This is a genomic window from Nocardioides sp. P86 (assembly GCF_023712465.1).
GTDB classification, from domain to species: Bacteria; Actinomycetota; Actinomycetes; order Propionibacteriales; family Nocardioidaceae; genus Nocardioides; species Nocardioides kribbensis.
Map to the genome: position 1 here is coordinate 167,958 of NZ_JAMAYE010000002.1, position 226,717 is coordinate 394,674.

212 protein-coding genes and 1 tRNA gene (2 of these 213 only partly in view) are annotated in these 226,717 nt (G+C 73.8%); 83 read left to right on the forward strand and 130 right to left on the reverse strand.

The window, feature by feature from the left end; translation table 11 throughout:
* Window positions 1–2,223, reverse strand: partial view of a crotonase/enoyl-CoA hydratase family protein gene (locus M3673_RS08360; RefSeq protein WP_251532948.1) — the 5' portion only. Its footprint begins 912 nt before the window's first position; the window shows 2,223 of its 3,135 coding nt (coding positions 1–2,223); it begins with the start codon at window positions 2,221–2,223; the stop codon falls past the left edge of the window.
* A gap of 58 nt (window positions 2,224–2,281) precedes the next feature.
* On the opposite strand from M3673_RS08360, the gene M3673_RS08365 reads away from it, so the two are divergent.
* The 4 genes from M3673_RS08365 to M3673_RS08380 all read left to right on the forward strand — a co-directional run bounded on the left by M3673_RS08365 (window position 2,282) and on the right by M3673_RS08380 (window position 5,955).
* Complete coding sequence (locus tag M3673_RS08365; RefSeq protein ID WP_251532949.1) at window positions 2,282–2,947, forward strand: TetR/AcrR family transcriptional regulator; 666 nt, start codon at window positions 2,282–2,284, stop codon at window positions 2,945–2,947.
* A gap of 109 nt (window positions 2,948–3,056) precedes the next feature.
* On the forward strand, window positions 3,057–3,926 hold the full coding sequence (locus M3673_RS08370) for a glycerophosphodiester phosphodiesterase (RefSeq protein ID WP_308196114.1): 870 nt from the start codon (window positions 3,057–3,059) through the stop codon (window positions 3,924–3,926).
* Window positions 3,923–5,344, forward strand: a complete 1,422-nt coding sequence (locus tag M3673_RS08375; RefSeq protein ID WP_251532951.1) for an MFS transporter — start codon at window positions 3,923–3,925, stop codon at window positions 5,342–5,344. The genes M3673_RS08370 and M3673_RS08375 overlap by 4 nt, the downstream gene beginning before the upstream one ends.
* Before the next feature lie 224 nt (window positions 5,345–5,568).
* The gene (locus tag M3673_RS08380) at window positions 5,569–5,955 is read left to right on the forward strand and encodes an RNA polymerase-binding protein RbpA (RefSeq protein WP_056864435.1); all 387 of its coding nucleotides are present in this window, start codon (window positions 5,569–5,571) and stop codon (window positions 5,953–5,955) included.
* A gap of 44 nt (window positions 5,956–5,999) precedes the next feature.
* Here M3673_RS08380 and M3673_RS08385 read toward each other — a convergent pair whose 3' ends face one another.
* From M3673_RS08385 to M3673_RS08400, 4 genes are all read right to left on the reverse strand, one after another.
* Window positions 6,000–6,560, reverse strand: coding sequence for an FxsA family protein (locus tag M3673_RS08385; protein WP_251532953.1), 561 nt, complete (start codon window positions 6,558–6,560; stop codon window positions 6,000–6,002).
* Window positions 6,557–7,369 (reverse strand): polyprenol monophosphomannose synthase, encoded by an 813-nt coding sequence (locus M3673_RS08390; RefSeq protein ID WP_251532955.1) that lies wholly within the window; start codon window positions 7,367–7,369, stop codon window positions 6,557–6,559. Before M3673_RS08390 ends, M3673_RS08385 begins: the two co-directional genes overlap by 4 nt.
* Complete coding sequence (gene lnt / locus M3673_RS08395) at window positions 7,366–8,946, reverse strand: apolipoprotein N-acyltransferase (protein ID WP_251532957.1); 1,581 nt, start codon at window positions 8,944–8,946, stop codon at window positions 7,366–7,368. Before lnt ends, M3673_RS08390 begins: the two co-directional genes overlap by 4 nt.
* 355 nt (window positions 8,947–9,301) lie before the next feature.
* A complete protein-coding gene (locus tag M3673_RS08400; RefSeq protein ID WP_251532959.1) occupies window positions 9,302–9,937 on the reverse strand; it encodes a TetR/AcrR family transcriptional regulator in 636 nt (211 codons plus the stop codon).
* A 79-nt stretch (window positions 9,938–10,016) separates the two neighbouring features.
* Here M3673_RS08400 and M3673_RS08405 point away from each other — a divergent pair, with 79 nt between their 5' ends.
* The 6 genes from M3673_RS08405 to M3673_RS08430 all read left to right on the forward strand — a co-directional run bounded on the left by M3673_RS08405 (window position 10,017) and on the right by M3673_RS08430 (window position 17,280).
* The gene (locus M3673_RS08405; RefSeq protein WP_228941471.1) at window positions 10,017–10,763 is read left to right on the forward strand and encodes an enoyl-CoA hydratase/isomerase family protein; all 747 of its coding nucleotides are present in this window, start codon (window positions 10,017–10,019) and stop codon (window positions 10,761–10,763) included.
* Window positions 10,756–12,291, forward strand: a complete 1,536-nt coding sequence (locus M3673_RS08410) for an AMP-binding protein (RefSeq protein WP_251532961.1) — start codon at window positions 10,756–10,758, stop codon at window positions 12,289–12,291. Before M3673_RS08405 ends, M3673_RS08410 begins: the two co-directional genes overlap by 8 nt.
* Complete coding sequence (locus tag M3673_RS08415; protein WP_251532963.1) at window positions 12,288–13,919, forward strand: amidohydrolase; 1,632 nt, start codon at window positions 12,288–12,290, stop codon at window positions 13,917–13,919. Before M3673_RS08410 ends, M3673_RS08415 begins: the two co-directional genes overlap by 4 nt.
* Entirely contained in the window at window positions 13,916–14,605 is a 690-nt protein-coding gene (locus M3673_RS08420) for a GNAT family N-acetyltransferase (RefSeq protein ID WP_251532965.1), read from the forward strand. Before M3673_RS08415 ends, M3673_RS08420 begins: the two co-directional genes overlap by 4 nt.
* 85 nt (window positions 14,606–14,690) lie before the next feature.
* Window positions 14,691–16,157: a KamA family radical SAM protein gene (locus M3673_RS08425; RefSeq protein ID WP_193660847.1), complete on the forward strand. Its 1,467-nt coding sequence runs from the start codon at window positions 14,691–14,693 to the stop codon at window positions 16,155–16,157.
* Window positions 16,158–16,332: 175 nt separating this feature from the next.
* Complete coding sequence (locus M3673_RS08430; RefSeq protein ID WP_251532967.1) at window positions 16,333–17,280, forward strand: type IV toxin-antitoxin system AbiEi family antitoxin domain-containing protein; 948 nt, start codon at window positions 16,333–16,335, stop codon at window positions 17,278–17,280.
* 197 nt (window positions 17,281–17,477) lie between these two features.
* On the opposite strand, the gene M3673_RS08435 is transcribed toward M3673_RS08430, so the two are convergent.
* Window positions 17,478–17,933: an Lrp/AsnC family transcriptional regulator gene (locus M3673_RS08435; protein ID WP_082502899.1), complete on the reverse strand. Its 456-nt coding sequence runs from the start codon at window positions 17,931–17,933 to the stop codon at window positions 17,478–17,480.
* 77 nt (window positions 17,934–18,010) lie between these two features.
* Here M3673_RS08435 and M3673_RS08440 point away from each other — a divergent pair, with 77 nt between their 5' ends.
* Complete coding sequence (locus M3673_RS08440) at window positions 18,011–18,916, forward strand: 5'-3' exonuclease (protein WP_056864684.1); 906 nt, start codon at window positions 18,011–18,013, stop codon at window positions 18,914–18,916.
* Between the two features lie 77 nt (window positions 18,917–18,993).
* Window positions 18,994–19,650 carry an SDR family oxidoreductase gene (locus M3673_RS08445; protein ID WP_251532969.1) on the forward strand — a complete coding sequence of 219 codons (657 nt, stop codon included), beginning with the start codon at window positions 18,994–18,996 and terminating at the stop codon, window positions 19,648–19,650.
* Window positions 19,651–19,738: 88 nt separating this feature from the next.
* On the opposite strand, the gene M3673_RS08450 is transcribed toward M3673_RS08445, so the two are convergent.
* The 17 genes from M3673_RS08450 to M3673_RS08530 form a co-directional block, all read right to left on the reverse strand.
* Window positions 19,739–22,555, reverse strand: a complete 2,817-nt coding sequence (locus M3673_RS08450) for an RNA helicase (RefSeq protein WP_251532971.1) — start codon at window positions 22,553–22,555, stop codon at window positions 19,739–19,741.
* Between the two features lie 10 nt (window positions 22,556–22,565).
* Window positions 22,566–22,997, reverse strand: coding sequence for a hypothetical protein (locus M3673_RS08455; protein WP_193660850.1), 432 nt, complete (start codon window positions 22,995–22,997; stop codon window positions 22,566–22,568).
* Entirely contained in the window at window positions 22,994–23,830 is an 837-nt protein-coding gene (gene tatC, locus M3673_RS08460; protein WP_193660851.1) for a twin-arginine translocase subunit TatC, read from the reverse strand. The genes M3673_RS08455 and tatC overlap by 4 nt, the downstream gene beginning before the upstream one ends.
* Window positions 23,831–23,852: 22 nt before the next feature.
* Window positions 23,853–24,140 (reverse strand): Sec-independent protein translocase subunit TatA, encoded by a 288-nt coding sequence (tatA, locus tag M3673_RS08465; protein WP_082500281.1) that lies wholly within the window; start codon window positions 24,138–24,140, stop codon window positions 23,853–23,855.
* An 85-nt stretch (window positions 24,141–24,225) separates the two neighbouring features.
* The gene (locus tag M3673_RS08470; protein WP_251532973.1) at window positions 24,226–25,236 is read right to left on the reverse strand and encodes a YafY family protein; all 1,011 of its coding nucleotides are present in this window, start codon (window positions 25,234–25,236) and stop codon (window positions 24,226–24,228) included.
* Window positions 25,233–26,222, reverse strand: a complete 990-nt coding sequence (locus M3673_RS08475; RefSeq protein ID WP_056864424.1) for a YafY family protein — start codon at window positions 26,220–26,222, stop codon at window positions 25,233–25,235. Before M3673_RS08475 ends, M3673_RS08470 begins: the two co-directional genes overlap by 4 nt.
* Window positions 26,219–27,175 (reverse strand): FKBP-type peptidyl-prolyl cis-trans isomerase, encoded by a 957-nt coding sequence (locus tag M3673_RS19630; RefSeq protein WP_193660853.1) that lies wholly within the window; start codon window positions 27,173–27,175, stop codon window positions 26,219–26,221. Before M3673_RS19630 ends, M3673_RS08475 begins: the two co-directional genes overlap by 4 nt.
* Before the next feature lie 108 nt (window positions 27,176–27,283).
* On the reverse strand, window positions 27,284–28,645 hold the full coding sequence (gene pafA / locus M3673_RS08485) for a Pup--protein ligase (RefSeq protein ID WP_056864422.1): 1,362 nt from the start codon (window positions 28,643–28,645) through the stop codon (window positions 27,284–27,286).
* Between the two features lie 105 nt (window positions 28,646–28,750).
* Window positions 28,751–30,382 carry an amidase gene (locus tag M3673_RS08490; protein WP_251532975.1) on the reverse strand — a complete coding sequence of 544 codons (1,632 nt, stop codon included), beginning with the start codon at window positions 30,380–30,382 and terminating at the stop codon, window positions 28,751–28,753.
* The gene (locus M3673_RS08495) at window positions 30,382–30,687 is read right to left on the reverse strand and encodes a hypothetical protein (protein WP_193660856.1); all 306 of its coding nucleotides are present in this window, start codon (window positions 30,685–30,687) and stop codon (window positions 30,382–30,384) included. The genes M3673_RS08490 and M3673_RS08495 overlap by 1 nt, the downstream gene beginning before the upstream one ends.
* A gap of 211 nt (window positions 30,688–30,898) precedes the next feature.
* On the reverse strand, window positions 30,899–31,708 hold the full coding sequence (gene prcA / locus M3673_RS08500) for a proteasome subunit alpha (protein WP_251532982.1): 810 nt from the start codon (window positions 31,706–31,708) through the stop codon (window positions 30,899–30,901).
* A complete protein-coding gene (prcB, locus tag M3673_RS08505; RefSeq protein WP_156697922.1) occupies window positions 31,705–32,550 on the reverse strand; it encodes a proteasome subunit beta in 846 nt (281 codons plus the stop codon). Before prcB ends, prcA begins: the two co-directional genes overlap by 4 nt.
* Window positions 32,550–32,747 (reverse strand): ubiquitin-like protein Pup, encoded by a 198-nt coding sequence (locus tag M3673_RS08510; RefSeq protein WP_251532984.1) that lies wholly within the window; start codon window positions 32,745–32,747, stop codon window positions 32,550–32,552. Before M3673_RS08510 ends, prcB begins: the two co-directional genes overlap by 1 nt.
* Window positions 32,748–32,788: 41 nt before the next feature.
* Window positions 32,789–34,297, reverse strand: coding sequence for a depupylase/deamidase Dop (dop, locus tag M3673_RS08515; protein WP_056904051.1), 1,509 nt, complete (start codon window positions 34,295–34,297; stop codon window positions 32,789–32,791).
* 76 nt (window positions 34,298–34,373) lie between these two features.
* Complete coding sequence (arc, locus tag M3673_RS08520; RefSeq protein ID WP_156697921.1) at window positions 34,374–36,074, reverse strand: proteasome ATPase; 1,701 nt, start codon at window positions 36,072–36,074, stop codon at window positions 34,374–34,376.
* 220 nt (window positions 36,075–36,294) lie between these two features.
* Complete coding sequence (locus M3673_RS08525) at window positions 36,295–37,206, reverse strand: tRNA (adenine-N1)-methyltransferase (RefSeq protein WP_251534314.1); 912 nt, start codon at window positions 37,204–37,206, stop codon at window positions 36,295–36,297.
* Between the two features lie 166 nt (window positions 37,207–37,372).
* A complete protein-coding gene (locus M3673_RS08530; protein ID WP_193660859.1) occupies window positions 37,373–38,539 on the reverse strand; it encodes a site-2 protease family protein in 1,167 nt (388 codons plus the stop codon).
* A 76-nt stretch (window positions 38,540–38,615) separates the two neighbouring features.
* On the opposite strand from M3673_RS08530, the gene M3673_RS08535 reads away from it, so the two are divergent.
* Window positions 38,616–39,542, forward strand: coding sequence for a PD-(D/E)XK nuclease family protein (locus M3673_RS08535; RefSeq protein ID WP_251532986.1), 927 nt, complete (start codon window positions 38,616–38,618; stop codon window positions 39,540–39,542).
* Here M3673_RS08535 and M3673_RS19635 read toward each other — a convergent pair.
* The 5 genes from M3673_RS19635 to metH all read right to left on the reverse strand — a co-directional run bounded on the left by M3673_RS19635 (window position 39,503) and on the right by metH (window position 46,569).
* A complete protein-coding gene (locus M3673_RS19635) occupies window positions 39,503–40,228 on the reverse strand; it encodes a response regulator transcription factor (protein WP_251532988.1) in 726 nt (241 codons plus the stop codon). The genes M3673_RS08535 and M3673_RS19635 overlap by 40 nt on opposite strands.
* On the reverse strand, window positions 40,225–41,529 hold the full coding sequence (locus M3673_RS08545; protein WP_251532990.1) for a sensor histidine kinase: 1,305 nt from the start codon (window positions 41,527–41,529) through the stop codon (window positions 40,225–40,227). The genes M3673_RS19635 and M3673_RS08545 overlap by 4 nt, the downstream gene beginning before the upstream one ends.
* Window positions 41,530–41,557: 28 nt before the next feature.
* Complete coding sequence (locus M3673_RS08550; RefSeq protein WP_156697888.1) at window positions 41,558–41,953, reverse strand: hypothetical protein; 396 nt, start codon at window positions 41,951–41,953, stop codon at window positions 41,558–41,560.
* Between the two features lie 157 nt (window positions 41,954–42,110).
* Window positions 42,111–42,833: an HAD family phosphatase gene (locus M3673_RS08555; protein ID WP_227488379.1), complete on the reverse strand. Its 723-nt coding sequence runs from the start codon at window positions 42,831–42,833 to the stop codon at window positions 42,111–42,113.
* Entirely contained in the window at window positions 42,826–46,569 is a 3,744-nt protein-coding gene (metH, locus tag M3673_RS08560) for a methionine synthase (protein ID WP_193660862.1), read from the reverse strand. Before metH ends, M3673_RS08555 begins: the two co-directional genes overlap by 8 nt.
* Window positions 46,570–46,738: 169 nt before the next feature.
* On the opposite strand from metH, the gene M3673_RS08565 reads away from it, so the two are divergent.
* Window positions 46,739–47,587 carry a PAC2 family protein gene (locus M3673_RS08565; RefSeq protein WP_056864408.1) on the forward strand — a complete coding sequence of 283 codons (849 nt, stop codon included), beginning with the start codon at window positions 46,739–46,741 and terminating at the stop codon, window positions 47,585–47,587.
* A 28-nt stretch (window positions 47,588–47,615) separates the two neighbouring features.
* On the opposite strand, the gene mshC is transcribed toward M3673_RS08565, so the two are convergent.
* The 4 genes from mshC to M3673_RS08585 form a co-directional block, all read right to left on the reverse strand.
* Window positions 47,616–48,854 (reverse strand): cysteine--1-D-myo-inosityl 2-amino-2-deoxy-alpha-D-glucopyranoside ligase, encoded by a 1,239-nt coding sequence (gene mshC / locus M3673_RS08570; protein ID WP_251532992.1) that lies wholly within the window; start codon window positions 48,852–48,854, stop codon window positions 47,616–47,618.
* A gap of 99 nt (window positions 48,855–48,953) precedes the next feature.
* Window positions 48,954–49,730 (reverse strand): SCO1664 family protein, encoded by a 777-nt coding sequence (locus tag M3673_RS08575; RefSeq protein ID WP_308196116.1) that lies wholly within the window; start codon window positions 49,728–49,730, stop codon window positions 48,954–48,956.
* 19 nt (window positions 49,731–49,749) lie between these two features.
* Complete coding sequence (locus M3673_RS08580; RefSeq protein ID WP_193660865.1) at window positions 49,750–50,325, reverse strand: DUF3090 domain-containing protein; 576 nt, start codon at window positions 50,323–50,325, stop codon at window positions 49,750–49,752.
* Window positions 50,326–50,335: 10 nt separating this feature from the next.
* A complete protein-coding gene (locus M3673_RS08585) occupies window positions 50,336–51,058 on the reverse strand; it encodes a histidine phosphatase family protein (protein ID WP_251532994.1) in 723 nt (240 codons plus the stop codon).
* Here M3673_RS08585 and corA point away from each other — a divergent pair.
* Window positions 51,057–52,097 carry a magnesium/cobalt transporter CorA gene (corA, locus tag M3673_RS08590; RefSeq protein ID WP_227488380.1) on the forward strand — a complete coding sequence of 347 codons (1,041 nt, stop codon included), beginning with the start codon at window positions 51,057–51,059 and terminating at the stop codon, window positions 52,095–52,097. The two genes, M3673_RS08585 and corA, sit on opposite strands and share 2 nt — an antisense overlap.
* Before the next feature lie 28 nt (window positions 52,098–52,125).
* Here corA and M3673_RS08595 read toward each other — a convergent pair whose 3' ends face one another.
* Window positions 52,126–52,950 (reverse strand): undecaprenyl-diphosphate phosphatase, encoded by an 825-nt coding sequence (locus M3673_RS08595; protein ID WP_251532996.1) that lies wholly within the window; start codon window positions 52,948–52,950, stop codon window positions 52,126–52,128.
* A 95-nt stretch (window positions 52,951–53,045) separates the two neighbouring features.
* Between M3673_RS08595 and M3673_RS08600 the strand changes: the two genes are divergently transcribed.
* Window positions 53,046–53,993, forward strand: coding sequence for an aldo/keto reductase (locus M3673_RS08600; RefSeq protein ID WP_251532998.1), 948 nt, complete (start codon window positions 53,046–53,048; stop codon window positions 53,991–53,993).
* A gap of 34 nt (window positions 53,994–54,027) precedes the next feature.
* Entirely contained in the window at window positions 54,028–54,252 is a 225-nt protein-coding gene (locus M3673_RS08605) for a DUF5703 family protein (RefSeq protein WP_193661619.1), read from the forward strand.
* 24 nt (window positions 54,253–54,276) lie between these two features.
* On the opposite strand, the gene M3673_RS08610 is transcribed toward M3673_RS08605, so the two are convergent.
* On the reverse strand, window positions 54,277–55,680 hold the full coding sequence (locus M3673_RS08610) for a M20/M25/M40 family metallo-hydrolase (RefSeq protein WP_285839307.1): 1,404 nt from the start codon (window positions 55,678–55,680) through the stop codon (window positions 54,277–54,279).
* Between the two features lie 102 nt (window positions 55,681–55,782).
* Here M3673_RS08610 and M3673_RS08615 point away from each other — a divergent pair.
* Window positions 55,783–55,868 (forward strand) — tRNA-Leu (locus M3673_RS08615).
* A 170-nt stretch (window positions 55,869–56,038) separates the two neighbouring features.
* Here M3673_RS08615 and M3673_RS08620 read toward each other — a convergent pair.
* The 3 genes from M3673_RS08620 to M3673_RS08630 form a co-directional block, all read right to left on the reverse strand.
* Window positions 56,039–56,449: a hypothetical protein gene (locus M3673_RS08620; RefSeq protein WP_251533000.1), complete on the reverse strand. Its 411-nt coding sequence runs from the start codon at window positions 56,447–56,449 to the stop codon at window positions 56,039–56,041.
* Between the two features lie 117 nt (window positions 56,450–56,566).
* Entirely contained in the window at window positions 56,567–57,814 is a 1,248-nt protein-coding gene (locus tag M3673_RS08625) for a methyl-accepting chemotaxis protein (protein WP_251533002.1), read from the reverse strand.
* The gene (locus M3673_RS08630; RefSeq protein WP_251533004.1) at window positions 57,811–58,371 is read right to left on the reverse strand and encodes a PAS domain-containing protein; all 561 of its coding nucleotides are present in this window, start codon (window positions 58,369–58,371) and stop codon (window positions 57,811–57,813) included. The genes M3673_RS08625 and M3673_RS08630 overlap by 4 nt, the downstream gene beginning before the upstream one ends.
* A 179-nt stretch (window positions 58,372–58,550) precedes the next feature.
* Here M3673_RS08630 and M3673_RS08635 point away from each other — a divergent pair, with 179 nt between their 5' ends.
* The gene (locus M3673_RS08635; protein WP_193660872.1) at window positions 58,551–58,982 is read left to right on the forward strand and encodes a Fur family transcriptional regulator; all 432 of its coding nucleotides are present in this window, start codon (window positions 58,551–58,553) and stop codon (window positions 58,980–58,982) included.
* Window positions 58,983–59,043: 61 nt separating this feature from the next.
* On the forward strand, window positions 59,044–61,338 hold the full coding sequence (gene katG, locus M3673_RS08640; RefSeq protein ID WP_251533012.1) for a catalase/peroxidase HPI: 2,295 nt from the start codon (window positions 59,044–59,046) through the stop codon (window positions 61,336–61,338).
* A gap of 94 nt (window positions 61,339–61,432) precedes the next feature.
* On the opposite strand, the gene M3673_RS08645 is transcribed toward katG, so the two are convergent.
* Complete coding sequence (locus M3673_RS08645; protein WP_193660874.1) at window positions 61,433–61,879, reverse strand: pyridoxamine 5'-phosphate oxidase family protein; 447 nt, start codon at window positions 61,877–61,879, stop codon at window positions 61,433–61,435.
* Window positions 61,880–62,026: 147 nt separating this feature from the next.
* Here M3673_RS08645 and M3673_RS08650 point away from each other — a divergent pair, with 147 nt between their 5' ends.
* From M3673_RS08650 to M3673_RS08685, 8 genes are all read left to right on the forward strand, one after another.
* A complete protein-coding gene (locus M3673_RS08650; RefSeq protein WP_251533014.1) occupies window positions 62,027–62,977 on the forward strand; it encodes a universal stress protein in 951 nt (316 codons plus the stop codon).
* 35 nt (window positions 62,978–63,012) lie between these two features.
* A complete protein-coding gene (locus tag M3673_RS08655) occupies window positions 63,013–64,143 on the forward strand; it encodes a zinc-binding alcohol dehydrogenase family protein (protein ID WP_251533016.1) in 1,131 nt (376 codons plus the stop codon).
* On the forward strand, window positions 64,140–65,177 hold the full coding sequence (locus tag M3673_RS08660) for an Atu2307/SP_0267 family LLM class monooxygenase (protein WP_251533018.1): 1,038 nt from the start codon (window positions 64,140–64,142) through the stop codon (window positions 65,175–65,177). Before M3673_RS08655 ends, M3673_RS08660 begins: the two co-directional genes overlap by 4 nt.
* Before the next feature lie 123 nt (window positions 65,178–65,300).
* Window positions 65,301–66,281 carry a hypothetical protein gene (locus M3673_RS08665; protein ID WP_251533020.1) on the forward strand — a complete coding sequence of 327 codons (981 nt, stop codon included), beginning with the start codon at window positions 65,301–65,303 and terminating at the stop codon, window positions 66,279–66,281.
* A 77-nt stretch (window positions 66,282–66,358) separates the two neighbouring features.
* The gene (locus M3673_RS08670) at window positions 66,359–66,904 is read left to right on the forward strand and encodes a molybdopterin-dependent oxidoreductase (RefSeq protein ID WP_251533023.1); all 546 of its coding nucleotides are present in this window, start codon (window positions 66,359–66,361) and stop codon (window positions 66,902–66,904) included.
* Window positions 66,905–66,966: 62 nt separating this feature from the next.
* A complete protein-coding gene (locus tag M3673_RS08675) occupies window positions 66,967–67,704 on the forward strand; it encodes an FAD-binding oxidoreductase (protein WP_251533025.1) in 738 nt (245 codons plus the stop codon).
* Between the two features lie 17 nt (window positions 67,705–67,721).
* On the forward strand, window positions 67,722–68,303 hold the full coding sequence (locus M3673_RS08680) for a LysR substrate-binding domain-containing protein (RefSeq protein WP_193660879.1): 582 nt from the start codon (window positions 67,722–67,724) through the stop codon (window positions 68,301–68,303).
* Between the two features lie 318 nt (window positions 68,304–68,621).
* Window positions 68,622–70,355, forward strand: a complete 1,734-nt coding sequence (locus M3673_RS08685) for a BCCT family transporter (RefSeq protein ID WP_308196117.1) — start codon at window positions 68,622–68,624, stop codon at window positions 70,353–70,355.
* A 48-nt stretch (window positions 70,356–70,403) separates the two neighbouring features.
* Here the strand turns inward: M3673_RS08685 and M3673_RS08690 are convergent, their stop codons facing one another.
* Both M3673_RS08690 and M3673_RS08695 read right to left on the reverse strand, forming a co-directional pair.
* Window positions 70,404–71,783: a GuaB1 family IMP dehydrogenase-related protein gene (locus M3673_RS08690; protein ID WP_374108202.1), complete on the reverse strand. Its 1,380-nt coding sequence runs from the start codon at window positions 71,781–71,783 to the stop codon at window positions 70,404–70,406.
* Between the two features lie 117 nt (window positions 71,784–71,900).
* Window positions 71,901–72,260 (reverse strand): ankyrin repeat domain-containing protein, encoded by a 360-nt coding sequence (locus tag M3673_RS08695; RefSeq protein WP_056864392.1) that lies wholly within the window; start codon window positions 72,258–72,260, stop codon window positions 71,901–71,903.
* Window positions 72,261–72,342: 82 nt separating this feature from the next.
* On the opposite strand from M3673_RS08695, the gene galK reads away from it, so the two are divergent.
* Window positions 72,343–73,521 (forward strand): galactokinase, encoded by a 1,179-nt coding sequence (gene galK / locus M3673_RS08700; protein WP_251533027.1) that lies wholly within the window; start codon window positions 72,343–72,345, stop codon window positions 73,519–73,521.
* A gap of 46 nt (window positions 73,522–73,567) precedes the next feature.
* Here galK and M3673_RS08705 read toward each other — a convergent pair whose 3' ends face one another.
* From M3673_RS08705 to M3673_RS08720, 4 genes are all read right to left on the reverse strand, one after another.
* Window positions 73,568–74,902, reverse strand: coding sequence for a DUF2252 domain-containing protein (locus tag M3673_RS08705; RefSeq protein WP_251533035.1), 1,335 nt, complete (start codon window positions 74,900–74,902; stop codon window positions 73,568–73,570).
* Between the two features lie 101 nt (window positions 74,903–75,003).
* Window positions 75,004–76,080, reverse strand: coding sequence for a hypothetical protein (locus M3673_RS19200; protein WP_285839308.1), 1,077 nt, complete (start codon window positions 76,078–76,080; stop codon window positions 75,004–75,006).
* Between the two features lie 141 nt (window positions 76,081–76,221).
* Complete coding sequence (locus tag M3673_RS08715) at window positions 76,222–77,433, reverse strand: acyl-CoA dehydrogenase family protein (RefSeq protein WP_251533037.1); 1,212 nt, start codon at window positions 77,431–77,433, stop codon at window positions 76,222–76,224.
* On the reverse strand, window positions 77,433–78,797 hold the full coding sequence (locus M3673_RS08720) for an acyl-CoA dehydrogenase family protein (RefSeq protein ID WP_082502891.1): 1,365 nt from the start codon (window positions 78,795–78,797) through the stop codon (window positions 77,433–77,435). Before M3673_RS08720 ends, M3673_RS08715 begins: the two co-directional genes overlap by 1 nt.
* Window positions 78,798–78,903: 106 nt before the next feature.
* Here M3673_RS08720 and def point away from each other — a divergent pair, with 106 nt between their 5' ends.
* Entirely contained in the window at window positions 78,904–79,503 is a 600-nt protein-coding gene (def, locus tag M3673_RS08725; protein ID WP_251533038.1) for a peptide deformylase, read from the forward strand.
* 46 nt (window positions 79,504–79,549) lie between these two features.
* On the opposite strand, the gene M3673_RS08730 is transcribed toward def, so the two are convergent.
* Together M3673_RS08730 and cobA are read right to left on the reverse strand one after the other, a co-directional pair.
* A complete protein-coding gene (locus M3673_RS08730; RefSeq protein ID WP_251533040.1) occupies window positions 79,550–80,356 on the reverse strand; it encodes an RNA methyltransferase in 807 nt (268 codons plus the stop codon).
* The gene (cobA, locus tag M3673_RS08735; protein ID WP_251533042.1) at window positions 80,356–81,648 is read right to left on the reverse strand and encodes a uroporphyrinogen-III C-methyltransferase; all 1,293 of its coding nucleotides are present in this window, start codon (window positions 81,646–81,648) and stop codon (window positions 80,356–80,358) included. Before cobA ends, M3673_RS08730 begins: the two co-directional genes overlap by 1 nt.
* A 122-nt stretch (window positions 81,649–81,770) precedes the next feature.
* Here cobA and M3673_RS08740 point away from each other — a divergent pair, with 122 nt between their 5' ends.
* On the forward strand, window positions 81,771–82,298 hold the full coding sequence (locus tag M3673_RS08740; RefSeq protein ID WP_251533051.1) for a YbhB/YbcL family Raf kinase inhibitor-like protein: 528 nt from the start codon (window positions 81,771–81,773) through the stop codon (window positions 82,296–82,298).
* An 89-nt stretch (window positions 82,299–82,387) separates the two neighbouring features.
* On the opposite strand, the gene M3673_RS08745 is transcribed toward M3673_RS08740, so the two are convergent.
* Together M3673_RS08745 and M3673_RS08750 are read right to left on the reverse strand one after the other, a co-directional pair.
* On the reverse strand, window positions 82,388–83,026 hold the full coding sequence (locus M3673_RS08745) for an FMN reductase (RefSeq protein WP_251533053.1): 639 nt from the start codon (window positions 83,024–83,026) through the stop codon (window positions 82,388–82,390).
* Window positions 83,023–84,153 (reverse strand): LLM class flavin-dependent oxidoreductase, encoded by a 1,131-nt coding sequence (locus tag M3673_RS08750; RefSeq protein WP_251533055.1) that lies wholly within the window; start codon window positions 84,151–84,153, stop codon window positions 83,023–83,025. Before M3673_RS08750 ends, M3673_RS08745 begins: the two co-directional genes overlap by 4 nt.
* A gap of 186 nt (window positions 84,154–84,339) precedes the next feature.
* Here M3673_RS08750 and M3673_RS08755 point away from each other — a divergent pair, with 186 nt between their 5' ends.
* A complete protein-coding gene (locus tag M3673_RS08755) occupies window positions 84,340–84,900 on the forward strand; it encodes a hypothetical protein (protein ID WP_251533057.1) in 561 nt (186 codons plus the stop codon).
* A 4-nt stretch (window positions 84,901–84,904) separates the two neighbouring features.
* Here the strand turns inward: M3673_RS08755 and M3673_RS08760 are convergent, their stop codons facing one another.
* Window positions 84,905–85,759, reverse strand: a complete 855-nt coding sequence (locus M3673_RS08760) for an Fpg/Nei family DNA glycosylase (RefSeq protein WP_251533059.1) — start codon at window positions 85,757–85,759, stop codon at window positions 84,905–84,907.
* 60 nt (window positions 85,760–85,819) lie between these two features.
* Window positions 85,820–86,884: a PP2C family protein-serine/threonine phosphatase gene (locus M3673_RS19640; protein WP_193660891.1), complete on the reverse strand. Its 1,065-nt coding sequence runs from the start codon at window positions 86,882–86,884 to the stop codon at window positions 85,820–85,822.
* Window positions 86,885–87,049: 165 nt separating this feature from the next.
* Here M3673_RS19640 and M3673_RS08770 point away from each other — a divergent pair, with 165 nt between their 5' ends.
* Both M3673_RS08770 and M3673_RS08775 read left to right on the forward strand, forming a co-directional pair.
* Window positions 87,050–88,576 carry a catalase gene (locus M3673_RS08770; RefSeq protein ID WP_056864379.1) on the forward strand — a complete coding sequence of 509 codons (1,527 nt, stop codon included), beginning with the start codon at window positions 87,050–87,052 and terminating at the stop codon, window positions 88,574–88,576.
* Window positions 88,577–88,703: 127 nt separating this feature from the next.
* Complete coding sequence (locus M3673_RS08775; protein WP_251533061.1) at window positions 88,704–89,537, forward strand: glycerophosphodiester phosphodiesterase; 834 nt, start codon at window positions 88,704–88,706, stop codon at window positions 89,535–89,537.
* A 31-nt stretch (window positions 89,538–89,568) separates the two neighbouring features.
* Here the strand turns inward: M3673_RS08775 and M3673_RS08780 are convergent, their stop codons facing one another.
* The 4 genes from M3673_RS08780 to M3673_RS08795 form a co-directional block, all read right to left on the reverse strand.
* Window positions 89,569–90,333 (reverse strand): sulfite exporter TauE/SafE family protein, encoded by a 765-nt coding sequence (locus M3673_RS08780; protein ID WP_056904018.1) that lies wholly within the window; start codon window positions 90,331–90,333, stop codon window positions 89,569–89,571.
* Entirely contained in the window at window positions 90,330–91,505 is a 1,176-nt protein-coding gene (locus tag M3673_RS08785; protein WP_193660893.1) for an SPFH domain-containing protein, read from the reverse strand. The genes M3673_RS08780 and M3673_RS08785 overlap by 4 nt, the downstream gene beginning before the upstream one ends.
* 86 nt (window positions 91,506–91,591) lie before the next feature.
* Entirely contained in the window at window positions 91,592–92,053 is a 462-nt protein-coding gene (locus tag M3673_RS08790) for an NfeD family protein (protein ID WP_056864375.1), read from the reverse strand.
* Between the two features lie 35 nt (window positions 92,054–92,088).
* Window positions 92,089–92,886 carry an ABC transporter ATP-binding protein gene (locus tag M3673_RS08795; protein WP_056864374.1) on the reverse strand — a complete coding sequence of 266 codons (798 nt, stop codon included), beginning with the start codon at window positions 92,884–92,886 and terminating at the stop codon, window positions 92,089–92,091.
* Window positions 92,887–92,937: 51 nt separating this feature from the next.
* On the opposite strand from M3673_RS08795, the gene M3673_RS08800 reads away from it, so the two are divergent.
* A complete protein-coding gene (locus M3673_RS08800; RefSeq protein WP_056864668.1) occupies window positions 92,938–93,717 on the forward strand; it encodes a hypothetical protein in 780 nt (259 codons plus the stop codon).
* A 30-nt stretch (window positions 93,718–93,747) separates the two neighbouring features.
* The gene (serB, locus tag M3673_RS08805) at window positions 93,748–94,962 is read left to right on the forward strand and encodes a phosphoserine phosphatase SerB (RefSeq protein WP_056864373.1); all 1,215 of its coding nucleotides are present in this window, start codon (window positions 93,748–93,750) and stop codon (window positions 94,960–94,962) included.
* Window positions 94,963–95,025: 63 nt separating this feature from the next.
* Here serB and M3673_RS08810 read toward each other — a convergent pair whose 3' ends face one another.
* Entirely contained in the window at window positions 95,026–95,544 is a 519-nt protein-coding gene (locus M3673_RS08810) for a histidine phosphatase family protein (RefSeq protein WP_251533063.1), read from the reverse strand.
* Window positions 95,545–95,605: 61 nt separating this feature from the next.
* Between M3673_RS08810 and M3673_RS08815 the strand changes: the two genes are divergently transcribed.
* Together M3673_RS08815 and cphA are read left to right on the forward strand one after the other, a co-directional pair.
* Window positions 95,606–96,619, forward strand: a complete 1,014-nt coding sequence (locus M3673_RS08815) for a cyanophycinase (protein ID WP_056904015.1) — start codon at window positions 95,606–95,608, stop codon at window positions 96,617–96,619.
* A complete protein-coding gene (gene cphA, locus M3673_RS08820; RefSeq protein ID WP_056904014.1) occupies window positions 96,616–99,384 on the forward strand; it encodes a cyanophycin synthetase in 2,769 nt (922 codons plus the stop codon). Before M3673_RS08815 ends, cphA begins: the two co-directional genes overlap by 4 nt.
* Here the strand turns inward: cphA and M3673_RS08825 are convergent.
* The 6 genes from M3673_RS08825 to M3673_RS08850 all read right to left on the reverse strand — a co-directional run bounded on the left by M3673_RS08825 (window position 99,363) and on the right by M3673_RS08850 (window position 105,625).
* The gene (locus M3673_RS08825) at window positions 99,363–100,196 is read right to left on the reverse strand and encodes a phosphotransferase (RefSeq protein ID WP_251533065.1); all 834 of its coding nucleotides are present in this window, start codon (window positions 100,194–100,196) and stop codon (window positions 99,363–99,365) included. The genes cphA and M3673_RS08825 overlap by 22 nt on opposite strands.
* Before the next feature lie 35 nt (window positions 100,197–100,231).
* Window positions 100,232–101,884: a fatty acid--CoA ligase gene (locus tag M3673_RS08830; protein ID WP_193660897.1), complete on the reverse strand. Its 1,653-nt coding sequence runs from the start codon at window positions 101,882–101,884 to the stop codon at window positions 100,232–100,234.
* A 57-nt stretch (window positions 101,885–101,941) separates the two neighbouring features.
* Window positions 101,942–103,648, reverse strand: coding sequence for a Mur ligase family protein (locus tag M3673_RS08835; protein WP_251533068.1), 1,707 nt, complete (start codon window positions 103,646–103,648; stop codon window positions 101,942–101,944).
* Window positions 103,649–103,675: 27 nt separating this feature from the next.
* Window positions 103,676–104,446, reverse strand: a complete 771-nt coding sequence (fabI, locus tag M3673_RS08840) for an enoyl-ACP reductase FabI (RefSeq protein ID WP_193660898.1) — start codon at window positions 104,444–104,446, stop codon at window positions 103,676–103,678.
* 111 nt (window positions 104,447–104,557) lie between these two features.
* Complete coding sequence (fabG, locus tag M3673_RS08845; protein WP_227488487.1) at window positions 104,558–105,247, reverse strand: 3-oxoacyl-ACP reductase FabG; 690 nt, start codon at window positions 105,245–105,247, stop codon at window positions 104,558–104,560.
* 165 nt (window positions 105,248–105,412) lie between these two features.
* Entirely contained in the window at window positions 105,413–105,625 is a 213-nt protein-coding gene (locus M3673_RS08850) for a dodecin (protein WP_056864366.1), read from the reverse strand.
* Window positions 105,626–105,782: 157 nt separating this feature from the next.
* On the opposite strand from M3673_RS08850, the gene M3673_RS08855 reads away from it, so the two are divergent.
* Together M3673_RS08855 and M3673_RS08860 are read left to right on the forward strand one after the other, a co-directional pair.
* On the forward strand, window positions 105,783–106,103 hold the full coding sequence (locus tag M3673_RS08855) for a DUF3099 domain-containing protein (RefSeq protein WP_056904009.1): 321 nt from the start codon (window positions 105,783–105,785) through the stop codon (window positions 106,101–106,103).
* Entirely contained in the window at window positions 106,103–106,306 is a 204-nt protein-coding gene (locus M3673_RS08860) for a hypothetical protein (protein ID WP_056864364.1), read from the forward strand. The genes M3673_RS08855 and M3673_RS08860 overlap by 1 nt, the downstream gene beginning before the upstream one ends.
* A 67-nt stretch (window positions 106,307–106,373) precedes the next feature.
* On the opposite strand, the gene moaA is transcribed toward M3673_RS08860, so the two are convergent.
* Window positions 106,374–107,372: a GTP 3',8-cyclase MoaA gene (gene moaA, locus M3673_RS08865; protein ID WP_193660901.1), complete on the reverse strand. Its 999-nt coding sequence runs from the start codon at window positions 107,370–107,372 to the stop codon at window positions 106,374–106,376.
* Between the two features lie 91 nt (window positions 107,373–107,463).
* On the opposite strand from moaA, the gene M3673_RS08870 reads away from it, so the two are divergent.
* Window positions 107,464–108,333, forward strand: a complete 870-nt coding sequence (locus M3673_RS08870) for an SURF1 family protein (protein ID WP_193660902.1) — start codon at window positions 107,464–107,466, stop codon at window positions 108,331–108,333.
* 38 nt (window positions 108,334–108,371) lie between these two features.
* On the opposite strand, the gene M3673_RS08875 is transcribed toward M3673_RS08870, so the two are convergent.
* The 4 genes from M3673_RS08875 to M3673_RS08890 are packed head-to-tail and all read right to left on the reverse strand — an operon-like array spanning window position 108,372 to window position 113,544.
* Window positions 108,372–109,148 (reverse strand): SDR family oxidoreductase, encoded by a 777-nt coding sequence (locus M3673_RS08875; RefSeq protein WP_251533070.1) that lies wholly within the window; start codon window positions 109,146–109,148, stop codon window positions 108,372–108,374.
* A 2-nt stretch (window positions 109,149–109,150) separates the two neighbouring features.
* Window positions 109,151–111,031 (reverse strand): ABC transporter ATP-binding protein, encoded by a 1,881-nt coding sequence (locus M3673_RS08880; RefSeq protein WP_193660904.1) that lies wholly within the window; start codon window positions 111,029–111,031, stop codon window positions 109,151–109,153.
* Window positions 111,032–111,081: 50 nt separating this feature from the next.
* Window positions 111,082–111,897 carry an enoyl-CoA hydratase/isomerase family protein gene (locus tag M3673_RS08885; RefSeq protein WP_251533072.1) on the reverse strand — a complete coding sequence of 272 codons (816 nt, stop codon included), beginning with the start codon at window positions 111,895–111,897 and terminating at the stop codon, window positions 111,082–111,084.
* Between the two features lie 48 nt (window positions 111,898–111,945).
* Window positions 111,946–113,544, reverse strand: a complete 1,599-nt coding sequence (locus M3673_RS08890) for an ABC-F family ATP-binding cassette domain-containing protein (protein WP_251533074.1) — start codon at window positions 113,542–113,544, stop codon at window positions 111,946–111,948.
* An 85-nt stretch (window positions 113,545–113,629) separates the two neighbouring features.
* On the opposite strand from M3673_RS08890, the gene M3673_RS08895 reads away from it, so the two are divergent.
* Window positions 113,630–114,619, forward strand: coding sequence for a neutral zinc metallopeptidase (locus M3673_RS08895; protein WP_285839309.1), 990 nt, complete (start codon window positions 113,630–113,632; stop codon window positions 114,617–114,619).
* A gap of 30 nt (window positions 114,620–114,649) precedes the next feature.
* Here the strand turns inward: M3673_RS08895 and M3673_RS08900 are convergent, their stop codons facing one another.
* From M3673_RS08900 to M3673_RS08965, 14 genes are all read right to left on the reverse strand, one after another.
* Window positions 114,650–115,558 (reverse strand): phosphotransferase, encoded by a 909-nt coding sequence (locus M3673_RS08900; protein ID WP_251533075.1) that lies wholly within the window; start codon window positions 115,556–115,558, stop codon window positions 114,650–114,652.
* Window positions 115,559–115,599: 41 nt separating this feature from the next.
* On the reverse strand, window positions 115,600–116,148 hold the full coding sequence (locus tag M3673_RS08905; protein ID WP_056904002.1) for a metallophosphoesterase: 549 nt from the start codon (window positions 116,146–116,148) through the stop codon (window positions 115,600–115,602).
* Window positions 116,145–116,762 carry an acVLRF1 family peptidyl-tRNA hydrolase gene (locus tag M3673_RS08910; RefSeq protein WP_251533076.1) on the reverse strand — a complete coding sequence of 206 codons (618 nt, stop codon included), beginning with the start codon at window positions 116,760–116,762 and terminating at the stop codon, window positions 116,145–116,147. Before M3673_RS08910 ends, M3673_RS08905 begins: the two co-directional genes overlap by 4 nt.
* Window positions 116,763–116,812: 50 nt before the next feature.
* Window positions 116,813–117,373, reverse strand: a complete 561-nt coding sequence (locus M3673_RS08915) for an ASCH domain-containing protein (RefSeq protein ID WP_193660907.1) — start codon at window positions 117,371–117,373, stop codon at window positions 116,813–116,815.
* A 251-nt stretch (window positions 117,374–117,624) separates the two neighbouring features.
* Complete coding sequence (locus M3673_RS08920; protein ID WP_056864354.1) at window positions 117,625–118,014, reverse strand: metal-sulfur cluster assembly factor; 390 nt, start codon at window positions 118,012–118,014, stop codon at window positions 117,625–117,627.
* Window positions 118,011–118,460 (reverse strand): Fe-S cluster assembly sulfur transfer protein SufU, encoded by a 450-nt coding sequence (sufU, locus tag M3673_RS08925; protein WP_056864353.1) that lies wholly within the window; start codon window positions 118,458–118,460, stop codon window positions 118,011–118,013. Before sufU ends, M3673_RS08920 begins: the two co-directional genes overlap by 4 nt.
* Window positions 118,461–118,524: 64 nt before the next feature.
* Window positions 118,525–119,814, reverse strand: a complete 1,290-nt coding sequence (locus tag M3673_RS08930) for a cysteine desulfurase (protein ID WP_056864352.1) — start codon at window positions 119,812–119,814, stop codon at window positions 118,525–118,527.
* A gap of 2 nt (window positions 119,815–119,816) precedes the next feature.
* On the reverse strand, window positions 119,817–120,575 hold the full coding sequence (gene sufC, locus M3673_RS08935) for a Fe-S cluster assembly ATPase SufC (protein WP_056864351.1): 759 nt from the start codon (window positions 120,573–120,575) through the stop codon (window positions 119,817–119,819).
* A 63-nt stretch (window positions 120,576–120,638) separates the two neighbouring features.
* A complete protein-coding gene (locus M3673_RS08940) occupies window positions 120,639–120,989 on the reverse strand; it encodes a non-heme iron oxygenase ferredoxin subunit (RefSeq protein ID WP_056864350.1) in 351 nt (116 codons plus the stop codon).
* Window positions 120,989–122,170, reverse strand: a complete 1,182-nt coding sequence (gene sufD, locus M3673_RS08945; protein WP_056864349.1) for a Fe-S cluster assembly protein SufD — start codon at window positions 122,168–122,170, stop codon at window positions 120,989–120,991. The genes M3673_RS08940 and sufD overlap by 1 nt, the downstream gene beginning before the upstream one ends.
* Window positions 122,171–122,240: 70 nt before the next feature.
* The gene (gene sufB, locus M3673_RS08950; protein ID WP_193660910.1) at window positions 122,241–123,659 is read right to left on the reverse strand and encodes a Fe-S cluster assembly protein SufB; all 1,419 of its coding nucleotides are present in this window, start codon (window positions 123,657–123,659) and stop codon (window positions 122,241–122,243) included.
* Window positions 123,656–124,429: a metalloregulator ArsR/SmtB family transcription factor gene (locus tag M3673_RS08955; protein WP_251533077.1), complete on the reverse strand. Its 774-nt coding sequence runs from the start codon at window positions 124,427–124,429 to the stop codon at window positions 123,656–123,658. The genes sufB and M3673_RS08955 overlap by 4 nt, the downstream gene beginning before the upstream one ends.
* Before the next feature lie 48 nt (window positions 124,430–124,477).
* Entirely contained in the window at window positions 124,478–124,888 is a 411-nt protein-coding gene (locus tag M3673_RS08960; RefSeq protein WP_251533079.1) for a hypothetical protein, read from the reverse strand.
* Between the two features lies 1 nt (window position 124,889).
* Complete coding sequence (locus M3673_RS08965) at window positions 124,890–125,255, reverse strand: hypothetical protein (protein ID WP_056864345.1); 366 nt, start codon at window positions 125,253–125,255, stop codon at window positions 124,890–124,892.
* Window positions 125,256–125,402: 147 nt separating this feature from the next.
* Here M3673_RS08965 and M3673_RS08970 point away from each other — a divergent pair, with 147 nt between their 5' ends.
* The 3 genes from M3673_RS08970 to M3673_RS08980 are packed head-to-tail and all read left to right on the forward strand — an operon-like array spanning window position 125,403 to window position 128,049.
* Window positions 125,403–126,299, forward strand: a complete 897-nt coding sequence (locus tag M3673_RS08970; RefSeq protein WP_193661532.1) for an ABC transporter ATP-binding protein — start codon at window positions 125,403–125,405, stop codon at window positions 126,297–126,299.
* Entirely contained in the window at window positions 126,296–127,114 is an 819-nt protein-coding gene (locus M3673_RS08975; protein WP_251533083.1) for an ABC transporter permease, read from the forward strand. Before M3673_RS08970 ends, M3673_RS08975 begins: the two co-directional genes overlap by 4 nt.
* Window positions 127,111–128,049: a heme A synthase gene (locus M3673_RS08980; RefSeq protein ID WP_193660915.1), complete on the forward strand. Its 939-nt coding sequence runs from the start codon at window positions 127,111–127,113 to the stop codon at window positions 128,047–128,049. Before M3673_RS08975 ends, M3673_RS08980 begins: the two co-directional genes overlap by 4 nt.
* Window positions 128,050–128,249: 200 nt before the next feature.
* On the opposite strand, the gene M3673_RS08985 is transcribed toward M3673_RS08980, so the two are convergent.
* Window positions 128,250–129,221 carry a heme o synthase gene (locus M3673_RS08985; RefSeq protein ID WP_251533085.1) on the reverse strand — a complete coding sequence of 324 codons (972 nt, stop codon included), beginning with the start codon at window positions 129,219–129,221 and terminating at the stop codon, window positions 128,250–128,252.
* A gap of 194 nt (window positions 129,222–129,415) precedes the next feature.
* Between M3673_RS08985 and tkt the strand changes: the two genes are divergently transcribed.
* The 4 genes from tkt (at window position 129,416) to pgl (ending at window position 135,083) form a co-directional block, all read left to right on the forward strand.
* Complete coding sequence (gene tkt, locus M3673_RS08990) at window positions 129,416–131,521, forward strand: transketolase (RefSeq protein WP_308196120.1); 2,106 nt, start codon at window positions 129,416–129,418, stop codon at window positions 131,519–131,521.
* A 90-nt stretch (window positions 131,522–131,611) separates the two neighbouring features.
* Complete coding sequence (tal, locus tag M3673_RS08995; protein WP_251533087.1) at window positions 131,612–132,718, forward strand: transaldolase; 1,107 nt, start codon at window positions 131,612–131,614, stop codon at window positions 132,716–132,718.
* Window positions 132,715–134,358, forward strand: coding sequence for a glucose-6-phosphate isomerase (locus tag M3673_RS09000; protein ID WP_251533089.1), 1,644 nt, complete (start codon window positions 132,715–132,717; stop codon window positions 134,356–134,358). Before tal ends, M3673_RS09000 begins: the two co-directional genes overlap by 4 nt.
* The gene (gene pgl, locus M3673_RS09005) at window positions 134,355–135,083 is read left to right on the forward strand and encodes a 6-phosphogluconolactonase (RefSeq protein ID WP_193660920.1); all 729 of its coding nucleotides are present in this window, start codon (window positions 134,355–134,357) and stop codon (window positions 135,081–135,083) included. The genes M3673_RS09000 and pgl overlap by 4 nt, the downstream gene beginning before the upstream one ends.
* A 97-nt stretch (window positions 135,084–135,180) precedes the next feature.
* Here the strand turns inward: pgl and M3673_RS09010 are convergent, their stop codons facing one another.
* From M3673_RS09010 to uvrA, 11 genes are all read right to left on the reverse strand, one after another.
* Window positions 135,181–135,540 carry an RNA polymerase-binding protein RbpA gene (locus M3673_RS09010; RefSeq protein ID WP_056864339.1) on the reverse strand — a complete coding sequence of 120 codons (360 nt, stop codon included), beginning with the start codon at window positions 135,538–135,540 and terminating at the stop codon, window positions 135,181–135,183.
* Between the two features lie 24 nt (window positions 135,541–135,564).
* Window positions 135,565–135,801, reverse strand: coding sequence for a preprotein translocase subunit SecG (gene secG / locus M3673_RS09015; protein WP_056864338.1), 237 nt, complete (start codon window positions 135,799–135,801; stop codon window positions 135,565–135,567).
* Between the two features lie 30 nt (window positions 135,802–135,831).
* On the reverse strand, window positions 135,832–136,602 hold the full coding sequence (tpiA, locus tag M3673_RS09020; protein WP_056864337.1) for a triose-phosphate isomerase: 771 nt from the start codon (window positions 136,600–136,602) through the stop codon (window positions 135,832–135,834).
* A 27-nt stretch (window positions 136,603–136,629) separates the two neighbouring features.
* On the reverse strand, window positions 136,630–137,841 hold the full coding sequence (gene pgk / locus M3673_RS09025; RefSeq protein WP_251533091.1) for a phosphoglycerate kinase: 1,212 nt from the start codon (window positions 137,839–137,841) through the stop codon (window positions 136,630–136,632).
* A 1-nt stretch (window position 137,842) separates the two neighbouring features.
* Window positions 137,843–138,838 (reverse strand): type I glyceraldehyde-3-phosphate dehydrogenase, encoded by a 996-nt coding sequence (gene gap, locus M3673_RS09030; RefSeq protein ID WP_056864335.1) that lies wholly within the window; start codon window positions 138,836–138,838, stop codon window positions 137,843–137,845.
* 196 nt (window positions 138,839–139,034) lie between these two features.
* Window positions 139,035–140,021 (reverse strand): DNA-binding protein WhiA, encoded by a 987-nt coding sequence (gene whiA / locus M3673_RS09035; protein WP_056864334.1) that lies wholly within the window; start codon window positions 140,019–140,021, stop codon window positions 139,035–139,037.
* A 60-nt stretch (window positions 140,022–140,081) separates the two neighbouring features.
* The gene (gene yvcK / locus M3673_RS09040) at window positions 140,082–141,080 is read right to left on the reverse strand and encodes a uridine diphosphate-N-acetylglucosamine-binding protein YvcK (RefSeq protein WP_251533092.1); all 999 of its coding nucleotides are present in this window, start codon (window positions 141,078–141,080) and stop codon (window positions 140,082–140,084) included.
* The gene (gene rapZ, locus M3673_RS09045) at window positions 141,077–141,952 is read right to left on the reverse strand and encodes an RNase adapter RapZ (RefSeq protein ID WP_056864332.1); all 876 of its coding nucleotides are present in this window, start codon (window positions 141,950–141,952) and stop codon (window positions 141,077–141,079) included. Before rapZ ends, yvcK begins: the two co-directional genes overlap by 4 nt.
* Window positions 141,952–144,027, reverse strand: a complete 2,076-nt coding sequence (gene uvrC, locus M3673_RS09050) for an excinuclease ABC subunit UvrC (protein ID WP_251533094.1) — start codon at window positions 144,025–144,027, stop codon at window positions 141,952–141,954. Before uvrC ends, rapZ begins: the two co-directional genes overlap by 1 nt.
* Window positions 144,028–144,097: 70 nt before the next feature.
* The gene (locus M3673_RS09055) at window positions 144,098–144,577 is read right to left on the reverse strand and encodes a Rieske (2Fe-2S) protein (RefSeq protein WP_228943096.1); all 480 of its coding nucleotides are present in this window, start codon (window positions 144,575–144,577) and stop codon (window positions 144,098–144,100) included.
* A 136-nt stretch (window positions 144,578–144,713) separates the two neighbouring features.
* Complete coding sequence (gene uvrA, locus M3673_RS09060; protein WP_251533101.1) at window positions 144,714–147,764, reverse strand: excinuclease ABC subunit UvrA; 3,051 nt, start codon at window positions 147,762–147,764, stop codon at window positions 144,714–144,716.
* Window positions 147,765–147,971: 207 nt separating this feature from the next.
* Between uvrA and M3673_RS09065 the strand changes: the two genes are divergently transcribed.
* Together M3673_RS09065 and map (M3673_RS09070) are read left to right on the forward strand one after the other, a co-directional pair.
* Complete coding sequence (locus tag M3673_RS09065; protein WP_193660925.1) at window positions 147,972–148,679, forward strand: MBL fold metallo-hydrolase; 708 nt, start codon at window positions 147,972–147,974, stop codon at window positions 148,677–148,679.
* Between the two features lie 848 nt (window positions 148,680–149,527).
* Complete coding sequence (gene map / locus M3673_RS09070) at window positions 149,528–150,298, forward strand: type I methionyl aminopeptidase (protein WP_056903990.1); 771 nt, start codon at window positions 149,528–149,530, stop codon at window positions 150,296–150,298.
* Window positions 150,299–150,376: 78 nt separating this feature from the next.
* On the opposite strand, the gene M3673_RS09075 is transcribed toward map (M3673_RS09070), so the two are convergent.
* The 3 genes from M3673_RS09075 to M3673_RS09085 form a co-directional block, all read right to left on the reverse strand.
* A complete protein-coding gene (locus M3673_RS09075) occupies window positions 150,377–151,036 on the reverse strand; it encodes a hypothetical protein (protein ID WP_056864328.1) in 660 nt (219 codons plus the stop codon).
* A 30-nt stretch (window positions 151,037–151,066) separates the two neighbouring features.
* Entirely contained in the window at window positions 151,067–151,669 is a 603-nt protein-coding gene (locus M3673_RS09080) for a flavin reductase family protein (RefSeq protein WP_193660927.1), read from the reverse strand.
* A 76-nt stretch (window positions 151,670–151,745) separates the two neighbouring features.
* Window positions 151,746–152,996 carry a DUF480 domain-containing protein gene (locus tag M3673_RS09085; protein WP_251533103.1) on the reverse strand — a complete coding sequence of 417 codons (1,251 nt, stop codon included), beginning with the start codon at window positions 152,994–152,996 and terminating at the stop codon, window positions 151,746–151,748.
* Between the two features lie 84 nt (window positions 152,997–153,080).
* On the opposite strand from M3673_RS09085, the gene M3673_RS09090 reads away from it, so the two are divergent.
* Window positions 153,081–154,445 (forward strand): FAD-binding oxidoreductase, encoded by a 1,365-nt coding sequence (locus M3673_RS09090; RefSeq protein WP_251533105.1) that lies wholly within the window; start codon window positions 153,081–153,083, stop codon window positions 154,443–154,445.
* A 119-nt stretch (window positions 154,446–154,564) separates the two neighbouring features.
* Window positions 154,565–155,887 carry a dicarboxylate/amino acid:cation symporter gene (locus M3673_RS09095; RefSeq protein ID WP_056864325.1) on the forward strand — a complete coding sequence of 441 codons (1,323 nt, stop codon included), beginning with the start codon at window positions 154,565–154,567 and terminating at the stop codon, window positions 155,885–155,887.
* A gap of 25 nt (window positions 155,888–155,912) precedes the next feature.
* On the opposite strand, the gene M3673_RS09100 is transcribed toward M3673_RS09095, so the two are convergent.
* Window positions 155,913–156,428, reverse strand: a complete 516-nt coding sequence (locus M3673_RS09100) for a 2'-5' RNA ligase family protein (RefSeq protein WP_193660930.1) — start codon at window positions 156,426–156,428, stop codon at window positions 155,913–155,915.
* The gene (locus tag M3673_RS09105) at window positions 156,428–157,939 is read right to left on the reverse strand and encodes a cryptochrome/photolyase family protein (protein ID WP_251533106.1); all 1,512 of its coding nucleotides are present in this window, start codon (window positions 157,937–157,939) and stop codon (window positions 156,428–156,430) included. The genes M3673_RS09100 and M3673_RS09105 overlap by 1 nt, the downstream gene beginning before the upstream one ends.
* Window positions 157,940–158,047: 108 nt before the next feature.
* On the opposite strand from M3673_RS09105, the gene M3673_RS09110 reads away from it, so the two are divergent.
* The 4 genes from M3673_RS09110 (at window position 158,048) to M3673_RS09125 (ending at window position 161,367) form a co-directional block, all read left to right on the forward strand.
* Window positions 158,048–158,785 (forward strand): dienelactone hydrolase family protein, encoded by a 738-nt coding sequence (locus M3673_RS09110; protein ID WP_193660932.1) that lies wholly within the window; start codon window positions 158,048–158,050, stop codon window positions 158,783–158,785.
* A 45-nt stretch (window positions 158,786–158,830) separates the two neighbouring features.
* Entirely contained in the window at window positions 158,831–160,108 is a 1,278-nt protein-coding gene (locus M3673_RS09115) for an alpha/beta hydrolase (RefSeq protein WP_251533108.1), read from the forward strand.
* Window positions 160,109–160,273: 165 nt separating this feature from the next.
* The gene (locus tag M3673_RS09120; protein ID WP_056864320.1) at window positions 160,274–160,642 is read left to right on the forward strand and encodes a response regulator; all 369 of its coding nucleotides are present in this window, start codon (window positions 160,274–160,276) and stop codon (window positions 160,640–160,642) included.
* Window positions 160,643–160,689: 47 nt separating this feature from the next.
* Entirely contained in the window at window positions 160,690–161,367 is a 678-nt protein-coding gene (locus tag M3673_RS09125) for a class I SAM-dependent methyltransferase (protein WP_228943106.1), read from the forward strand.
* Here M3673_RS09125 and M3673_RS09130 read toward each other — a convergent pair.
* From M3673_RS09130 to M3673_RS09145, 4 genes are all read right to left on the reverse strand, one after another.
* Window positions 161,338–162,432 carry a prenyltransferase gene (locus tag M3673_RS09130; protein WP_251533110.1) on the reverse strand — a complete coding sequence of 365 codons (1,095 nt, stop codon included), beginning with the start codon at window positions 162,430–162,432 and terminating at the stop codon, window positions 161,338–161,340. The genes M3673_RS09125 and M3673_RS09130 overlap by 30 nt on opposite strands.
* Window positions 162,425–163,150, reverse strand: a complete 726-nt coding sequence (locus M3673_RS09135; RefSeq protein ID WP_251533112.1) for a methyltransferase domain-containing protein — start codon at window positions 163,148–163,150, stop codon at window positions 162,425–162,427. The genes M3673_RS09130 and M3673_RS09135 overlap by 8 nt, the downstream gene beginning before the upstream one ends.
* Window positions 163,137–164,432 (reverse strand): glycosyltransferase family 4 protein, encoded by a 1,296-nt coding sequence (locus M3673_RS09140; protein WP_251533114.1) that lies wholly within the window; start codon window positions 164,430–164,432, stop codon window positions 163,137–163,139. The genes M3673_RS09135 and M3673_RS09140 overlap by 14 nt, the downstream gene beginning before the upstream one ends.
* 81 nt (window positions 164,433–164,513) lie before the next feature.
* Entirely contained in the window at window positions 164,514–165,551 is a 1,038-nt protein-coding gene (locus M3673_RS09145; RefSeq protein ID WP_082500261.1) for an NAD(P)/FAD-dependent oxidoreductase, read from the reverse strand.
* 100 nt (window positions 165,552–165,651) lie between these two features.
* On the opposite strand from M3673_RS09145, the gene M3673_RS09150 reads away from it, so the two are divergent.
* Together M3673_RS09150 and M3673_RS09155 are read left to right on the forward strand one after the other, a co-directional pair.
* Window positions 165,652–166,206, forward strand: coding sequence for a DUF1707 domain-containing protein (locus M3673_RS09150; RefSeq protein ID WP_251533116.1), 555 nt, complete (start codon window positions 165,652–165,654; stop codon window positions 166,204–166,206).
* A gap of 71 nt (window positions 166,207–166,277) precedes the next feature.
* A complete protein-coding gene (locus M3673_RS09155) occupies window positions 166,278–166,934 on the forward strand; it encodes a potassium channel family protein (protein WP_200920049.1) in 657 nt (218 codons plus the stop codon).
* Here the strand turns inward: M3673_RS09155 and M3673_RS19645 are convergent.
* On the reverse strand, window positions 166,919–167,614 hold the full coding sequence (locus M3673_RS19645) for a response regulator transcription factor (protein ID WP_056903979.1): 696 nt from the start codon (window positions 167,612–167,614) through the stop codon (window positions 166,919–166,921). The genes M3673_RS09155 and M3673_RS19645 overlap by 16 nt on opposite strands.
* A gap of 224 nt (window positions 167,615–167,838) precedes the next feature.
* Between M3673_RS19645 and M3673_RS09165 the strand changes: the two genes are divergently transcribed.
* Genes M3673_RS09165 through M3673_RS09195 form a run of 7 tightly spaced genes read left to right on the forward strand, consistent with a single transcriptional unit; the run spans window position 167,839 to window position 177,031 of the window.
* Complete coding sequence (locus tag M3673_RS09165; RefSeq protein WP_251533117.1) at window positions 167,839–169,080, forward strand: PP2C family protein-serine/threonine phosphatase; 1,242 nt, start codon at window positions 167,839–167,841, stop codon at window positions 169,078–169,080.
* The gene (locus M3673_RS09170) at window positions 169,077–171,209 is read left to right on the forward strand and encodes a glycosyltransferase (protein ID WP_251533119.1); all 2,133 of its coding nucleotides are present in this window, start codon (window positions 169,077–169,079) and stop codon (window positions 171,207–171,209) included. The genes M3673_RS09165 and M3673_RS09170 overlap by 4 nt, the downstream gene beginning before the upstream one ends.
* Window positions 171,206–171,541: an STAS domain-containing protein gene (locus M3673_RS09175; protein WP_056864314.1), complete on the forward strand. Its 336-nt coding sequence runs from the start codon at window positions 171,206–171,208 to the stop codon at window positions 171,539–171,541. The genes M3673_RS09170 and M3673_RS09175 overlap by 4 nt, the downstream gene beginning before the upstream one ends.
* The gene (locus tag M3673_RS09180; RefSeq protein WP_193660940.1) at window positions 171,534–171,998 is read left to right on the forward strand and encodes an ATP-binding protein; all 465 of its coding nucleotides are present in this window, start codon (window positions 171,534–171,536) and stop codon (window positions 171,996–171,998) included. Before M3673_RS09175 ends, M3673_RS09180 begins: the two co-directional genes overlap by 8 nt.
* Window positions 171,983–173,365: a hypothetical protein gene (locus tag M3673_RS09185; protein ID WP_251533121.1), complete on the forward strand. Its 1,383-nt coding sequence runs from the start codon at window positions 171,983–171,985 to the stop codon at window positions 173,363–173,365. Before M3673_RS09180 ends, M3673_RS09185 begins: the two co-directional genes overlap by 16 nt.
* A gap of 16 nt (window positions 173,366–173,381) precedes the next feature.
* Window positions 173,382–175,928 carry an OpgC domain-containing protein gene (gene opgC / locus M3673_RS09190; RefSeq protein ID WP_251533123.1) on the forward strand — a complete coding sequence of 849 codons (2,547 nt, stop codon included), beginning with the start codon at window positions 173,382–173,384 and terminating at the stop codon, window positions 175,926–175,928.
* Between the two features lie 47 nt (window positions 175,929–175,975).
* Window positions 175,976–177,031 carry an AbrB family transcriptional regulator gene (locus M3673_RS09195; protein WP_251533125.1) on the forward strand — a complete coding sequence of 352 codons (1,056 nt, stop codon included), beginning with the start codon at window positions 175,976–175,978 and terminating at the stop codon, window positions 177,029–177,031.
* A gap of 27 nt (window positions 177,032–177,058) precedes the next feature.
* Here M3673_RS09195 and M3673_RS09200 read toward each other — a convergent pair whose 3' ends face one another.
* From M3673_RS09200 to uvrB, 4 genes are all read right to left on the reverse strand, one after another.
* The gene (locus M3673_RS09200) at window positions 177,059–177,355 is read right to left on the reverse strand and encodes a hypothetical protein (RefSeq protein WP_056864310.1); all 297 of its coding nucleotides are present in this window, start codon (window positions 177,353–177,355) and stop codon (window positions 177,059–177,061) included.
* A complete protein-coding gene (locus M3673_RS09205; RefSeq protein ID WP_235557587.1) occupies window positions 177,352–178,641 on the reverse strand; it encodes a nitrate/nitrite transporter in 1,290 nt (429 codons plus the stop codon). Before M3673_RS09205 ends, M3673_RS09200 begins: the two co-directional genes overlap by 4 nt.
* 121 nt (window positions 178,642–178,762) lie before the next feature.
* On the reverse strand, window positions 178,763–179,227 hold the full coding sequence (locus tag M3673_RS09210) for a VOC family protein (protein ID WP_251533127.1): 465 nt from the start codon (window positions 179,225–179,227) through the stop codon (window positions 178,763–178,765).
* Window positions 179,224–181,350 (reverse strand): excinuclease ABC subunit UvrB, encoded by a 2,127-nt coding sequence (uvrB, locus tag M3673_RS09215; RefSeq protein ID WP_251533129.1) that lies wholly within the window; start codon window positions 181,348–181,350, stop codon window positions 179,224–179,226. The genes M3673_RS09210 and uvrB overlap by 4 nt, the downstream gene beginning before the upstream one ends.
* Window positions 181,351–181,406: 56 nt before the next feature.
* On the opposite strand from uvrB, the gene M3673_RS09220 reads away from it, so the two are divergent.
* Complete coding sequence (locus tag M3673_RS09220; RefSeq protein WP_308196123.1) at window positions 181,407–182,669, forward strand: phospholipase D-like domain-containing protein; 1,263 nt, start codon at window positions 181,407–181,409, stop codon at window positions 182,667–182,669.
* 77 nt (window positions 182,670–182,746) lie between these two features.
* Here M3673_RS09220 and M3673_RS09225 read toward each other — a convergent pair whose 3' ends face one another.
* Window positions 182,747–183,730, reverse strand: a complete 984-nt coding sequence (locus M3673_RS09225) for an SCP2 sterol-binding domain-containing protein (protein ID WP_251533131.1) — start codon at window positions 183,728–183,730, stop codon at window positions 182,747–182,749.
* Between the two features lie 211 nt (window positions 183,731–183,941).
* Here M3673_RS09225 and M3673_RS09230 point away from each other — a divergent pair, with 211 nt between their 5' ends.
* On the forward strand, window positions 183,942–184,613 hold the full coding sequence (locus M3673_RS09230; RefSeq protein WP_056864307.1) for a Crp/Fnr family transcriptional regulator: 672 nt from the start codon (window positions 183,942–183,944) through the stop codon (window positions 184,611–184,613).
* A 34-nt stretch (window positions 184,614–184,647) separates the two neighbouring features.
* On the opposite strand, the gene M3673_RS09235 is transcribed toward M3673_RS09230, so the two are convergent.
* A complete protein-coding gene (locus M3673_RS09235) occupies window positions 184,648–185,598 on the reverse strand; it encodes a DNA-3-methyladenine glycosylase (protein ID WP_228942088.1) in 951 nt (316 codons plus the stop codon).
* A gap of 112 nt (window positions 185,599–185,710) precedes the next feature.
* Here M3673_RS09235 and M3673_RS09240 point away from each other — a divergent pair, with 112 nt between their 5' ends.
* The 4 genes from M3673_RS09240 (at window position 185,711) to M3673_RS09255 (ending at window position 190,243) form a co-directional block, all read left to right on the forward strand.
* Window positions 185,711–187,237, forward strand: a complete 1,527-nt coding sequence (locus tag M3673_RS09240) for an ATP-dependent DNA ligase (protein ID WP_251533133.1) — start codon at window positions 185,711–185,713, stop codon at window positions 187,235–187,237.
* Between the two features lie 213 nt (window positions 187,238–187,450).
* Window positions 187,451–187,891, forward strand: a complete 441-nt coding sequence (locus tag M3673_RS09245; protein WP_251533135.1) for a hypothetical protein — start codon at window positions 187,451–187,453, stop codon at window positions 187,889–187,891.
* A gap of 169 nt (window positions 187,892–188,060) precedes the next feature.
* Window positions 188,061–189,503 carry an HNH endonuclease signature motif containing protein gene (locus M3673_RS09250; RefSeq protein ID WP_251533137.1) on the forward strand — a complete coding sequence of 481 codons (1,443 nt, stop codon included), beginning with the start codon at window positions 188,061–188,063 and terminating at the stop codon, window positions 189,501–189,503.
* Window positions 189,504–189,556: 53 nt separating this feature from the next.
* The gene (locus M3673_RS09255; RefSeq protein WP_056864302.1) at window positions 189,557–190,243 is read left to right on the forward strand and encodes a TetR/AcrR family transcriptional regulator; all 687 of its coding nucleotides are present in this window, start codon (window positions 189,557–189,559) and stop codon (window positions 190,241–190,243) included.
* Window positions 190,244–190,314: 71 nt separating this feature from the next.
* Here the strand turns inward: M3673_RS09255 and M3673_RS09260 are convergent, their stop codons facing one another.
* The gene (locus tag M3673_RS09260) at window positions 190,315–191,598 is read right to left on the reverse strand and encodes an acetyl-CoA C-acetyltransferase (RefSeq protein ID WP_228942092.1); all 1,284 of its coding nucleotides are present in this window, start codon (window positions 191,596–191,598) and stop codon (window positions 190,315–190,317) included.
* A gap of 135 nt (window positions 191,599–191,733) precedes the next feature.
* On the opposite strand from M3673_RS09260, the gene M3673_RS09265 reads away from it, so the two are divergent.
* Both M3673_RS09265 and M3673_RS09270 read left to right on the forward strand, forming a co-directional pair.
* Complete coding sequence (locus M3673_RS09265; RefSeq protein ID WP_251533139.1) at window positions 191,734–193,068, forward strand: 3-oxoacyl-ACP reductase; 1,335 nt, start codon at window positions 191,734–191,736, stop codon at window positions 193,066–193,068.
* A gap of 1 nt (window position 193,069) precedes the next feature.
* Complete coding sequence (locus M3673_RS09270) at window positions 193,070–193,966, forward strand: MaoC/PaaZ C-terminal domain-containing protein (protein ID WP_251533141.1); 897 nt, start codon at window positions 193,070–193,072, stop codon at window positions 193,964–193,966.
* Between the two features lie 100 nt (window positions 193,967–194,066).
* Here M3673_RS09270 and M3673_RS09275 read toward each other — a convergent pair whose 3' ends face one another.
* Window positions 194,067–195,467: an MFS transporter gene (locus M3673_RS09275; RefSeq protein WP_251533143.1), complete on the reverse strand. Its 1,401-nt coding sequence runs from the start codon at window positions 195,465–195,467 to the stop codon at window positions 194,067–194,069.
* 96 nt (window positions 195,468–195,563) lie between these two features.
* Between M3673_RS09275 and M3673_RS09280 the strand changes: the two genes are divergently transcribed.
* Window positions 195,564–196,052, forward strand: a complete 489-nt coding sequence (locus tag M3673_RS09280) for a helix-turn-helix domain-containing protein (RefSeq protein WP_251533144.1) — start codon at window positions 195,564–195,566, stop codon at window positions 196,050–196,052.
* An 88-nt stretch (window positions 196,053–196,140) separates the two neighbouring features.
* Here the strand turns inward: M3673_RS09280 and M3673_RS19220 are convergent, their stop codons facing one another.
* From M3673_RS19220 to M3673_RS09325, 9 genes are all read right to left on the reverse strand, one after another.
* Entirely contained in the window at window positions 196,141–197,331 is a 1,191-nt protein-coding gene (locus M3673_RS19220) for a M23 family metallopeptidase (RefSeq protein ID WP_308196124.1), read from the reverse strand.
* A gap of 270 nt (window positions 197,332–197,601) precedes the next feature.
* Window positions 197,602–198,477, reverse strand: a complete 876-nt coding sequence (locus tag M3673_RS09290; RefSeq protein WP_228942097.1) for an acyl-CoA thioesterase II — start codon at window positions 198,475–198,477, stop codon at window positions 197,602–197,604.
* The gene (locus M3673_RS09295; RefSeq protein ID WP_251533146.1) at window positions 198,474–199,328 is read right to left on the reverse strand and encodes an acyl-CoA thioesterase II; all 855 of its coding nucleotides are present in this window, start codon (window positions 199,326–199,328) and stop codon (window positions 198,474–198,476) included. Before M3673_RS09295 ends, M3673_RS09290 begins: the two co-directional genes overlap by 4 nt.
* 2 nt (window positions 199,329–199,330) lie before the next feature.
* Window positions 199,331–200,332, reverse strand: a complete 1,002-nt coding sequence (locus tag M3673_RS09300; protein ID WP_251533148.1) for a PAC2 family protein — start codon at window positions 200,330–200,332, stop codon at window positions 199,331–199,333.
* Between the two features lie 190 nt (window positions 200,333–200,522).
* Entirely contained in the window at window positions 200,523–201,479 is a 957-nt protein-coding gene (locus tag M3673_RS09305; protein ID WP_251533150.1) for a homocysteine S-methyltransferase family protein, read from the reverse strand.
* A gap of 98 nt (window positions 201,480–201,577) precedes the next feature.
* The gene (locus tag M3673_RS09310; RefSeq protein ID WP_056904288.1) at window positions 201,578–203,074 is read right to left on the reverse strand and encodes an amino acid permease; all 1,497 of its coding nucleotides are present in this window, start codon (window positions 203,072–203,074) and stop codon (window positions 201,578–201,580) included.
* Between the two features lie 139 nt (window positions 203,075–203,213).
* On the reverse strand, window positions 203,214–205,160 hold the full coding sequence (dxs, locus tag M3673_RS09315; protein WP_193660957.1) for a 1-deoxy-D-xylulose-5-phosphate synthase: 1,947 nt from the start codon (window positions 205,158–205,160) through the stop codon (window positions 203,214–203,216).
* Between the two features lie 18 nt (window positions 205,161–205,178).
* Entirely contained in the window at window positions 205,179–206,135 is a 957-nt protein-coding gene (locus tag M3673_RS09320; RefSeq protein ID WP_251533152.1) for an SMP-30/gluconolactonase/LRE family protein, read from the reverse strand.
* Entirely contained in the window at window positions 206,132–206,584 is a 453-nt protein-coding gene (locus tag M3673_RS09325; protein ID WP_193660958.1) for an NUDIX domain-containing protein, read from the reverse strand. Before M3673_RS09325 ends, M3673_RS09320 begins: the two co-directional genes overlap by 4 nt.
* Before the next feature lie 48 nt (window positions 206,585–206,632).
* On the opposite strand from M3673_RS09325, the gene M3673_RS09330 reads away from it, so the two are divergent.
* The gene (locus M3673_RS09330; RefSeq protein WP_193660959.1) at window positions 206,633–207,673 is read left to right on the forward strand and encodes a glycosyl hydrolase family 18 protein; all 1,041 of its coding nucleotides are present in this window, start codon (window positions 206,633–206,635) and stop codon (window positions 207,671–207,673) included.
* 76 nt (window positions 207,674–207,749) lie between these two features.
* Here the strand turns inward: M3673_RS09330 and M3673_RS09335 are convergent, their stop codons facing one another.
* Genes M3673_RS09335 through M3673_RS09355 form a run of 5 tightly spaced genes read right to left on the reverse strand, consistent with a single transcriptional unit; the run spans window position 207,750 to window position 214,281 of the window.
* Window positions 207,750–208,529, reverse strand: coding sequence for an isocitrate lyase/phosphoenolpyruvate mutase family protein (locus M3673_RS09335; RefSeq protein WP_193660960.1), 780 nt, complete (start codon window positions 208,527–208,529; stop codon window positions 207,750–207,752).
* 59 nt (window positions 208,530–208,588) lie between these two features.
* Window positions 208,589–211,570, reverse strand: coding sequence for a bifunctional [glutamine synthetase] adenylyltransferase/[glutamine synthetase]-adenylyl-L-tyrosine phosphorylase (locus M3673_RS09340; protein WP_251533154.1), 2,982 nt, complete (start codon window positions 211,568–211,570; stop codon window positions 208,589–208,591).
* The gene (locus M3673_RS09345) at window positions 211,567–212,358 is read right to left on the reverse strand and encodes a type 1 glutamine amidotransferase (protein WP_251533156.1); all 792 of its coding nucleotides are present in this window, start codon (window positions 212,356–212,358) and stop codon (window positions 211,567–211,569) included. Before M3673_RS09345 ends, M3673_RS09340 begins: the two co-directional genes overlap by 4 nt.
* 56 nt (window positions 212,359–212,414) lie before the next feature.
* A complete protein-coding gene (locus M3673_RS09350) occupies window positions 212,415–213,755 on the reverse strand; it encodes a glutamine synthetase family protein (RefSeq protein WP_056864289.1) in 1,341 nt (446 codons plus the stop codon).
* Window positions 213,756–213,813: 58 nt separating this feature from the next.
* Window positions 213,814–214,281, reverse strand: coding sequence for a hypothetical protein (locus tag M3673_RS09355; RefSeq protein ID WP_251533158.1), 468 nt, complete (start codon window positions 214,279–214,281; stop codon window positions 213,814–213,816).
* Between the two features lie 140 nt (window positions 214,282–214,421).
* Here M3673_RS09355 and M3673_RS09360 point away from each other — a divergent pair, with 140 nt between their 5' ends.
* Both M3673_RS09360 and M3673_RS09365 read left to right on the forward strand, forming a co-directional pair.
* Window positions 214,422–215,168, forward strand: a complete 747-nt coding sequence (locus M3673_RS09360; RefSeq protein ID WP_251533160.1) for a response regulator transcription factor — start codon at window positions 214,422–214,424, stop codon at window positions 215,166–215,168.
* Between the two features lie 4 nt (window positions 215,169–215,172).
* On the forward strand, window positions 215,173–216,510 hold the full coding sequence (locus M3673_RS09365) for a HAMP domain-containing sensor histidine kinase (RefSeq protein ID WP_251533162.1): 1,338 nt from the start codon (window positions 215,173–215,175) through the stop codon (window positions 216,508–216,510).
* A gap of 112 nt (window positions 216,511–216,622) precedes the next feature.
* Here the strand turns inward: M3673_RS09365 and M3673_RS09370 are convergent, their stop codons facing one another.
* The 4 genes from M3673_RS09370 to galE all read right to left on the reverse strand — a co-directional run bounded on the left by M3673_RS09370 (window position 216,623) and on the right by galE (window position 220,733).
* The gene (locus M3673_RS09370) at window positions 216,623–217,000 is read right to left on the reverse strand and encodes a hypothetical protein (RefSeq protein ID WP_056864285.1); all 378 of its coding nucleotides are present in this window, start codon (window positions 216,998–217,000) and stop codon (window positions 216,623–216,625) included.
* A gap of 114 nt (window positions 217,001–217,114) precedes the next feature.
* Window positions 217,115–217,486: a hypothetical protein gene (locus M3673_RS09375; protein ID WP_056864284.1), complete on the reverse strand. Its 372-nt coding sequence runs from the start codon at window positions 217,484–217,486 to the stop codon at window positions 217,115–217,117.
* A gap of 125 nt (window positions 217,487–217,611) precedes the next feature.
* The gene (locus M3673_RS09380) at window positions 217,612–219,660 is read right to left on the reverse strand and encodes an NAD(+) synthase (RefSeq protein WP_251533169.1); all 2,049 of its coding nucleotides are present in this window, start codon (window positions 219,658–219,660) and stop codon (window positions 217,612–217,614) included.
* Between the two features lie 41 nt (window positions 219,661–219,701).
* Complete coding sequence (gene galE, locus M3673_RS09385; RefSeq protein WP_056864283.1) at window positions 219,702–220,733, reverse strand: UDP-glucose 4-epimerase GalE; 1,032 nt, start codon at window positions 220,731–220,733, stop codon at window positions 219,702–219,704.
* 62 nt (window positions 220,734–220,795) lie between these two features.
* Between galE and M3673_RS09390 the strand changes: the two genes are divergently transcribed.
* The 4 genes from M3673_RS09390 (at window position 220,796) to M3673_RS09405 (ending at window position 225,473) form a co-directional block, all read left to right on the forward strand.
* A complete protein-coding gene (locus M3673_RS09390; protein ID WP_251533172.1) occupies window positions 220,796–221,332 on the forward strand; it encodes a VOC family protein in 537 nt (178 codons plus the stop codon).
* Between the two features lie 132 nt (window positions 221,333–221,464).
* A complete protein-coding gene (gene panB / locus M3673_RS09395) occupies window positions 221,465–222,388 on the forward strand; it encodes a 3-methyl-2-oxobutanoate hydroxymethyltransferase (protein WP_285839312.1) in 924 nt (307 codons plus the stop codon).
* A gap of 370 nt (window positions 222,389–222,758) precedes the next feature.
* Entirely contained in the window at window positions 222,759–224,045 is a 1,287-nt protein-coding gene (locus M3673_RS09400; protein WP_251533173.1) for a PQQ-dependent sugar dehydrogenase, read from the forward strand.
* A 114-nt stretch (window positions 224,046–224,159) separates the two neighbouring features.
* Window positions 224,160–225,473, forward strand: a complete 1,314-nt coding sequence (locus M3673_RS09405) for a hemolysin family protein (protein WP_251533175.1) — start codon at window positions 224,160–224,162, stop codon at window positions 225,471–225,473.
* A gap of 23 nt (window positions 225,474–225,496) precedes the next feature.
* Here the strand turns inward: M3673_RS09405 and M3673_RS09410 are convergent, their stop codons facing one another.
* On the reverse strand, window positions 225,497–225,808 hold the full coding sequence (locus tag M3673_RS09410; RefSeq protein ID WP_251533177.1) for a hypothetical protein: 312 nt from the start codon (window positions 225,806–225,808) through the stop codon (window positions 225,497–225,499).
* A gap of 2 nt (window positions 225,809–225,810) precedes the next feature.
* Window positions 225,811–226,026, reverse strand: a complete 216-nt coding sequence (locus M3673_RS09415; RefSeq protein ID WP_193660974.1) for a hypothetical protein — start codon at window positions 226,024–226,026, stop codon at window positions 225,811–225,813.
* Between the two features lie 25 nt (window positions 226,027–226,051).
* Between M3673_RS09415 and map (M3673_RS09420) the strand changes: the two genes are divergently transcribed.
* A protein-coding gene (gene map, locus M3673_RS09420) for a type I methionyl aminopeptidase (protein WP_251533179.1) crosses the window boundary here: on the forward strand, window positions 226,052–226,717 show its 5' portion. It continues 198 nt past the right edge of the window; the window shows 666 of its 864 coding nt (coding positions 1–666); the start codon lies at window positions 226,052–226,054; its stop codon lies off the right edge, out of view.

The following is a 226,717-nucleotide window of genomic DNA, read 5'->3' on the forward strand; positions in this document are numbered from 1 at the left end:
GAGCGCGGGGTCCTCGCTGCGCACCAGCACCCGCTCCCCCGCCGGCGTCAGCAGGCTGGCCACGACGGCCTCGGGCTCGCCGGAGCGGTCGTAGGGCACCGTGGCGGCCTCCACGACGGCGGGTCCGGCGTAGGAGGCCAGCACGGGGCGCCGGGGCGGCCGGTCCACCACCGGGCGCAGGTGGGCGAAGGGGCGCTCGGGCGGGGTGGCGGAGTAGAGGCCGAGGGCGTGCTTGGTGGCGTACCAGCCCAGCGAGGTGCTGAGCCCGAGCGCCGCCGGGCGGGCCCGCAGCAGCGGCACCATGGTGGCGACGGCGTGGCTGCCGTAGTTGTTGCCGGGGCCGCCGGCGAAGGTGAGCCCGCCGGTGACCGTCAGGGGTCGGGCGGGGTCATCGAGGGGCAGCCCGAGCGCGTCGGCCCCGATCTCGACCGCGGAGGGGAAGCAGGCGTAGAGGTCGACCAGGTCGACGTCCTCGATCGAGGCGCCCGCGTGGGCCAGCGCGGCCGCGCCGATCGCGGCGATCGCGGGCGAGCGCGACAGGTCGTCGCGCTCGGAGACGAACCACTCGTCGTGGGCCGAGGCGCCCGCGTGCACGAAGACCCACCGCTCCTGCGGCACCCCGGCGGCCTCGGCGGCGGCGACGCTGGTCAGCACCGTGCCCGTGGCCAGGTCGACCTGCAGGTTGGCGCACAGCAGCTTGGTGTACGGCGCGCTGACCGCGCGGTTGTCGGGTGCGGGCGTGGCCAGGTCCTCCGCGGCGACCCGGTGCGGCGACCACGCGTAGGGGTTGGCCGCGGCGACGCCGGAGAAGCGCGACCACAGCCGCGCCACGTGGTCGAGGTGCTCGCCCGCGCTGCGACCCAGGCGCCGGCGCACCGCTGACTCCAGCAGGGCGTAGACGTAGACGGGCGCGCCGAGGCCCACCCCGGTCTCCGCCTCGGTGTTGGCGACGCGGTCGACCCCGACGGTGCGGGTGGGGGCGGTGCCCTCGGGCTGGCGGGGCCAGTCGAGCTCGACCCCCAGCGCCTGCGCCCGCGAGACCGTGGCGCCGGCCTCCGCGCCGGCGAGCAGCACGACGTGCGCGCGACCCTCGGCCACGGCCTCGGCGGCGTCGTTGACGACCAGCTGGCCGCCGTCGCCGCCGAAGGGGCTCGACTGCACGGTCGCGACCGGGGTCGCGCCGACGCCGGCGGCCACGAGGGCGGCCTGGTCGGCGTAGGTCCACGACGCGCTCGGCACGGCGTAGACGAGGTCGGCGGCGGCGAGCAGGTCGAGCGCCGCGCCGGAGTCCTCGGCGGCCAGCCGCAGCGCCTCGACGGCCAGCGCGACGGGGTCGCGGTCAGGCCGAGCCACCGGGTCGGGGTCGCGCTGCACGACCTGGCCCACGCCCACGATCACCGGGGTGCTCGCCTCGAGCATCCGGCCCGAGGCCCGGTGGAAGACGGGGGCGGAGCCGACCCGCAGCCGCGGGCCCGCCGGTGCCGCGCCGCTGAGCGCCTCGGAGAGCGCCACCAGGGAGGAGGCGAGGGCGGCCTCGACGCTGCGGGTGGCGGTCGTGCCGACGGGGCCGCGCAGGGGTGCGCCGTCGAGACCGGCGTCGAGCCTCACCACGCTGCCGCCGTCGGTCGGCGCGACGCGCAGCCACAGCGCAAGGATGATGCCCATCGGACCGGTGCCGCGCAGGGCCAGGCCGTGCTCGTCGGCCGCCTCCACCCGCCAGCGCGCCTCGGCGGGGATGTCCATGAGCAGGATCTGCTGGCGCAGGGCGTCGCCCTCGGCCAGCACCTCCGGCACCTCGCCGCGGTAGGCGGCGTGCAGGGTCAGCCACGAGGCGAGCGCCCCGGTGGAGTGCAGCTGCTCGACCACCGCCGCCGCGGGCGACGGCACCGACCGGGCCGCGCTGACGCGCCGCGCGAACCCGTCGAGCCCCTCGGGCGCGGGCATCGCGGCGTCGGGGTCGAGCACGCCGTGCTCGCCCGGCCCCGCGACCTCCTCCGGCCCGCTGCGCGCGGAGCCGGTCAGCCCCACCCGCGCGGCGAGGCCCTCGCCCACCCCGGCGGCCAGGCCCCGCACCAGCCCCGGGGTCCGCGCGAGCGACACCGCGCCCCGCGCCCCCGCCGTCGTACGCCGCACCGCGCGCACCACCCGGTCGGCGGGTGCCGGTGCGCGGCCGGGGGCGGCGGGTCGGGCGGGGTCGGTCGCCGCGGAGGGCTCGGGGTCCATGCGCACAACATACCGTCGGCCTGGACTGTTTGTGACCCTGGACCGTTAGCCTGGCCCGATGACCGCGACCCGCCCGTCACACCCCCGGCGCAGCCAGGCCGAGCGCAGCGCGGCCACCCGGACCCGTGTGCTCGACGCGACCGTGGCCTCGCTGCTCGAGAAGGGCCACGCCGCCACCACGCTGGCCGAGGTGCAGCAGCGCGCCGGGCTGGCCCGCGGCACGCTGCTGCACCACTTCCCCACCCGGGCGGCGCTGATGGTGGCCGTCGTCGAGGAGGTCGCCGCCCGGCGCCTCGGGGTGCTCGGTCTGCGGGCCGGCGCTGCGGCCGGCGCCAGCGCCCATGAGCGGACCGACCCGCAGGCCGACCCGCGGACCGGCTGGGACGCGGCGGTCGACCTCGTGCAGGCCGACCTGGCCGACCCCGTCTTCCTGGCCGTGCTGGAGCTGTGGGTCGCCGCACGCACCGACCCCGACCTCAGGTCGGTGCTGGGCCCGGTCGAGCGCCGGGTCTTCGCCACGGTGCACGCCACCGTGGCGGGGGTCGTCGGCGACGAGGACCCCCGCGTCGCGACCCTCGTGCAGTTCACCGTCGACCTGCTCACCGGCGCCGCGATGACCCGGCTCGTCGACCCCGGTGGCTCCGCGCAGGCGCGGGTCGTGGAGCGGTGGCGACGCGCCCTCCCCGTGCTGCTCGGGCGCGCCGACGCCGACACCTGGCTGTGACCCGCCCCCGGCCGGCCCCCACCCGGGCCCGGCCGGCGGCCGACACGCGCGGCGGGCCCCGCCGCCCGCCGCTCCCCGGCGCCGGGCGCGGAGGTGCATACTCACGCCCGTGACCCGACGCCCGCGCCCCTCGGCCGCACCGCGGGCGTCGCGGGCCGACGCGGTGCCGGCGTACCTGCGGGAGGGCGCCACGGGCGCCGGGCCGACCCGACCGGTGCTGGCCTTCGCCCACCGCGGCGGGGCCTTCCACCCCGAGATCGAGGGGCTGGAGAACACGCTGGCGGCCTTCCGCCACGCCGCCGACCTCGGCTACCGCTACCTCGAGACCGACGTGCACGTGACCCGTGACGGCGTCCTGCTGGCCTTCCACGACAGCGTGCTCGACCGGGTCAGCGACCAGCGCGGCGCGATCTCCTCGCTGAGCCTGGCCGAGGTCCGACGGGCCCGGGTCGGCGGCCGGGAGCAGGTGCCGACCCTGGCCGAGCTCTTCGACGCCCTGCCCGGGGCCCGCTTCAACGTCGACCTCAAGTCGGACGGCGCCGTCGAGGCGCTCGCCGACTTCGTGGCCGACCGGGGGGCGTGGGACCGGCTGCTGGTGGGCTCGTTCTCCCCGCGGCGGCTGGGCCGCTTCCGCCGGCTCACCGGCGGGCGCGTGGCCACGTCGGCCCACCCCGTGGAGGTGGCGGTGTGGCGGCTGTGCCCCAGCGCGCGCCTCGCCGACCTGCTCACCGGACGGCGGGTCGCCGCCCTCCAGGTGCCGCGGGAGCGGCGGTGGGGCCGCTGGCGGCTGCAGGTCGTGACCCGCTCCCTCGTGCGCCGGGCGCACGCGGCCGGCAAGCACGTGCACGTGTGGGTCGTCGACGACCCCGAGGAGATGACCGCGCTGCTCGACCTCGACGTCGACGGCCTGATGACCGACCGCACCGACGTCCTCCGCGAGGTCCTCGTGGCGGCGGGGCGGTGGAGGGAGCCCGCATGAGCACCGACCCCGAGCAGTCGACCGGCGCCTCGCGCGGGGTCGCCGACCTGCGCCCGCTGGAGCGGCGGCGCGAGCAACGGGCCTGGAGCTGGTACGACTGGGCCAACTCCGCCTTCTACACCTCGGTGCTGACGGTGCTCTTCGCGCCGTACATGATCACCGTCGCCGGGCGGGCCGCCGGCTGCCCCGACCCCGACGAGACCTGCAGCCGCACCGTCTCGCTGCTGGGGCTCGACCTGGCCGCCGGCTCGCTGCCGGCCTACCTGACGACCTTCGCCACCATCGCCAGCGCCTTCGTGCTGCCCGTGGTGGGGGCCTTCGTCGACGGCTCGGCGCACAAGAAGCGCCACATGGCCGGCTTCGCGTGGGCCGGCGCGCTCGCCGGGTCGCTGCTGTTCTTCATGGAGGGCGACGACTGGCAGCTCGGCGCGGTCGCCGTGGTCGCCGCGAGCATCCTCGGCGGCTGCTCGCTGGTGAGCTACTACGCGATCCTCGTCGACATCTCCACCGTCGAGGAGCGCGACCGGGTCTCCTCGCGCGGCTGGGCCTGGGGCTACCTCGGCGGGGGCCTGCTGCTCCTGCTCAACCTCGTCGTCGTGCTGGGCCACGACGCCTTCGGCATCGGCACCGAGCTCGCCGTGCGGCTCTCGATGCTCTCGGCGGCGCTGTGGTGGGCGGGCTTCACGATCGTGCCCTTCGTGCGGCTGCGCGACCACCAGCCCTCCCCCGAGGCGCCGTCGCGCGAGGGCTCCCTCGTGCAGCGCAGCTTCGGGCAGCTGTGGACCACGATGCGCGAGCTACGCGGCTACCCGATGACCATGACCTTCCTGATCGCCTACCTCTTCTACAACGACGGCATCCAGACCGTCATCGCGAGCGCCTCGACCTACGGCTCCAAGCAGCTCGGGCTGAGCCAGACGGTGCTCATCGCGACCATCCTGATGATCCAGTTCGTCGCCTTCGGCGGTGCGCTGCTCTTCGGCCGGCTGGCCTCCACCCATGGGGCCTACCGCTGCCTGCTGTGGGGCACGGTCGGGTGGATGGCCATCGTCGTCGCCGCCATCGCCCTGCCTGCCGGTGACGTCGGGCTCTTCGTGCTCACCGGAGCCGCCATCGCGGTCGTCATGGGCGGCACCCAGGCGCTGTCGCGCTCGTTCTTCAGCCTGCTCATCCCCCGCGGCCGCGAGGGGGAGTACTTCGCGCTCTACAACGCCGCCGAGCGTGGCACCTCGTGGTTCGGCACGCTGCTCTTCGGCCTGGTCTTCCAGCTCACCGGCTCCTACCGCCCCGCCATCTTCGCCCTCCTGGTGTTCTTCCTGCTGGGCTTCCTGGTGCTGCTGCGCCTCGATCCCCGGCGCGGCATCGAGGAGGCCGGCAACACCGTGCCGGCCTCGCTGCTGCGGCGGTCGGCGGCCTGAGGGACTCCCCCGCCGCCCGGGCACCGCATCCTGAGAGGCGACTGTGAATCCGCGGGGGTGAGCCGCGTCGCGGTGTTTTCCGGAATTGTCCGGACCTCAGTACCGTTGATCACTTCGTGAGACCGGCATCGCGACGGCCGCTGCGTTCCCGCGGCCCACGGCGACCGTGCCGTGCTTCGGCCTCACGTCAGACCACCCGGGGGACAAGGAACTGGAGGTGCCTCATGGCTGAGCGCACGTTGCGCGGAGCGCGACTCGGAGGACAGAGCTTCGAGGACGAGCGTGGCATCGAGTTCGCGGCCCGCCAGCAGGTCGGCTACCGCTGCCCGCAGGGTCACGGCTTCGAGATCACGATGTCGGTCGAGGCCGAGATCCCGGCGGTGTGGGAGTGCCCGCGCTGCGGCGCCGAGGCGCTGAGCACGTCGGGCATCGAGAAGGAGGTCAAGGCCGAGAAGCCGGTGCGCACCCACTGGGACATGCTGCTCGAGCGCCGCTCCGAGAAGGAGCTCGAGGACATCCTCAAGGAGCGTCTCGAGCTGCTGCGCGGCGGCGAGATCGGCCCGGCCCACCTTCACCGCGCCAACGCCAAGAAGCGCCAGGCCTCCGCCTGACGCCCGCGCGGGTCCGGCTCCGGCCGGACCCCGCGACGCGGCGGCTACTCGTCGTCGACGACCTCGCCCCGGACCACCGGCCCCTGCGGCCCCGGTCCGGGGCGTCGTGCGTCCGGACGGGGTGCGCCCGGGAAGCCGCCGGGTCCGGCGGGTCCGCCGGCCACGCCACCCACCAGGCGGCGTGAGAGGAGCGTGGTGAGCACGCCGCGGAAGAGCGGACGCGTGATCGGCAGGATGAGCAGGATGCCGAAGACGTCGGTCACGAAGCCCGGGCTCAGCATGAGCGTGCCGCCCAGCACGACCAGCCCGCCGTCGGCCAGCTCGCGGGCGGGCATGCGCCCGGCCTCCAACGTGGTGCGCATCGCCCGCCACGCGCGCGCCCCCTCGCGGCGGATGAGCCATCCCCCGAGGATGCTGTCGAGCACGAGCAGCAGCACGGTCCAGCCCACGCCGATGACCTGGCCGACCTGGATCAGCACGTAGATCTCGACGATCGGCATCACCACGAAGGCGACCACGAGCAGCAGCGCCCAGGGGCGGCGCCGGCCGGCGGCCGGGCTGCCGGGTCGCCGGCCGGGCCGGGGTGCGTCGTCGGGCTGGCTCACGGGCGTCCCGCTCCGCTGCGCGCGCGGTGCGAGCGGCCCGACCCGGCGGTGCGGGCGCGGCGACGGCGTACGGCCTCGGCGAGCTGGCGGCGCCGCTCGCGCAGGCCCCACTCGGTGACGCGCCGCAGCGACTCCGAGGCCACCGACCCGCTCATCTTGGAGTCGCCGCGCACGCGCTCGACGAACTCGATCGGCACCTCCCGCACCCGCAGGCCCGCCCGCAGCGTGCGGGCGGCGAGGTCGGTCTGGAAGACGTAGCCCGTCGAGGCGACCGTCGACAGGTCGATCTTCTCCAGGGTGGTGCGCCGGAAGACCCGGAAGCCGGCGGTGGCGTCGCGCACCGACATGCCCAGGAGCAGGCGCACGTAGAGGTTGCCCCCGCGCGAGAGCGCCTGGCGGTGCCACGGCCAGTTCACGACCGAGCCGCCGGGCACCCAGCGCGAGCCGATCACCAGGTCGGCCTGCTGGAGCGCCTCGAGCAGGGCACCGAGCTGCTCGGGCTGGTGGGAGCCGTCGGCGTCCATCTCGCCGATGACGTCGTAGCCGGCGCGCAGCGCGACGTCGAAGCCGTGGAGGTAGGCCGCTCCCAGGCCCTCCTTGGCGGTGCGGTGCACGACGCTGACCTGGGGGTCGGCCGCGGCGAGGGCGTCGGCGAGGTCGCCGGTGCCGTCGGGCGAGCCGTCGTCGACGACGAGCACGTCGACGTCGGGCTGCGCCCGGCGCAGCCGCCCGACGATCCAGGCGATGTTCTCGGCCTCGTCGTAGGTCGGGACGACCATGACGACGCGGCCGAGTCCGGCGATGCTCATGCGGGGCCTCGTTCGCTCGAGTGACCGGCGAGCGCGGGCGCGCTCCCGGAGGTGCGGTGCGTGAGTGTGGGTCGACGACGATACGGGACGACGGCCGCCAGGAGTCCGAGGAGCGACGCCAGGATGCACAGCCGGGCCGCCCACGGCCCGACCCTGACCCCCGGGGTGACGGTGCTGGTGAGCCCGACCTCCGAGACGAGCACGGCGGTGGTGCGGGGGTCGGCGGTCTCCACGACCTCGCCGGTCGGCGAGACCACCCCCGAGACGCCGTTGGTGGAGGCCACCACCGTCCAGCGCCCGGTCTCGATCGCCCGCAGCCGCGTGATCGCGAACTGCTGGTCGATCTGGTCGGTCTGGATGAAGGTGGCGTTGGAGGTCTGCACGGTGAGCAGCTCCCCGCCGCGGGTCACCTGGGCGTAGATGCCGTCGTCGTAGGCGATGTCGAAGCAGATGGCGTCGGCCACGCGCACCCCGGCGACCTCGAGCGGCTCCACCCGGGTGCCGGCCCGCATGTCGCGCTGGATGCGGGCCAGCTCGCCGAAGTTGAAGTCGAGCAGCTGTCGGAAGGGGATGTACTCCCCGTAGGGCACCGGGTGCCACTTGGTGTAGCGCTCCCCCGCCCCGCTGACCGGGTCCCACACGATGCCCTGGTTGAGCACGTGGTCGGGGCCGTCGTCGACCAGCCCGCCGACCACGACCGGCACCCCGATCGCGCCGACCGCCCGCTCGATCCCGGCACGCGTCGTGACGTCGCTGAAGGGGTCGACCGCGGTGGAGTTCTCCGGCCACAGCACGAAGTCGGGACGGGCCGCCTCGCCGCGCGCGACGTCGTCGGCGAGGTCGACGGTGGCCTGCACGTGGTTCTCGGTCACCTGGCGGAAGTCGTAGAGCACGTCGTTGCCCAGCGGTCCGGGCACGTCGCCCTGCACGGCGGCGACGGTGGCGGTGCTCGGGGCCTCGTCGAGCTCGCGCGCCCCCGCGTCGTACGGCGCGAGCGCCGGCACCGCCAGCAGCGCGACCAGGCCCGCCAGTGCTCCGCCCGCCGCGAGCCGGGAGCGGCCCGTGGCCACCACGAGCCAGGCCAGCAGCGCCGAGCCGAGCGCGAGCAGCGCGCTCACGCCGACCATGCCGACCCACGGCAGCGAGGCGGCCACCGGGGTGTCGACGACGGCGAAGGCCAGTCGGCCCCAGGGCATGCCGCTGAAGGGCCAGCCGCTGCGCACGACCTCGGCGGCCACCCAGGCGGCGCCCGCCCACAGCGGCCAGGCGCCTCGTGTGCGCGGCGCGGTGGAGAGCCGTGCCACCGCGGCGCCGAGGGCGGCGTAGAACAGCGCCTCCACCACCGACAGCGCGAGCCAGGCGGGCACGGCGACGGCGCGCATCCACCAGATGTGCACCAGGTAGAAGGACAGCCCGAAGACGAGGCCGACCACCAGCCCGCGCCGCGCCGACAGACCGTGGGCGCAGACGAAGAAGCCGGCCACGGCCAGCGGCAGCACCGCCGGCACCGCGACCGGCTCGAAGGCCAGCGAGAGGCCGACACCGGCGAGGAGGGCGCCCAGGCTCCGGATCAGCACGCGACCACGGTACGGGGCGTGTCCCGGCAGAGGTACGGAAGGATCCCGGCACCCGTCGGTCCAGCCCGGGCGAGACCGGCTGCCGCGGCCGCGCTGTTGTCTAGGGGGACCAGGATCCTTCCGTGCCCACTCCCGCGGAGCGGACCGACCTCCGCGAACAGCGTCGGACAGGTGCGTGGCACCCACACCCTCCGACACGGCCACTCGGACGTCGGTCCGACTCCCGCGATCTGCGCGAGCGGACGGCACACGATGACTTTCTGCGCGCCCGGGTGTCAACCGAGCGCTGACCTGCGACGACGCGCGTCTGCGCAGGTCAGCGCGGCGCTCTGGATCGTGAAAGTCCCCGAGAAATCTAGACCGGTCGCGGCGTGTCGCCGTCGACGCGCCGACCCGCTGTGGGATCGGCCCCGAGGAGGGCGCGGGCGAGGTCGACGTACTGCTCCGCGAGGTCGGGCAGCGCCGTCGGACCGGTCGGGTCGAACCACCGCGCGACCCCGCTGCACATCTCCAGCAGGGCCCGGCGGGCCAGGGCCGGCGAGCTGACGTGGAAGAGCCCCGCCGCGAGCCCGGCGTCGATGGTGTCGTGCCAGACCGCCTCGTAGCGGTCGCGCAGCGCGACCACCTCCGCGCGCACCGGCCAGGTGAGCGCGGCCACCTCACCGTCGACGACCCGGGTCTCCAGCGGGCGCTCGCCGTGGCTGCGCACGTGCAGGCGCACCAGGGCGCACAGCCTCTCCCCCGGGTCGGGCTCCCGGGCGGCCACGGCCTGCGCCTCGGCCAGCAGCCGCTCGAGGCTCTCGCGCATCAGGGCGCCGAGCAGCTCCTCCTTCGACCCCATGTGGTGGTAGAGCGAGGCCGAGGAGAGCCCGGCGCGCTCCGCGAGCTGGCGGATCCCGGTGCCGTGGTAGCCGCGCTCGGCGAAGAGCTCGAGGGCGGCCTCGCGCACCCGCTGCGCCGTCGGGGCCGGCGCGGTCTCCGCGGCTCTCATCCGGCCTCCCGGTGGTGTAGCGTCGGATCCGATCGATCGATCGATCGATGGAGTCCGAGACTAGCAGGAGGCCGCGCCGGTGAGCGTCGACTACACCTACGACGGCACGGTGGCCCAGCTCCACCTGGCCCGCCCCGAGCGGCTCAACGCCGTCGTCCCCGCCCTCACCGACGCCCTCGCCGCCGGGCTGCGGCGCGCCGAGGCCGACGGTGCGCGCGCCGTGGTCCTGGCCGGGCGCGGCCGGGCCTTCTGCGCCGGCCACGACCTCAAGGAGCCCGAGCCGGTCGAGACCGTCCTGGAGACCCGGGCCCGGCTCGAGGCCATCCAGGACGTCACCCGGCTCGTGCGCCGCTTCCCCGGCCCGGTCGTCGCCGCCGTGCACGGCTACGCCCTGGGTGCCGGCGCGGAGTTCGCGCTGGCCTGCGACGTGGTCGTCGCCGCCGAGGACGCCGCCTTCGGCTTCCCCGAGGTCAGCGTCGGCCTCAGCGTCACCGGCGGGGTCTCACGGCTGCTGCCCGTGCTCGTGGGCTGGGCCCGCGCCAAGGAGCTGCTGCTCCTGGGCGAGCGGGTCTCCGGCGCCGAGGCCGCCGCGATGGGCCTGGTCGCCCGCTCCGTGCCCCCGGGCCGGCACGAGGAGGTCGCCCTCGAGCTCGCGCGCCGCGTCGCCGCACGGCCGCCGCTGTCGGTGAGCCTGGCCAAGCAGGTGCTCGACCTGGGCCTCGACGCCACGATCGAGGAGGCCATGGCCCGCGAGGTCGACCACGCCGTCCTGACCTCGCTCTCGGGCGAGGGCGAGGCCCCCCGCGAGGAGTTCGTCCGTGGCTGAGGTCGACGCGCCGGGGACGCCCCGGGAGGAGCCGCCGCTGGCCGGGGCCGACCTGCAGGACGCCAGCCTCGCCGACCTCGTCGTGCGGGCCGCGCGCCGCTGGCCCGACCGACCGGCCTGGACCTTCGAGGACGCCGACGGCGGCCTCACCCGGCTCGACTTCGCCGCGGTCGAGGCCCGCACCGCCGCGTGGGCGCAGCAGCTGCGCGAGCGCGGCGTCGACCAGGGTGACCGCGTCGGCGTGCTGCTGGGCAACACCGCCGACTTCCCGACCGCGTGGCTGGCGCTGGCCCGGCTCGGTGCGGCGATGGTGCCGCTCAACGTCCGCTACCGCAGTGCCGACGCGGGCCACGTGCTCGCCGACGCCGGTGTGCGGCTGGTGCTGGCGTCCCCGGCGTACTCCGCGGTGCTGGCGGGCGTCGAGCCGGCTCCCGAGGTGCTCGACGTCGCCGACCTCGACGCCGGTGCCGCCACCGCGGCGCCCTTCGAGCAGCGGCCGGTCGACCCCGCCACGACCGCCAACGTGCAGTACACCTCCGGCACCACCGGTCGCCCCAAGGGCTGCCTGCTCCCCCACCGGTACTGGACGACCCTGGCCGGCTCGCTGACCACCGAGTTCCCCCACCTCACCGGCGACGACGTCATGCTCACCGCCCAGCCCTTCCACTACATCGACCCGCAGTGGAACGTCGCCGCCGCGCTGCTGGCCGGGGCGCACCTCGTGGCCCTCGACGGCTTCCACCCCTCCACCTTCTTCTCCCGCGTGCGCGCCCACGGGGTCACCTACTTCTACTGCCTGGCCTCGATGCCCGTGCTGCTGCTGCGCATGGACCCCGACCCCGCCGACCGCGACCACCGGGTGCGCGCGGTGCAGTGCTCGGCGATCCCGCCCGGGCGCCACGCCGAGATCGAGGAGCGGTGGGGGGTCGGCTGGCACGAGGCCTTCGGGATGACCGAGACCGGCGCCGACATCCGCGTCGGCGCCGAGGAGCACGACGCGCTGGTCGGCACCGGCTGCCTGGGCCGGCCCGCCGCCCACCGCGAGGTGCGCGTCGACGACGACGGGCAGCTGTGGCTGCGCGGGCCGGGCATGATGGACGGCTACCTCGGCCACCCCAGCCCCTTCGACCCCGACGGCTGGTTCCCCACCGGCGACCTGGCCCGCCTCGACGAGCAGGGCCGTGTCTACCTCGCGGGCCGCATGAAGGACATGATCCGCCGCAGCGGGGAGAACGTCGCCGCCCACGAGGTCGAGGACGTGCTCCAGTCGCATCCCGAGGTGCGTCTGGCCGCCGTGCTCGGTGTGCCCGACGAGGTGCGCGGCGAGGAGGTCAAGGCCTACGTCGTGGCGCCCGGCCTCGGTGAGGACGCGCCCGAGGTGCTGCGTGCCTGGTGCGAGGAGCGGCTCGCGGCCTTCAAGGTGCCGCGCTACTGGGAGCTGCGCGCGTCGCTGCCGCTGACCGCCTCCCAGCGCGTCGAGAAGGCCGCGCTGCGCCGCGAGGCCGCCGCTGCCGGGGCCGCCTCGTGAGCCCCGCGCTGCAGGCCGACGTCCTGCTCACCAACGCCCGGGTCCGCACCCTCACCGGCCCCGGTCGCGCCGACGTCGCCTCCCACCTCGCCCTGCTCCACGGTCGGGTGGTGGCCACCGAGGAGGTGCCCGCCCGGCGGGTGGTCGACCTCGGTGGCGCCGTCGTCGTGCCGGGCTTCCACGACGCCCACAACCACATGGCGTGGTACGGCCTCAGCCTGGCCGAGGTCGACCTGCGACGGCCCGACCTCGACGCGCTCTACGCCGCGGTCGCCGAGCGCGCCGCGACGCTCCCCGAGGGCGCCTGGGTGGTCGGAGCCGGCTACGACGAGAACAAGATCGGCGCCCACCCCGACCGCGACGCCCTCGACCGCGCCGCCGGCGGACGACCGGTCTGGCTGCGCCACACCTCCGGCCACATGTGCGTGGTCAACACCCCGCTGCTCGCCGAGCTGGGGCTGGCCGACGCCGCCCGCGACGTGCCGGGCGGCCTGGTCGTGACCGACGCCACCGGCCGGCCGACCGGGCTGCTGCAGGAGCAGGCGCAGCAGCTGCTCAACGCGCTGGTGCTGCCCTACCCCGTGGCCACGCTGGTCGACGCGATCGAGCGCGCGGGGCGGGTCTACCTCTCGCAGGGCATCACCTCGGTGGTCGAGGCCGGCGTGGGCGGCGGCTGGATCGGCAAGAGCCCGGTCGAGGTCGCGGCGTACCTCTCCGCGCGCGAGCAGGGCCGCCTGCCCGTGCGGGTGGAGCTGATGGTGGCCGCCGACGCGCTGCACCCGCTCACCGCGCACGTCGACGACGACATGCCGCTCGGCCTCGACCTGGGCGTGCGCACCGGCCTGGGCGACGACCGGCTGCGGCTCGGGCCGGTCAAGGTGTTCTCCGACGGCTCGCTCATCGGCCACACCGCCGCCATGTGCGAGGACTTCTCCGACACCCCCGGCGAGCGGGGCTACCTCCAGGACGACGCCGAGGCGCTGCGCACCCGCATCCTCCAGGCCCACCGCTCGGGGTGGCGCGTGGCCGCCCACGCCATCGGCGACGCCGCCATCGACCTCGTCCTCGACGCCTACGCCGAGGCCCAGGAGCGCTGGCCGAGACCCGACGTGCGCCACCGCATCGAGCACTTCGGGGTCTCGCGGCCCGACCAGGTGCTGCGCGCCGCGGCGCTCGGGGTGGTGCCGGTGCCGCAGGGCCGCTTCGTCGGCGAGATCGGCGACGGCATGCTGCGCGCGCTCGGCCCGGAGCGCTCCGGGTGGGCCTACCGCCACCGCACCCTGCTCGACGCGGGGATCGTGGTGCCCGGCAGCTCCGACCGGCCCGTCGTCGACGGCGCCCCGCTGCTGGGCATGCACGACATGGTCAACCGCCTCACCGACGGCGGGCTGCCCTGCGGGCCCGAGGAGGCCGTGACCGGGCTCGAGGCGCTGGTGTCCTACACCTACGGCTCGGCCCACGCCTCCCGGGTGGAGACCAGCCGCGGCACACTGGCGCCGGGCATGCTCGCCGACCTCGCCGTCCTGTCGGCCGACCCCGGCGACCCGACCGAGGTCGACCCCGCGCGGCTGCGCGAGGTCGAGGTGCGCGAGACGTGGCTCGGTGGCGAGCGGGTGTGGTCCGCGTGAGCCCCCGTCTGGTCGAGCTGTCGTCCCTGGGGGCGGCGGACGTCGAGGCGGTCCGCGCGATCTACGAGGGCGCCTTCCCCGACGAGCTGCTCGCCCCCTTCGAGGACCTCCTCGTCGACCGGATGCTCGTCTACCTCGCCGGCAAGGACGGTGAGGACGGCGAGGACGGCCGGGGCGTGCCCGTCGGGCTCGCCCTCGTGCGCGACCTCGTCGACGCCGCGCCCGCCGGGAGCGGCGACACCGGCTGGACCTTCCTGCGCTACTTCGCCGCCGGCCGGCGCGGCCAGGGCATCGGCTCGGCGCTGTGGGCCGAGCTCACGCGCCGGCTGCGCGCGGAGGGCCGCACCCGGCTGGTCTGGGACGTCGAGGACCCCGACGAGCCGGACCTGCCGTCCGAGCTGGTCGAGGAGCACCGCCGCCGCATCGTCTTCTACGAGCGCCTCGGCGGGCGGCTGCGACCGGTGCGCGACTACCTGCCGCCCCACGACGACGGCCACGCCCCGCGGCTGCTGCTCATGGAACAGCCGTTGGGTCCGGGGGCCGCCGGCTCCGAGCAGGTCGGCCAGCAGGTCGGCCCGCAGATCGACCTGCGGCAGCTGGTGGAGACCGTCTACGCGCTGCGCTACGGCGTGCCCGCCGACGACCCCGTCGTACGTCGGACCCTGACGGCGAGCGGACTGGTCTAGAGGACGACGCCCTCAGCGCCGCGAGACCGGAGATCTTGCGGCGCATGGTTCGACACGCAGGAGGATCTTCGTTTACGGTTCCCTTATGAGCATCGAGACGTCCATCGCCTCCCTGGTGGAGGACCAGACGGGTCAGCCGTACCCGTACCGCCGCGTCGAACTGGTCGAGCCCGACTGGACCCGGTTCCCCGGCTGGCGCGACGTCACCGCCGAGGAGTGGGCCTCGGTGCAGTGGCAGCGCTCGCACTGCGTCAAGAACGTGCGCCAGCTGCGCGAGCTGATGGGCGACCTGCTCGACGAGCGGTTCTACGCCGACCTCGAGCGCGACCAGGCCGAGCGCGCCACCATGTCGATGCTCGTGCCGCCGCAGATGATGAACACGATGGCGCCGACCACCGAGCCCGCCGGCCCCGGCTCGCTCACCGACGCCTTCTACGCCGACCCGGTGCGCCACTACATGATCCCGGTCTTCTCCGACCGCCGCACCGACTGGTCCTCCCACCCCTACGCCACCCGCGACTCGCTGCACGAGCACGACATGTGGGCCACCGAGGGCCTCACCCACCGCTACCCCACCAAGGTGCTGGCCGAGCTGCTGCCGACCTGCCCGCAGTACTGCGGCCACTGCACCCGCATGGACCTCGTGGGCAACTCCACCCCGGTGATCGAGAAGCTGAAGTTCGCCGGCAAGCCCACCAACCGCATCGAGGACATGCTCGACTACCTGCGCCGTACCCCCTCGGTGCGCGACGTGGTCGTCTCCGGTGGCGACGTCGCCAACATGCCGTGGCCCCGCCTCGAGGCCTTCCTGATGTCGGTGCTCGAGATCGAGAACGTGCGTGACATCCGCCTGGCCACCAAGGCCCTCGTCGGGCTCCCCCAGCACTGGCTCCAGGACGACGTGCGCGAGGGCGTCGCCCGCGTCGCCGGTCTGGCCCGCGCCCGCGGCGTCTCGCTGGCCATCCACACCCACGCCAACCACGCCAACTCGATCACCCCGCTGGTCGCCGACGCCACCCGCGCGATGCTCGAGGCCGGCGTGCGCGACGTGCGCAACCAGGGCGTGCTGCTCAACGGCGTCAACGCCGACCCGCACGCGCTGCTCGACCTGTGCTTCCGCCTGCTCGACGGCGCGCAGATCATGCCCTACTACTTCTACATGTGCGACATGATCCCGTTCTCGGAGCACTGGCGGGTCTCGGTCGCCGACGCCCAGCGCCTGCAGCACCACATCATGGGCTACCTCCCCGGCTTCGCCACCCCGCGCATCGTCTGCGACGTGCCCTTCGTCGGCAAGCGCTGGGTGCACCAGCTCGCCGACTACGACACCGAGCGCGGCATCTCCTACTGGACGAAGAACTACCGCACCTCCATCGAGGCCGCCGACCCCGAGGCGCTCACCCGCACCTTCGAGTACTACGACCCGATCCACACCCTCCCCCAGGCCGGCCGCGACTGGTGGGCCGAGCACGGCGAGCTCGACACCTCCGCCCTCAAGGCCGCCGAGATGGCCGAGGCCTCCCGGCGCACCGCCGCCCTCCAGGCCTGGTGAGTCGCTGACCGCGCGTCGCGGGTTTCGCCAGCCGGCTGGCGAAACCCGCACCTGTCGGCCCACGCACGGGCCGACAGGTGCGGGTCCGGGCCGACAGGCTCGGGTGCCGCGGGGTTGTCCACAGGCGCGGCGTACCGCGGGTTGAGCCGCGCCGGGCCCGGTCATCCTCCGAGGCATGGACCCGACCCCACGCCTGCACGCTGTGAGCGACGTCTTCTCCACCCGTGACGCGCTCGCCCTCGGCCACGACGACAAGAGCATCGCCCGACTGGTGCGCTCGGGCGAGTGGCACCGGCTGCGGCACGGCGCCTACTGCGCCGGTGCGCTGTGGCGCGACGCCGACGCACGCCGGCGTCGGCTGCTGGTGGCCGAAGCGGCCTACCAGGCGGCGCGCTCCCACGTGGTGCTGTCGCACACGAGTGCGGCCGACCTGCTCGGGGCCGAGGTGTGGGACCTGCCCGACACGGTCCACCTCACCCGCACCGACGCACGAGCCGGTCGCTCGCAGGCCGGGGTGGCGCAGCACCGCGGGACGGTCAGGGTCGGCGACCTGACCCGCCGCGACGGCCGCTGGGCGACGTCGGGCACGCGCACCGCCCTCGACGTCATCAGCCTCACCGACGTCGAGCACGGTCTGGTCGTCACCAACACGCTCCTCCACCGCGGCGAGACCTCCGTGCCCGCGTTGCGGCAGGGCCTGGCGAGCACGGTCCGCTGGCCCCGCCACCTGCACGCCCGGCTGGTCGTCGGACTGGCCGACGGGCGCTGCGAGAGCGTTGCCGAGTCGCGCACGATGTACCTGTTCTGGCGCCACCACCTGCCGACGCCCATCCCGCAGTACGTCGTCCGCGACGCCCGCGGGGTGATCGTCGCCCGGCTCGACTTCGCCTGGCCCGACCTCGGGGTGTTCGCCGAGGTCGACGGCAAGGTCAAGTACACGACGCTGCTGGCGCCCGGCGACTCCGCGGCCGATGCCCTGCTGCGCGAGCGGCGGCGCGAGCAGCTCGTCGTCGGTCTCACCGGCTGGCGCTGCGTCCGACTGACCTGGGCCGACCTGCAGCACCCCGAGCGCACCGTCGCACGCGTCCGTGCCGTGCTCGCCGGCGGCGTCTGGGCCGCCTGACCCACGGCCCCGCGCCCGGCCCGGGTCTCGGGGTGCACAGCGAGACGGCCGGGCCCGCTGGGGCTCTCGTCCCCCTCGAGAATCGGAGATCGGCCGACTGGTCGGCCCAGACCCGCACTTGTCGGCCGATGCGTGGGCCGACCGGTGCGGGTTTCGCCAGCCGGCTGGTGAAACCCGCCGCCGGCGCCGACCCACCCTCAGCCGGTCACCGGGCGGTTCTCGTAGTAGGTGGAGAGGACCATGGTGGTGCGGGTGGAGACGTTGGCGGCGTGGCGGATGCGGGCCAGGAGGTCCTCGAGGGCGGCGGGGGTGGCGGTGCGGACCTTGAGCACGTAGGACTCCTCGCCGGCCACTGACCAGCAGGACTCGATCTCGGTGAGGTGCTGGAGCCGGTCGGGGCAGTCGTCGGGCTGCGAGGGGTCGATGGGCCGGATGGAGATCAGCGCGGTCAGCGGCAGGCCGATCTCGGCGTGGTTGATGGTGGCGCCGTAGCCCTGGATGAGGCCGCGGGTCTCCAGGCGCTTGACCCGCTGGTGCACCGCCGACGTCGACAGCCCGGTGGCCTTGCCGAGGTCGGTGTAGGACATCCGCCCGTCGGTGGCGAGCAGCTCGAGGATCCTGCGGTCGGTGGCCTCGACGTCGGATGTGGTCACGGCCGACAGCGTAGGGCAGGCCGCGTGGGAGACTGCCGGGCGTGACCAGCCCGCAGACCGACGCTCCCGGCCGCCTGATGCTCCTCGACACGGCGTCGCTCTACTTCCGCGCGTTCTTCGGCGTCCCGGAGATCACCGGCCCCGACGGCACCCCGGTCAACGCGGTGCGCGGCCTGCTCGACTTCATCTCCCGCCTCGTCGGTGACTACCGCCCCACCGACCTCGTCTGCTGCTGGGACGACGACTGGCGCCCGCAGTGGCGCGTCGACCTGCTGCCCTCCTACAAGGCCCACCGCGTCGTGGAGGAGGTCGAGTCCGACCCCGACGTGGAGGAGGTGCCCGACCCGCTGCAGGTGCAGGTGCCGATCATCCGCGACGTGCTCGAGGCGGTGGGCCTGCGGGTCGTGGGCGCCCCGGGCTTCGAGGCCGACGACGTCATCGGCACCTTCGCCACCGGCGCGGGCCAGCCCGTCGACGTGGTCACCGGCGACCGCGACCTCTTCCAGCTCGTCGACGACGCCGCCGACGTCCGGGTGCTCTACATCGCGCGCGGGGTCGGCAACCACGAGCGGGTCGACGACGCCTGGGTCCGCGCCAAGTACGGCGTGGGCGCCGGGCAGTACGCCGACTTCGCCACCCTGCGGGGCGACGCCTCCGACGGGCTGCCGGGCGTCGCCGGGGTCGGCGACAAGACGGCCGCGACGCTGCTGTCGCGCCACGGCGACATCCCCGCCATCCTCGCCGCCGCCCAGGACCCCGACTCCGACCTGGCCAAGGGCCCGCGGGCCAAGGTCCTGGCCGCCACCGACTACCTCGCGGTGGCGCCCCGCGTGGTCGCGGTGGCCCGCGACATCGACCTGGAGCGCTCCCCCACGGCGCTGCCCTCCTCGCCGGCCGACCCCGAGCGACTGGCCGACCTGGCCGCGCGCTGGGGCCTCGAGTCGCCGGTGCAGCGCCTGCTCGGCGTGCTCGGCCAGGCCTGAGCCGCCCGCAGGGCCGGGCGCCCCGACCCCCCGCTCGGGTGATCGGCGCGGCGCGGGGGCGACGTACGTTGGACGGCATGAGTCGAATCGCGATCGTCGGGGGCCACGGCAAGGTGGCCCAGCAGCTGCACGGTGTGCTGAAGGACCACGGCCACGTGCCGGTGGCCCTCGTACGCAAGGAGGAGTACCGCTCCGAGCTCGAGGCCCTGGGCGCCGAGGTGCGCCTGCTCGACATCGAGGCCCAGGACGCCGACGGGTTCGCCGCGGCCTTCGAGGGCTGCGACGCGGTCGTCTTCGCCGCGGGCGGGGGCGCCGACGGCAACATCGAGCGCAAGCGCACCGTCGACCTCGAGGGCTCGACCAAGTCGATCGAGGCCGCCGGCAAGACCGGGATCCGCCGCTTCGTGCAGGTCTCGGCGATCGGCGTCGACAACCCCGTGGGCGACGACGTCGAGGAGGCGTGGAAGGCCTACGTCGACGCCAAGCGCGGCGCCGACGAGGCGCTGCGGGCCAGCGACCTGGACTGGACGATCATCCGCCCCGGCGGCCTCACCGACGACCCGGGCACCGGCCAGGTCGCGCTGGCCGAGACCCTCGAGCGCGGTGAGGTCCCCCGCGCCGACGTGGCCGCCGTGGTGGCCGCGTGCCTGGTCGACGACCGCACGATCGGCAAGCAGTGGGAGCTGGTCGGCGGGTCCACCCCGGTGGCCGCAGCCATCGAGCAGGCGGTCTGAGACCGTCCAGCCCGGCCCGCTCCCACGACGGCCCGCCACCGGTCCCGGTGGCGGGCCGTCGTGCGTGCGCGGCAGCGTGTCGACCGGGTCAGTCGGGCAGCCCGGAGTAGGCGACGACGCCGCGCTTCATGCGGGTGATCATCTCCCGCGCCGTACGCCGCAGGGGCGTGTCGCCGGCGGCGTCGGCGACCTGGCCACCGAGGTCGAGCAGCTGCTTCATGCGGCGCACGAAGTCGCCGGCCGACATGTCGCTGTCGCCGAGCACGTCGTCGAGGTCGTCGCCCTCGCACCAGCGGTAGGCGATCCAGGCGAAGCCGAGGTCGGGCTGGCGCAGGTAGTCGAGCTTGTGGTCCTTCTCCAGGCGGTCGAGCTCCCCCCACAGCCGCACGGTGGCGGTCATGGCCTCGCGCGTGGCGCCGCCGGGCAGGCGGGGCGAGGTGGGGTCCTCGGCACGACGGGCCTCGAACACCAGGGCCGACAGGGCGGCGGCGAGACCGGAGGCGGGCAGGGCGTCCCAGAGCCTCTCGCGGATCGCCTCGGCGGCCAGCAGGTCCATGTCGGAGTAGAGCCGCATCAGCCGCTTGCCCCGGTCGGTGACCCGGGCGTCGCTGGGGTCGTCGCCGTCGGGGGCGAGGTAGCCCAGCGCGCTGAGCACGTCGCAGACGCGGTCGAACTGGCGCGCGACCGTGTTGGTGCGGTTCTCCACCCGGCGCTGCAGGGTGGTGGCGTCGCGCTCCAGCTTGAAGTAGCGCTCGGCCCAGCGTGCGTGGTCCTCGCGGTCGGGGCAGTCGTGGCAGGGGTGGGCCCTGAGCTGCGCACGCAGCCCCAGGACCTCCTCGTCGGCCCCGGAGCGGGCGATGGAGGAGCGGCGCGAGCCGCCGCCGGCGCTGGGCGGCGGCACGACGCCCTGGGTGCGCGAGCGCAGCGCGGAGGCCAGGTCGCGGCGCATCTGCGGGTTGCGGCCGTTGAAGCTCTTGGGCACCTTGATCCGCGTGAGCGCCTGCACCGGGGTCGGGAAGTCGATCATCGCCAGTCGGCGGGCCTGACGGTCCATCGTCACCACCGAGGGACGCGGCGCCTCCTCGTCCCAGCCGGGGTCGACCACGACGGCCAGGCCGGCGAACTTGCCGGTCGGCACCTCGATCACGTCGCCCACCTTGAGCAGGCGCAGCGACTCGATGGCCTCGGCGCGGCGGTCGGCCCGCTTGGCGCGGCTGGCGTCCTTCTCCACCTCGCCGATGCGCTTGCGCAGCCGGGCGTACTCCATGAAGTCGCCCCGGTCGCACTGCGCGGCCTCGGCGTAGCCCTCGAGGGCGTCCTGGCTCTTGCGGAGCTGGCGGGCCAGCCCGACGACCGCCTTGTCGGCCTGGAACTGCGCGAAGGACTGCTCGAGCGTGGCCCGCGCCCGCTCGCGGCCGAACTGGTGGACCAGGTTGACGGCCATGTTGTAGGAGGGCCGGAAGGAGGAGCGCAACGGGTAGGTGCGGGTCGAGGCCAGGCCGGCGACCTCGCGCGGGTTGGTGCCGGGCTGCCAGAGCACGACGCCGTGGCCCTCGGTGTCGAGACCGCGGCGCCCGGCCCGCCCGGTGAGCTGGGTGTACTCCCCCGGGGTGATGTCGGCGTGGGTCTCGCCGTTCCACTTCGACAGCTTCTCGATGACCACGGTGCGCGCGGGCATGTTGATGCCGAGTGCGAGGGTCTCGGTGGCGAAGACGACCTTGCACAGGCCGCGCAGGTAGAGCTCCTCGACGACCTGCTTGAAGGCCGGCAGCATGCCGGCGTGGTGGGCCGCGACACCGCGGGTCAGCCCGTCGAGGAAGTCGTGGTAGCCCAGCACGTGGAGGTCGTCGTCGGGCAGGTGGCGACAGCTCTGCTCCACGAAGGCGTAGATGGCGTCGCGCTCCTCGGGCGTCGTGAGCCGGATGCCGGCGTTGAGGCACTGCGAGACCGCGGCGTCGCAGCCGACCCGGCTGAAGATGAACACGATCGCGGGCAGCAGGCCCTCGCGGTCGAGGCGCTCGATGACGTCGTAGCGGCTGGGGATCCAGACCCGCCGGCCGTTGCCGACCTGCTTGGGCCCGCCCTTGCCGCGCGCTCCCTTGGGCGAGCGCCGGTCCTTGATCCGGGAGGCGGCCCAGTCGTCGCGGGCGACCTTCATCAGCTCCTCGTTGACCGGGGCGCCCTCCTTGACGAAGCCGGCGGCGGCGTCGACGTCGGAGGAGGCGAAGAGGTCGAGCAGCCGCTTGCCCACCATGACGTGCTGGTAGAGCGGCACGGGCCGCTTCTCCTCCACGATGGTGGTGGTGTCGCCACGCACGGTCTCCAGCCACTCCCCGAACTCCTCGGCGTTGGAGACCGTGGCCGACAGCGACACCACGGTGACCGAGTCAGGCAGGTGGATGATGACCTCCTCCCAGACCGCGCCGCGGGAGCGGTCGGCGAGGTAGTGCACCTCGTCCATGACCACGAAGCCGAGGCCGTCGAGGGTGCGCGAGCCGGCGTAGAGCATGTTGCGCAGCACCTCGGTGGTCATCACCACCACGGGCGCCTCGCCGTTGACGGTGTTGTCGCCGGTCAGCAGCCCGACCTGGTCGGGGCCGTAGCGCGCCACGAGGTCGTGGTACTTCTGGTTCGACAGCGCCTTGATCGGGGTGGTGTAGAACGCCTTGCGCCCGGTCTGGAGGGCCAGGTGGATCGCGAACTCCCCCACGATGGTCTTGCCCGACCCGGTGGGCGCTGCGACCAGCACGCCGCGGCCGTCCTCGATCTCGCGGCACGCGCGACGCTGGAAGTCGTCGAGGCCGAAGTCGTACATCGCCTCGAAGTCGTGGACGACGGGGTGGCTGCGGTGCGCGCGGTAGGAGGCGTAGCGCTCGGCCGGGGTCATCTCGTCAGCCGTGCTCATGACCCCCAACCTACGGGAGCGGCCCTACCCCGATCCGCAGCAGGACGCTGTAGTGCTCCGGCGAGCCGCCGACCGCCTTGGCCAGGCGCCCGAGGGCGTCGAGCACCAGGTCGGCGCTGAAGGACCGGCCGGGTACGGCGAGGGTCAACCGGTCCTCCTCGGGGCCGTCGGCCGGCTGCACCAGCAGCACCTGGCCGTGGCGCCACGCCAGGTGGGCGCGGGAGCGGACGTCGTCGGCGGCGACCGGGCGCGGGTGCGCCTCGTCGACGGCGAGCAGGTCGCACGGCAGCGGACCCGACCCGGCGGCGCGCCCTGAGAGCACCCCGGTCACCCGGTGGCCGCTGAGCACCCCGGACTCGGCGGCCCACGTGACGTCGTCCTCCCCCAGCCACTCCGGCAGCTCGAAGGGGTCGAGGTCGTGCAGCGTGACGGCGACGCTCACAGGGTGGAGATCTCGTCGGGCGAGAGCCCGGCGTTGATGCCGCGCGCGGCGCGCCGCTTGTCGTTCCACCGGGCGATGACCTCGGAGACGAGGAAGAGCAGCACCATCGGCACGGCCATGAACGTCATCGTGAAGGGGTCGGTCGAGGGGGTGGCCACCGCGGCGAAGATGAACACCCCGACGATGATCCAGGGCCGGTGGGCGGCCAGCGACTTGCCCTTGACGACGCCGGCGAGGTTGAGCATCACCACGAAGAGCGGGATCTCGAAGGCGATGCCGAAGACGAGCAGGGTGCGGCTGAAGAAGGTGAGGTACTCGTTGAACTCCACCAGGTTGGTCAGCCCGTCGGGGGTGAACCCGATGAGCACCTCGAGGCCCTTGGGCAGCGTGACGTAGCCCAGCACGATGCCGGCGAAGAACAGCGGCCCGGCGATGGCGGCGAAGACGCGCGTCCACTTGCGCTCGTGGGGGTGCAGCCCCGGCAGGATGAAGGCCCAGATCTGGTAGAGCCAGACCGGGCTGGTCAGCACCAGCGTGGCCAGGCCGCACAGCTTGAGGTAGAGCAGCAGACCGCCGCCGGCGCCCGAGGTCGTGGCCTGGGTGCGGTCGGCGCCCAGGGCGTCCTGGGCCTGCTGGTAGGGGTCGTTGACGACCGCGAAGAGCGGGTCGAAGAAGAACAGCGAGATGATCAGGGTGACCAGGAGTGCGAGCACGACCTTGAGGATGCGTGCGCGCAGCTCCCGGAGGTGGTCCGAGAGGGCCATCCGGCCGTCGGACCCGATCGGGTGGACCGGCTTACCGACGAAGAGCTTGACGACTCCGGAGATCGACACGGGTGGGAGGTGTCGTCGCGGCTCAGCTGCGGTGCTGGTCGGTCGGGCGCTGCTCGGTCAGGTCCTCGGCCGGGGTGGGCGCGGGGGTGGGCGACGGCGGGAGCTCGGCGGCCGGCGTGGTGTCGGCGGCGGTGCCCTCCTTGTCGTCGTCGTCCTTGAGGCCCTTCGTCTCGGCCTTGAAGATGCGCAGCGCCTGGCCGGTGCCGCGGGCGAGGTCGGGGAGCTTGGCCGCACCGAAGACCAGGATGACGATGGCGAGGATGACGAGCCACTCCGCGCCCTGGGGCATGCCGATCATGGGGAGGAACATCAGGACCTTCTCTGTTGGGTGTGCGTGCGGGTCTCGGTCGGGTGCCCGGGGGCGTCGACCGCGACGAGGTCCACTGTACGCCTCGTCATGTGTAGAGACCGAGGGTTGACCTGGCCGCTGCTGTGTACGTCTGGGTGAACTCTGGGTGAGCGCCGTCGGGGTCGACGACGCGGGCGTGCGGGGTGAGCCGGAGCAGGAGGCGGGTCAGCCACCGCGGGTCGGCGACGAGCAGGTCGACCTCGACACCGCCGTCGGACTGGGGCCGCACCTCCTCGACCGGGTAGTACTCCACGACCCACCGTGCCGGGGGGTCCAGGCGCAGCGTCACCGGCGTGGTGCCGCCCGAGCGCGCGAACATGCCCTCGGCGAGGTCGCGCGGCGGCTCGGGGTCGGTCACGACAGGTGATTCGGAGACGACGGCCTCACGGATCCTGTCGAGGCGGAAGAGGCGTGGCGCCCCGGCGAGGTGGCACCACGCGTCGAGGTAGGCGACGCCGCCGGTGGAGACCACGCCGCGCGGGTCGACGGTGCGCACCGACTCCTCGTCGCGGCTGGGCACGTAGTAGGTGAGGTCGACCTGGCGACCGCGGTCGGCGGCGTCCTGCAGGCGGGTGGCCAGCAGGGCGGTGTCGGGGTCTCCCCCGTCGGCGCCCGGGTCGATGCGGGGTGCGGCCGACCCGGCGGCGGCCGCCGCCTCGAGCTTGGCCAGCGCGCGGTCGACGACCTCGCGGGTGTCGGGGCGCGCGCCGTTGCGCAGCGCCCGCAGCGCCACGATGACCGCGGTGGCCTCGGTGGGGGTCAGCCGCAGCGGACGGGCGAGGTAGTCGGCGTTGGTCACGCGGACGACGCCGTCGCCGTCGGGGTCCTCGAGGGCGTCGAGGTCGACGTCGATGAGGTCGTCGGGGTAGCCGCCCGGCAGACCGCACATCAGCAGGACCTTGAGGTCCTTGAGCAGCTGGCGCGGGGCCACCCCGAGGGCGGCGGCCGCCTCGTCGAGGCGCACCTGGCCGTGGGCGTGGAGGTAGGGCACCAGCGTCAGCAGCCGGGCGACCTGGTCGCGGGCGCCCGGGGCGGGGGCGGGTGTCGGCGGGGTCATGCGACGCCGCCCGCCGTGCTGGCACGGTCCAGGCCGGCCCGGAGCCGCTCGACGACCTGGGCCCGCAGCTCCAGCGGCTCCTCGACGCAGACGTCGGCGCCGTGGCCGAGCACCTCGTCGGCCAGGCCGAGGGTGTCGCGCTCGAGCACCACGCGGTCCCAGGTGGTGTGGTCGTCGGGACCCACCACGTCGGTCTCGACCCCGGCGGCGCCGCGGCGCAGCTGGTGGCCTGCGCCGCGGCGCACCAGCAGCACGGCGCGCTGCACCACGGGGGCCGGGGCCAGGCGCCGGGCCACCGCGCTCACGTCGGTGCCGGCGGGCACGTCGTAGGAGCCGGCGGGGCCGTCGGGCCGCGCCTCGCCCTCGACGCGGGAGAGGCGGAAGACGCGCTCCTCGCCACGGTCGGTGTCGAGGCCCACGACGTACCACCGCCCCGAGTAGCGGGTGACGCCCCAGGGCTGGAGGTGACGGGTCGTCACCTCGTCCTGGCCGGGGCGGCGGTAGCCGAAGACGACGGGGGTGCGCTCCGCGGTGGCCTCCCAGAAGGCGTCGAAGGACGGCTCCTCGGCGCTCAGGCGGGGCTCGACGATGTCGAGCGCCGTCACGTCGACCGGTGCGCCCAGCGCGCGGAGCTTGCGCACGGCCTCGGTGGTGGCGTCGGCGAGCTTGGCGTGCTGCCAGACCCGGGTGGCCAGGCCCACGACCGAGGCCTCGTCGGGGGTCAGGTCGATGTCGGGCAGCGCGAACTCGTCGGGACGGATCCGGTAGCCGGGCTCGTCGTCGAAGTAGGTGTCCATGCTGCCCACCTCGATCGGGACCCCGAGCGAGCGCAGCTCGTCCTTGTCGCGCTCGAACATCTTCTCGAACGCCTCGGAGGAGGAGCCGGGGTAGAGGATCGAGCGGATGCGCTCCTTGGGCACGAAGTGCCGCTGGACCAGCAGCATGATCAGCAGGTTCAGCAGGCGCTCGCTCTTGCGGACGCTCACCCCGCGCCGACGATGTCGATCAGGAAGTAGATCGTGTCGGTGCCCTTGATCCCGGCGTCGGGGTTGCCCTCGGCGCCGTAGCCGAGCTCGGGCGGGATGGCGAGCACGACGCGCGAGCCGACCGGCACGCCCTCCAGGCCCTGCGCCCAGCCCTCGACCAGCCCGCTCAGCGGGGAGGTGAGGAAGTCGGGCTTGTCGTAGTTGCCGTCGAAGGGCTTGGCCTTGGCGTAGACCTGGCCCAGGTACTTGACCTGCACGGTGTCGTCGGCGGTGAGCGCGGGGCCGTCGCCCTCGACGAGGGTCTGGCTGCGCAGCTCGCCGGTCGGGCGCGGGCGGCCCTTGAAGCGCATCGCCTCGGGGTTGCCGTCCTCGTCGAGGACGAGGTCGGGGGTCCAGGCCGCGCCCTCGGTCTCGTAGGGCTCGGAGACGTCGTAGGGCCCCATGATGTCGAAGACGATGACGACCGGGTCCTGGTTGCCGATGCCCAGCGCGGGGCTGCCGGCGCCGCCGAAGGGCTCCTCGGCGTTGAAGGCGACCGCCACGCGCGAGCCCACCGTCTGGCCGACCAGGGGGTCGGTGAAGACCGGCACCAGGTCCTCGGCGGAGAGGTCGAGCGCCTGCGGCGCGCCGTCGTCGGTGTAGGTGCTGAAGCTCTGGCTCTCGGTGTAGCCGTTGCCGACCCAGTAGTTGACCAGCACGGTGTCCTCGGCGGTGACCTCCGGGCCGTCGCCCTCGACGAGGGTCTCGACCTCGGGGTCGGCGTCGGCGTCGAAGCTCATGGCCGACGACCACGTGACGTCGGGGTCGGTGCCGACGTCGCCCTCGATGCTCAGCGCGGACAGGCCCTCGGAGGTCTCGCCCTGGGCGCCGACCTCCTCGCCGCACGAGACGAGCGTGGGGGCGAGCAGCAGCGGGAGCAGCACGGCCAGCGGCCTGCGGAGGTGTCGTGACACCGGTACATCCTTCACGTGGCGGTCGTCGGGGCCGGCGGTGGCCGGTGACCCAGGAGCGACCTGCATCCTACGAGGCGGCCCCACCGCGGCCTGCGGCCCCTCGCCGGGTCACATGCCGTCGATGAGTCGCTGCACCCGCTCGTCCTCGGCGCGGAACGGGTCCTTGCACAGCACCGTGCGCTGGGCCTGGTCGTTGAGCTTGAGGTGCACCCAGTCGACGGTGAAGTCGCGGCGCCGCTCCTGGGCGCGGCGGATGAAGTCGCCGCGCAGCCGGGCCCGGGTGGTCTGCGGGGGCACCGACTTGGCCTCGAAGACCTTGAGGTCGTGGGTGACCCGCGCGACCGCCCCCCGCTTCTCCAGCAGGTAGTAGAGGCCGCGGCCACGGTGGATGTCGTGGTAGGCCAGGTCGAGCTGGGCGACGCGGGGGTGGCCCATCGGCAGGCCGTGCTTGGCGCGGTAGGCCTCGATGAGCTTCCACTTGATGACCCAGTCGATCTCCCGGTCGACCAGGCCCAGGTCGTCGGACTCCACCGCCTTGAGCCCGCGCTCCCACAGGTCGAGCGCGCGCTCGATCGTGGGGGTGCTGATCTCGCGGCGGTCGACGAAGTCGCGGGCCTTGGCGAGGTACTCCCCCTGGATCTCCAGGGCGCTGGCCTCCCGGCCGTTGGCGAGGCGCACCTTGCGCCGCCCCGTCATGTCGTGGGAGATCTCACGGATCGCGCGGATGGGGTTCTCCATGGTGAGGTCGCGCATCACCACGCCCTCCTCGATCATCCGCAGCACCAGGTCGCAGGTGGCGACCTTGAGCATCGTGGTGGTCTCGCTCATGTTGGAGTCGCCGACGATGACGTGCAGGCGGCGGTACTTCTCGGCGTCGGCGTGCGGCTCGTCGCGGGTGTTGATGATGGGGCGGCTGCGCGTGGTGGCGCTCGAGACGCCCTCCCAGATGTGCTCGGCGCGCTGCGAGACCGAGTAGGAGGCGCCCCGCGGGGTCTGGGTCACCTTGCCCGCGCCGACGATGATCTGGCGGGTCACCAGGAAGGGGATCAGGATGTCGGCCAGCCGGGAGAACTCCCCGGCGCGTCCCACGAGGTAGTTCTCGTGGCAGCCGTAGGAGTTGCCGGCGGAGTCGGTGTTGTTCTTGAACAGGTAGATCTCACCGGCGATGCCCTCGTCGTGGAGCCGCTGCTCGGCGTCGAGCAGCAGGCCCTCGAGGATCCGCTCGCCCGCCTTGTCGTGGGTGACCAGCTCGGTGATGTCGTCGCACTCCGGGGTGGCGTACTCCGGGTGGCTGCCCACGTCGAGGTAGAGCCGGGCGCCGTTGCGCAGGAAGACGTTGCTGCTGCGGCCCCAGCTGACGACCTTGCGGAAGAGGTAGCGCGCCACCTCGTCGGGGCTCAGCCGGCGCTGCCCCTTGAAGGTGCAGGTGACGCCGTACTCGTTCTCGATCCCGAAGATCCGACGGTCCATGGGGAGACAGTACGTCGCTCCGCGCGGGATCGGGGGGCGGAACGCCGCGGCGCGGACGACGCCTCCGGGTGGAGGGCCGTCCGCGCCGCCGTGGTGCGGGCCGGGTCAGGCGGTGAGGCGGGCCACCTCGTCGGCGCTGAGGCGGGGCGCGGCCCCGCGACGTCCGGCGACCCGGCCGCCGAGGTCGGGGTCGGCCGGGCGGCGCAGGTGCCAGTCGGTGACGGCCTGGTAGGCCGCGACCACCTCGATGAGGCGGTCCTCCTCGTAGGGCGCGCCCCCGAGGACCGTGCCCACGGGCAGGGTGTCGGGACCGGCGCTAGAGGCGGCGAAGCCGATCGGGAAGCCGATCTCCGGCAGGCCCAGGATGTCGAAGGGCACGACACTGGTCTGCAGCAGCACGTCGCAGTCGGCCATGACGGTGTCGAGCACGTCGCGCAGCAGCCGGTGCTTGGCCCGCTGCCCGGTGATCCACTCGTCGCCGGAGAGGAAGAGGCCCTGCACCCACGAGGTCAGCGAGACCCCGAACCTCGTCGGGTCCTGCTGCAGAAGACGCAGGAAGGGCTCGGTGCGCTCGGGCAGGCGCACCGCGTTGAAGGTGCCGGTGAGCAGGGCCCAGTCGTCGGGGTAGGTGACGTCGACCAGCGTCAGCCCGGGGATCGCGTCGAGTGCGGCCAGCGCCTGGGTCTGCAGGGCGAGCGCCTCGCCGGTGAAGCTCGCGAGGTAGCCCTCGGGCACGCCGACCCGGGTGGCCCGGCGCGCGGTGACCCTGCCCTTGCGGTCGAGCTTCGGCAGCGCGGAGGCGATGAAGTCGGGCTTGCGGGGCAGGCCCTGGGTGCGGGGGTCCTGGCTGTCGACGCCGGCCAGCACTTGGAGCATGATCGCGGCGTCGAGCACGTCGCGGGCCAGCGGACCCACGTGGTCGCGGGTGTAGGTGAGCGGGACGACCCCGTGGAGCGAGACCCGGCCCATCGTGGGCTTGAGGCCGGTGAGGTTCTGCCGGTTGGCCGGCAGGATGATGCTGCCGCCGGTCTGGGTGCCGATGGAGGAGCAGGCCATCCGCGCCGCCACCGAGGTCGCGGGACCGGTCGAGGAGCCGCCCGGGTCGACGCTCGCGTCGGCCGGGGTCCACGCGTTGACCGTGGTGACGGTGCCGTTGGGCAGGGTGGCGCGGGTCGTCGCCAGGGGTCCCATCTGACCCTTGCCCACCATCACCGCTCCCCCGGTCTGCAGGCGCGACCAGGCGGTGGCGTCGTAGGTCGGCACGAAGTCCTCGAAGATGGTCGAGTTGGCCGTGGTCGCGACGCCGGCGGTGAAGAAGTTGTCCTTGATCGTGAGCGGGATCCCGGCCAGCGGCCCGCGCACCCTGCCCCGGTCGACCGCCCGTGCTCGGGCCAGGGCGGCCTCGGCCGGCCGGGCGTTGAAGGCCTGGTAGACCCCGTCGTAGGTGTCGGCCCGCTCGAGGTGGGCCGAGACCAGCTCGGTGGCGGTGACGACGTTGCGGCGCAGCAGCTGCGCCGCCTCGGCCAGCGTCGCCTCGGTGGGGTCGGCCTTGGCCGCGGCCCGCACCGCGACGTTCGGCAGCCTGATGCCGGCGATGGCCCGCGCGGTGGCGGCGCGCTCGGCGGCGCTGCCGGCCGCCGGGGCGGCGGCCGCACCCTCGGTCGTGCCCACCACGCCGAGCGCGGCGGCGGCGCCGGTGGCGGCGAGGAAGGCGCGGCGGTTGACCTCGGCGACCATCAGGCGTCCACCTTCCCGGTCCAGGCCTCGACGATCGAGGGGTACTCCAGCGGGGGCGCGACCTGCTGGGCGTAGAGGTCGTCGTCGGTCGGTGAGCCGCTGGCGGGCCGCCAGGTGTTGATCGCGCCGGGGGTGGAGCGCACGAAGCCCTTGAGCGAGGCGACCAGGGAGTCCTGGGTCGGCACGCCCGTGGCGGGGTCGAAGGTGGTGGGCAGGAGCGAGAGGTCGAAGCCGGAGACGAGCAGGCGGGCCTTGACGAAGGCGGTGAGCTCCTCGTCGGTGAGGCTGGCGGCGGAGACGGGCATGCAGGGCACCTTTCGGGCGGGCGTGGGGTCGAGCCCGACCGTAGGAAGGTCGTTCGCGCGTGCGGTGTCGACGGTGTGACCGGGGGATTTCGTGGGACGCCGGTGTGTGTCGCTCCGGTCCCGTACGCCAACGAGCCCGCCCCGGACGTGGGTCCGGGGCGGGCTCGGGTGGTGCGGGTGCCGGCGGGTGCCGACGGGTGCCGGTGGTGGCTCAGGGCGCGACGGGCGGCTCGCCCTCGACCTCACCGGCCCCGCCGAGCAGGTCGGGGGTGGTGGTCTCCCCCGCTGCCGGCTCGGGCGCCGAGGACGCGCGGTCCCCGAGCAGCTGCTCGAGGCGCGCGGGGCTGAGCCGGACGAACTTGCGCGGGCGCTGGCGCGTGCGGTCGAGCACGGCGACCTCGAGGTCGCGGGTGGCGATGACCCGGTCGCGCGCCACCCCCTTCTCGTCCGGGGTGTGACCCAGGGCCGCCACCGCCAGGCGCAGGGCGTCGCCGAGCTCGGCGCCCTCGGCGTACCGCTCCTTGAGGTAGCCCGCGACGACGTCGGCCGCACCGCCCATGACGGCGTAGCCGTGCTCGTCGGCGACCTGGCCGTCGTAGGTGAGCCGGTAGACCTGGTCCTCGGCGGCCTCGTCGCCGATCTCGGCCACGAAGAGCTCGACCTCGTAGGGCTTCTCACCGCCGCTGCTGAAGATCGTGCCCAGGGTCTGGGCGTAGGCGTTGGCCAGCGCACGGCCCGACACGTCGCGCCGGTCGTAGGCGTAGCCGCGCATGTCGGCGAGGCGCACCCCGGCGATGCGGAGGTTCTCGAACTCGTTGTAGCGCCCCACCGCGGCGAAGGCGATGCGGTCGTAGATCTCGGAGACCTTGTGCAGCGCCTGGGAGGGGTTCTCGGAGACGAAGAGGACGCCGTCGGCGTACTGGATCACGACGACCGAGCGGCCGCGGGCGATGCCCTTGCGCGCGAAGTCGGCCCGGTCCTTCATCAGCTGCTCGGGCGAGACGTAGAACGGCGTGCTCATGCGTGCCCCCCTCCGGTCAGCGGGGCGGTGGGTCCGTCGGGGTGCGACATCCGGCCCGCGATGACACGGTCGGCGACCGCCGCGACCTCGTCGCCGGAGAGGCGGCGACCGCCCTCGGCGGTGATGACGTGGACGATGGGGAAGATCCGTCGCGCGACGTCGGGCCCGCCGGTGGCGGAGTCGTCGTCGGCGGCGTCGTAGAGCGCCTGCACGGCCAGCGTGACGACCTCGGCCTCGGTGAGGTCGGGGCGGTAGAGCTTCTTCAGCGAACCCCGGGCGAACATCGAGCCCGAGCCGACCGCGGTGTAGCCGGTCTCCTCGTAGCGCCCGCCGGTGACGTCGTAGCTGAAGATGCGACCGCGCGCGTCGCCGAGGTCGAAGCCCGCGAACAGCGGCACGACGGCCAGGCCCTGCATGGCCATGCCGAGGTTGGAGCGGATCAGCGCCGAGAGCCGGTTGGCCTTGCCGTCGAGGGAGAGGGTCGTGCCCTCGATCTTCTCGTAGTGCTCCAGCTCGGTCTGGAAGAGGCGGATCATCTCGATGGCCAGCCCGGCGGTGCCGGCGATGCCGGCCGCGGAGTACTCGTCGGTCGCGAAGACCTTCTCGATGTCGCGCTGCGCGATGATGTTGCCCATCGTGGCGCGACGGTCACCGGCCAGCAGCACGCCGCCGGGGAAGGTCGCCCCCACGATGGTCGTGCCGTGCGGCGCGAGGTCGCCGGCCTGCCCCTGCGGCAGCGCCCGGCGCCCCGGCAGCAGGTCGGGGGCCTGGTCGGCGAGGAAGTCGCTGAAGGAGGACACCCCCGGCTGGAGGTAGGACGCGGGGAGGCGTGGACCGGGGATCACTGGCCGCCCTTCTGGATGAACGACTTCACGAAGTCCTCGGCGTTGGTCTCCAGGACGTCGTCGATCTCGTCGAGGATGTCGTCGACGTCGGCGTCGATGGTGCCCTTGCGCTCGGCGACGTCGGTCTCGGGGGCCGTCTCGACGCCCTCCTCGGTCTCCGAGGACCTGCGCGGCTGCTTCTGCTCCTGTGCCATACGCCGACCCTAGCGACTCCCCGGGCGCGACGAGCCGGGACTCAGCGGGTGAGCGCGGCGAAGAGCTGCTGGGCGGTCTCGCAGCGGTCGAGGAGCTCGCCCACGTGGGCCCGCGTGCCGCGCAGCGGGTCGATGGTCGGCACCCGCTGGAGCGACTCGCGCCCCGGCAGGTCGAAGATCACCGAGTCCCACGAGGCCGCGGCGACGTGGTCGGCGTACTTCTCCAGGCAGCGGCCACGGAAGTAGGCGCGGGTGTCCTCGGGCGGATCGTGCATGGCGTCGTCGACCCCGGGCTGGTCGAGCAGGCGCTCGATGCGCCCGGCGCCGACGAGGCGGTGGTAGAGGCCCTTCTCGGGGCGGATGTCGGAGTACTGGAGGTCGATGAGGGCCAGCTTGGCGTCGTCCCAGTCCAGGCCGTCGCGGGAGCGGTACTGCTCGAGCAGCTTGAGCTTGGCCACCCAGTCCAGCTCGCCGGCGCAGAGCATCGGGTCGCGCTCGAGCCGGTCGAGCACCGACTCCCAGCGGGCGAGCACGTCGACGGTCTGCGCGTCGGCGTCGTCGCCGAGGCGGTCCTCGACGTACTTGCGGGCCAGCTCGAGGTACTCCATCTGCAGCTGCACCGCGGTCAGCGTGCGCCCGTCGCGCAGCCGCAGCAGCTGGCGCAGCGTCGGGTCGTGGGAGACCTCGCGCAGCGCGGCGACGGGGCCCTCGACGGCCAGGTCGCGGTCGAGGAAGCGGTCCTCGATCATGGCCAGCACCAGCGAGGTCGTGCCCACCTTGAGGTACGTCGACACCTCGGCGAGGTTGGCGTCGCCGATGATGACGTGGAGGCGGCGGTACTTCTCGGGGTCGGCGTGCGGCTCGTCGCGGGTGTTGATGATCGGGCGCTTGAGCGTGGTCTCCAGGCCCACCTCGACCTCGAAGAAGTCGGCGCGCTGGCTGACCTGGAACCCGTGCTGGCGACCGTCCTGGCCGATGCCGACCCGGCCGGCGCCGCAGACGACCTGGCGGCTGACGAAGAACGGTGTGAGGTGCTTGACGATGTCGGCGAACGGGGTCGAGCGGCGCATGAGGTAGTTCTCGTGCGCGCCGTAGGAGGCGCCCTTGCCGTCGGTGTTGTTCTTGTACATCAGGATCGGCGCGCCGCCGGGCAGCTGGCCCGCCCTGACCTGGGCGTCGAGCATGACCTGCTCGCCAGCCTTGTCCCAGCGCACGATGTCGAGCGGCGTGGTGACCTCGGGCGTGGAGTACTCGGGGTGGGCGTGGTCGACGTAGAGCCGGGCGCCGTTGCTGAGGATCACGTTGGCCAGGCCGAGGTCCTCGTCGGTCAGCTGCGAGACGTCGGCCACCTGGCGGGACATGTCGAAGCCGCGGGCATCGCGCAGGGGCGACTCCTCCTCGAAGTCCCACCGGGCCCGGCGGGCGCGCACCGTGGCCGAGGCGTAGGCGTTGACGACCTGCGAGGAGGCCACCATCGGGTTGGCGTGGGGCTGCCCGGCCACGGAGATGCCGTACTCGACCTCGGTGCCCATGACCCGTCGCACGCTCATGGCGCGAGCCTACGCCGGAGGTGCCTGCGGCTCCGCGGCCACCGGGGGTCCGGTCGGCCGCGGAGCCTGCTGCGGCCTAGAGGTACTGGCCGGTGTTGGCGACCGTGTCGATGGAGCGCCCCGGCTCCGTGCCCTGCTTGCCGGTGATGAGCGTGCGGATGAAGACGATCCGCTCGCCCTTCTTGCCCGAGATCCGCGCCCAGTCGTCGGGGTTGGTGGTGTTGGGCAGGTCCTCGTTCTCCTTGAACTCGTCGACGCACGCCTGGAGCATGTGCGAGACCCGCAGGCCGCGCTGGTCGTGGTCGAGCAGGTCCTTGATGGCCATCTTCTTGGCACGGTCGACGATGTTCTGGATCATCGCCCCGGAGTTGAAGTCCTTGAAGTAGAGGACCTCCTTGTCGCCGTTGGCGTAGGTCACCTCGAGGAAGCGGTTCTCCTCGGTCTCGGTGTACATCCGCTCGACGGTGGCCCGGATCATGCCGGCCACGCACGCGTCGCGGTCGCCGCCGAACTCGGCGAGGTCGTCGGCGTGCAGCGGCAGCGAGGTCTTCAGGTACTTGCTGAAGATGTCGCGCGCCGACTCGGCGTCGGGGCGCTCGATCTTGATCTTCACGTCGAGCCGGCCCGGGCGCAGGATCGCGGGGTCGATCATGTCCTCGCGGTTGGAGGCCCCGATGACCAGCACGTTCTCGAGCAGCTCGACGCCGTCGATCTCGCTGAGCAGCTGCGGGACGATGGTGTTCTCGACGTCGGAGGAGACTCCGGAGCCGCGGGTGCGGAAGAGGGAGTCCATCTCGTCGAAGAACACGATCACCGGGGTGCCGGTGCTGGCCTTCTCCCGGGCGCGCTGGAAGACCAGGCGGATGTGACGCTCGGTCTCGCCGACGTACTTGTTGAGCAGCTCGGGGCCCTTGATGTTGAGGAAGTACGACTTGCCCTCCTGCCCCGTCCTGGCCGCGACCTTCTTGGCCAGGCTGTTGGCGACGGCCTTGGCGATGAGGGTCTTGCCGCAGCCGGGCGGGCCGTAGAGCAGCACGCCCTTGGGCGGCTTGAGCTCGTGCTCCTTGAACAGCTCGGGGTGGAGGTAGGGCAGCTCGACGGCGTCCTGGATCATCTCGATCTGGCCGCCGAGGCCGCCGATCGACTCGTAGGCGATGTCGGGGACCTCCTCGAGGACCAGCTCCTCGACCTCCGACTTCGGGACCTTCTCGTAGACGTAGCCCGCCCGCGAGTCCAGCAGCAGGGAGTCGCCCGCGCGGATGGTCTCCTGGCGCAGGGGCTCGGCGAGGCGCACGACGCGCTCCTCGTCGGCGTTGGCGATGACCAGGGCCCGCTCGCCGTCGGCGAGCAGCTCCTTGAACATCACGACCTCGCCGACCTGCTCGAACTCCAGGGCGGCCACGACGTTGAGGGCCTCGTTGAGCATGACCTCCTGGCCGCGGCGCAGGTCGTCGAGGTCGACGCCCGGGCTCACCGTCACCCGCAGCTTGCGCCCGCCGGTGAACACGTCGACGGAGTCGTCGTCGTTGCGCGACAGGAACGTGCCGAAGCCGGCCGGCGGCTGGGCCAGGCGGTCGACCTCCTCCTTGAGCTTGAGGATCTGGTCGCGGGCCTCCCGCAGCGTCTGCGCGAGGCGCTCGTTCTGCGAGGTCACCGCGGCCAGCGACCGCTGGGTGTCGGCGAGGCGCAGCTCGAGGCCGCGCGGGCTCCCCGGAGCCTCGGAGAGACGACGACGCAGGTCGCCCACCTCCTGCTCCAGGAAGCGGACCTGGGTCATGAGCTCCTCGGGGCTCGCGCCCCCCGTGCCGTACCGACTCGATCCTGACGGGTTCTCCGACGTCATCAGCGCACCTCCTGTGCTGGCGACACTACCCGCGCGACGACGTCAGGGAAGGGCGGATCCCACGGTGTCGGTCACGTTTTGGTCGCGCCCCCGACACCGCCGCGCCACCGGCACCGCCGTGCCACCCGGGCGGGTGGGGACGACCCGGGCGCGCTCAGTCGGAGGCGGGCTCCTCGACCGGCACGTCGGGCGGGCGGGGGCCGGAGTAGTCGGGGCCGTAGGCGCCGGGGGCGGGACGACGGGTCTTGCGCGGCGGGCGCTCCCCCGGGGCCATCCGGCGCGCGGTCACCAGGAACGCGGTGTGGCCGATCATCTTGTGGCCCGGGCGCACCGCCAGGCCCTCGACGTGCCAGTCGCGCACGAGCGACTCCCACGGCTGGGGCTCGGTGAAGCCGCCGTGGGCCCGGACGGTCTCGACGAAGCGGGAGAGCTGGGTCGTCGTGGCGACGTAGGCGCAGACGATGCCGCCGGGCACGAGCGCGTCGGCGGCGGCGTCGAGACATTCCCAGGGGGCGAGCATGTCGAGGATGATGCGGTCGCAGCGCTCCCCGGAGGCCGGCAGCGCCTCGGCCAGGTCGCCCAGGCGCAGCTGCCACGCGGGGTGGCTGCTGCCCTCGGGCGCACCGAAGAACTGGTGGACGTTGCGCTGGGCGACCTCGGCGAACTCCTCGCGGCGCTCGTAGGAGGTCACCCGGCCGAAGGGACCGACCGCGCGCAGCAGCGAGCAGGTCAGCGCGCCGGAGCCGACCCCGGCCTCGACCACGCGCGCGCCCGGGAAGATGTCGGCCAGGGCCACGATCTGGGCGGCGTCCTTGGGGTAGACGACGGCCGCGCCGCGGGGCATGGAGACGACGAACTCCGACAGCAGCGGGCGGAAGACGAGGTACTCCCCGCCCGCCGACGAGGCGAGGGTGAAGCCCTCCTCGCGCCCGATGAGGTCGTCGTGCTCGAGGTGGCCGCGGTTGGAGAAGAAGCGCTTGCCCGGCACCAGCTCGAAGTTGTGCCGGCGGCCCTTGGTGTCGGTCAGGCGCACCCACTCCCCCGCGCGCAGCGGGCCGCGGTGCACACCCGACCACGCCTCCGGCGGTACGTCGGGATCGCGGGCCGGCTCGCCCGCGGCGTCGGGCTGCGGCTCGGCGGGCTCGCCGGCTTCGGCCGGCTCGGCGGGCTCGGTCGGCACGGGCTGCTCAGGCTGGTCGGGCACGGCCGGAACCCTAGGCCATCGGGCGCGCTCAGCCCGCAGTGGCGCGGAAGGCCGCCTCGAGGTCGGCGGAGGAGAGCACCCCGAAGACCGAGCCGTCGTCGGAGACCAGGACGTACTCGCTGGCCGGCTCGCTGCCCATCGCGCGCAGCAGCCCCTCCCCGCTCAGACCGACCGGGAGGGTCAGCCCGGGCGCGAGGGCCCGGCTGACGGTGGAGGTGGCCACCCAGGGGCGACGCTCCTCCGGCGTGGCGAGGAGGGCGGCCTCGTTGACGACGCCCACCGGGCGACCGTCGGGGGCGACGGTGACGATGCTCCCGGCCGCGGCCTCCTGGGCGCGGCGGACCGCCTCGGCCAGCGGCAGGTCGCTCGGCACCGCCAGGGTGCGCCGGGCCAGGTCGCGGGCGACGAGCGCCGGCAGGCGTCGGCGCAGCCGGGCGTGCGTCATGGCCGCGCTCGACCCGGCCCACAGGAAGGTGGCGACCACGAAGGCCAGCACGTAGTCGAGCAGGTCGGGGGCCACACCGGTGAGCGCCTGCTGCGCGGCCGGCCAGAACAGCACGGCCACCGCGGTCACCCGGCCGCCCCAGCCCGCGACGATGCTGCCGCGGTGCTGGTCGCCGGTGGCGCCCCACACCGCCGCCTTGAGCACCCGCCCCCCGTCGAGCGGGAGGCCGGGCACGAGGTTGAGCACGCCGACCAGCAGGTTGGAGGCGGCCAGGATGCCGATCCCCAGGCGGAGCAGGCCGTCGGGGGTGATCCACCACAGCCCACCCGCCACCGCGCCGACGGCCAGGGAGGTGAGGGGGCCGACGACGGCGATCCAGAACTCCTGGCGCGGGGTGCGCGACTCGGCGTCGATCGTGGTGGCGCCGCCGAGGAAGTGCAGCGTGATCGCGGTGACCCGGAAGCCGTAGCGGCGGGCGACGACGGCGTGGGAGGCCTCGTGCAGCAGCACCGAGCCGTAGAGCACCACGGCGAGGACGACGCCCACGACGTACTTCAGCGCTCCCAGCCCTCCCCGGGCCGCCTCCACCTGCGGGGCGAGGATGACCGAGATCAGCGCCGCGACCAGGAACCACGAGGAGGAGACGAGGACGTCGCTGCCGGCGATGGTGCCGACCTTGAACGTGCCCGCGGGGCGCGCGCGGCCTCGCTCGGGGGTCGGCGGGTCGCCCTGCGGGCCGGTCGGGGACACGCTGCGAGGCTATCGGACCCGCGGTGGCCCGCTCACGGGCGCGGGGACGTCGGCGGTCGGCCCTAGGCTGCCCGGCATGGCCAGCCCCACCGTCCCGACCGTCGCAGCCTCCCCCGCCGAGCCGCTCTCGACACCGGTCGACGGCGTCGAGGTCGTGGGCGCGCTCTCGCCCAGCCGGGCCGGCGACTTCACCACCTGCCCCCTGCTCTACCGCTTCCGCACCATCGACCGCCTGCCCGAGCCGCCCAGCGTCGACGCCGTGCGCGGCACGCTGGTGCACAAGGTGCTGGAGGACCTCTTCGACCTGCCGGCCGCCGAGCGCACCCCCGAGCGCGCGCGCACGATGGTCGACCCGACGTGGGAGGCGCTGGTCGAGGCCGAGCCGGGCCTCGCCGAGCTCTTCGAGGACCGCGAGGGGCCGCAGGCCGCGGCCTGGCTGGCGTCGTGCCGCGTGGTGCTGGACCGGTGGTTCACCCTCGAGGACCCCACGCGGCTCGAGCCGGCGGAGCGCGAGGTCTACGTCGAGACCGTCCTGGAGTCGCGGCTGCTGCTGCGGGGCTTCGTGGACCGGCTCGACGTGGCGCCCGACGGCGCGCTGCGCGTGGTCGACTACAAGACCGGACGCTCCCCGGGCGAGGGCTTCGAGGCCCGTGCGCTGTTCCAGATGCGGTTCTACGCCCTGGTGCTGTGGCGCACGCGCGGGGTCGTGCCGAAGGTCCTGCAGCTGGTCTACCTGGGCAACGGCGAGATCGTCCGCTACGAGCCCGACGAGGCCGACCTGGTCGCCACCGAGCGCAAGGTGGAGGCCATCTGGGCCGCGATCCGCAGCGCCCGCGAGAGCGGGGAGTGGCTGCCCAGCCCCGGACGGCTGTGCTCGTGGTGCGCCCACCAGGCCCTCTGCCCGGCCTTCGGGGGCACTCCCCCGCCGCTGCCGGTCGTGGAGCCCTCCGACGCCGTGTCGGCTCAGGGGTCCGAGGACGCCCCCGGCACCTCCACGCCCTGACGCTCGGCCCACAGCGCGGCCTGCGTGCGGTCGACGACGCCGATCGCGGCGTAGACCCGGGTCAGGTGGGCCTTGACGGTGCGGTCGGTGATGCCCAGGCGGCGGGCGATCTGCTTGTTGGCCAGACCGGCGCGGACGAGTCCCAGCACCTCCAGCTCGCGGCGGGTCAGCCCCGCCGGGGTGCTCGCGCGGCCCCCGGGCGGTGGCACGCCGGGACCACCCGTCCCGGGCGGGCGCCCCCCGGACGGCTGCCGGGAGCCGAGGAGCTGGCGCGCGGCGCGGGGGTCGAGGGGGGACTCCCCGCGGCTGACCGCGTGGACCCCGGCCACGAGCACGTCGGGGTCGGCGTCCTTGAGCAGGTAGCCGACCGCACCCGCGTCGAGGGCCGCGACGATGCGCTCGGAGTCGGAGAACGACGTCAGCACCAGCACCTCGGCCAGCCCCTCGGCGACGACCGCGCGGGTCGCCTGCACGCCGTCGACCCCCGGCATCTGCAGGTCCATCACCACGACGTCGGGTCGCAGCCGTCGTGCGAGGTCGACGGCCTCGGCGCCGTCGGCGGCCGACCCGACCACCTCGACCCCGGCGCTCGCCGAGAGCAGCTGCGCGAGACCGTGCCGCACCACGGCGTGGTCGTCGACGAGCACGACCCGCACGACGGGCACCGCGGGCACGTGGTCGCTCACCGCTCGACCCTCAGCAGGACGCGGGTGCCCTCGCCGGGCGCGCTGTCGACCACCAGGGAGCCGCCGGTGTCCTCGACGAGGCTCTGCAGGCCGCGCAGGCCGTAGCTGCTGCGTCCGCGGACCGCCTCGGGGTCGAACCCGACGCCGTCGTCGGCCACCTCGAGCACGAGCCCGGAGGGCGCGGCGCCGACCTCCACCGAGAGCCTCCCGGCGGCGGAGTGCCGGATGGCGTTGCGCACGGCCTCCTGCGCCACACGCCAGACCAGCGCCACCTCCGCGTCGGGCGCGTGGGCCACGTCGTCGTGCACGGCCACGGTGGCCTCGATGCCCGCGGCCTCGGCGGGAGCCACGAGGTCGGACAGCGCGGCGGCCAGCCCGCGCGCGTGCAGGTCGGGCGGGTGGATCTCCGCCAGCAGCGAGCGCAGCGCCTTGAGGCTGTCGCGCAGCGCCACACCGGTGTCCTCCAGGAGGTCGCGGGCCCGGGTGGGTGTCGCCGGGTCACGGCTCAGCGCCGACAGGGAGAAGGCCGTGCCGGCGAGGTCCTGCACCACGCCGTCGTGCAGGTCGCGTGCGATGCGGCGCCGCTCCGCGTCGGAGGCGCTGATCGCCGAGCGCAGCAACCGCTCCCGGTCGCGGGACGCCGTGCGGAGCTGGCGGGTGAGGAGGGTCAGCAGGCAGGTGACGATCACCACGAGCAGGAGGAAGGGGCCCACGGTGATCCAGCGGTAGGCGTTGTAGATCTCGGCGCGCCGCGACTCGATGTCCTGCACGTCGTAGAACGCCTCGACGAGCACCTGCCGTCCCTGCGGCGTCTGGCTCCCGGTGAAGACCTGGACCAGGTCCTCCGGGGAGCCGTCGGGTCCGGCGGGCACCAGGGGGGCCCGATCCCCCGCCGGCGCCGATCCCGTGCCGCCGTCGAGCAGTGCCTCCTCCTCGGCGGCGGTGAGGGGGTAGACCTGTCCGATCAGGCTGAGGTCGGGGGCGTAGACGACCGTGCCGTCGGCGGCGCGCACCGTCAGCGCCTCGATCCGCGCCGGGCTGTTGGTCACCAGCTGCCGCATCTCCCGGTCGAAGCGGTCGAGGGTGCCGGGGAGCGACTTGCTGCTGCCGGGGAACAGACGCTCCTTGAGGTAGGGCTCCACCAGGGCGGCCGTGACGAGGCGGTTGGTCGCCCGGCGCTCGGCCAACGCGCCTTCCTCGGCGGCGCGGTCCGCGAGGCGTCCCGCGACGACCGCGATGACGACCAGGAGGGCGCCGCTGACGAGGAGGAACCCGACGACGGGGTGGCGCAGCAGCCTCATGGTCCTCAGATCGTGACAGCGGGCTCGGTCAGAAGATGACCTCACCCTTGCAGATCACGCCGTTCGCCGTGTTCTCAGCCCGGAACTCGATGTCGTCGGCACCCCCGAGGTCGATCATCGACCGCGAGATGCGGAAGGACCGGTCGGCGTCCTTGGCGCGCACCTCGCCCTTGGCCGAGAAGTCGTCGTTGTGACGCATGCGCCACTCCCAGACGTCGTCGTCCTCGGAGAAGACGCTGCCGACGACGGTGAGGCGCCCGTTGCCGTCGGCGCTGACACGGAGCTTGTAGCTCGACGTGCTGTCACCGCGGCAGCCTCCCCGATCAGTCTCGCCGTCACCCGCCGCCGCACCAGGTGCGGTGGCGAGGGCCGCTGCGCCCACCATGCATAAGGACGTGACGACGAGACTGATCCGGGCCGGCACCGCTGCTCTCCTCCGCTTCCGCGGAGTCGAGTGGCGTCCCCGAGGTGAGGTAAATCTGACCGACGCGAGGGGGTCTGCGCCACTGTCCTCTGGTACTAGGACCCCGGTACGACCCGGACGGGTCGACCCGGTCGGCCGCCGGTCGGTGCCGGCGGCCTCAGCGGGCACGCCGCTCCGCCCCGGCTGCGGCGTGGGTGGCGGCGAGGTCGTCGACGCCGAGCCCGTGCAGGCTGTCGCGGAAGACCCGGCGCGGCCCGGGCGGCACCGCCACGTGGTGCGGCACCACGAGCACCGAGCACCCGGCCGCGGCGGCCGAGGCGGCGCCGGTGGCGGAGTCCTCGACGGCCAGGCAGTGCGCGGGATCGAGCCCCAGCCGCTCGGCCGCGAGCAGGTAGGGGTCGGGGTGGGGCTTGCCCCGCTCGACCTGGTCGCCGGTCACGACGACGTCGAAGCTGGCCTCGGGGAGGGCATCGACGACCGGCTCGACGAAGCGGGTCCACGACATCGTCACCAGCGCCGTCGGGAGCCCCGCCGCGCGTGTCGCGGAGAGGAGCTCGCGGGCGCCCGGCCGCCACGGCACGTCGACGCGCACCTGCTCGACGACACCGTCGAGCAGGCGCTCGACGATGGCGCGGGGGGTGAGGTCGAGGCCCATGCGCTCGCGGATGTAGACCGCCGAGTCGAGCAGGTCGTTGCCGACCAGCCGCATCGCGTCCTCGTGGGTCCACGTCGCACCGTGCTCCGCGGCCAGCGCGTGCTCCGTGGCGATCCAGTAGGGCTCGGTGTCGACGAGCGTGCCGTCCATGTCCCACAGGACCGCCGCGGGCAGGGCTCCGCCGCGGCCCCGTCCGGCGGAGCGCACGAGGTCGGCCTCAGTCATCGGGGTCGTAGCCCAGGCTCGGCGAGAGCCACCGCTCCGCCTCCGCGAGCGACCAGCCCTTGCGCGCGGCGTAGTCCTCGACCTGGTCGCGACCGAGGCGACCCACGACGAAGTACTGCGACTGCGGGTGGCTGAAGTACCAGCCCGACACCGACGCACCGGGCCACATCGCCATCGACTCGGTGAGGGTGATCCCGGTGGTCTTCTCGACGTCGAGGAGGTCCCACAGGGTCAGCTTCTCGGTGTGGTCGGGGCAGGCCGGGTAGCCCGGCGCGGGGCGGATGCCGGAGTACTTCTCGGCGATGAGGTCCTCGTTGCTCAGCTGCTCCTCGGGCACGTGGCCCCAGAACTCCGTGCGCACCCGCTGGTGCAGACGCTCGGCGAAGGCCTCGGCGAGGCGGTCGGCCAGCGACTCCAGCAGGATCGCGCTGTAGTCGTCGTGCTCGGCCTTGTAGGCCTCGACGCGCTCGGGCAGGCCGATGCCGGCGGTGACCGCGAAGCCGCCGACGTGGTCGGCGATGCCCGTCTCGCGGGGGGCGACGTAGTCGGCCAGCGAGCGGTGGGGCACGCCCTCGCGGTGCTCGCCCTGCTGGCGCAGGTGGTGGAGCACCGTGCGCACCTCGGTGCGCTCCTCGTCGGCCCACACGACGGTGTCGTCACCGTCGCCGTTGGCCGGCAGCAGCCCGTAGACCCCGCGCGCGGTGAGCCACTTCTCGGCCACGATGCGGTCGAGCATCTCCTGTGCGTCGTCGTAGAGCTTGCGCGCGGTCTCCCCCGAGGCGGGGTTGTTGAGGATGTCGGGGAAGCGCCCCTTCATCTCCCAGGCGTTGAAGAAGGGCTGCCAGTCGATGTACTCGCGCAGCTCGGCGATGTCGTAGTCCTCGAGCACGTGGACGCCGGGGCGTCGCGGCGCCGGGGCGTCGTAGCCGCTCCAGTCCACGGGGGTGGCGTCGGCGCGGGCCCGGTCGTAGGGCAGCAGGCGACGCTCGCTCTTGCCGGCGTGACGGGTGCGCAGGGAGTCGTAGTCGGCCTTGACGTCGGCCAGCAGGGCCTCGCGCCGCGTCTCGTGCAGCAGCGCCGCCGCGGTGGGCACCGAGCGCGAGGCGTCCTTGACCCACACGACCGGTCCGTCGTAGCGGGGGTCGACCTTGACCGCGGTGTGGGCGCGCGAGGTGGTGGCCCCGCCGATGAGCAGCGGGATGGTCAGGCCCTGGCGCTGCATCTCGGTGGCGAGGTTGACCATCTCGTCCAGCGAGGGCGTGATGAGGCCCGACAGACCGATGATGTCGGCGCCGACCTCCTGGGCGGTGTCGAGGATCTTCTGCGCCGGCACCATGACGCCGAGGTCGATGACCTCGTAGTTGTTGCACTGCAGCACCACACCGACGATGTTCTTGCCGATGTCGTGCACGTCGCCCTTGACCGTGGCCATGACGATCGTGCCGTTGGTCTCCTTGGCGGTGGCCAGCGCCGGGTTGTCGAGCTTCTCCTGCTCGATGAACGGGATGAGGTAGGCCACGGCCTTCTTCATCACGCGCGCCGACTTCACCACCTGCGGCAGGAACATCTTGCCCGCGCCGAAGAGGTCGCCGACGACGTCCATGCCCGACATCAGCGGGCCCTCGATGACCTCGATCGGTCGACCGCCGCGCGCCGCGATCTCCCGGCGCAGCTCCTCGGTGTCGGACTCCACGTGGGCGTCGAGCCCCTTGACCAGGGCGTGCGTGATGCGCTCCCCCACCGGGAGCTCGCGCCAGGCCTCGGTGACGGCCTCGACGGCCTCGCCGGCGCGGTTGTGCTCCTCGGCGATCTCCAGCAGGCGCTCGGCGGCGTCGGGGCGCCGGTCGAGCACGACGTCCTCGATGCGCTCGCGCAGCTCGGGCTCGACCTCGTCGTAGACCACCAGGGCGCCGGCGTTGACGATGCCCATGTCGAGACCGGCCTCGATGGCGTGGAAGAGGAAGACGGCGTGGATCGCCTCGCGCACCGGGTTGTTGCCGCGGAAGGAGAAGCTGACGTTGGAGATGCCGCCCGAGACCTTCGCCCCGGGGAGGTTCTGCTTGATCCAGCGGGTGGCCTCGATGAAGTCCAGCCCGTAGGACGCGTGCTCCTCGATGCCGGTGGCCACCGCGAAGACGTTGGGGTCGAAGATGATGTCCTCGGGCGGGAAGTCGACCTCGTCGACCAGGATCCGGTAGGCGCGCTCGCAGATGGCCTTGCGGCGCTCCAGGTTGTCGGCCTGGCCGTCCTCGTCGAAGGCCATGACCACCGCGGCGGCGCCGTACTTGCGGCACAGGCGGGCCTGGGCGCGGAAGGCGTCCTCGCCCTCCTTCATCGAGATCGAGTTCACGATGGCCTTGCCCTGGACGTTCTTCAGGCCGGCCTCGATGACCTCGAACTTCGAGGAGTCCACCATCACCGGCACCCGGCTGATGTCGGGCTCGCTGGCGATGAGCTTGGTGAAGCGGTCCATGGCCGCGACGCCGTCGATCATGCCCTCGTCCATGTTGACGTCGATGACCTGCGCGCCGTTCTCGACCTGCTGCGCGGCGACCGACAGGGCCGCGTCGTAGTCGCCGGCCTTGATGAGGTTGCGGAAGCGGGCCGAGCCGGTGATGTTGGTGCGCTCGCCGATGTTGACGAAGAGGCTGGAGGAGTCGACGGTGAAGGGCTCGAGGCCCGAGAGGCGCAGCGCGGGGGCCACCGACGGCACCTCGCGGCGGGTGCGTCCCTCGACGGCGCCTGCGATGGCCGCGATGTGGGCCGGGGTGGTGCCGCAGCAGCCGCCGACGATGTTGACGAAGCCGGCCTCCGCGAACTCCCCCACGACCGCGGCCGTCTGCTCCGGGGTCTCGTCGTACTCGCCGAAGGCGTTGGGCAGCCCGGCGTTGGGGTAGCAGGACACGAAGGTGTCGGCGATGCGCGAGATCTCGGCGACGTAGGGGCGCATCTCGCTGGCCCCGAGGGCGCAGTTGAGGCCGACCGCGATCGGTCGGGCGTGGCGCACGGAGTCCCAGAAGGCCTCGGTGACCTGGCCCGACAGCGTGCGCCCCGAGGCGTCGGTGATCGTGCCGGAGATGATGACCGGCCAGCGGCGCCCGGTCTGCTCGAAGAGGGTCTCGAGGGCGAAGATCGCGGCCTTGGCGTTGAGGGTGTCGAAGATGGTCTCGACCATCAGCAGGTCGGCCCCGCCGTCGACGAGGCCGCGGGCGGCCTCGAGGTAGGCCTCGACGAGCTGGTCGTAGGAGACGTTGCGCGCGCCCGGGTCGTTGACGTCCGGGGAGATGGAGGCGGTGCGGGTGGTGGGACCGAGCGCACCCGCGACGTAGCGCGGCCGCTCCGGGGTGGCCACCTCGTCGGCGACGCGGCGGGCCAGCCGCGCGGCCTCGAGGTTGAGCTCGCGGGCCAGCTCGGCCATGCCGTAGTCCGAGAGCGAGACGGCGTTGGCGTTGAAGGTGTTGGTCTCGAGCAGGTCGGCGCCGGCCTCGAGGTACTCCCGGTGGATGCCCGCGATGATGTCGGGCTGCGTCAGCGTGAGCAGGTCGTTGTTGCCGACCAGGTCGCTGGGCCAGTCGGCGAAGCGCTCGCCGCGGTAGCCGGCCTCGTCGGGCCGGTCGCGCTGGATCGCGGTGCCCATCGCGCCGTCGAGCACCAGGATCCGCTCCTGCAGGGCGCGGGTGAGCGCCTCGGTGGCGTCGGGACGCCAGTCGACGGAGGTGTCCTCGGGCTCGGGCAACGCAGCTCCTCTCGGGGGGCGCCGCGCTCGACCCGGACGACGGTGGCCGGGCGTGCGCGGGCGGTCTGGCCAGCGTAGGAACAGCGTCCGAGGGCCGGACAGGATTCCCAGATCGTGACACCGGTCCGCGGACCGGACGAAATCCTCACCCGTCTCCTAGGCTGGCTCGATGATCGAGATCCAGGACGGCTCCGAGCTGGTGGACCCCATCGTCATCGCTGCCTTCGAGGGATGGAACGACGCCGCCGACGCCGCCTCCTCGGTCGTGGACCACCTGATCCGGGTGTGGGGCGCCCGCATCGTCGGGGCGGTCGACCCCGAGGACTTCTACGACTTCCAGGTCAACCGCCCGCTGGTCGGGGTCGACGAGCACGGCCACCGTCGCCTGACCTGGCCCACCACCCAGATCGCCGTGGCCTCCCCGCCCGACCTCGACCGCGACGTCATCCTCATCCGCGGCATCGAGCCCAACATGCGCTGGCGCCAGTTCTGCGCCGAGCTGCTGGCGGCCTGCGACGAGCTGGGCGGCAACCTGGTGGTGACCCTCGGCGCGCTGCTCGCCGACACCCCCCACACCCGCCCGATCCCCGTGACCGGCACCGCGACCGAGCCCGAGCTGGTCGACCGCCTCAAGCTCGAGCAGTCCACCTACGAGGGCCCCACCGGCATCGTCGGCGTCTTCCAGGACGCCTGCGTGCGGGTGGACATGCCGGCGGTCTCCTACTGGGCGGCCGTGCCCCACTACGTCGCGCAGCCGCCCTGCCCCAAGGCGACGCTGGCGCTCATCGGCCAGCTGGAGGACCTGCTCGAGGTCTCGATCCCCCTCGGCGAGCTGCCCGAGGACGCCCGCGCCTGGGAGCGCGGGGTCGACGAGCTGGCCGAGGACGACGAGGACGTCGCCGACTACGTGCGCTCCCTGGAGGAGACCCGCGACACCACCGACCTGCCCGAGGCCTCGGGCGAGGCGATCGCGCGGGAGTTCGAGCGCTACCTCAAGCGCCGCACCGACGGCGACTGACCGGCGCCGCCCGCCGGCCGAGGCCGGCTCAGAGGGCCAGGCCGAGCGCGGCGTCGAGCAGCACGTGGACGCTGCGCGCCGCGTCGGGGTCGGAGGTGTCGGCCAGGCCGTGGGTGCCGAGGGTGGCGTCGACCCACGCGTCGACGGCGGCGAGCGCCCGCGGGGCGTCGAGGTCGTCGGCCAGCGCCGCGAGCACCTCGGTGACGACCGGCTCGGCCGGTGCGCCGGCCCCGAGGGCGATCGCCTTGCGCCACTCGGCGAGACGGTCGACGTTGTCGAAGAGCTCGGCGTCGGTCCACTCCCAGTCGCTGCGGTAGTGGTGGCGCAGCAGGGTCGCGCGGATCGCCATCGGGTCGACGTCGCTGTTGCGCAGCGCGGAGACGAACACCAGGTTGCCGCGCGACTTCGACATCTTCTCGCCGTCGTAGGCCACCATCCCGGCGTGGGAGTAGACCTGGGCGAAGGGCGTGCCCGGCTCGGCGACCTGGGCGTGACCGGCGCACATCTCGTGGTGCGGGAAGACCAGGTCGCTGCCGCCGGCCTGCACGTCGAAGGCCCCCCCGAGGTGCTCCATGGCGATCGCGGTGCACTCGACGTGCCAGCCCGGGCGGCCGGGGCCGAAGGGGCTGGGCCACGACGGCTCGCCCTCCCGCTCCCCGCGCCACACGACGCAGTCGAGGGGGTCGCGCTTGCCGGGGCGCTCGGGGTCGCCGCCGCGCTCGGGGAAGATCCGCAGCATGGCCTCGCGGTCCAGGCCCGACTCCTCGCCGAAGGCCGGGTCGGCGGTGACCGAGAAGTAGAGGTCGTCCTCGACCCGGTAGACCGCACCGGCGGCCTGGAGCCGCTCGACGAGGGCCACCACGAGGGGGATCGACTCGACGGCGCCGACGTACTCGGCCGGGGGCAGGACGCGCAGGGCGGTCATGTCCTGGCGGAAGAGCTCGGTCTCGCGCTCGGCCAGCGCGGTCCACTCGACGTGCACCTTGGTGGCGCGCTCCAGGAGCGGGTCGTCGACGTCGGTGACGTTCTGCACGTAGGTGACGTCGTGGCCGGCGCTGCGCCAGGCCCGGTTGAGCAGGTCGTAGGCGACGTAGGTGGCGGCGTGACCCATGTGCGTGGCGTCGTAGGGCGTGATGCCGCAGACGTAGAGACGGGCCGCGCCGGTCGGCGTGGTGGTGACCAGCTCGCCGCGCGGGGTGTCGTGGAGGGCGACCGCAGGGCCCTTCACGGGGAGGGTCGGGATCTCCGGGGCAGGCCAGGCAAGCATGCCGCGCACTCTAGCCAGTCGGGTCGACGGCGCTGGTGGACGGTGCCGTTCGGCACGACGTCGTGCGTGGTGGGCGCGCGCCCCGGGACGGCGCGAGCCTCAGAACGGCGGCCAGGGGATCGCCGGGTGCTCGCCGCGCGGCGCCGGCAGGGACCCCCGGTGCAGCAGCCGGTCGCAGCGGCGCGCGATGCAGTCGATCTCGAGGTCGGTGAGCAGGGGCGCCAGCGACGCTCCCAGCGCACCGGCCAGCCCCTCGCGCACCGCCGTGACCGCGGAGCGCTCCTCGTCGGTGAGCGGCTCGCCGACCCAGCCCCAGAGCACGGTGCGCAGCTTGTGGTCGTGGTGGAAGGCGATGCCGTGGTCGACGCCGAAGCGGTGGCCGTCGGCCATCTCCAGCACGTGGCCGCCCTTGCGGTCGGCGTTGTTGACCACGACGTCGAAGACGGCCATGCGTCGCAGGGCCGGGGTGTCCTCGTGGACCAGCGCGATCGGCCGATCGCGGGCGTCGAGGCCGTCGAAGACGTGGAGGTAGCCCGGCGGCACCTCGCCCTCGGGCACCAGCGTCACCGCCTCCTGCTCGGCGTCGGGCTCCTGCCACTGCTGCACCATGCCCGGGCCGTGCGGGCCCCCGCGCAGCCACGTGCGGGGCACGACGCCCCAGCCGGTGGCCTCGGAGACCAGGTACGCCGCCACCTCGCGGTGGGCCAGCGTGGCCCCGGGGAAGTCCCAGAGCGGCTTCTCCCCCGCGATCGGCTTGTAGACCACGCGGGTGCTGCCGACGGTGCCGAGGAAGGTCGCGTTGGACGCCGGCATGATCCGGCCCTCGAGCACGAGCTCGGCCGACTCGAGCACGTCGAGCGGGTCGGAGGTCTCCACGGTGGTCAGACGCCCCGGGTCAGGGCTCGCGCCGCTTGAACCCGTTGGCCCGCACGCACAGGTGGCCCTCGGGGTCCATCGGGTTGCCGCAGAAGGGGCAGCTCGGACGACCGGCCTCGAGCACCTGCTCGCTGCGCTTGACGAAGGCGCGGGCCTGCCCGGCGGGCAGGCGCACCAGCAGCACCTCGTCGGGCTCGGGCTCCTCGAAGTCCTCGTCGACCTGCTCGGGGCTGACGACGGCGGCCTCGGTGAAGGGGAAGACCTCGATCACGACGCGCTCGTCGTCGGGGTCCCACGACAGCGTCATCGTGCCCGCGCGGAACTCCTCGTCGATCGGCTGCTCCAGCGGCGCGGTGTCCTCGGTGCCGATCGGCGCCACCGCGGGCACCAGGGCGTCGCTGAGATCGCTCGACATGACGTCGTCGAGCAGCTCGTCGATGCGCTCGGCGAGCGCCGCGACCTGCTGCTTCTCGAGTGCCACGCTGACGACGCGGGCGCCGCTGCGGGCCTGGAGGAAGAACGTGCGGGCACCGGGCGGACCGACGGTGCCCGTGACGAACCGCTCGGGCGGGTCGAATCCGTGGACGACAGGCATGTGCTCCACCCTAGGGCTGCCCGGCAACGTCGCCGGGACCCGCTCCCCCACCCACCGCGGCGTCCGACGTACGCCGGGATCGGCGGGCCTTCCTCGGCGGCACCAGCCAGCCCAGGTCGCCGGCGTGGGTGTTGGTGGCGAGCACGTAGGGCCGGCTGTCGGTGTAGCGCACGATCGAGATCGACGCGGGGTCCACGTTGATGCGCTGGAAGAGGTCGAGGTGCATGCCCAGGGCGTCGGCCAGGACCGACTTGATGATGTCGCCGTGGCTCACCGCCACCCAGACGGCGCCGGGGCCGTGCTCGGCCTCGATCGCGGCGTCGTGGCGCCGCACGGCGGCCACGGAGCGGGCCTGCATGGTCGCCATGGACTCACCGCCGGGGAAGGCGGCCGCCGAGGGCTGCGACTGCACGACCTTCCACAGCCTCTCCTTGGCGAGGTCCTTGAGGGCGCGGCCCTGCCACTCGCCGTAGTCGCACTCGCTGATGCCCTTCTCGCTCAGCGTCGGCACCTCGCCGGCCTGGGCGGCCAGGAGCGCCTTGGCGGTCTGGCGGCAGCGCTCGAGCGGGCTGGTGACGAGCGCTGCGAGGCGCACCGGGGCGATGCGCTCCCCGGCCCGCTCGGCCTGCGCGCGGCCGGTGTCGTCGAGCTTGACGCCGGGGGTGCGCCCGGCGAGCACGCCGGAGGCGTTGGCCGTCGTGCGGCCGTGGCGGACGAGGATCACGGTTGCCATGGCGCCGAGCCTAGACAGCCGCTCCCACGGCCCGGCCGCCGTGGCCTACCGTGTGCCGGTGATCGTGGACAGTGCGCTCTACCGTGACGGCTCGCGCGTGCCGGTGGACTGCGGCCCCCAGGAGCTGCACGCGATGCGTGCCGCGGTGCGGCAGCCGGGCGACTTCGTGTGGGTCGGGCTCCACCAGCCCGCCGAGCACGAGCTGGAGGACGTCGCGGTCGCCTTCGGGCTGCACCCGCTGGCCGTCGAGGACGCCGTCAAGGCCCATCAGCGGCCCAAGCTCGAGGTCTACGGCGACAGCCTCTTCCTGGTGCTCAAGACGCTCTGGTACGTCGACGAGGACGACGCCGTGGAGACCGGCGAGATCAGCCTCTTCGTCGGCGCCGACTTCATCGTCACGGTGCGCCACGGGCAGGGATCGGAGCTGCAGTCGGCGCGGCGCTACCTGGAGTCGAAGGAGTCGGTGCTGACCCACGGCCCCTCCGCGGTGGTCTACGCGGTGGCCGACCGGGTCGTGGACGCCTACATCGCGGTCGTCGACTCGCTGCAGGAGGACGTCGACGAGGTCGAGGCGTCGGTCTTCTCCGACGTGCGCACCCGCGACGCCGCCCGGATCTACACGCTCAAGCGCGAGATCGCCGAGGTGCGGCGTGCCGTGATGCCGCTGCGCGAGCCGATGCGGCGCTTCGCCTACGGCGACGTCGACGGCATCGACGACGACGCCGCCCCCTTCTTCCGCGACGTCTCCGACCATCTGGTGCGGGCCGCGGAGTCGGTGGACACCCTCGACGCGCTGCTGTCGACGGCCTTCGACGCCCACACCGCCCAGATCTCGGTGCAGCAGAACGACGACATGCGCAAGATCTCCGCCGGCGTCGGGCTCGTCGCCGCCCCCACGCTCATCGCCGGGGTCTACGGCATGAACTTCGACCACATGCCCGAGCTGCACTGGGCCCTGGGCTACCCGATGGCGCTCGGCCTGATGGCGCTGACCTCGGGGCTGCTGTGGATGTTCTTCAAGCGCTCCGGCTGGCTGTGAGGCGGGCCCCCGCCGACGGCCGGCCGGCTCAGGCGGCCAGCACGCCGGTGCCGACCAGCACCAGGACGGCCGTGCCCAGCACCACGCGGTAGACCACGAACGGCGTGTAGGACCGGGTCGAGACGTAGCGCAGCAGCCACGCGATGGCGGCGTACCCGACCAGGAACGAGACGACGGTGGCCACGATGGTCGGGGTCCAGCCGTAGGGGTTGTCGCCGCCCGGGATCTCGCGCAGCTGGAAGACCCCGGCGCCGACGACCGCGGGGATGGCCAGGAGGAAGGCGTAGCGGGTCGCGGCCTCGCGCTCGTAGCCGAGCAGGCGGCCCATCGAGAGCGTGGCCCCCGAGCGGGAGACGCCGGGCACGAGGGCCGCGGCCTGGGCCAGCCCCATGAGCACGGCGTCGCGCAGGGTGATCTGCTCGATGCGCTTGTCGGTGCGGCCGAGCTTGTCGGCCAGGCCCAGCACGAGACCGAGCACCACCAGCGTCGTGCCGATGATCCACAGGCTGCGGAAGTCACGCTCGATGACGTCCTTGAGCGCGACGCCGAGCAGCACGATCGGCAGCGAGCCGACGATGATGAACCACCCCATGCGGGCGTCGAGGTGGCCGCGGTACTCCGGACGCACCAGGGAGCGCAGCCACGTGGTGGCGATGCGCCAGATGTCCTTGCGGAAGTAGATGAGCACCGCGAGCTCCGTGCCGACCTGGATGACGGCCGTGAACGCCGCCCCCGGGTCGCCCCAGCCGAAGAGCTCGGGGAAGATCCGCAGGTGGGCGCTGCTGGAGATCGGCAGGAACTCGGTGAGTCCCTGGATGACGCCGAGGACGATGGCCTGGAGGAGTTCCTGCACGGAGGAGGACTCTAGGCCCGTCGGACGCCGGTGTTCTCGACCACCACCGTCGTGGCGCGCCGTGCGTGGCGTCGGCCACTGGCTAGGTTGTCGCCATGCAGCAGCGCTCCCTGGGTCTGACCGGCCTGCAGGTCTCCCGCCTCGGCCTCGGCACGATGACCTGGGGCCGCGACACCGACGAGCACGAGGCCCGCGACCAGCTGGTCGCCTTCGTCGGGGCCGGCGGCACCCTCGTCGACACCGCGCCGGTCTACACCGAGGGCCGCTCCGAGCGGCTGCTCGGCTCGCTGCTGGGCGACGTGGTGCGGCGCGACGAGGTGGTGCTGGCCACCAAGGGCGGCCTCGAGGCGCACCGTGGAGGCGTGCGGGTCAGCACCTCGCGCGGCGCCTTGCTGGCCGGGCTCGACGCCTCGCTGGAGCGCCTGGGCGTCGACCACGTCGACCTGTGGCAGGTGCACACCTGGCACGACGGGACGCCGCTGGAGGAGACGCTGCACGCCCTCGACCTGGCCGTGACCTCCGGACGCGCGTCCTACGTCGGCGTGAGCAACTACACCGGCTGGCAGAGCGCGCAGGCCGCCACGTGGCAGCGCGCCGTGCCCGGGCGGGTGCCGCTGGCCTCGACCCAGGTGGAGTACTCCCTGCTCCACCGCGGGATCGAGGACGAGGTCCTCCCGGCCGCGCAGGCGCTCGGCCTCGGTGTGCTGCCGTGGTCGCCCCTGGCGCGCGGCGTGCTGACCGGCAAGTACCGCACGGGCATCCCGGCCGACTCGCGCGCCGCGGTCGACGAGTACGCCCCCTACATGGACCCCTACCTCGACGAGCGGGCCGCCGGCATCGTCGGCGCCGTCTGCCGCGCCGCCGACGGCCTCGGCTGGTCGCCGCTGCAGGTGGCCCTGGTGTGGGTCCGCGACCGGCCCGGGGTCACCTCGCCTATCGTGGGAGCACGTACGGCGGCACAGTTGCGGGTCGCCCTCGACGTCGAGGGTCTCGCGCTCCCGTCCGAGATCGCCGATGCTCTCGACGACGTCTCCGCCGACTGACTCCAGACCGCCCGCCACCTCACCAGGAGGCCCCGTGAGCCGCGCGCCCCTGCACCGACGTACCTCGTGGTCGCCCGTCGAGTGGGAGTTCGACAAGGTGACCTTCGACCGTCACTTCTCGCGCAACGTCGTCACCAAGCTGCTCGTCGAGCGGGCCGAGCACGGCGGCTGGGAGCTCGACCGGGTGCGGATCGGCTCCGACGGCACCCGCCGCGTCATCCTGCGGCGCAAGATCATCAAGGCCGTCCGCACCGCCTGAGCCCGTCCTGGCCGGTCCGGCGGCCTAGACGTCGTCGAGGAAGCGGTCGAGGACCCTCGCCCCGAACTCCAGCGCGTCGACCGGCACCCGCTCGTCGACGCCGTGGAAGAGCGCGGTGAAGTCGAGGTCGTCGGGCAGCCGCAGCGGCGCGAAGCCGTAGGAGCGCATGCCCAGGCGCCGGAAGTGCTTGGCGTCGGTGCCGCCGCTCATCAGGTACGGCGCCACCACGGCGTCGGGATCCTCGGCGAGCAGGGAGCGCGTCATCGCGTCGACCAGGTCGCCGTCGTAGGGGGTCTCCCACGGCTGCTGGTGCGACAGGAACTCGATCTCGACGCCCTCGCCGGTCAGCTCGGCCAGCGTGGCGAAGAACTCGTCCTCGAAGCCGGGCAGGAAGCGGCCGTCGACGTGGGCGGTGGCCTCGGTCGGGATGACGTTCACCTTGTAGCCCGCCCCCAGCATGGTGGGGTTGGTGGTGTTGCTGATGACCGCGCCGAGCATCCGTGCGGCTCCGCCGAACTCCTCGATCAGCCGCGGTGCGTTCTCCGGGGTCGCCTCGACCCCGGCGAGGTCGCCGACGGCGGCGAGGAGCACCTGCATGGTCGGCGTGAGCCGCACCGGCCACTCGTGGGCGCCGATGCGGGCCACGGCGCCGCTGAGCCGGGTGACGGCGTTGTCGGTGTTGAGCATCGAGCCGTGCCCGGCCCGGCCGCGGGCGGTGAGCCGCATCCAGGCCATGCCCTTCTCGGCGGCCTCGATGAGGTACATCCGCCGGCCCCGCACGGTGGTGCTGAAGCCGCCGACCTCGCCCACGGCCTCGGTGACGCCGTCGAACTCCTCGCGGTGGTCGCGCACGAGCACCTCGGCGCCCTTGTGGCCCCCGGCCTCCTCGTCGGCGGTGAAGCACAGCACGACGGGGCGCGAGGGCACCCGCCCGGCGCGGGCACGGGCCCTGACCACGCTGAGCAGCATGGCGTCGAAGTCCTTCATGTCGACCGCGCCGCGGCCCCACACGTACCCGTCCTGGACCTCCCCGGAGAAGGGGTCGACCTGCCAGTCCTCGGCCGCGGCGGGGACGACGTCGAGGTGGCCGTGCAGCAGCAGGGCGTCGTCGCGCGAGCCGTCTCCGCCCCAGTGGGCCACCACGCTGGTGCGGCCCGGCTCGGACTCGTAGAGCCGGGAGGAGATGCCGACCTCGTCGAGCAGGGCTGCGACGTGCTCGGCCGCCTTGCGCTCGCCAGGACCCTCGGCGTCGCCGTAGTTGGAGGTGTCCATCCGGATCAGGTCGCGACAGATCTCGACGACCTCGCCGGCCGGGTCGTGCTCGGTCCCGGAGTGCGTGTCGGGGTGCGTGTCGGGGTGCGTGTCGGGGTGCGTGTCGGGGTGCGTGTCGGGGTGCGTGTCGGGGTGCTCGGAGGAGGGGTTGCCCATGGCGCCCAGCATGTCACCGAGGGCCCCGGAGGCCGACCCCTCGTGGGGGTGGGGCCCGATGCGGGACTTCGGCCGACGCTTTGTTACTGTTCCACCGCACTCGTCCGGGTGGCGGAATTGGCAGACGCGCTAGCTTGAGGTGCTAGTGCCCGTATTAGGGCGTGGGGGTTCAAGTCCCCCCTCGGACACTCAGAAGGCCCCGGCTCCACGGGGCCTTCTGTCATTTCCCCAGGGTGCCGGGTGCACCCCGGTGCACCGCCGGCGGCGCGGGACCCGCCCTTCGGTGGCCCGCCGCGCGGACGACGGTGACCACGCCGTGGCACGGGTGCCGCGGCGCGACCGGACCCGTCTTGCGGGCTCAGTCGACCGCGGTGCCGTGCGGCTGGCGGGGGCCCTGCGGCGTCGTACGTCGGGCGCGACGTCGGTCGCGTCCGCGCTGCCACTGCTCGGTGGTCACCAGCCCGGTGAGGACCCCGCCGAGTCCGACCCCTCCGCCGAGGGGGGCCGACACCGGGCTGTCCCACGCCACCACCCCGAGGAAGAAGACGGCGACGACCGTGAAGGCCGCCGCGAAGTGGGTCAGACGGTCGACCAGGTCGCGGCGGTGCAGCAGCTGCCAGGCGGCGCCCGTCGCGCCGCTGACGGCGGCCACGGCGAGCAGGTCCGCGCCGGTTGCCGATCCGTGGTGACCCACCTGCGCGGCCCATACGAGTGCTGCCAGCGGGAGGACGAAGGCCGCGCCGTGGCGGCGGGGTGGCGGCGTGCTCACGACGGAGAGGATGCCTCCTCCCGGGCTCCGCGACCGCATCGACGGCAGCGGCGGCCGAGACCCGGCCCGCCGGGGCCCGCCGTCATCGCGACGCCCGTCCGCGTCGTCCCCCCGGCGTCACCGGATCTGCTCCAGGAAGTCGGCGACGTGGGTGCGCAGGTCGGTGGCGAGGCGTGAGAGCTCCAGGCAGGCGCTGGTCATCTCGACCGCTCCCGTGCTCGTGGTGCGGGTGTCGTCGGTGATGGTGGCGACCTCGCCGGTCACCGCGGTCACCGCCGAGGCGGCCTGCGAGGTGGTCTTGCTCAGCTCCTGGGCGGCCAGCCGCTGCTCGCCCACGGAGCCGGCGATGACCGACAGGCTCTCCCCCATCCCGCGCACGCCCCCGGAGATCGTCTCGATGGCGGTGACGGCCTCGGTGGCGGCCGCGCGGATCTCCCCGACCTGGTCCTCGATGCGCACGGTCGCCTCGGAGGTCTGGGCGGCGAGGTTCTTGACCTCGGAGGCGACGACGGCGAAGCCCTTGCCCGACTCGCCGGCCCGCGCCGCCTCGATCGTGGCGTTGAGGGCGAGCAGGCGGGTCTGGGCGGCGACCTCGCTGATCACGCGCACCACGTCGCCGATCTCCTGGGAGGCCTTCACGAGACCGGCCACCGTCTGCTGGGCGGCGGCGGCCTCCGCCGAGGCCGCGACGCCGACCTCGTCGGCGCTGCTGGTCTGGGCCTCGATGGCCCCGACGGTGCTCGCGAGCTCCTCGACGGCGGCCGCGGCCATGGTGACGGCGTCGGAGGCGGTGACGGCCTGGTCGCCGACGACCTCCGCCCGGGTGGCGGTGCCCTCGGCCGTCGCGGCCAGGCTGCGCGAGGTCGACTCCATCTCGGTCGACGCGGCGGCGACCTGGTCGGAGAGGCCGAGCACGGCCCGCTCGAAGGCGTCGGCGAGCTCGAGACGGCGTGCGTCCTGCGCCGCGAGCTCGTCGTGGGAGGCGGCCATGGAGGCGGTGGCGGCGTTGATGGTGCCGGCGCCGGCGCGGAACGAGCCGACCATCCCCCGCACCAGGAACGTGCGGTAGAAGCGGCCGTCGCTGGCGAACTCCAGCGACGCCGAGGCCTCGCGCACGAAGGCGTCGGTGAGATCGAGCAGGTCGTTGAGAGCGGAGCGGGCCTCGCGCAGCTCGGGGGCGTCGCCGAGCACGCCGACCCGGGGCTCCAGGTCGCCGCGGGCCGCGGCCCGGCACACGGCGGTGAGGGCCAGCAGCGCCGAGCGGTACGCCGCCGCCTCGGCGGCCAGGGCGGCTGCCCGGTCGGCGGGCTCGGCCGGGTCGGCGGGGTGCGCGGCCCCGACGGGACCGTCGTCGAGGAGCGTCATGCCGCCGCCCCCTCGGTCGGGGCCGCGGCGGCGTCGAGCGACCAGACCAGCTCGTCGTAGGTGGTGCCGCGGCGGGCGAGCAGGTCGTCCAGCAGGGCCGAGGACGCGGCCAGCGCCTCCGGGCTGCTGGCGTGGCGGGCCTCCTCGGCGACGAGCGCGGCGTAGAGGGGGCGGACCTGGTCGAGCGCGGCCCGTGAGGCGGTGCGGCGGTTGGAGTGGTAGCCGACCACGGTGCCGTCGGGCCCGACGGTGGGGGTGACGTGGGCGAGCACCCAGTAGTGCCCGCCGTCGGCGCGCAGGTTGACGACGTAGGCGAAGATCTCCTCCCCCGCACCCACCCGCTCCCACAGCAGCCGGAAGACCGCGCGCGGCATGTCGGGGTGGCGGATGAGGTTGTGCGGGCGACCGACGAGATCGGCCTCCTCGTAGCCGCTCATCTCCACGAAGAGCTGGTTGACGTAGGTCATCAGACCCCGGGTGTCGGTCTTCGACACGATGATCCGGTCCTCGGCGAAGGTGTGCTCGACCCCGGTGGGCCTGATCCGCTGCTGCCGCATGGCTGGTGTCTCCTCCCGGGCCGCCCTCGCGTGCCCTCGACGCCCCGATCGGCGGGTGGGGCGCCCGGCGTAGGACCCGCCACGGAGTCGGGACCAAGGTCCTGCGGAGTCGGGACCGAGGACACGCCGACCGGCCATCAGATCTTGATTCGATCCAGAAAAGCCGCCAGAGTAGGCGCATGAGCACCTCCCCCACCGTCGAGGACCGGCTGCGCGCTGCGCAGCTGCGGGTCACCAGGCCGCGGGTGTCCGTCCTGGCCGCGGTGCACCAGCGTCCCCACGCCGACACCGACACCCTCATCAACGCGGTGCGGGCCGACCTCGGCGAGGTTTCCCACCAAGCGGTCTACGACGTCCTGCGCGCGCTCACCGGCGCCGGGCTCGTGCGCCGCATCCAGCCCTCGGGCTCGGTCGCGCGCTACGAGGCGCGCGTGGGCGACAACCACCACCACGTCGTGTGCCGCAGTTGCGGCGCCATCGGCGACGTCGACTGCGCCGTGGGCCACACGCCGTGCCTCACCGCCTCCGACGACCACGGCTTCGAGGTCGACGAGGCGGAGGTCGTCTACTGGGGCACCTGCCCCGCGTGCGCGGCCGCGCGCCCCGCCTGACCCCGATCAGCAGCCACCACCAGCCATCACCTCAGTGACCGCCACTCCCGAAAGGTTCCAGATGAGCGACAACCAGGACCAGAGCGCCGCGCAGGGCGACACCGCCCCGGTCAGCCCCCAGGGCGTCGACCGCAAGGCCGAGCAGGGCTGCCCCGTCATGCACGACGGCGCCACCGCGCAGGGCAGCGAGAGCGAGAACCCGGTCATCGACTCCCCCACCCCGAAGACCGGCGGACGCCCGCACGGCCTCAAGGACTGGTGGCCCAACTCCCTCGACCTCTCGGTGCTGCACGTGCACTCGACCAAGAGCAACCCGCTGGGCGAGGACTTCGACTACAAGCAGGCCTTCGCCGGCCTCGACGTCGACGCGCTCAAGCAGGACGTCACCCAGGTGCTGCGCACCTCGCAGGACTGGTGGCCCGCCGACTTCGGCCACTACGGCGGCCTGATGATCCGCCTCAGCTGGCACGCCGCCGGCACCTACCGCATCTACGACGGTCGCGGCGGCGCCGGCGACGGCGGCCAGCGCTTCGCCCCGCTCAACAGCTGGCCCGACAACGCCAACCTCGACAAGGCCCGCCGCCTGCTGTGGCCCGTCAAGCAGAAGTACGGCACCAAGGTCTCCTGGGCCGACCTGCTGGTCCTCGCCGGCAACGTCGCCCTCGAGGACATGGGCCTGCCGACCTTCGGCTTCGGCTTCGGCCGTGAGGACGTCTGGGAGCCCGAGGAGATCTTCTGGGGCCCCGAGGACACCTGGCTGGGCGACGAGCGCTACACCGGCGAGCGCGAGCTCCACGAGTCGCTCGGCGCCGTGCAGATGGGCCTGATCTACGTCAACCCCGAGGGCCCCAACGGCAACCCCGACCCGCTGGCCTCGGCCCGCGACATCCGCGAGACCTTCGCCCGCATGGCGATGAACGACGAGGAGACCGTCGCCCTCATCGCCGGCGGCCACACCTTCGGCAAGACCCACGGAGCCGGCGACGCCGACCTCGTGGGCCCCGAGCCCGAAGGCGCGCCGCTGGAGGAGCAGGGCCTGGGCTGGACCAGCCAGTTCGGCTCCGGCAAGGGCGTCGACGCCATCACCTCGGGCCTCGAGGTCACCTGGACCCGCACCCCGGTGCAGTGGAGCAACGACTACTTCGAGTTCCTGTTCGGCTACGAGTGGGAGCTGGAGAAGAGCCCCGCCGGGGCCTACCAGTGGGTGGCCAAGGACGCCGAGGACGTCATCCCCGGCCCGACCGAGGACGCCCCCCGGCGCAGGCCCACCATGCTCACCAGCGACCTCGCGCTGCGCGTGGACCCGGCGTACGAGAAGATCTCGCGGCACTTCCTGGAGAACCCCGAGGAGTTCGCGCTGGCCTTCGCCAAGGCCTGGTACAAGCTGCTGCACCGCGACATGGGCCCGATCAGCCGCTACCTCGGCCCCGAGGTCGCCGAGCCGCAGCTGTGGCAGGACCCCGTGCCGGCCGTCGAGGGCCCGCTGGTCTCCGACGACGACGTCGCCCGCCTCAAGCAGGCGGTGCTGGCCACCGACCTGACGGTCTCCGAGCTCGTCGCCACGGCGTGGGCCTCGGCCGCGACCTTCCGCTCCACCGACAAGCGCGGCGGCGCCAACGGCGCCCGCATCCGCCTCGAGCCGCAGCGCGGCTGGGAGGTCAACCAGCCCGAGCAGCTCGAGCGCGTGCTCGGCGTGCTCGAGGGCGTCCGCAGCGACTTCAACGCCGCGGGCGGGGCGCAGGTCTCGCTGGCCGACCTCATCGTGCTCGCCGGCTCCGCCGCGGTGGAGAAGGCCGCCGCCGACGCCGGCGTCGAGGTGACCGTGCCGTTCCGCGCCGGTCGCACCGACGCCACCCAGGAGCAGACCGACACCGACTCCTTCCGGGTGCTCGAGCCGCGCGCCGACGGGTTCCGCAACTACCTGCGCCCCGGGGAGAAGACCCAGCCCGAGGTGCTCCTGGTCGACCGCGCCTACATGCTCGACCTCACCGCGCCCGAGATGACCGTGCTGGTGGGCGGTCTGCGCGCCCTCGGCGGCAACGTCGGCGGCACCGCCCACGGCGTGCTCACCGACCGGCCCGGCGTGCTCACCAACGACTTCTTCACCCACCTGCTGTCCCCCGGGACCCGCTGGAAGGCCTCGGAGTCGGAGGAGAACGTCTACGAGATCCGCGACGTCGCCACCGACGAGGTGCGCTTCACCGCCACGCCGGTCGACCTGATCTTCGGGTCCAACTCGCAGCTGCGGGCGCTGTCGGAGGTCTACGCCGCCGACGACGCGCGGGAGAAGTTCGTGGGCGACTTCGTCAAGGCCTGGACCAAGGTCATGGAGCTCGACCGCTTCGACCTCGACTGAGCGACGACCCCAGCACCACCAGCACCAGCCCAGCACCACCACGGAGCCGCAGGTCCTCGGACCTGCGGCTCCGTGCCGTCGGTGGGCAGCCGGCTCAGTCGGCGTCGGCCAGCTCCGCGGGCCTCGCCCGCAGCTGGAAGGAGCGGCCCGTCACCACGGTGGGGCGCAACTCCACGACGTCGTACGTCGGGCCCTCCAGCCAGCTCTGGCGCACCTCCGCGTCGAGCCGGTGCTCCTCGCGCTCGTCGAGACGGCGCAGCCGTCCGCGGGCCACCACCGACCACGCCGACGACGTGTCGTGCCAGTCGATCTCGAGCGCCACCTCCGAGTGCAGCGCCGCGGCGAGGAGCTTGCCGCCGGCCGCGGTGCGGAAGAGCAGCGCCCCGTCGTCGACGACGTAGTTGATCGGCACCAGGTGGACCTCGTCGACCAGCCGGTAGGCCAGCCGTCCCAGCTCGTGCCGGGCCAGCCGCTCCCAGCACTCCTCGCTCGTGAGCTCCCCGGCAGCCGCCGGCCCGGTCGGTGCGCTGGCTGTGTCCATGCTGCGAGCCTGCCGCGGCCGGCCCCCGACCCGCAGGGGCGAAGGTCCCGCGGACCGGGGCCCTGGGACAGGTCCGCCACGGGCGGCGCGCGAGGAGCGTGGGGGTGACGGGACAGGCCCGTCACCGACCCGGGAGGACCCGCCACCATGGACAGCACCCGCCCCACCGACCAGACCGCGCCCGGCCGGCCCGACGACACGATCGTCGTGGCCGTCGGCGCCGAGGGCGCGGCCGGCGCGGTCGCCTTCGCGGTGCAGGAGGCCGAGCGCCACCACGCCCCCGTCCACGTCGTGCACGTCGTGCGTGCGGGGGCGGCCAACGGCTATCCCGAGCTCCTCGCCGACGTCTACGCCGCCGCCGACGACACCGTCGGCAGCGCCGTCCGGCTGGCGCGCGACCTCGGGGGGCCCGGCACGGTCGTGACCGGCGAGCGCCTGGACTCCGGCGGGCTCGTCCACGACCTGGTCGACCAGGGGCGCGGTGGCGCCCTCCTGGTGCTCGAGCGACGCGCGACCAGCCGGCTGCACCACGTGATGACCCGCTCCACGCTCAACGGCGTGGCGGCCCGGGCCGCGGTGCCCGTCGTCTCGGTGCCCACCGGCTGGCGACGGCCCCCGGCCGGCGCGGCCTCGGTGGTCACCGTGGGCGCGCAGGACGCGGGCGAGGCCGAGCCGCTCCTGCGCACGGCCTTCGAGCTGGCCCGCGAGCGCGGGTCGAGCCTGCGGGTGGTGCACTCCTGGTGGGCCCGTGGGCTCTGGTCCCCCGTCATCGACACCACCGTGCGCGCCGACTGGGAGGGCCGCGCACGCCGGGAGCTGGAGGCAGCCGTCGAGCCCCTGCGCGCGGGCTTCCCCGAGGTGCCGGTGGTGCTCCACGTGCGCCCCGAGCCCCCGGTCGAGGCCCTGCTCGACGCGGCGGGCCGCTCCGGCCTCGTCGTGGTCGGCCGGCGGCACCACCTCCTGCCGGTCGGGTCGCACCTCGGGCCGGTCGCCCGGGCCGTGCTCGACCACGCCACCTGCCCCGTGCTGATCGCCCCGGAGGCCGTCGCACCCCGCCGCTCGCGCACCCGGCGGGCCCCGGCCACGACGGGCGGCTGACCCGCGCTCACCGGCCGCCGGGCATCCTCGGGGCCATGAGCGAACAGAGCCCAGCCGCCACCCCCGACCCCTCGAGTGCGCCCGGCACCACGCCCGGCACGACCGCGCCCGGTGCGACCATGCGCGCCGTCGGACTGCGTCGGTGCCTGCCGGTCACCGACCCCGAGTCGCTCGTCGACGTCGAGCTGCCCCGCCCCGACGTGGGCCCGCGCGACCTGCTCGTCGAGGTGCGAGCGGTGTCGGTCAACCCCGTCGACACCAAGGTGCGCAGCGGCGCGATCCCCGACGACCGCGCCGACGAGCGTCCCGACGGGGTGCGCGTGCTCGGCTACGACGCGGCGGGCGTGGTCGTCGAGGTCGGCTCCGAGGTCGAGCTCTTCGCCGTCGGCGACGAGGTCTACTACGCCGGCCACCTGATGCGGCAAGGCTCCGACGCCGAGCTCCACGCGGTCGACGAGCGCCTCGTGGGACGCAAGCCCTCCACCCTCGGCTTCGCCGAGGCCGCCGCCCTCCCGCTGACCGCGATCACCGCGTGGGAGGGCCTCTTCGACAAGCTCCGCCTCCACGAGGCCAGCCGGGGTACGCTGCTGCTGCCCGGAGCCGCCGGCGGTGTCGGGTCGATGGTGCTGCAGCTGGTGCGCGAGCTGCTGCCCGGTGTGCGGGTGGTGGCCACGGCGTCACGGGCCGAGTCCCGGGCCTGGGTGGAGCAGCTGGGCGCAGCGGCCGTCGTGGACCACCGTGCCGACGACCTGCTCGACCAGGTGCGCCTCGCCGCTCCCGACGGCGTCGCCTGGGTCTTCACCAGCCGCGTGGAGCAGCCCGGCCAGCTCGAGCTCTACACCGAGGTCCTCGACCCCTTCGGCGAGATCGTCGCCATCGACGACCCCGAGGTGCTCGACATCGCCGCGCTCAAGCCCAAGAGCCTCTCGGTGCACTGGGAGCTGATGTTCACCCGCGCGCTGACCGGCGGCGAGCAGCAACGCAGCCAGCACGACCTGCTCGACCGCGTCGCCGACCTCGTCGACGCCGGTCGTGTGCGCTCCACCGCCACCACCGTCCTGTCGCCGATCAACGCCGCTACGCTGCGACGGGCCCACGGCCTGGTCGAGGACGGCCACGTGGTGGGCAAGGTCGTCGTCGCAGCAGCAGGAGAGGTCCCGGCGTGAAGATCGGCATCGACAGCTTCGTCTCGGTGGTCACCGACCCCGACACCGGTCGCGAGATCGGTCCCCAGGAGCGGGTCGCCCACCTGCTGGAGGAGGTCGAGCGGGCCGACCAGGTCGGCCTCGACAGCTACGGCATCGGGGAGCACCACCGCAGCGAGTACCTCGACTCCGCACCGGCCGTGCTGCTGGCCGCCGCCGCGGCACGCACGCGTGACATCCGGCTCAACAGCGCCGTGACGGTGCTTAGCGCCAGCGACCCGGTCAGGGTGTTCCAGGAGTTCGCCACCCTCGACCTCGTCTCCGGTGGTCGCATCGACCTCGTCGTCGGGCGCGGCTCCTTCGTGGAGTCCTTCCCGCTCTTCGGTCTCGACCTCGACGACTACGACTCGCTCTTCGCCGAGAAGCTCGACCTGCTGCTGCGCCTGCGCGAGCAGCCGCACGTCACCTGGACGGGCCGCCACCGCCCCGCCCTGACCGGCCAGGGCGTCTACCCCCGGCCCGTGCAGGACCCCTTCCCGATCTGGGTCGGGGCGGGTGGCACCCCGTCGTCCTTCGCCCGCGCCGGCGGCCTGGGCCTGCCGCTGATGGTGGCGATCATCGGCGGGCAGCCCGCGCGCTTCAAGCCGCTGGTCGACCTCTACCGCGAGACCGGGCGTCGCGCCGGCCACGACCCGGCCACCCTCAAGGTGGGGCTGCACTGCTTCGGCTTCGTCGGCGACAGCGACCAGCAGGCCGCCGACGACTTCTACCCCGGCTGGCAGGAGATGTTCACCACGATCGGCCGCGAGCGGGGGTTCGGTGCCCCGGGACGCGCGCAGTACGACGCCACGGTCGCCCCCGACGGGGCCTTCCTGATCGGCTCCCCCGAGACGGTGGCGCAGAAGATGCTGCGCATCGACGCCGACCTCGGCGGCGTCGACCGGATCTCGCTGCAGATGACCAACATCCGTCTGGCGCACGACAACCTCCTGCACGGCATCGAGCTGCTCGGCACCGAGGTCGCCCCCCGCGTGCGCCGGGCGCTCGACGGCTGAGCGCCGCGCCACCCCGGGCGGCACCGGGGTGAGGCTTTGCCGGCGAAGTCCTCACCCCGGGCCGGGCGGGGCCGACCGGGAGGGGGACCCCCTGTCCAGCGACACCTCCCGGAAGGCTCCCCCATGCCGATCCCCCGCACCCTGGCGGCGACCGCGGTCGCCGTCCTCGCCGTCTCCGGCCTCGCCACCACCGCCGACGCCGCCCCGCGCGACCGTGACGGCGACGGCATGTCCGACCGCTACGAGCGCCGTCACGGCTTCGACCCGACCGAGGCCGGCGACGCCCGCGGAGACGCCGACAAGGACGGCCTCAGCAACCGCCGCGAGTCGCAGGAGCGCACCGACCCGCGCGCTGAGGACACCGACGGCGACGGCCAGGACGACGCCGACGAGCTGCGCGGCAAGGCGCGCGGCTCCGACCCGCGTGACGAGGACAGCGACGACGACGGCACGCTCGACGGCGACGAGGACTCCGACGGCGACGACGTGGCCGACGAGGACGAGGACGACGCCCGCGAGCCCTGCGCGAAGGACGACGACGACTCCGACTCCGACGGCGTCGCCGACGAGGACGAGAACGAGCTCGGACTCGGCTCCGACGACTCCGACTCCGACGACGACGGCACGCCCGACGGCGAGGAGGACTCCGACGACGACGGGCGTCTCGACGAGGACGGCGACGACCACGACGACGACGCCTGCGACGGCGACCGGGACGGCGACGGCCACCACGACGAGGACGAGGACGACCTCGTCGGGGCCATCGTCTCCTTCGACGCCGTCACGGGCAGGCTCGTGGTCGGATCGGGGACCGACACGCTGACCGGGCTGGTCACCGACGACACCGAGATCGAGCTCGAGACCCGTGACGAGGACCACGACGACTCCGACGACGGGGACGACGACGGGGACGACGACGGGGACGACGACGGGGACGACGACGGTGAGGAGGAGGACGGCGTGGTGGACCGCCGCCGTGGCGGCGACGACACCGGGAGCACCACCGACCTCGTCGTGGGGGCGGAGGTCGCCGAGCTGGACTTCGTGCGCGGCACCGACGTCCTGGAGGAGGTCGTGGTCTACGTCGTGCCCGCCGGCGGCTGAGCCCACCGGCGCGGGCGTGGGGCGGCGGGGCAGGATGGGGCCTGCTCGCCGTCCCACGACCCGTCCGAGGAGCACCCGTGCCCGTCACCCGAGGCTTCAGCGGCCGCCCGCGCCGGGGCCGTCCCGACCGCCTGCCCCCGGGGCAGTACGACACCGGCCGCGACTGGCCGGTGCTCACCGCCGAGGTCGCCCCCGTCGTCGACCCCGCCCGCTGGTCGCTGACCGTCGACGGCGAGGTCGAGCGGTCGACCACGTGGAGCTGGGAGGAGCTGCGCGCGCTGCCGGGCTCGACGTACGACGGGGACATCCACTGCGTGACGACCTGGTCGATGCTGGAGACCAGCTTCACCGGCGTGTCCGTCGACGTGCTGCTCGACGCCGCCGGACCCACGGCGTCGGCCACCCACGTGATGGCGCACGCCACGACCGGCTACACCACCAACCTCCCGCTGGCGGACCTGCGCGGCGGCAGGGCGTGGGTGGTCTGGGAGCACGAGGGCCGTCCGCTGCCGGCCGAGCACGGTGGTCCGGTGCGCCTGCTGGTGCCCCACCTGTACTTCTGGAAGTCGGCCAAGTGGGTCACCCGCCTGGAGCTCATGGACCGTGACCGCCCGGGCTTCTAAGAGGCCAACGGCTACCACGACCGCGGCGACCCGTGGCTGGAGCAGCGCTACCAGGGCGACCCGTGAGCACCGCCTCCACCGCGGCCGCCCCGGTCGGTCGCTGGACCACCGGCCGCGTGGTCGAGGTGGTGCACGAGGGCACGGCGCTGCTGCGGGTGCGCCTCGAGGTCGCCGACCGCGTCGACCACCTCCCCGGTCAGCACTACGTGGTCCGCCTGCGCGCCGACGACGGCTACACCGCCCAGCGGTCCTACTCCGTGGCCTCCGACCCGGGCGACCCGCTCCTGGAGCTGCTCGTCGAGCACCTCCCCGGCGGTGAGGTCTCCGGCTTCCTCCACGAGGTGCTCGAGGTCGGCGACGTGCTCGAGCTGCGCGGGCCGATCGGCGGCTGGTTCACCTGGGGCGGGGCCGGCGACCTCGTGCCGGCCGTGTGCGTCGTCGGCGGCACCGGCGTCGTGCCGGCCGTGGCGATGCTGCGCCACGCCCGGCGGCTCGGGGCGTCCGACCGGCTCCGCGTCGTCGCGGTCGGGCGCACCCGCGCCGCCCTGCCCTACGCCGAGGAGCTGGGCGCCGCCGGCGCGCTCGTGGCGCTGACGCGCGAGAACCTCACCGGCGCCGACGGGTCGGTGCGGGTGGCGGCGCCGCCGTACGTCGACGAGGTGCGCGACCTCGTGGAGGGTGTCGACCGGGCCTACGTGTGCGGGTCGGCCGGCTTCGCCTCCTTCGCCACCCGGCTGCTCGGCGAGGCCGGGATGCGCGCGACGGGGATCAGGGTCGAGCAGTTCGGGGCCAGCGGCTGACCCGTACCCTCGGGCCCATGACCACCCCCTTCCGCGTCGGCTTCGTCACCGGGGCCACCCCCGACAAGTGGGCCGAGACGTGGCGCCGCCGCTCCCGCGTGCCGCTCGAGCTGGTGCCGGTGGAGGAGCCGGAGCAGGAGCAGGGTCTGCGCGACGGCACGCTCGACATGGCGCTGGTGCGACTGCCCGTCGACCGCGACGCCCTGCACTGCATCCCGCTCTACGAGGAGGTGCCGGTCGTGGTGGTCGGCCACGAGCACGTCGTGACGGCTGTGGACGAGGTGGAGCTGGCCGACCTGGCCGAGGAGCAGCTGGTGCGGCCCCACGTGAGCGGCTGGCGGCCGGAGGCGCCGCAGCTGGCGTGGCCGGCGATGAGCCTGCCCGAGGCGGTGGAGACCGTCGCCGCCGGCACCGGGGTGCTGCTGGCGCCGATGTCGGTCGCCCGCCTGCTGCGCCGCAAGGACACGGCGTACCGGCCCGTGGTCGACCTGCCGGCCACCCGTGTCGGGCTGGCCTGGAGGCTCGACCGCGACGACGAGCGGATCCAGACCTTCATCGGCATCGTGCGGGGCCGCACGGAGCGCAGCTCGCGCGGCTGACGGACCCGGTCGCACCACGGGCCCGGGTCGCACCGTCGGTCGGGCCGGCATCCGCTGACCGGACGTCACCGGTCGGACATCGCCCGCAGGGGTGAGCCGGGTTGTGCTCGCAGCGCGCGGCCTGACATGGTCGAATGTCCGATTCTCGCGTACCGCGCGGGTCGGGCCCGTCCCACTGCCCCGATCGACCGAGGAGGCGGCGTCCCCGCGCCGAGACCCGTGACGACACAGCAAGAGCGACCGAAGTCCACGCCGACACCAGCGGAGACCGAGCGCGCCCCGCGCGCCCGCGACGCGTTCGAGTCCCCCACGGGGGCCGTGATCCCGCAGCACATCGAGACCCACCCCGCCCTCGACCGCCCGGTCGAGGAGGGGCGTCCGGCCCGCCCCGGCCTGGACAAGGCCGTCTTCGGCGTCACGGCCGCCCTGGCCGTCGCGTTCCTGGTCTGGGGCTTCGTCAGCACCGACTCCCTGGCCTCGGCCTCCAGCGACGCGCTGACCTGGGTGATGACCAACACCGGCTGGCTGTTCGTGCTGACCACGAGCTCCTTCGTGGTGTTCGTGCTGTGGCTGGCCCTGGGCAAGTACGGCCGGATCCCCCTGGGCCGTGACGACGACGAGCCCGAGTTCCGGACCATCTCGTGGATCGCGATGATGTTCAGCGCCGGCATGGGCATCGGCCTGATGTTCTACGGCGTCAGCGAGCCGCTCACCTTCTTCACCACCCCTCCCCCGGGCACCGGCGAGGCGGGCAACCCCGAAGCCGCCCAGACGGCGCTGGCCACCACGATGTTCCACTGGACCCTGCACCCGTGGGCCATCTACGCCGTCGTCGGTCTCTCCATCGCCTACGGCGTCTACCGCAAGGGCCGCGTGCAGCTGGTCTCCGCCGCCTTCGAGCCGCTGCTGGGCCGTCACGCCCGCGGCAAGGGCGGCAAGGTCATCGACATGCTGGCGATCTTCGCCACGCTCTTCGGCTCCGCTGCCTCGCTCGGCCTGGGCGCGATCCAGATCCGCAGCGGGCTCGAGATCGTCGCCGGCATCGGTCCGGTCGGCAACGGCGTGCTGGTGGGCATCATCGCGGTGCTCACCGTGGCCTTCGTGCTCTCGGCCGTCTCGGGCGTGGCCAAGGGCATCCAGTGGCTCTCCAACATCAACATGGTGCTCGCCGTGGCGCTGGCGCTCTTCGTCTTCGTCGTCGGCCCGACCGTGTTCATCCTCAACCTGGTGCCGACCTCGATCGGCAGCTACGTCGGCGACCTGCCGATGATGGCCGCCCGCACCGGCGCCGAGGGGGCCGAGACGCAGGAGTGGCTGCAGTCCTGGACCGTCTTCTACTGGGCGTGGTGGGTGTCCTGGACCCCCTTCGTCGGCATGTTCCTGGCCCGCATCTCGCGCGGTCGCACCATCCGCCAGTTCGTCACCGGGGTGCTGCTGGTGCCGAGCGCGGTCAGCCTGCTGTGGTTCTGCGTCTTCGGCGGCACGGCCATCGACCTGCAGGACAGCGGCATCGACGTCTTCGGCGACGGTGCGGCCGAGTCGCAGCTCTTCTCCACCCTCGACCAGTTCCCCCTGGCCACGGTGGCCAGCGTCGTCGTGATGGTGCTGGTGGCGATCTTCTTCGTCTCCGGCGCCGACGCCGCCTCGATCGTCATGGGCACCCTCTCGGAGGGCGGCACGACCGAGCCGCGCCGCCCCACGGTGGTGTTCTGGGGCGTGGCCACCGGTGCCGTCGCCGCGGTGATGCTGCTGGTGGGCGGCGACGACGCCCTCACCGGGCTGCAGACCATCACGATCGTGGCGGCGCTGCCCTTCGTCGTCGTCATGATCGGCCTGGCGGTCTCGCTGGTGAAGGACCTCTCGACCGACCCGCTGGTGGTGCGCCGCCAGTACGCCGTCGAGGCGGTCGAGAGCGCCGTGGTCGCCGGCGTGACCGAGCACGGCGACGACTTCGTGCTCTCCACCGAGAAGGACCCCGACGCGGCGCCCGACCCGGCGCCCCGCACGGCGTCCGGGACGGTGGCCGACCCGGCGCGCACCCCGGGCGCCTGACGAGCGGCACCCGCAGCACGACGAGCGCGCGTCAGGGGCGCCCGCAGGTCACCAGCTGGTGGCCAGCGGGCGCCCCTCGGCGTATCCCGAGGCCGACTGCACGCCGATGACCGCGCGCTCGCGCAGCTCGGCCAGCGACGCGGCCCCGGCGTAGGTGCACGCCGAGCGCACACCCGAGCAGATCTGGTCGATGAGGTCCTCCACCCCCGGACGGGCCGGGTCGAGGTACATCCGCGAGGACGAGATGCCCTCCTCGTAGAGCCCCTTGCGAGCGCGATCGAAGGCCGACTCGGTCGAGGTGCGGTGGGCCACGGCGCGCGCCGAGGCCATGCCGAAGGAGACCTTGTAGGCCCGGCCGTCGGAGTCGGTCACCAGGTCGCCCGGCGACTCGTGGGTGCCGGCGAACCAGGAGCCGATCATCACGCTGGAGGCACCGGCCGCCAGCGCCAGCGCCACGTCGCGCGGGTGCCGCACGCCGCCGTCGGCCCACACCCGGGCCCCCAGGTCGCGCGCGGCCGCCGAGCAGTCGAGCACGGCGCTCAGCTGCGGGCGCCCCACCCCCGTCATCATCCGGGTGGTGCACATGGCGCCGGGACCCACACCGACCTTGACGACGTCGGCGCCGGCCTCGACCAGCGCCCGGGTGCCCTCGGCCGACACCACGTTGCCGGCCACCACCGGCACCTGCGGCGAGAGCGCCCGCACGGCGCGCAGCGCGTCGACCATGCGGTCCTGGTGGCCGTGGGCGGTGTCGACGACGAGGCAGTCCACGCCCGCGGCCAGCAGGTCGGCGGCCTTGCCGGCCACGTCGCCGTTGACGCCGACGGCCGCGGCGATCCGCAGACCGCCGGTCGCGTCCACGGCCGGGGTGTAGACGGTGGCGCGCAGGGCCCCGGTGCGGGTGAGCACCCCGGCGAGGGTGCCGTCGGGGTGCACCGCGACGGCCACGGCCGCGCGGGCCCGGTCGATGGCGTCGAAGGCCGCACGCGGGTCACTGCCCGCGGCGATGGTCACCGGCTCGGTGTTCATCACGTCGCCCACCTGGGCGAAGCGGTCGACGTCGGTGCAGTCGGCCTCCGACACGACCCCCACGGGACGCCCGTCCTCGACCACGACGGCGGCGCGGTGTGCGCGCTTGGGGATCAGCGACAGCGCCTCGGCCACCGTCTGGTGGCGCCCCAGCACGATGGGGGTGTCGAGCACGTGGTGGCGCTCCTTGACGTAGCGCACCACGTCGGCCACCACCGGGATCGGGATGTCCTGGGGCACGACCACGAGACCGCCGCGACGTGCCACGGTCTCGGCCATCCGCTTGCCGGCGATGGCGGTCATGTTGGCGACCACCAGCGGCAGCGTGGCGCCGGTGCCGTCATCGGTGGCGAGGTCGACGTCGTAGCGGCTGGCCACCGCCGAGGAGCGGGGCACCATGAAGACGTCGTCGTAGGTCAGGTCGTACGGCGGAGCCGCGTCGGAGAGGAAGCGCACGGGGCGCGATGCTACGCGCCGGTGCCGACGCCGGGCCGGGGCCGGGCGCGTCGCGGGCCCCTAGCCGAGGTCGCGGCCGAACATCTCGGCCGTGGCGCGGGCGGTGGGGCTCCCCGCGTCCAGGTCGGCCCCGAGGGCGAGCAGGGCCGCGACCACGTCGTCCTCGCCCTTGAACACCGCCCCGGCGAGGGGGGACTGGCCCCGGTCGTTGAGCCGGTCCACGTCGGCGCCCCGAGCGGCCAGGGCCGAGGTCGTGGCCGCGTGGCCGTGGTAGGCGGCGAGCATGAGCAGGGTGTTGCCCGCTGCGTCGGTGAGGTCGACCGGCACACCCGCCTCGACGTAGGCCAGCAGGCGCTCGGTGTGCCCCTCGCGGGCCAGGTCGAACATCTGGTGGGCCAGGTCGATCAGCTGCTCGTCCATCGAGCCAGTATGTCGCGGGGCCCCGAGGACCGGGCCGGCGAGGGGTCACCGGACATGTTTGCGCTCCCATAGGCTGACGCTCATGTCGTTCCTGGACCCCGGCGCCCCCGAGGCGCTCACCACGACCCTCACGGCCGCGTTCGCCGCACGCTTCGGCGCGGAGCCGACGGTGGTCGCCCGCGCGCCCGGCCGGGTCAACCTCATCGGCGAGCACACCGACTACAACGCCGGACTCGTGCTCCCGGTGGCCCTGCCCCACGCCACCTACGCCGCGGTGCGGCCCCGCGACGACGGCCGGCTGCGGGTGGGCAGCCTGCAGGCCGAGGGGCTGTGGGAGGGCCGCCTGGCCGACCTGGGTCCCGACCTCGACGCCGGCTGGGCCGGCTACGCCGTGGGGGTGGTCTGGGCGCTGGGCCGCGAGGGCCTCGACGTCACGGGCCTCGACGTCCTCGTCGACTCCACCGTGCCCCTCGGCGCCGGGCTGTCGAGCTCGGCGGCCCTGGAGTGCGCGGTGGGGGCAGCGGCGCTGGCGCTGCTCGGGGTGGACCTCGACCCCGAGGGCCGACGCCGTCTGGTCGCCGCGGCCATCAGCGCCGAGACCGAGGTCGTCGGCGCCCCGACCGGGGGCATGGACCAGACCGTCTCGGTCCACGCCGCCGCGGGCACGGCGCTGCTCGTCGACTTCGCCGACGGCTCGACCCGCGACGTCGCCCTCCCCCTGGCCGCGGCCGACCTCGTGCTGCTGGTCACCGACACGCGGGTCAGCCACGCGCTCGTCGACGGCGGCTACGCCTCGCGCCGCGCCGACTGCGAGGAGGCCGCGCGCCGCCTCGGCGTGCCCACGCTGCGCGAGACCACCGCGCAGGCCGTGGAGCGCCTCGACGACGACCGGCTGCGCCGACGCGCGCGCCACGTCGTCACCGAGATCGCGCGGGTCACCGAGGTGGTCGGTGCCCTCGCCGCGGGCGACTGGGGTCAGGTCGGCCGCTGCTTCCTGGCCTCCCACGTCTCGATGCGCGACGACTTCGAGATCTCCTGCCCCGAGCTCGACGCCGCGGTCGAGACCGCTGTGCAGGCCGGCGCACTGGCCGCGCGCATGACCGGCGGCGGCTTCGGAGGCTCGAGCGTGGCCGTGGTGCCCGCCGACCGTGTCGAGGCCGTCGCCCGCGCGATCGACGCCCGCTTCGTGGCCGACGGCTTCCGGGAGCCGGCCCACCTGGTGGCCACGCCGTCCGCCGGCGCCGGGATCGTCGCGCGCTGAGCGACCCCGCCCCCGACCCCGGCGTCGGGACGGACCTCGGGGCGGATCAGGTCGAGGAGACGCCGATCCGGCCCTCGCGGAAGGCCCGCACGAAGAGCTCGTGGTCGTCGCGCACCTGGTCGGCGTAGGACAGCCCGAAGTCGGTGACCCAGGAGGTGAACTCGCGGCGGCGGCCCTCGAGGCTGGCCGCGATCGCCTCCTCGACCTGGAAGTCCACGAGGTCCTGGTCACTGTCCTCGTCGGAGGCGCAGTGGATCTTGGCCGTCGCGCGCCCGAGCAGGTCGACGACGTGCGCGATGTCGTCGGGCTCGGTGAGGTCGCGCCAGTCGAGGTCGACCTCGTAGGGCGAGACCTCGGCGACGACGTAGCCGGTGCCGTCGACCTCGGTGAACCCCAGCAGCGGGTCGGTGTGCACCTGCAGCGCGCGCTGGCTGACCACGGTGCGGTGGCCCTCGTGCTGGAAGTAGGACTCGACCGCGCTGGTGTCGACGAAGCGGCTGATCGCGGGCACGTTGGCCTGCTTCATCGACAGGATCACGTCGTTGTCGAGGGCCTGGCTGGCGCCCTCGATGAGCAGGTTGTAGGCGGGCAGACCGGCGCTGCCGATGCCGAAGCCCGACTTGCCGACGACGTCGCGCAGGTCGTAGAAGAGCGCCCGGTCGGAGCGGCGGTCCTCGGGGATCGACTCGAGGTAGAGCGCGTAGGCCCGCTCCACCGTGCGGCGCTCGGCCTGCCCGAGGCGGCGCACGGAGCGGTCGTCGAGGAAGACCCTGCTGCCCTCGGAGCGGTGGGTGTTGGCGTCGAGGAGCTCGGCGCGACGCTGCTGGCGCGCGTCGACCAGCGCGGCGTGGATCGGGCCCTCGGTGTTGTCGAGGTGCAGGGCGAAGTCGTCCTCGTCGCTGCGGCGGTACTCGTCGACCTGGGCGAGGTAGGCCCGCAGGTAGCGACCGATCAGGCGCCGCACGTCGTCCTCGGGCAGCGCCTTCTGCCAGCCGACCAGAGCCAGGGACGCCGCGAAGCGCTGCAGGTCCCACACGAAGCGCCCGAGGTAGGCCTCGTCGAAGTCGTTGACGTCGAAGACCAGGCGACCGTCGGAGTTGAGGTAGGTGCCGAAGTTTTCCACGTGCAGGTCGCCGTGGACCCAGATCCGGCCGCTGCGCTCGTCGCTGAAGGGGTCGCCCCCGTGCTCGCCGTCGCCGGTCACGTCGGCGTAGAACAGGCACGCCGTGCCGCGGTAGAAGGCGTGCGGGTCGGAGGCCATCTTGCGGTACTTCCCGCGGAACGCGGCCGGGTCGGCCTTCATGAGCGGCGCGAAGGCGTCGCCCAGGGTCGAGACGATCAGGTCGGTACGGCGCTCTGCGCCGGCGTCGGTCGGAGCCATGGGTGCAGTCTGCCCGTCGGGCGGTCGCCCCCGGGGTGAGGCGAGGGTGGTCGGATCGCGGTATACCGGACGGTAACCGCACGACCGACACCACAGGAGGCTCACGTGGCCCGCAAGAAGCTCGGCAAGATCAAGGACCTCACCGGCGAGGTGACGAGCGCGGCCGCGGGTGCGGCGGCCGGCGCCGCCGGCGGCGTGAAGGATGCCGTGAAGGGAGTGGCCAAGCTGCCGCTCGACGTGGCCGGCAAGGCTGCCGGGACCGTCACGTCATTGGTGCCCGGACGCAAGGGCGCGGCCGGCACTGCGCCGGCCCCCACCGAGGCGGCGGTCCCCGCGTCGACCTCGGCGCCCACCGGGCCCGCCCCGACCCCCGCGTCCTCGGGCAAGGTCGCCGGCGACCCGGTCGCGCCGGCCGCGAAGTCCCCCGCCGCGAGGACGCCGGCGGCGACGACCTCCACGAAGAAGTCCGCGGCGAGGGATACCGCCGCCACGAAGGCCCCCGCGGGGCCGACAGCGTCGACGAAGGCCGCCGTGCCCGACCCGGCCGCCCCGGCGAAGAAGGCCCCCGCGAAGAAGGCCCCCGCGAAGCCGACAGCCTCGACGAAGACCGCCGTGCCCGATCCGGCCGCCCCGGCGAAGAAGGCCCCGGCGAAGAAGTCCCCGGCCACGAAGGCCACGAAGACTGCCGCCTCGTCGGCTCCCGAGACGTCCATCGATGCCGCAGCCGACCCGGAGCACGTCGACGCGACCCCGGCCGACGTCGCCAGGACCGCCTCCATGGGAGCCGCCGACGCCACGGCCGGTTCGTCGAGCGACGGCCCGGGCGACAAGCTGCCGGCACGCGCGGCCGCGTCGGAGGACTCCCCCGCGACCACGACTGCCGCGACGAAGGCCCCGGCGAAGAAGACCCCGGCAACGAAGAAGACCTCTGCCACCAAGACCACGGGCACGAAGACCGCGGGCACGAAGTCTGCGGCGACCAAGGCCGCCGCCACGAAGGCGCCGACGGCGAAGAAGACGGCGAAGAAGACGGCGACGGCGAAGTCGCCGTCGACCGCCACGAAGTCGGCGGCCACGCCGGCCTCCGCCGACGCCGCCGCCGGCGCGGTGCCGAGCCCTGCGGTGGTCGCGGAGGCCATCGACCACGCGCCGCCGAAGACCGCCGACGCGCCGGTCACCGACGAGGGCTCGTCCGGGTCGTCCGACTCCTGAGCCAGCACGGCCCGTGACGCACGGAGGCCGCGCACCGTCGGTCCCCCCTCGACCGGTGCGCGGCCTCCGCCGTGTCCCCGCGCCGCCGTGGCGGCGCGGGGACGGGCTCACTTCAGCTCGGCGCTGCTCAGCCCCAGGACCCGGCGGGCCACGATGAGCTGCTGGATCTGCTGCGTGCCCTCGAAGATGTCGAGGATCTTGGAGTCGCGCGACCACTTCTCGAGCAGCTCGGCCTCGCTGTAGCCGATGGACCCGGCCAGCTCGACACAGCTCAGCGTGATGTCGGAGCCCACCCGGCCCGCCTTGGCCTTGGCCATCGACGCCTCCAGGCTGTTGGGCTCGCGGTTGTCGGCCATCCAGGCCGCCTGGAGGGTGAGCAGGCGCGCGCCCTCCCAGTCGGCCTCCATCTGGAGGAACTTCGCCGCGGCGGCCGACTGGGTGACGGCGGGGCGGTCGTAGTCGATGACGACGCCGGCCTCCTCGAGCAGGTCGCGCGTCAGGTCGAGGGACGCCTTGGCGCAGCCGATCGCCATCGCCGCGACGAGCGGGCGGGTGTTGTCGAAGGTCGCCATGGCGCCCGCGAAGCCCTGCTTGACGTCGACCTCCGGAGAGCCCAGGAGGTTCTCCTTCGGGACCCGGCAGTTCTCGAAGATGATCGTCGCGGTGTCGGAGGCGCGGATCCCGAGCTTGTGCTCGAGCCGGTCGACGCGCATGCCCGGGGTGCCCTTGGGCACCACGAAGGACTTGATCGCGGCCCGGCCCAGGTCGCGGTCGAGGGTCGCCCAGACCACGATGTGGTCGGCGCGGCCACCGGCGGTGACGTAGATCTTCTCGCCGTTCAGGACGTACTCGTCGCCGTCGAGGACGGCGGTCGTCTTGATGTTGGCCGAGTCGGAGCCGGTGCCGGGCTCGGTGATGGCCATGCCGGCCCAGACGCCGTCGAAACGCTCGAGCTGCTCGTCGTCGGCGACGCTGGCGATGGCGGAGTTGCCGAGACCCTGGCGGGGCATCGACAGCAGCAGTCCCACGTCGCCCCAGCACATCTCCTGGATCGACATGACCGAGGCCAGGTTGGTGCCGTTCTTGACGCCGGCCTTCTCCTCCTTCTCGTCGCGGCGCACGCCCGAGGCCCCGGCGCCGGAGCTCGCGCCCGACTCCGAGAGGCCGTCGATCATCGCCGCGAGCATGTCGAGCTCCTGGGGGTACTCGTGCTCGGCGCGGTCGTACTTGCGCGAGATGGGTCGCAGCATGTTCATGGCGACCTGGTGGGCCTGGCTGGCCAGCGGGCGCAGCTTCTTGGGGTCGTCGAGGTTGATCATCAGACCAGCACGCTTCCTTCCATGACGCCGACCGCGCGGAGGTCGCGGTACCAGCGCTCGACGGGGTGTTCCTTGACGAAGCCGTGACCACCGAGCAGCTGCACGCCGTCGAGGCCGATCTGCATGCCCCGGTCGCTGCACGAGCGGCGGGCCAGCGCGACCTCGCGGGTGAAGTCCTTGCCCGCGGCGGCGCGGGCGGCGGCCTTGTAGGTGAGCAGGCGCATGGCCTGGAGCTCGATGGCGATGTTGGCGACCATGAAGGCCACCGACTGGCGGTGGGCGATCGGCTCGCCGAAGGCCTCGCGCTCCTTGACGTAGGGCGTGACGTAGTCGAGCACGGCCTGGCCGGTGCCCACGGCGAGGGCGCACCAGGCGAGGCGGGACAGACGCACGCACTCGGTGTAGGTGGTGCCGTCGGCGGAGCCCAGCAGGGCGCCGGCCGGCACGGAGACCCCGGACAGGCTCAGCCGGGTGAGGGAGGCGGCGCGCACGCCCATGGAGGGGTCGGCCTCGACGGCGAGGCCGTCGGCCGAGGACTCCACGAGGAAGAGGGCCGGCTTGCCCTCCAGCGACGCGCCCACCACGAAGAGCTCGGCCTCGGCGCCACGCACCACGGCGCTCTTGACGCCGTCGAGCACGAAGCCCTCGCCGCTGCGGCGCGCCGTCGTGCTCGGCGAGAGCACGTCGAAGAGCACGGCGGGCTCGGTCAGGGCCAGGGCGGCGGCCGGCACCTCGTCGCCGGCGAAGGCGGGCAGGTAGGTCTGCTGCTGCTCCTCGCTGCCCCACAGACCGAGCGCCGTCGCGACCGCTCCAGGGGCGAGCGCGGCCACGGCCAGGCCCATGTCGCCCTTCGCGAGCGCCTCGGCCACGAGGGTGCCGGCCATGGCCGAGCGCTCCTCGGAGATGCCGCCCAGCGACTCGGGCACGCCGAGGATCGGCAGGCCGATCTCCAGGCTGGCCTTCAGCACCGGCTCGGGGGCCGCGCAGGCGTCGTCGGCCTCCGTGGCGGCCGGGCGCAGCACCTCCGCGGCGTACTCCGAGACGACGTCGACGAGCATCTGCTCGTCCTCGGTCGGGGTGAGGTCGAAGACGCCCTTCGGCGCGGCCGCCGGCACGCGCACGCCCGGCGTCGCACGGGAGCCGGCCCGGGCGAAGGTGCGACTGGCCGCGGTGGCGGTCTTGAAGCCGTTGCGGGTGGCGGTGAAGACCGCCTGCTCGGCGGGCCGGCGCAGACCGATGCGGTCGATCAGGTCGCTCTGCGCCAGCTTGTTGAGGGCGGCCACGGCGAGGCCGATGGGGTCGCGCGACTCCTGGGAGGAGACGCCGTGCTTCCCCCCGGGTCGCAAGCTCTTGGTCAGGTCCATGGACCAAATGTAACTGCCAGTTACACCCAGCGCTACACCTCGTCCCATGCGACCGGTCACAACGCGGTTTCCGCTCCCCCGGGCCCTCGCTCCTAGGATCGAGGCCATGTCCGAGCAGACCGCCCCGCCCGAGCACGCACCCTTCGGCCCCCTGCCCGCCGGAGGCACCGTCCGGCCCGTCACGCGCTGGGGCACACCGGTCATGCACCGCCCCCAGCAGGCCGTCACGTCCTTCGACGAGGACCTGCGCGCGCTCGTGGCCGACATGGTCGCCACGATGTACGCCGCGGACGGCGTGGGCCTGGCCGCCTGCCAGATCGGCGAGGACGTGGCGGTCTTCGTCTTCGACTGCCCCGACGCCCGGGGCGAGCGCACCGTCGGCGTGGTGTGCAACCCCGAGGTGACGCTGCCCGAGGGGCGCGAGCGCCAGCTCGACGACTCCGACGAGGGCTGCCTCTCCTTCCCCGGCGCCTTCGTCGAGTGCGCCCGCCCCGACCTCGCCACCGTCACCGGCCAGGGCCTCGACGGCCAGCCCGTGACCTTCACCGGCGACGGCCTGCTCGCGCGCTGCCTGCAGCACGAGACCGACCACACCCGGGGCACCGTCTTCGGCGACCGGCTGCCCACCAAGGTGCGCAAGCGGCTCCAGAAGGAGCACGACCGGGCGGTCGAGGACTACCCCCTCGACTGGCCCGCCGGGCCCTGACGGCCCTCTCCCACCCAGGCTGTCGGGTCCGGCCGCACGGGCCGGGTCACGAGCGGCGCGCCGTGACGTAGCAGGCCACGGCCGTGGCCGCGGCGACGTTCAGGGAGTCGATCCCGGCGGCCATGGGGATGACCGCGCGACGGTCGGCCGCGCGCTCCCACCGCGGCGAGAGCCCGTGGCCCTCGGAGCCGAGCACCAGCGCCACCTTGTCGAGCCCGGCGACCGCCTGCTCCACCTCCGTGGCGTCGTCGGCGAGCGTGAGGGCCACGGTGGTGAAGCCGAGCTCGGAGAGGCGCGGCAGCGCCGTGGCCCAGTCGTCGACCCGCGTCCAGGGCAGGGTGAAGACCGCACCCATGCCGACCTTGATCGACCGGCGGTAGAGCGGGTCGGCGCAGCGCGGGGCCAGCAGCACCGCGTCGAAGCCGAGCGCGGCGCCGCAGCGGAAGATCGCGCCGACGTTGGTGTGGTCGACGAGGTCCTCCAGCACCAGGACCGAGCGCGCGCCGGCCACCACCGACTCGACGCTGGGCAGCGGACGCCGCTCGAGGGACGCCAGAGCGCCACGGTGCACGTGGAATCCCGTGACCTGCTCGGCGAGGGCCTCCGACAGCACGTAGCAGGGCGCGTCGGTCGTCGCGAGGACGTCGCCGAGACCCTCGAGCCACCGCGGCGCCATGAGGAAGGAGCGCGGCTCGAAGCCGGCCTCCACCGAGCGCCGCACCACCTTCTCGCCCTCGGCGAGGAAGAGGCCGTGCTCGGCCTCGAGCGCCTTGCGCAGCTCGACGTCGCGCAGGTCGCGGTAGTCGGCCAGCCGCGGGTCGGCCGGGTCCTCGATCTCGACCAGCGTGGCCATCAGACCAGGCCGTCGCCGCGCGGCGGCACCGTGTGGGCGTCGGGCCGGTCGAGCACGAGGGGCACGTCGGGGTAGGCCTCGGGGTGCGCCACGGCCACGACCGGGCCGATGACGATGATCGCGGGCGGCTTGACCTCCTGCGCGGCCAGGTCGGCGGCCAGGGTCCCCAGGCGGCTCAGCACGGTGCGCTCCCCCGGCATCGTGCCGTCGCACACGACGGCGACCGGCGTGCGGGGATCGCGGCCGCCGTCGACCATGGCGGCGGCGATCGCGCCGGCGTTCTGCACGGCCATGAGCGCGACGACCGTGCCGTGCAGGCGGGCCAGGGCCTTCCAGTCGGTGAGCGACTCGGGGTGGCCGGGCGGCAGGTGGCCGGAGACCACGGTGAACTCGTGGGCGACCCCGCGGTGGGTCACCGGGATGCCCGCGACGGCCGGCACCGCGATGGAGCTGCTGAGACCCGGGATGACCCGCACGGGCACGCCGGCCTCGCGGCAGGCGATGACCTCCTCGTAGCCGCGGCCGAAGACGAAGTTGTCACCGCCCTTGAAGCGGGCGACCCGCTGCCCGGCGAGGGCCCGCTCGACGATGACCCGGTTGATCTCCTCCTGCGCCGCCGCGCGGCCGCGGGGCAGCTTGGTGACGTCGATGAGCTCCACGTCGGGCGGCAGGTCACCGAGCAGCTCGCGGGGGGCGAGCCGGTCGGCCACGACCACGTCGGCCTCCATCAGCGCCTTGCGCCCGGCCACCGAGACCAGGTCGGGGTCCCCCGGCCCACCGCCCACCAGGACGACGCCCGGGGTGCGCTCGCCGCGCTCGTGCACCGCGCCGAGGGTGCCGGCCTGGAGCGCCTCGACGATCTCGTCGCGCACCAGCGCCGAGCGCCGGGGCTGGCGCTGCCCCAGCACCGCCACGGTCACGCCGTCGTGGCGACCGACCGCCGGCGTCCAGGCCGTGGCCTGCATGGCGTCGTCGGCGCGCACGCAGAAGACCCGGCGCGCCTCCGCCGCGGCGGAGACCCGCTCGTTGACGGCCTGGTCGTCGGTGGCGGCCACGGCGTACCAGGCGTCGTCGAGGTCGGCGTCGTCGAAGCCCCGGGCGTGCCAGGTGACCTCGCCTCCGCCGACGAGCCCCTCGATCGCGGGGGTGACGTCGGGCGAGACGACCACGACCCGGGCGCCGACGGCGATGAGCAGCGGGATGCGTCGCTGGGCGACGTGCCCGCCCCCCACGACGACGACGCGCCGATCGTGCAGGCGCAGGCCGGAGAGGTAGGTCGGGAAGTCGTCCACCCGCCCATTGTCGCCGCTCCCCCCTCCGGGCTGGTGACCTGGGTTCGGGGGCCGGACTAGGTTGAACGTCGAACGACTCCTGTGGAACAGCCGCAGGTGCGCCTACTGATGGGAGACGACGCATGTCCCTGGACCGACCGGTGAGCCCGGACCCCTACGAGCTGCTGCCGAAGGTGCCGTCCTTCACGGTGACCAGCGACGACGTGACGCAGGGCGCCCCGCTGAAGGACGACCAAGTGGCCTCCGCCGGGGACTCCTCGCCGCACCTGTCGTGGGAGCAGGGGCCCGAGGGCACCAAGAGCTACACCGTCACCTGCTTCGACCCCGACGCCCCGACCCCGTCGGGCTTCTGGCACTGGGTGCTCGTCGACCTCCCCGCCGACTGCACCGAGCTGCCCGCCGGGATCGGTCGCGAGGGCGCGGAGCTGCCCGGCTCGGCCTTCATGTGCCGCAACGACGCCGGCACCAAGGCGTTCACCGGCGCCGCCCCGCCGCAGGGCGACCAGGTGCACCGCTACTACTTCGTGGTGCACGCGGTGACCGAGGACAGCCTCGGCGTCGACTCCGACGCCAGCGCGACCGTGGTCTCGTTCAACCTCGCGTTCAAGACCGCCGGGCGGGCCATCGTGCAGGGCACCTACCAGCACTGAGCCCCCGCGTCCGCACCGCACGGCCCCGCGGCCTCGCCGCGGGGCCGTGCTGCGTCTCCAGGGCCGACGGGTCGCCCACGGGCGGCAGGTCAGCCGCCGGGCAGCTGGCCGGCGGCACGCAGCCGCTCGGCGAACGGCAACGGGTCGACCAGCTCGTCGCGGCGCTGGGGCACGGCTCGGAGCCCGCGCCGGGGCGAGACCAGGCCCGCGAGCTGCCCTGCCGCGCGCTCCACGCGCTCCTGCAGGCCCGGCGACCCGAAGTCCTCGCTCGCGGCGAAGACCCCCGTCGGCACGACCACGGCGCGCAGGTAGCCGAAGAGCGGGCGCAGCGCGTGGTCGAGCACCAGCGAGTGACGCGGTGTGCCGGCCGTGGCCGCCACGAGCACCGGGGTGCCCTCCAGCAGGTCGGGCTCGAGCACGTCGAAGAAGGTCTTGAAGAGCCCTGAGTACGACGCCGCGAAGACCGGCGTGACGACGATCAGGGCGTCGGCACCGCCGACGGCGTCGATCGCCGCGCCGAGCTCGTCGCCGGCGAACCCGGTGAGCAGGCGGTCGGCCAGCGCGTGGGCCAGCGGCCGCAGCTCGACGACCGTCACCTCCACCGGCCCCTCGCCCCCCTGCCCTAGCGCCTCGACGGTGGCCCCTGCGAGCCGGTCGGCCAGGAGCCGGGTCGACGACGGCACCGACAGGCCGGCGCTGACGACCACGAGGCGCGTCGCTCGGCTCACGCCGACACCTCCTCGCGGGCCGCCTCGCCCGCGGGCGAGGCGGCCGCCACCCGCGCGGCGTGGGTGGGCGCGTCGGGCACGCCCGGGGCCCGCATCGCGGCGTAGCCGGCCCGCAGGTCGGGCAGGATCTCACCGAGCAGGTCGAGCTGCTCGAGCACGACGTCGAGCGGCAGACCGGCGTGGTCGAGCAGGAAGAGCTGGCGCTGGTAGTCGCCGACGTACTCCCGGAAGCCCAGGGTGCGCTCCAGCACCTGCTGCGGCGACCCCACGGTGAGGGGCGTCTGCGCGGTGAAGTCCTCCAGCGAGGGGCCGTGCCCGTAGACCGGGGCGTTGTCGAAGTACGGCCGGAACTGTCGCACCGCGTCCTGGCTGCGTCGGGCCATGAAGGCCTGGCCGCCGAGGCCCACGATCGCCTGGTCGGCGCGGCCGTGGCCGTAGTGCTCGAAGCGTCGACGGTAGAGCGAGACCATCTGGCGGGTGTGGGAGGCGGGCCAGAAGATGTGGTTGGAGAAGAACCCGTCGCCGTAGTAGGCCGCCTGCTCGGCGATCTCGGGGCTGCGGATCGAGCCGTGCCACACGAAGGGCGCCACGCCGTCGAGCGGACGGGGCGTGGCGGTGAAGCCCTGCAGCGGGGTGCGGTGGCGGCCCTGCCAGTCGACGACGTCCTCGCGCCACAGACGGTGCAGGAGCGCGTAGTTCTCCACCGCGAGCTCGATGCCGTCGCGCACGTCCTTGCCGAACCACGGGTAGACCGGGCCGGTGTTGCCGCGCCCGAGCATGAGGTCCATGCGTCCGTCGGTGAGGTGCTGCAGCGTGGCGTAGTCCTCGGCGATGCGCACCGGGTCGGTCGTCGTGATCAGCGTCGTCGACGTCGACAGCAGGATCCGCTCGGTCTGGGCGGCGATGTAGGCCATGGTGGTCGTCGGCGAGGAGGCCACGAAGGGCGGGTTGTGGTGCTGGCCCACGGCCACGACGTCGAGCCCGACCTCCTCGGCCTTGCGCGCGATCCGCACCTGGGCCTTGATCCGCTCGTGCTCGGTGGGGGTCCGGCCCGTGGTGGGGTCGGTGGTGACGTCGCCGACGCTGAAGAGGCCGATCTGGACCTGGGGCTGGACCTGGGACTGCATGACGGGGACTCCTGACCTGCTGGTGCCGCGAGATAGTTGAAATGCGTACTGAGTATCTCAACCCATGCGCCCGGCGCGCTATTCCGGCCAGGATGCCGTCATGCCAGCCGCCCCGACGCCCCGACGCCCACCACGACACCGGTCCCCGGCCCCGGCCATCGCCTCCACCGTCTGCTGCCGGCGCTCGTGCTGCTGCTCACGGTGGGGCAGCTGGCCGTGGCCCAGTGGGTGCCCGGGATCGAGCGCTTCGAGGGCAAGGCCTTCGGTGCACGGCTGCTGGCCTACCCCGTGCTGATGCTGGTGGTGCCGGCCGTCTGGTGGCTCGCCTCCCGCCGCCGCCCCGCCGCAGACCGGGCGCCTGCGCCGTACGCCGCGACGACGCTGGTGATGCTGCCCTTCCTGGTCGACGTCACCGGCAACAGCCTCGACCTCTACGACGCCGTCGTGTGGTGGGACGACGCCAACCACCTCGTCAACTGGGCCCTGCTGTGCGGCGGCCTGGGCCTCCTGGTCGCACCCACGCTGCCGCAGGGCTGGCAGGTCGTGCTCGTGGTCACCGGGATCGGGGCGGTGCTGGCGATCGCGTGGGAGGCCGGGGAGTGGCTCACGTTCATCCGCCACGGCACCGAGATGGAGACGGCCTACGAGGACACCCTCGGCGACGAGGTGCTCGGCACGCTGGGCGCCCTCGCGGCGGGTGTGGCGCTGGCCCTCACCCGCAGGCGCGCCCGGAGCCAGGGATGGTGACCGGCTAGTCCTGCTCCTGCGGGCACCACCAGGTGGTGCGACCACCCACGGTGGCGCGCTGCATCTCCGCACCGCACCGCGGGCAGTGGCCGCCGGCGTGGCGGTGCGCGACGACCTCCCCGGTGTGGACCCCGCCGAGCCGCAGCGCTCGTCGTACGCCGGAGCGCAGCGCCGCGTGCAGCTCGGTGAGCTCGTCGTGGTCGAGCTCGCCGGCCGGGCGGCGGGGGTCGAGGCGGGCCTGCCACAGCACCTCGTCGGCGAGCAGGTTGCCGATGCCCGCGAGCGTCCCCTGGTCGAGCAGCCGTGCCTTCAGCGGGGCCGTGCCGCGGCCCACGAGACGGCGGAAGTCGGCGACGCCGACCTCACCGGCGTCGGGGCCCAGCGCGTCGAGGTCGGGGTCGAGGCGCACGCGACCGAGGCGGCGCTTGTCGAAGAGGCGCAGCGAGCCGCCGTCGTCGAACTCCAGGGTGAAGCGGTACCACTCGGGCTTCTGCGGCCCCCGGTCGCCCGGACGCTCGGGGCCGGAGCCGACGTAGTCACCACCGGTGTCGGCCTCACGCTGGCCGGCCTCGTCGCCGCGGGCGGGCGAGACGAGGATGCGTCCGGCCATGCCCAAGTGGATGCCCAGGAGCGGACCGGGGGTGCGTGAGCGGCCCGCCCCGGAGGTCTCGCACCACATCGCCTTGCCCCGGCGACGGGCCGCGGTCAGCCGGCGACCGACCAGGGCCGAGGCGATCTCGCCCGGGGCGTGCGGGCGGCACTCGTAGGAGTCGGTGTCGTCGACGGACACGATGCGCCGCTCCAGCGCCGAGCGCTCGATCACGGCGCGGGCGGACTCGACCTCGGGCAGCTCGGGCATGGGTCGAGTCTGGGTGCCCGGCCGGCGCCGCGGCCCACCCCTCGGGCCCGAGCCCGGTGGTCAGGAGCGGTCGAGGAGCAGCACGGCGCGGTCGTCGTCGCCGCGCTCCACCTGGCGCAGGATGCGCCGCGCCGCGCCCTCGAAGCCCGGGGCCACCGCCGAGGCCGCCGCGCGACGCAGCCAGGCGATGCCCTCGTCGAGACCGACGTCGCGCGACTCGACGACGCCGTCGGTGTAGAAGAGCAGGGCGTCACCCGGCCCGAGCACGCCCTCGCTGGCCTCCAGGTCGGGCCGGCGCAGGATGCCGAGGGCCATGCCCCGTGCGTTGTCGACCGTCCACTCCCCCTCGCCGGCGGTCCAGCGCAGCGCCGGGGGGTGACCGGCGCTGAGCACGGAGTAGCGGCCCGTGCGCAGGTCGACGTAGACGTGGGCCGCGGTCGCGAAGGTCTCGTCGGACTCCTGTCGCAGCAGGAAGTCGTTGGCCGCGGCGAGCATGGCGCGCGGCGGCAGCGCGCCGATGAGACCGCCGAGGGCTCCGGCGAACTGCAGCGCGGCCGTGCCGGCGGCGACACCCTTGCCGCACACGTCGACCAGGATGAGCTCGAGGTGGTGCTCGTCCTCGCTGAGGTCGGCGACCATGAAGTCGCCGGCGTAGCCGACCCCGTGGGCCGCCACCATGGCCGTCTGGCACCGCCACCCCTCGGGCAGCGGCGGCACGGTGCCCTGCGACTGGAGGCGGTCGCGCAGGTCGGAGAGCATCGCCTCGCCCAGCGGGCCCGGCAGGCCGCTGCGCTGGAGGCTCGACTGGTAGAGCACCAGGGTCGAGGCCAGCACCAGGGCGACACAGCCCGAGGTGCGCACCGTGTCGAAGCCTCCGTCGAGCAGCACCGCCGCGACGGCGGCGCTCACCGTCCAGACCGTCAGCACCACCAGCGGGCGGAAGCGCAGCAGCAGCATGCCGAGCAGGACCCACACGAAGTAGGTGCTCAGCGGCACCAGCGTGTAGGCGGTGGAGGAGACCGCGAACGACGCCGCGACGAGCCCCATCAGCACGCCCAGCGCGACGAGCTGGCTGCGCCCGGTGCCCGAGCGCCAGCCGGCGGCGAGGTCGTGGACGTCGGGCACGTGCGCAGCGTAGGTGACGGCGGACCCCGGCCGCAGGAGACCGCGCCCAGCCGACGGGACCGGTCGACCCCACTCATGAGGGTGACTTCCTTGACTCGTTCCACATCCGCGACACGATGGGAGGACGCCTCGCGCGATCCGACCACCCCACGGGAGATGACACGCATGACCGAGACACTCGGCTCGATCCACGGCAACACCAGCGGATCCACCACCGGCACCGGCGCGCCCGCGCCGAGCGACCGCAACAGCCTGACGCTCGGTCCCGACGGGCCGATCCTCCTCCACGACCACCACTTCGTGGAGCAGATGGCCCACTTCAACCGCGAGCGCGTGCCGGAGCGCAACGTGCACGCCAAGGGCTCGGGTGCCTTCGGCACCTTCGAGGTCACCGCCGACGTGACCCAGTGGACCAAGGCCGCGATGTTCAAGCCCGGCACCTCGACCGACATGCTCGCGCGCTTCTCCACCGTCGCCGGCGAGATGGGCTCGCCCGACACCTGGCGCGACCCCCGTGGCTTCTCGCTGAAGTTCTACACCTCCGAGGGCAACTGGGACCTGGTCGGCAACAACACCCCGGTCTTCTTCATCCGCGACACGATGAAGTTCCCCCACTTCATCCGCAGCCAGAAGCGCCGCGGCGCCAACGGCCTGCGCGACAACGACATGCAGTGGGACTTCTGGACCCTCAACCCCGAGTCGGCCCACCAGGTCACCTGGCTCATGGGCGACCGCGGCGTGCCGCGCTCGTGGCGCCACATGCAGGGCTACGGCAGCCACACCTACCTCTGGTACAACGAGGCCGGCGAGAAGTTCTGGGTGAAGTTCCACTTCAAGTCCGACCAGGGCGTGGAGTGCCTGACCCAGGAGGACGCCAACCGGATCGCCGGTGAGGACGCCGACTTCCACCGCCGTGACCTCTTCGACTCCATCGACGCCGGCGAGTTCCCGTCGTGGACCCTGCACGTGCAGGTGATGCCCTACGACGAGGCGAAGACCTACCGCTTCAACCCCTTCGACCTCACCAAGGTGTGGCCGCACAGCGACTACCCGCTGCACGAGGTGGGCCGCATGACGCTGAACAAGAACCCGGAGAACCACTTCGCGCAGATCGAGCAGGCCGCCTTCGAGCCGTCGGCCATCGTGCCCGGCATCGGCTTCTCCCCCGACAAGATGCTGCTCGGCCGGGTCTTCGCCTACGCCGACACCCACCGCTACCGCATCGGGCCCAACTACCAGCAGTTGCCGGTGAACCGCCACCGCGTCGAGGGCGCCTACACCTACCAGTTCGACGGCCCGATGGCCTACGACCACACGGGCGACCGCTCCAAGTACGCCCCCAACACCTACGACGACCCCTACTCCGACCTCACCGGCCCCGCCGAGGACGGGTGGGAGGCCGACGGCGAGTTCGTGCGCCAGGCCTACACGCTGCGGGCCGAGGACGACGACTTCGGCCAGGCCGGCGCCCTCGTGCGCGAGGTCTGGGACGACGCCGCGCGCGAGCGCTTCGTCGGCAACGTCGCGGGCCACCTGCTCGGCGGGGTCAGCGAGCCCATCCTCGAGCGGGCCTTCGAGTACTGGAAGGCCGTCGACGCCGACACCGGCAAGCGCATCGAGGAGGCCGTGCGCGCCGAGCGCGGCGCCAACGACGTGGCGCCCCACCCGACGGAGCCGCTCCAGACGGTCTGACCCACCCCGAGGTCCCAGTCCCGAGGTCGCAGCCCCGCGGGGCACGTGACCCACGACGCGACGACCCGCCCGGTCCGCCGGGCGGGTCGTCGCGCGTCCACCCGCCGGGGGATGTCAGGCTTGCCCGGTGAGGACCCGTGAGCCCGTGCTGGTCAGCGCCCACCGCTGCGGCGCCGGCGGGGACCGGGAGCTGGAGAACACCCGGCCCGCCCTCGAGCGGGCGCTGGCCCTCGACGTGGACTTCGTGGAGTTCGACGTGCAGCGCTGCGCCGACGGCACCCTCGTGCTCTTCCACGACGACTGGCTGTGGGTGGAGGGCCGCCGGCGCTGGGTCGGGGAGCTCACCTTCGAGGAGTTCGCAGCCCGGGCGCCGCACTTCCTGCGCTACGACGAGGTGCTCACCTCGCTGGTCGGGCGGGCCCGGGCCCACATCGACCTCAAGTTCACCTCGCCCTCGGCGGCCTACGGCCATCCCGCCGCGACCTACGAGGTGGCCGCCACCCGGATGGCCGTCGAGGTGCTGGGCGCCGAGAACCTCATCGTCACCACCCTCGACGACAAGGCCGTGCGCGCGGTGCGCGACTGGGCCGACGACACCGGCCACGACCTGCTGGTCGGTCTCTCGCTGGGCCGGCGCGTCGCGGGCCTGCCGTGGGCCCGGCAGGTGCGGATCCGGCTCTCCGAGCTGCGTCCGCGCACACGCTACGTGCGCTCGCGGGCCAACCTCGTGGTCGCCAAGCACACCATCGCCCGGTGCGGCGTCGCCGCCTTCGCCCGGCGCCGCGGCCTGCCGCTGCTGGTGTGGACCGTCGACACCGAGGAGTCGCTGCACTACTGGATGCGGCCCGGTCGCGCCTGGCTGGTGACCAGCAACGACCCGGCGCTGGCGATGGAGGTGCGCTCGGCGTACCCCCGGCGCCGGGCGGCCCGCACCCGCGCCGGTCAGCGCCCCGCGTCCTGACCGCCCTCCCCTCCCCGTGCGCCGGGGACGCTCAGCCGAGCAGCAGGGCGACGAGGGCGACGACGCCCACGACGGCGATGACGCCGCGCAGCGCCCACGGGGGCAGCCGGCGCCCGACCCGCGCGCCGAGCTGTCCGCCGATGGTCGAGCCCACGGCGAGCACGGCCACGATGCGCCAGTCGACGTCGGCGGCGACCACGAAGACCAGCCCGGCCACGGCGTTCACGATGGCGGCGAGCACGTTCTTGAGCGCGTTGAGCCGCTGCACGTCGTCGTCGACGCCGAGGCCGAGCACGCCCATGAGCAGCACGCCCTGGGCGGCGCCGAAGTAGCCGCCGTAGACGCCGGTGCCGAGCACGGCGGGCCACACCCAGCGGGCGCGCGCCGGCCGCTCGGTGCCGGCGCGCTCGTGCCGGGCCGCGACCCGGCGGGACAGGACGGGCTGCACGACGACCAGCACCACGCCGAGGGCGATCAGCACCGGCACGATGGCCGAGAACGCGTCCTCGGGCAGCAGCAGGAGCGCCACCGCGCCCGCGGCACCGCCCAGCAGGGAGGCGAGCCCCAGCCGCAGCGCCCGGGCCCGCTGGCCGCGCAGCTCGCGGCGGTAGCCGATGGCCCCGGAGATCGAGCCGGGCACCAGGCCGATGTTGTTGGAGACGTTGGCCGTCACGGGCGGCACGCCGAAGGCGAGCAGGGTCGGGAAGGTCACCAGGGTGCCGGAGCCGACGACGGTGTTGATGGTGCCGGCCGCGACCCCCGCCAGGAGGATCGCGGCCAGCTCGAAGGGCGTCACGACAGCGGAGGTGCCTCCGGCGCGGCCGGGGTCTCGGTCGGGACGTCGGCGGGGTTGCCGGACGGCTGTCCGGGAGGCTGAGCGGTGGGCTCGTCGGTGGGCTGCGCCGCGCGCCTGCCGGTCTGCGCGGCGGCGTCGGCCTCCGCGATCGCGGCCTGGACCACGGGGTTGCTGCCCGACGCCGTCGACGCCGGGGTCGGCACCTGGGGCTCGCTGGGGCCCATGTCGACGCGCTTGAGCGGGCCGTCGACCTCGGTCGGGATCCCGCGCAGGTCGTTCATGGTCGAGCCGAGGCCCTCGAGGGCCTTGCCGATCTCGCTCGGCACGATCCAGACCTTGTTGGCGTCGCCCTCGGCGATCTTGGGCATCATCTGGAGGTACTGGTAGGCCAGCAGGGACTGGTCGGGCCGACCGTCGTGGATGGCCTGGAAGACCGTCTGGATGGCCTGGCCCTCGCCCTGGGCACGCAGGATCGCGGCCTCGCGGTCGGCCTGGGCCCGCAGGATCTGCGACTCCCGGTCGCCCTCGGCCGAGAGGATGGCCGACTGCTTCTGGCCCTCCGCGGTGAGGATGGAGGCCTGGCGCTGGCCCTCGGCGGTGAGGATCGCGGCACGCTTGTCGCGGTCGGCGCGCATCTGCTTCTCCATCGTGTCCTTGATGGAGGCCGGCGGGTCGATGCTCTTGATCTCGACCCGTCCGACGCGGATCCCCCACTTGCCGGTGGCCTCGTCGAGCACGCCACGCAGCCCGGAGTTGATCGAGTCGCGGCTGGTGAGGGTCTGCTCGAGGTCCATGCCGCCGACGATGTTGCGCAGCGTGGTCTGGGTGATCTGCTCGACGGCCTGGATGTAGTTGGCGATCTCGTAGGTCGCCGCGACCGGGTCGATCACCTGGAAGTAGATGACGGTGTCGATGTCGACGGTGAGGTTGTCCTCGGTGATCACCGACGACGGCGGGAAGCTCACGACCTGCTCGCGCATGTCGATGAGGTAGCGCACCTTGTCGATGAAGGGCACGACGATGTTGAGGCCGGCGGGCAGCGTCTGCTTGTACTTGCCGAAGCGCTCGACGATGCCGGCGCGGGCCTGGGGCACGATGCGCACGGTCTTGGCGAGGATCACGACGACCAGCAGCAGCACGACCACCAGCAGGACGAGGAGTACGGGACCCATGGGGGCTCCTTCGGCTCGGGGCGGGTTGTGCTCGGGTGGGGCGTTGCGGGGAGGGACGTCCGGGGGGTGACGTCCGGGGACGGCGCTCAGCGGTCGAGCTGCGGCACCGGGTGGACGTAGGCCGTGGCGCCGCGGATCTCGAGCACCTCGACGGTGGCGCCGGGCTCGATGACCAGCGTCTCGTCGTAGGGAGCCGCGCTCCACTCGTCGCCGGCCAGCTTGACGCGACCCGGCTGGAGCCCCGAGATGGTCTGCAGCACCAGGCCCTGGGTGCCGACGAGGCGACCGTGGCTCATGCTCAACTCGGGGCCGCTGTGCAGCTTCTTGACCAGCGGCGGGCGCACCAGCGTGAGCGTGCCGAGCGCGGTGGCGGCGGCGACCAGCACCTGCACGACCACGGGGGCGTCGAGGGCGGCGGCGGCGCCACCGCCGATGGCGCCGACGGCCAGCATGAGCAGCACCAGGTCGAGGCTGAACATCTCGGCCACGCCGAGGAGCGCCGCGACCCCCAGCCAGGCCGCCCACGCGTGCTCGCTCAGCCAGTCCATGGCCCGACCCTATCGGAGGGCTCTTTACCCGGCGCTCATCTGGCCCGGGTGCGCCGCCGGGCGGCCCAGCGACCGTCGTCGCTGGTCGTCACGGTCAGCGGCATGCCGAAGGCCGTGGACAGGTTGTCCTCGGTGAGCACGTGCTCGAGCAGGCCGGCCTCCACGACCCGGCCCTGGCGCAGCAGCAGGGCGTGGGTGAAGCCCGGCGGGATCTCCTCGACGTGGTGGGAGACCAGCACCGTGGCCGGCGAGTCGGGGTCCATGGCGAGCACCGACAGCGTCGACACGAGGTCCTCCCGGCCGCCGAGGTCGAGCCCCGCGGCCGGCTCGTCGAGCAGCAGCAGCTCGGGGTCGGTCATCAGCGAGCGCGCGATCTGGACCCGCTTGCGCTCGCCCTCGCTCAGGGTGCCGAAGGTGCGGTCGGCCAGGTGGGTGGCGCCCAGCTCGGTGAGCAGGTCGGTGGCGCGCTGGTGGTCGAGCTCGTCGTAGGCCTCGCGCCAGCGCCCGAGCACGCCGTAGGAGGCCGAGACCACGACGTCGTGGACGCGCTCCGAGCGCGGGATCCGCTCGGCCAGCGCCGCGCTGGTCAGGCCGATGCGCGGTCGCAGCTCGAAGACGTCGACGGTGCCGAGCACCTCCTCGAGGATCCCCGCGACACCGGTGGTGGGATGCATCTGGGCGGAGGCGACCTGGAGCAGGGTGGTCTTGCCCGCGCCGTTGGGGCCGAGCACGACCCAGCGCTCGTCCTCCTCCACCGTCCAGCTCACCGCGTCGAGCAGGGTGGCCTGGCCGCGGGTGACGGTCACGTCGGCGAACTCCAGTACTGCAGCCATGGCGTCACCCTATCCGTGCGCCTCCCCGGCCCCGGCGTAGCCTCGGGCGCCGTGAGCACCGACCTCCCCGTCTCCGCCCGCCTGGCCTGGTGGGGCACCGCCTGGCTGCGCGGCCAGGTGGTGACCGACCTGCTGCTCGACGCCGTCATCGGCGACGAGGCCACCCATGCCGTGGCGGGCCTGGGCCACCTCGGCCTGGGGGCTCCGGCCGACACCTCGCGCGGCACCGGCACCGGCACCGGCACCGAGACGCTGCTGGGCGGCCTGGCCCGGCTGCGGGCCGAGGGTGCGACGTCGTTCGGGGCGGCCTTCCCGGTCGAGGGCGACCTCGTGGGCCTCGGCGGCCCCGCCGGCTTCAACACCGAGGCGGTCGAGGCCGGCGAGGCCGTCGTGGTCGCGGGCGCCGACGTGGGGCTGGTGCCCGTCACCGTGGGCGCGGCGACGACCTGGGTCGCCCACCGTGCCGTACGCCGGCAGCTGCCCGACGTCGGCGAGGCCGACCGGGCCCTGCGCCAGGAGCTGCTCGCGGCCGCCGACGCCCTGGCCCGGCTCGAGGTCGCCCGCTGGCGGCCCGAGGTGGCCGACCACCTGATGAACCTGCGCCACCGGGCTCCGCTCAGCGCGCCCGACGGCGTGCCGGCCCGCTGCGTCGAGCTCGCGGCGCGCGGGCTCCAGGCCGTGGCGGTCGTCGACCTGGCCCTGGTCGACGACGGCGGGGCGATCAGTGCCGCGGAGGCGCAGGCGCGCCGCGACGCGCTGACGCCGCTGGAGCGGGCCGGGCGGCGGGCGCTGGTGGCGGCCTGCTCACCGGAGGTCTGGCCGCCGGCGTGAGGCCGCGGCTCCGCTAGCCTCGTGCCCGCCATGGACCAGACGCGCCCCGAGACCCTCCTGCTCACCCTCACCGGCCGCGACCGGCCCGGCGTCACGTCGGCGGTCTTCTCCACGCTCTCGCGCGCCGGCGTCGAGGTCGTCGACGTCGAGCAGATCGTCCTGCGCGGGCGGCTCGTGCTCGGCGTGCTCGTCACGGTGCCGCGCGACGCCCGCCGCCTGCGCGAGGCCGTCGAGCAGACAGCGCGGGGCCTCGACATGGACGTCGAGGTCGAGGAGGGCACCGGCGACAACCCCTCGCGCCGCTCCGGGCGCGTCCACGTCACGGTGATCGGCGCGCCGCTGCGGGCCACGGCGATGGCCGCCGTCGCCGGTCGCATCGCCGACTCCGGGGCCAACATCGACCGCATCGAGCGCATGGCGCGCTACCCCGTGACCGCCATCGAGCTGCACGTCTCGGGCGCCGACCCGCGGGCCCTGCGCACCGTGCTGGCCACGGAGGCCTCGCGCGAGGGCTTCGACGTGGCCGTGCAGCCGGCCGACATCCTGCGCCACGGCATGCGCCTGATCGTCATGGACGTCGACTCCACCCTCATCCAGGGCGAGGTGATCGAGATGATCGCGGCCCACGCGGGCTGCGAGGCCGAGGTGGCGGAGGTCACCGAGCGCGCCATGCGCGGCGAGCTCGACTTCGAGGAGTCGCTGCGCTCCCGGGTCGCGCTGCTCGAGGGCGTGCCGGAGACCGCCCTCGCCGAGGTCTACGAGGCCGTCGAGCTGGCTCCCGGCGCCCGCACCATGGTGCGCACGCTGCGCCGGCTCGGCTACCGCTTCGCGATCGTGTCGGGCGGCTTCACCCAGATCACCGACCGCCTGGCCGCCGAGCTCGGCATCCACTTCGCCCGGGCCAACGAGCTGGAGATCGTCGACGGTCGGCTCACGGGTCGCATCGTCGGGGCCGTGGTCGACCGGGCCGCCAAGGCGCAGGCGCTGCGGGAGTTCGCCGGGGAGGTCGGCGTCGACGTGGGCTCCACGATCGCCATCGGCGACGGGGCCAACGACCTCGACATGCTCGCGGCCGCCGGGCTGGGCATCGCCTACAACGCCAAGCCGATGGTGCGCGACGCCGCCGACACCGCGGTCAACGTGCCCTACCTCGACGCCATCATGTACCTGCTCGGCATCACCCGCGAGGAGGTCGAGGCGGCCGACGCCGCCGTCGGCATCGTCACCCCCGCTCCCCCGGTCTGAGCCCGCGCCGGGGAGGCGCCGCCGCTCGCCGACGCCGTCCCCGCGTCGGGTCCGGGCCCCGGCTCAGGCCCGCGACACGTGGAAGGCCAGCAGCCGCGCCGACTGCTCCTCGAGGTCGGCCCAGTCGTCGTCGACCTCGAGCACGGCGGCCGCGCAGGTCGGGAAGCCGCCGGCCAGGTCGTTGCTGGCCTCCTCGTCGCCCTCGCCGTCGTCGAGCAGCTGGGCCAGCGTGGCCATGGTCGGGTTGTGGCCCACCACGACCACCGTGAGTGCGTCGGCCGGGGACTGGCGCACCAGGTCGAGGGCGGTCTCGGGCCCGGCGGCGTAGAGCCCCTCGTCGTGGGTGGCGTCGTCGTCCCAGCCGGCGCCCTCGGCGACGGCCTCCCAGGTCTCGCGGGTGCGCAGCGCGGCGGAGACCAGCACGTGGTCGGGCTCGAGGCCGAGGCCGGCCAGCCAGGCACCGGCGGCACGGGCGTCGTCGGCGCCGCCGTCGGTGAGGCGGCGCTCGTGGTCGGAGGGGCCGCTGTGCTCGGCGCGGGCGTGGCGCATCACGACGAGGCGTCGGGGGGTGCTGTCGGTCACGCGAGTCAGCGTGACAGGCGCGAGGGTCGGGCTCAACACCGCATGCCCTAGCGTTGCGCCCATGCCCCGTGGACCCCTGATGATCATCGGCGGTGCCGAGGACAAGCTGCGTCGCCGCACCATCCTGCGCGAGTTCGTGGCCGCCGCCGGCGGGCCCGAGGCGCGGATCGCGGTGATCCCGACCGCCTCCTCGCTGGGCCCGGAGGTCGTCGAGGTCTACGACGCGCTGTTCCGCCGCGAGGGCGCCGCCGAGGTCGTCACGGTGCGACCGGAGTCGCGCGAGGAGGCCCAGGACCCCGACCTGGTCGAGGCGCTGGGCAAGGCCACCGGCATCTTCATGACCGGCGGCAACCAGCTCAAGCTGTCCTCCATGGTCTGCGGCACCCCGGTGGGCGACGCCATCGTCGCCGCGCACCGGGCCGGCACCGTGGTGGCCGGCACCTCGGCCGGCGCCAGCATCCAGTCGAGCCACATGGTGGCCTTCGGCGTGGGCGGCACGACGCCCAAGCAGCGGATGACGCAGGTCGCGGCGGGCCTGGGCCTGCTCCAGTCGGTGGTGATCGACCAGCACTTCGAGCAGCGCAGCCGCTACGGCCGCCTGCTGATGATCGTGGCGCAGTCGCCCCAGCTGCTGGGCATCGGCGTCGACGAGGACACCGCGGCCGTCGTCGAGCACGAGGTCGACGAGGCCACGGGCACCGACCGCGACGTGCTGCGGGTGCTGGGGCGCGGCGCCGTCACCGTGATGGACGGCTCCCACATCGTCACCAACGCCTACGAGGCCAAGCGCTCGGCGCCGCTGCTGGCCAGCGGCGTCGTGCTGCACGTGCTGCCGGAGGGTGCGGCGTTCGACCTCACCGCCCGCGCCCTCGTGCCCCCGCGCGCCAGTGTCGACCCCTCCGAGGAGGCCGAGCTGGTCGAGGCCGGCAAGGACCTGCGCCAGATGGCGCGCGACATCGCCGCCGGCGACGCCTCCCCCTCCACCCTCAAGCGCCGCCAGGCGCGCGAGGCCAAGAAGTCCAAGAAGTCGACCGACCACGCATCGGACCGCAGCCAGGACGGAGCACCCTCATGACCGAACGCCCCACGCCCGATCTCTCGATCCTCGAGACGCGGGTCTACCGCGGCGCCAACGTCTGGTCCTACGACCGGGCGATCCACCTCGTGGTCGACCTCGGGGTGCTCGAGAAGTTCCCCACCAACACCGTGCCGGGGTTCACCGAGACGCTGCTGCAGATGCTGCCCGGGCTGCGCGAGCACTCCTGCTCCCGCGGTCGCCGCGGCGGCTTCGTCGAACGGCTCCACGAGGGCACCTGGCTGGGCCACGTCGCCGAGCACTGCGCCCTGGCGCTGCAGCAGGTCGTCGGCCACGACGTACGCCGCGGCAAGACCCGGATGGTCAAGGGACGCCCGGGCGTCTACAACGTCGTCTACGGCTACATCGACGAGCAGGTCGGCCTGGCCGCGGGGCGTCTCGCGGTGCGGCTGGTCAACCACCTGGTCGAGGCCGACCCCGAGTTCGACTGGGACACCTCCCTGGAGGAGTTCATCCGGCGTGCGCAGCGCACCGCGTTCGGGCCGTCGACCCAGGCCATCCTCGACGAGGCCGTCTCCCGCGACATCCCGTGGATCCGGCTCAACCAGTACTCGCTGGTGCAGCTGGGCCAGGGCGTCCACGCCAAGCGGATCCGCGCCACGATGACCTCGGCGACCTCGGCGATCGCCGTCGACATCGCCAGCGACAAGGACCTCACCACCACGCTGCTGGGGGCGGCCGGCCTGCCGGTGCCCAAGCAGGAGTCGGTGCGCACCGTCGAGCAGTGCGTGCGCGCGGCCCAGCGCATCGGCTACCCCGTCGTGGTCAAGCCGCTCGACGGCAACCACGGCCGGGGCGTCTGCCTCGACCTGCAGGACGAGGCGGAGGTGCGCGAGGCCTACGAGGTCGCGCGCGCCGAGTCGCGCCGCGGGGTGCTCATCGTGGAGTCGCTCATCACCGGCAAGGACTACCGCTGCCTCATCATCGACGGCAAGGTCGCGGCCATCGCCGAGCGGGTGCCGGCCTCGGTCACCGGTGACGGCACCTCCAGCGTCGAGCAGCTCGTCGACGACGCCAACGCCGATCCCCGCCGCGGCGTGGGACACGAGAAGGTGCTCACCCGGATCAAGGTCGACGCCGCCGCGGTCGAGCTGGTGCGCGAGCAGGGCTTCGAGATGTCCGACGTGCCTCCTGCCGGCACCATGGTCAAGCTCGCGCTCACCGGCAACATGTCCACCGGCGGCATCTCGATCGACCGCACCTTCGAGGCCCACCCGGAGAACGTCGAGATCGCCGAGGAGGCCGCCCGCATGGTCGGCCTCGACATCGCGGGCATCGACTTCATCTGCCCCGACATCACCGAGCCGGTGCGCGAGACCGGCGGCGCGATCTGCGAGGTCAACGCCGCTCCCGGCTTCCGGATGCACACCCACCCGACCATCGGGGAGCCGCAGTTCATCGCCAAGCCGGTGGTCGACATGCTCTTCCCGCCGGGCGCCCAGTCGCGGATCCCGATCGTGGCCGTCACCGGCACCAACGGCAAGACGACCACCTCGCGGATGATCAGCCACATCTTCAAGGGCATGGGCCGCAAGGTCGGCATGACCTCCACCGACGGCGTCGTCATCGACGAGCGGCTGCTCATCCGCTCCGACGCCTCCGGACCGCGCTCGGCCCGGATGGTCCTGCAGAACCCCCGCGTCGACTTCGCGGTCTTCGAGGTGGCCCGCGGCGGCATCCTGCGCGAGGGTCTGGGCTACGAGCGCAACGACGTCGCGGTCGTCCTCAACGTGCAGCCCGACCACCTCGGCCTGCGCGGCATCGACACCGTCGAGCAGCTCGCCGACGTCAAGGCGGTCCTCGTGGAGGCCGTGCCCCGCGACGGTCACGCGGTGCTCAACGCCGACGACCCGCTGGTGCGCGACATGCGCCGGCGCTGCTCGGGCCAGGTCGTGTGGATCTCCATGGAGGAACCCGGCAGCGAGGTGCGCGACATGATCGACGCCCACTGCCGCCGTGGCGGCAAGGCGCTGGTGCTCAACAGCTCCGAGCGCGGCGAGATGATCGTGGTCAAGCACGGCCCGCGCGAGATGCAGCTGGCCTGGACGCACCTGCTGCCGGCGACCTTCAACGGCCGCGCGCGCATGAACGTGCAGAACGTGCTGGCCGCCGCGGCCGCGGCCTTCGCCGCCGGCGCTCCCCTGCACGACATCCGCCAGGGCCTGCGCACCTTCTCCACCAACTACTACCTCTCCCCCGGGCGGCTCAACGAGGTCGAGGTCAACGGCGTCAACGTCATCGTCGACTACTGCCACAACGCTCCCGGCATGCGTGCGCTCGGCGACTTCGTGGACCGTGTCGGCGACTCGATGGCCGGCTCGCACGAGCTGGCCCGTCCCTCGCGGATCGGCGTCATCGCCACCGCCGGCGACCGCCGCGACCAGGACATGCGCGAGCTCGGCGAGATCGCGGCCCAGCACTTCGACGTCGTCATCGTGCGTGAGGACGCCCAGCTGCGCGGGCGCGAGCGCGGCGACGTGTCGGCCCTGGTGACCGAGGGCGTCCGCTCGGCGATGGCCGAGGGCAGCCGCTGCAAGCAGGTCGAGGTGGTGCTCGACGAGATCGAGGCGGTGCGCCACGCGATGAGCCGGGCCAACCGTGGCGACCTGGTCGTCATCTGCGTCGACAAGCACGGTGAGGTGATGACCGAGCTGGAGAACTGGTCGCCCCACGCCCAGGCCGGCTCCGGGGTCTCCGCCGACGCCCCGGCCGCCGACCCCGACTACGTGCCCAGCGAGGCCTGAGGCCCGGCCACCGGGCGCCCGGTGGCCCCGGCAGCGGCGAGCACCGGCGCGAGGTCGGCCTCGAGCCTGCCGCGCAGCCCCTCGTCGGGCTGGTCGTCGGGCTGGTCGTCGAGCAGCACGGCGGCCAGCACCTGGAGGGTGCGCAGGTCGCGGCACTCCTGCAGCCGTGTGACGTCGAGGTGGCCGGGGTAGGCCCGACGGGTCCGCTCGTCGTGGGTGCGCGAGGCCAGGTCCCACTCGACGGGACCCGCGCAGACGTCCTCGAGGTCGGTCCACCGCGGCCCGTCGACGGTCGGCAGCAGGTTGCCGGCGTGGGCGTCACCGTGGAGCGGGCGCCGGGGCCAGGTCAGCGCCCGGGGCAGGAGCACGGCGGCGGCGCCGTGGAGCACCGGGTCGTCGCTGACGCGCAGGGCCGCGTCGACGTCGGCGAGCGGGCCCGCGAGGGGCGGCAGCGGCACGGGACAGTCGGCCAGCGCCCGGTGCAGCGCGTGCAGGCTCAGCGCCACCTCCTGCGGCGCCACGGTGCCCGGCACCACCTCCACCCAGGACCACAGCGACACCTCGAGGCCGTCGACCTCGTGCGGTCCCGGGTCGTGCCACGGCGGCACCACGACGTCGGTGCGCCGCGCGGCGTACGCCGCCACCGCGACCTCGCGCTCCATCCACGGGCGCGGGTCGCCCCGCAGCACCCGCCCCCGCGTGACGACGCGCGTCAGCACGGGAGCGGGCCGCAGGTGCACCCGCACGCTGTAGCCGTCGGACACCACGACGGGGTCGTCGGCGGGCAGCCCGAGCCGGCGGGCGCAGGCCACCGAGGCCGCGACCGCCTCCGCGGTGGTGGGGATCCTCAGCGGTCGACCTCGAGCTCCCCGTCGGCGTACCGGCGGCGCAGCACCTTCTTGTCGAACTTGCCGACCGAGGTGCGCGGCACCTGGTCGATGAAGGCCCAGGCGTCGGGCAGCTGCCACTTGGCGAAGTCGGCCGACAGGAACTCCCGCAGCTCGGCCGGCGTCACCGTGGCCCCCTCGCGCACGACGACCGAGGCGAGCGGTCGCTCCTGCCACTTCTCGTCGGGGATGCCGACCACCGCGGCCTCGACCACGGCGTCGTGGGCCATCAGGGCGTTCTCCAGGTCGACCGAGCTGATCCACTCGCCTCCGGACTTGATGACGTCCTTCGCGCGGTCGGAGAGGGCGATGTAGCCGAGGCCGTCGATCGTGCCGACGTCTCCGGTGCGCAGCCAGCCGGCGTCGAACTTCCCGGCCGCGTCGGCCTGCTCGTCGGTCTCGGGCCGGTAGTAGGCACCGGTGACCCACGGCCCGCGCACCTGCAGCTCGCCGACGGCCTCGCCGTCGTGGGGCAGGACCGTGCCGTCGTCGGCGACGATGCGCCCCTCGACGCCGCAGAGCAGGCGGCCCTGGGTGCCGCGGTAGGCCCAGGCCCGCTCCTCGTCGACGCCGAGCGGCGGGATGCCGGCCGAGGCCACGGGCGAGGTCTCCGTCATGCCCCAGGCCTGGCGCACGAGCAGCCCGTGGCGCTCCTGCAGGGCGCGCTGCAGCGAGACCGGCACCGCCGAGCCCCCGCAGAGGATGAGCCGCAGCGAGTCGAGGCGCACGTCGTCGTGGCGGTCGAGGTGGCCCAGCACGTCGTTCCAGACCGTCGGCACCGCGCCGGAGACCGTCGGCCGGCTCTCGCGGATGAAGCGCACCAGCGGCTCGGCCTGGAGCCAGCGGTCGGGCATGCACAGCGACGCCCCGGCCATCAGGGCGGAGTAGGCCAGGCCCCAGGCGTTGGCGTGGAACATCGGCACGATGGGCAGCACCCGGTCCTCGAAGGACAGCCCCGCGGCGTTGCCGGTGTTGACCGCCTGGGAGTGCAGCCACGCGGAGCGGTGGCTGTAGACGACGCCCTTGGGGTTGCCGGTGGTGCCCGAGGTGTAGCACATGGCCGCGGCCTCGCGCTCGTCGATCTCGGGCCAGTCGAACGCGGCCGGCTGCGCGGCGAGGAGGTCGTCGTAGAGGTGCACCTCGGCCCCGCCCGCCCCGAGCGAGGCGAGGTCGGCCGAGGCGGCCTCGGGGCCGGCCACGAGCACGTGGCGCACCGTGGTCAGCTCCGCGACGTGCGGGGCGAGCAGACCGACGAGCGAGTCGTCGACGATGACCACCTGGTCCTCGGCGTGGTTGGCGACGTAGACCAGCTGCTCGGGGAAGAGACGGATGTTGAGGGTGTGCAGCACGGCCCCCATCGACGGCACCGCCAGGTAGGCCTCGAGGTGCTCGGCGTTGTTCCACTGGAAGGTGGCCACGCGCTGGTCGCCCTCGACACCGAGCGCGCGCAGCGCGTTGGCCAGCCGGCCCACCCGCTCACCGAGCTCGGCGTAGGTGCGGCGACGGGTGCCCCCGGCGGTGGCGGTCACCACCTCGGAGTCGGGGTGCACGGTGGTCGCGTGCCGCAGCACCGCGCCGATCGTGAGCTGGTCGTCCTGCATGGTGCTGCGCATGGAGTGCCTTCCGGTCGTGACGAGCTGTGGTCTCGGTCACGATCCTGCCACCGCGGGCTAGGAGGAAGGGAGAGCGGCCGCGCGCACCTTGGCGGCCAGCGTCCCGGCGGAGTCGGGCGTGCCGCCCTGCTCGGCGATCCAGGCGTAGACCTCCTCGCGCTCGGCGTGGCACATCAACCCCACGACGTCGCCGGGCAGCGCCTGCCCCACGAGGGCCGAGAGGCAGGCCACCTCGGTCGGGTACGCCGGCACCCCGGTGACCCCGACCCGCTCGGCCCCGCCGCGCATCAGGTCCTCCAGCTCGGCGGCCGTGCGCCCCCGGAAGTACTTCTCCTTGTGGCCGATGGCCACGACGTCGCTGTCGCGTGCGGCGATCTCACCCAGCTTCTCGATCAGCTCGTCGGTGCGGTCGCCCACGACGCCGAGGCCCAGCAGCAGCCGCGAGCCGGGCGCCCGCACGCCGTTCATGATCTCGAAGAGCGCCTCGAGGCCGGCCTCGTTGTGGGCCAGGTCGATGACGACCGAGACCTCGCCGACGCTGAAGAAGTTCATCCGCCCCGGGTTGTGCTCGGCGTCGGGGCGGAAGGTCCGCAGACCCTCCACCACCACGTCGCGGGGCACCCCCACGGCCAGGGCCGCCGAGGCCGCCGCGAGGGTGTTCTCGACGTTGAAGCGCGACAGGCCGGCCAGGGTCATCGGCACCTCGACCAGCTCCACGAGCGGGTCGGGGTCGGAGCTGGCGGTGAGCACGCAGACCCAGCCGTCGATGACGGTCGTGGCGCGCCCGCGCACCGACAGCACCTCGCGGATGGCCGGGGAGTCGGGGTCGCGGGAGAACACCCACGGCCGGGCCTTGATCTCGTGGCGCATGGCCAGCACCCGGGGGTCGTCGCCGTTGAGCACCGCCCAGCCGCTGCGCCGGGTGATGCGCGGCACCACGCCCTTGACCTCCGCGAGCTGGTCGAGGGTGTCGATGCCGTGGAGCCCGAGGTGGTCGGCCGAGACGTTGGTGACCACCGAGACGTCGTTGCGGGTCAGCCCGATGCCCTTGAGCAGGATCCCGCCGCGGGCGGTCTCGGTGACGGCGAGCTCGACCTGCTCGTGGGCCAGGATCCGACCGGCGCCGGAGGGGCCGGAGTAGTCGCCGGCCTCGACCAGCTCGCCGTCGATGTAGATGCCGTCGGTGTTGGACCAGCCGACCAGCTTGCCCCAGGTGCGGCCGATGTGGGCGACCATGCGCGAGGTCGTGGTCTTGCCGTTGGTGCCGGTGACGGCCACGACGGGGATCCGCGGCACGATCGTGTGCGGCGGGGCGCCGGCGGGGCTCGCGGCCACCTGCCGGGCCGCGGCGCTGACCGCCTCCTCCAGGTCGACGGTGGAGTCGGCGTCGGGCAGCGCGTCGAGCACCGCGGCGACGGCGCGGCCCATCTCCTGGGCCCGCTCGCGGTGGGCCCAGGGGTAGGCGACCACGATCCGCTCCGGGTCGCTGCTGGGCCGCACCCGCACCGCCAGGCGCGACGTGCCGCTCTCGACGGCGATCGCCCGCACCAGGCGGCCCACCGCCCGCAGGGCGAAGCGCTGCCGGAAGCCGGAGTGCGCCGAGCCCGGCCGGGCGTTGCGCAGGCCGATGCGCCGCGCGAAGCGGGCCGCGGTGGCGTCGGGCGCGGCCGAGAGGGCCGCGATGTCGAGGGTCAGCTTGATGGCCGCCCGGGGGAAGTAGAGGTTCGGTCCCTCCAGGACCCGGATCTCGACGAGGGAAGTCACCCGCGCGACGCTACCGGGTGGGCGGGCTCAGCCGCCCATCGCGTGGAAGCCGCCGTCGACGTGGACGATCTCGCCGGTCGTCGCGGGGAAGAAGTCCGACAGCAGGGCCACCACGGCCTTGGCGGTGGGCTCCTGGTCGGTGTTGTCCCAGCCCAGCGGCGCCTTGGTCGACCACATCTGGTCGAGGTCCTCGAAGCCGGGGATGGCCTTGGCGGCGAGCGTCTTCAGCGGTCCGGCGGCCACCAGGTTGACCCGGATGCCCTCCGGGCCCAGGTCGCGGGCCAGGTAGCGCGAGCAGGACTCCAGCGCCGCCTTCGCCACGCCCATCCAGTCGTAGGCCGGCCAGGCCACCGTGGCGTCGAAGGTGAGCCCGACGACCGAGCCGCCTCCGCCCATCAGCGGCCGGCACGCGTCGGTGAGCGACTTCAGGGAGTAGGCGGAGACCTGCACGGCCTGCGACACGTCCTCCCAGGGGCCCGACATGAACTTCCCGCCGAGCAGCGTCTCGGGGTTGCCGTAGGCGATGGAGTGCACGACGCCGTCGAGGCCGTCGACGTGCTCGCCGACCAGCTCGGGCAGGCGGGCCAGGTGGTCGGGGTCGGTGACGTCGAGCTCGAGGACCGGCGGCTCCACCGGGAGCCGCTTGGCGATGCGCTTGGTGATGTTGAGCGCGCGCCCGAAGTTGGAGATGAGCACGGTGGCGCCCTGCTCCTGGGCGACCTTGGCGGTGGCGAAGCCGATGGAGGAGTCCATCGTCACCCCGGCCACCAGGATCCGCTTGCCGTCGAGAATGCCCATCGTGTGCTCCTTGTGGTCCGGTGCGCCGCGGCCGTGGGGGCCGCGCGCTGCTGGTCTGCTGGGGGGTGCCGGGACGCCGGCGGGGGCGCTGCTGGTGGGGCGGGGCGGGGGTCAGTGCCCCATGCCCAGGCCGCCGTCGACGGGGATCACCGCGCCGGTGACGTACGCCGCACCGGGCCCGGCCAGCCAGGTGACGGTCTGCGCGACCTCCTCGGCGGCGCCGAGGCGTCCGAGCGGGATGCGCGCCTTGTACTCCGCCTGCTGCTCCTCGGGGAGCGCCGCGGTCATGTCGGTCTCGATGAAGCCGGGCGCCACCACGTTGGTGGTGATCGAGCGCGACCCCAGCTCGCGGGCCAGCGACCGGGCCATGCCGACGAGGCCGGCCTTGGAGGCGGCGTAGTTGACCTGGCCGGGCGATCCCAGGAGGCCGACCACGGAGGAGATGAGGATGATCCGCCCGCGACGCAGGCGCAGCATGCCCTTGGCGGCGCGCTTGGCCAGGCGGAAGGAGCCGGTGAGGTTGGTGTCGATCACGCTCGACCAGTCGTCCTCCGACATCCGCAGCAGCAGGGTGTCGGCGGTGATGCCGGCGTTGGCCACCAGCACCTCCACGGGGCCGTGCGCGGCCTCGATCTCGGTGAACGCGGCGTCGACCGCTGCGGCGTCGGTGACGTCGCAGCGCACGTCGAGGGCGCCCTCGGGGGCGCCTCCGCTGCGGGTGGTGACCGCCACCTTGTCGCCCTGGGCCAGGAAGGCCTCGGCGATCGCACGGCCGATGCCGCGGTTGCCACCGGTCACCAGGACCGAGCGGGGCTCGCGGGCGGGCGGCGCGGTGGGGTCGCCGTGGGGGGCCGGGGCCGGTGTCGTTTCGCTCACGTCGCCCGACGCTAGCGATTACCGCGGGGTAGACCTACGCCGTGCGGAGCGGCGTGGGTCACCCGCGGGCCTGCTGCGGCCCGGGCCGGGTCACTCGTCCTCGAGGCGGAAGCCCACCTTCATGCCGACCTGGAAGTGCTCGACCTGGCCGTCCTTGACCTGTCCGCGCACCTGGGTCACCTCGAACCAGTCCAGGTGGCGCAGGGTCTTGCCGGCCCGCTCGACGCCGTTGCGGATGGCCGCGTCGATGCCCTCGGGCGAGGTGCCGACGATCTCGGTGACGCGGTAGGTGCGGTTGCTCATGGTGCCTCCGTGGGTGGTGTGCCGGACTGCGCGGGTCGGAGCCGGGCTCGGTGGTGGGGCCAGTGGCGGGACCGCAGCGGCGGGCCGGGCCGTGGGCCGATGCTAGGGCCTGCGCACCGGGTCGGGTGCTCACCCCTCCCGACGTACGATGGGAGTCATGGCCCGGGACCGCACACGCACCGACGACGCCGTCCGCATCACCACCGCCGCGGAGAGCCGCAACGCCGACATCGCGGTGCGCCAGAAGCGCTACCTGCTGTCGATGAGCCTGCGCTCGCTGTGCTTCGTGGGGGCCGTCATCGCCGGCCTGGCGGGGGCCGACTGGCTGTGGCCGTTCCTCATCGCCGGCGCCCTGATCCTGCCCTACCTCGCCGTGGTCATGGCCAACGCCACCGCCACCCGCTCCGACGGCTTCGCCCTGCGCGACACCGCCTACGGCGCCCCCGAGCTCGAGTCCGGCGCTCGCCGGCAGCTCTGATGGGCGGCCCGGACCCCGACACCTGCTCCGCCAAGGGGTGCCGGAGCACGGCGGCGTGGGCGCTGCTGTGGAACAACCCCAAGCTCCACACCGCCGAGCGCCGCAAGACGTGGCTGGCCTGCGACGAGCACCGCGGATCGCTGTCGGACTTCCTCGCCGCGCGGCAGTTCCTGCGCGACGTGGAGCCGCACCAGCCCGCCTGAGCCCGACCCGTCGCCACCCTGGGACGACCGGGGGCACCCCCGCGCTCGACGGGGCCCGGGCCCGGGCTCAGCCCCCGATGGCCGACATGGGGCGGTCGGGCTGCAGGAAGCTCTGGTCGTCGATGCCGTGGCCGGCGAGCTTGCCGCGCATGGCGATGACCCAGCGGTCGGCCAGCTCGCGGTCGGAGGCCCCCTCGCGCATCGCCAGGCGCAGGTCGGACTCCTCGCGGGCGAAGAGGCAGTTGCGCACCTGGCCGTCGGCGGTGAGACGCACCCGGTCGCAGTCGCCGCAGAACGGGCGGGTGACCGACGCGATGACCCCGACGGTGCCCGGTCCGCCGTCGACGGTGAAGAGCTCCGCGGGGGCGCTGCCACGCGGCTCGCTGGCCGGGGTCAGCGTGAAGGACCGCTCGAGGGCGGCGAAGATCTCGTCGGCGGTGATCATGCCCTCACGGGTCCAGCCGTGCTGGGCGTCGAGGGGCATCTGCTCGATGAAGCGCAGCTCGTAGCCGCGCTCGAGGCACCACGCGAGCAGCTCGGCGGCCTGGTCGTCGTTCTGGCCCCGCAGCAGGACGGCGTTGACCTTGACCGGTCCCAGGCCCGCCTGCTGGGCGGCGGCGAGGCCGGCGACGACGTCGTGGAACCGGTCGCGGCGGGTGATCTCGCGGAAGGTGTCGGCACGCACGGTGTCGAGGCTGACGTTGACGCGGTCGAGGCCGGCCTCGGCCAGCGCGGTGGCGTTGCGGGCCAGACCGAGCGCGTTGGTGGTGATGGAGATGCCGAGGTCGGGTCCCAGCGCGCGGGTGCGCCGCACGATGTCGACCAGGCCGCGACGCACCATCGGCTCGCCACCGGTGAAGCGCACCTCCTCGATGCCGAGGTGCTCCACGCCGATCCCGATCAGGCGCACGATCTCGTCGTCGGTGAGCAGCTTGTCGTTGCTCAGCCAGTCGAGACCCTCCTCCGGCATGCAGTAGGAGCAGCGCAGGTTGCACTTGTCGGTGAGCGAGACGCGCAGGTCGGTCGCGACGCGGCCGTACCGGTCCTCCAACAAGGTGAGTGCCATGCCTCCACCCTACGTGGGGCCTGTCACGCGGGCGGGGCGCACCGCCCCGCGGGGTGCCCGGCGGGGTGGAGCGGCCCGATAGCCTCGGGGTGTGCGCTCGCTCCGCTTCCTCCTCAGCCGACGGTGGGCCCTCTTCGCGCTGGCCATCGTCGTGGTCGCGACGGCGACGTGGTGGCTGGGTCAGTGGCAGTTCCACCGGCTCGACGACCGCAAGGAGAGCAACGCCGTGGTCCGGGCCAACGAGGACCAGGCCCCCGCACCGGTGGGCGAGGTGCTCGGCACCGACACCGAGGTCGGCGAGGCCGACGAGTGGCGCGTCGTGAGCGCCACCGGCACCTACGACACCGACGACACCGTCATCGTGCGCTACCGCACCCGCGACGGCGCCTCGGGCGTCGACGTCGTCGTGCCGCTGGTCACCGACTCGGGCACCTCGCTGCTGGTCGACCGCGGGTGGATGGCCACCGACGCGCGTGGCCTCGACACCGCCGACGTGCCCGACCCGCCCGCGGGTGAGGTGACGGTGACCGGCTACGTGCGCGCCGACGGCAGCGGCGACAGCACGGCGGTCGTCGACAACGCCACCCGGGCCGTCTCGGCCGAGGCGATCGGGCAGGCCCAGCAGCGCGAGGTCTACGACGGGTTCGTCGAGCTGCGCTCGGAGGACCCCGCCCCGGCCACCGCGCTGGAGCCGGTCGAGCTGCCCGAGCTCGACAACGGGCCCCACTTCTTCTACGGCCTGCAGTGGTGGTTCTTCGGGCTGCTGGCGATCTTCGGCTTCCTCTACCTCGCCTACGACGAGTGGCGCGGCGGGCGCAGCGGCGACCGGCCCGCGGCCGGAGGGCCGAAGCCCCCCAAGGTGCGCAAGGAGAAGCGCACCAACCACCCCTACGCCCGCATGCGCGCGGAGGCCGAGGCCCGCGAGGCCGCCGAGCGGGAGCGTCAGCGCGAGGACGCCTGAGCCGGTGGCTCGCCCCCGACCGGGGCGGCGAGGGCCGGTCAGAGGGTGCGGAGCAGGCCGCCGTCGACGGGCAGCATGACGCCGCTCACGTAGGAGGCGGCCGGTGAGAGCAGCCAGGCGGCGGCACGACCGAACTCCGCCGGGTCGCCCTGACGGCCCAGCGGGATCGACGCGATGGCGGCGGCGCGGGCACGGTCGGGGTCGCCGGTGGCGGCGTCGAGCTCGACGAGACGGTCGGTGGCGACCCGCCCCGGGAGCAGGCCGTTGACCCGCACCCCGCGCGGCCCGAGCTCGTCGGCCAACGTCTTGGCGACCATGGCGAGCCCCGGCCGCAGCCCGTTGGAGACCGCCATCGAGGCCAGCGGCTGACGCACGCTGCTGGAGAGCACCATGGCCAGGGCTCCCCCGGCCGGCAGGGCCACCCCGACCTCGCGCGCGAGCCGCACCGCGCCGAGGAACACCGAGGCGAAGGCGTCGGTCCACTGGGCGTCGTCGATGTCGGTCACCGCGCCCTTCGGCGGCCCGCCGACACTGATCAGCGCGCCGTCGACGCGGCCCCAGGCCGTGCGGGCCGCGTCGAGCAGCCGCGCCGGGGTGTCGGCGTCGGCGTTGTCGGCCGCGACCCCCACCACACGGTCCCGGATGCTCGCGTCGGCGTCGCGCCAGGCGGCCAGGGCGGCGTCGAGGGAGTCCTGGCTGCGGCCGGAGACCACGACCCGGGCGCCCTCGGCGAGCAGCACCTCCGCGGTGGCCCGACCCAGGCCGCGGGAGCCGCCCGTGACGAGGTGGACGGTGTCGCGCAGACCGAGGTCCATGGTCAGACTCCTGCGGTGTCGGAGGTGGTGTCGTCGACGAACTGGGTGCGGTAGAGGTCGGCGTAGAGCCCGCCCTCCGCCAGCAGCTCGTCGTGGGTGCCGCGGGCGACGATACGACCCTCGTGCAGCACCAGGATCAGGTCGGCCTGACGGATCGTCGAGAGCCGGTGGGCGATGACCAGGGACGTGCGCCCCTCGAGCGCGGCGTCGAGGGCGCGGTGCACGGCCGCCTCCGACTCGCTGTCGAGGTGGGCGGTCGCCTCGTCGAGCACCACCACCGACGGAGCCTTCAGCAGCAGCCGGGCGATGGCCAGGCGCTGCCGCTCCCCGCCGGAGAGGCGGTAGCCGCGGTCGCCGACCACGGTGTCGAGACCGTCGGGCAGCCGACGCACGAGCCCGGCGATCTGCGCGGCCTCGAGCGAGGCCCAGATGGCCTCGTCGTCGGCGTCGGGCCGGGCGTAGACCATGTTGGCCCGGATCGTCTCGTGGAAGAGGTGGGCGTCCTGGGTGACGTAGCCGACGACGTCCTCCAGCGACTGGAGGGTCACGTCGCGCACGTCGTGGCCGTCGACACGCACCGTGCCGGAGTCGACGTCGTAGAGGCGGGCCACGAGGTGGGTGACCGTGGTCTTGCCGGCGCCCGAGGGGCCGACGAGCGCGACCATCCGGCCGGGCTCGGCGGTGAAGCTGAGGTCGTGCAGCACCTGCACCGGGTCGTGCTCCTCGGTGCGGGAGACCGCCTCGAGGGAGCGCAGCGAGATGCGGTCGCCCCCGGGGTAGGTGAAGGAGACCCGGTCGAACTCGACCCGGGACGCCGTGGGCGGGAGCGCGACCGCTCCGGGCCGCTCCTCGATCAGCGACGGCAGGTCGAGCACCTCGAAAACACGCTCGAAGCTCACCAGCGCGGTCATGACGTCGATGCGCACGTTCGAGAGACCCTGGAGCGGCCCGAGCAGGCGCAGGAGCAGCGTGGCGAGGGCCAGGAGCGTGCCCACGGTGAGCTGGCTGCTGATGGCCAGCTGGCCGCCCACGCCGTAGACCAGGGCGGTGGCCAGCGCGGGCACGAGCATCATCGCCGCCCCGAAGATGCGGGTGATCAGCGAGATCCGCACCCCCAGGTCGCGCACGACGGCGGCCTTCTCGCCGAAGAGCTCGTCCTCCTCGCCGCGGCGCCCGAAGAGCTTGAGCAGCATCGCGCCGCTGACGTTGAAGCGCTCGGTCATCACGTTGCCGAGGCTGGCGTTGCCGTCCATCTGGCGTCGGGTCAGGCCGGCCAGCCGGCTGCTCACCCACCGCGACGCGGCGAAGAGCAGGGGGAACATGGCCAGGCACAGCAGCGTGACCTGCCAGCTGAGGGCGAGCATGGTGATGCCCACGACGACCACGGCGATGGAGTTGGACACCGTGCTCGACAGCGTCGAGGTGAAGGCGCGCTGGGCGCCGATCACGTCGTTGTTGAGCCGCGACACCAGGGCCCCGGTCTGGGTGCGGGTGAAGAAGGCCATCGACTGGCGCTGCACGTGGGCGAACACCTGGGTGCGCAGGTCGTAGATGAGGCCCTCGCCGATGCGCGAGGAGAGCCAGGCGCTGAGCACGCTCAGCACCGCGCTGAAGACGGCGAACCCGGCCATGGCCAGCGCCAGCACCGTCACCACCGAGCGGTCGTCGGCGAGGATGCCGTCGTCGACGATGCGCTGCACCAGCAGCGGGGTCACCACGACGGTGGCGGCGTCGATGACGGTGAAGAGCAGGAAGACGCCGATCAGGCGCCGGTGGGGACGCGCGAAGCCGAGCACGCGGCGCACCGTGCGTCCCTCGATGCGGTTGTCCATCACGCTGCGGTCAGCGCGCAGGTTGCGCCACGAGGCGCCTGCTCCCATCATCCCCGACACGCTCGCCTTCTCTCGTCTCCGTCAGGCCCCTGGGGCCCGGGTCAGGCCCCGGCCAGCGCCGCGAGCTCGCGGAACCGGCGACCCTGCGCCTCGCGCTCCAGACGACGCTGCTCCTCGAGCGGGGTGCTCGACGCCGAGAGCAGCAGGGCCTTGGTCTCGCGGACCGCCCCGCTCATCGGGGCGACCAGGGCGGCGACGAGGTGCGCGACCGTGTCGTCGAGCTGGTCGGTCGGCACGGCCGCCAGCGCGAGACCGATGCTGACGGCCTCCTCGGCCGGCACCACCCGGGCGGTCGCACAGATCTCCAGCGCCCTCGCGTAGCCAACCGCCTCGACCAGGGGTTTTGTTCCCGTGAGGTCCGGCACCAGGCCCAGGGCGGCCTCCTTCATGCACAGCTGGGCGTCGTCGCCGAGCACGCGCAGGTCGCAGGAGAGGGCGAGCTGGAAGCCGGCACCGATGGCGTGGCCCTGCACCGCCGCGACCGAGACCCAGCGCGGGTCGCGCAGCCAGGTGAAGCCGCGCTGGTAGTCGTCGATGGTCGCCGACATGCCCGCGTCGTCCATGGCCAGCAGGTCGACCACCGACTCCACGCCCGGCGCCGACCGCGTGGGGTCGAGCATCGAGCGGTCGAGGCCGGCGGAGAAGCTCGCGCCCGCACCGCGCAGCACCACGACGCGCACCTCGTCGTCGAGGGAGGCCCCGACCGCGGCCAGCGCCCGCCACGTCGTGGGCGTCTGCGCGTTGCGCGCCTCCGGCCGGTCGAGGGTCACCGTCACCACCGGTCCGGTGCGGTCGACCCGCAGGTGGGCCGCGGCGAGCAGGTCGGGGTCGAGCGGGACGACGGGGGCGGTGGTCATGACCGGAGTCTAGGAACCCCCGCCGACACCGCGTCGCCGGGCCGGAGGTCAGGCCAGCGACACCAGGTCGGCGTAGCCGTCGTTCCAGAGGTCCTCGTCGCCGTCGGGAAGCAGCAGCACGCGGTCGGGCTCCAGTGCGCGCACCGCGCCCTCGTCGTGGGTGACCAGGATGATCGCGCCCTCGTAGGTGCGGATCGCGGCCAGCACCTCCTCGCGGGAGGCCGGGTCGAGGTTGTTGGTGGGCTCGTCGAGCAGCAGCACGTTGGCGCTGGAGACGACGAGGCTCGCCAGCGCGAGCCGGGTCTTCTCCCCTCCCGAGAGCACCGCCGCGGGCTTGTTGGCGTCGTCGCCCGAGAACAGGAACGAGCCCAGCACGCTGCGGGCCTCGGTGTCGGTGAGCTGCGGGGCCGCGCTCTGCATGTTCTCCAGGACCGTGCGGCTGGTGTCGAGGGTCTCGTGCTCCTGGGCGTAGTAGCCCAGCTTGAGCCCGTGGCCCGGCACGACCTCGCCGGTGTCGGAGCGGTCGACGCCGGCCAGGATCCGCAGCATCGTGGTCTTGCCGGCGCCGTTGAGGCCGAGGATGACCACGCGCGATCCCTTGTCGATGGCCAGGTCGACGCCGGTGAAGACCTCCAGCGACCCGTAGGCCTTGGAGAGGTCCTGACCCGTCAGGGGGGTCTTGCCGCAGGCGGCCGGGGCGGGGAACTGGATGCGGGCCACCTTGTCGGCGGCGCGCTCGCCCTCGATGCCGGCCATCATCTTCTCGGCGCGCTTGAGCATCGACTGCGCGGCCTGGGCCTTGCTGGCCTTGGCCCGCATCTTGTTGGCCTGGTCGGTGAGGGTCTTGGCCTTGTTCTCGGCGTTCATCCGCTCGCGGCGCCGACGCTTCTCGTCGGTCTCGCGCTGGGTGAGGTAGTGGCGCCAGCCCATGTTGTAGACGTCGATGACGGCACGGTTGGCGTCGAGGTGCATGACCTTGTTGACGGTCTCCTCGAGCAGGGCGTTGTCGTGGCTGATCACGATGAAGCCGCCCTTGTGGGCCTTGAGGAAGTCACGCAGCCACACGATGGAGTCGGCGTCGAGGTGGTTGGTGGGCTCGTCGAGGATGAGCACCTCGGCGCCGGAGAAGAGGATGCGGGCCAGCTCGACGCGGCGGCGCTGACCGCCGGAGAGGGTCTTCAGCGGCTGGGTCATCAACCGCTCCTCGATGCCGAGGCTGGCGGCGATGGTGGCCGCCTCCGACTCGGCGGCGTAGCCGCCGCCGGCGTGCAGCTCGGCGTCGGCGCGGCTCCAGCGGCGCATCGCCTTGTCGGCCACGGCCGGGTCCTCGGAGGCCATCTGCTCCTCCGCGTCGCGCAGTCGCCGCACCACGTCGTCGAGTCCGCGGGCGCTGAGGATCCGGTCGCGCGCCATCACCTCGGGGTCGCCCGTGCGCGGGTCCTGGGGCAGGTAGCCGACGTCACCGGAGCTGGTGACGCTGCCGGCGGCCGGGAGCGCCTCGCCGGCGAGGATCTTGGTGAGCGTGGTCTTGCCGGCGCCGTTGCGACCGACCAGGCCGACCTTGTCGCCGGCGGCGACGCGGAAGCTCACGTCCTTCATGAGGAGCCGGGCTCCGGCGCGGACCTCGAGCTGGTGGGCGGTGATCATAGGGTCACCAGTCTAGGTCCGCGCGCGGGCCGTCCCGACCACCAGCGCCTCCGCCCGGGGTGCGATGCGACACAGGAGCCCCGCCATGCGCTTCAACCCCAAGGCCCGTCTCGACACCGGACGCACGCGCGACCGCGGCCGCGGTCGTGCGTCCCGCTCCGGAGGACCGCTCGGCGGCGCGCTGGGCGGCGGGGGCGGCGGGGGCGGCGGGGGCGGCGCCTTGCCCGGGGGCCTGCCGGGCGGGCTGGTCGGGGGCGGCGGGATCGGCGCCGTGGTGCTGGTGGTGCTCGTCCTGGTGCTGACCCAGTGCGTCGGGGGCGGGGGGTCCGACCCGGGCGGTGCGGGCTCCTCGGCGTACGACACGAGCCGGATGGACGCCGGCACCGACCGCTACGCCGGGTGCGAGACCGGGGAGGACGCCAACGCCTCCGCCGACTGCGCCCGCGTGGCGGTGGAGAACTCCCTCACCGACTTCTGGGCCGACGAGCTCGGCTCGCGGTTCCGTGCCGAGCAGGCGCTGGTGACCTTCACCGGGTCGGTCGCGACCGACGGCTGCGGCGAGGCGACCTCGGCCGTGGGGCCGTTCTACTGCCCGCCCGACGAGACGATCTACCTCGACACCGCCTTCTTCGACCAGGTGCTCGAGGACCAGCTCGGCGGACCCGACGGCGGTTTCGTGGAGCCCTACGTGCTGGCTCACGAGTACGGCCACCACGTCCAGAACCTGCTGGGCACGATGGGACGGGTCCGCACTCAGGAGGGCCCGCGGTCGGACTCGGTGCGACTGGAGCTCCAGGCCGACTGCTACGCCGGCATGTGGGCGCACGCGGCCACGACGACCGAGGACTCCTCCGGGCAGGTGCTGGTCGCGGAGCTCACCGACGACGACATCCGCCAGGCCCTCGGCGCGGCCGCCGCGGTCGGCGACGACCGGATCCAGCAGCAGGCCCAGGGCACCGTCGACGAGGAGAGCTGGACCCACGGCTCGTCGGCCTCACGGCAGCGCTGGTTCGGGGTCGGCTACGCCGGCGGGACGCTGGAGGACTGCGACACCTTCGCCACCGACGACCTCTGAGGGCCTCCGGCGGCTCCGTGGGCGCCGCCGTCAGTGCTGGAGGAGCGCCTCGACCAGGGGGAACTGGCGCTGGAGGGCGCGCAGGTGGGGTGCGACGGCGGGGTGGCGGTACTTGCCGGCCAGGGCGCCCTCTCCCCCGGCCACGCGCGCCAGCGCCCACTCGGCGCGGCTGAGCGCGGTGAAGACCGCGGTCACCCGAGCACCGAGCGCCGCCTGGTCGCGGGTCGCGACCCCCGCGGGGAGCCCGAGCAGGTAGGCGTCGAGCAGGGGCTCGAACTCCTCGCGCGCCGAGAGCGCGTAGTAGCCGAGGTCGGCACCGACCGCCCCGCGGCCGAGGCTGCCCCAGTCGATGGCGACCACCTCGTCGCCGGCTCGGCCCGGCAGGTTGGCCGGTGTCGGGTCGCCGTGCTGGGCGACCTGCGGCAGCGCGTCGACGGCGTCGAGGAACACCACCCGCCGCCGCCACAGGTGGTCGGCCACGTCGGCGACGGTCGTGCGGGCCAGCGTCGGCCAGCCGCCGCGGCGCTCGGTGCGGCGCAGCCGGTCGCGCAGCTGGTCGCGGGCCAGCCACGGCAGGTCGGGGAGGTCGGCCCCGGCGAAGCGGCCCATGGCGTGCGCGGCGAAGAGCCCGTTGACGGCGGCGTCCTCGACCCACTCCCGCACCAGGGTGATGCCGTCGGGGTCCTCCTCCACGTCGCAGACCGCGGGGGGTCGCAGGCCCGGAGCACGGTCCACCACGAGCGCGCCGGCCACGTCGGCGTCGCGGCGCCAGTACGCGAAGTGGTGGGGGTCCGACAGCTCCGGCGGGTCGTCGCCGACGGGCGCGGCGAGCCGCTTCACCACCACCGGCTGGTCGCCGCGGACCGCGCGCCACGCCCCCACGGTGGAGGCGCCGGAGCCTCCGGGGAGCGGGTGCCAGCCGGGCTCGGGCTGCCACATGCTGGGGAGACTAGGGCCTGCGGGGCCGGGAGGACGGCAGATCAGGCGCGGCGCGCGGGTGCACGCGGGGACCGACCCGACGGCACCCGTGGTGGCAGCCGGTGCAGCACGACGTCGTGGACCTCCCCCGCGGCGACGGTGGCGGTCACGTAGGTGCAGTGCGGCTGGCGGCGCCGGTCGGTGGGCGACCCGGGGTTGAGCAACCGCATGCCACCCTCGGTGACGCTGTCCCACGGCACGTGGCTGTGGCCGAAGACCAGCAGGTCGGTGTCGGGGTGGGCCAGGTCGCAGCGCCGCTCCCGGCCGCGCGCGTCGCCGGTCTCGTGCACCACCTCGAGGCGCAGGCCCTCGACCTCGACCCGCGCCACCTCGGGCAGCCGGGCCCGCAGGGCGGGGCCGTCGTTGTTGCCCCAGACGCCCACCAGTCGGGTGCTCCGCTCTTCCAGCTCGTCGAGCAGGCCGACCTCCACCCAGTCGCCGGCGTGCACGACCAGGTCGGCCCGCGCGACCGCGTCCCACAGCTCCTCGGGCAGCGCCCTGGCCCGCTTCGGCAGGTGGGTGTCGGCGAGCAGCAGCAGCCGGGTGCTCATGTCGCCTCCCCCGGCTCGGCGCCCGCGTTGACCACCGTGACCCGCACGGCCGCCGCGTCGCGCGCCGCCTGCTCGAGCACGGCCCGCCGGGGGTCGGGCACCGGCAGCCACGGCTCGACCGGCACGAGTCGACGCAGGCGGGGGTCGGCGAGCACCTCCTCGACCGCCGTGCGGTCGCCGCCGCCCACGAGCGGACCGCGCAGGTCGCCGAGCAGCCGGGCCGCGTGGTCGGCGGCGGCCTCGTAGGCCTGACGGGCCTGGTTGTCACGGCGGCGTGCGAAGCGCTGCTGGCTCTGTCCGCCGGCCTTGGTGCGGCCCTGCACGTGCCGCTGACCGACCTTGGAGGCCACCGTGGCCCCGCCGCTCAGCCGGGCCACCGCGAAGCCGCCCTTGCGCACCAGCAGCAGGCCCCAGTCGTCGGGCGTCGTGGCCCCGGCCGCGAAGGCGACCGGGTCGGGCAGGCCGGCGTACGCCGCGTCGAAGGGCAGTCGGGCCGTGAAGGTGGAGGAGTCCTCCGCCGCCCCGGTGAGCGCGCCTCCTGCCACCGCGAGGGCCGTCGCGCCGTGGCGGGCGCGGAAGTTGACCACCCAGCGCTCGAGCCGGGAGGGCGGCACCAGGACCGTCTCCGCCCCGGCGCCGCGCGCCCCGGCGGCGCCCGGGCCGCTCACCGGCCGCCGGGGCCGTCGGGCTCTGCCCAGACCACCCGCAGCCGCTCGAGCACCACCGGCATGGAGGGGTCGAAGCCGCGCCCGGGGCCGGCGGTCTCGGCGAAGAAGCGCTCGTGCACCTCGCGCCAGTGGGCGAGGCTGCGGTCGCCCTCGCCCTCGAGGCGGGCGTGCTCGGCGTCGACGCGGTCGAAGGCGACGACCTCCACCGCGGTGGTCTCCACCAGCGCCCGCGGACGACCGCGACCGTCGAGGAGGATGCCGAGCTGACCCGGTCGGGGCAGCGGCTCCTCGCCGTACTCCTCGGCCGCGCTGGCCGTGGCCGTCTTGGTGCCGTCGAGCACCAGGGCCAGCAGGGCGTCGGCCTGCTCCGGGGTGGACCCGAAGGACCACGCCGGCGGCGGCACCACCTCCAGGGTGGTGGGGCCGAAGTAGGTCGGCGCGACGTTGAGCCGGGCGTGGACCCGGGCGCGCTCCCAGAAGGCGCGCACCTCGGGGTGGTCGGGCACGAACCCCTCGGTGCTAGGCGGCAGGGCCTCGGGGTCGTCGGTGCCGGTCATGTCCGGAGCCTACGCAGGCGGCCCGTCGGCCCGTCGGCCGCTCGGCAATTGCGCCACGTCAGCAGCCCACGAGCCCCGCACCCGTCCCGGACCACGCAAACTCCCCCGCCGACCCCACCGGACCTCAGCAATTGCGCCGCTTCAGCAGCCCACGAGCCCCGCGCCCGTCCCGGACAGCGCAAACCCCGCCACCCGACCGTAGCGGCCCTCGGTGAGGGCGCGGGGTCGAGGGCGGGGCCCCGGCGCTCGGCTCAGACGTTGAAGCCGAGGGCGCGCAGCTGCTCGCGGCCGTCGGGGGTGATCTTGTCGGGGCCCCACGGCGGCATCCAGACCCAGTTGATGGCCACGTCGTTGACCAGGCCCTCGAGGGCGGAGTCGGTCTGGTCGGAGATGACGTCGGTCAGCGGGCAGGCCGCCGAGGTCAGCGTCATGTCGATGACCAGGTTGCTGCGCTCGTCGAGGTGCAGGTCGTAGACGAGGCCGAGGTCGACGACGTTGATGCCGAGCTCGGGGTCGACGACGTCCTTCATCGCCTCGTAGACGTCGTCCTTGCTGACCGTCGAGGTGCCGACGCCGCCGGCGGCGGCCTCCGGCACGTCGGGGAGGTCGGCGTGGTCGGGGGTGGGCGAGGTCTCGGTCATGGGGTCTCCTCCAGGGAACGGGTCGTGGCGTCCTTCCAGGCCATCCACGACAGCAGGGCACACTTCACGCGCGCGGGGAACTTGGCGACACCGGCGAAGGCGATGCCGTCCTCGAGGACCTCCTCGTCGGGCTCCACGGTGCCCTTGCCCTGCATCAGGGCGAGGAACTCCTCGTGGACCGCCATCGCCTCGGCGACCGGCTTGCCGATGACGAGGTCGGTCATCACCGAGGCCGAGGCCTGCGAGATCGAGCAGCCCACCGAGTCGTAGGAGACGTCGGCGACGACCCCGTCGGCGACGTGCACGCGCAGGGTCACCTCGTCGCCGCAGGTCGGGTTGACGTGGTGGACCTCGGCCTCGTAGGGGTCGCGCAGTCCCTTGTGGTGCGGGTTCTTGTAGTGGTCCAGGATGATCTCCTGGTACAGCGAGTCGAGCTCGGCACTCATCGGGCCGCCTCCCTCCGGGGTCGGTGTGGGGTGATCGGGTCGGGGTCGTGCGGGTGGTGCGGGCTCAGAGCTTGAAGTAGCTGCGCGTGTAGTGCAGCGCCTCCACGAGCGCGTCGATCTCCGTCGGCGTCGTGTAGAGGTACGACGACATGCGCGTGGAGCTCTGCACACCGAAGCGGGCGTGCGCGGGTCGCGCACAGTGGTGGCCGGCCCGCACGGCGATGCCGCGCACGTCGAGCACCTGCGCGACGTCGTGGGGGTGGACCCCGTCGATCTCGAAGGAGATCGCGCCGCCGCGCTCGCGGGCGTCGAGCGGGCCCAGCACCCGCAGACCGGGCACCGTGGCCAGGCCCTCGAGGGCGTAGCCGGTCAGCGCCTGCTCGTGGGCGTGCACCGCGTCGAGACCTACGGCCGAGAGGTAGTCGACGGCCGCGCCCAGGCCCACGGCCTCGACGATCGGCGGGGTGCCGGCCTCGAACTTGTGCGGGATCCCGGCGTAGGTCGAGGACTCCATGCGCACGGTCTCGATCATCTCGCCACCGCCGAGGAACGGCGGGAGCGCCTCGAGCACCGCGCGGGCACCCCAGAGCACGCCGATCCCGGTGGGCCCGACGACCTTGTGGCCGGTGAAGGCCAGGAAGTCGGGCCGCTCGTCCTCGGGCATGGCGGCGAGGTCGATCGGCAGCTGCGGGGCGGCCTGGGAGGCGTCGACCACGACGAGGGCGCCGACCTCGTGGGCGCGCTTGGTGATCGCCGCGACCGGGTTGACGGTGCCGAGCATGTTCGACACCCAGGTGAGCGAGACGACCTTGGTGCGCTCGGTGATGAGGTCGTCCACGGCCGAGAGGTCGAGGTGGCCCTCGTCGGTCAGCCCGAACCAGCGCAGCGTCGCGCCCGTGCGCTGGGTGAGCAGCTGCCACGGCACGATGTTGGAGTGGTGCTCCATCTCGGTGATGACAATCTCGTCGCCCTCGCCCACCTCGAGCGGGCCACGGGCCCACGCGAGGGTGTTGGCCACCAGGTTGAGCGCCTCGGAGGCGTTCTTGGTGAAGAGCACCTCGTCACGGCTGGGAGCGCCGATGAACGCCGCCACCTTGTCGCGGGCCGCCTCGAAGGCCTCCGAGGACTCCGCGCCCAACTGGTGCATGGCGCGGGCGACGTTGGCGTTGTGCCGCTCGAGGTGGTCGACCATCGCGTCGATCACGCACTGCGGCTTCTGCGAGGTGTTGGCGCTGTCGAGGTAGACCAGCGGCTGGCCGTCGGCCAGGGTCCGCGACAGGATCGGGAAGTCGGCGCGGATCACCTCCAGCTCGGGCAGGAGGCCGTCGAGGCGCGCCGTGGTCTGGCTCGACATGGTCAGACCGCCGCCTTGACGTACTTGTCGTAGCCCTCGGCCTCGAGCTGGTCGGCCAGCTCCGGGCCGCCCTGGTCGGCGACCTTGCCGTCGACGAAGACGTGCACGTAGTCGGGGGTGATGTAGCGCAGGATGCGGGTGTAGTGCGTGATCAGCAGCACGCCCTTGCCCTCCTGCTCACGGAAGCGGTTGACGCCCTCCGAGACGATCTTGAGCGCGTCGATGTCGAGGCCGGAGTCGGTCTCGTCGAGCACGGCGACCTTGGGGGCCAGCAGCTCGAGCTGGGCGATCTCGTGGCGCTTCTTCTCGCCGCCGGAGAAGCCCTCGTTGACCGAGCGGGTGCCGAAGGACGGGTCGAGGTTGAGCCGCTCGAGGGCGCCGTTGACGTCCTTCACCCAGGTGCGCAGCTTGGGGGCCTCGCCGTCGATGGCGGTCTTGGCGGTGCGCAGGAAGTTCGACACCGAGACGCCGGGCACCTCCACGGGGTACTGCATGGCCAGGAAGAGTCCGGCGCGGGCGCGCTCGTCGACGCTCATGGCCAGGACGTCCTCGCCGTCGAGGGTCACGGTGCCGCCGGTGACGGTGTACTTGGGGTGCCCGGCGATCGAGTAGGCCAGGGTCGACTTGCCCGAGCCGTTGGGGCCCATGATCGCGTGGGTCTCGTTGTCGCCGATGGTCAGCGTGACGCCCTTGAGGATCTCCTTGGGCCCGTCCTCGGTGTCGACCGAGACGTGCAGGTCCTTGATCTCCAGCGTGCTCATGTGTGGTCCTTCTCCTGGTGGGGTGGCTCGGAGGAGCCGGGTCGGAAGTGGTGGGGTGCCGGCTCAGGCCGGCTTGACGCCGTTCAGCGTCGTCGTGACGTCGACGTGCACCTCACCGTCGCGGACCTCCACCGGGAAGGTCGCGACGGGCTCGGTGGCCGGGAAGCCGGTGGGCTTGCCGGTGCGCAGGTCGAAGCGGGAGCCGTGCAGCCAGCACTCGATCTGGCACTGCCCGCCGGCGCCCGGGGCGACCTCGCCCTCGCTCAGCGCGACGGCGGCGTGGGAGCAGAGGTCCTGCAGGGCGAAGACCTCCTCGCCCTCGCGGGCCAGCGCCACGTCGACACCGTCGACGGTGGCGGCGAAGCCCTCGTCGGTCGGGATCTCGTCGAGCGCGCAGGCGCGGGTGAAGCCCATCAGGACAGCTCCTGCAGGACGTTCTTCGACAGCTCCTCCTCGACGGTGGCGAGGAGCTTCTCCTCCACCGAGGGCACGCCGACCTTGCGGACGAGGTCGTTGAAGAAGCCGTGCACCACCAGGCGGCGCGCCTCCGGCTCGGAGATGCCGCGCGAGCGCAGGTAGAACAGCTGCTCGTCGTCGAAGCGGCCGACGGCCGAGGCGTGGCCCGCGCCCTCGATCTCGCCGGTCTCGATCTCGAGGTTCGGCACGGAGTCGGCCTGGCAGCCGTCGGTGAGCACCAGGTTGCGGTTCTCCTCGTAGGTCTCGATGCCCTCGGCGACCTTGCGGATGAGGACGTTGCCGATCCACACCGCGTGCGCGCCCTCGCCCTGCAGGGCGCCCTTGTAGACCACGTTGCTCTTGGTCTTCGGGGCGTTGTGGTCGGCGAACAGGCGGTGCTCGAGGTGCTGGCCGGCGTCGGCGAAGTAGAGACCGAGCAGCTCGGCGTCGCCGCCGGGGCCGTCGTACTCGACGTTGGCGTGCAGGCGCACCAGGTCGCCGCCGAAGGAGACCGCGGTGTGGCGCACGGTGGCGTCACGACCGACGCGGATGGCGTCGCGGCCGAGGTGGACCGCGTCGTCGTCCCAGTCCTGGAGGGTCAGCACGTTGACCTGGGCGCCCTCGCCCACGAGCACCGAGGTCGTGGCGGAGTAACGCGCGGAGCCGGTGTGGGTGAGCACCACCGTGGCCTTGGCGTAAGCGCCGACGCGGATCACCAGGTGGCCCCAGACCAGCTGGTCGGCCGACTCGCCGTGCAGGTCGATCAGCACGGGTCCGTCGGTCTCCAGCTCGGCCGGCACGTCGACGAGCGTGGCCCCGCCGGCGAGCTCGACGGCCAGCGCCGAGGGCCGGTCGTTGGGCGCCAGCTCACCGAGCGCACGGGCCTCGGCGGTGCTGATCGTGCTCACGGTGACGCCGTCGGGCAGCGTGGTGTCCCACGTCAGGCGGTCGTCGGAGGGCGTGCCCTCGAGCACCCCGCGCAGCCGCTTGAGCGGCGTGAAGCGCCAGATCTCCTCGCGCCCGGTGGGCACCGGGTGGTCGGCGAGGTCGTAGGACGCGGGCGGGTTGAGGTGGCTGACCACCTGGTCGGCCTCGAGGGCGGATGCCACGCTCTCGCGGGCAGCATCGGTCACAGTCACGAAAAGTGTCTTCCTGGTGCTGGTGGGTACGTCGGTCGCTGCGGCTGCGCAGGGAGTGGGTGGGGCCGGCTCAGCCGACCGCGCCCTCCATCTGCAGCTCGATGAGGCGGTTGAGCTCGAGGGCGTACTCCATCGGCAGCTCCTTGGCGATCGGCTCGACGAAGCCGCGCACGATCATGGCCATGGCCTCGTCCTGCTCCATGCCGCGGCTCATCAGGTAGAAGAGCTGGTCGTCGGAGACCTTGGAGACGCTGGCCTCGTGGCCCATCGAGACGTCGTCCTCGCGGATGTCGACGTAGGGGTAGGTGTCGGAGCGGCTGACCTGGTCGACCAGCAGCGCGTCGCACAGCACGTTGGACTTCGAGCCGTGGGCGCCCTCGTTGACCTGGATCAGGCCGCGGTAGGAGGTCCGGCCGCCGCCGCGGGCCACCGACTTCGACAGGATCGAGGAGGAGGTGTGCGGGGCGGCGTGCACCATCTTGGCGCCGGCGTCCTGGTGCTGGCCCTCGCCGGCGAAGGCGATCGACAGCGTCTCGCCCTTCGCGTGCTCGCCCATGAGGTAGATGGCGGGGTACTTCATCGTCACCTTGGAGCCGATGTTGCCGTCGACCCACTCCATGGTCGCGCCGGCCTCGCAGGTGGCGCGCTTGGTGACGAGGTTGTAGACGTTGTTCGACCAGTTCTGGATGGTCGTGTAGCGGCAGCGGCCGCCCTTCTTGACGATGATCTCCACGACCGCGGAGTGCAGCGAGTCGGAGGAGTAGATCGGCGCGGTGCAGCCCTCGACGTAGTGCACGTAGGCGTCCTCGTCGACGATGATCAGCGTGCGCTCGAACTGGCCCATGTTCTCGGTGTTGATGCGGAAGTAGGCCTGGAGCGGGATGTCCACGTGGACGCCCTTGGGCACGTAGATGAACGAGCCGCCCGACCACACCGAGGTGTTGAGCGCGGCGAACTTGTTGTCGCCGACCGGGATCACGGTGCCGAAGTACTCCTGGAAGAGCTCCGGGTGCTCCTTGAGCGCGGTGTCGGTGTCGAGGAAGAGCACGCCCTGCTCCTCGAGGTCCTCGCGGATCGAGTGGTAGACGACCTCCGACTCGTACTGCGCGGCCACGCCGGAGACCAGGCGCTGCTTCTCCGCCTCCGGGATGCCGAGCTTGTCGTAGGTGTTCTTGATGTCCTCGGGGAGGTCGTCCCAGGTCGCGGCCTGCTTCTCCGAGGAGCGCACGAAGTACTTGATGTTGTCGAAGTCGATGCCCGACAGGTCCGAGCCCCAGCTCGGCATCGGCTTGCGGCCGAAGAGCTTGAGGCCCTTGAGGCGCAGGTCGAGCATCCACTGCGGCTCGCTCTTCTTGGAGGAGATGTCGCGCACGACCTCCTCGGAGAGGCCGCGCTTGGCGGTGGCGCCGGCGACGTCGGAGTCGGCCCAGCCGAAGTCGTAGCGGCCGATGCCCTCGAGCTCGGGGTTGCGCTCGTCGATGGTCGTCATGAGCTGACCTGCTCCTTCTTGGTTGCGGACTGCTGGCTGGTGGTGCGCGCGAGGCCGGAGGCCTGCTGCTGGTCTGGGTCCTGCGGGTCGTGCTGCTGCGGGAGGTCGGGGATGCAGGTGGTGCAGACCCCGTCGCCGTGGGCGATGGTGGCCAGGCGCTGCACGTGGCGGTCGAGCACGCGGCCGATGGCCGCGGTCTCCGCCTCGCACAGCTGGGGGAACTCGTGGGCCACGTGGCTCACCGGGCAGTGCTGCTGGCACAGCTGCTCCCCCACCGGCACGTCGCGCACGGCGGCGGCGTAGCCCTCCTCCGAGAGCACCCGGGCGAGCACCTGCGCGGGGCTGAGCTCGGGGTGGGCGGCCTCGACGACGCCGAAGCGCTCCTCGATGAAGCCCACCCGGCGCTCGGCGAACTCGCGCACGGCGTCATCGCCCCCGGTCTCGGACAGGAAGCGCAGGGCCTGGACGGCGAGGTCGTCGTACTGCTGGTCGAAGCCCTCGCGGCCCCGCTCGGTCAGCACGAAGGCCCGGGCGGGTCGGCCCCGGCCCCGGGTGGCGGTGCGGGCCTCGCGCGACTCCACCGCGCCCTCCTCGACCAGCTGGTCGAGGTGGCGGCGCACGGCGGCCGGCGTCAGGTCGAGCCGCTCCGCGAGCGCCACGGCGGTGGAGGCGCCGTTGACGAGGATCGACCGCGCGACGCGCTGACGCGTCGTCTGGTCCCCGCCGCGCGGCTGGTCGCCGCTGCGCAGGGAGGTCTCGTCGAATTCCACAACGCCAGTGTGCCGTTAATGCCGGAGGCCGTTCAAGGAAGGCGACCCTTACCTGCCGGGGTGCGCCCCCGGGCGGGTGCGGCGCAGCCACCACAGCCCCACGAACGGCAGCACGAGGGGCAGGAAGCCGTAGCCCTGGCCGAAGTGCGACCAGACCGTCCGGTCGGGGAAGAGGTCGGTGGCGACCAGGCTCAGCGCCCCGACGGCGACGACCCCGGCCGCCTCGACCGAGCAGGCCACCACGGCCACCCGCCACGCACGGGCGCCGCCCACGACCAGGCAGGTCGTGGCCAGCACGTAGAGCACAGCGGCCAGCAGCGAGAGCGAGTACGCCAGGGGCGCGCGGCCCGGCTCGGTGGCCAGCTGCAGCACCGAGCGCCCCGTGGCGGCGACGGCGAAGACGGCGTAGACCGCGACCAGCACGCGACCGGCGCCGGAGGAGAGCGCGGGGTCGCGCACCTCAGGCCCCCGCCCAGATCGAGACCAGGCGGAGCTGGAGGGCGAGCACCGTGAGCACCGTCACCAGCACCACCGCCCCGCCCACGCGGGTCTTGTCGGCGAGGGCCCAGAAGGCCCCGATCGGCAGCGCGAGCAGGTTGGTGACCAGGTAGGCGACGAAGGTGACGCCCTCGACGTCGCGCTCCGTGCCGGCCAGGGCCACCGACCCGGTGACCAGCTGCACCAGCAGGGCCAGCTCCAGGAGCGCGATCAGGCCGAAGAGCAGGTCGCTGTGGCGCACGGCGACGTCGCGCACCACGAGCACGACGGCCAGGACGGCGACGGCGAGGCCGAGGACGACCACCGCACCGAGGACGAAGGGGTTCACGGACGGCAACGGTAGGGCACCGCCGCACGCACCCCGCCGCGGCGAGGCGACCTCGCCTCGTCGCCACGGGGTGCGGCTTCCTAGACTGGGGGCGTGCCCGCCGCCGATCCGCTCGACGCCCCCGCCGTCGAGGTCGACGGCCTGGTGATGCGCTACGGCGACAAGACCGCCGTCGACTCCCTCTCGCTGCGCGTGCCGCGGGGCTCCGTCACCGCCGTGCTCGGCCCCAACGGCGCCGGGAAGACGACCACGCTGGAGACCTGCGAGGGCTACCGGCGGCCGCAGGCCGGCACCGTGCGGGTGCTGGGGCTCGACCCGGTGCGCGACCGACGCGAGCTGCTCCCCCGCATCGGGGTCATGCTCCAGGGCGGCGGCGCGTGGAGCGGGGTGCGGGCCATGGAGATGCTGCGCCACGTCGCGGCGCTGCACGCCCACCCGCTCGACCCCGCGCTCCTCTCGGAGCGTCTCGGCCTCGGTGAGTGCGGGCGCACCCCCTACCGCCGCCTCTCGGGCGGTCAGCAGCAGCGTCTCGGCCTCGCGCTGGCCCTGGTCGGGCGGCCCGAGCTGGTCTTCGTCGACGAGCCGACGGCCGGCATGGACCCCGCCGTGCGTCGCTCCGTGTGGGACCTGCTGGAGGAGCTGCGCGGCGACGGCGTGACCGTCGTCCTCACCACCCACTACATGGAGGAGGCCGAGCGGCTCGCCGACCTCGTCCACATCATCGACCACGGCCGCCTCGTCGTCTCCGGCTCCCCGCTGGAGCTCACGCGGGGCGGCGCGGTCTCGACGATCCGGCTCGTGGTGACCCGCCCCTTCCCCCCGGGGGCCCCCGAGTCGCTCACCGCCGCCCTCGGTCCGGGCACCGAGGTGCGGCTGCTCGACTCCCTCAGCCTCCAGGTCACCGGGCCGGCCGACGCCTCCACGCTGGCCCGGGTGTCACGCTGGTGCGAGGACAACGCGGTGCTGCCGGAGTCGCTGACCCTCGGCACCCGCACGCTCGAGGACGTCTTCCTCGACCTCACCGGACGGGAGCTGACGCCATGAGCGCCACCCAGCGGGCCGTGCCCGCCGCCACGGGCACCTTCGTGCCCCGGCCGGGCGCCGCTCCCCTGGGCCGGCAGGTGCTCGCCCAGGCGCGCATGGAGGCCCGGCTCACGCTGCGCAACGGCGAGCAGCTGCTGCTGGCCGTCGTCATCCCGGTCATCGTGCTCATCGGCGGCGTCCTGGCCGCCGACCGCGTCGGGCTGGACCTCGAGGCCACGCCCGTCGACGTGTTCACCCCCGGGGTGCTGGCGCTGGCCGTCATGTCGACCGCCTTCACCTCGCTGGCCATCGCCACCGGCTTCGAGCGGCGCTACGGCGTGATCAAGCGCCTCGGCACCTCGCCCCTGCCGCGCTCGGGCCTGCTGGCCGGCAAGGTGCTCGCCCTGCTCCTCGTCGAGGTGCTCCAGGTCGCGGTGATCGCCGCGGTCGCCCTGGCCCTCGGCTGGCGCCCCGTGCCCGGCGCCGACGGCTCCGCGCTCGGCGCCGTCACCGCCAGCGTGCTCGCCGTGGTGCTCGGCACCGCGGCCTTCGCCTCCCTCGGCCTCTTCGTGGCCGGGGTGCTGCGGGCGGAGGCGACCCTGGCCGCCGCCAACCTCGTCTACCTGCTCCTCATGGCCGGCGGCGCCGTCGTCCTGCCCGCCTCGGCGTACGGCGGGTTCGGCGAGGTCGTCGGCTGGCTGCCCTCCGGGGCCCTCGGCGGCGCCATGCGCGACGCCCTCATCGACGGCCAGGTCGCCTGGCCGGCCCTCCTGGTGCTCGCGGCGTGGACCGTCGTCGGCACCGTCGCGACCGCAAGGACGTTCACGTGGGAATGACCGAGTCCTCCGCCCGCCCCTCCGGCCTGGGGCGCTACGTGCGACCCCTGGGCTGGGCCTCGCTGGTGGCCAACGCCGTGCTGGTGGTCACCGGCGCGGCCGTGCGGCTGACGGCCTCGGGGCTGGGCTGCCCCACCTGGCCCGAGTGCTTCGAGGGGTCCTACACCCCCCACGGCGAGCTGACGCTGCACGCCGCGATCGAGTTCGGCAACCGGCTGCTGACCTTCGTGCTCGCCGCGATCGCCGTGGCGACCTTCGTGGCCGCCGTGCAGAGCGGCGACCGCCGGCTGCGCAACCTCGCGCTGCTCATGGGCCTGGGCATCCCGCTGCAGGCCGTGATCGGCGGCGTCACCGTGCTGACCGGGCTCAACCCGTGGGTCGTCTCGCTGCACCTGCTGCTCTCGCTGGCCATCGTGTGCCTCTCGGTCCGGTTCCTGCAGGTCGTCGACGGGGTCGGCCCCGCCGTCCGCGGGCCCGTGGTCGCGCTGGCCTGGGCGACCTTCGCCGCGGCCTGGGCCGTGCTCTACGTCGGCACCGTCGTCACCGGGTCCGGGCCCCACGCCGGCGACCTCGACGCGAAGCGCAACGGCCTCGACCCCGAGTCGGTCAGCCAGCTCCACGCCGACAGCGTCTTCCTGCTCCTCGGCCTCACCATCGGCCTGCTCTTCGCCGTCCACGCCACCGGCGCGCCCCGACGCACCCGCCGTGCGGTGGCGCTGCTGCTCGTGATCGAGCTGGCGCAGGGGCTCATCGGCTTCGTGCAGTACTTCACCGACCTGCCCGTCGTGCTCGTGGCCTTCCACGTGCTCGGCTCGGCCCTCATCGCGGCCTCCGTCACCTGGGCCCTGCTGACCGTGCGGCACCCGCACCCCGTGGCCCTCGGCGCCGACCTCGGCTCCGACGACCTGCGCGAGCCGGTCGGCTCCGGCCGCTGATCGTCGCGCACGACGGCCCGCCCGCCGCGGCCGTGGCGGTCGACCTCGTCCCGCGACGGGACGTGGCGTGGTGCGCGCGACCGGGTGCTGGCCGGCGACGTCCAGCACGCGACGACGACCTGCGCAGTGGGCCCGCGGTGGCCCCATAGCGGTCGACGCGTCCCGAGGGGCCGCGCCGGCGGGCCCCGGTCGGGGAGCCCTCAGAAACTGAGCAGCGGGTCGAGCGCGACGGCCACGAAGAGCAGCGAGAGGTAGAGGTTCGAGGAGTGGAACAGCCGCATCGGCTGGATCACGCTCAGGTCCTCGGTGCCGCGGGTGCGACCCCACATGCGGTGGGCCTCGAGCAGGAAGACCGCGCCGAGCACGGCGGCCGCGGCCGGGTAGAACGGGCCCGTGCCGGCCACGGGCCACAGCAGCAGCGAGGTGGCGACCATGACCCAGCTGTAGAGCACGATCTGGCGGCCGACCTCACGGGCCGGCTTGACCACCGGCAGCATCGGGACGTCGACGTGGGCGTAGTCCTCGCGGTAGCGCAGGGCCAGCGCCCAGGTGTGGGGCGGGGTCCAGAAGAAGACGACCATGAAGAGCACGACCGGCGTCCACGACAGCGACCCGGTCACAGCGGTCCAGCCGATGAGGGTCGGGAAGCACCCCGCGATGCCGCCCCAGACGATGTTCTGGGTCGTGCGCCGCTTGAGCAGCATGGTGTAGCCGAAGACGTAGAACGCGATGGCGGTCACCGACAGCAGCGCCGAGAGCGCGTTGACCCCGAGGTAGAGGATCACGGTCGACAGCACGCCGAGCACGGTGCCGAACACCAGCGCCGAGCGCGGGGTCACGATGTGACGGGGCAGCGCGCGGCGGCGGGTGCGGCGCATCTGCTCGTCGATGTCGCGGTCGTAGACACAGTTGAAGACCGAGGCCGAGCCGGCCGAGAAGGTGCCGCCCAGGACGGTCCAGACGACCAGTCCCAGCTCCGGCACGCCGCGGGCGGCGTAGAACATCACCGGCACGGTGGTCAGCAGCAGCAGCTCGATCACCCGGGGCTTGGTGAGACTGACGTACGCCGCCACCACGTCCCGCCAGGTCGCGCGGCCGTCGGGGGCCGCGCCGCCGGCGGGGTCTGCGCCCTGCTGCCCTGCGGCAGAGGCCGACTGGCCGACATGCGTCACGGAGGTCCTCGGGGTGGGTGGGGGCGCTCGGGGCGGAGGGCCGACGGGCCACGGTCCACCAGCGCTGGTGCCGGTAGGAGTCTACCGCCGGGGGTGAGTAGGCTCGGAATCGCCTGCGCGACCTCGCTGTTGAGGCACGTGTCGACCCGCTCCTCGCGGTGTCGGCGCCCCCGAATCCCGCCGGAAGGACCCTTGTGAGCACTACCCCCGCCCTCGACTGGACCGAGCTGGACGCGAAGGCGGTCGACACCGCGCGCGTGCTGGCGATGGACTCCGTGCAGAAGGTCGGCAACGGCCACCCCGGCACCGCCATGAGCCTGGCGCCGGTGGCCTACCTGCTCTTCCAGAAGGTCATGCGCCACGACCCGGCCGACCCCGAGTGGATCGCCCGCGACCGCTTCGTGCTCTCCTGCGGCCACTCCTCCATCACGCTCTACACCCAACTCTTCCTCGGCGGCTTCGGCCTCGAGATCGAGGACCTCAAGGCCCTGCGCACCTGGGGCTCCAAGACCCCCGGCCACCCCGAGCTCGGCCACACCGCCGGCGTCGAGGTCACCACCGGGCCCCTGGGCCAGGGTGTCGCCAACGCCGTCGGCATGGCCATGTCGGCCCGCCGCGTGCACGGTCTGCTCGACGCCGACGCCGCCCCCGGCGAGGGCCTCTTCGACCACCACGTCTACGCGCTGTGCAGCGACGGCGACCTCCAGGAGGGCGTGAGCGGCGAGGCCTCCTCGATCGCCGGCACCCAGGAGCTCGGCAACCTCACGGTCATCTACGACCGCAACCGGATCTCGATCGAGGGCGACACCGACATCGCCTTCACCGAGGACGTCGCGAAGCGCTACGAGGCCTACGGCTGGCACGTGCAGAACGTCGACTGGACCCACGGCGGCGCGGAGTACGCCGAGGACGTGCCGGCCCTGCACGACGCGGTCGTCGCGGCGCGCGAGGTGACCGACAAGCCCTCGCTCATCGTGCTCGACACGATCATCGCCTGGCCGGCCCCGTCGGCCCAGGGCACCGAGAAGGCCCACGGCAGCGCCCTGGGCGACGAGGAGGTCGCGGCCACCAAGAAGGTGCTCGGCTGGGACCCCGAGCAGCGCTTCGAGGTGCCCGCCGACGTGCTCGAGCACACCCGTGGCCTGCGTCAGCGCGGCGCCGCGTGGGGCGAGGAGTGGGACGAGCGCTACCGCGCCTGGGCCGAGGCCCACCCCGAGCGCGCGACCCTGCTGCACCGCCTGAAGTCGCGCAGCCTGCCCGAGGGCCTCGCCGAGGCGCTGCCGGTCTTCCCCGCCGACGCCAAGGGCGTCGCCACCCGCTCGGCCTCCGGCAAGGTCATCAACGCCGTCGCGGCGCGCATGCCCGAGCTGTGGGGCGGCTCGGCCGACCTGGCCGGCTCCAACAACACCACCATCGAGGACGCGCCGTCCTTCCTGCCCGTGAGCCGCGACACGGAGGACTGGAAGGCCGACCCCCACCAGGGTCGCGTGCTCCACTTCGGCATCCGCGAGCACGGCATGGGCGCGATCATGAACGGCATCGCCGCCGACAAGCTGACCCGCGTCTTCGGCGGCACGTTCCTCACCTTCTCCGACTACATGCGCGGGGCGGTGCGCGTGGCGGCGCTGAGCAAGCTGCCCGTCACCTACGTGTGGACCCACGACTCCATCGGTCTCGGTGAGGACGGCCCCACCCACCAGCCGATCGAGCACCTGGCCGCGCTGCGGGCCATGCCGGGCCTCGACGTCGTCCGCCCGGCCGACGCCAACGAGACCGCGGCGGCGTGGCTGCACATCCTCGGGCGCACCGACACCCCCGCCGCGCTGGCCCTGACCCGGCAGAACGTGCCGGTCTTCCCCCGCGACGAGGACGGCTACGCCGGCGCCGAGGGCGTGACGCGCGGCGCCTACGTCCTGCTCGAGGCCGAGGGCGGCGTGCCCGACGTCGTGCTGATCGGCACCGGCTCGGAGGTCCAGGTCGCGGTCGCCGCGCGCGAGCTCCTCGCCGCCGACGGCATCAAGGCCCGCGTCGTCTCCATGCCCTGCGTGGAGTGGTTCGAGGAGCAGGACGAGGCCTACCGCGAGACCGTCATCCCCACGACGGTCAAGGCCCGCGTCTCCGTCGAGGCCGGCGTCAAGCAGGGCTGGCGCGAGTACGTCGGCGACCACGGCCGCATCGTCTCCATCGACCAGTACGGCGCCTCGGCCGACTACCAGCGCATCTACGACGAGTACGGCATCACCGGCGAGGCCGTGGCCAACGCCGCGCGCGACAGCTTCCGCACCGTCACGGGCTCCTGAGCGCGCGAGCGCCCACCCCGTACCCGACCACCCGGCAGCAGCCGGCCCCACCCGGCACCGCCCGGCCCCACCCAGCACAGGGAGAAACCCATGAGTGATCGTCTGAAGGCCCTCGCCGACGCGGGGGTGTCCATCTGGCTCGACGACCTGTCGCGCGAGCGCATCGAGAGCGGCAACCTGGCCGAGCTGGTCAAGGAGAGCTCGGTGGTCGGCGTGACCACCAACCCGACCATCTTCGCCGGCGCGATCGCCGACGGCGAGCGCTACGACGAGCAGGTCCGCGGGCTCGTCGCTGCGGGCCACGACGTCGACAAGGTCATCTTCGAGCTCACGACCGAGGACGTCCGCAACGCCTGCGACGTGCTCGCCCCCGTGGCCGACGAGTCCGGTGCCGACGGTCGGGTCTCCATCGAGGTGGAGCCCGACCTCGCCAACGACACCGCCGGCACCATCGCCTCGGCCCAGGCCCTCTGGGCCGCGGTCGACAGGCCCAACGCCCTCATCAAGATCCCCGCCACCAAGGAGGGCCTGCCGGCCATCACCGCCGTGGTCGCCCAGGGCATCAGCGTCAACGTCACCCTGATCTTCGGCGAGCAGCGCTACCGCGAGGTCATGGACGCCTACCTCAGCGGGCTCGAGCAGGCCCGCGACGCGGGCCTGGACCTGTCGGGCATCCAGTCGGTCGCCTCGTTCTTCGTCTCCCGCGTCGACGGCGAGGTCGACAAGCGGCTCGAGGCCATCGGCACCGACGAGGCCCTCGCGCTGCGCGGCCGCGCCGCCGTGGCCAACGCGCGCCTGGCCTACGCCGCCTTCGAGGAGGTGCACGCCAGCGACCGCTGGAAGCAGCTGGCCGACGCGGGCGCCACCGTGCAGCGCCCGCTGTGGGCCTCCACGGGCGTCAAGAACCCCGACTACCCCGACACCCTCTACGTCACCGACCTCGTGGTCGCCGGCACCGTCAACACCATGCCGGAGAAGACCATGCAGGCCTTCGCCGACCACGGCGAGGTCGAGGGCGACAAGGTCAGCGGCCGCAGGGCCGAGGCCGAGCAGGTCTTCGCCTCGCTGGCCTCGGTCGGGATCGACTTCGAGGACGTCCTCGTCGTGCTCGAGCACGAGGGCGTCGACAAGTTCAAGACGTCGTGGACCGAGCTGGTCGAGACCGTGAAGGGCCAGATGCAGCAGGCCGCGAAGTGACGGCCTGGAGCGCCACCGAGGGTGGGGGCTTCTCGCTCTCCTTCGGCTACCGCGATGAGCGGGCCTACGCCGACCTCGTGCAGCAGCTGGTGACCGACCGGGTCGCCTCCGGCATCGCTGCGCGCGACCGGACCCTGTGGGGCCCGGCCGCCGAGGACGAGGCCGGCAAGCGGCTCGCCTGGGTCTCGCTGTCCGCCGAGTCGCGGGGCCTGGTCGACGACATCGCCGCGCTCCAGGTCGAGCACCGCGAGGCCGGGCTCTCCCGGGTCGTGCTGTGCGGCATGGGCGGCTCCTCGCTGGCCCCCGAGGTCATCTGCGGCGAGGCCGGCGTCGAGCTGGTCGTCCTGGACTCCTCCGACCCCGACTTCGTGCGCGCCGCGCTCGAGGACCGGCTCGCCGAGACCGTGGTCGTGGTGTCGTCGAAGTCCGGCGGCACGGTGGAGACCGACAGCCAGCGCCGCGCCTTCGAGAAGGCCTTCGCCGACGCCGGGATCGACCCGGCCACGCGGATCGTGGTCGTGACCGACCCCGGCTCGCCCCTGGAGGAGTCGGCGCGCGACGCGGGCTACCGCGTGTTCCTGGCCGACCCCGAGGTAGGCGGGCGCTACTCCGCGCTCACGGCCTTCGGTCTCGTGCCCAGCGGCCTGGCCGGCGCCGACATCGCGCGGCTGCTCGACCAGGCCGAGGCGGTGCGCCCGGCGCTGGAGGCCGACGGGGTCGACAACCCCGGCCTGCGGCTCGGCGCGCTGCTCGGTGCGGCCAACCTCGCGGGGGCCGACAAGCTGGTGCTGGCCGACGCGGGGTCGACGTACCCCGGCTTCGGCGACTGGGCCGAGCAGCTCGTGGCCGAGTCGACGGGCAAGGACGGCAAGGGCATCCTCCCGGTCGTCGTGGGCTCCGTCGCGGCGCCGAACTTCTCGCCCTCCAGCGCCGACGAGGTGCTCGTGACCTTCGGTCCCGACGCCGCGGCGGCCGAGGCCGCCCGACCGGCCTCCGGCTGGGGCGCCCACGTCGACGCCGGTCTCGGCGCGCAGATGCTGCTGTGGGAGTACGCCACCGCCGTCGCCGGACGCGTCATCGGCATCAACCCCTTCGACCAGCCCGACGTGGAGAGCGCCAAGGCCGCGGCCCGCGAGATGCTCGACGGCGGGGGGGCCTCCCCCACGCCGGTCTTCGTCGACGGGCCCGTGTCGGTCTACGCCAGCGAGGGCTGGCTGCCCGAGGGCACGACGACCGTGGCGGGCGCCGTGGAGGCGCTGCTGGGACACCTCGACGGCGAGCACGGCTACGTCGCGGTCCAGGCCTACCTCGACCGCCACCGCGACGCCGCCCTCGCCGACGTGCGCGACGCGCTGGCCGAGCGCACCGGCCGGCCGGTGACCTTCGGGTGGGGCCCGCGCTTCCTGCACTCGACCGGGCAGTACCACAAGGGCGGACCTGACACCGGCGTCTACGTCCAGGTCACCGGCGACCCCGTCGCCGACCTGGCGGTGCCGGACCGTCCCTTCACGTTCCACGAGTTCCTCACCGCCCAGGCCGTCGGCGACGGCAGCGTGCTGGCCGACAAGGGGCGCCCGGTGCTGCGCCTGCACGTGACCGGCCCCGGGGAGCTGGGCGCGGTCAGCGGGGCCCTGCGGTGAGCACCGAGCCGCGGGTCGAGGTGCACGACGACCCCCGGGTCCTCGCCACCGCCGTGGCCGGCGAGCTGCTGGGCCGTCTGGCCGACGCCCAGCGGGCCGGCCGGGTGCCGCAGGTCGTGCTGACCGGCGGCACCATCGCCGGGCACGTGCACGAGGCGGTGGCCCAGCTGGCGCCGGCGTCCGAGGTCGACTGGTCCCGGGTCGTGCTGTGGTGGGGCGACGAGCGCTTCGTGGCCCCCGACTCCGAGGAGCGCAACGCGGGCGCCGCACGCCGCGCCTTCGTCGACGCGGTGGGGGTGCCCGAGGAGCAGGTGCACGAGATGCCCTCGACGGCCGACGCCGACGACGTCGAGGCCGCCGCCGAGGCCTACGCCGCGACCTTCGCCGCGCACGGCGCCGACGAGCTCGAGGTGGTCATGCTCGGCATGGGCCCCGACGGGCACGTCGCCTCGCTCTTCCCGGGCCAGGCCGCGCTCGCGGTCGAGGACCGCGACGTCGTGGCCGTCCCCGACTCCCCCAAGCCGCCGCCCCAGCGGGTCTCGCTCACCTTCCCGGCCCTGCGCCGTGCCCGCGCGGTGTGGTTCCTGGTGAGCGGCGAGGCCAAGGCCGGCGCCGTGGCGCAGGCCCTCGGCGACGCAGCCGTGGAGCAGATCCCCGCCGTCGGGGTCTCCGGACGCGAGGAGACCACCTGGTTCCTCGACCGCGAGGCCGCCTCCGCGGTCTGAGCCGGCGCGTGCGACCGAGGCACGCGACGCACGCGAGGCCGGCCGCTCCCCTCGGGAGCGGCCGGCCTCGTGGTCTGCGTGGGCCCGTGGCGCGGGCTCAGAAGATCAGGTCGCCCGACTTGCGGCGGCGGCGCAGCAGCGAGAGCGCCTCGTCGAGGATGTCGGCGGCCTCCTGGTCGGAGCGCCGCTCCTTCACGTAGGCCAGGTGGGTCTTGTAGGGCTCGATCTTGGTCGCCGGCGGAGCGTTCTCGGAGTCGCGCCCGGCGGGCAGACCGCACTTGGGGCAGTCCCAGGAGTCGGGCACCGTCGCCTCGACCGAGAAGGTCACGACCGAGCTGTGGGCGTGGGAGCAGAAGTACGTCACCGCCTGTCGCGGCGCCGCCTCACCCCGCTCGGCCTCACCCATCGGGCCGGCGCCGACCCGGCTGCCACGAATAGCGTTCCCTGCTCCAGCCATGTGCGGTCTCCTCAGCTCTCGGGGTCAGGCCTGGTAGGCCAGCAGCAGGCCCAGGGCGATCACGGTGGCGAACCAGATGATGCCGATGCCGACCGTCAGCCGGTCGAGGTTGCGCTCGGCGACCGACGAGCCCCCCAGCGAGCTGGAGACGCCGCCGCCGAACATGTCGGACATGCCGCCTCCGCGGCCCTTGTGCAGCAGGACGAGCAGGATCATCAGCGCGCTCGTGATGACCAGGACGATGGTGAAGACTAGATCCACAGTCGGGAATCCTACGTCACGCGAGCCGGGTCACAGGACCGGCATGTCGGAGAAGCGGCAGATGCCGCTGAACTCATCGACCTGCAGGCTCGCGCCGCCCACGAGGGCGCCGTCGACGTCGTCCTTGGCCATGATCCCCGCGACGTTGCCGGCCTTGACCGAGCCGCCGTAGAGCACCCGCAGACCGTCGGCCGCGGCGTCGCCGTGGACCTCGCGCACCCGGGCCCGGATCGCCCCGCAGACCTCCTGGGCGTCCTCGGGGGTGGCGACCTCGCCGGTGCCGATGGCCCAGACCGGCTCGTAGGCCACGACCAGCCCGGCGACCTGCTCGGCGGTGAAGCCCGCGAGCGAGCCGTCGACCTGGGCGAGGGTGTGCGCGACGTGCTCCCCGGCGCGACGCACCTCGAGGCCCTCGCCCACGCACACGATCGGGACCATGCCGGCGGCGTGCGCCTTGTGGGCCTTGGTGTTGACCACGGCGTCGGTCTCGCCGTGGTGCTCGCGGCGCTCGGAGTGCCCCACGACGACGTAGGAGCAGCCGAGCTTGGCCAGCATCGCGGCCGAGATCTCACCGGTGAAGGCGCCGGAGTCCTGGGTGGAGACGTCCTGGGCGCCGTAGCGCACGGAGAGGCGGTCGCCGTCGACCAGGGTCTGGACCGAGCGCAGGTCGGTGAAGGGCGGCACCACGACGACCTCGACCTCGCCGAAGTCGTGGCGCTTGTCCTGCAGCGTCCAGGCCAGCTTCTGGACCAGGACCACCGCTTCCTGGTGGTTGAGGTTCATCTTCCAGTTGCCCGCCATGAGCGGGGTGCGTGTCGTGGGCACGGTTCAGTCCTCCAGGACGTCGATGCCGGGGAGCGTCTTGCCCTCGAGGTACTCGAGGCTCGCGCCGCCGCCGGTGGAGATGTGGCCGAAGGCCGACTCGTCGAAGCCGAGCGTGCGCACCGCCGCGGCGGAGTCACCCCCGCCGACCACCGAGAGGCCCTCGACCTCGGTCAGTGCCTGGGCGACCGCGCGTGTGCCGTCGGAGAACTCCGCGACCTCGAAGACGCCCATCGGGCCGTTCCAGAACACGGTGCGCGCCCCGGACAGCGCCGCCGCGAAGTCGGCCGCCGAGGCGGGGCCGATGTCGAGGCCCAGGCAGTCGGCCGGGATCGCCGTGGCGGCGACCACCCTGGGCTGCGGGGTGGCCTCGCCGGTCGGGAAGGTCGTGTCGACCACGATGTCACCGGGCAGGAGGATCTCCACGCCCGACTCCGCGGCCCGCGCGAGGTACTCCCGGCAGGTGTCGAGCTGGTCCTGCTCCAGCAGGCTCGTGCCGACCTCGTGGCCCTGGGCCGCGAGGAAGGTGAAGACCATGCCGCCGCCGATGAGGAGCTTGTCGGCCTTGCCCAGCAGGTTGTCGATCACCCCGAGCTTGTCGGAGACCTTGGAGCCGCCGAGCACCACGACGTAAGGGCGCTCCGGGGTGTCGGTGAGCCGGCGCAGCACGTCGATCTCGGTGGCGACCAGGTCACCCATCGCGTGGGGCAGCAGCTGGGCGACGTCGTAGACGCTGGCCTGCTTGCGGTGCACCACACCGAACCCGTCGGAGACGAAGGCGTCGGCGAGCCCGGCGAGCCGCTCGGCGAACTCCCGCCGCTCGGCGTCGTCCTTGCTGGTCTCGCCGGCGTTGAACCGCACGTTCTCCAGCAGGGCGACCTCGCCGTCCTCGAGCCCGGCCACGGTGGAGCGGGCGCTCTCACCGACGGTGTCGGTGGCGAAGGCGACGTCGGCGCCCAGCAGCTCGCCGAGCCGCTCGGCCACCGGGGCCAGCGAGTAGCGCTGCTCGGGGGCACCCTTCGGGCGGCCGAGGTGCGCGGTCACCACCACCCGCGCGCCGGCCTCGGCCAGCGAGCGGATGGTGGGGACGCTGGCACGGATGCGGCCGTCGTCGGTGATGCGCTGCTGGTCGGCGTCGCCCTCGAGCGGGACGTTGAGGTCGGAGCGGACCAGGACCCGCTTGCCCCGCAGGTCACCGAGGGAGGAGAGGTCGCTCACGTCAGAGGGTCTCGCCGATGTAGCCGATGAGGTCGACGAGGCGGTTGGAGTAGCCCCACTCGTTGTCGTACCAGCCGACGACCTTCACCTGGTTGCCGATGACCTTGGTCAGCGGGGCGTCGAAGATGCACGACGCGGGGTCGGTGACGATGTCGCTGGAGACGATCGGGTCGGTGGAGTACTTCAGGAAGCGGCCGTCGGCGGCCTTCTCGATGATCGCGTTGACCTCCTCCACCGTGGTCTCGCGCGAGGCCTCGAAGGTCAGGTCGGTGGCCGAGCCGGTGGGCACGGGCACGCGCAGGGCGTAGCCGTCGAGCTTGCCCTTGAGCTCGGGCAGCACCAGGCCGATCGCCTTGGCCGCACCGGTCGAGGTCGGCACCACGTTGAGGGCCGCGGCGCGGGCGCGACGCAGGTCCTTGTGGATGTTGTCCTGGAGGTTCTGGTCGGCGGTGTAGGCGTGGATGGTCGTCATCAGACCCTTGACGATGCCGAGGTCGTCGTTGAGGGCCTTGGCCATCGGGCCCAGGCAGTTGGTGGTGCACGAGGCGTTGGAGATGACGTGGTGCTGCGCGGCGTCGTAGTCGGTGTGGTTGACGCCCATCACGACAGTGATGTCCTCGTTGGAGGCCGGCGCCGAGATGATGACCTTCTTGGCCCCGGCGTCGAGGTGGCCCTTGGCCTTGGTGGCGTCGGTGAAGAAGCCGGTCGACTCGACCACGACGTCGACACCGATCTCGCCCCACTTCAGGTCGGCGGGGTTGCGCTCGGCGAAGGCGTGGATCTCGGTGCCTCCGACGACGATCGCGGAGTCGGTGCTGGAGACGTCGGCGTCGAGGCGGCCCAGGATCGAGTCGTACTTCAGCAGGTGGGCGAGCACCGCGTTGTCGGTGAGGTCGTTGACCCCCACGATCTCGATGTCGGCGCCCGAGGCGCGGACGGCGCGGAAGAAGTTGCGGCCGATGCGGCCGAAACCGTTGATGCCTACGCGAACGGTCACGGGTGGAGCTCCTGCTCTGGAGAGGACGGTGTACTCGGGTGGATCAGGGATGGTTCAGCGTGGTGGATCAGCTCTGCGGGCACGTCGGCCGGGACGGCGTGACGGCCGCCGTCGACCCTAGCGGGTGGCGACCCCGGCGGCGCCGAGCGTCCCGTCGTACGTGCCGGTAACCGTGGGGGCGCACGGACGGTGCTGCTCAGCCCTCGTCGGCGAGCATGTCGGGGGTCAGCGAGGCCTCGGTGTCGGGGATGCCGAGCTCCTCGGCCCGCTTGTCGGCCATCGCGAGCAGCCGCCGGATGCGCCCGGCGATGGCGTCCTTGGTGAGCACCGGCTCGTGGAGCTGCCCCAGCTCCTCCAAGGAGGCCTGCTTGTGCTCGAGGCGCAGGGTGCCGGCCATCTTGAGGTGGTCGGGCACCTCGTCGCCGAGGATCTCCATCGCACGGTCGACCCGGGCACCGGCGGCCACGGCCGCGCGCGCCGAGCGGCGCAGGTTGGCGTCGTCGAAGTTGGCGAGGCGGTTGGCGGTGGCCCGCACCTCGCGGCGCATGCGGCGCTCCTCCCAGGCCATGAGCGACTCGTGGGCGCCCAGGCGGGTCAGCAGCTGCCCGATGGCGTCGCCGTCGCGGATCACCACGCGGTCGACGCCGCGCACCTCGCGGGCCTTGGCCTGGATGCCCAGGCGGCGGGCGACGCCGACGAGCGCGAGCGCCGCCTCGGGCCCCGGGCAGGTGACCTCCAGCGACGAGGACCGCCCGGGCTCGGTGAGCGAGCCGTGGGCCAGGAAGGCCCCGCGCCAGGAGGCCACGGCGTCGCAGCCGCCACCGGCGACGACCGCCGGGGGCAGACCGCGCACGGGACGTCCGCGCTGGTCGAGCAGACCGGTCTGGCGGGCCAGCGACTCGCCGTCGCGCACCACCCGCACGATGTAGCGGCTGCCCTTGCGGATGCCGTTGCCCTGCACCATCACCACGTCGGAGGCGTGGCCGTAGACCTCCGCGATGTCCTTGCGCAGCCTGCGTGCCGCGGCGCCGGTGTCGAGCTCGGCCTCCACGACGATCCGCCCGCTCACGATGTGCAGACCGCCTGCGAAGCGGAGCATCGAGGCGACCTCGGCCTTGCGGCAGCAGGTCTTGGTGATCTGGGTGCTGGCCAGCTCGGCCTTCACCTGTGCCGTCATCGCCATGGCCCGATCCTCGCACGCGAGTCAATCACCGCGGGCACCGGGACGAGGGCCCCCGAGGCCTCAGGAGTCGGCCATCACGCTCTCGAAGCAGGCCGCCAGGCGGTCGGGGTCGTGGCGTGGGGAACCGTCGTCGTGGGCGACGTCACCCACCACGAGACGGGCTCCGTGGGCGGCCACCTGCTGCTCGAGGAGCGCCCGCTCGCCGGGCTCGTCGCCCACCTGGCGGGCGTCGGCCAGCACGGTGTGGATGCGCAGGTCGGGGGCGTGCTCGGCGAGCACCGCCAGGTGGTCCACCGGTCCGAAGCCGCCGGTCTCCCCCGGCTGCTCGGCGAGGTTGAGCACGACCACGACCCGGGCCTCGGTCTCCACCAGCGCCCGCCGCAGGTCGGGCACCATCAGGTGCGGGATGACGGAGGTGAACCACGAGCCGGGGCCCAGCACGACCCAGTCGGCGGCGCGCACGGCGGCGACCGCCTCCGGGCAGGCCTCGGGGGCCGGCGGGTCGAGGTCGACCGCGGTGATGACGCCGGCCGTGGTCGCGACCTCGACCTGCCCGCGCACCGTGGTGAGGGCGTCGGGCGCGCCCGGGTCGAGGCCGCGCACGCGCGCGGTGATGTCCATGGGCGTCAGCGCCATCGGCAGCACGCGGCCGGAGGCGCCGAGCAGCCGACCGACCCAGTCGAGGGCCTGCACGTGGTCGCCGAGCAGCTCCCAGAGGGTCACGATGAGCAGGTTGCCGGTGACGTGGCCGCGCATCTCGCCGTCGCCGGCGTAGCGGTGCTGCAGCACCCTCGACCAGGTCGCACCCCACTCGTCGTCGCCGCACAGCGCGGCGAGGGCCATGCGCAGGTCGCCTGGGGGCAGCACGCCGAACTCGCCGCGCAGGCGGCCCGAGGAGCCACCGTTGTCGGCGACCGTGACCACGGCGGTGAGGTCGTCGACGACCAGCTCGCCCACCAGGCGCCGCAGCGCCTGCAGGGAGGCGAAGAGTCCGTGGCCGCCACCGAGGGCGACCACCGACTGGGCGCGGTCGTGGTCGCGGCGCGAGGGGGGTGTCACTCGCGCCCCAGGTCGCGGTGGGTCGCGGTGGCGTCGAGCCCGGCCTCGACCAGGCGACGGGTGGTCTCCTCGGTCATCGCCACGCTGCGGTGCTTGCCACCGGTGCACCCGATGGCCACGCGCATGAAGCGCTTGCCCTCGCGCAGGTAGCCCTCGGCCACTCCGGTGAGCAGGGGGACGTAGGCGTCGAGGAACTCCTCGGCGCCGTCGCGGGACAGGACGTAGCCCGCGACCTCGGGGTCGCGCCCCGTGCCCGGACGCAGCTCGGGGATCCAGTGGGGGTTGGGCAGGAAGCGCATGTCGGCGACGAAGTCGGCGTCGACGGGGATGCCGTACTTGAAGCCGAAGCTGATGACCCGGATGCGCAGCGCCGTGGAGTCGGGGGTGCCGAAGGCCTCCGAGATCCGGGCCGTGAGCTGGTGGACGTTGAGCGCGGAGGTGTCGATGAGCAGGTCGGCGTCGCCGCGCAGGTCGGCCAGCACCTCGCGCTCGCGCTGGAGCCCGTCGAGCAGGCGACCCGAGCCCTGCAGCGGGTGGGGGCGGCGCGCGGCCTCCTGACGCCGCACGAGCACCTCGTCGGTGGCCTCGAGGAAGACCAGGGTGGTGCGCCGGCCCACCGAGTCGTGGGCGAGGTTGGCCCGCAGCGAGGCGAAGAACGACCCCGAGCGCACGTCGACCACCACCGCGATCGGCTGGCTGAGGCCCTGGCTGTCGTCGACGAGGCGCACCACCTCGCGCACCAGGCTCGGCGGGAGGTTGTCGACGACGAAGTAGCCGAGGTCCTCCAGCTCCTTGGCCGCAGTGCTGCGGCCTGCCCCCGTCATGCCGGTGACGACCACCAGCTCGCCCCGCTCGGGACCGACCTGCTCCATCACGACTCCTCGATGATCTCGCCCGTGGCGGTGTTGACGCTGTAGGTCGGGCCGGAACCGGGCGCGGCGGTGCCCCCGCCGCCCCCGTCACCGACCTTGGTGCCGCCCTTGGCGGACGCCGCGGCCACGGCGTCCTTGATGGCCGCGGCCGTGCGCGGGCCGATGCCCGGCACGGTGGCGATCTCCTCCACCTCGGCCTCGCGCAGCTTCTTCAGGGACCCGAAGTGCTTCATCAGGGTCTTGCGGCGCACCTCCCCCAGGCCGGGCACGTCGTCGAGGGCGCTCTCGACCATGCTCTTGGAGCGTCGGGAGCGGTGGTGGTTGATGGCGAAGCGGTGGGCCTCGTCGCGGATCCGCTGGAGCAGGTAGAGACCCTCGGAGGAGCGGGCCAGGATGACCGGGTCCTCCTGGGCCGGCAGCCAGACCTCCTCCAGGCGCTTGGCCAGGCCGCAGACGGGGATGTCGTCGATCCCGAGCTCGTCCAGGGCCCGCTGGGCGGCCGCCACCTGGGGCGGCCCGCCGTCGACGACGACGAGGCCGGGGGCGTAGGCGAACTTGCGGGGACGGCCGGTCTCGGGATCGACCAACATCGGGCCGCTGGAGGGGTCGCCCGCGTCGCCGGGGCGCACCTCGGAGCGGGCCTGCTCGTCGAGCAGCCGGCGGAAGCGCCGGGTGATGACCTCGTGCATCGAGGCCACGTCGTTCTGGCCGTCGACGCCCTTGATGACGAAGCGGCGGTACTCGCCCTTGCGGCTCAGGCCGTCCTCGAAGACCACCATCGAGGCCACCACCTCGGTGCCCTGGAGGTTGGAGACGTCGTAGCACTCGATGCGCAGCGGCACGTCGTCGAGGTCGAGGGCGTCCTGGATCTCCTCCAGCGCACGGTTGCGGGTGGTGAGGTCGCTGGCGCGCTTGGTCTTGTGCAGCGCCAGCGACTGCCGGGCGTTGCTGGCCACGGTCTCCTGCAGCGTCTTCTTGTCGCCGCGCTGCGGCACGCGGATCTGCACCTTGCCGCCGCGCAGGTCGCCGAGCAGCTCCTCGAAGGTGGCCAGGTCGGGCGGGAGCGCCGGCACCAGGATCTCGCGCGGGATGGCGTCGCCCTGCGCGTCGCGGCCGGCTCCGGCGTAGAGCTGGAGCAGGAAGTCGTCGACCAGCTCGGCGGTGCCGCCCTCGTCGACGCGGTCGGCGACCCAGCCCCGCTGGCCGCGGATCCGGCCGCCGCGCACGTAGAAGACCTGCACCGCGACCTCGAGGGGGTCCTCGGCGAAGGCGATCACGTCGGCGTCGGCGCCGTCGCCGAGCACGACGGCCTGCTTCTCCAGCGCCCGCTGCATCGCCCCGAGGTCGTCGCGCAGCCGAGCCGCCTTCTCGAAGTCCATCGCGTCGGAGGCGGCGTACATCTCCTTCTCGATGCGACGCGTGAAGGGCCGGGTCTGCCCGCCCATGAAGTCGCAGAAGTCGTCGACGATCGCGCGGTGCTCCTCCGCGCTGACCTTGCCCACGCAGGGCGCCGAGCACTTGTCGATGTAGCCCAGCAGGCAGGGGCGCCCGATCTGGGCGGAGCGCTTGAAGACGCCGTTGCTGCACGAGCGCATCGGAAAGACCCGCAGCAGGATGTCGACGGTCTCGCGGATCGCCCAGGCGTGGCTGTAGGGGCCGAAGTACCGCGTGCCGCGCCGCTTGGCGCCGCGACCGACCATGACGCGGGGGTACTCCTCGCCGACGGTGACGGCCAGCCAGGGGTAGGACTTGTCGTCGCGGTACTTCACGTTGAAGCGCGGGTCGTACTCCTTGATCCAGGAGTACTCCAGCTGGAGCGCCTCGACCTCGGTGTTGACCACCGTCCACTCCACCCCGGCGGCGGTGGTGACCATCGTGGCCGTGCGCTGGTGGAGGTTGGCGATGTCCTGGAAGTACGAGGAGAGCCGCGCGCGGAGGTTCTTGGCCTTGCCGACGTAGATCACCCGGCCGGCCGCGTCGCGGAACCGGTAGACCCCCGGCTGGGTGGGGATCGACCCCGGCTCGGGCCGGTAGGACAGCGGGCCGCGGGAGGGTCGGGCGGATCGGGACGGCACGCCTCAACCCTACGGTCGCCCACCGACGGTCCGCGCCGGCGGGCGCCCCGCGGGGCGACGGGGCGCGCCGTCAGGCCAGCGTGACCTCGTCGCCCGACACGGTCACCGCGACCGCCGCCAGCGCCTCGGTGGCGGGCCCGTCGGTGGGCTCGCCGGTGTCGAGGGCGAAAACGCTGCCGTGGCAGGTGCAGACGATGCCGTCGGCCGAGACCTGGGAGACCAGGCAGCCCTGGTGGGTGCACACCGCGGAGAAGGCCTTGAACTCCCCCTCGGTCGGCTGGGTGACCACGACCTCCTCCTCGGAGAGGATCGCGCCACCCCCGACCGGCACGTCGGCGGTGGGGGTCAGGCTCGCGCCGGCCGGGAGGTCGGCGGCGGGGTCGCTGGCCGTCTCCTCCTCGCCGCCGCAGGCGGCCAGCACCGGCAGGGCCACCCCGATCCCCGCGACGCCGCCGAGGGCGCGGCGCCGGGTCAAGCCGCCGCGGCGGGTGGTCGTGGTGGGGTCGAGGGTGCTCCCGGTGTCGGCGGGGGCGGGCTCGGTGCTGGTCATGGTCGTCGTCCTCTCGTGACGGCGGGTGGTTGAGCGCGAGGGTAGCCAGGCGGTCTGTGGAGCGGCTGAGGACCGACCCAGGGACCGGCGACCGGTGGCCCCGGCCACCGCCGTGGCTCCCGACCTCCGGGGCTCCCTACTTCTTGGCGGCCGTCCGCTTGGCGGCCGTCTTCTTGGCGGTTGTCCTCTTGGCGGTCGTCGCCTTGGCCGGCTTCGCGGCCCGGGCGGCGGCGCGGTCGTTGGCGACCTGGGTGGCGGCCTGGCGGCGGGTGGCGCGCGCCGGGGCCGGGGCCTCCGACGCCGCGAGGCGACCACGTGGCTGTGTGGCCTCCTTGCCCTCGAGCAGCGGGCGGAGGTAGCGGCCGGTGTGGCTGGCCTCGACCGTCGCGACCTTCTCGGGCGTGCCCTCCGCGACGACCACGCCACCGCGGGACCCGCCCTCGGGGCCCATGTCGACGAGCCAGTCGGCGGTCTTGATGACGTCGAGGTTGTGCTCGATGACCAGGACGGTGTTGCCCTGGTCGACCAGGCGGCCCAGCACCAGCAGCAGCTTGCGGATGTCCTCGAAGTGCAGACCGGTGGTCGGCTCGTCGAGCACGTAGACGGTGCGGCCGGTGGAGCGCTTCTGCAGCTCCGCGGAGAGCTTGACGCGCTGCGCCTCGCCTCCCGAGAGGGTCGTCGCGGGCTGACCGAGGCGGACGTAGCCGAGCCCGACCTCCACGAGGGTCTTCATGTGGCGCGCGATGGCCGGCACGGCGGCGAAGAAGTCGACGGCCTCCTCGATCGGCATGTCGAGGACCTCGGCGATGGTCTTGCCCTTGTAGTGCACCTCGAGGGTCTCGCGGTTGTAGCGCGCGCCGTGGCAGACCTCGCACGGCACGTAGACGTCGGGCAGGAAGTTCATCTCGATCTTGATGGTGCCGTCGCCGGAGCACGCCTCGCAGCGCCCGCCCTTGACGTTGAAGGAGAACCGGCCCTGGAGGTAGCCGCGCATCTTGGCCTCCGGGGTGGAGGCGAAGAGCTTGCGCACGTGGTCGAAGACGCCCGTGTAGGTGGCGGGGTTGGAGCGCGGCGTGCGGCCGATGGGCGACTGGTCGACGTGGATGACCTTGTCGACGTGCTCGAGGCCGGTGATCGCGCGGTGGCGGCCCGGGAGGGTGCGCGCGTTGTAGAGTTGCTTGGCCAGCGAGGTGTAGAGGATGTCGTTGACCAGGGTGGACTTGCCCGAGCCCGAGACGCCGGTGACGGCGACGAAGACGCCGAGCGGGAACGTCACGTCGACGTCGCGCAGGTTGTGCTCGCGGGCCCCGAGCACCTTGAGCTCGCGCCCGACCGTGCGCGGACGGCGGCGGGCCGGCACCGGGATCTCGCGACGACCTGAGAGGTACTGGCCGGTCATCGAGTCGGGGTGGGCGTACAGGTCCTCGACGGTGCCGCTGTGCACCACCTGGCCGCCGTGCTCGCCGGCCCCCGGACCGATGTCGACGACCCAGTCGGCGACCTTGATGGTGTCCTCGTCGTGCTCCACCACGATCAGGGTGTTGCCGAGGTCCTTGAGCCGCACGAGGGTCTCGATGAGGCGCTGGTTGTCGCGCTGGTGGAGCCCGATCGACGGCTCGTCGAGCACGTAGAGGACGCCGACGAGACCGGCGCCGATCTGGGTGGCCAGCCGGATGCGCTGCGCCTCGCCGCCCGAGAGCGACCCGGAGGGGCGGTCGAGGGAGAGGTAGTCGAGCCCGACGTCGAGGAGGAACTGCAGGCGCTCCTGGATCTCCTTGAGCACCCGCTCGCCGATCTGGCGCTCGCGGGCCGAGAGCTCGAGGGAGCCGAGGAACTCCGAGGCCTCGTTGATGGGCAGGGCGCAGACGTCGGCGATGTTGCGACCGCCGAGCAGCACGGCCATGGAGACCGGCTTGAGCCGACTGCCGCGGCAGGTGGGGCAGGGCACCTCGCGCATGAAGCCCTCGAAGCGGTCGCGGCTGGTGTCGGACTCCGCCTCGCGGTGGCGGCGCTCGACGTAGCCCCGCACGCCCTCGAAGTCGGCGTAGTAGGCCCGCTCGCGCCCGTAGCGGTTGCGGGTGACGACGTGGACCTTCGTGGCGTGGCCATCGAGCAGCGCCTTCTGCGAGCGCGCCGAGAGGTCCTCCCACGGGGTGTTGAGGTCGAAGCCGAGCTCGTCGCCCAGGGCGTCCATGAGGCGCAGGAAGTAGTCGGCGACGTGGGCGCCGGCCCAGGGCTGGATGGCGCCCTCGCCGAGGGTCGCCGAGGGGTTGGGCACGACGAGCTCGGCGTCGACCTCCAGCTTGGTGCCCAGGCCGCTGCAGGCCGGGCAGGCGCCGAAGGGCGAGTTGAACGAGAACGACCTCGGCTCGAGGTCGTCGGTGTCGATGGGGTGGTCGTTGGGGCACGCCATCTTCTCGCTGAACTTCATCTCGCGCCCGGGGTCCTTGGCGTCGAGGTCGACGAAGTCGAGCACGACCAGGCCGCCGGCCAGGCCCAGGGCGGTCTCCACGGAGTCGGTGAGGCGCCGCTTGGAGGACTCCTTGACCGCCAGCCGGTCGACGACGACCTCGATGGTGTGCTTCTTCTGCTTGTCGAGCTTGGGTCCGTCGGACAGGACGGTGTCGAGGGAGTGGGTCTCGCCGTCGATGCGGGCGCGCGAGAAGCCCTGGGTCTGCAGCTGGCGGAAGAGCTCGACGTACTCCCCCTTGCGGCCGCGCACGACCGGTGCGAGGACCTGGAAGCGCCGGCCCTCCTCCAGGGACAGCACGCGGTCGACGATCTGCTGCGGGGTCTGCCGCTCGATGGGGGCGCCGCAGGTCGGGCAGTGGGGGCGCCCGGCGCGCGCGTAGAGCAGGCGGAGGTAGTCGTAGACCTCGGTGATCGTGCCGACCGTCGAGCGGGGGTTCTTCGAGGTCGACTTCTGGTCGATCGAGACCGCGGGCGAGAGGCCCTCGATGAAGTCGACGTCGGGCTTGTCCATCTGGCCCAGGAACTGGCGGGCGTAGGCCGAGAGCGACTCGACGTAGCGACGCTGGCCCTCGGCGAAGATCGTGTCGAAGGCGAGCGACGACTTGCCCGAGCCCGAGAGGCCGGTGAAGACGATCAGCGAGTCGCGGGGAAGGTCGAGCGACACGTCCTTCAGGTTGTGCTCGCGAGCACCCCGGATGATGAGCTGGTCCTGCACTGGAGTCCCGTCCTGGTGGCGTGGAGGAGTCGAACAGACGTTCGTCATGGTACGTCGGCGTCCGCCGCAGGGGCGGGTCGGCACGTCCGGCCACCATCTCACGCACCACCGACAGCGGGGCCACACCCCGATGGGCAGCGGAGCCGCCCCGCGCCGGGTGAGCCCGCTCACGGGTCGGGCCACCCGCCGGCGCGGCAGGATGGGGACATGACCCCACCGAGCGACACCCCGGCCCCCTCGGACTACGACGGCGACGTCTCCCCCGGAGGCCCCGCCCAGACCCGCGAGCTGGCCCACCTCGTCATCACCAAGGTCGCCGTCGACCCCGAGATGTCCAACAACTGCTACCTGCTGCGCTGCCGCCACACCGGGGAGCAGGTGCTCGTCGACGCCGCCGCCGACGCCGCCACGCTGCTGGGCCTGGTCGGTGAGGCCGGCCTGGACACCGTCGTCACCACCCACCAGCACTGGGACCACCACCGAGCGCTGGCGGAGGTCGTCGCCGCCACCGGGGCCGAGGTCGTCGTCGGCACCCCCGACGCCGACGCCGTCACCGAGCAGACCGGCGTCACCGTGACCCGCCGGGTCGGGGCCGGCGACACCGTCGCGGTCGGCGACTGCACCTTGCAGGTCGTGCCGATCGCCGGCCACACCCCCGGGTCGGTCGCGCTGGTCTACGACGACCGCCCCTCCGGCGGCCGGCCCCACCTGTTCACCGGCGACTCGCTCTTCCCCGGCGGCGTGGGCAACACCTTCGGCGACGAGGCCGCCTTCGCCCAGCTCGTCGACGAGGTCGAGACCAAGCTGTTCGACGCCCTGCCCGACGAGACGTGGTTCTACCCCGGCCACGGCGGCGACTCGACCCTCGGCGCCGAGCGCGCGTCGATCCCGGAGTGGCGCGCCCGGGGCTGGTGACCCGCTCGCGGCCCTCGCCGCGTGGGTGAACGGTGAGGGTGGCGGCGTACGACAGGTCGGCAGCCGCCGGAGGGGTCGTCTCCCGCCGCTTCCCACACCGATCACCGGGACGTTCAGCGGGCTCCCACCACGTCCGCTCGGGCCGGCTCCCGCCGCGGGGCGGGCCGGGCCGGGCGAGAAGTGGCGGCGTACGACCGGTCGGCAGCCGCCGGAGGTGTCGTCTCCCGACACTTCCGCACGGTCGGCCACCCGGCCGGTCACCGGGCTCCAGCCACGCCCCGCCCGGCAGCACCTCCGGCTGCCAGGCGGCCCGCGCGAGAAGTGGCGGCGAACGACCGCTCCGCACCTGCTGGACCTGTCGTCTCCCGCCACTTCCGCCCGGTCGGCCACCGGGACGTTCACCGGGCTCCAACCGCGCCCCGCGCCACAGTGCCTCCCGCCGCGGGGCGGCCCGCCCGGGAAGTGGCGGCGTACGACCGGTCGGCACCTGCTGGACCGGTCGTCTCCCGCCACTTCCGCCCGGTCGACCACCGGGACGTTCACCGGGCTCCAACCACGCCCCGCGCCGCAGTGCCTCCCGCCGCGGGCCGCCCGCGGCGAGAAGTGGCGGCGAACGACCGCTCCGCACCTGGACCGGTCGTCTCCCGCCACTTCTGCCCGGTCGGCCACCGCGCGGTGAGGTCCCGTTCGGAACCGCGCTGGCCGGTCGCGGAGCAGCGACGCCACCCAGCGCGCCCGCGGCGGCGACCCGACCGCGTGGTAGCCGCCCCGCGGCAGGGACGATCGAGCGGTGCGCGGCCCGGGACCCCGGGCCGCCCGGCTCCCGGGGCGCGCCTAGGCTCGACCCCGTGATCGAGCTGCGCACGCCCACCCAGATCGAGCAGATGCGACCCGCGGGGCGCTTCGTGGCCGAGGTGCTGACCCGCCTGCGCGAGGTCGCCGACGTGGGGGTGAACCTGCTGGAGCTCGACCGGGTCGCGCACGACATGATCCGCGAGCGCGGCGCGGAGTCGTGCTACATCGACTACCACCCGTCCTTCGGCGCCTCACCCTTCGGCAAGGTGCTCTGCACGTCGGTCAACGACGCCGTGCTCCACGGCCTGCCCCACGACTACACCCTGCGCGACGGCGACCTGCTCAGCGTCGACTTCGCCTGCGCCGTCGACGGCTGGGTCTCCGACTCCGCGCTCAGCGTCGTCGTCGGCACCCCGAGGCCGGAGGACCTGACGCTCATCGAGACCACCGAGCGGGCCCTGGCCGCGGGCATCGACGCCGCCCGCGTCGGCAACCGCGTCGGTGACATCTCGGCCGCGATCGCGGCCGTGGCCCACGAGGCCGGGCTGAGCGTCAACACCCAGTTCGGCGGGCACGGCGTGGGGCGCACCATGCACGGCGAGCCCCACATCGCCAACGACGGCCGCGCCGGTCGCGGACTGCGGCTCAAGGCCGGTCTGGTCATCGCGATCGAGCCGTGGTTCCTCCACACGACCGACGAGATCGTCACCGACCCCGACGGCTGGACGCTGCGCAGCGCCGACGGGTCGCGCGGCGCCCACTCCGAGCACACCGTGGCCATCACCCCCGACGGGCCCCCGCTCGTGCTCACCGCGCGCGACTGACCCCCACGCCGTACGCCGGGACCGTCCAAGCCGGCTCGACAGCCGGGCCCGGCGACGGCTCGGCGACCGCTCGGCGGCTCAGCGCCCGGGCACGTGGCCGCGCGGCGGGGCCCACTGGCCCTCGGCGCGCAGGTGCTCGTAGATCTCCAGCTCGGGGCGCAGGTGGTCCTCGAGGCGGCGCCGCAGGGCGCGGCTGAGGTCGGGCCGGCTCGTGGAGGTCGACCAGTTCTTCATGGTGACCTCGAGCGGCTCGCCGATCTTCTCGGCGATCCAGCCCTCCCACACGTCGGGGCGCTCGAGGGCGAACAGGCGGTCGACGGCGATGTCGAGGTCGGCCGAGAGCGCGATGAAGCGGGCCTGGCGCCCCTTGAGCGCGCCCGGTGCGCCGTCGAGGTAGGCGCCGACGAAGGCGTCGAAGCTGACGTCGGCGGTGGAGTTGGCCGCGCGGGAGTTGTCGTCGTCCTGCAGCGCGGGGCGCTGGCGGTAGCGCCACCACGACTCCAGCCAGGCCACCGGCTCGCGGAACAGAGAGACCAGCTCGTAGTCGTCGCGCTGGTAGCCGCCGGTCTGGAGCACCGGCGCCATGCGGTTGGTGAAGGTGCGCGCGTTCATGTGCTTGAGGCGCGGGTTGATCCGCATCATCACCTCGGCGCGACCCATGAGGCTCGTGACGAGGGTGGTGGAGGCGCACTTGGGCATCGAGAGCATGACGAAGCCGTGGCCGGGCAGGGCGATCACGACGACGAACCTAGCCGACCCGGGCCGGCGTCAGCCCAGCCGGCGGTAGGCACCGCGGTGGAAGAGCAGCGGCGGGGCGTCCGCACCGCCGGGCCCCTCGGCGAGGGCCAGCACGCGCCCGACCACCACGTCGTGGTCACCGGCCTCGTGGACCGCGTCAATCGCGCAGTCGACGTGGGCGACCGCGCCGTCGAGCCGGGGCGCCCCGGTCGTGGGCGACGCGGTCCAGCCCACTCCCGCGAACTTGTCCACGCCGCGGCTGGCCATGCGGGTGGACAGCTCCTGCTGGTGCTCGGCGAGGACGTTGACGCAGAAGCGGCCCGCCTCGCGGACGCGGGGCCACGCGCGGGAGGACCGGGCCAGCACCACCAGCACCAGCGGCGGGTCGAGGGAGACGCTGGCGAAGGACTGGCAGGTCACGCCCACGGGCCCCTCGGGGGTGTCCGCGGTGACCACGGTGAGCCCGGAGGCGAAGGAGCCGACCACGTCGCGGAAGCGACGGTCGGTGAGCGGGTAGGCCCGCCCGTCGAGGTGGTACTCGGGATCGGCGTCGTCGGCGAGCCAGGCCGGGGCTCCCGGCTCGGGCTCCGTGCCTGTGCCGGGCCCGTCGTGGTCGGAGCCGGCGGAGGTCATGGCGCCCACGCTAGCCAGCCCCGCGCCCGCCCCCGGCGGGTGGGTCGGGCGGCGGACCACCCCCGACCACCCCGGGCTACCCCGGCCGGCGGGCGAGCACGTAGAGCCGCTCGGTGGTCTCGCCGTGGTGGAGCAAGGGCCCGCGGTGGTACCACTCGACGTCGACCAGGCCCGCGGCCGCGACCGCGGCGAGCACGCGCGCCGGCTCGTGGAGCACCAGGGCGAGGTCGACCTCGCGCTCGAGCCAGGAGTCGGTGCGGCGCACCGCGGGACCCGCGGCGGAGGCCGCCTCGAGCGCCAGCACCAGGTGACCGCCGGGCGCGAGGGGCCGCACCAGGGCGGCGACGGCGTCGTCGAGCTCGGAGGGCGCGAGGTGGATGAGGGAGTACCACGCCAGCACCGCGCCCCACCCGGGCGCCGTCGTGGGTCGCATGAGCCGCCGCAGGTCGCCGACCTCGTAGGCCCCGTCGGGGAAGCGGCGCCGGGCCTCGGCCACCATCGCCGGGGACAGGTCCACCCCCGAGGCGTCCGCGCCCAGCGAGCGCAGCAGGGCGGTGGTGTGGCCGGGCCCGCTGCCGACCTCGACGACCGGTCGGCCGTCGGCGAGCGCGACGACCCGGCCCAGCAGCCACGTCTCCAGCCCGAGAGGGCCGTGGGCGCCCTCGGCGTACTCCTCGGCGAAGCGGGCGGCGTAGGGCTCGGCCAGTGCGTCGTAGGAGGCGCGGACGCGCTCGTCGCGCGCCTCCGGGCCGTCGGCGAGCACCGACTCCCGCTCGTCGGGGCCGGCGGCGGCCGGCCCACCGGCCGCCGCCGTGTCGACCTCGACCGGCCCCAGGAGGTGGGTCCAGCGACTGTCGAGCCGGCCCGAGCGCGGGGAGACCTCGCGCACCAGGGGTCGCTCCCGCGCGGCGAGGCGCAGCAGGCACGCGTCGACGGCGTCGCGGTCGGCGAAGGGGTGGAGCCGCTCGGTGCGGGTGCGGAGCTCGCCGGGGGCCTGCACCCCCCGCAGCAGCAGCACGGTGAGCAGCGCGCGCTCGTCGGGCCCGAGGTCGAGCTCCTCCTCCAGCACCTGGTGGTACTTCAGCGTGCGGCGGCCGGAGTCGGACCAGACGATCCTCACCAGCCCGCGGTCCTTGAGGCCGCGCGCCACCTGCTCGACCTGCTGCTCGTCGTAGGCCACCACCGGGTCGCGGCTGGAGGTCTGGTTGCAGGCGGTGCGCAGCGCGTTGAGGGACAGCGGGTACGACGCGGGCACCGTCACCTGCTTCTCCAGCAGCGCGCCGAGCACCCGCTGCTCCTCGGGCGAGAGCGGCTCGGGGATCGGCATGGGCCGACCCTAGCCGCGCGCGACGGCCCCGCCCGGCCGCCCGACGCCGAGGTCGGCCCCGACCGCTGTGGGTACGGTCGGCACATGACCTGGGACGCCCTGCCTGCCGGAGTGCTCATCGACGACCCCGACGTCGTCGCGGGCTACGCCCACGACCAGTCGCGGCTCACCGAGCGCGCCACGCCGTCGGTGGTGCTCGCCCCGCGCAGCACCGCCGAGGTGCAGGCCTGCCTGCGCGCCGCCTCGGCGGCCGGCGTGGCCGTCGTCCCCCGGGGCGCCGGCAGCGGCCTGGTGGGCGGCGCCAACGCGCCGGCCGGGAGCGCCGTGCTGTCGCTGCACCGGATGGACCGCGTGCTGGAGGTCGACCCCGTCGAGCGGCTCGCGGTCGTGCAGCCGGGGGTCGTCACCGGCGACCTGCGCGCCGCCGCGGCCGGTGCCGGCCTGTTCTACCCGCCCGACCCGGGGTCGGTCGCCTTCTGCACGGTCGGCGGCAACGTCGCCACCGACGCCGGCGGCATGTGCTGCGTCAAGTACGGCGTCACCGGCGACTTCGTGGAGGCCCTGGAGGTCGTGCTCGCCGACGGCCGGGTCCTGCGCACCGGCACCCGCACGGTCAAGGGCGTGGCCGGCTACGACCTCACCAGCCTCTTCGTCGGCTCCGAGGGCACCCTGGGCGTGGTCACGGAGATCACCGTGCGCCTGCTGCCGGCGCCCGCCGCACCGCAGACCCTCGTGGCCTCCTTCGACCGCCTCGCCTCGGCCGGCGACGCGGTGGCCCGGATCGCGGCCGCCGGGCTGACCCCCTCGCTGCTGGAGGTGCTCGACCGCACCACGGTGCGGGCCGTCGACGCCCACGCCGGCATGGGCCTCGGTGACGTCGCCGCCCTGCTGCTGGTGCAGTCCGACGACGCCGGGCCCGGGGCGGCGGCGCTGCTGGAGCAGGTGGAGTCGCACTGCACCGGCGCCGGAGCCGTCGACGTGGCGCGCAGCGACGACGCCGAGGAGGCGGCGATGCTGCTCGAGGCGCGACGCCTCGCCCTGCCCGCGCTCGAGCGCCTGGCGGCCGACCGCGGCGGCGACTGGCTGCTCGACGACGTCTGCGTGCCCCGGGCCCGGGTGGTCGACCTGATCGGCGCGGTCGAGGCCGTCGCCCACGACCTCGGCCTGACCATCGGCGTCTTCGGGCACGCCGGCGACGGCAACCTGCACCCCACGATCGTCTACGACCACACCGACCCCGACGGACGCGCCACCGCGATGCGCGCCTTCGACCGGATCACCGAGGCCGCGCTCGCGCTGGGGGGCACCATCACCGGTGAGCACGGCGTGGGCACGCTGAAGAGGCACTGGCTGACCCGCGAGCTCGACCCCGTCGCCCTCGACGTGCAGCGGGCCCTGCGACGCACCTTCGACCCCGCCGGCGTGCTCAGCCCCCACGCGGTGCTCTAGCCGCCCCGCGCGCCGGACCTCCTGCCCCGGGGCCGACTGTGCGGCGCACCACCCGGGCCGCAGGAATCGTGCGGGCCGCCGACCGGTTGGGCAGGAGTCCCCTCCGGAAAGGCAGTCCCGTGAAGCACGCACTCTCGGCGGTCCGCAGAACCCCGTTCTGGGCCCAGATCGTCCTCGGCCTGGTGCTCGGCGTCGTCCTGGGCCTGGTGGCCCGCACCTGGGACGTGGCCTGGCTGGCCACGACCCTCGACACCATCGGCAGCACCTTCGTCGGCCTGCTCACCGCGGCCGTGCCGCCGCTGGTCTTCGCCGCCATCGTGGTCAGCGTGACCAACCTGCGCGAGGTCTCCAACGCCGCGCGGCTGGCCACGCAGACGCTGGTCTGGTTCGCGATCACGTCGCTGGTGGCCGTCACGATCGGCATCACGCTGGGCCTGCTCACCAACCCCGGCAGCAGCGCCGACGTCTCGGCCGCGGGCGCGACGTACGAGGGCACCAGCGGCTCGTGGCTGGACTTCCTCACCGGCCTGGTGCCGGCCAACGTGCTCGGCCTGGAGATCGAGGAGGGCGCCGCGTCCTTCAACGTGCTGCAGATCGTGGTGGTCGCCCTCGTCGTGGGCGCCGCCTCGCTGAAGGCCGGCGAGAAGGCCGAGCCGTTCCTGGGCTTCATGCGCTCGGCGCTGGCCGTCGTGCAGCAGGTCCTGTGGTGGATCATCAAGCTGGCCCCGCTCGGCACCCTCGGCCTGCTCGGCCGCGCCGTCGCGACCTACGGCTGGGACCTGGTGGCGCCGCTGGCGGTCTTCACCGTCGACGTCTACGTCGGCTGCCTGCTGGTGATGTTCGTGGTCTACCCCGTCATCCTGCGCCTGCACGGCCTGTCGCCGGTGAAGTTCTTCTCCGGCGCCTGGCCCGCGATCCAGCTGGCCTTCGTCTCGCGCTCCTCGGTGGGCACGATGCCGCTGACCCAGCAGGTGACGACGCGCAACCTCGGCGTGCCGCAGGAGTACTCCTCCTTCGCGGTGCCGCTCGGCGCGACCACCAAGATGGACGGCTGCGCGGCCATCTACCCCGCGCTGGCCGCGATCACGGTGGCGCAGATCTTCGGCATCACCCTCGGCGTGCAGGACTACCTGCTCATCGCCTTCGTGTCGGTGGTCGGCTCCGCCGCCACCGCGGGTCTCACCGGCGCCGTCGTCATGCTGACGCTGACCCTCACCACCCTGGGCCTGCCGCTGGAGGGCGTGGCGCTGCTGCTGGCCATCGACCCGATCCTCGACATGATGCGCACCGCCACCAACGTGGCTGGCCAGGCGCTCGTGCCGACCATCGTGGCCCGCCGCGAGGGCATCCTCGACGTCGACGCCTACCACGCGCCGCGTCGCGGGGCCCCCGTCGGCGACACCCCCGAGCCGGTCCGCGAGCCGGAGCCGGCCGGGGTCTGACCAGCACCCCCGGGACGGCGGGTCCTCAGCGGGCGAGGTCGGTGACCTCGCCCGCGTCGGGGTCCCAGTGGCGCAGCGACGCCAGCCGCAGCTCCAGGGCCGCGTCGTGGTCGCCCAGGGCCTCCAGGGCCCGGGGCACGTCGGACCGGTCGAGACCCCGGGCGAGGGTCAGGTGGGGCACCCAGCCGTGGTGGCGGCGCTCGGGCACGTGCACCCGCACCGCCAGCACCCGGCGCACCACGTCGTCGCTCAGCTGCACCGGGCGGGCCAGGGCCACGCGGCCGCCCCCGCCGCCGAGGAGCAGGACGCCACCGACCACGGCCGTCACCGGCAGCAGCGAGCCCAGGCGCGCCGTCGCCACGTCGAGGGCGTCGCTCGACAGCGCGGGGGCCTCCACCACGCTGACGTGGGCGGCGTTGGAGGCGCCGCGGTGGTCGAGCTGGGAGGGCAGGCCGGCGTCGCGCAGGGCCTGCCACTGCCGGCGTACGGCGGCCTGGCCCGCCTCGTCGGGCAGCAGCTCGAGGGAGTGCAGCCGCGCCATCAGGACAGCCACGGGTGGGCGCGCCGGGTGTGGGCGGCCTTGGTCGACGGGTCCAGGCCGTCGTAGAGGTTGGCGATCATGCGCGAGCGGGCGTTGCCGGCGAAGACGTCGTGGTGGTCGCGCACGAAGGTCCAGTAGAGCGCGTCCCAGTCCTCGCGCCACTCCCCCGCCGGCAGGTCCGACATCTTGCGCAGGTAGTTCGACCCCGACACGTAGGGCTTGGTGGTGATCGCCTCGCCCGCGGCGAACTGGCTCATGGCGTAGACGTTGGGCACCATCACCCAGTCGTAGGCGTCGACGAACATCTCCATGAACCACTCGTAGGCGGCGTCGGGCTCGGCGCGCAGCAGGCACATCGCGTTGCCGAGCACCATCAGGCGCTCGATGTGGTGGGCGTAGCCGTGGGCCAGCACCCGCTCCAGCACCAGGTCGACCGGAGCCAGCCCCGTGCGCGCGGTCCACCAGCCCTCGGCCAGCGGCCGGGTGTGGGTCAGCCGGTTGCCGCTGCGCATGCGGCGCCCGTGGACGACGTAGGTGGCGCGCATGTACTCGCGCCAGCCGATGAGCTGGCGCATGAAGCCCTCGAGGGAGGCCAGCGGCACCTCCTCGGAGGACCCGACGTCGAGCGCCCGCTCCAGCACGTGGGCCGGGGTGACCAGCCCGATGTTCAGGCCCGGGGTCAGCAGGGCGTGGAACACCCACGGGTGCTCGCGGGAGATCGCGTCCTCGAAGGGCCCGAACTCGGTGAAGCGCTCGGCGAGGAACTCCTCCAGCATCGCCTCCGCCTCGTCGTGCGAGGTCGGCCAGGCGAAGGCCTCCGCGTCGCCGGGGGCGTCGGGGAACTCCTCGCCGACCCAGGCGATGGCGTCGGCCACGGCCGGGTGCCGCTCGGGCCCGCCGTCGGCGCCGGGCCGGGCGACCGCGGGCACGGGGTGCTGCTTGGGCAGCTTCTTGCGGTTGTCGGCGTCGAAGGACCACTGGCCCCCGACGGGCTGGTCGCCCTCGACCAGCACGTCGAGACGGCGGCGCTGCCAGGCGTAGAAGTGCTGCATGCGCGCGGTCCGGCCGCCGCTGCCGACCTGCTCGGCGACGTCGGCGCGGGAGGTGAGGAAGCACGGTGTCTCCAGGACGTCCTCGGAGCGCAGCTCGTAGCCGTGGTCGGCCAGGGCCGCGGTGAGGTCGCGCGAGAGCCAGTCGTCGACCACGTCGTAGACGCTCACCTGCGTCGGGCGCAGCCGGTCGAGGCAGTCGACGAGCCGGTCGTGGCTCGTGGCGGAGGCGGAGGTCTCGACGTGCTCGACCTCGTGGCCGGCCTCGCGCAGCCGCTCGGCGAAGCGGACCATCGAGGCGCGGTGGAGCACCAGCTTCTGGGCGTGGAAGCGGTACTGCCGGAAGAGCAGGTCGTGCTCGAGGAGCACGAAGACCGTGCCGGCCGGAGCGTCGAGGTGCGCGGCGAAGAGCTGGTGGGGCAGCACGAGGCGCACGTGGCGCGACGGGTCGGTGTCCGGCATGCACCGACCCTAGGCAGCGCCGCGCTGCCCGGGGCTCCCCCCTCGGGCCGGACCCTGCGGGGCCGTGGGCCCCACCCGACCGGACCCACGGAGGCCATACTGCCGGTCATGACCCTCCTCGACTCCTGGACCCTCGGCGAGCACACCGCCGACGGCACGACCCACCCGACCTACCGCAAGGGCAGCGGCCCCGGCGTCGTGGTGATCCACGAGATCCCCGGGCTCACCCCGCAGGTCATCGCCTTCGGCGAGGAGGTGGTGGCCGCCGGCTTCACCGTCGTCATGCCCCACCTCTTCGGCACGCCCGGGGCCCCGATCGGAGCCCGCTCGGTCGCCGGGGCCTTCCGCCAGGTGTGCGTGAGCCGGGAGTTCACGAAGCTCGCCACCGGGGAGACGACCCCGGTCGCCGGGTGGCTGCGCAGCCTGGCCCGCGACCTGCACGCGGAGCTGGGCGGGCCGGGCGTCGGCGCGCTGGGCATGTGCTTCACCGGGGGCTTCGCCCTGGCCATGATGGTCGACACCTCCGTCGCGGCGCCCGTGGTCTGCCAGCCCTCCGCGCCCTTCCCCGTCGGCCGCCGCCGCGCGGGCGACGTCAACCTCTCCCCCTCCGACCTCGCGGCGGTGCGCGAGCGCGTCGCGGGCGGCTGCCAGGTGCTCGGCGTGCAGTACGACGGTGACGTCGCCACCGGCACCCGCTTCGAGACCCTCACCCGCGAGCTGGGCGAGGGCTTCGTGCGCATCGACCTGCCCGGACGCAAGCACGCGACCCTGACGCTGCACCGCGACCAGGGCGCCGTCGACCGCGTGCTGGGCTTCTTCGAGGACAAGCTGCGGCCCGCCCCCTGACGAGACCCGCCCCGCGGGCGGTTACCGATCGTTAACATCGGGGCCATGCTCTTCCGGCTCCGCCAGCTCCTGACCGCGGCGCTCGTCGCCAACGCGCTGCGCCCGGTGCCGGGCTTCAGGACGGCCGTGCCGGTCTTCCTGGCCGGCTGGGGCACCAGCGAGCTCGCCCCGCACCTGCTCGCGGCCACGGCCGCCGACACCGCCCGCCACGCCCGTCGGCGCGGGCTGACCCGCACCGGCGCGCTGCTGGCCCTCGCCAACGCCGCCGGCCTGGCCTGGATGCTGCGCACGAGCGCGCAGGCGCGCGGGGTGGCCGACCGCGCCCTGGTCGACGCCCTCGGCGTCGACTACCTCGACGAGATCGACACCGAGATCCCCCGCGACGTGCGCGTGCCGTGGCGGCGGCTGCTCAACCCCTTCCGCATGCGCGAGCCCGGGGTGCACGTGGAGCGCGACATCGCCTACGACGACACCCTGGGCCGGCGCGGCCTGCTCGACGTCTACACAGCCGTCGAGCGCCCCGCCGGCCTGCCCGAGGGCGGCGCTCCCGTCCTGGTGCAGGTCCACGGCGGCGGCTGGACGCTGGGCGCCAAGGACACCCAGGGCATCCCGCTGATGCAGCACCTCGCCGCCCGCGGCTGGGTCTGCGTCGCCCCCAACTACCGGCTGGCGCCGCAGCACCCGTTCCCGGCGCAGGTCGTCGACGTGAAGAAGGTGCTGGCGTGGGTCCACGAGCACATCGCGGCCTACGGCGGCGACCCGTCGTACGTCGCGATCACGGGGGGCTCGGCCGGCGGCCACCTCGCCGCGCTCGCGGCCCTGACGCCCGGCGACCCCGCCTGGCAGCCCGGCTTCGAGGACGCCGACACCTCCGTGCAGGTCGCGGTGCCGCACTACGGCGTCTACGACCTGGCCGGGGCCACCGGCCTGCGCAGCGCCGTGCAGATGCGCGACCGCTTCCTCGGACCCCGGATCCTGCGCCGGCGCTGGCGCGAGGACCCCGAGCCCTTCGAGGCCGGGTCGCCGCTGCTGCGGGTGGGGCCCGAGGCCCCCGACTTCTTCGTCGTGCACGGTCGCCTCGACAGCCTGGTGCAGGTCGACCAGGCGCGGCTCTTCGTCGAGGCGCTGCGCCGGACCTCGCGCCGCTCGGTCGTCTACGCCGAGCTGCCGGGCGCCCAGCACGCCTTCGACGTCCTGCCCTCGGTGCGCTCGGTGGCCGTCGTGCGTGCGGTGGACCGCTTCCTGCACTGGCACTGGGCCCGCCACCGCAGGGCGCTGGCACCGGCCGTGGCGGCCGGCGAGGAGGACTCGCGACCCGCGTGACCCGTGACACGTCACCGATCGACGGGCACCCGTCTGACCAGGCGTCTTCACGACCTCTTCACGGGTGGCTCGACACTTCGACGTGACGAGTCAGGCGACCGGTGTCATGCTCGTCTCAGGGGGGCGGTCTTCCGCCGAGAAACGTCTGGACGAGGGAGGGCCGGCATGGCCAAGGTGTTGGTGGTCGAGGACGAGAGCGACGTGCGCGAGCTGCTGTCGACGGTGCTCGAGATGAACGGCCACGAGGTCGAGAGCGTGCCCGAGTCGTGGAACGCCATGGTCGAGGTCAGCGCCGGCTCCTTCGACCTGGTCGTGATGGACGTCAGCATGCCCGGCATGAACGGCCTGGAGCTGGCCCGGCTGCTCAAGGCGCAGCCCTCGGCGGGCTCGCCGCAGATCCTCATGGTCTCGGCCCGCTCCTCGCGCGACGACATCGCCGCCGGCCTCGCCGCCGGCGCGGACGCCTACGTCACCAAGCCCTTCAGCATCGGCGACCTCAGCCGCCGCGTCGAGGACATGCTCGCCGCGGTGTGAGCCCCACCGGCTCCGCGGCCCCACCGGCGCGGCGCTAGCCTCCAGCGGTGCCCACCACTGCGCAGGACCCGACCGGAGCCGACTGGCAGCACCACGCCCGGGCGGCGAAGGGCTTCATGCCCCTCGACGAGGGGCTGCTGCTCCACCGCCGTGCCCTCGAGCGCCTGCCCCACGGGCCGGTGCTCGAGGTCGGCACCTACTGCGGCAAGTCGGCGATCCACCTCGCCGCCGCGGCCCGGGAGGTCGGTGGGCCGCAGGCGGTGGTCTTCACGGTGGACCACCACCGCGGCTCGGAGGAGAACCAGGCCGGCTGGGAGCACCACGACGCGAGCCTGGTCGACGCCGAGACCGGTCGCATGGACACGCTGCCGGTCTTCCGGCGCACCCTGGAGCGCTCCGGGCTCGAGGACCTCGTCGTCGCGGTGGTCGGGGCCAGCACCACGGTCGCGCGCCACTGGCGCACCCCGCTGTCGCTGGTCTTCATCGACGGCGGGCACGCCGAGGAGCACGCCCAGAACGACTACAGCGGCTGGGCGCCCTGGGTCGAGGCCGGCGGGCTCCTGGTGGTGCACGACGTCTTCCCCGACCCCGCCGACGGCGGCCAGGCGCCCTGGCACGTCGTGCAGCGGGCGCTGGCGGGCGGTGCCTTCAGCGAGGTGGAGACCGTCGGCTCGATGCGGGTGCTGCGGCGCGACTCAGGACGGGCGGGCGAGCCGGTCGGCTGAGTCGGGCGACGGGCACCCGCACTCCAGCGCGATCTCCGCGAAGTGCGGGGCCAGCGACGTGCCGCGCATGATCCCCGAGCCCGGGGTGGCGTGACCGTAGGTCTCCCCCAGCGCATCGACGGCCAGCAGCACGGCGGCGGCGGTGTAGGTGGTCTGCTCACCGGGCCAGTGGACGTCGTCGCCGAAGACCCAGCCGGTCCAGTAGCTGCCGTCCTCGTGACGCAGGTGCTGCATGTCGCCCAGCAGCCGCAGCGCGCCCCCGTGGTCGCCGACCGCGTCGAGGGCGAGCACGAGCTCGCACGTCTCGGCGCCCGTGACCCACGGGTTGGTGTCGACGCAGCGGATGCCCAGCCCGGGCACGACGAAGTCGTCCCAGCGCGAGGCGAGCAGCGCCGAGGCGGCCGGCCCTCGCACGGCACCGCCGAGGACGGGGTAGTACCAGTCCATGGAGAAGGTGGACTTGTCCAGGAACAGGTCGCGATGGTGGCGCACGGCGTGGCCGAGCCGGCCGCCGGCCAGCTCCCACTCCGGCTGCGGGTCGTCGAGCAGCTCGGCGAGCGCGACGCCGGCCCGCAGCGACTGGTAGACGCTCGACGACCCGGCCAGCAGCGCCCCCTGGTCGTCGGGGGTCCAGTTGAGCCCGCCGAAGGGCAGCTGCTGGGCCACCACCCAGTCGAGCCCCGCGCGCACGGCCGGCCACAGCGTCGCGACGTACGCCGCGTCGTGCCGCACGAGCCAGTGGTGCCACAGGCCCACCGCGAGGTAGGCGCTCATGTTGACCTCGCCGCGGTCGTCCTCGACCTGCCCGGCGACGATCTTCATCGGCCAGGACCCGTCGGCGCGCTGCCAGCGCGGCACCCAGTCGTACGCCGCCTCGGCGGCCTCGACCTCGCCGCCGACGAGCAGCGCCATCGCGGCCTCCACGTGGTTCCACACGTCGACGTGCTCGCCGGTCGTCCACGGGATCGCCCCGTCGGGCTCCTGCATCCGCGCGATGCTGGCCGCGGTCTGCGCCACCTGGCCCGGGCTGAGCACGCCCTCGACGTGCGGCAGCCGCTCAGACATGCGCCGCCGACGGCTTGCGGAAGTAGAGCACCATGCTCTTGCCGATGAGCGGGTCGAGCACCCGGCCGGCCACGCGCAGCGCGCGCGGCTGCTTCATGATCTCCCACACCAGCAGCCGGTGGTAGGCCCTGGCGAGGGGGTGGTCGTCGTTGCGCACGCCCACGGCGCACTTGATCCACCAGTAGGGCGAGTGCAGGCCGTGGGCGTAGTCCTTGCCCTCGAAGGCCAGCCCGGCGTTGGCGAGCTTGCCGATCAGCTCCTTGTCGGAGTAGATGCGGATGTGGCCGCCCGGGACGTTGTGGTAGTCGTCGGAGAGCTTCCAGTTGACGATCTCGGGGAACCACCGCGGCACCGAGACCGCCAGGGTGCCGCCGGGCCGCAGCACGCGCACGAGCTCCTCGATGGCCTGGATGTCGGCCGGGATGTGCTCGAGCACCTCGGCCGCGACGACGCGGTCGAACTCCCCGTCGGCGAAGGGCAGCTGCAGGGCGTCGCCCTCCTTGACGTCGGCCTCGGCGCCCTCGGGCACCTCGCCGGCCTCGTGCATGGCCACGAAGAGCTCGCGCACTCCGGCCAGCTCGTCGGCGTCCTGGTCGAACGCGACCACGTCGCCGCCGCGGCGGTACATCTCGAAGGCGTGGCGCCCGGCGCCGCAGCCCATGTCGAGCACGCGGTCGCCGGGGCGCAGGCCCAGGCGGTCGAAGTCAACGGTCAGCACGTGCGTTCCTCCTGCTGCGGCGGCCCTTGCGGCCGGTGGACGGCATGGGCCCCTCGGCCCTCCAGGCGGCGACGACCTCGTCGTAGGCCTCGGCCACCGTGGCCGCGACCGCCCGCCAGCTGAACATCTCCTCGACCCGTCGGCGCCCGGCGGCGCCCATCCTCGCGCGGCGCTCGGGGTCGTCGAGCAGCGCGGCCAGGGCGGCCTCGAGCTCCCCGACGTCGCCGGGGGCCACCAGGTCGGCGCACTCGCCGTCGGGTCCCACGACCTCGGGGATGGCGCCGGCCCGCGAGACGACCAGGGGTGTCGCGCACGCCATGAGCTCGGCGGTCGGCAGCGAGAAGCCCTCGTAGAGCGAGGGCACGCACGCGAGCTCGGCGGAGCCCATCAGCCGCACCAGCTCCTCGTCGGAGACGCCGTGGACGAAGGAGACCGCGTCACCGATCGCGAGCCGGTCGATGAGCTGCTCGGTGCGGCCCCCCGGCTGAGGACGCGTCACGAGCACCAGCTCGAGGTCGCGCTCGGTGCGGAGCTTGGCGAAGGCCTCCAGCAGCGTGGCGATGCCCTTCATCGGGGCGTCGGCGCTGGCCATGGCCAGGATGCGGCCCGGCACGCGCGGCTCGGTCGGCGGCACGAAGACGTCGTCGACGCCGAGCAGGATGGTCTGCATGCGGGCGGGGTCGACGCCGAAGTCGGTGGCGATGTCGCGCCGCGAGGTCTCCGAGGGCGTGAGGATGCGGCGGGCGCTGCGGGCCACACGACCCTGCATCCGCAGGAAGCCGTACCAGCGGCGCAGCGTCACCTTGCGCCACGGGTGCGTGGCGCCCTCGAGGTCGATGCGGCGGTCGAAGGTGATCGGGTGGTGCAGCGTGGTGACGAGCGGCATGACCTGCTCGACGTCGAGCATGCCGTAGCCCAGCACCTGGTTGTCGTGGGCGATGTCGAACTCGTCGGCGCGCTCGCGCAGCAGCCGCGCCACCCGCGTGCTGAAGGTCTTGGGCTCGGGGAAGCCCGCGGCGCACATCGTGGCGAACTCCTCCACGTCGACACGGTCGCGGAACTCGCGCAGGTGGGGCACGCGGAAGGGGTCGGGCTCGCGGTAGAGGTCGAGGCTCGGCACCTTCGTCAGCGCCACGCCCGGGTCGAGCTCGGGGTAGGGCTGGCCCGAGAAGACCTCGACGGTGTGCCCCAGGGCCACCAGCTCGCGCGAGAGGTGACGGACGTAGATGCCCTGGCCCCCGCAGTGCGGCTTGGAGCGGTAGGACAGCAAGGCCACCCGCATTCGTGTCCCGACCCTTCTCGACGACGACGCGCGGCCCGGCGGGCTACGCACCGGTAGCCTAGACGGACCCGCGGCCGCCCCTCAGCCGAGGGCGCTGGAGTGGCCGGGGAAGGTCGAGGCGGCCGGGTCGATCACCACCGCCGCGTTGTTGACCGCGGTCGCCGCCTCCCCGAAGCCGGTGGCGATCAGCCGGACCTTGCCGGGGTGCTCGGCCACGTCGCCGGCGGCGAAGACACGCGGCAGCGACGTGCGCATGGCCGCGTCGACCACCACGTGGCGCCGCTCGACGTCCAGTCCCCAGCCCTGGAGCGGACCGAGGTCGGCGACGAAGCCGAGCGCCGCCACCACCGCCTGGCACGGCAGCGTCAGCACCTCGCGCGTCCCGGCCCGGGCCTCGCCCCGCGCGACGTCGACCTCGGCCAACGGCCGGCCGGCCTCCCCCGCCACCGGTCGCAGCGCGACGACCTCGGCGTCGGTCAGCACGCGCGCCGAGGACGCCCGCACCTGCGCCACGGTGCGCTCGTGGGCGCGGAACGCCGTACGCCGGTGCACGAGGGTGACCGACCGGGCCACGGGCTCCAGGTGCAGCACCCAGTCGAGCGCGCTGTCACCGCCGCCGACGACCACCACGTCGCGCCCGGCGTAGGGCTCGCTGGTCGGCACGAAGAACTCCAGCCCGCGCCCCAGCCAGCCCTCACCCGCCGCGAGGGGGCGCGGGGCGAAGCGCCCGATCCCCGCCGTCACCAGCACGGCGCCGGCGTGCACCTGCGTGCCGTCGTCGAGCCCGACCACCACCTCGTCCTCGCCGTGCACCAGGGTCGAGGCCGTGCGCCCGAGCAGGTGCACGGCGTCGGCGCCGGCCGCCTGCTCGACCAGGGCGCTCACCAGGTCGCGTCCGCGCACGGCGGGGAAGCCCGCCACGTCGAGGATGAGCTTCTCGGGGTACATCGCGGTGACCTGGCCGCCGAGCTCGGGCAGGGAGTCGACGAGAGCCACCCGGAGCCCGCGGAAGCCTGCGTAGTAAGTGGCGAAGAGGCCCGTCGGGCCGGCCCCGACGACGACCAGGTCGCAGGTCACGACGGCGCCTGGGGTCGCGGCGGTCCCGTCGGTCGAGGTCACGGTCCGATGGTCCTCCCGTTCGTCGTGCCGCGCCAGCGACCTCGCGCCGGGCCGCGCGGATCGGCCGGCTCCCCGGTCGGGCGGGCCTAGGATGACGCGCGTGGATGTCCCCGGGGTCTGGTCGTCGTTCGCCCACGACCCGCGCCTGCCCGAGCACGCGGCCCTGCGCGCCTCCGACCGCGACCGCTCGGTCGTGCAGGACGTGCTCGCCGAGGCCTATGCCGACGGGCGTCTCGACCCGGCCGACCTCGAGGAGCGCTCCGCGAGGGCCTCCGGGCTCCGCACGCTCGGTGAGGTGCCCCCGCTCCTCGCCGACCTCCTGCCGCAGCGGCCCGTCCTGGAGGTCGCGCGGCCGGGCGTCCCCGCCGGGCGCCCCGGCGCACTCACCCCGGCCCAGATCCACGCGCGGGCCGTGGCGGCCTACGACGCGGAGCGCCGCCAGGCGCTGCTGGGCTTCCTCGGCCCGACCCTGGTCTGCTGGGTGGTGTGGGCCTCGCTCGGTCTCGGCGGCCCGGGCTTCGACCCCGCCTTCCCGTGGCCGGCCATCGTGATGGCGGCGACGTTCGTCAACTACGCGCGGGTCCTGCTGACCCGCGAGGAGACGGTCGCCTCGGTGACCCGCAAGCTCGAGCGGAAGCAGGCCCACCTCCCGTGAGCCGGGAGCGAGTGACACGGCCGGGCCCGGGCGGCGAGGTGGACCCCGACGACCGACACCGGCTCCGGCCCGTGCTCGGCGACCAGCCGTCGGGGGTGCTCCTCGGCGCCCAGCTGGTGGCGATCCTGGCCTACCCGTTCCTCGACGGCAGCGTCGTGGGACGCGCGCTCATCGGCGTGGTGCAGATCGCCGTCGTCGGCCTGGCGCTGTGGGCCGTGCGCCGCACCCCGGCGCTGAACTGGATCGCCCTGGTGGTGGGCGCCCCGGCGATGGTGTTCACGGTGCTCGAGGCGGCCACGCCCGACACCGCCTGGGTGGTGCTCGTCTCGGCCCTGCTGCACGCGCCGTTCTACTTCTACGTCTCCTACAGCATGATCCGCTACCTCTTCCACGACGACCGGGTGACCCGCGACGAGCTCTTCGCCACCGGCGCGGCCTTCACGGTCGTGGCGTGGGGCTTCGCCTACGTCTACGCGGCCCTCCAGGTGGTGTGGCCGGGGTCGTTCGTCGGCACGGGCCCGGCGCAGGACCGCGCGTGGTTCGAGCTGCTCTACCTGTCGTTCTCGACCCTCACCAGCGTCGGCCTCTCCGACGTCGTGCCCGTGCTGCCCCACGCGCGCTCGTTCGTGATGATCGAGATGCTGGCCGGCGTGCTCTACGTCGCGCTGGTGGTGGCGCGCCTGGTGGGGCTCACCGTCAACCGCGGCGCCCGTCAGGACGGGTCGTAGACGTAGCCCGAGCCGTCGACGGTGCGGATCCAGCTGCGCTTGCTGCCGGCGCGGCGCAGCTTGCGCCGCAGGTTGCCGACGTGGACGTCGACGAGGAAGTCGGACTCGATGAACTCGCCCTGCCACACGGTGCGCACGAGCTCACCACGCGTCCAGGTCTCCCCCGGCCGGCTCGCGAACGCCGCCATCAGGTCGACCTCCGCCGGGGTGAAGGGCAGGGGGGCGCCGTCGAGGGTGGCGGTGTGGGCGCTGGGCAGCAGGGTCAGGCCGCCGCCGGCGTCCATGCTGAGCGGGGGCGCCTCGACCGCCGAGCGCGCCCGACGCAGGAGCGCCGCCACCCGGGCCCGGACCTCCTGGGCCGAGAAGGGCTTGGCCATGTAGTCGTCGGCGCCGACCTCGAGCCCGATGAGCCGGTCGATCTCGTCGCTGCGACCGGTGATCATCATGATGAAGGCGTCGCTGAACTCCCGCAGCCGGCGACACACCTCGGTGCCGTCCATGTCGGGCAGGGTGAGGTCGAGGGTCACCAGGTCGGGCGACAGCTCGCGCACCAGCTCCACGGCCCGCTCGCCGCGGTCGGTGGCGTGGACCTCGAGCCCGGTGCGCTCGAGCACCATCACCAGCGTGGCGCTGATGTCGGGGTCGTCCTCGACGACCACGACGCGCTGACCCTTCGACACGCTCGACCCCCTCGACTCGACGTCGGTGCCACGCTATCGCGTCGCCCGGAGCCGCGTCGCCGCACCCGTGCACCGGGTCGGCGCCCGCGGCGCGAGGGGCGGCCCGGTGGCCGAACGGGGGATGCGGGAGCGGCCGACGACTTCCTAGGTTGTGACACGCGAGGCGCCTGTGACGTGACAGAGTTGGCGCATTCGGGACACAGCCCTGAAAGGGTTCGACACACATGGGGAGCACCACCGCGATGCCGCACGCGCTCGACGCGGCCCAGGAGGACCGTCGGCAGCGGGCCGTGGAGTCGCTCGGGCTCCAGCTCGACCGCCCCGAGGAGCGCTTCGACCGCATCGCCCGACTGGCCCACCTGGTCTTCGACGTGCCGATGTCCAGCGTCACCGTGCTCGACGGCGACCGTGCCCTCTTCCCCGGCATGTACGGCCTGCCCAGCCGCGAGCTGCCCCGCGTCGACTGCCTGTGCGACGAGACCCACGCCGGCGGCGCGCTGCTGATCGTCGAGGACGCCTCCCTCGACGAGCGCTTCGCCCACCTCCCGGCGGTCACCGACCTCGGGATCCGGTTCTACGCCGCCCAGCCGATCCTCGACCCGGCCGGCAACGTCGTGGGCACGTTCGCCATCTACGACACCCGCCCGCGCCGCCTCGACGCGGAGCGGCTGACCGCCTTCGACGACATGGCCGCCTGGGCCCAGCAGGAGCTCGTGGCCTCCACCGAGATGACCCAGGCGACCTGGGTGCAGTCCTCGATGCTGCCCGCGCGCGCCCTCAGCTCCGACTCCTGGACCATCAACGGGATGTGCCTGCCCTCCCTGGCCGTCGGCGGCGACTTCTACGACTACGGCATCGCCCAGGGCGTGGCCCACCTCGGTCTGGGCGACGTCATGGGCAAGGGCACGGGAGCCGCGCTGGTGGGGGCCGGGGTCCGCTCCGCCCTGCGCGGCACCCACTCCGCCGTCGTCGCGGGCGTCGACCTCGGCGTCACCGTCACCCAGGTCGCGCGCAGCCTGATGGCCGACCTCGAGCGCACGGAGTCCTTCGTGACGCTCTTCGAGGCCGCCATCGACCTCGACGACGGCTACCTGCGCTACGTCGACGCCGGCAGCGGGCTGTGCCTGGTGGTGCGGCCCGACGGCGAGGTCGTCCGCCTCGGCGGCTCCGACGCCCCGATCGGCGTCCTGCCCGACGACCACTGGGGCGAGCTCGACGTGCAGCTCGAGCCCGGCGACCGCGTGCTGATGTTCAGCGACGGCCTGCTCGACCTCGTCGACGAGCAGGTGCGCTGGTGGGAGCCGATCGGCGCCCTCGTCGCCGCCCACGACGACGTCAACTCGCTGCTCGCCGGGATCGCCCTGCTGGCGCGCGAGCGCACCCCCCTCGACGACGTGACCGCGGTCGCCGTCTACTACGCCCCCTCCCCCGCCCCCTTCTCGCCCTCGCAGGAGGACAGCCCATGACCCGCCGGCTGCTGCTGATCCGGTCCATCGTCCTGGTGACGGCCATCCTCGGCCTGAACTACGTCGTGTGGCGGTGGCTGTTCTCGGTGAACTGGGACGCCTGGTGGCTGGCCGTGCCGCTCGTCGTCGCGGAGACCTACAGCCTGGTCGACTCGCTGCTGTTCGGGCTCGGCATGTGGCGGCTCAAGGAGCGCGGCGAGCCCCCGCTGCCCGAGGAGGGCCTGACGGTCGACGTCCTCATCACGACCTACAACGAGCCCATCGACCTCGTCATGGCCACCGCCCGGGCCGCGCTGGACATCCGCTACCCCCACGAGACCTGGATCCTCGACGACGGCAACCGCCCGGAGATGCGCGCGGCGGCCGAGGCCGCCGGCGTCGGCTGGATCACCCGCTCGCAGGACTGGGTCGACATGCCCCGGCACGCCAAGGCGGGCAACCTCAACAACGCCCTCGAGCAGACCGAGGGCGAGTTCCTCCTCATCCTCGACGCCGACCAGGTGCCGGAGCCGCAGATCCTCGACCGCACCCTGGGCTACTTCCGCGACGAGAAGATGGGGCTGGTCCAGACCAACCAGTTCTTCGTCAACGTGCCCGACGACGACCCGCTCGGCAGCCAGGCGCCGCTGTTCTACGGCCCGATCCAGGCCGGCAAGGACGGCTGGAACGCCGCCTTCTTCTGCGGCTCCAACGCCGTGCTGCGCCGCGACGCCCTCATGCAGATCGGCGTCGTGCGCTACGCCGACGAGATGGCGCTCAAGGTGTGGCGCAACCTGTACTACGGCGAGTCGGTCATCAAGAAGGCACGCCGCCAGACCCCGCGCGAGGAGACCCTCGTGCGCGACGCCCTCGGCGAGGTCGAGCAGGCGGTCAAGGACGCCCGGGAGCGGCTGGGGCGCGGCGAGGCGATGTTCGACGTCACCTACGACTTCCAGCGCACGGTCGAGGAGGTCCGCCGTCGGCTCGTGGCCTCCGACCTCGAGGTGATGGCCGCAGACCTCGAGGCCATCGCCGCCCTGGAGGAGCAGTCCGGCGAGGGCGACGGCAGCCTCGTGGACCCGCAGAGCGTGCTCGAGCGCATGTCGCACCGCGACTGGTCCCCGCTGGGCGCGATCGACTCGGTGCAGGCCCTCGTCGACTCCGTCAACGTGGACCGTCACGGCGAGGCGCAGGCAGTGATGCCCATGGCGACGATCTCGGTCACCGAGGACATGGCCACCTGCATGCGGATGCACGGCCTGGGCTGGAAGTCGGCCTACCACGACGAGAACCTCGCCTTCGGCCTCGCCCCGGAGGACCTCGAGACGATGCTGACCCAGCGGCTGCGCTGGGCCCAGGGCACCATGCAGGTGATGATGCGGGAGAACCCGCTCAGCCAGCGGCGCCTGACGTGGGGCCAGCGGCTCATGTACTTCTCCACCATGTGGAGCTACCTGTCGGGCTTCGCCGCGATCATCTACCTGGCTGCCCCGGTGATCTACCTCGTCTTCGGCGTGCTGCCGGTGCAGGCGCTGAGCTCGGACTTCTTCATCCGCCTCGTGCCGTTCCTGGTCGTCAACCAGCTGCTGTTCCTCGTCGTCGCCAACGGCCGCAAGACCTGGCGCGGGCAGCAGTACTCGCTCGCCCTCTTCCCGACCTGGATCCGCGCCTTCACCTCCGCCTTCGGCAACGTGGTGATGGGCCGCTCGCTCGACTTCGCCGTCACCCCCAAGGAGAAGCGCAGCCCGACCGGGCCCGCCTGGCACCTGGTGCGGCCGCAGCTGATCGCGATGGGCGCGCTCGTCGTGGCCAGCGTCGTCGGCGTCGCGCGGCTCGCCGCGGGCCAGGCCGGCGGTGTCGGCACGGTGCTCAACCTGCTGTGGGTCGCCTTCGACCTCGCGATCTTCTCCGTCATCATCAAGGCCGCGCGCTACCGCGGCTTCGAGCCCGTCGACGCGCCGCCGACGCCCGCCGGCCCGACCGGCGGCCCCAGCACCACCGCCGGCACCACCGGCAGCACCCCCGGCAGCACCCCCGGCAGCAGCTCCAGCCCCGCCACCGCTGCCGACCCCACGACCAGCAGCACGCCCACGACCAGCCACACGCCTGACCGGGCCTCCGGTCAGAGCCACGCAGAGGGAGCAGCATGACCGAGTTCCACGTCGACACCACCGCCAGCGGGATCGGTGTCGTCCGCCCCGAGGGACGCCTCAACATGGTGGCGGCCCGTCAGCTCAAGAGCGTGCTGGCCGACCTGGTCGCCGGCGGCACGCACCGCATCGTGGTCGACCTCGCCGACACCAGCTTCATCGACTCCTCCGGCCTCGGCGCGCTGATCGGCGGGGTCAAGTCGACCCGCCAGCAGGGTGGCGACCTGCGCATCGCGCGCCCCACCGAGGCCGTCCTGACGGTGCTCGACCTGACCAACCTGACCAAGATCCTGCGTCCGCGCGACACCGTCGACGGGGCCTTCGATGACTGAGTCCTCGACGCTGCAGGCCCTCCCCGACCGGCTGGAGCTCTCGGCGCCGGCGAGCGAGGAGATGCTCGACCTCGTGCACGTGCTGCTCGAGCACCTGTGGCAGCAGCACGAGGAGGTGCCGGTCGCCGAGCGGATGCGGGTGGAGATGGCGGTGATCGAGATCCTCGCCAACGTCATCGAGCACGCCTTCGAGGTCGACGCGGGGCGCCCCGCCGCCGACGAGCGCGGCGACGGCCGGCGCTTCACGATCACCCTCGGCGTGACCGACGCCGAGGTGCTCATCGACCTCGCCGACAACGGCGAGCCCGCGGCGATCGACCTCAGCCGCGTCACGATGCCCGACGAGGACGCCGAGTCGGGTCGTGGGCTGGCGCTCGCGCTGGCCTCGCTGACGGACCTGTCGTTCCACAGCGCCGACGGTCGCAACCACTGGAGCATGCGATGCGACCTGTCGTGACCGGGCTCGCGGGACGTCTCGCGGCGGGCGCCGCGGCCGTCCTGGCCGGCGGCCTGCTCGCGACGTCGGTCGTGCCCGCCCACGCCGCCACCGAGCCGGAGCCGCGTGCGCCCTGGTTCGGACCCGACCTCGACTGGCGCACCGACACCGCCGAGGCCTACGTCGACCGGCTGGGCACCGACGTGTCGCTCTTCGGGCGCTCGTTCGTCTACCCCCTCAACGACAGCGCCGACGAGGCCGTCTCCGACCTGTCCGACCAGGCCGCCGACGAGGGCGCCGTCGCGGTGGTGACGCTCCAGCCGACCTCCCTCACCGAGCCCGACGCCCAGGACGCCGAGCGCCTCGGAAGCCTCCTCGCCGACCTGGCCGAGGCCGACGGCAGCACGTTCCTGGTGCGCTTCGCGCCCGAGATGAACGGCTCCTGGACCGCGTGGGGCCAGCAGCCGCGCGACTACGTGCGCGCCTTCACCACCGTGGCCGACGGGGTCCACGCGGCCACCGACGAGGCCGCCATGGTGTGGGCGCCGGCCTACGGCGCCGGCTACCCCTTCGACCGCGCGGTCAACTCCACGACGACCTCGGCCGACGCCCCGGCGATCAGTCCCGCGGCGCGTCGGGTGCTCGACACCGACGGCGACGGGCGGGTCACCGAGGCCGACGACCCCTACGGCCCCTACTACCCCGGCGACGACGTCGTGGACTGGGTGGGCCTGACGATGCTGCGCTACGGCGTGACCCAGCAGTTCGGCGCCAACACGGTGCCGGCGCCCGACGAGCTCGAGGAGCGCTTCAAGGAGCGCTTCGGCTACGGCGACGACCTGGGGCGCAAGACCTTCTACGTCCGCTTCGCCGGGACCCCCAACCAGCCCTTCCTGCTGACCACCTCGGCGCTGTGGAACCCCCGCGCCGACGGCCCCGACGCCTTGGCCATCCAGCGGCCGTGGTGGCGCCAGGTGCTCGCCGCGACCGAGGAGCGACCGCGACTCGGCGGGGTGCTCTGGCTGGAGCAGGAGCGCGACGAGCCCGAGATCGGCAACGTGGTCGAGTGGGGCCTCACCGCCAACCCCGCCATCGCCCGGGCCTTCCGCACCGACCTCCTCGACAGCGACTACGACCTCGGTCCCGTCGCGGGCACCACCAACGGCACCGACCCCGGCCGCACCGCCGGCGGCGACTCCGACGGGGACGACCGCTCGCCCGCGGCCACTCCCACGTCGGAGACCGACGACGAGGCCGCCGGAGCCCAGGACAGCGGCGTCCCGCCCTTCGCCCTCGGGGTGGTCTCGGCCGTCGTCGTGCTGCTCGCCGCGGCCATGGTCGCCCTGTCGATCCGCCGACGCCGGATGCGGCCGCCCTGGTTGCGCTGACCTGATCGGACCCCCCATGACCCCCCTCCCCCCGGGCGGGCGACGGCCCGCCGCCGCGCTCCGCGCCGTCCTCTCCGCCGTGGCGGTCTGCCTCCTCTCGTGCCTCCTGGCGGGTCTGCTCCTGCCCCGGGCCGCCGGAGCCAGCACGTCGGCCGGGCGCGACGACGACCCCGTGCCCGCCCCGGCTGCGGGAGCACCGTGGTTCGGTCCGACGCTGGACTGGGCCCAGGACCTCCCGGCCGACTACTCCCGCCGTCTCGGCGCGACGCCGTCGCTGTACTCCCAGCGGGTGTCCTACCCGCTGGGGGCCGAGGACACGACGTACCTGCGCCAGTTCGGGGAGCAGGCGGCGACGCAGGGCGCCGTGGCGGTGCTGACCCTGGAGCCCGACGAGGCCCTGGCCGACCTCGGCACCGACGACGCCGCTGACCTGGCCGACGCGCTGGTCGACCTCCACCGCGCCTACGACAGCTACGTGCTCGTGCGCTTCGCCCCGGAGATGAACGGCACCTGGACCCCCTGGGGCCAGCAGCCGACGGCGTACGTCGAGGCCTTCCGCACCGTCGCCGACGCCGTGCACGGGGCCACCGAGCACGCCGCGATGGTCTGGTCGCCCTCCTACGGAGCGGGCTACCCCTTCGGCGGGTCGGCCCGCGCGGTGGACCCCTCGGGGCAGGTCGAGGTCGACGTGCTCGACACCGACGGCGACGGGACCCTCGACGAGGCCGACGACCCCTACGCGCCCTACTACCCCGGCGACGACGCCGTCGACTGGGTCGGGCTGTCGCTGTTCTCCTTCGGCGGCACCGAGACCGAGCCCGCCGGCCCCGACGGGGTCAACGAGGTGCCGGCCGCCGGCTCCTTCGAGGCCCGTCTCGACGAGACGTGGGGCTACGCCGACGACACCTCCCGCGAGTCGTTCTACGACCGCTTCGCCACGCCCGGCGACACCCCCGTGCTGCTCGACACCGCGGCGCTGTGGGTGCCCGAGGCCGGCGGCGCCGGGTCCCGCGAGGTCAAGCAGGACTGGTGGCGCCAGGTGCTCGCCGCCCTGCCCGAGCGCCCCCTCGTGGCGGCGCTCACCTGGCTGGAGGTCGAGCGCCCCGAGGACGAGGCGGGCGGGCGCACCGTCGACTGGCGCGCCACGGTCGACGGCCTGGGTCGCCCGCTGCGCGAGGACCTGGGCGCCGCCGGCGTCGACCTGGGGCCGGTCACCAACGTGCTCGACCTCGAGACCGCCAACACCGCCAGCGCCCAGGGTCGCGTGCTCGGCACCGACCTGGGCAACGAGCTGGACTGGATCGTGCTGTGCGCCGTGCTGCTGGCGGCGCTGTTCCTCTTCGCCGGGTTCGCCGGCCGCTTCCTCCCGTCGTGGCGCTACCCCGACGAGCACGACCCGCGCGACCGTCGGCTCGACCTGCTGCGCGGCATGATCATCATCACCGTGGTGGTCACCCACATCGAGCTCAACAGCCCGTACTCGTTCGTGTCGCTCAAGGCCATCGGGGCGATCACCGGCGCCGAGATGTTCGTGCTGCTCTCCGGGGTCGTGCTGGGCATGATCTACGAGCCGACCGTGCGCAAGCTCGGCGAGCGCGCCACGGCCGTCGTCATGCTCAAGCGCGCCCGCAAGCAGTACGTTGTGGCCCTGGTGGTCGTCGTCCTCGTCTACCTGCTCGGCCGCCTCCCCCTGGTCGACGCCTCCGACATCACCACCTTCACCGACCGCGGCACGGGTGAGAACGGCGGCGCCGTCGCCGGGCAGGTCTACGACCTCTACGCGAACTTCCCGCGGCTCTTCGACTACCCGCCGCCCGGCTACGCGATCCGCCAGCTGCTGCTGCTCGAGATGGGGCCGTGGGTCTTCAACATCATGGGCCTCTTCGTCGTGCTCAGCCTGCTGCTGCCGGCGCTGATGTGGCTGATCCGGCGCCGGATGTGGTGGGTGGTCCTCGCGGTGTCGTGGGCGGGCTACGTCTACGCCACCATCGACGACCCGCACTGGCTGCCCTCGCAGTTCGAGGCGGTCTTCCCCCTGCTCATCTGGCAGGTCGCCTTCACCCACGGCCTGGTCGTGGGCTACTACCGGCGCCAGATCACCCGGGTGCTCACGACCCGGCCCGGGAAGCTCGCGACCGCGGCCTTCGTGGTGGGCTACGCCGCCGTGCTGGCCTGGGTGTGGTGGGGCAACGCCCACGGCGGCCTCGCCCCGGCCCCGCTGCCCGCCGACAGCTACGCCTGGCTGCTGGAGAACTTCTACATCCGCGTCTTCCTCCAGCCCGGGCGGCTCATCGACCTGGTGCTCGTGGTGGTCGTGGCCTTCGCGGTGCTCACCACCTGCTGGAAGCCCATCGACAAGGCCATCGGCTGGCTGTGGATCCCGATGGGGCAGGCCAGCCTCTACGTCTTCATCGTCCACGTCTTCTTCGCCCTGGCCGTGGCCAACGTGCCCGGGCTGGACCGCACGGGCTTCTGGCAGGGCACCCTGATCCACACCGTGGTGGTGCTGGCCATCTGGGCCATGGTCAAGCGCCAGGTGCTGTTCTCGGTGATCCCCCGCTGAGCGCCGCCCCCGGGCCCGGACGGCCGCGGTCGGCCCCGCGGGCCGCCGTGCTGGTGCTCGTCTTCACCGCGGCCGTCAGCCTCGGGCTCGGCGCGCTCGGGCTGCCCTCGCCGGTGCTGTTCGGGGCGCTGGTGGGCGGCATGGCGCACGCCCTGACCTCCCCGACCGAGCTGGGGGTGCCGCCGGCTGCCTTCCGCATCGGGCAGGGCGTCATCGGCGTCACCATCGGGGCCATGGTGAGCGTGGCCGCGCTCCAGCAGGCGGGTCGCGACCTGCTGCCCATCGCCCTGGTCACCCTCGGCACCCTCGCCCTCAGTCTCGGCGCCGGGCGGTTGCTGGCGCTGCGGCGCGACGTCTCCCCCGTCACCGGCGCCTTCGCCCTCATCGCCGGCGGCGCGTCGGGCATCGTCGCCGTGGCGCGCGACCTGGGCGCCGACGAGCGCGTGGTGACCGTCGTGCAGTACCTGCGGGTGCTCGTCGTGCTGCTGGCGATGCCGCTGGTCACCAGCGTCGTCTTCGCCCCCGCGGGCGGGGCGGGCGGGCCCCGCGACGCCGGCGTCACGGGTGCCGCGGGCAGCGACGGTGCGCTGGCCGCCGAGACCGGCTTCGTGCTGGTGTCGCTCGTGCTCGGGCTGGCCCTGGCCCGCGCGCTGCCCGTGCCGACGGGCGTGCTGCTCTGGCCGATGCTGGTCGCGGCGGTGCTCGCCGCCACCGGGTGGCTCGGCGCTGCCGGCGTACCGGTGGTGGTGCAGTGGGTGGGCTACCTGCTGATCGGCGTGCAGGTCGGGCTGCGCTTCACCCGCGAGAGCCTGCGCTCCATCGCCAGGATGCTGCCGGTCGTGCTGGTGCTCATCGCGGGTCTCGTGGTCTCGACCGCCGCGATGGGCGTGGTGCTGGCACGCGCCACGGAGGTCGACGGGCTCACCGCCTACCTCGCGACCACCCCGGGCGGGCTCTTCGCGGTGCTGGCCACGGCGGCCGACAGCGGCGCCGACGTCACCTACGTCCTGGCCGTGCAGGTGCTGCGGCTCGTGGTGATCCTGCTGCTCACGCCCCTGCTGGCGCGCTGGCTGCGCCCCGACGCCGGCCCGTCGTCGCGGTAGCAGCGCCCTCGCGCCGGGGGCACACGCTCAGTCGGGCGTGGGCACGTCGGCCTCCCAGCGGGCACGTCGCTCGGCGTCGCTCTGCTCCCACCACGGCTCGCCCCGCTCGCCGAGCGCGACCTTGGCGGCCTGGACGCCGGCGCGCGAGCGCTTCTCCTCCGCGGTGCCGCGGGTGCGCCTGACGTCGCGGCGCCACGCCATGAGCACCCGCTGGAGCTCGGCCCGTCGCTCCTCGGGCACCATCGGGTCGGTCGCACGCCAGCGGCGCCCGTCGATGACCACGTGGTGACCGTCGTCGGTCAGCGGCGCCCGCTCCTCGCTCACGGCAGCACCCCGGCCTGGAGGGCCTCGCGGTCGATGACGCGGCGGGCCCGGAGGCGGTAGCGGGTGATCTGCACCAGCCCGAGGCCCCACAGGAGGTACTGCAGCGCCATCGCCCACCGGAAGGCCTCCGGGGTGTAGGAGGTGCTCGCGCCCGGGGTGCGCCAGTCGAGCACCAGACCGATGGCCACGACCAGCAGCAGGCTGGCGAGGAAGCCGCCCACGTTGATGATGCCGGTGGAGCTGGCCAGCCGCTCGGCGGGGTTGGAGGTGCGCCCCACGTCGAAGCCGATCATCGAGGCCGGACCGCCCACCCCGCAGACCAGGGCCAGCACGACCAGCACGCCGAACGGCGCCTCCCCCGGCCAGGCCAGCACGACGGTCCAGGTGGCGGCGATCGCCGTGACCACCACGAGGGCCATGGTCGAGCGGTGCCAGGGGTGGTGACCCACGAGCCAGCCGAGCACCGGCCCGCCGGTGACCACGGCGACGACGAGCAACGTCAGCAGGACGCCCGCCTCGGTGGGCGTGCGCCCCTCGCCGCGCACGAAGAACGGGTAGCCCCACAGCAGGCTCAGGGTGGTCGCGCTGAACTGGGTCGAGAAGTGGATCCAGAAGCCCAGGCGCGTGCCCGGGTGGGCCCACGAGGCGGCCAGGCTGCGCCGCACGGCGCTCGGCGACAGGGCGGCGCCGCGCAGGTTGCGCGCGTCGGGGGTGTCGCGCAGCACGACCAGGCCGACGAGGGCCAGGATGACGCCCAGGGAGGCCGTGAACAGGTAGGCCCGCGTCCAGCCCACCGTCGAGAGCGCCCAGGTCATGGGCACCGCCGCCCCGATGGCGCCGACCTGGCCGAGCGTGCCGGTCAGCTGGGTGATGAGCGGGATGCGTCGCGGGGCGAACCACATCGCGAGGGTGCGCAGCACGCAGATGAAGGTCATGGCGTCGCCGAGACCGACGAAGAAGCGCGCCAGCAGCGCCAGCGGGTAGGTCTCGGCCAGTGCGAAGCCGGCCTGGGCCGCGGAGAGCACGACGGCGCCGGTCAGCAGCACGCTGCGCGAGCCGAACCGGTCGACGAGCAGCCCGACCGGCACCTGCATCGCGGCGTAGACGAGCAGCTGCAGCATCGTGAAGGTGGCCAGCTGGGCCGCGGAGATGTCGAAGCGCTCGGTCGCGGCCAGGCCGGCGACCGCCAGGGAGGAGCGGTGGAACACCGCCAGCAGGTAGATCAGCAGGCCGACGGTCCACACCGGGAGGGCCGCGCGGAGCGTGGGCTCGACGGTCGGGTTCACTCCCCCATCCTGCTCCCGCGCGAGGTCGGCGCCGCACCAGGGGTCGGGCGCCGGACGGACCGGTGCTGGGAGCAGTGGTCGGAGCAGTGGTCGGAGCAGTGGTCGGGGCAGGGGCCGGGCCTCAGTCGAGGCAGAACTCGTTGCCCTCGGGGTCGGCCATCACGATGATGCCCTCGTCGGCGCCGTCGGCGTCCACACGCCGCAGCCGGCTGCCGCCCAGGGCGACCAGGCGCTCGCACTCGGCCTCGAGCGCGGCCATGCGCGTCTCGCCGCTGAGACCCGGCGCGGCCCGCACGTCGAGGTGCACGCGGTTCTTCGTGGTCTTCGCCTCGGGCACCCGCTGGAAGAACAGTCGCGGGCCGCTGCCGGTGGGGTCGTGGACGGCCCAGGCCCGATCCCGCTCCTCGGGCGGCACGCCCCAGGCCTCCAGGGCCGCCTCCCACGTGTCGAACCCGGCGGGCGGCTCGTCGTCGACGTAGCCCAGCACGGCGCGCCAGAAGCCGGCCAGCCCGTGCGGGTCGGCGGCGTCGAGGGTCACCTGCACCTCGCGCACGACCGCCGCCGCGTCGGGGCCCGCCAGGCTCACTTGGTGGCCTCCATCATCTGCCGCAGCTCCTTCTTGAGGTCGGAGATCTCGTCGCGCATGCGGGCCGCGACCTCGAACTGCAGCTCGGCCGCCGCCGTGCGCATCTGCTCGGTGAGGTCCTGGATGAGCTGGGCGAGGTCGGCGCTGGGCATGCCCGAGACGTCGGGGGCGTGGGTCCCGGCGGCCTTCTCCCCCAGCACCGGGGTGGGCTGACGGACCTTCACACCGCCGGCGCGTCCCTTGGCGGCCGTGCCGGCCCAGGTCTCGAGCAGCGCCTGGGTGTTCTCGTCCTCGCGAGCGAGCATCTCGGTGATGTCGGCGATCTTCTTGCGCAACGGCATCGGGTCGACGCCATGGGCCTTGTTGTAGGCGATCTGCTTGTCGCGGCGACGGTTGGTCTCCTCGATCGCCATCTCCATCGAGGGGGTGATCTTGTCGGCGTACATGTGCACCTGGCCCGACACGTTGCGCGCTGCTCGGCCGATGGTCTGGATGAGCGACTTGTCGGAGCGCAGGAAGCCCTCCTTGTCGGCGTCGAGGATCGAGACGAGCGACACCTCGGGCAGGTCGAGGCCCTCGCGCAGCAGGTTGATGCCGACCAGCACGTCGTAGTCGCCCAGGCGCAGGTCGCGCAGCAGCTCGATGCGCTTGAGGGTGTCGATCTCGGAGTGGAGGTAGCGGGTGCGGATGCCGGCGTCGAGGAGGTAGTCGGTGAGGTCCTCCGACATCTTCTTGGTCAGCGTGGTGACCAGGACCCGCTCGTCCTTCTCCGCCCGCAGCCGGATCTCGTGGATGAGGTCGTCGATCTGGCCCTTCGTGGGCTTGACCACCACCTCGGGGTCGATGAGGCCGGTCGGACGGATGATCTGCTCGACGGTGTCGCCGCCGACCTTGTCCAGCTCGTAGTCGCCCGGGGTCGCGGAGAGGTAGATCGTCTGACCGATCCGCTCCAGGAACTCCTCCCACCGCAGCGGTCGGTTGTCCATGGCGCTGGGGAGGCGGAAGCCGTGGTCGACGAGGTTGCGCTTGCGCGACATGTCGCCCTCGTACATGCCACCGATCTGCGGCACCGCCACGTGGGACTCGTCGACGACGAGGAGGTAGTCCTCGGGGAAGTAGTCGAGCAGGCAGTTGGGCGCCGAGCCGTGGGTGCGCCCGTCCATGTGCATCGAGTAGTTCTCGATGCCGGAGCAGGACCCGACCTGGCGCATCATCTCGACGTCGTAGGTCGTGCGCATGCGCAGCCGCTGGGCCTCGAGCAGCTTGCCCTGCTTCTCGAAGGCGGCGAGCTGGTCCTCCAGCTCCAGCTCGATGCCCTTGATGGCCCGCTCCATGCGCTCGGGGCCGGCGACGTAGTGGGTCGCGGGGAAGACGTAGAGCTCGGTGTCCTCGGTGAGCACCTCGCCGGTGACGGCGTGCAGGCTCATGAGCCGCTCGATCTCGTCGCCGAAGAACTCGATGCGGATCGCGTGCTCCTCGTAGACCGGGAAGATCTCGAGGGTGTCGCCGCGCACCCGGAAGGTGCCCCGGGTGAAGGACATGTCGTTGCGGGTGTACTGGATCTCCACCAGCTGGCGCAGGATCGAGTCGCGGTCGCGCTCCTCGCCGACCTTGAGCCGCAGCATGCGGTCGACGTACTCCTGCGGGGTGCCGAGGCCGTAGATGCAGGAGACCGTCGAGACCACGATGACGTCGCGTCGGGTCAGCAGCGAGTTGGTGGCCGAGTGCCGCAGCCGCTCGACCTCCTCGTTGATCGAGGAGTCCTTCTCGATGTAGGTGTCGGTCTGCGGCACGTAGGCCTCGGGCTGGTAGTAGTCGTAGTAGCTCACGAAGTACTCGACCGCGTTGTCGGGGAAGAGCTGGCGCAGCTCGTTGGCGAACTGCGCGGCCAGCGTCTTGTTGGGCTGGAGCACCAGCATGGGGCGCTGCACCTGCTCGGCCACCCAGGCCACGGTGGCCGTCTTGCCCGTGCCGGTGGCACCGAGCAGGACGACGTCCTCGACCCCGTCGTCGATGCGGCGGGTGATCTCCTTGATGGCGGTCGGCTGGTCTCCGGAGGGCTCGTAGTCGGAGACGACCTTGAAGGGGGCCACGCGGCGCTCGAGATCGGTGACGGGTCGCATGCTGCGAGCCTACGACCGGCCACCGACAGTCCCCACCGTGACGCTAGGTTGTCCCCGTGAGACCGCGACCGCCGAGCGTCGCCGACCGTGTGGTCACCATGCTGCGCCGGACCCTGCTGAGCGTCTTCGGCGTGCCCCTGGTCATCGCGGTCGCGATGTCGCTGGTCGACTCCTACCGCCGCCGCGGCAAGCACCCCAAGCCCTTCCCGACCACGCCGCCGCGCACGGTGGACATCGGCGACGGCGCGGTGACGACCTACACCTACGGCCAGGACCTCTACGAGGACATGCTCGCGGCCATCGAGGGCGCCGAGCGGCAGATCCTCTTCGAGACCTACATCTGGAAGGGCGACCAGACCGGCGAGCGGTTCAAGCACGCGCTCGTCGCGGCCGCCGACCGCGGCGTCGACGTCTACTGCATCTACGACGGGTTCGCCAACCTGGTCGTCTCCCCCGTCTTCAAGCGCTTCCCCCGCCAGGTCAAGGTGCTGCGCTACCCCGTCTACGCCGCCGGCTGGCGCTTCTTCGACGTCCGCCGCTACGGCCGTGACCACCGCAAGATCCTGGTCGTCGACAGCACGGTCGGCTTCGTGGGCGGCTACAACATCGGCGACGCCTACGAGACCGAGTGGCGCGACACCCACGTGCGGATCACCGGCCCCGGCGTGTGGGACCTGCAGCGTGCCTTCGCCGACTTCTGGAACCTCAACCGCCGTCGCCTCATCGGCGTGAGCGAGCGGCCGCTGCTGCTGGAGACCAGCTCGGTGTGGGAGCCCCGGATCCGGATCCAGCGCAACGTGCCGCGGCTGTGGATGTTCCCCATCCGGTCGATGTACCTCGAGGCCATCAACCGCGCCAGCCGCAACGTGTGGATGACGCAGGCCTACTTCATTCCCGACCAGGACTTCGTCGACGCCCTGCGGGCCGCCGCGCGCCGCGGGGTCGACGTGCGCCTGCTGGTGCCGCTGAAGTCCAACCACATCGTGGCCGACTGGATCTCGCGCGGCTACTTCTCCCAGCTGCTCGACGCCGGGGTGCGCATCTTCCGCTTCCGCGACGCGATGGTGCACGCCAAGACCGCCACCGTCGACGGCACGTGGACCACGGTCGGCACCGCCAACATCGACCGGCTGAGCCTCTCGGGCAACTACGAGGTCAACGTCGAGGTCATCGACGAGTCGCTGGCCAAGACGCTGGAGGAGATCTGGATGGTCGACGAGTCCAACAGCCTCGAGCTCACCCGTGGCGAGTGGGAGGCACGCGACCTGCACCGCAAGTTCACCGAGCTCGTGCTGCGCCCGCTGCGCCCCCTGCTCTGAGGCGCGCCGCTCCGCCGGCTCGACCGCTCGGGACCGGTGCTCCGGTCCGGGCTGCTCCGGTCCGGGCTGGTCGGGCCTCAGCGCCGGGCGCGCTGCGGGGTGGCCCTCGGGAAGTCGATGGCCCCGGCGAGCTGCAGCGCCTTGGCCCGGTCGCCGCGGACCTTCAGCTGGCCGCGGAGCACGCCGGTCATGACGCTGAGCTGGCCCGTGGCCAGGCGCAGGAAGTCGTGGGCCTCGCACACGATGGTGGCGTCACGACCGTCCCGACCGTCGTCGCCGGTCTCGGTGCGCTCCACGGTGGTGTGCCCACGGTCGATGCGCACCAGGTAGCGGTCGGCCGGGAGGTCGCCGCTGGGCGCCAGGCGGAAGCCGACGGCGACGCGCAGCCGCGAGAAGCGGCGGGCGTCGACGAAGTCGGGCAGGCGGCGGAAGACCTCGTCGAGCACGACCGGTCGGAAGCCGCCGGCCATGACCGAGCGCAGGTGGTCGGTGCTCGCCTCCGCGACCGCCGTGGCGACCTCGACCGGGTCGAGGGCGGTGGGGTCGACGGCCACCTCGTCGTGGCCGGGCACCCGGAACAGGCCACCCACGCCCAGCGCCAGCATCGCGTCGCCCTCGACCTCGAGGTGGCCCGCGAGGTAGTCGAGGGCCGCGTTGCCCTGGCCGGTGACGAGCCGGGCGAAGCGCAGCAGGGTGCTGCGCAGGACGACGTCGGCCCCCGCGGGGTCCGCCCCGAGGGCGGACGCCTCCACGAGGGGCTCGATGACCCCGTCGGCGAAGGCCAGGCCCCGCGTCTCGACCCCGCCGTCGCTGGTGGCCAGCTCGAAGCGGACCGAGCCCTTGAGGTCGCCCAGCCGCGCGGGGTCGGCGTACTCGTCGAGGCGTCGCAGGATGCCGGTGACGGCGGCGGCGCGGACCTGGGGGCGCCCGAGGAGCTCGACGAGCCGGTCGTCGGGCGTCGCGGCGACCGCGGCGACCAGACCCTCGGCGGGGGCCGCGGCGAAGAAGGCGGCGGCGGACTCGCGGTCGGCGGTGCGCAGCAGGTCGAGGTCGGTGCTCATCGGTCCTCCGGCAGGTGTGACTCGGCTCACGTGAGTGTGACACGGAGTCGCAGCAACCGTCCTGGGACCCCGCGGACCGGCGCGTCGGGCCCCCGGGGCCAGGCGCCGGCGAGCGGGAGTGGCGTACCTCATCCGGCGTCCGCTCGCCTCGACCCCCCGTCGTGTCCGATCATGTGGTGACGTGCCCGACTCCCTGCCTCTCGGAGGATCCGTGACCCCGCTCGACCCCGGCCCCACCACACCGGACGACCTCGGCGCCGTCGCGGCCCTGCTTCCCCTGATGACCGAGGTCGTCGTGGAGCGCGGCGCCACGCTGTTCGCCCAGGGCGACCGGCACGAGACGATGTACCTCGTGCGTGAGGGCGCGCTGAAGGTCACCCGCGCCAACCGCGACGAGCGCCCGACCATCCTGGCGGTGGTGGGCCCCGGCGAGATGCTGGGCGAGATGGCCCTGCTCGACGGCCGCGAGCGCGGCGCCACGGTCACCGCCATCACCCGCGCACACCTGCTGGAGCTGGAGCGGGACGTCTTCGACCGCGAGCTCGAGCGCGACCCGGCGATCGCGGTGGCGCTGCTGCAGGACCTCGCCCGCCGGCTGCGCCGCTCCAACGACACCGTCTCCGACCTCGCCTTCGCCGACGTGCCGAGCCGCGTGGCTCGCACCGTGCGCCACCTGGCCTCGAAGTTCGGCACCACCACCGACGAGGGCCACCTCAGGGTCGAGCACCAGCTCACCCAGGAGGAGCTCGCCCAGCTCGTGGGCTCGGCGCGCGAGACGGTCAACAAGGCCCTGGCCTCGCTCTCGCGTCGCGGCGTCATCGAGGTGCGCCAGCGCACCATCACCGTCATCGACCAGGACGCGCTGGAGCGCCTGGCCGGCTGACCTCTCCGCCCGCCGCGGCGGCACACCCCACCGCTCAGGGGCGGGTGACGCGGGAGGGCAGGTGGGTGCGCGGCGCCATCTTCGCGCCGCGGCGCGGCCGGTGGAGGCCGGCCGCCCCCAGCAGCATCGGCACCCGCCCCCGGTGGGGACGCCACGGCTCGAGGTAGGCCGCCATCGCCTCGTCGTCGAACGGCTCGCCCGTCAGCGCCCACCCGACGTCCTTGGCCACGTGGTAGTCCCCGAAGGAGACGGCGTCGGGATCGCCGTGGGCGCGCTGGCGGACCTCCGCGCTCGTCCACACCCCGATGCCGGGCAAGGTCCGGAGCCGCCGGTCGGCCTCCTCGGGGGCGAGGGTGGCCGTGCGCTCGAGGGCGTCGGCCACGCGCGCGGCCGTGACCAGGGTGCGCGAGCGCTGGGGATCGACGTGCAGCTGGAGCCACTCCCACGAGGCGATGGTGCGCAGCCGCTCCGGTGGCGGCTGCACCCACAGCCGCAGCTGCTCCCCCGGACCCGGCGCGCGCTCACCGAAGCGGTGGACGAGCATCCGGAAGCCCGCGAACGCCTCCTGGCCGGTGACCTTCTGCTCCAGGATCGCCGGCACCAGCGCCTCCATGACCAGGCCGGTGCGGCCCAGGCGCAGGTCGGGGTGGAGGCGGCGGGCCTCGGCCACGACGGGGTGGCGGGGCTCGAAACCGGACCAGTCGTCGTCGGCGCCCAGCATCGCCGGCACCGACTCCAGGGCCCAGGACGCCCCGGGCCCCCACGCCTCGGCGTGCACCTCGCCCAGGCCCGGGCGGGGGTGCACCAGCAGGGTGGCGGGCCCCTCCGGGGTGCGGATGCCGCGCCAGTGCCGCTCACCGTCGATGCGGTAGGTCGGGTCGCCGCCGCCGCGCTTGTGCAGCCGCAGCACCCGCGCCGCCGGACAGGCCCACGCCGGGCGCCACACCCTGACCTGCCCGCCGCTGGTCGCCGACGACTCGCTCACGGGCACGACGCTACGCCAGGGCGCCGACGGTGCACCCCCGGACCGAGGGACGTCGACCCGCGGGCCCTCGTCGGGGTGAGGCGGTGTCGGTGGGGGTCGCCACAATGGGGGGATGCTGCTCGCCGACGTCGTCGCCACCTCCGAGGCGGTGGCCGCGACCCGCTCCCGCAAGGCGAAGGTCGAGGCCCTGGCCGCACTCCTGCGCCGGCTCGACCACGCCCGGCCCGACGAGGTCGACGTCGTGGTCACCTACCTCGCCGGCTCCCTGCGCCAGCGTCGCACCGGTCTCGGGTGGCGGTCGGTCGCCGACCTGCCGCCGCCCGCCGAGACGGCGGGGCTCGACGTGGTCGAGGTCGACCGGGCCTTCACGGCGCTGTCGGCGCTCGCGGGCCCGGGCTCGCAGTCGGCTCGCGCCGCCGCCGTGGCCGACCTCTTCGGGCGCGCCGACGCCGCCGAGCAGGCCTGGCTGCGCGGGGCCGTCACCGGCGAGGTGCGGCAGGGCGCGCTCGACGCCGTCGTGCAGGAGGCTGTGGCCGCCGTGGCGCAGGTGCCGGTCGCCGACGTGCGCCGCGCGGCGATGCTGGCGGGCTCGACCGTGGCCGCCGGGGTGGCCGCCCTCACCGGGGGCACCGACGCGTTGGCCGGCTTCGGGCTCGAGGTGGGGCGGCCGGTGCTGCCCATGCTCGCCTCCTCGGCGCCGGACGTGGCGGCGGGCCTGGTCAAGGCCGGAGCCGTGGGTGGTGGCGTGGTCGTCGACACCAAGCTCGACGGCATCCGGGTGCAGGTGCACCGCCGCGGCGAGGAGGTCGTCATCGCGACCCGCTCCCTCGACGACATCACCCACCGGCTGCCCGAGGTCGTCGCCGTGACCCTCGCCCTCGACGCCGAGAGCGTGGTCCTCGACGGCGAGGCCCTCTCCCTCGACGAGCACGGTCGACCGCGCGCGTTCCAGGACACCGCCTCGCGCACGGCGCAGGGCGCCAGCGACGACGGGCTCCACGTCACCCCGTACTTCTTCGACATCCTCCACCTCGACGGCCGCGACCTCCTCGACGAGCCCCTCGAGACCCGCCTCGCCGCGCTCGACGCGCTCGTGCCCGCCGAGCACCGGGTGGCCCGTCTCGCGGGCCCGTCCGAGCGGCAGGCCCAGGACTTCGCCGCCGAGGTCGTCGCCGCCGGCCACGAGGGCGTGGTGGTGAAGTCGCTGTCGTCCTCCTACGACGCGGGCCGCCGCGGCGCGGGCTGGGTCAAGGTCAAGCCGGTGCACACCCTCGACCTCGTCGTGCTCGCCGCGGAGTGGGGCTCGGGTCGCCGCACGGGCCTGCTGTCGAACATCCACCTCGGCGCCGCCGACGGCGCCGGCGGTTTCGTGATGCTGGGCAAGACCTTCAAGGGCATGACCGACGAGACGCTGGCCTGGCAGACCGAGCGGTTCCTGGGCCTCGAGACCCACCGCGAGGGCCACGTGGTCCACGTGCGCCCCGAGCAGGTCGTCGAGATCGCGCTCGACGGCGTGCAGCGCTCGACCCGCTACCCCGGTGGGCTGGCGCTGCGCTTCGCCCGGGTCGTGCGCTACCGCGACGACAAGGGCCCCGAGCAGGCCGACACGATCGCCGCCGTGCGGGCACACTTCCGTTGAGGGGCGGCGCACGAGCGACCGGACCCGGCTGCGCGCCGGCCACGACACGACGAGAGCGGTCGTGTGAGCGGTCGTGTGACCGGTCCCGGTGCCGGTCCCGGTGCGATGCGGGCGGGCGGGCGGGCGGTCGAGGGTCGAGCGGGTCGACCGGGCCCTGAGGTGGTGTCGCTACGGTCGTGACTCACCGACCGCCTCACTCCAGGAGCAGACAGCATGAGGATGCCTCCCACCGTGGTGGCGGCGGGCCTCGTCGGCGCCGTCCTCCTGAGCGGCGGGTGCACGGCGCCCGCCGGGGGCGGGGCCGACCGGGACCCGACCGACGTCGAGGAGGTCACCACGACCGACACGGTCGGGGCCGACGGGCTGCGCTCGGCCTCCGGCGGCGACGCGGGGCGCTACTCCTGGACCGACCTGAGGGTCACCAACGAGCAGTCGCTCGGGTACTTCACGGGCTCGATCCGCGTCACGAACGACGGCGAGGACGCTGCCGACGTCCGCGTCGAGGTCACGGTCGTCGGCGGGCAGCAGAGGCTGGGCACGCTGACCGGCCTGTCCCTGGTGGAGTCCGGAGCGGCGACGACGATCGGCCTCACCTCGCTGGACGAGTTCGCGAGGGCCACGACCTTCGAGGTCGAGCTCTCCACCGCCCCCTGACCCGGCGACGCACGAGGAAGAAGCCCCGACCCCCACCGAGCCCGGCACACCTCCGTGTCGGCCTCCTCCGCTGACCACGACGCGTCCACAGCCGCGGTCGTGGCGTCGATGCTCCCCAGGTGCACCCACCACCGGCCCCCGCGGGCGGCGTGGACGGTTGGCTGTGGCCATGTCCATGACCGCCCTCACCTCGGCCGCGACGCGGCCACCCGAGACCCTCGCCGCGCGAGCACGGGCCGCCCTCGGCGCCCTAGCCGACGCGCCCTGGGACGTGCTCGGCGACGACGACCTGCTGGCGAGCGCCCTCGACCTCGTCGCGGCCCGGTCGGCACTGCGGGCCGCCGAGGCGCGGGCCCTCGTGGAGATCGATCGTCGCGACCTCGCCCGACGCAGCCTGGGCTGGGGCTCCACCGCCGACTGGCTGACCCACGTCGCGGGTCTCCGGGTCTCCCAGGGTCGCCAGGCCGTCGCCCACGCCCACGAGCTGGTCGGCGACCGGGCGGCCACGCTGGCCGCCCTCGTCGCCGGCACCGTCAGCCCCGAGCAGGCCGCCCTCGTGATCGACGCCGTCGAGGAGCTGCCCGCCGAGACCGCCCTGCGCACGCGGGCCGAGACCTCGCTGCTGGAGAAGGCCGACCACCTCCACGCGACCGACCTCGCGCGGGCCGCCGTACGCGTGGTCGACGAGGTGGACCCCGGGCGCGCCGCGCGGGAGCGCGAGCGCCAGCGCGACCGTCTGGCCCGCGCGTCCCACCGCCGTCGGTTCCTGTCGATCAGCGACGACGGCGCGGGCGGGGTCAGGGTCCGTGGGCGCGGCAGCGCCGAGGACGCCGCGGTCCTGCGGCAGGCGCTGCTGCCGCTCTCCGCCCCGGCCCCGTCGGTCGACCCGCAGACCGGTGAGCGGCTCAGCGACCCCCGGGACCACGGCGCCCGCACCTGGGACGCCCTGGTGCAGGTGGCGCAACACGCGCTCGACACCGACGCGGTGCCCGGATCGCACGGCGAGCGCGCCCGCGTGAGCGTCACGATCCCCTGGGAGCAGCTGCGGGACGCCGCCGGCGCCACGCGCGGCGGGGAGACCGACGACGGCCTCACGCTGAGCGCCGGCACGGTGCGGCGGATGGCGTGCGACGCCACCGTCATCCCCGCCGTCCTCGGCTCAGAGTCCGCCGTGCTCGACCTGGGCCGCGAGGCGCGCGTGGTCTCAGCCTCGCTGTGGCGCGCCCTGGTGGCTCGCGACACGCACTGCGCCTTCCCCGGCTGCGGACGTCCCCCGGTGATGTGCCACGCCCACCACGTCGAGCATTGGGCCGACGGCGGCCCCACCGCCCTGGGCAACCTGGCCCTGCTCTGCGGCCACCACCACCGCACCATCCACGACACACCGTGGCAGGTGCGGACGGGCTCGGACGGCCGACCGGAGTTCCTCCCACCGACAGGTCTGTCGGAGACCGGCTCGCGCGCATCCTCCACGTCCGGCGACGGGCCGGGCCCGCACGACGCCTCGGAGGACCGGTCCAGCGCACACGCCACGCCATCGAGCTGGGGCAGGACCCGCCGCCGCGCCGCAGGTGCCCGACCAGATCCGGAACCACCGCACGACGAGGACTGACGGTCCCGTCACAGCCGTGCAACTGCGAGTTGCACCAGTCGTACGATACGGGGATGGTCACTGCCTCAGAGACGGACGGACGGCGATCCGCCGCGGCTGCGCGCCGGCGCGCCCGCGAGAAGGAGATCATCGCGGCGACCCGCGCGCTCTTCGACCAGCGCGGGGTGCGCGACGCCCAGATCGAGGACATCGCCAAGGCCGTCGGCATCAACCGAGCGATCGTCTACCGCCACTTCACCGGCAAGGAGGAGCTCTTCGCCCTCACGCTGGTGGGCTACCTCGAGGAGCTCCATGCCGCGCTCCAGGCCGCCGCTGCCTCGGCCGAGGAGCCGCGGGAGCGTCTGCAGCTGATCGTCGGCGCCTTCGTCGACTACGGGCTGGCCCACCCGGCCTTCGTCGACTGCGCCCAGGCCCTCATGCGGCGCTCCGGCCCCGAGCTCCTCGACGAGATCTCCGAGGGTGCCCTCTTCCGCCTCGGCCGGGGCATCTCGACGTGCCTGGCCGTGCTCTCCACGGTCCTGGAGGACGGCACCAGACGCGGGGCGTTCGGTGTCGGCGACCCGACCCTGCTGGCCAACACTCTGTACGCCAGCGGCCTCGGCGCCCTGCAGCTCGCGCGGGTCGGGATCCTCGTCAAGGAGGCGGCGCCGGGCATCCCCACCGTCGGTGAGATCTCGCCGGAGCAGGTGCGTCAGTACCTCGTCGCCTCTGCGCTGGCCATGGCGTCCCTCGGCGTCTAGGACACCCGGTCCCGACGCACCAGGCCCGCCCGACGTTCGTCGGACGGGCCTGGTGGGTGTGCGGCAGAGACTCAGGGGCGCTCGAGGATCGCGGTGACGCCCTGACCGCCGGCAGCGCAGACCGAGATGACTCCCCGACCGCTGCCCTTCTCCGCGAGCAGCTTGGCGAGGACGTTGACGATCCGTCCGCCGGTGGCGGCGAACGGGTGCCCCGCGGCGAGCGAGGACCCGTTGACGTTGAGCTTGGAGCGGTCGATCGAGCCGAGCGGGGCGTCGAGACCCAGGCGCTCCTTGCAGAAGACCGGGTCCTCCCAGGCCTTGAGGGTCGAGAGCACCTGCGAGGCGAACGCCTCGTGGATCTCGTAGAAGTCGAAGTCCTGCAGGCTCAGGCCCTCGCGCTGCAGCATGCGCGCCATCGCGTAGGCGGGGGCCATCAACAGACCCTCGCCGCCGTGCACGTAGTCGACCGCGGCGGTCTCGTAGGCCGTGAGGTAGGCCAGCACGGGCAGGCCCTTCTCCTCGGCCCACTCCTCCGAGGCGAGCAGCACCACCGAGGCGCCGTCGGTGAGCGGGGTGGAGTTGCCTGCGGTCATCGTCGCGGCCTCGCCCTTGCCGAAGACCGGCTTGAGCTTGGCCAGCTTCTCCACCGAGGAGTCGGGGCGCAGGTTCTGGTCGCGCTCGAGCCCGCGGAAGGGGGTGATCTGGTCGTCGAGGAAGCCGGCCTCGTAGGCCTTGGCGAGGTTCTGGTGGGAGGTCGCGGCGAGGGCGTCCTGCTCCTCACGACCCACCTGCCACTCCAGCGCGGTGAGCGCGGCGTGGTCACCCATGGCCAGCCCGGTGCGGGGTTCGCCGTTCTGGGGGATGCTCGGCACGAGGTCGCCGGGACGCACCTTGGCCAGGGCCGCGAGGCGACCCTTGAGGTCCTTGGCCCGGTTGGCCTCGAGGAGGATCTTGCGCAGTCCCTCCCCCACGGCGATCGGCGCGTCGGAGGTGGTGTCGGAGCCACCGGCGATACCGACCTCGATCTGGCCCAGGGCGATCTTGTTCGCGACCTGGATCGCCGCCTGGAGACCGGTGCCGCAGGCCTGCTGGATGTCGGTGGCGGGGGTCTCGGGTGAGAGCTTGGAGCCCAGCACCGCCTCGCGGGTGAGGTTGAAGTCGCGGCTGTGCTTGAGCACCGCTCCGGCCACGACCTCGCCGAGGCGCTCGCCCTCGAGGCCGAAGCGGGTCACAAGGCCGTCGATGGCGGCGGTGAGCATGTCCTGGTTCGACGCGTCGGAGTAGACCGTGTTGGACCGGGCGAAGGGGATGCGGTTGCCGCCGATGACGGCGACGCGACGAGTGGTGGGTTGCATAGGGTCATCCTTGCGTCGACAGGCCTCGCAGTGAAGCCTGTGAGGGGCACGTCACGATGTGTGGACGCTGAGTTACACATCGGGTTGCATGACCGTGCCCCACGATCTCCCACCACCACACGGAGGACCACCCGCATGAGCGACAAGTACCAGAGCTTCTCGCAGTCCCCGCTCGGAAAGCTGCTGGTCAAGAACCTCGGCCTCCCCGCCCCCATGAAGCTCGAGCGGTACGCCGAGGGCGCTCCGCTCGTCGACGGCGTCGTCGCCGTCGGGGGACGCGGCCGCCTCGCCGAGTCGCTCGGCGGCATCCTCTCCCAGCTCGGCGTGGAGAGCACCGACGCCCCGGCCGAGGGATCCCGGCTCAAGGGCCTGGTCTTCGACGCCACCGGCCTCACGTCCTCCGACCAGCTCGTCGCCCTGCGCGACTTCTTCACCCCGCTCATGCGCAGCCTCGCGACCTGCCCGCGCGTCGTCGTGCTCGGCACCCCGCCGGAGCTCCTCGAGGGGGGCGAGCGCGTCGCGCAGCGCGCCCTGGAGGGCTTCACCCGCAGCCTGGGCAAGGAGATCGGTCGCGGCGGCACGGTGCAGCTGGTCTACGTCGCCGAGGGCGCCGAGGCGTCGGTCGCCAGCACGCTGGGCTTCCTGCTCTCCCCGAAGTCGGCCTACGTGTCGGGCCAGGTCGTGCGCATCGGCGCCACCGGCTCGACCGACGCGCCCGCGGTCACCGACTGGACCCGTCCGCTCGCCGGCAAGGTGGCCCTCGTGACCGGCGCCAGCCGCGGGATCGGCGAGCAGATCGCGCGGGTCCTGCACCGCGACGGCGCCACCGTCGTGGGCGTCGACGTGCCCCAGGCCGCCGACGGCCTGGTGAAGCTCATGAACGAGCTCGACGGGGACTGGCTGACCCTCGACATCACCGCGAAGGACGCCCCGCAGCGGATCGCCCAGCACCTCAAGGACAAGCACGGCGGCGTCGACGTCGTGGTCCACAACGCCGGCATCACCCGCGACAAGAAGCTCGCCAACATGTCGGAGGACCGCTGGGAGTCGGTCATCGCCGTCAACCTCACCGCCCCGGAGCGCATCAGCCGCGAGCTGCTCGACCAGGGCGTCGTCAACGCCCACGGCTCGATCGTCGGCGTGGCGAGCATCGCGGGCATCGCGGGCAACGTCGGCCAGACCAACTACGCCGCCTCCAAGGCCGGTGTCATCGGCCTCGTCGATTCCCTCAAGGGCGAGCTCACCGACGGCATCACCGTCAACGCCGTGGCGCCGGGCTTCATCATCACGCAGATGACCGCGGCGGTGCCGTTCGCGACCCGCGAGGTCGGTCAGCGCCTCAACGCGATGTCGCAGGGCGGTCTGCCCGTCGACGTCGCCGAGACCGTGGCCTGGTACGCCGACCCCGCGTCGAGCGCCGTCAACGGCAACGTGGTCCGCGTGTGCGGCCAGATGATGCTGGGGGCCTGACGTGGCCGGCACCGGGGCGCCCCAGTCCCCCCGCCTGGTCACCCCCGGCTCCGGGGCGGTGCCCACGCTGCTCAGGGCCGCCCTCCCGTCGATCCCCGTCGTCGGCTCCCTGCCCGGCGTGAGGAAGGGGCCGGCGTCGTCCTTCTCCGGCCTCACCTTCACCCGGCCGCCGGTGACCGTCGAGCGGGCCCACGTCGAGGCCTACGCCGAGGTCTGCGGCTTCCCGAGCAAGGACACCGCGCCGCTGACCTACCCCCACATGCTCGCCTTCGCGCTGCACATGGCGATCATGACCGAGCCGTCGTTCCCCGCACCCGCCATCGGCACGGTGCACCTGGAGAACGCGGTGACCGGCCACCGGCCGGTCGCGGTGGGCGAGAGCCTGGCCGTGACGACCAGCGTCGGAGCCCCCCGCCCCCATGCCAAGGGCACGGTCTACGAGTTCGTGGCCGAGGCACGGGTGGGCGAGGAGCTGGTCTGGGAGAGCACCTCGACCTACCTGCGCCGCGGACGCGGCGACGCCGACGCACCGGGCGGGTCCTCCTTCCCCGACACCTCGCCCAACGGCACCGTCTGGCGCCTGCCCGGCGACCTGGGCCGCAGCTACGCCGCCGTCTCGGGCGACCACAACCCGATCCACCTCTACCCGTGGACGGCCAAGGCCCTGGGCTTCCCGCGTCAGATCGCCCACGGCATGTGGAGCCTGGCGCGCTGCGTGGCCGCGATCGAGAACCGGCTGCCCGACGCGGTGCGCGTCGACGCGGCCTTCAAGAAGCCGATCCTGCTACCGGGCTCGGTCGAGCTCGGCACCCGTGTGCTCGACGACGGCATCGCGTTCGCGCTGACCAACCCGCGGTCCGGCGCCCCGCACGTGGTGGGACGCAGCACCGCGCTCTGAGCCCGCCCGCCAGCCCCGGTCACCAGCCCCGGTCACCAGGCCCGGTCGCGGCGGCCGATCGCGTCCTCGCGCCCTCCTCGACCCGGCGAGGAGGGCGCGCTCACGTCCGGGGCCGACCCAGGACGGCGATGGCGGCGGCACCGATCACGGTGAGCGAGGCCGACACGACGACGGCGACGTTCCAGCCCGCCACCAGCGCGGCCGGTGCCGTGTCGCCCGACCCGGCGTGCGCCGCGAGGGTCACGGTGAGGGTGATGCCACAGGCGGCGCCGAGGTAGCGGGCGGTGTTGTTGGCGCCCGAGCCCATGGCGGCGCGCGCCGGCGGCACGCTGGCGACCGCCTCGCGTCCGAGCAGCGCGTTGAGCACCCCGGTGCCCAGCCCGGAGACCACCATGGCGAGCGCGACCCGGGTCACCGCGGAGCCCTCGTCGAGCCCGAAGCCGATCATCTGCCCACCGGCCACGACGAGCAGCACCACCGCCACGGGCCTGCCGCCCTCGAGCGGGTGGCGCACGAGGCGCACCAGCAGCGAGGCCACCACGCTCGCCGCGGCCCAGGCCACGACGAGCAGGCTGCCGACCCACAGGCTCTCCCCCAGCCCGGCCTGCGCCAGTGTCGGCACGTACGACGAGATGCCGATCATCCCGAGGCCGAGCACCAGCGATCCCCCGGTCGCCGCCCGGAACCGCGGGTGCGCCAGCAGCGCGGGCTCCACCAGCGGCTCGCGCACGCGGCGCTCGACGACGACCATGGCCGCCAGCGCGAGGACCCCACCGACGACGAGGCCGACCACCGGGCCGTCGACGCCGTCACGCCCCTCCGTCAGCGCCGCGACCAGGCACGACATGCCGAGCACCAGCAGGGCGAGCCCGGGCAGGTCGACGCGCCGCGCCGCGGGCGTGGAGACGGGGAGCGCCCGCACCGAGGGCAGCAGCAGCAGCGCGGCCAGCGCTGCGGTGACGACGTACGTCTCGCGCCATCCCGACCCGAGGTCGAGTGCGGCGGCGAGGAGGGCGCCGGTGGCGATGCCCAGCCCGACGCTGGCGCCCCACACCGACGTCGCATGGGCCCGTGCGGGCCCCGGGGCGTGGGTGTGGGCGAGCAGGGCCAGCCCGCAGGCCAGCACGGCGGCGCCGCCCACGCCCTGCACGACGCGGGCCCCGATCAGCAGGAGCGGCTCCTGGGCCAGGCCGCACACGAGGGCACCGGCACCGACCGCCACCAGGCCGGCGAGGTAGACCCGGCGTCGACCGAGGGCGTCGCCGAGCACGCCGGTGGCGAGGAGGGCTCCGGCCAGGCCGACGCTCATCGAGCTCAGCACCCACGCCTGCGCGGCGGGACCGGCACCCAGGTCGGCGGCCGCAGCAGGCAGCGTGGCCATCGGGGTGACGTAGGTGACCAGGACCAGGGCCGTGCCCAGCGCGACGACGGGCAGTGCCCGCGCCCCGGCCTCCCGGCCCGTGAGGACGTGACCGGAGGACGGTTTGACATTCAAACTCACACCGCAGGACAGTACACAGGTGAGGACCTCCTGGACACCCCGTCGCGCGCCCCGGCGCGCCCGGCCGGCCGTCGCCGAGGGCAGGGACCGGGACCGGTGAACGAGTCTCCGATCTCCGCACCGGTCCCCCCGTCGGCCGCGACCTTCGACTCGACCCCCGACTCGACCCCCGACTCGACCCACGTCGCGCTCGACTCGCTGCCGGGGCGGCCTTGCCCGGCGGCGGCGGCGCTCGAGGTGGTCGGCGAGCGGTGGTCGCTGCTGGTCGTGCGCGAGCTGGCGATGGGCAGCGGGCGCTTCACCGACATCGTGCGGGGCACCGGGGCTCCCCGCGACCGGGTGGCCGCGCGCCTGCGCTCGCTCGAGGCGTCCGGCGTCGTACGCCGCACCTCCGACACGGCGGGCGACCCAGCGGGCGACCCAGCGGGCAACACGACGAGTGCGCGGGGCGGCTACGCGCTCACCCCCGCCGGACGCGACCTGCTGCCGGTGCTGGACGCGCTCCTCGCGTGGGGGCGGACCCACGCGGTCGCCCCCGACGACCCCCGACGCAGGAGTGACTACCCCCGCCTCGCCGCCGACTGACAGTCCCGCCACCGACAGCATCCCGACCGACGGCACCCCGGCCGGCCCGACCCTGGTCCAGGCCCGGCCTGGCGCGCCGGGCCAGCCCTCAGCGCGCCCGGCCGAACCTCAGGTCCTGCACCGTGGCCCGAGCGGCCGTGGGCGAGGTCGCCCGACGCTCGGAGAAGGTCGCGGTGGCGGGGTCCCAGACGCCGACGTCGGTGCGCAGGTTGCCGTCCCAGTCGCCCACCACGGGCAGGTCGCCGGGCTCGCCGAAGACCACGTCGGCGGTCCAGGCCAGCCCGTCGTCGTCGACGCGGCGCAGCGTGAAGGTCGCAGTGGCCTGGTCGTAGACGCCGAGGTCGGTGGTGCCGTTGCCGTCCCAGTCGCCGGTGACCGGGACGTCGTCGGCGTCGCCCAGGACGGCGGTCGACACCGTGCCGTCGGCGGCCCGCATCCGGAACTGCGCGGTCTTGGCGCGCCACACGCCGACCTCCCACAGGCCGTCGCCGTCCCAGTCGCCGGCGACGGGCTCGTCGGTGGCGTTGCCGAGCACGACTGTGGTGAGCCCGGCCCCGGTCTTCAGCGTGAAGGTCTTGGTCGACGGCGTGCGCACGCCCGGGTTGGTGAGCCCGTCGCCGTCCCAGTCACCGACCACGGGGTCGTCGGTCGACGTGCCCAGCCGCACGACGCGGGGCTTGGCACGTGGGCGCTGGATCCGGAACTCCGAGGTGTCCGCGCGCCGGTAGACCGCCAGCTCCGCGGGTGCGTCGCCGGCGAAGTTGCCGGCCAGCGGCACGTCCACGCAGTTCTGCGAGTCGACCGTGCTGCCGTAGACGAAGGGAGCGCCGTGGAACCACGCCTCGATCACCGAGCGGTCCTGGCGCTCCTCGAAGTGCAGGTGGGGGCCGGTGGAGTTGCCCGTCGAGCCCAGGGTGCCGATCTGGGCGCCCTGGTCGACGCTCTGACCGGTCACGACGACGACGTCGTTGAGGTGGGCGTAGAGGGTGCTCTCACCGCCGCCGTGGTCGATGACGACGTAGTGGCCGTAGCCGGAGGTGCCGGTGGGCGCCGCCGTGGTGACGACGCCTGGTGCGGCGGCGACGACCGGGTCGTCGACGTCGTCGGTGCGGTTCCAGTCGATCGCTCGCGAGCTGGGGCTGTGGCTGGACCGTGTCGTGCCGGTCCAGGTCTGGCCGCACGGGAACGGCACCTCGTACGCCGTGTCCGGCGCCGCACCCGCGGGCGCGGCGAGCACGAGGGTGGGGCACACCAGGGCCAGGCCGGTGGCGCCCAGCACGACGCGGGTGGACCGGGGGCGGCCACGGACGGCACGGGGCTCGGACGGGAGGGGGGACCAGGGGGGCATGGTGAGGACGTCCTCGGGGTGGGCGCGGAGGACGTCGCGACCGCCGGACACGACGAGGCACGTCGCTGTGCCTCGCGATCATCAGCCCCAGGAGTCGTCAACCGTCACACGAGTAGACACACGAAACCACGGCCTCGGCGTGTCTGTCACGAACTACAGCGCTGTAATGGTAAGGCCCTCTGGACCAGCGCCGTGCACGGGTCAGCCGCGGGGCGGCCGGATCAGGCCCTCCTGGGCCACCGTGGCGACGAGGAGGCCGTCCCGGGTGAAGACCCTGCCGATGGCCAGACCCCGCGCGCCGTGGGCCGACGGCGACCACTGGTCGTAGAGCCACCACTCGTCGGCCCGGAAGGGCCGGTGGAACCACACCGTGTGGTCCAGCGAGGCCATCTGCACCCCCGCCGGACGGTCGTGGGCGGCCAGCGTGGCGCCCAACAGGCTCATGTCGCTGGCCCAGGTGAACGCGGCCAGGTGGAGGTGCGGGTCGTCGGGCAGCGCCGCCGCCATCCGGAACCACAGCTGGGCGCGAGCAGGGTGGAGCGGGTCGTCGGCCAGTCCGTGGCCGGAGGTGCCGATCGAGCGGGCCTCGACCGCACCCCACTCGCGGGCCAGCTTGGGTCCCTCGCCGTCGCCGCGCGAGGCCATCTGCGAGAGCAGGTCGACACCCTGCTCGGGTGCCGGGACCTCGGGCATCGCGTCCTGGTGGTCGAAGCCCTCCTCGGCGCGGTGGAAGTTGGCGGTGAGGTAGTAGATGGGGCGCCCGTGCTGGCGGGCGGCCACGCGGCGGGTCAGGAAGGAGCGGCCGTCGCGGATGCGCTCGACGTCGAAGACGATCGGCACGTGCGGGTCGCCCGGCAGCAGGAAGTAGGAGTGCAACGAGTGCACCTCGAAGCCCTCCGGCACGGTGTGGATGCCCGCGATGAGCGCCTGCGCGGCGACCTGGCCGCCGAAGACCCGCGGGCGACCGTAGTCGACGGTGGCGCCGCGGTAGAGGTCGTCGTCGAGCCGCTCCAGGTCGAGCAGGCCCAGCAGGTGGGCGACCGCGGCCTCCGGGTCGGGGACGAGCCCGCTGGTCATGTCGTCTCCTTCTCCACCGGGCGCAGGAGCGCCTCCTGGGCCACCGACGCCACGAGCGTGCCGTCGGGGATGAACACCTGGGCGTTGACCAGTCCTCGTCCGCCCTGGGCGGCCGGCGAGACCTGGTCGTAGAGCCACCACTGGTCGGCGCGGAAGGGCCGGTGGAACCACACGGCGTGGTCGAGGGAGGCCACGAGCGTGCCGCGCGAGCCCAGCCGCAGGCCGTGGGGGCTGAGCGCGGCGCCCATCAGGCTCATGTCGGAGAGGTAGGTGAAGGCCGCGACGTGCAGGAAGGGGTCCTCCGGCAGCTGCTCGCGCACCCGCAGCCACAGCCGCTGGCGGCCCGGGTGCTCGGGGTCGGGGGGCAGCAGGTCGTGGGAGCTGCCGACGTAGCGCAGGTCGGCCACCTCGAACTCCTCCCAGGAGCGGTCGCCCTCGCGCAGCATCGTGGTGGGGTCGAGGCACTCCTGCGGCGGCGGCGCGTCGGGCATCCGCGACTGGTGCTCGCGGCCGGGCTCGGGGCGGTGGAAGTCGGCGGTCAGGGCGAAGATCGGCCGGCCGTGCTGGCGCGCCAGCACGCGGCGGGTGGCGAAGGAGCGACCGTCGCGCAGCGGCTCGGCGTCGTAGATGATCGGCGTCGTGGTGTCGCCGGGCTGCAGGAAGTAGGAGTGCAGCGAGTGCACGGCGTAGGCCGGGTCGACGGTGCGCTGGGCGGCCACGAGGGCCTGCGCGGCGACCTGGCCCCCGAAGACCCGCGGCAGCCTCGACTCCTGGACCGCGCCGCGGAAGAGGTTGTCGTCGATGGTCTCGAGGTCGAGGAGCGCCACCAGCTCCCGGGCGTCGCGCGGCACGCTCAGTCCCGCCCGGTGGTGTCGGGCCCCGCCACGTCGGGGCCCTGGTCGTCGGGCTCCTCCAGACCGGCCAGGAACTGCTCGAACTGCTGGCCGATCTCCTCACCCGTCGGCAGCGGCTCGTCGGGGGCCAGCAGATTGCCGCCCGACTCCTCGGCGCGCTCGAAGGCGTCGTACTGCCGCTCGAGGGCCTGCACGACGTCGTCGACCTCGGCGTTGTCGGCGAGGTAGGCGGTGATCTCCTCCTCGCGCTGCTCGGCCTCCGCGTGCAGCACCGACAGGTCGAGGGTGAGGCGTCCGGCCAGCTCGACCTGCTCGAGCAGGGCGGCCGAGGCGCGGGGGTAGTCGAGCTGGGCGAGGTAGTGCGGGATGTGGGCCACGAAGCCCTGCGCGGGGTGGCCCCACTCCCCCAGCCTGACCTCCAGCAGCGCCTGGGCGCTGCTGGGCACGCGCAGCTCGCCGCGCCACGGGCTGGTGGCGCCGAGGAGCAGCTCGGGGTCGTTGGCGTGGTGCGTCAGCGCCACGGGCCGGGTGTGGGGCACGGCCATCGGCACCGAGCCCATCGACACGACCCGGGTCACCCCGAAGCGCTCGACGACCTCGCGCACGGCGCGGGCGAAAGCCTCCCACCGGTTGTCGGGCTCGGGTCCCTGGAGCAGCAGGTACGGCGTCCCGCCGCTGTCGCGCAGCAGCCGCACCACGAGGCGCGGGGCGTCGTAGGAGGCGTAGTGGTCGCGCACGAAGGAGATCGCGGGGCGGCGGGCGCGGTAGTCGTGGAACTGGTCCACGTCGAAGGTCGCGACCACCCGGCTCGACGAGGGGACGGCCGGGGGGCCGAGGAGGCCGTCCTCCTCGAGGTCCACGAGGTGGCGCGCGGCGCGGGCGGCGGCGTTGCCGGCGTCGAGGAAGCCGTCGAGCACGAGCACCATGGTCAGGTGCTCGGGCGAGCCGTCGAGCTCGGGCACGTCGTCGACGATGTGCACCAGGCGGGGTTCGGCAGGCACGGCGTCCTCTCGGCACGGTCTGCGACGGGCGCAGAGGCGGAGGCCCGCCGGGCAGGCGGGCCGGGTGTCGGTGGCCCGAGCACCGTAGCGGACCACGGTATTCCCCCCGTCGACCGCTCGTCGTGGCCGCCCGTGCCGCGGACCGCGGGCGGGTGACCCCACCCACAGCGGGCTCGGCCGTCGGGCCGGCTCAGCGCGCCCCCAGCAGGGCGCGACCCGGCGGGCCGGCCCACAGCGCGGCGACGTGGGAGACGTCGGTGCCGCAGCAGCCGCCGAGCACCCGCAGCGCCGGGAGCCGCTGCCGGAGGTGCTCGGTGCGGTCCACGAGCAGGTCGAGGTCTCCCTCGTCGAGGGTCTCGGCGGCGTCGAGCTCGGCGTGGCTCAGCGTCGAGGCGTTCGGGCGCAGCCCGATGACCCGCTGGCGCCAGCCGCCGCCGTCGTCGCCGCCGTCGAGGGCCCGCGCCACGTGGTCGGGGTGGGCGCAGTTGACGAGGTAGCCGTCGGCGGGCGCCTCGCGCTCCAGGCGGCGCACCGCGTCGGCCAGGGCGGTGCCGTCGGGCAGGGTGCCGTCGGTCTCGACGGTGAACGACACCGCCACCGGCACACCGACCGAGCGCGCGGCGCGCACCACGCCGACCGCCTCGGCGGCCCCGGTCAGGGTGTACGCCGTCACCGCGTCGACGCCGGCCCCCGCCAGGGCGGCCACCTGCGGCAGGTGGCGGCTGGCCGCGTCGTCGGGATCGAGCCGCTCACCGGCGACGTAGCCGTCGCCCAGCGGCCCGATCGTGCCGACGACCCGCACGGCGAGCAGGTCGGTCAGTCGCCCACGCAGGGCCTGCACCAGGTCCACGGCCCGGTGGTTGAGGCCCGCCGCGGCGTGCACGTCGTGGCCGAGCGACGCGGCCCACTCGGCGCCGGCGCGCCACGTGGGGGTCTCGAGCAGCAGCCCGGCCCCGACCCGGCGGGCCACGTCGGCGTACCCGAGGTAGTAGTGCTCGAGGAGCTCGCGTCCGCGCTCGTCGTCGACCAGCGGGAAGGCCGCGAAGCCGGGCAGGTCGACGCCGTGGTGGAAGATCAGGTCGGTCTCGAGCCCACCGTCGGTGACCCAGGCGGCGGCCGCGTCCCACGGTGGTGGTGTGCCGCTCACGGCTGGTCCTCCGTCCCGGGACGTCCGGGCGTCCCGGTGGACGTCCTACCCGCCGGGCCCGGGCCCGGGCCAGGGCCGGAGGTCCTCCCCCGGCGGCCTCAGTCGCGCGCCGCGGCGCCGGCCTCGGCGCGGCCGAGCTTGGCGTGGCTGCGGCCGTAGACGAAGTAGAGGGCGAAGCCGAGCGCCATCCAGACCAGGAAGCGCAGCCAGGTCTCCGCGCTCAGGTTGAGCATCAGGTAGAAGCAGATCAGGGCCGAGAGCACCGGCAGCACCGGCGAGAGCGGCACCCGGAAGGAGCGCTCGAGGTCGGGGCGGCTGCGACGCAGCACCGGCACGGCCAGCGAGACCAGGAGGAAGGCGGTCAGCGTGCCGATGTTGACCATCTCCTCCAGCTTGCCGATCGGTGTGAGGGAGGCGACCAGGGCCACCACGACGACGATGCCGATGGTGATGGTGAGCGGGGTGCCGGTGCGGCGGTCGACGCGGGCGAGCTTGACCGGCAGCAGGCCGTCGCGGGCCATCGCGAAGAAGACGCGCACGGCCCCGATCATCAGCGTCATGACCACGGTGGTCAGACCGGCCACGGCGCCGGCCGAGATGAGCGTGCCGATGCCGTCTTGGCCGCGGTCGATGAAGGCCCGGGCGAGCGCGGCCTCGGGGTCGATGTCGCGGTAGTTGACCATGCCCACGATGACCAGGGCGACGGCGATGTAGAGCACCGTGCAGATCGCCAGCGAGCCGAGGATGCCGCGGGGCAGGTCGCGCTGCGGGTTGCGGGCCTCCTCGGCGGTGGTGGCGACGACGTCGAAGCCGATGTAGGCGAAGAAGACGACCGAGGCCGCCGACACCACGCCCAGGACGCCGTAGACCTGCGGTTCGATGCCGAAGAGCAGCTGCACGAGCGGGGCGGTCAGCCAGGTGCCACCGGTCTCGGCCGTGCCGGCGGCGTCGGGCACGAAGGGGGTGTAGTTGCTGCCGTCGATGTAGAACAGGCCGGCCACGATGACGAAGAGCACCACGAAGAGCTTGACCGCGACGAGCACCAGGTTGACGCGCAGGCTCTCCTTGATGCCGAAGGCGATGAGGGCGCCGAGCACGGCCACCAGCAGGAAGGCGGCGAGGTTGAACGTGGCGTCGGGGCCGAGCGAGGCGGGCCAGGTGACGCCCAGCTGGTCGAGGAGCGTGACGAAGTAGGTGCTCCAGCCCTGGGCCACCACGCTCGCTCCGAGCATCAGCTCCAGGAGCAGGTCCCAGCCGATGATCCACGCCACCAGCTCGCCGAGCGTGGCGTAGGAGAACGTGTAGGCCGACCCCGACATCGGCAGCGTCGAGGCGAACTCCGCGTAGCAGAGCGCGGCCAGCGCGCAGCAGATCGCGGCGATGCCGAAGGAGAACACCACCCCGGGCCCGGCGTAGTCGGCGGCGACCCGGCCGGTGAGGGTGAAGATCCCGGCGCCGATCACGACGCCGACGCCGAAGACCGTGAGGTCGAGGGCGGTGAGGTTCTTCTTCAGCGCGAACTCGGGGTCGTCCCCCGAGGCCAGCGACTGCTCGATCGACTTGGTGCGCAGGAGACCGGTGCGTGTGCGACTCACCCGGAGACCGTAGAGCACCACCCGCGCTCGTCGCGAGCGTCCCCCGGGCGGGTCGCGCGGTGGATCGGCGACCACCACCGCCGCCACCGGGCGGTCCCTACCCCCCCCGGGGGAGGGTCGGACCGCTGCTCGCCACCGCCTACCGCGAGCCCTCGGCGCTGCGCTCGACCGGCTCGACGGGCGCGACCGGCTCGACGGGCTCCGCAGCGGCCGCGGGGCCGTCGAGGGCGGAGATGCGCTCCACGATCCCCAGCGCCAGGGTCTGCGGGGTCAGGCCGATGCGCTCGAGGATCACCCCGCGCTTGGCGTGGTCGAGGAACTCCTGGGGCACGCCGTGCAGCTGCACGGGGGTGGTCACACCGGCCTCGTTCAGGGTCTGCAGCAGCACGGCGCCACAGCCGCCGACCACGCCGTTGTCCTCGATGCTGACCACGAGACGGTGCTCGCGGGCCAGGTCGACGATCGCGGGGTCGACGGGCTTGACCCAGCGGGGGTCGACGACGGTGACGCCGATGCCCTGGGCGGTGAGCCGCTCGGCCACCTGCACCGCGGTCGTCGCCATCGAGCCCACGCCGACGATGAGCACGTCGCGGGCACCGGAGCGCACGAGCACGTCGGCGCCCCCCGCCCGGTCGACGGCCGCGACGTCCTCGGGCGGCGGACCCTTGGGGAAGCGCACCACCGTGGGGGCGTCGTCGACCTCCACGGCCTCGTTGAGCAGCTCGCGCAGCCGGGTCGCGTCACGGGGCGCGGCCAGCCGCAGCCCCGGCACCAGCTGGAGCATCGACATGTCCCACATGCCGTTGTGGCTGGCGCCGTCGTCGCCGGTGACCCCGGAGCGGTCGAGCACGAAGGTGACGCCGCAGCGGTGCAGCGCGACGTCCATCAGCACCTGGTCGAAGGCGCGGTTGAGGAAGGTGGCGTAGACGGCGAAGACCGGGTGCAGGCCGCCCATCGCCAGGCCGGCGGCCGAGGTGGCGGCGTGCTGCTCGGCGATGCCGACGTCGAAGGTGCGCTCGGGGAAGCGGGCCTGGAAGTGGTGGAGGCCCACGGGGTGCATCATCGCCGCGGTGATGCCGACGACGTCCTTGCGGCGCTGGCCGATGTGGACGATCTCGTCGGCGAAGACGTCGGTCCAGATGCGGCCCTTGGGGTTCTCCTCGCCGGTGTCGACGTCGAAGGGCCCCGGGGAGTGGAACTGGTCGGCCTCGTGGCGCTCCGCGGCGTCGTAGCCGAAGCCCTTGCGGGTGAGCGCGTGCACGATGACCGGGCCGCCGAAGCGCTTGGCCTGGGCCAGCGCGTGCTCCATGGCCGCGCGGTCGTGGCCGTCGACGGGGCCGACGTACTTCAGGCCGAGGTCCTCGAAGAGGCCCTGGGGGGCGAGGGCGTCCTTGAGGCCCTTCTTCACCGCGTGGAGGGCGTCGTAGGCCGCGCCGCCGACCGCCGGCACGGAGTTGAGCCGCTTCTTGACCTGGTCGAGCAGCTGCTCGTAGCGCGGGTTGGTGCGCAGCGAGGTCAGCGCGGTGGCCAGGCCGCCGATCGTGGGGGTGTACGAGCGGCCGTTGTCGTTGACCACGATGACCAGCCGGCTGTCCTGGGCGACGGCGATGTTGTTGAGCGCCTCCCAGGCCATGCCGCCGGTGAGCGCGCCGTCGCCGATGACCGCGACGACGTGGCGGTCCTCGCCCCGGATGGCGTAGGCCTTGGCCAGCCCGTCGGCGTAGGACAGCGCGGTGGAGGCGTGGGAGTTCTCGACGATGTCGTGGGGCGACTCGGCCTGGCTGGGGTAGCCCGAGAGGCGACCTTCCTGGCGCAGGCCGTCGAAGTCCCCGGCGCGGCCGGTGAGCAGCTTGTGCACGTAGGACTGGTGGCCGGTGTCGAGCACGACGCGGTCGTGGGGGCTGTCGAAGACCCGGTGCACGGCCAGGGTCAGCTCCACCACGCCGAGGTTGGGGCCGAGGTGGCCCCCGGTGCGCGCGCACGTCGCGACGAGCACGTCACGGATCTCGGAGGCCAGGGCGTCGAGCTCGTCGTCGGCCAGGTCGCGCAGGTCGCGGGGTCCGGTGATCTGCTCGAGGAGTCCCATGGGCCCGAGTTTACGACCTCACAGGTCGACCACCGCGATCGCCGACTCGTGCAGGCTCCCCAGCCACACCCGGCCCTCGTGCTCCCGCACGCCGGTCACCATGTGGTAGCCGCCCGCGTCGCCGTCGACGTCGTGCACGAGCCGGCCCGCGTCGTCGTAGGCCTGCACCCGCAGCGTGCGGGCCGGCTGGGGCTGGAGCGGGGCGGGCAGCCGGGTGGCGGCGCGCTGCAGCCAGGTCGGGCCCTGCTGGAGCCGGGTGACGACGGGGTCGGTGGGGCTGGCGATCGTGACCCAGACCAGCCCGTCGCTGCCGCGGGCGATGTTGTCGGGGTAGCCCGGCAGGTCGGTGGCCAGGTGGTCGCGGCTGCCGGCACGCGGACCGGTCAGCCACAGCCGCACCACGGTGCGCGCGGCGGTCTCGGCGACCGCGACGTAGGACCCGTCGGCGGCGAGCGCCACGCCGTTGGCGAAGGCCAGCCCGTCGAGGGCCACTGTGACCGAGCCGTCGGGGGCGAGGCGCAGCAGCCGCCCGGTGCGGGTGTCCTGCACGAGGTCGTCCTTCCACCGCTCGATGCCGAAGCGGGTGGAGGAGTCGCTGAGCCAGACGGTGCCGTCGTCGCCGATCGCGGCGTTGTTGCAGAAGACCATGCGCCGTCCGCCGACCTCGGCCAGCAGCGGCTCGACGGTGCCGGTGGCGGGGTCGACCCGCAGCAGGCCGCGGTGGGCGTCGCAGACCAGCAGCCGGCCGTCGGGGTCGATCTCGAGGCCGAGGGGCCGGCCGCCGGTGCGGGCCACGCGCTCGAGGTGGGAGCCGTCGTGGGAGACCCGCCACAGCGCGCCGTCGGCGGTGCCGGTGTAGACCGCGCCCTCGTGCCGGCCGCCGGTCGCCACCACGACGTCCTCGGCGCCCGGCCCGGGCACGGCGTGCACCCGGGGCACGGGCGCGCCGGCGCGCCCGCCGCGGGCGGCGCTCACGACCACACCCCCGCGCCGAGCTCGCGGTAGAGCGCGGAGTCGAGCAGCTCGGGCACGGCGATGCTCGCGCTCCCCCCGAGGTCGAGGCTCCGGGCCTGCTCGGGCTCGACGAACACGATCCGGCGCCCCTCCCCCAGCACGACGTCGTCGTCGGTGAGGTCGGTGGCGGCCACGAAGACCGCGACCGGGTCGGTGGTGCCGTAGGCCGCGTGGTGCACCTGCAGCTCCCGCAGCAGGCGCAGCTCCTCGGGCGCCACCACGATGCCGGTCTCCTCGGCCAGCTCGCGCGCCGCGCCCTCGGCCCAGCCCTCGCCGGGCTCGAGGTGGCCCCCGCACAGGCCCCACTTCTCGGGGTCGATGCGCGGGTGCTCGTCGCGCTCCTGGAGCAGCAGCCACCCCCGCCGGTCGACCAGCACCACGCACCCGAACCGCTTCGCGTCCTCGCTCACCCCGCCAACCTAGACCGCGCGGGGACCGGCTCGTGGGAGCCTGGGGCGGTGCACCGACCCGTCGCCCGCGCCACACCCGTCCTGACCGCGCTCCTCGCGCTCCTGCTCCCGCTGACCCTCACGGCGCCGGCCCCCGCGGCGGAGCCCCCGGCCCCCGCCGCGGACGACCCCGGCCTGGTGGTCACGGGGTACGCCGTGGGCAGCGCCTCGGACCGTCTCGTCGCACGCAACGCCGCGGGCCTGGACACCCTCACCGTGGCCGGTGTCGGCCTCCACGCCGACGGCGACGGGGTGGGGCGTCCGACCGCGGACATGACCCGGCTCCTGCGCACCGCTCACGCCGAGGGCCTGCGCGCGGAGCTGGTGCTCAGCAACTACAGCAACCGCCTCGGCGGTTTCGACACCCGCGCCGTGGGCCGTCTGCTCCTCGAGCCGGCGCACGTGCGCCACGTGGCGCGGATCGTCGCGCGCGTCGTGGCCGACCAGGGCTGGGACGGCGTCAACGTCGACCTCGAGTCGATGCGCCGTCGCCACGGCCGGGGGCTGGTCTCGCTGCTGGAGGCGCTGCGCGCCCGCCTGCCGCAGTCCGCGGCGCTGTCGGTCGACGTCTCCGCGCGCACGTCACAGGAGGGCTACCTCGAGGGCGGCTACCGCCTCGGGGAGGTCGCCGACGTCGTCGACCTCGTGCAGCTGATGACCTACGACCAGCACGGACCCACCTGGTCGGGGCCGGGGCCGGTCGGCGGACTGGACTGGCAGCGCCGCAGCGTGACCGCGGCGCTCGAGCAGGTGCCCGCCGCGATGCTCGACCTGGGCGTCGCCGGCTACGGCTACACCTGGCCGCGGCGCGGCACCGGCCACACCGTGCTGGTGCGACGGGCGCGCCAGCTGGTCGAGGCCGACGGCGCCACCGCGCGCTGGCGGGCCGCGGAGGGCGAGTGGACCGCGCGGCTCTCCGACGGCACCCGGCTCTGGTGGTCCGACGCCCGGTCCTACGCCGTGCGCCGCGACCTCGCCGCCGAGCTGGGCCTGCACGGCCTCGCCGTGTGGCGCGTCGGGTCCGCCGACACCCTGCCCGCGCCGGGCTGAGGCCGAGCGGGGCGCCCGCGGGCGCGACGCCCCCGAGGAGCAGGGCGCCGCGCCGGTCGGTCCGGCGGGCGCTCGGTCAGTTCAGCGGGCGCATCGACGACGGCACGCCGCCGCCGCGGTGGACCTCCTCGACCAGCTCCTGGAGCGCGGTGAGGGCGACCCGCTGCGACATCGGGCCGTAGGAGACGCGCGCGACGCCGAGCTCCTCCAGGCGCGCCAGGGAGGGCGTGCCGGGCAGGCCGATGGTGGTGAGGCGCTGCGGACCGAAGGCCTCGACCAGGGTCGTCACCTGCTCCTCGGTGAGCGGGCCGGGCACGAAGACCAGCGGGGCGCCGGCGTCGAGGTAGGCCCGGCCGCGCTCGACGGCGTCGCGCAGGATCTCCTCGGGGTCGCGGTCGCCGCCGAGCACGAAGGCGTCGGTGCGGGCGTTGAGCACGAAGTCGGGCACGCCCTCGGCGCGGGCGGCCTCCATCACGGCGGCGACCTGCGCGGCCGCCTCGTCGACCGGGCGGAGCTGGTCCTCGAGATTGGCGCCCACCACGCCCACGCCGATCGCGCGGCGGACGGTGGCGGCGGCGTCGCCGTACCCTCCCTCGAGGTCGGCGGTGACGGGCAGGTCGGTGGTGGCGACGATGCGCCCGACCGCCTCCAGCATGAGGTCGAGCGGGATGTTCTCGCCGTCCTCGTAGCCCCACGAGGCCGCGATCGAGTGGCTCGCCGTGGCGAGCGCCTGCGTGCCGGGGGTGTCGGCGACGACGCGGGCGCTGATGGCGTCCCACACGTTGACGACCGTGAGCAGCGCGGGGTCACGGTGCAGCTGGAGGAGTCGGGTGGCCTTCTCGGGGGTGGTGGTCATGGTCCCGACGCTAGCCACCTCCCCGCCGCGCGTCCTCACCCGTCGGCGCTCCGCCGGGCTCACTCCCAGAAGACGCGGTCCACCACCGAGCGCGAGATCCGGGTCTGGCGCAGGTGGTCGTTGAGCATCTCCTCCGAGCCGCTCGGCGGGTAGCCCAGGATGCTCGCCACGGCGGCGCGCTCGCGGGGGTCGCGCGGCAGCTGGTCGCTGGGGCCGCCCCGCACCAGGGTGATGGCGTTGCGGATCCGGCTGACCCGGCGCCAGCCCTCGGTGAGCGCGTCGGCGTCGTCGGTGGAGACCAGCCCGGCGTCGCGCGCCGCGGCGAGCGCGGGCAGCGTGCGCGAGGTGCGCAGCCCGGGCACGGTGCCGGCCCAGCGCATCTGCAGCAGCTGCACGGTCCACTCGATGTCGGCCAGCCCACCGCGGCCGAGCTTGAGGTGGGTGGCGGGGTCGGCGCCGCGGGGCAGCCGCTCCTGGTCGACGCGGGCCTTGATCCGCCGCACCTCGACCACGTCGTCGTCGGAGAGGCCCTGCGCGGGGTAGCGCAGCGGGTCGACGAGCTCCTCGAAGCGCCGGCGCACGCCCTCGTCGCCGACCACCGCGTCGGCGCGCAGCAGCGCCTGGAACTCCCACACCGCCGACCACTTGGCGTAGTAGGCGGCGTAGGAGTCGAGGGTCCGCACCAGCGGGCCCTGCTTGCCCTCCGGGCGCAGGTCGGCGTCGACGACCAGGGCGGGGTCGTGGCCGGGGGCCGCCAGCAGCCGGCGCACCTCGTTGGCCACGGCCTGGGCGTAGGTCGAGGCGACATGGGGGTCGGCGCCGGGCTCGGGCTCGTGGACGAACATCACGTCGGCGTCGCTGCCGTAGGACAGCTCGAAGCCGCCGTAGCGCCCCATCGCCACGATCGCCAGCCGGGTGGGCGCCGCGTCGAGCCGGCGCTGGCGGCGTACGGCGGCGCCGGCGACCGCCAGCGTGGCCTCCAGGGTGGCGTCGGTGAGGCGGGAGAGCCCGGCCCCGACCTCGGTGACGTCGGTGAGTCCGAGCAGGTCGCCGGCGGCGATGCGGAAGAGCTCGCGGCGCCGGATGGCCCGCACGGCCCGCACGGCCTTGTCGGGGTCCTCGCGGCGGGCGGCTCCGGCGAGCATCTCCTCGCTGAGCGCCTCGGCGGCCAGGGGGGCCAGCGACTCCCCCAGCATCCGCACCCCCTGCGGCTCGCGCTCGAGCAGGGCGGTGGCGTAGCGCGACGTGGCGAGCACGTGGGCGAGTCGCTCGGCGACCTGGCCCTCGTCGCGCAGGGTCTGGAGGTACCACGGCGACCCGCCGAGGCTCTCGCTGATGCGACGGAAGCCGAAGAGCCCGGCGTCGGGGTCGGGGCCCTCGGCGAACCACTGCAGCATCACCGGGAGCAGCGTGCGCTGGATGTTGGCGGCGCGCGAGACCCCGCCCGTGAGCGCCTCGAGGTGGCGCAGCGCGGCCTCGGGGTCGAGGTAGCCCAGGGCGGCGAGGCGGGCGCGGGCGGCCTCCGGCGAGAGCCGGGCCTCCTCGCCCGGCAGCAGCGCCACGGCGCCGAGCAGCGGGCGGTAGAACAGCTTCTGGTGGAGCCGGCGCACCTCGCGGCGGTGGTGCTGCCACTCCTTGTCGAGGGCCGTCGCGGAGTCGCGCAGGTAGCCCATGCTGCGCCCGAGCCGGCGCATCGAGGCCTCGTCGGCCGGCACGACGTGCAGCCGGCGCAGCTGGTGCAGCTGCATCCGGTGCTCCAGGGTGCGCAGGAAGGCGTAGGCCTCGTGCAGGGCCTCACCGTCCTCGCGGCCGATGTAGCCGCCGCGGGTCAGCCGTGCCAGGGCGCTCAGGGTCGTGGGCGGTCGGATCGAGGGGTCGGCACGACCGTGCACCATCTGCAGCAGCTGCACCGCGAACTCCACGTCGCGCAGGCCCCCCGAGCCGAGCTTGAGCTGGCGCTCGGCCTCGCGGCTGGGGATGTGGTCGACGACGCGGCGGCGCATCGCCTGGGTCTCCTCCACGAAGCCCTCCCGCTCGACCGCGGTCCACACCAGCGGGCCCATCGTGTCGACGTAGGCGCGCCCGAGCGCGCGGTCGCCGGCCACCGGACGGGCCTTGAGCAGCGCCTGGAACTCCCAGGTCTTGGCCCAGCGCTGGTAGTAGCCCTCGTGGCTGGCCAGGGTGCGCACCAGCGGGCCCGACTTGCCCTCGGGGCGCAGGTTGGCGTCGACGGGCCAGATCTCGCCCTCGCCGGTGGGGTCGGAGCAGATGCGCATCAGGTGGGCGGCCAGCTGGGTCGCGGCGCGGTTGGCGGCGTTGTCGGAGGCGCCCTCGACGGCCTCGTAGACGAAGACCACGTCGACGTCGGAGACGTAGTTCAGCTCGTGGCCCCCGCACTTGCCCATCGCGATGACGGCGAGCCGGGCCAGGCCCGCGCCCTCCCCCACGCGCTGGCGGGCGACGGCGAGCGCGGCCTCCAGGGTGGCGGCGGCGAGGTCGGAGAGCTCGGCCGCGACGTCGTCGACGCCGAGGTGGTGGGAGAGGTCCCGCGCGGCCAGGCGCAGCAGCACCCGGCGGTACTCCACGCGCAGCGCGTCGACGGCCACCGGGTCGACCACCGTGGCGGTCGGCGTGGGGTCCACGGGGTCGGCGCCCACCACGCGCAGCATGTCCTCGCGCAGGGCGTACGCCGCGGGACGCGTGCACCCGATCGCGGGGTCGGTCAGCTCGGTCCAGTGCTCCGGGTGGCGCGCGAGGTGCTCGGCCAGGGCCGTGCTGGCGCCGAGCACGCTGAGCAGGCGCATCGCGGTGCCCTCGTCGTCGGCGATCTCGCGCAGCATCGCGGCAGGGTCGTCGAGGCCCTCGACGAGGCGCACCAGCCCGGCGAGGGCCTGGTCGGGGTCGGCCGTGCCGGCCACGATGGCCAGCAGCGGCTCGGCGGCCTCCCCCAGCGCGGCGAGCCCCTCGCGGGCGGCCTGCGGGTCGAGGAAGCCCAGCCGGGAGAGGTTCTGCGGGGCGGGTGCCGCCGGCGGGCCGCTCACCGCTGTCGCGCCGCCTCGCGGTCGCCCGCCGCGACGTCGGCGAAGGCCTGCGCGAGCGGGCGCCAGGCCGCGTCGAGCTCGGCCCGCGCGGCGTCGACCTCGGCGATCACCGCGGCCTGGTCGACCCCGCGGGCGGCGTGGCGCTCGGCATCACCGACGGCCCACGCGCGCACCACCGCGGCGTCCACCTCGGGGTGCAGCTGCACCCCCCAGGCGCCGGGGGCGTGGCGCACGACCTGTGCCTCCCCCGCCGGCGTCTGGGCGAGCACCACCGCGCCGGGCGGCAGCTCCACGACGAGGTCGTCGTTCCAGTGCACCCCGCGCTGCGCCCCGGGGGCCACCGCGCCGACCAGGGCGTCGTCGGCCGCGGCGGCGGTCCAGCCGGTCTCGACCAGGCCGACCTGCTGGCCGCGGGGGTTGCGGTCCACGCGTCCGCCGAGCGCCCGGCCCACCAGCTGGTGGCCCAGGCACACCCCGAGCACGGGCGTCTCGGCGCGGGTCGCCGTACGGACCAGCTGCTTGGTGGGGGTCAGCCACGGGTGGTCGGCGTCGTCGTCGGCACCCATCGACCCCCCGAGCACCAGCAGCGCGTCGTGCGCGGCGAGGTCGGCGGGCAGCGCGTCGCCGCGGTAGGGGTGGCGCACGTCGAGCTCGACGCCGGCCTCCTCCAGCCAGCGACCGACCAGGGCCGGCGGGCAGTCCTCCTGGTGCTGCACCACGAGCACCCGGGGCCGGCGGCGCGCGCCGGCGGGAGCTGTGTCGGGAGCGGGGTCGGCTGCGCGGGACATCGGGAGTCCTCTCCGTCGGTCGGGTGGTGCGGGTGGTGCTGACGGTCGGGCCGGGCTCAGATGACCGGCAGCATCCGGTCGCGCTCGAAGGCCGAGACCTGGCCGCGGTACTCGTCCCACTCGGCGCGCTTGTTGCGCAGGAAGAAGTCGAAGACGCTCTCGCCGAGGGTGTCGGCCAGCAGCTCGGAGTCCTCGGCGATGGTGATCGCGTCGTTGAGGTTCTTCGGCAGCGGGGCGATGCCCAGGCTGGTGCGCTCGCGCTCGGTGAGCGACCAGACGTCGTCCTCGGCCTCGCGGGGCAGCTCGTAGTCGTGCTCGATGCCCTTCATGCCGGCGGCCAGCACCACGGCGTAGGCGAGGTAGGGGTTGCAGGCGGCGTCGATGGTGCGCAGCTCGATGCGGGTCGACTGGCCCTTGTTGGGCTTGTACATCGGCACCCGGATCATCGCCGAGCGGTTGTTGTGGCCCCAGCAGATGTAGGAGGGGGCCTCGCCGCCGAACATCATCCGCTTGTAGGAGTTGACCCACTGGTTGGTGATCACGGAGATCTCGGGTGCGTGGCGCAGGATGCCGGCGATGAACTGGCGTCCGGTGCGCGAGAGGGAGTACTGCGAGCCGGCCTCGTAGAAGGCGTTCTCGTCGCCCTCGAAGAGCGAGACGTGGGTGTGCATGCCCGAGCCGGGGTGGGTCGTGTAGGGCTTGGGCATGAAGCTGGCCCAGATGCCCTGGCTTAGCGCCACCTCCCGGATCACGGTGCGGAAGGTCATGATGTTGTCGGCGGTGGAGAGCGCGTCGGCGTAGCGCAGGTCGATCTCCTGCTGGCCGGGGCCGGCCTCGTGGTGGCTGAACTCCACCGAGATGCCCATCGACTCCAGCATCGTGATCGCCTCGCGGCGGAAGTCGGCGCCCTCGGACTGCGCGGTGTGGTCGAAGTAGCCGCTGCGGTCCACCGGCACCGGCTCCTCGCCGCGACCGGGCATGTCCTTGAAGAGGTAGAACTCGATCTCGGGGTGGGTGTAGAAGGTGAAGCCCTTCTCGGCCGCCTTCGACAGGGTCCGCTTGAGCACGAAGCGCGGGTCGGCGTACGACGGGGAGTCGTCGGGCATGAGGATGTCGCAGAACATCCGCGCCGTGGCCGGGCCGTCGCCGCTGCGCCACGGCAGGATCTGGAAGGTCGACGGGTCGGGCTTGGCCAGCATGTCGGCCTCGTAGACGCGGGCGAAGCCCTCGATGGCCGAGCCGTCGAAGCCGATGCCCTCGCTGAAGGCGCCCTCGAGCTCGGCCGGCGCGACCGCGACCGACTTCAGCGAGCCCAGCACGTCGGTGAACCACAACCGCACGAAGCGGACGTCGCGCTCCTCGAGCGCCCGGAGTACGAAGTCCTCTTGCTTGCCCATGCGGCGCAGCCTAGTGCCGCCGCGGGGCTCCGAGCAGGTGGGGCTCGGCAGGCGGTGCTCAGCCCGCGTCGGCCTGCGACGGGAGGGTCTTGCGCTCGATCTCGGCCACCGTCGGCACGCCGGCGTTGCAGAAGACCTCGACCTCGATGGAGCGGGCGCCGCTGGTGAAGATCGCGTCGACGTCGTCGTCGGGACCGGTCTCGTAGCTCACCGTCGTCCACCCCCGGGCCGGGCGGGGCTCGACGCCGATGGCGGTGAACCCCTGGCACTCCACCACGAAGCCGCCGAACTCGTCGCGCACGACCGTGCGGATGCTCTCGCCCTGCGGGTCGTAGGGGGCGTCGTCGTCCTGCTCGGCGTTGCGGATCAGCTCGTTGCTGCCCAGGGGGCCGCGGCCGCGGATGCTGTCGCCCAGCGAGGTCACCGCGAGCACACCGATGGTCACGGCGAGCGCTGCGGCCAGGCCCCAGGCGAGGGCGTAGCCCACCACCCGGCGCCAGTCGCCGTGCTCGGTCCGCGTGTCCACACCCCCATGGTCCCGGATGCCGCCCCGTCCTGTCCCCAGCGGCACCCCAAGCCGGGGTTAAGGCCACGCTAAGACGCCGCGGCGACCACGGTCCGGCGGGGTGAGCGTCGAGGGCGGTGCGATGGCCTAGGTTCGGCGGTGTGGCGCAGGTGCTGATCATCGAGGACGACGCGCGCATCCGCCCGCTGCTGATGCGCTCGCTGGGCGAGCGCGGCTACGCCGTCTCCTCCGCGCCCACCGGCATGCAGGGCCTCAGCATGGCCGTGGAGACCCGCCCCGACCTGGTGATCCTCGACCTCGGGCTGCCCGACGTCGACGGCACGCAGGTGCTCTCGATGCTGCGCTCGGTCAGCGACGTGCCGGTGATCGTGGCCAGCGCCCGCGACGACGACCCCACGCTGGTGAGCTGCCTCGACGCCGGTGCCGACGACTACGTCGTCAAGCCCTACACGACCGCCCAGCTCGAGGCCCGCATCCGCGCGGTCATGCGACGCGTCGGCTCCGGGGCGCGGGCGCCGCGCACGTCGCTCGTGGTCGGCGGGCTGGAGATCGACGTCGCGGCCCGTCGCACGACCCTCGACGGCACCCCGGTCGACCTGAGCCCGCGCGAGTTCGACCTGCTGCGCCACCTCGCCGAGCGCGAGGGCGAGGTGGTCACCAAGAAGGAGCTCCTCACCGACGTGTGGAACCAGGCCTGGGGCGGCTCCGACAAGACCGTCGACGTGCACCTGTCGTGGCTGCGCCGCAAGCTCGGCGAGTCGGCCTCGCAGCCGCGCTACCTCCACACCGTGCGCGGCGTCGGGGTGCGCCTCGCCGCCCCCGAGGTCACGCCCCGGGCCGTGACCGGCACCGACCCCGGCACCGGCACCGACCCCGGCGACGTCTGAGCCGATGCGCCGGAGCCTGACCCTCACCGTCGCCGCCGCGGTGTCGATGGTGCTGCTCGCCATGCTCGTGCCGATGGGTCTGCTGCTGCGCAGCTACGCCCTCGAGGACCGGCTCTCCCGCGCCGCGCTGGAGGTGCAGGCCACCGAGACGGTCGTCGCGGGGCAGGACCCGGGCGCCGTGAGCGTCTACCTCGGCCTCGTCAACCGCGGCACCGGCACCACCACGACCGTGTTCTACCCACCCGACGCCGACCACCCCCAGGGCTACTCCGTGCCCGAGTCGGGCGCGGCCACACGACGGGTCGTGGCCACGAGGAACACCGGTCTGGCCCGCGTCGACGACGTCGCGGGCGGTGCGGAGTTCCTGGTGCCGGTCTCGCTCAGCGGCAACACCGCCGCCCCCGGCAACACCCCGGTCATCCGGGTCCGCGTCGAGGCCCCCGGCCTGGAGTCGGGCATCCTGCGCATCTACCTCGCGCTGGTGGCCCTCGGGCTGGTCCTGCTGCTGGCCGCCCTCGCCCTGGCCGACCGGATCGGGCGCGGCTTCGTGCAGCCCGTCCGCGCGCTCGCGGCGTACGCCGGGCAGCTGGGCGACCGCCGGCGGCCCGACCCGGTGACCCCGAGCGGGCCGCTCGAGGTGCGCGAGCTCGCGGGCGCGATGAACCGGCTGGTCGGTCGCATCGAGGTGCTGCTCGCCCGCGAGCGAGACTCGGTCGCCGACGTGTCGCACCGGCTGCGCACGCCGATGACGGCGCTGCGCCTGCGCGTCGACTCCCTGACCGACCCCGGCGACCGCGAGCGGCTCGGCGCCGACCTCGACGAGCTCGACGCCACCGTCGACCACGTGGTGCGCGAGGCCCGCCGCTCGCAGCGCGAGGGCCTGGTGCCCGAGGCCGACGCGGTCGCGGTGGTCACCGAACGCACCGACTTCTGGGAGGCGCTGGCCGAGGACCAGGGCCGCGCCCTCGTGCTGGTCGTCGACCCCGACCTCGGCGCCGGTGGCGCCGTGCCGGCGCGGGTACGGGCGGCCGAGGAGGACCTGCAGGCGCTGGTGGACGTGCTGCTCGACAACGTCTTCTCCCACACCCCCGACGGCGCCGACCTGCGCGTCGAGCTGGCCCCACGTCCCGGCGGCGGGGTCCTGCTCCTCGTCGACGACGCCGGGAGCGGCTTCCCCGACGGCGTCGACGTCACCGCCCGCGGCACCTCGGGCGCGGGGTCCACGGGCCTGGGGCTGGCCATCGCGGTGCGCACCGCGGAGGAGTCGGGCGGCTCGCTGGCCCTGGAGCGCTCCCCCGCCGGTGGCGGTCGGGTGCGGGTCGAGCTCGGTCCCCCGACCTAGGGCGCACGGACGGCACGAGCGGCGCGGGCAGCACGACGACGGGGCCGCTCCCGGAGGAGCGGCCCCGTCGTGGTGGTGCCGTGCGCGCTGCCCCGCGAGGGGTGCCGTCAGGTCAGAGCGTGACCTTGGTGGAGCAGGTGGGGCTGCCGCCGACGCGGGTGGCGATGAAGCGGAAGGTGTCCTTGCCGGCGGTGTTGGGGCGGGTGCGCTCGACGTCGATGTCGCCCTCGTTGTCGGCGCGGCGGGTGTCCTTGAAGATGACCTTGCCGTCCTGCTTGAGCACGAGCTTCCAGCGGGAGCCGGCCTTGACGTTGTCGAGGTCGCCCTGGATCTCGTACTGGCCGTCGTCGGTCTCGACGTCGAGGGAGAAGCGGCCGTCGCCGCAGACCCCGCCGCGCTCGACGGCGTGGGCGGGAGCCGCCACGAGGGTGGTGGCCGGGACGGCGACGAGGGCGGTGGTGGCGAGCAGGGCGGCGGTGCGCTTGATCATGGTGGGTCCTCCTGGGACGGGTGCTGCAGGGATGGGTGGGTGGGTGGAGCCGGGTGGTGCGGGTGGAGCCGGGTGGTGCGGGTGGAGCCGCGGGGTGCGGGAGGGGCCGTCGCCTCAGTCGAGGTCGACGGTGCAGGCCTCGCCGCCCTGGGGCGTGGCGACGACGCTGAAGACGGCGTCGGCGTCCTCGTCGCCGAGCACGTCGACGTCGAGCTCGGCGTCCTCGTCGGTGGTGCGCTCGCCGGAGAACAGCGCGGTGCCGTCCTGCTCGACGACGACCTCCCAGGCCTCGCCGGCGCTGGCCGACTGGAGCTCGAAGTTCACCTCGAGGTTGTCGTCGTCGTCCTCGGCGCTGAGCTCGTAGGTCGCGTTGCCGCAGGTGCCTCGGGTCTGCAGGTCGGTGCCGCCGCCGAGCATCGCCCAGGCGCCGCCTCCGACGAGCACGACCACGACGACCGTCGCGACGACCAGCAGGGCCTTCTTCATGTCCGTGTCTCCTCGTCTCGTGCTGACGAGGAAGAGACTGTCGCGACCTGCGCTAACCGCGAACCATGGATCCGCTAAGGCGGGGCTAAGGTCGTGGAGTCCTCAACCGGCGCGTCGCGAGCGCTTCAGTGCGGGACGTGCGCCTCGATCTCGGCCAGCCACGCGACGGCCGAGGCGTCGGAGGGCATGCGCCAGTCACCGCGCGGCGACATCGTGCCGCCCGCGCTGACCTTGGGCCCGTTGGGCAGTGCGGAGCGCTTGAACTGACTGGCGAAGAAGCGGGTCACGAAGACCTCCAGCCAGTGCCGCACGGCGGGCAGGTCGTACGCCGCTCGCCGCTCGACCGGGTGCCCGGCGGGCCACTGACCGGCGTCGGCGTCGCGCCAGGCGTGCCACGCGAGGAACGCCACCCGGCTGGGGCGCATGCCCAGGCGCAGCACGTGGTGGAGGGTGAAGTCCTGGAGCGGGTAGGGCCCCACGGTGTCCTCGGTGGCCTGCGGCCGCTCGCCCTCGGTGGTCGGCACGAGCTCGGGGGTGATCTCCTGGAGCACGATCTCGCGCAGCAGGGCGTTGGTCTCCTCGTCGAACTGCTCGCTGTCGGCGACCCACCGGATGAGGTGCTGCACGAGGGTCTTGGGCACCCCGGCGTTGACGTTGTAGTGCGACATCTGGTCGCCGACGCCGTAGGTGCACCAGCCCAGCGCGAGCTCGGAGAGGTCGCCGGTGCCGACGACGATGCCGCGGCGGTGGTTGGCCAGGCGGAAGAGGTAGTCGTAGCGCAGCCCGGCCTGGACGTTCTCGAAGGTCACGTCGTAGGCGGGCGCACCGTCGCTGAAGGGGTGGTCGAGGTCGCGCAGCATCTGCTCGGCGGCCGGGCGGATGTCGAGCTCCTCGAACGTGACGCCGAGGGAGGCGGCCAGCCGGGTGGCGTAGGACTTCGTGACGTCGCCGGTGGCGAAGCCCGGCATGGTGAAGGCGTGGATGTCGCTGCGCGGTCGCCCGAGGCGGTCCATGGCACGCGCGGCCACGATGAGGGCGTGGGTGGAGTCGAGGCCGCCACTGACGCCGATGACCGCCCGGGGCTGGCCAATCGCGGTGAGGCGCTGCTCCAGGCCGAAGACCTGGATGGCGTAGGCCTCGTAGCAGTCCTGCGCGAGGCGCGCGGGGTCGTTGGGCACGAAGGGGAAGCGGTCGACGGCGCGGCGCAGCCCGACGTCGCCGGCGGGCGGGTCGAGGGTGAAGGCGACGGTGCGGAAGGCCTCCACCCGCTCGGCGTGGGTGCGGCGGTTGTCGTCGAACGTGCCCTGGCGCAGCCGCTCCTGGCGCAGCCGGTCGAGGTCGACGTCGGCCACGGTGCGCACGGGGCCCCGGGCGAAGCGCTCGCCCTCGGCCAGCAGGTCGCCGCACTCGTGCACGAGGGTCTGGCCGTCCCAGGACAGGTCGGTGCTCGACTCGCCCTGGCCGGCGGCGGCGTAGACGTAGGCCGCGGAGCAGCGCGCGCTGGCGCTGCGCACCAGCAGGTGGCGGTCCTCGGCACGGGCGACGGTGATCGGGCTGCCGGAGAGGTTGGCCAGGACCGTGGCACCGGCGAGGGCGGCCTCCGCGCTGGGCGGCACGGGCACCCACATGTCCTCGCAGACCTCGACGTGCAGCGTCAGCCCGCGCACGTCCTCGGCGGTGAAGAGCAGGTCGGGTCCGAGCGGCACCTCACGGCCGCCCAGGCGCAGCGTGGCGCCGCGCCGGTCGTCGCCGGGGGCGAAGTGGCGCCGCTCGTAGAACTCCCGGTAGGTCGGCAGGTGCGACTTGGGAGCCACGCCCAGCACCCGGCCGCGGTGGATCACCACGGCGCAGTTGAGCACCCGTGTGCCGTGCACCAGCGGGGCACCGACCACGAGCACCGGCAGCAGGTCGACCGACCCGGCGCGCACGGTCTCGATCGCGTCCTCGACCGCCTCGAGGAGCACGTCCTGCAGCAGGAGGTCCTCGATGGAGTAGCCCGAGAGGCACAGCTCGGGGAAGACGGCCACGGCCACGGCGTCGTCGTGGCAGGCCCGGGCCTGCTCGAGCACCCGCGCGGCGTTGGTCGCCGGGTCGGCGATCGCGACGGGCACCGTGCAGGCCGCGACCCGCGCGAAGCCCTGGGCGTAGGCCGAGTAGAAGTCCACGGCGCCCATCCTAGGGATGGCCGCGCCGGGGACCTCCCCGGCCGGACCGCTCAGCGCCGGGTGCCGTCGGGGAAGCCGTGCGGGTTGCGCGACTGCCAGTACCAGGTGTCGGCGCACATCTCGTCGACGGTGCGGGTGGCCTCCCAGCCCAGCTCCTCGCGGGCCCGGGTGGCGTCGGCCCACATGCGGGGCAGGTCGCCGGGGCGCCGGCCGACCACCTCGTAGGGCAGCTCGCGGCCCACGGCCCGCTCGAAGGCGTGGAAGAGCTCCATCACGCTAGTGCCGTGCCCGGTGCCGAGGTTGAAGGCGCGCGCGGGCTCGGCCATGTCGTCGAGGTGCTCCAGGGCGGCGACGTGGCCGGCGGCGAGGTCCATGACGTGGATGTAGTCGCGCTCGCAGGTGCCGTCGTCGGTGGGGTAGTCGTCGCCGAAGACCGAGAGCCGCTCGCGCCGGCCCACCGCGACCTGGGCGATGAACGGCATGAGGTTGTTGGGGATGCCCTGCGGGTCCTCGCCGAGGTCGCCCGAGGGATGGGCGCCCACGGGGTTGAAGTAGCGCAGCAGCGCCGTGCGCTGGCCCGGGGTCGCGGCCGCGACGTCGGAGAGCACGTGCTCGATCATCACCTTGGAGCGGCCGTAGGGGCTCAGGGCGCTGAGGTCGGCGTAGTCCTCGTGGAAGGGCAGGGGGGCCTTGTCGCCGTAGACGGTGGCCGAGGAGGAGAAGACGAGGCGGTGCACGTCGTGGCGGCGCATGGCCTCGACGAGGGAGAAGGTGGAGTCGAGGTTGTTGCGGTAGTACTCCAGCGGCTTCGCGACGCTCTCCCCCACGGCCTTGAAGCCGGCGAAGTGGATCACCGCGTCGATCTCCTCCACCGCGAAGAGGTGGGAGGTCTTGTCGACGTCGGTGAGGTCGATCGCGTGCAGCGGCACGTGGCGCCCGGAGAGCGCCTCGAGCCGCGCCACCACCGTGGGCTTGCTGTTGGAGAAGTCGTCGACCACCACGACGTCGTGGCCGGCCTCGATGAGGGCCAGGACGGTGTGGGACCCGATGTAGCCGGCACCGCCGGAGACCAAGACGCGCATGGGGAGGAACCTACCGAGCCCGGCACCGATGACTTCCCCGCCCCGCCGTGGTCTCCCCCGGCATGAACACCGACACCGGCACCGGCACCTCCACCGGCCCCACGCCCACCGGCAGCATCACCCCCTGCCTGTGGTTCGACCACGAGCTGGAGGAGGCGGCGTCCTTCTACACCGCGATCTTCCCCCGGTCCTCCGTCGGCCACCTGTCGCGGTACGGCGAGGGCGCCCCGATGCCCGCGGGCACGGTGATGGCCGGCGAGTTCACCCTCGACGGCCTCACCTTCCGCGCGATCAACGGCGGGCCGGTCCACGCCGGGTTCACCCCCACGGTCTCCTTCAGCATCGCCTGCCGCGACCAGGCCGAGGTCGACCACTACTGGGAGCGCCTCGGCGACGGCGGGGAGGAGTCGCGGTGCGGCTGGCTGACCGACCGCTTCGGGCTGTCCTGGCAGGTCGTGCCCGACCGGCTCGGCGAGCTGCTCTCCGACGCCGACCCCGCGCGGGCCGGAGCCGCGATGCAGGCCATGCTCGGCATGCGGCGCATCGTCGTGGCCGAGCTCGAGGCCGCGGCCGACGCGGCCGGCCGGCCCGTCACCTGACGTCGGGCGGCGTCGGTGTGAGCACCACCACCCGCTCGCGCACCTGCCGCACGACCACCTCGCGCCCCTAGCCTGGGAGCAGTCCGTGGACTCCATCCGGGAGCCGCGAGATCGCAGCCGAAGGAGCTCGTCATGAGCACGCCCAGCCCCGGGTCGCCCGACCCGTCCGTGCCGTCGCCCGCCGCGCCCGAGGAGCCCGCGCCCTACGGCACCGGCCCGGCCGCACCCACCGCGCCCACCGCACCCGCCGCACCCGCCCCGGCACGACGCGTGCGCACCCACCACCTGCGCGAGATGAAGCAGCGCGGGGAGCGGATCACGATGCTCACCGCCTACGACCAGTACTCCGCGCAGACCTTCGACGAGGCCGGCATCGACGTCCTGCTCATCGGCGACTCCGCGTCCAACAACGTGCTCGGCAACGAGACCTCGCTGCCGGTCACCGTCGACGAGCTGCTGCCGCTCACCCGCGCCGTGGCCCGCTCGGCGCGGCGGGCGATGGTGCTCGGCGACCTGCCCTTCGGCTCCTACCAGGGCTCGCCGCAGCAGGCCTACGACACCGCCGTGCGCTTCATGAAGGAGGGGGGCGCCCACGCCGTGAAGCTCGAGGGCGGCGCCGAGATGGCGCCCCAGATCGAGCTGCTCACCCGCGGCGGCGTGCCGGTGATGGCCCACATCGGCTTCACGCCGCAGAGCGAGCACACCCTCGGCGGCTACCGCGTGCAGGGCCGCGGCGACACCGCCGCCCGGGTGCTGGCCGACGCGCGGGCGGTCGAGGCCGCCGGCGCCTTCGCGGTGGTCATGGAGATGGTGCCCGGCGACGTCGCCGCAGAGGTCACCCGTGCGCTGGGCATCCCCACGATCGGCATCGGGGCCGGCCCCGGGTGCGACGGCCAGGTGCTGGTGTGGCAGGACGCCCTGGGTCTGCGCACCGGGCGGATGCCGCGCTTCGTCAAGCAGTACGCCGACCTGCACGGCGTCATGCTCGACGCGGCCCGTGCCTACGCCGCCGACGTCAGGGGCGGCACCTTCCCCGGCCCCGAGCACACCTTCTGACGCGACCTCCGGGCAGGACGTCCGGGCAACGCGAGACAGCCCGCGCGCCGCTCCCCCCGGAACGTCGTGCGGGCTGTCCTCGTGTGTCCGACGACGGGGGCGCTGTGGCCCCCCAGCCACGTGGTCCCCCGGGAGCGCGCGACCCTCCGTCGCCTTCTCCGTCGGCAGCCGGTCCGTCCCCCCGGAAGGTCCGGCTGATGGGTAGAACACTACGGACGTCAGGCCCACGGCCGGTCCACGCAGCGGTGACACGACCCCACCGGTTCGGTAACACGACACCCGGCACCGCAGCGCCCGGCGGGCGCTCCTCCACACGACATCCACCGATCGGGTGGATGCCTCCGGGCGGGTCCCGCCGTAGCGTGGCGCCATGGCCCCTCTCGGACTCCGCCGCCCCACCCGCCCCGCCGGCCGTCCCGCCCACCGCGGCAGCCGCCTGAGCGCGTGCTCCGCCGCCGCGCTCGCCGCCGCGCTCCTCGCCCCCGCGGCACCGACCGCCCAGGCGGCACAGGCGACGCCCGACGGCCACGGCCCCACGGACTCCCGCACCGCGGCTCCCGGGAGCACCGCCGACCCTCACACCGACCCCGCCGCCGCCCCCCGGGCCGTGCCGCGGCTGAGGGTGTCGCGGGTGGCCTCCGGTCTCGACCACCCGTGGGACGTGCGCTCCATCGGCGAGGGACGGCTCCTGGTGACCCAGCGCGACCGCGCGGCTCTCACCGTGGTCGAGGACGGCGAGACCCGCGACGTCGACTTCCCCTCCGACCAGGTCTGGGTCTCCGGGGAGACCGGCCTCATGGGTCTCGAGGTCGATCCGCGCTTCGCCGACAACGGCCGCATCTACACCTGCCAGGGCGCCACCACCGCGGGCGGCGGCCACGACGTGCGCGTCGTCGCCTGGACCCTCGACGACGCCGCCACCACCGCGACCCGCGCCAAGGTGCTCCTCAAGGGCCTGCCCGCCTCCTCCGGGCGCCACGGCGGCTGCCGGCTCCTCGTCGCTCGCGACGGGTCGCTGCTCGTCGGCACCGGTGACGCCGCGGTCGGCACGAACCCCCGCGACCTGACCTCGCTGGGCGGCAAGACCCTGCGCCTCGACCGCCGCACGGGGGCCCCGTGGCCGGGCAACCCCTTCCCCCGCGCGAAGGTGCGCAGCAAGCGCTACGTCCACACCTACGGACACCGCAACGTGCAGGGCCTGGCCCAGCGCGCCGACGGCAGCCTGTGGTCGGTGGAGCAGGGCAGCTTCCGCGACGACGAGGTCAACAGGCTCCGCAACGGCGGCGACTACGGCTGGCACCCCGTCCCCGGCTACAACGAGCAGGTGCCGATGACCGACCGGTCGCTGCCCGGCACCCAGGTCGCCGCCCGGTGGCGCTCGGGCCCCTCCACCGTCGCCACCTGCGGTGCGACCTTCGTGCGCGGGAAGCAGTGGGGCGCCCTGCGGGGCGCCCTCGCCGTGGCGGTGCTCAAGGACACCGAGGTGCTCTTCCTGACCTTCGACGCGCGTGGTGACCTGCGCAAGGTCCGCGCCCCCGCGGCGCTGAAGGAGCACGGCCGCATCCGCCAGGTCACCCAGGCGCCGGGCGGCGCGCTGCTGCTGACCACCGACAACGGCGACGGGAACGACGTCGTGCTGCGGGTCACCCCGGCCTGACCGGACCCGGCCCGACCCCGGCCCGCCCCTGGCCCGACCCCGGCCGCACCCGGGTCACCCCTTGGGGCGATCAGGCACGCTCGGCACCACCTCGCCCCCGCACCAGGAGACCCGGTGGACCAACAGACCCTGATCAACGCAGCCCTCGTGCTGGCCTTCGTGCTCGTCGGCGGGGTGTTCGCCGGCACGGAGATCGCGCTGGTCTCCCTGCGCGAGAGCCAGGTCAGCGACTTCGAGAAGCGCGGCGGGCGCGCCGGACGCGTCGCCCACGTCGCGCGCCAGCCCAACCGCTTCCTCGCCGCCGTGCAGATCGGCGTGACCGTGGCTGGCTTCTTCTCTGCCGCCTACGGCGCCTCGACGCTCGCGCCCGACTTCGCGCCGTTCCTCGTCAGCGCGGGCCTGCCCGAGGCGGCGGCCGACACCGCCGCGCTGGTCCTGCTCACCCTCGTCGTGGCCTACGTCAGCCTCGTGCTGGGCGAGCTGGTGCCCAAGCGCATCGCGCTGCAGCGCTCCGCCGGCGTCGCCCTGGTCGTCGGGCCGCCGCTCGACCGCTTCGCCAACCTCATGCGCCCGGTGATCTGGTTGCTCTCGAAGTCGACCGACGCCGTGGTGCGCCTGGTCGGCGGTGACCCCCACGCGGCCTCGGAGGAGATGAGCGAGGACGAGCTGCGCTACATGGTCGACCAGCACGAGGGCCTCGGCGAGAGCGAGCGCCAGATCCTCGTCGACGTCTTCGACGCCGGCGACCGCACGCTGGTGGAGGTGATGCGACCCCGCGCCGACGTGACGGTGCTGCGCGTCGAGGACACCGTGGCCCAGGCCTTCGCCACGATCCGCGACAACCCCTTCTCCCGCTACCCCGTCATCGGGCGCGACGTCGACGACGTCCGCGGCTTCGTGCACGTGCGCGACCTCTTCGGCGCCGACCCCGACGACCCCACCGACACCGTCGAGCAGCACCTGCGCGCCGTGACCCACCTGCCCGGCACCAACCGGGTGCTGCCCACCCTGACCTGGATGCGCAAGCAGCGGGCCCACCTCGCGGTCGTCGTCGACGAGTACGGCGGCACCGACGGCATCGTCACCCTCGAGGACCTGGTCGAGGAGCTGGTCGGCGAGATCGACGACGAGTACGACGACCCCGCGACCCACCAGCGCACCTCCGACGACGGCGAGGTCGACGCCGCGCTGACCATCGAGGAGTTCGCGGCCCAGACCGGCGTGGAGCTGGCCGACGGTCCCTACGAGACGGCCGCGGGCTACGTGCTGCACCGCCTCGGGCGCATCCCGGACGTCGGCGACGACCTCGCCGTCGGTGAGCACACCCTCGTCGTCACCGGCCGCGAGGGCGCGCGGCTGACCCGGCTGTCGGTGAAGCAGGTCGAGCCCGACCCGGGGGCGGGCACGGCGACCACGGCCGACGCCTGAGCCCGGGGCGGCCCCGACGGGGGCTAGTCCGCCCAGCCCCACCAGGCCGCGCCGGCGACGACCGTCGCGAAGAGCACCACGAAGCCGACCACCGGCACCCACGGCACCCAGGTGGGGTGCAGGCTCCACCAGGCCGCGGCCACCAGCAGCAGGAGGGCCCAGAAGGCCAGCAGCAGGGCCTGGCCCCACCACGGCGTGACCGGGCCGCTCGCGGCGTACAGGAAGAAGACCGCGGCCATGCCGGCCATGCCGACGAAGGGCCACGGGGAGGCGGCGTCCTCGCGGCGCGGCGGGCGACCGGGCCGGCCCCGCCCCCCGCCCCAGCCGCAGGCCACCGTCAGCGGGGGTCCCCGCCGGCGGCGGGGGCGTCGTCGTTCCAGTCCGGGTCGCTGTCCCAGTCCTCGTTGCGCTGGGCGGCCTTCTCCAGGGCACGCTCGGCCTCGGCCCGCGTGGCGTAGGGGCCGAGCCGGTCCTTACTGGGGCTCAGGTCCTCGGTGGTCTCCACCCGGTGGAGCTTGACGTTGAACCAGTACTCGCCGTCGCTGTCAGCCATGGGGGCGAAACTACACTTCACGCCCGTGACCCCTCCCGCAGCCGCCCCCGTGACCCCGGCCGCCGTCAGCCCGCGCCGCCCGGTGCCCGCCCACATCGCGCGCCCCGAGTACGTCGACCGCCCCGCCCCCGCGCCCTTCGAGGGCAGCGAGGTCAAGGACGCCGAGACCATCGAGCGCATGCGCGCGGCCTGCCGCCTGGCCGCCCAGGCCCGCGAGACCGTCGGCGCGGCGGTGCGGCCCGGGGTCACCACCGACGAGCTCGACCGCCTCGGCCACGAGTTCCTGTGCGACCACGGCGCCTACCCCTCCACGCTCGGCTACCGCGGCTTCCCCAAGTCGCTGTGCTCCAGCGTCAACGAGGTCGTCTGCCACGGCATCCCCGACAGCCGCGTGGTCGAGGACGGCGACATCGTCAACATCGACATCACCGCCTACCTCGACGGCGTGCACGGCGACACCAACGCCACCTTCCTAGCCGGCGACGTCGACGAGGAGTCGCGGCTGCTGGTCGAGCGCACCCGCGAGGCGCTCGACCGGGCGGTCAAGGCGGTCAAGCCCGGCCGACGGCTCAACGTCATCGGCCGGGTGATCGAGACCTACGCCCGTCGCTTCGACTACGGCGTGGTCCGCGAGTTCACCGGCCACGGCATCGGCACCCACTTCCACTCCGGGCTCGTGGTGCCGCACTAC

What these genes read in the sequence shown, in the direction of transcription:
- M3673_RS08365 (WP_251532949.1), top strand. Translation starts at nt 2,282, where the DNA reads ATGACCGCGACCCGCCCGTCACACCCCCGGCGCAGCCAGGCCGAGCGC.
- M3673_RS08375 (WP_251532951.1), top strand. Translation starts at nt 3,923, where the DNA reads ATGAGCACCGACCCCGAGCAGTCGACCGGCGCCTCGCGCGGGGTCGCC.
- M3673_RS08380 (WP_056864435.1), top strand. Translation starts at nt 5,569, where the DNA reads ATGGCTGAGCGCACGTTGCGCGGAGCGCGACTCGGAGGACAGAGCTTC.
- M3673_RS08390 (WP_251532955.1), bottom strand. Translation starts at nt 7,369, where the DNA reads ATGAGCATCGCCGGACTCGGCCGCGTCGTCATGGTCGTCCCGACCTAC.
- M3673_RS08400 (WP_251532959.1), bottom strand. Translation starts at nt 9,937, where the DNA reads ATGAGAGCCGCGGAGACCGCGCCGGCCCCGACGGCGCAGCGGGTGCGC.
- M3673_RS08425 (WP_193660847.1), top strand. Translation starts at nt 14,691, where the DNA reads ATGAGCATCGAGACGTCCATCGCCTCCCTGGTGGAGGACCAGACGGGT.
- M3673_RS08430 (WP_251532967.1), top strand. Translation starts at nt 16,333, where the DNA reads ATGGACCCGACCCCACGCCTGCACGCTGTGAGCGACGTCTTCTCCACC.
- M3673_RS08440 (WP_056864684.1), top strand. Translation starts at nt 18,011, where the DNA reads ATGCTCCTCGACACGGCGTCGCTCTACTTCCGCGCGTTCTTCGGCGTC.
- M3673_RS08445 (WP_251532969.1), top strand. Translation starts at nt 18,994, where the DNA reads ATGAGTCGAATCGCGATCGTCGGGGGCCACGGCAAGGTGGCCCAGCAG.
- M3673_RS08450 (WP_251532971.1), bottom strand. Translation starts at nt 22,555, where the DNA reads ATGAGCACGGCTGACGAGATGACCCCGGCCGAGCGCTACGCCTCCTAC.
- tatA (WP_082500281.1), bottom strand. Translation starts at nt 24,140, where the DNA reads ATGTTCCTCCCCATGATCGGCATGCCCCAGGGCGCGGAGTGGCTCGTC.
- M3673_RS08470 (WP_251532973.1), bottom strand. Translation starts at nt 25,236, where the DNA reads ATGACCCCGCCGACACCCGCCCCCGCCCCGGGCGCCCGCGACCAGGTC.
- pafA (WP_056864422.1), bottom strand. Translation starts at nt 28,645, where the DNA reads ATGGACCGTCGGATCTTCGGGATCGAGAACGAGTACGGCGTCACCTGC.
- M3673_RS08490 (WP_251532975.1), bottom strand. Translation starts at nt 30,382, where the DNA reads ATGGTCGCCGAGGTCAACCGCCGCGCCTTCCTCGCCGCCACCGGCGCC.
- M3673_RS08495 (WP_193660856.1), bottom strand. Translation starts at nt 30,687, where the DNA reads ATGCCCGTCTCCGCCGCCAGCCTCACCGACGAGGAGCTCACCGCCTTC.
- prcA (WP_251532982.1), bottom strand. Translation starts at nt 31,708, where the DNA reads ATGAGCACGCCGTTCTACGTCTCGCCCGAGCAGCTGATGAAGGACCGG.
- M3673_RS08510 (WP_251532984.1), bottom strand. Translation starts at nt 32,747, where the DNA reads ATGGCACAGGAGCAGAAGCAGCCGCGCAGGTCCTCGGAGACCGAGGAG.
- dop (WP_056904051.1), bottom strand. Translation starts at nt 34,297, where the DNA reads ATGAGCGTGCGACGGGTCATGGGCACCGAGGTCGAGTACGGCATCTCC.
- arc (WP_156697921.1), bottom strand. Translation starts at nt 36,074, where the DNA reads ATGACCCAGGTCCGCTTCCTGGAGCAGGAGGTGGGCGACCTGCGTCGT.
- M3673_RS08535 (WP_251532986.1), top strand. Translation starts at nt 38,616, where the DNA reads ATGGCCAGCCCCACCGTCCCGACCGTCGCAGCCTCCCCCGCCGAGCCG.
- M3673_RS08545 (WP_251532990.1), bottom strand. Translation starts at nt 41,529, where the DNA reads ATGAGGCTGCTGCGCCACCCCGTCGTCGGGTTCCTCCTCGTCAGCGGC.
- M3673_RS08555 (WP_227488379.1), bottom strand. Translation starts at nt 42,833, where the DNA reads ATGACTGAGGCCGACCTCGTGCGCTCCGCCGGACGGGGCCGCGGCGGA.
- M3673_RS08565 (WP_056864408.1), top strand. Translation starts at nt 46,739, where the DNA reads ATGATCGAGATCCAGGACGGCTCCGAGCTGGTGGACCCCATCGTCATC.
- mshC (WP_251532992.1), bottom strand. Translation starts at nt 48,854, where the DNA reads ATGCTTGCCTGGCCTGCCCCGGAGATCCCGACCCTCCCCGTGAAGGGC.
- M3673_RS08580 (WP_193660865.1), bottom strand. Translation starts at nt 50,325, where the DNA reads ATGCCTGTCGTCCACGGATTCGACCCGCCCGAGCGGTTCGTCACGGGC.
- corA (WP_227488380.1), top strand. Translation starts at nt 51,057, where the DNA reads ATGGCGCCGAGCCTAGACAGCCGCTCCCACGGCCCGGCCGCCGTGGCC.
- M3673_RS08585 (WP_251532994.1), bottom strand. Translation starts at nt 51,058, where the DNA reads ATGGCAACCGTGATCCTCGTCCGCCACGGCCGCACGACGGCCAACGCC.
- M3673_RS08600 (WP_251532998.1), top strand. Translation starts at nt 53,046, where the DNA reads ATGCAGCAGCGCTCCCTGGGTCTGACCGGCCTGCAGGTCTCCCGCCTC.
- M3673_RS08610 (WP_285839307.1), bottom strand. Translation starts at nt 55,680, where the DNA reads ATGGGCAACCCCTCCTCCGAGCACCCCGACACGCACCCCGACACGCAC.
- M3673_RS08625 (WP_251533002.1), bottom strand. Translation starts at nt 57,814, where the DNA reads ATGACGCTCCTCGACGACGGTCCCGTCGGGGCCGCGCACCCCGCCGAC.
- M3673_RS08630 (WP_251533004.1), bottom strand. Translation starts at nt 58,371, where the DNA reads ATGCGGCAGCAGCGGATCAGGCCCACCGGGGTCGAGCACACCTTCGCC.
- M3673_RS08635 (WP_193660872.1), top strand. Translation starts at nt 58,551, where the DNA reads ATGAGCACCTCCCCCACCGTCGAGGACCGGCTGCGCGCTGCGCAGCTG.
- katG (WP_251533012.1), top strand. Translation starts at nt 59,044, where the DNA reads ATGAGCGACAACCAGGACCAGAGCGCCGCGCAGGGCGACACCGCCCCG.
- M3673_RS08645 (WP_193660874.1), bottom strand. Translation starts at nt 61,879, where the DNA reads ATGGACACAGCCAGCGCACCGACCGGGCCGGCGGCTGCCGGGGAGCTC.
- M3673_RS08650 (WP_251533014.1), top strand. Translation starts at nt 62,027, where the DNA reads ATGGACAGCACCCGCCCCACCGACCAGACCGCGCCCGGCCGGCCCGAC.
- M3673_RS08655 (WP_251533016.1), top strand. Translation starts at nt 63,013, where the DNA reads ATGAGCGAACAGAGCCCAGCCGCCACCCCCGACCCCTCGAGTGCGCCC.
- M3673_RS08665 (WP_251533020.1), top strand. Translation starts at nt 65,301, where the DNA reads ATGCCGATCCCCCGCACCCTGGCGGCGACCGCGGTCGCCGTCCTCGCC.
- M3673_RS08680 (WP_193660879.1), top strand. Translation starts at nt 67,722, where the DNA reads ATGACCACCCCCTTCCGCGTCGGCTTCGTCACCGGGGCCACCCCCGAC.
- M3673_RS08690 (WP_374108202.1), bottom strand. Translation starts at nt 71,783, where the DNA reads ATGGTGCCCCGCTCCTCGGCGGTGGCCAGCCGCTACGACGTCGACCTC.
- M3673_RS08695 (WP_056864392.1), bottom strand. Translation starts at nt 72,260, where the DNA reads ATGGACGAGCAGCTGATCGACCTGGCCCACCAGATGTTCGACCTGGCC.
- galK (WP_251533027.1), top strand. Translation starts at nt 72,343, where the DNA reads ATGTCGTTCCTGGACCCCGGCGCCCCCGAGGCGCTCACCACGACCCTC.
- M3673_RS08705 (WP_251533035.1), bottom strand. Translation starts at nt 74,902, where the DNA reads ATGGCTCCGACCGACGCCGGCGCAGAGCGCCGTACCGACCTGATCGTC.
- M3673_RS08715 (WP_251533037.1), bottom strand. Translation starts at nt 77,433, where the DNA reads ATGATCAACCTCGACGACCCCAAGAAGCTGCGCCCGCTGGCCAGCCAG.
- M3673_RS08720 (WP_082502891.1), bottom strand. Translation starts at nt 78,797, where the DNA reads ATGGACCTGACCAAGAGCTTGCGACCCGGGGGGAAGCACGGCGTCTCC.
- def (WP_251533038.1), top strand. Translation starts at nt 78,904, where the DNA reads ATGTCCGAGCAGACCGCCCCGCCCGAGCACGCACCCTTCGGCCCCCTG.
- M3673_RS08730 (WP_251533040.1), bottom strand. Translation starts at nt 80,356, where the DNA reads ATGGCCACGCTGGTCGAGATCGAGGACCCGGCCGACCCGCGGCTGGCC.
- M3673_RS08740 (WP_251533051.1), top strand. Translation starts at nt 81,771, where the DNA reads ATGTCCCTGGACCGACCGGTGAGCCCGGACCCCTACGAGCTGCTGCCG.
- M3673_RS08750 (WP_251533055.1), bottom strand. Translation starts at nt 84,153, where the DNA reads ATGCAGTCCCAGGTCCAGCCCCAGGTCCAGATCGGCCTCTTCAGCGTC.
- M3673_RS08760 (WP_251533059.1), bottom strand. Translation starts at nt 85,759, where the DNA reads ATGCCCGAGCTGCCCGAGGTCGAGTCCGCCCGCGCCGTGATCGAGCGC.
- M3673_RS08770 (WP_056864379.1), top strand. Translation starts at nt 87,050, where the DNA reads ATGACCGAGACACTCGGCTCGATCCACGGCAACACCAGCGGATCCACC.
- M3673_RS08785 (WP_193660893.1), bottom strand. Translation starts at nt 91,505, where the DNA reads ATGGGTCCCGTACTCCTCGTCCTGCTGGTGGTCGTGCTGCTGCTGGTC.
- M3673_RS08790 (WP_056864375.1), bottom strand. Translation starts at nt 92,053, where the DNA reads ATGGACTGGCTGAGCGAGCACGCGTGGGCGGCCTGGCTGGGGGTCGCG.
- M3673_RS08795 (WP_056864374.1), bottom strand. Translation starts at nt 92,886, where the DNA reads ATGGCTGCAGTACTGGAGTTCGCCGACGTGACCGTCACCCGCGGCCAG.
- serB (WP_056864373.1), top strand. Translation starts at nt 93,748, where the DNA reads ATGGACCAGACGCGCCCCGAGACCCTCCTGCTCACCCTCACCGGCCGC.
- M3673_RS08815 (WP_056904015.1), top strand. Translation starts at nt 95,606, where the DNA reads ATGCCCCGTGGACCCCTGATGATCATCGGCGGTGCCGAGGACAAGCTG.
- cphA (WP_056904014.1), top strand. Translation starts at nt 96,616, where the DNA reads ATGACCGAACGCCCCACGCCCGATCTCTCGATCCTCGAGACGCGGGTC.
- M3673_RS08830 (WP_193660897.1), bottom strand. Translation starts at nt 101,884, where the DNA reads ATGCGCAGCACCATGCAGGACGACCAGCTCACGATCGGCGCGGTGCTG.
- fabI (WP_193660898.1), bottom strand. Translation starts at nt 104,446, where the DNA reads ATGGGCATTCTCGACGGCAAGCGGATCCTGGTGGCCGGGGTGACGATG.
- M3673_RS08850 (WP_056864366.1), bottom strand. Translation starts at nt 105,625, where the DNA reads ATGAGCAACCGCACCTACCGCGTCACCGAGATCGTCGGCACCTCGCCC.
- M3673_RS08855 (WP_056904009.1), top strand. Translation starts at nt 105,783, where the DNA reads ATGGCCCGGGACCGCACACGCACCGACGACGCCGTCCGCATCACCACC.
- M3673_RS08860 (WP_056864364.1), top strand. Translation starts at nt 106,103, where the DNA reads ATGGGCGGCCCGGACCCCGACACCTGCTCCGCCAAGGGGTGCCGGAGC.
- moaA (WP_193660901.1), bottom strand. Translation starts at nt 107,372, where the DNA reads ATGGCACTCACCTTGTTGGAGGACCGGTACGGCCGCGTCGCGACCGAC.
- M3673_RS08875 (WP_251533070.1), bottom strand. Translation starts at nt 109,148, where the DNA reads ATGGACCTCGGTCTGCGCGACACCGTCCACCTCGTCACGGGCGGCTCC.
- M3673_RS08880 (WP_193660904.1), bottom strand. Translation starts at nt 111,031, where the DNA reads ATGATGGGAGCAGGCGCCTCGTGGCGCAACCTGCGCGCTGACCGCAGC.
- M3673_RS08885 (WP_251533072.1), bottom strand. Translation starts at nt 111,897, where the DNA reads ATGACCACCGCCCCCGTCGTCCCGCTCGACCCCGACCTGCTCGCCGCG.
- M3673_RS08890 (WP_251533074.1), bottom strand. Translation starts at nt 113,544, where the DNA reads ATGATCACCGCCCACCAGCTCGAGGTCCGCGCCGGAGCCCGGCTCCTC.
- M3673_RS08895 (WP_285839309.1), top strand. Translation starts at nt 113,630, where the DNA reads ATGCGCTTCAACCCCAAGGCCCGTCTCGACACCGGACGCACGCGCGAC.
- M3673_RS08900 (WP_251533075.1), bottom strand. Translation starts at nt 115,558, where the DNA reads ATGTGGCAGCCCGAGCCCGGCTGGCACCCGCTCCCCGGAGGCTCCGGC.
- M3673_RS08905 (WP_056904002.1), bottom strand. Translation starts at nt 116,148, where the DNA reads ATGAGCACCCGGCTGCTGCTGCTCGCCGACACCCACCTGCCGAAGCGG.
- M3673_RS08915 (WP_193660907.1), bottom strand. Translation starts at nt 117,373, where the DNA reads ATGACCGGCACCGACGACCCCGAGGCCCTGCCGCCTAGCACCGAGGGG.
- M3673_RS08920 (WP_056864354.1), bottom strand. Translation starts at nt 118,014, where the DNA reads ATGACCGAGACCTCGCCCACCCCCGACCACGCCGACCTCCCCGACGTG.
- sufU (WP_056864353.1), bottom strand. Translation starts at nt 118,460, where the DNA reads ATGAGTGCCGAGCTCGACTCGCTGTACCAGGAGATCATCCTGGACCAC.
- M3673_RS08930 (WP_056864352.1), bottom strand. Translation starts at nt 119,814, where the DNA reads ATGTCGAGCCAGACCACGGCGCGCCTCGACGGCCTCCTGCCCGAGCTG.
- sufC (WP_056864351.1), bottom strand. Translation starts at nt 120,575, where the DNA reads ATGAGCACGCTGGAGATCAAGGACCTGCACGTCTCGGTCGACACCGAG.
- M3673_RS08940 (WP_056864350.1), bottom strand. Translation starts at nt 120,989, where the DNA reads ATGGGCTTCACCCGCGCCTGCGCGCTCGACGAGATCCCGACCGACGAG.
- sufB (WP_193660910.1), bottom strand. Translation starts at nt 123,659, where the DNA reads ATGACGACCATCGACGAGCGCAACCCCGAGCTCGAGGGCATCGGCCGC.
- M3673_RS08970 (WP_193661532.1), top strand. Translation starts at nt 125,403, where the DNA reads ATGCGCTACGGCGACAAGACCGCCGTCGACTCCCTCTCGCTGCGCGTG.
- M3673_RS08975 (WP_251533083.1), top strand. Translation starts at nt 126,296, where the DNA reads ATGAGCGCCACCCAGCGGGCCGTGCCCGCCGCCACGGGCACCTTCGTG.
- M3673_RS08980 (WP_193660915.1), top strand. Translation starts at nt 127,111, where the DNA reads ATGACCGAGTCCTCCGCCCGCCCCTCCGGCCTGGGGCGCTACGTGCGA.
- tal (WP_251533087.1), top strand. Translation starts at nt 131,612, where the DNA reads ATGAGTGATCGTCTGAAGGCCCTCGCCGACGCGGGGGTGTCCATCTGG.
- M3673_RS09010 (WP_056864339.1), bottom strand. Translation starts at nt 135,540, where the DNA reads ATGGCTGGAGCAGGGAACGCTATTCGTGGCAGCCGGGTCGGCGCCGGC.
- tpiA (WP_056864337.1), bottom strand. Translation starts at nt 136,602, where the DNA reads ATGGCGGGCAACTGGAAGATGAACCTCAACCACCAGGAAGCGGTGGTC.
- whiA (WP_056864334.1), bottom strand. Translation starts at nt 140,021, where the DNA reads ATGGCGATGACGGCACAGGTGAAGGCCGAGCTGGCCAGCACCCAGATC.
- rapZ (WP_056864332.1), bottom strand. Translation starts at nt 141,952, where the DNA reads ATGGAGCAGGTCGGTCCCGAGCGGGGCGAGCTGGTGGTCGTCACCGGC.
- M3673_RS09055 (WP_228943096.1), bottom strand. Translation starts at nt 144,577, where the DNA reads ATGACCAGCACCGAGCCCGCCCCCGCCGACACCGGGAGCACCCTCGAC.
- M3673_RS09065 (WP_193660925.1), top strand. Translation starts at nt 147,972, where the DNA reads ATGACCCCACCGAGCGACACCCCGGCCCCCTCGGACTACGACGGCGAC.
- M3673_RS09080 (WP_193660927.1), bottom strand. Translation starts at nt 151,669, where the DNA reads ATGACCTCCGCCGGCTCCGACCACGACGGGCCCGGCACAGGCACGGAG.
- M3673_RS09085 (WP_251533103.1), bottom strand. Translation starts at nt 152,996, where the DNA reads ATGCCGATCCCCGAGCCGCTCTCGCCCGAGGAGCAGCGGGTGCTCGGC.
- M3673_RS09090 (WP_251533105.1), top strand. Translation starts at nt 153,081, where the DNA reads ATGACCTGGGACGCCCTGCCTGCCGGAGTGCTCATCGACGACCCCGAC.
- M3673_RS09100 (WP_193660930.1), bottom strand. Translation starts at nt 156,428, where the DNA reads ATGGCGCGGCTGCACTCCCTCGAGCTGCTGCCCGACGAGGCGGGCCAG.
- M3673_RS09105 (WP_251533106.1), bottom strand. Translation starts at nt 157,939, where the DNA reads ATGCCGGACACCGACCCGTCGCGCCACGTGCGCCTCGTGCTGCCCCAC.
- M3673_RS09110 (WP_193660932.1), top strand. Translation starts at nt 158,048, where the DNA reads ATGACCCTCCTCGACTCCTGGACCCTCGGCGAGCACACCGCCGACGGC.
- M3673_RS09115 (WP_251533108.1), top strand. Translation starts at nt 158,831, where the DNA reads ATGCTCTTCCGGCTCCGCCAGCTCCTGACCGCGGCGCTCGTCGCCAAC.
- M3673_RS09120 (WP_056864320.1), top strand. Translation starts at nt 160,274, where the DNA reads ATGGCCAAGGTGTTGGTGGTCGAGGACGAGAGCGACGTGCGCGAGCTG.
- M3673_RS09130 (WP_251533110.1), bottom strand. Translation starts at nt 162,432, where the DNA reads ATGTCTGAGCGGCTGCCGCACGTCGAGGGCGTGCTCAGCCCGGGCCAG.
- M3673_RS09140 (WP_251533114.1), bottom strand. Translation starts at nt 164,432, where the DNA reads ATGCGGGTGGCCTTGCTGTCCTACCGCTCCAAGCCGCACTGCGGGGGC.
- M3673_RS09165 (WP_251533117.1), top strand. Translation starts at nt 167,839, where the DNA reads ATGGGGAGCACCACCGCGATGCCGCACGCGCTCGACGCGGCCCAGGAG.
- M3673_RS09170 (WP_251533119.1), top strand. Translation starts at nt 169,077, where the DNA reads ATGACCCGCCGGCTGCTGCTGATCCGGTCCATCGTCCTGGTGACGGCC.
- M3673_RS09175 (WP_056864314.1), top strand. Translation starts at nt 171,206, where the DNA reads ATGACCGAGTTCCACGTCGACACCACCGCCAGCGGGATCGGTGTCGTC.
- M3673_RS09180 (WP_193660940.1), top strand. Translation starts at nt 171,534, where the DNA reads ATGACTGAGTCCTCGACGCTGCAGGCCCTCCCCGACCGGCTGGAGCTC.
- M3673_RS09185 (WP_251533121.1), top strand. Translation starts at nt 171,983, where the DNA reads ATGCGACCTGTCGTGACCGGGCTCGCGGGACGTCTCGCGGCGGGCGCC.
- opgC (WP_251533123.1), top strand. Translation starts at nt 173,382, where the DNA reads ATGACCCCCCTCCCCCCGGGCGGGCGACGGCCCGCCGCCGCGCTCCGC.
- uvrB (WP_251533129.1), bottom strand. Translation starts at nt 181,350, where the DNA reads ATGCGACCCGTCACCGATCTCGAGCGCCGCGTGGCCCCCTTCAAGGTC.
- M3673_RS09225 (WP_251533131.1), bottom strand. Translation starts at nt 183,730, where the DNA reads ATGAGCACCGACCTCGACCTGCTGCGCACCGCCGACCGCGAGTCCGCC.
- M3673_RS09240 (WP_251533133.1), top strand. Translation starts at nt 185,711, where the DNA reads ATGCTGCTCGCCGACGTCGTCGCCACCTCCGAGGCGGTGGCCGCGACC.
- M3673_RS09245 (WP_251533135.1), top strand. Translation starts at nt 187,451, where the DNA reads ATGAGGATGCCTCCCACCGTGGTGGCGGCGGGCCTCGTCGGCGCCGTC.
- M3673_RS09250 (WP_251533137.1), top strand. Translation starts at nt 188,061, where the DNA reads ATGTCCATGACCGCCCTCACCTCGGCCGCGACGCGGCCACCCGAGACC.
- M3673_RS09255 (WP_056864302.1), top strand. Translation starts at nt 189,557, where the DNA reads ATGGTCACTGCCTCAGAGACGGACGGACGGCGATCCGCCGCGGCTGCG.
- M3673_RS09260 (WP_228942092.1), bottom strand. Translation starts at nt 191,598, where the DNA reads ATGCAACCCACCACTCGTCGCGTCGCCGTCATCGGCGGCAACCGCATC.
- M3673_RS09265 (WP_251533139.1), top strand. Translation starts at nt 191,734, where the DNA reads ATGAGCGACAAGTACCAGAGCTTCTCGCAGTCCCCGCTCGGAAAGCTG.
- M3673_RS09290 (WP_228942097.1), bottom strand. Translation starts at nt 198,477, where the DNA reads ATGACCAGCGGGCTCGTCCCCGACCCGGAGGCCGCGGTCGCCCACCTG.
- dxs (WP_193660957.1), bottom strand. Translation starts at nt 205,160, where the DNA reads ATGGGACTCCTCGAGCAGATCACCGGACCCCGCGACCTGCGCGACCTG.
- M3673_RS09335 (WP_193660960.1), bottom strand. Translation starts at nt 208,529, where the DNA reads ATGACCACCACCCCCGAGAAGGCCACCCGACTCCTCCAGCTGCACCGT.
- M3673_RS09345 (WP_251533156.1), bottom strand. Translation starts at nt 212,358, where the DNA reads ATGTCCCGCGCAGCCGACCCCGCTCCCGACACAGCTCCCGCCGGCGCG.
- M3673_RS09350 (WP_056864289.1), bottom strand. Translation starts at nt 213,755, where the DNA reads ATGGGCAAGCAAGAGGACTTCGTACTCCGGGCGCTCGAGGAGCGCGAC.
- M3673_RS09365 (WP_251533162.1), top strand. Translation starts at nt 215,173, where the DNA reads ATGCGCCGGAGCCTGACCCTCACCGTCGCCGCCGCGGTGTCGATGGTG.
- M3673_RS09370 (WP_056864285.1), bottom strand. Translation starts at nt 217,000, where the DNA reads ATGATCAAGCGCACCGCCGCCCTGCTCGCCACCACCGCCCTCGTCGCC.
- M3673_RS09375 (WP_056864284.1), bottom strand. Translation starts at nt 217,486, where the DNA reads ATGAAGAAGGCCCTGCTGGTCGTCGCGACGGTCGTCGTGGTCGTGCTC.
- M3673_RS09380 (WP_251533169.1), bottom strand. Translation starts at nt 219,660, where the DNA reads ATGGGCGCCGTGGACTTCTACTCGGCCTACGCCCAGGGCTTCGCGCGG.
- galE (WP_056864283.1), bottom strand. Translation starts at nt 220,733, where the DNA reads ATGCGCGTCTTGGTCTCCGGCGGTGCCGGCTACATCGGGTCCCACACC.
- M3673_RS09390 (WP_251533172.1), top strand. Translation starts at nt 220,796, where the DNA reads ATGAACACCGACACCGGCACCGGCACCTCCACCGGCCCCACGCCCACC.
- panB (WP_285839312.1), top strand. Translation starts at nt 221,465, where the DNA reads ATGAGCACGCCCAGCCCCGGGTCGCCCGACCCGTCCGTGCCGTCGCCC.
- M3673_RS09400 (WP_251533173.1), top strand. Translation starts at nt 222,759, where the DNA reads ATGGCCCCTCTCGGACTCCGCCGCCCCACCCGCCCCGCCGGCCGTCCC.
- M3673_RS09415 (WP_193660974.1), bottom strand. Translation starts at nt 226,026, where the DNA reads ATGGCTGACAGCGACGGCGAGTACTGGTTCAACGTCAAGCTCCACCGG.